This is a genomic window from Pseudomonas sp. RHF3.3-3 (assembly GCF_048069595.1).
Lineage (GTDB): Bacteria > Pseudomonadota > Gammaproteobacteria > Pseudomonadales > Pseudomonadaceae > Aquipseudomonas > Aquipseudomonas fuscovaginae_B.
Genome location: NZ_CP182250.1, coordinates 5,437,095 through 5,660,189, shown reverse-complemented (window position 1 = coordinate 5,660,189; position 223,095 = coordinate 5,437,095). Strand labels below are relative to the sequence as shown.

The 223,095-nt window shown below is 63.6% G+C and carries 215 protein-coding genes, 8 tRNA genes and 1 riboswitch (2 of these 224 running past the window's edge); of the genes, 147 read left to right on the top strand and 76 right to left on the bottom strand.

Going from position 1 to position 223,095, the window contains the following annotated elements:
* Window positions 1–374 carry the 3' portion of a nucleoside triphosphate pyrophosphohydrolase gene (gene mazG, locus ACMGT0_RS24755; protein WP_054063104.1) on the top strand. 460 nt of this gene lie to the left of the window's left edge, so the window shows 374 of its 834 coding nt (coding positions 461–834); the start codon falls outside the window, past its left edge; it ends in the stop codon at window positions 372–374.
* A gap of 27 nt (window positions 375–401) precedes the next feature.
* A complete protein-coding gene (locus ACMGT0_RS24750; RefSeq protein WP_054059800.1) occupies window positions 402–947 on the top strand; it encodes a DUF2058 domain-containing protein in 546 nt (181 codons plus the stop codon).
* 87 nt (window positions 948–1,034) lie between these two features.
* Here the strand turns inward: ACMGT0_RS24750 and ACMGT0_RS24745 are convergent, their stop codons facing one another.
* On the bottom strand, window positions 1,035–1,223 hold the full coding sequence (locus ACMGT0_RS24745) for a hypothetical protein (protein WP_017902154.1): 189 nt from the start codon (window positions 1,221–1,223) through the stop codon (window positions 1,035–1,037).
* 644 nt (window positions 1,224–1,867) lie between these two features.
* Here ACMGT0_RS24745 and ACMGT0_RS24740 point away from each other — a divergent pair.
* Both ACMGT0_RS24740 and ACMGT0_RS24735 read left to right on the top strand, forming a co-directional pair.
* Window positions 1,868–2,314, top strand: coding sequence for a hypothetical protein (locus ACMGT0_RS24740; protein WP_054059799.1), 447 nt, complete (start codon window positions 1,868–1,870; stop codon window positions 2,312–2,314).
* A 130-nt stretch (window positions 2,315–2,444) separates the two neighbouring features.
* Entirely contained in the window at window positions 2,445–3,212 is a 768-nt protein-coding gene (locus ACMGT0_RS24735; RefSeq protein WP_416770206.1) for a hypothetical protein, read from the top strand.
* Window positions 3,213–3,267: 55 nt separating this feature from the next.
* Here the strand turns inward: ACMGT0_RS24735 and ACMGT0_RS24730 are convergent, their stop codons facing one another.
* Genes ACMGT0_RS24730 through purM form a run of 3 tightly spaced genes read right to left on the bottom strand, consistent with a single transcriptional unit; the run spans window position 3,268 to window position 5,710 of the window.
* Window positions 3,268–3,981 (bottom strand): DUF3108 domain-containing protein, encoded by a 714-nt coding sequence (locus tag ACMGT0_RS24730; RefSeq protein WP_054059797.1) that lies wholly within the window; start codon window positions 3,979–3,981, stop codon window positions 3,268–3,270.
* An 8-nt stretch (window positions 3,982–3,989) separates the two neighbouring features.
* Window positions 3,990–4,652 (bottom strand): phosphoribosylglycinamide formyltransferase, encoded by a 663-nt coding sequence (gene purN / locus ACMGT0_RS24725; RefSeq protein ID WP_054059796.1) that lies wholly within the window; start codon window positions 4,650–4,652, stop codon window positions 3,990–3,992.
* Window positions 4,652–5,710 (bottom strand): phosphoribosylformylglycinamidine cyclo-ligase, encoded by a 1,059-nt coding sequence (gene purM / locus ACMGT0_RS24720; protein ID WP_054059795.1) that lies wholly within the window; start codon window positions 5,708–5,710, stop codon window positions 4,652–4,654. The genes purN and purM overlap by 1 nt, the downstream gene beginning before the upstream one ends.
* 376 nt (window positions 5,711–6,086) lie before the next feature.
* On the opposite strand from purM, the gene ACMGT0_RS24715 reads away from it, so the two are divergent.
* The 6 genes from ACMGT0_RS24715 to ACMGT0_RS24690 all read left to right on the top strand — a co-directional run bounded on the left by ACMGT0_RS24715 (window position 6,087) and on the right by ACMGT0_RS24690 (window position 11,499).
* The gene (locus ACMGT0_RS24715) at window positions 6,087–7,130 is read left to right on the top strand and encodes a DUF2066 domain-containing protein (RefSeq protein WP_273825941.1); all 1,044 of its coding nucleotides are present in this window, start codon (window positions 6,087–6,089) and stop codon (window positions 7,128–7,130) included.
* 36 nt (window positions 7,131–7,166) lie between these two features.
* The gene (locus ACMGT0_RS24710; RefSeq protein WP_054060432.1) at window positions 7,167–8,240 is read left to right on the top strand and encodes an AI-2E family transporter; all 1,074 of its coding nucleotides are present in this window, start codon (window positions 7,167–7,169) and stop codon (window positions 8,238–8,240) included.
* A gap of 227 nt (window positions 8,241–8,467) precedes the next feature.
* Complete coding sequence (gene hda, locus ACMGT0_RS24705; RefSeq protein WP_054060433.1) at window positions 8,468–9,172, top strand: DnaA regulatory inactivator Hda; 705 nt, start codon at window positions 8,468–8,470, stop codon at window positions 9,170–9,172.
* A 231-nt stretch (window positions 9,173–9,403) separates the two neighbouring features.
* Window positions 9,404–10,039, top strand: a complete 636-nt coding sequence (locus tag ACMGT0_RS24700) for a C40 family peptidase (protein WP_054060434.1) — start codon at window positions 9,404–9,406, stop codon at window positions 10,037–10,039.
* A gap of 233 nt (window positions 10,040–10,272) precedes the next feature.
* Window positions 10,273–10,809 (top strand): C40 family peptidase, encoded by a 537-nt coding sequence (locus tag ACMGT0_RS24695; protein WP_054060435.1) that lies wholly within the window; start codon window positions 10,273–10,275, stop codon window positions 10,807–10,809.
* 27 nt (window positions 10,810–10,836) lie between these two features.
* Window positions 10,837–11,499 (top strand): class I SAM-dependent methyltransferase, encoded by a 663-nt coding sequence (locus tag ACMGT0_RS24690; RefSeq protein WP_416770202.1) that lies wholly within the window; start codon window positions 10,837–10,839, stop codon window positions 11,497–11,499.
* A gap of 9 nt (window positions 11,500–11,508) precedes the next feature.
* On the opposite strand, the gene ACMGT0_RS24685 is transcribed toward ACMGT0_RS24690, so the two are convergent.
* Window positions 11,509–12,825 carry a PQQ-dependent sugar dehydrogenase gene (locus ACMGT0_RS24685; RefSeq protein WP_416770200.1) on the bottom strand — a complete coding sequence of 439 codons (1,317 nt, stop codon included), beginning with the start codon at window positions 12,823–12,825 and terminating at the stop codon, window positions 11,509–11,511.
* A 198-nt stretch (window positions 12,826–13,023) separates the two neighbouring features.
* Between ACMGT0_RS24685 and ACMGT0_RS24680 the strand changes: the two genes are divergently transcribed.
* Complete coding sequence (locus tag ACMGT0_RS24680) at window positions 13,024–14,157, top strand: acyl-CoA dehydrogenase family protein (RefSeq protein WP_081006070.1); 1,134 nt, start codon at window positions 13,024–13,026, stop codon at window positions 14,155–14,157.
* On the opposite strand, the gene ACMGT0_RS24675 is transcribed toward ACMGT0_RS24680, so the two are convergent.
* The 4 genes from ACMGT0_RS24675 to ACMGT0_RS24660 form a co-directional block, all read right to left on the bottom strand.
* Window positions 14,126–14,995, bottom strand: a complete 870-nt coding sequence (locus ACMGT0_RS24675) for a LysR family transcriptional regulator (protein ID WP_416770198.1) — start codon at window positions 14,993–14,995, stop codon at window positions 14,126–14,128. The genes ACMGT0_RS24680 and ACMGT0_RS24675 overlap by 32 nt on opposite strands.
* A gap of 116 nt (window positions 14,996–15,111) precedes the next feature.
* Window positions 15,112–16,008 carry a DMT family transporter gene (locus ACMGT0_RS24670; protein WP_416770196.1) on the bottom strand — a complete coding sequence of 299 codons (897 nt, stop codon included), beginning with the start codon at window positions 16,006–16,008 and terminating at the stop codon, window positions 15,112–15,114.
* On the bottom strand, window positions 16,005–16,403 hold the full coding sequence (locus ACMGT0_RS24665) for a thioesterase family protein (protein WP_054060441.1): 399 nt from the start codon (window positions 16,401–16,403) through the stop codon (window positions 16,005–16,007). Before ACMGT0_RS24665 ends, ACMGT0_RS24670 begins: the two co-directional genes overlap by 4 nt.
* Window positions 16,396–17,730 carry an aminotransferase class III-fold pyridoxal phosphate-dependent enzyme gene (locus tag ACMGT0_RS24660; RefSeq protein WP_416770194.1) on the bottom strand — a complete coding sequence of 445 codons (1,335 nt, stop codon included), beginning with the start codon at window positions 17,728–17,730 and terminating at the stop codon, window positions 16,396–16,398. The genes ACMGT0_RS24665 and ACMGT0_RS24660 overlap by 8 nt, the downstream gene beginning before the upstream one ends.
* A 159-nt stretch (window positions 17,731–17,889) precedes the next feature.
* Window positions 17,890–18,109: riboswitch (cobalamin riboswitch) on the top strand.
* Window positions 18,110–18,190: 81 nt separating this feature from the next.
* Between ACMGT0_RS24660 and cobO the strand changes: the two genes are divergently transcribed.
* The 14 genes from cobO (at window position 18,191) to ACMGT0_RS24590 (ending at window position 29,544) form a co-directional block, all read left to right on the top strand.
* Window positions 18,191–18,802, top strand: a complete 612-nt coding sequence (cobO, locus tag ACMGT0_RS24655; RefSeq protein ID WP_416770192.1) for a cob(I)yrinic acid a,c-diamide adenosyltransferase — start codon at window positions 18,191–18,193, stop codon at window positions 18,800–18,802.
* Complete coding sequence (locus ACMGT0_RS24650) at window positions 18,799–20,169, top strand: cobyrinate a,c-diamide synthase (protein ID WP_054063092.1); 1,371 nt, start codon at window positions 18,799–18,801, stop codon at window positions 20,167–20,169. The genes cobO and ACMGT0_RS24650 overlap by 4 nt, the downstream gene beginning before the upstream one ends.
* Window positions 20,166–20,816: a 5,6-dimethylbenzimidazole synthase gene (gene bluB, locus ACMGT0_RS24645; protein WP_054060598.1), complete on the top strand. Its 651-nt coding sequence runs from the start codon at window positions 20,166–20,168 to the stop codon at window positions 20,814–20,816. The genes ACMGT0_RS24650 and bluB overlap by 4 nt, the downstream gene beginning before the upstream one ends.
* Window positions 20,813–21,721: an adenosylcobinamide-phosphate synthase CbiB gene (cbiB, locus tag ACMGT0_RS24640; RefSeq protein ID WP_054060599.1), complete on the top strand. Its 909-nt coding sequence runs from the start codon at window positions 20,813–20,815 to the stop codon at window positions 21,719–21,721. Before bluB ends, cbiB begins: the two co-directional genes overlap by 4 nt.
* Window positions 21,714–22,706 (top strand): threonine-phosphate decarboxylase CobD, encoded by a 993-nt coding sequence (cobD, locus tag ACMGT0_RS24635; RefSeq protein ID WP_054060600.1) that lies wholly within the window; start codon window positions 21,714–21,716, stop codon window positions 22,704–22,706. The genes cbiB and cobD overlap by 8 nt, the downstream gene beginning before the upstream one ends.
* On the top strand, window positions 22,703–24,157 hold the full coding sequence (locus ACMGT0_RS24630; RefSeq protein WP_054063090.1) for a cobyric acid synthase: 1,455 nt from the start codon (window positions 22,703–22,705) through the stop codon (window positions 24,155–24,157). Before cobD ends, ACMGT0_RS24630 begins: the two co-directional genes overlap by 4 nt.
* Before the next feature lie 15 nt (window positions 24,158–24,172).
* Window positions 24,173–24,694 carry a bifunctional adenosylcobinamide kinase/adenosylcobinamide-phosphate guanylyltransferase gene (gene cobU / locus ACMGT0_RS24625; RefSeq protein WP_054060602.1) on the top strand — a complete coding sequence of 174 codons (522 nt, stop codon included), beginning with the start codon at window positions 24,173–24,175 and terminating at the stop codon, window positions 24,692–24,694.
* A complete protein-coding gene (gene cobT / locus ACMGT0_RS24620; protein WP_054063088.1) occupies window positions 24,691–25,746 on the top strand; it encodes a nicotinate-nucleotide--dimethylbenzimidazole phosphoribosyltransferase in 1,056 nt (351 codons plus the stop codon). The genes cobU and cobT overlap by 4 nt, the downstream gene beginning before the upstream one ends.
* On the top strand, window positions 25,743–26,321 hold the full coding sequence (gene cobC, locus ACMGT0_RS24615) for an alpha-ribazole phosphatase family protein (protein WP_054058201.1): 579 nt from the start codon (window positions 25,743–25,745) through the stop codon (window positions 26,319–26,321). Before cobT ends, cobC begins: the two co-directional genes overlap by 4 nt.
* Complete coding sequence (locus ACMGT0_RS24610; RefSeq protein ID WP_054058200.1) at window positions 26,318–27,055, top strand: adenosylcobinamide-GDP ribazoletransferase; 738 nt, start codon at window positions 26,318–26,320, stop codon at window positions 27,053–27,055. The genes cobC and ACMGT0_RS24610 overlap by 4 nt, the downstream gene beginning before the upstream one ends.
* A 72-nt stretch (window positions 27,056–27,127) precedes the next feature.
* A complete protein-coding gene (locus ACMGT0_RS24605; protein WP_054058199.1) occupies window positions 27,128–27,541 on the top strand; it encodes a MarR family winged helix-turn-helix transcriptional regulator in 414 nt (137 codons plus the stop codon).
* 53 nt (window positions 27,542–27,594) lie between these two features.
* On the top strand, window positions 27,595–28,803 hold the full coding sequence (locus ACMGT0_RS24600; RefSeq protein WP_416770188.1) for an MFS transporter: 1,209 nt from the start codon (window positions 27,595–27,597) through the stop codon (window positions 28,801–28,803).
* Window positions 28,800–28,922, top strand: a complete 123-nt coding sequence (locus ACMGT0_RS24595; protein WP_273825956.1) for a hypothetical protein — start codon at window positions 28,800–28,802, stop codon at window positions 28,920–28,922. Before ACMGT0_RS24600 ends, ACMGT0_RS24595 begins: the two co-directional genes overlap by 4 nt.
* A 70-nt stretch (window positions 28,923–28,992) precedes the next feature.
* Window positions 28,993–29,544 (top strand): glutathione peroxidase, encoded by a 552-nt coding sequence (locus ACMGT0_RS24590; protein WP_416770186.1) that lies wholly within the window; start codon window positions 28,993–28,995, stop codon window positions 29,542–29,544.
* 77 nt (window positions 29,545–29,621) lie between these two features.
* Here ACMGT0_RS24590 and ACMGT0_RS24585 read toward each other — a convergent pair whose 3' ends face one another.
* From ACMGT0_RS24585 to ACMGT0_RS24575, 3 genes are all read right to left on the bottom strand, one after another.
* Window positions 29,622–30,899, bottom strand: coding sequence for an OmpP1/FadL family transporter (locus ACMGT0_RS24585; protein ID WP_416770184.1), 1,278 nt, complete (start codon window positions 30,897–30,899; stop codon window positions 29,622–29,624).
* A 143-nt stretch (window positions 30,900–31,042) separates the two neighbouring features.
* Entirely contained in the window at window positions 31,043–31,525 is a 483-nt protein-coding gene (locus ACMGT0_RS24580) for a hypothetical protein (protein WP_054058195.1), read from the bottom strand.
* Between the two features lie 280 nt (window positions 31,526–31,805).
* Window positions 31,806–32,030: a hypothetical protein gene (locus ACMGT0_RS24575; RefSeq protein ID WP_054058194.1), complete on the bottom strand. Its 225-nt coding sequence runs from the start codon at window positions 32,028–32,030 to the stop codon at window positions 31,806–31,808.
* A 210-nt stretch (window positions 32,031–32,240) separates the two neighbouring features.
* Here ACMGT0_RS24575 and ACMGT0_RS24570 point away from each other — a divergent pair, with 210 nt between their 5' ends.
* The 3 genes from ACMGT0_RS24570 to rmuC all read left to right on the top strand — a co-directional run bounded on the left by ACMGT0_RS24570 (window position 32,241) and on the right by rmuC (window position 34,829).
* Window positions 32,241–32,630 (top strand): hypothetical protein, encoded by a 390-nt coding sequence (locus tag ACMGT0_RS24570; protein ID WP_152974330.1) that lies wholly within the window; start codon window positions 32,241–32,243, stop codon window positions 32,628–32,630.
* A gap of 330 nt (window positions 32,631–32,960) precedes the next feature.
* On the top strand, window positions 32,961–33,284 hold the full coding sequence (locus ACMGT0_RS24565; RefSeq protein WP_054063084.1) for a hypothetical protein: 324 nt from the start codon (window positions 32,961–32,963) through the stop codon (window positions 33,282–33,284).
* Window positions 33,285–33,464: 180 nt separating this feature from the next.
* A complete protein-coding gene (rmuC, locus tag ACMGT0_RS24560) occupies window positions 33,465–34,829 on the top strand; it encodes a DNA recombination protein RmuC (protein ID WP_416773546.1) in 1,365 nt (454 codons plus the stop codon).
* A 171-nt stretch (window positions 34,830–35,000) separates the two neighbouring features.
* On the opposite strand, the gene ACMGT0_RS24555 is transcribed toward rmuC, so the two are convergent.
* Window positions 35,001–38,471 (bottom strand): NahK/ErcS family hybrid sensor histidine kinase/response regulator, encoded by a 3,471-nt coding sequence (locus ACMGT0_RS24555; protein ID WP_416770181.1) that lies wholly within the window; start codon window positions 38,469–38,471, stop codon window positions 35,001–35,003.
* A 122-nt stretch (window positions 38,472–38,593) separates the two neighbouring features.
* Window positions 38,594–39,139: a TetR/AcrR family transcriptional regulator gene (locus tag ACMGT0_RS24550; protein ID WP_054061183.1), complete on the bottom strand. Its 546-nt coding sequence runs from the start codon at window positions 39,137–39,139 to the stop codon at window positions 38,594–38,596.
* A gap of 91 nt (window positions 39,140–39,230) precedes the next feature.
* Between ACMGT0_RS24550 and ACMGT0_RS24545 the strand changes: the two genes are divergently transcribed.
* Together ACMGT0_RS24545 and ACMGT0_RS24540 are read left to right on the top strand one after the other, a co-directional pair.
* Complete coding sequence (locus tag ACMGT0_RS24545; RefSeq protein WP_054063082.1) at window positions 39,231–40,427, top strand: MFS transporter; 1,197 nt, start codon at window positions 39,231–39,233, stop codon at window positions 40,425–40,427.
* Between the two features lie 110 nt (window positions 40,428–40,537).
* Entirely contained in the window at window positions 40,538–41,293 is a 756-nt protein-coding gene (locus ACMGT0_RS24540; RefSeq protein ID WP_054063081.1) for a hypothetical protein, read from the top strand.
* On the opposite strand, the gene ACMGT0_RS24535 is transcribed toward ACMGT0_RS24540, so the two are convergent.
* Window positions 41,280–42,236: a helix-turn-helix domain-containing protein gene (locus tag ACMGT0_RS24535; protein ID WP_273826096.1), complete on the bottom strand. Its 957-nt coding sequence runs from the start codon at window positions 42,234–42,236 to the stop codon at window positions 41,280–41,282. The two genes, ACMGT0_RS24540 and ACMGT0_RS24535, sit on opposite strands and share 14 nt — an antisense overlap.
* A gap of 122 nt (window positions 42,237–42,358) precedes the next feature.
* On the opposite strand from ACMGT0_RS24535, the gene ACMGT0_RS24530 reads away from it, so the two are divergent.
* The 4 genes from ACMGT0_RS24530 to ACMGT0_RS24515 all read left to right on the top strand — a co-directional run bounded on the left by ACMGT0_RS24530 (window position 42,359) and on the right by ACMGT0_RS24515 (window position 46,484).
* On the top strand, window positions 42,359–42,985 hold the full coding sequence (locus ACMGT0_RS24530) for a cysteine hydrolase family protein (protein ID WP_054063079.1): 627 nt from the start codon (window positions 42,359–42,361) through the stop codon (window positions 42,983–42,985).
* Window positions 42,982–43,293: a cupin gene (locus ACMGT0_RS24525; protein ID WP_054057206.1), complete on the top strand. Its 312-nt coding sequence runs from the start codon at window positions 42,982–42,984 to the stop codon at window positions 43,291–43,293. The genes ACMGT0_RS24530 and ACMGT0_RS24525 overlap by 4 nt, the downstream gene beginning before the upstream one ends.
* A gap of 104 nt (window positions 43,294–43,397) precedes the next feature.
* Window positions 43,398–44,552 (top strand): TDT family transporter, encoded by a 1,155-nt coding sequence (locus ACMGT0_RS24520; protein WP_416770177.1) that lies wholly within the window; start codon window positions 43,398–43,400, stop codon window positions 44,550–44,552.
* A gap of 90 nt (window positions 44,553–44,642) precedes the next feature.
* Entirely contained in the window at window positions 44,643–46,484 is a 1,842-nt protein-coding gene (locus tag ACMGT0_RS24515; protein WP_416770175.1) for an MFS transporter, read from the top strand.
* A 132-nt stretch (window positions 46,485–46,616) separates the two neighbouring features.
* Here the strand turns inward: ACMGT0_RS24515 and sugE are convergent, their stop codons facing one another.
* The 3 genes from sugE to rdgC form a co-directional block, all read right to left on the bottom strand.
* On the bottom strand, window positions 46,617–46,934 hold the full coding sequence (gene sugE / locus ACMGT0_RS24510) for a quaternary ammonium compound efflux SMR transporter SugE (RefSeq protein ID WP_273826092.1): 318 nt from the start codon (window positions 46,932–46,934) through the stop codon (window positions 46,617–46,619).
* Between the two features lie 116 nt (window positions 46,935–47,050).
* Complete coding sequence (locus ACMGT0_RS24505; RefSeq protein WP_416770173.1) at window positions 47,051–48,001, bottom strand: bile acid:sodium symporter family protein; 951 nt, start codon at window positions 47,999–48,001, stop codon at window positions 47,051–47,053.
* A gap of 149 nt (window positions 48,002–48,150) precedes the next feature.
* Window positions 48,151–49,071: a recombination-associated protein RdgC gene (rdgC, locus tag ACMGT0_RS24500; RefSeq protein ID WP_416770171.1), complete on the bottom strand. Its 921-nt coding sequence runs from the start codon at window positions 49,069–49,071 to the stop codon at window positions 48,151–48,153.
* Window positions 49,072–49,231: 160 nt separating this feature from the next.
* On the opposite strand from rdgC, the gene ACMGT0_RS24495 reads away from it, so the two are divergent.
* From ACMGT0_RS24495 to ACMGT0_RS24480, 4 genes are all read left to right on the top strand, one after another.
* A tRNA-Val gene (locus tag ACMGT0_RS24495) sits at window positions 49,232–49,307 on the top strand.
* Window positions 49,308–49,325: 18 nt separating this feature from the next.
* Window positions 49,326–49,402 (top strand) — tRNA-Asp (locus ACMGT0_RS24490).
* Window positions 49,403–49,567: 165 nt separating this feature from the next.
* Window positions 49,568–49,643, top strand: a tRNA-Val gene (locus tag ACMGT0_RS24485).
* Between the two features lie 19 nt (window positions 49,644–49,662).
* Window positions 49,663–49,739, top strand: a tRNA-Asp gene (locus tag ACMGT0_RS24480).
* A gap of 178 nt (window positions 49,740–49,917) precedes the next feature.
* Here ACMGT0_RS24480 and ACMGT0_RS24475 read toward each other — a convergent pair.
* Window positions 49,918–51,054: a catalase family protein gene (locus ACMGT0_RS24475; protein ID WP_054057200.1), complete on the bottom strand. Its 1,137-nt coding sequence runs from the start codon at window positions 51,052–51,054 to the stop codon at window positions 49,918–49,920.
* A gap of 37 nt (window positions 51,055–51,091) precedes the next feature.
* Window positions 51,092–52,900 (bottom strand): di-heme-cytochrome C peroxidase, encoded by a 1,809-nt coding sequence (locus ACMGT0_RS24470; RefSeq protein ID WP_416770169.1) that lies wholly within the window; start codon window positions 52,898–52,900, stop codon window positions 51,092–51,094.
* Window positions 52,901–53,168: 268 nt separating this feature from the next.
* Here ACMGT0_RS24470 and ACMGT0_RS24465 point away from each other — a divergent pair, with 268 nt between their 5' ends.
* The 4 genes from ACMGT0_RS24465 to ACMGT0_RS24450 all read left to right on the top strand — a co-directional run bounded on the left by ACMGT0_RS24465 (window position 53,169) and on the right by ACMGT0_RS24450 (window position 55,509).
* Window positions 53,169–53,930 (top strand): FKBP-type peptidyl-prolyl cis-trans isomerase, encoded by a 762-nt coding sequence (locus ACMGT0_RS24465; RefSeq protein ID WP_054057198.1) that lies wholly within the window; start codon window positions 53,169–53,171, stop codon window positions 53,928–53,930.
* Window positions 53,931–54,230: 300 nt separating this feature from the next.
* Window positions 54,231–54,686: a YkvA family protein gene (locus ACMGT0_RS24460; RefSeq protein ID WP_054057197.1), complete on the top strand. Its 456-nt coding sequence runs from the start codon at window positions 54,231–54,233 to the stop codon at window positions 54,684–54,686.
* A gap of 113 nt (window positions 54,687–54,799) precedes the next feature.
* A complete protein-coding gene (locus tag ACMGT0_RS24455) occupies window positions 54,800–55,141 on the top strand; it encodes a helix-turn-helix domain-containing protein (RefSeq protein ID WP_054057196.1) in 342 nt (113 codons plus the stop codon).
* Window positions 55,138–55,509, top strand: coding sequence for a hypothetical protein (locus ACMGT0_RS24450; RefSeq protein WP_054057195.1), 372 nt, complete (start codon window positions 55,138–55,140; stop codon window positions 55,507–55,509). Before ACMGT0_RS24455 ends, ACMGT0_RS24450 begins: the two co-directional genes overlap by 4 nt.
* Before the next feature lie 30 nt (window positions 55,510–55,539).
* Here ACMGT0_RS24450 and ACMGT0_RS24445 read toward each other — a convergent pair whose 3' ends face one another.
* Together ACMGT0_RS24445 and ACMGT0_RS24440 are read right to left on the bottom strand one after the other, a co-directional pair.
* On the bottom strand, window positions 55,540–57,315 hold the full coding sequence (locus ACMGT0_RS24445) for a bifunctional diguanylate cyclase/phosphodiesterase (RefSeq protein ID WP_416770165.1): 1,776 nt from the start codon (window positions 57,313–57,315) through the stop codon (window positions 55,540–55,542).
* 135 nt (window positions 57,316–57,450) lie between these two features.
* Window positions 57,451–59,535 carry a carboxy terminal-processing peptidase gene (locus ACMGT0_RS24440; protein WP_192842663.1) on the bottom strand — a complete coding sequence of 695 codons (2,085 nt, stop codon included), beginning with the start codon at window positions 59,533–59,535 and terminating at the stop codon, window positions 57,451–57,453.
* 182 nt (window positions 59,536–59,717) lie between these two features.
* Between ACMGT0_RS24440 and ACMGT0_RS24435 the strand changes: the two genes are divergently transcribed.
* On the top strand, window positions 59,718–60,680 hold the full coding sequence (locus ACMGT0_RS24435; RefSeq protein WP_054057192.1) for a zinc-binding dehydrogenase: 963 nt from the start codon (window positions 59,718–59,720) through the stop codon (window positions 60,678–60,680).
* 66 nt (window positions 60,681–60,746) lie between these two features.
* Here ACMGT0_RS24435 and ACMGT0_RS24430 read toward each other — a convergent pair whose 3' ends face one another.
* The 6 genes from ACMGT0_RS24430 to ACMGT0_RS24405 form a co-directional block, all read right to left on the bottom strand.
* Window positions 60,747–61,400: an HAD family hydrolase gene (locus ACMGT0_RS24430; RefSeq protein ID WP_054057191.1), complete on the bottom strand. Its 654-nt coding sequence runs from the start codon at window positions 61,398–61,400 to the stop codon at window positions 60,747–60,749.
* 43 nt (window positions 61,401–61,443) lie between these two features.
* Window positions 61,444–62,433: an ABC transporter ATP-binding protein gene (locus tag ACMGT0_RS24425; protein WP_054057190.1), complete on the bottom strand. Its 990-nt coding sequence runs from the start codon at window positions 62,431–62,433 to the stop codon at window positions 61,444–61,446.
* A complete protein-coding gene (locus tag ACMGT0_RS24420; protein ID WP_054057189.1) occupies window positions 62,430–63,230 on the bottom strand; it encodes an ABC transporter permease in 801 nt (266 codons plus the stop codon). The genes ACMGT0_RS24425 and ACMGT0_RS24420 overlap by 4 nt, the downstream gene beginning before the upstream one ends.
* Window positions 63,217–64,080, bottom strand: coding sequence for an ABC transporter permease (locus ACMGT0_RS24415; RefSeq protein WP_192842662.1), 864 nt, complete (start codon window positions 64,078–64,080; stop codon window positions 63,217–63,219). Before ACMGT0_RS24415 ends, ACMGT0_RS24420 begins: the two co-directional genes overlap by 14 nt.
* A complete protein-coding gene (locus ACMGT0_RS24410) occupies window positions 64,059–64,865 on the bottom strand; it encodes an alkaline phosphatase family protein (protein WP_054063073.1) in 807 nt (268 codons plus the stop codon). The genes ACMGT0_RS24415 and ACMGT0_RS24410 overlap by 22 nt, the downstream gene beginning before the upstream one ends.
* Before the next feature lie 148 nt (window positions 64,866–65,013).
* The gene (locus tag ACMGT0_RS24405) at window positions 65,014–66,081 is read right to left on the bottom strand and encodes an ABC transporter substrate-binding protein (RefSeq protein WP_054057186.1); all 1,068 of its coding nucleotides are present in this window, start codon (window positions 66,079–66,081) and stop codon (window positions 65,014–65,016) included.
* A 383-nt stretch (window positions 66,082–66,464) separates the two neighbouring features.
* Here ACMGT0_RS24405 and ACMGT0_RS24400 point away from each other — a divergent pair, with 383 nt between their 5' ends.
* Complete coding sequence (locus tag ACMGT0_RS24400) at window positions 66,465–67,178, top strand: UTRA domain-containing protein (protein WP_054057185.1); 714 nt, start codon at window positions 66,465–66,467, stop codon at window positions 67,176–67,178.
* Between the two features lie 95 nt (window positions 67,179–67,273).
* Here the strand turns inward: ACMGT0_RS24400 and ACMGT0_RS24395 are convergent, their stop codons facing one another.
* From ACMGT0_RS24395 to minC, 7 genes are all read right to left on the bottom strand, one after another.
* The gene (locus ACMGT0_RS24395) at window positions 67,274–69,445 is read right to left on the bottom strand and encodes a mechanosensitive ion channel family protein (protein ID WP_416773544.1); all 2,172 of its coding nucleotides are present in this window, start codon (window positions 69,443–69,445) and stop codon (window positions 67,274–67,276) included.
* Window positions 69,446–69,507: 62 nt separating this feature from the next.
* Window positions 69,508–69,684 carry a hypothetical protein gene (locus tag ACMGT0_RS24390; RefSeq protein WP_192842661.1) on the bottom strand — a complete coding sequence of 59 codons (177 nt, stop codon included), beginning with the start codon at window positions 69,682–69,684 and terminating at the stop codon, window positions 69,508–69,510.
* A 325-nt stretch (window positions 69,685–70,009) separates the two neighbouring features.
* Entirely contained in the window at window positions 70,010–71,299 is a 1,290-nt protein-coding gene (locus tag ACMGT0_RS24385; protein WP_416770159.1) for a M18 family aminopeptidase, read from the bottom strand.
* Between the two features lie 171 nt (window positions 71,300–71,470).
* Window positions 71,471–72,106, bottom strand: a complete 636-nt coding sequence (locus ACMGT0_RS24380) for an RluA family pseudouridine synthase (protein WP_010449126.1) — start codon at window positions 72,104–72,106, stop codon at window positions 71,471–71,473.
* A 129-nt stretch (window positions 72,107–72,235) separates the two neighbouring features.
* Entirely contained in the window at window positions 72,236–72,490 is a 255-nt protein-coding gene (gene minE / locus ACMGT0_RS24375) for a cell division topological specificity factor MinE (RefSeq protein ID WP_010449114.1), read from the bottom strand.
* Window positions 72,491–72,493: 3 nt separating this feature from the next.
* On the bottom strand, window positions 72,494–73,306 hold the full coding sequence (gene minD, locus ACMGT0_RS24370) for a septum site-determining protein MinD (RefSeq protein ID WP_017904738.1): 813 nt from the start codon (window positions 73,304–73,306) through the stop codon (window positions 72,494–72,496).
* Window positions 73,307–73,512: 206 nt separating this feature from the next.
* Window positions 73,513–74,250, bottom strand: coding sequence for a septum site-determining protein MinC (gene minC / locus ACMGT0_RS24365; protein ID WP_054057210.1), 738 nt, complete (start codon window positions 74,248–74,250; stop codon window positions 73,513–73,515).
* A 120-nt stretch (window positions 74,251–74,370) separates the two neighbouring features.
* Between minC and ACMGT0_RS24360 the strand changes: the two genes are divergently transcribed.
* Entirely contained in the window at window positions 74,371–75,306 is a 936-nt protein-coding gene (locus tag ACMGT0_RS24360; RefSeq protein WP_054057181.1) for a lipid A biosynthesis lauroyl acyltransferase, read from the top strand.
* A gap of 72 nt (window positions 75,307–75,378) precedes the next feature.
* Window positions 75,379–76,563 carry a patatin-like phospholipase family protein gene (locus tag ACMGT0_RS24355; RefSeq protein ID WP_054057180.1) on the top strand — a complete coding sequence of 395 codons (1,185 nt, stop codon included), beginning with the start codon at window positions 75,379–75,381 and terminating at the stop codon, window positions 76,561–76,563.
* A 34-nt stretch (window positions 76,564–76,597) separates the two neighbouring features.
* Here ACMGT0_RS24355 and ACMGT0_RS24350 read toward each other — a convergent pair whose 3' ends face one another.
* The 3 genes from ACMGT0_RS24350 to ACMGT0_RS24340 form a co-directional block, all read right to left on the bottom strand.
* Window positions 76,598–77,404, bottom strand: a complete 807-nt coding sequence (locus ACMGT0_RS24350) for a Cof-type HAD-IIB family hydrolase (protein ID WP_416770155.1) — start codon at window positions 77,402–77,404, stop codon at window positions 76,598–76,600.
* Window positions 77,405–77,475: 71 nt separating this feature from the next.
* Window positions 77,476–78,264, bottom strand: coding sequence for a VacJ family lipoprotein (locus ACMGT0_RS24345; protein WP_054057178.1), 789 nt, complete (start codon window positions 78,262–78,264; stop codon window positions 77,476–77,478).
* Window positions 78,257–79,555, bottom strand: coding sequence for a serine/threonine protein kinase (locus tag ACMGT0_RS24340; protein ID WP_054057177.1), 1,299 nt, complete (start codon window positions 79,553–79,555; stop codon window positions 78,257–78,259). The genes ACMGT0_RS24345 and ACMGT0_RS24340 overlap by 8 nt, the downstream gene beginning before the upstream one ends.
* 235 nt (window positions 79,556–79,790) lie before the next feature.
* On the opposite strand from ACMGT0_RS24340, the gene ACMGT0_RS24335 reads away from it, so the two are divergent.
* Window positions 79,791–80,150, top strand: coding sequence for a hypothetical protein (locus tag ACMGT0_RS24335; RefSeq protein ID WP_054057176.1), 360 nt, complete (start codon window positions 79,791–79,793; stop codon window positions 80,148–80,150).
* 64 nt (window positions 80,151–80,214) lie between these two features.
* Here the strand turns inward: ACMGT0_RS24335 and ACMGT0_RS24330 are convergent, their stop codons facing one another.
* Window positions 80,215–81,765 (bottom strand): beta (1-6) glucans synthase, encoded by a 1,551-nt coding sequence (locus ACMGT0_RS24330; RefSeq protein ID WP_416770151.1) that lies wholly within the window; start codon window positions 81,763–81,765, stop codon window positions 80,215–80,217.
* A 331-nt stretch (window positions 81,766–82,096) separates the two neighbouring features.
* Between ACMGT0_RS24330 and ACMGT0_RS24325 the strand changes: the two genes are divergently transcribed.
* From ACMGT0_RS24325 to ACMGT0_RS24315, 3 genes are all read left to right on the top strand, one after another.
* Entirely contained in the window at window positions 82,097–82,948 is an 852-nt protein-coding gene (locus ACMGT0_RS24325; RefSeq protein WP_054057173.1) for a glycine betaine ABC transporter substrate-binding protein, read from the top strand.
* Window positions 82,949–83,161: 213 nt separating this feature from the next.
* Window positions 83,162–83,473, top strand: a complete 312-nt coding sequence (locus ACMGT0_RS24320; protein WP_017904749.1) for a DUF485 domain-containing protein — start codon at window positions 83,162–83,164, stop codon at window positions 83,471–83,473.
* Window positions 83,470–85,128 (top strand): cation acetate symporter, encoded by a 1,659-nt coding sequence (locus tag ACMGT0_RS24315; protein WP_054057172.1) that lies wholly within the window; start codon window positions 83,470–83,472, stop codon window positions 85,126–85,128. Before ACMGT0_RS24320 ends, ACMGT0_RS24315 begins: the two co-directional genes overlap by 4 nt.
* 294 nt (window positions 85,129–85,422) lie before the next feature.
* Here ACMGT0_RS24315 and gltA read toward each other — a convergent pair whose 3' ends face one another.
* Window positions 85,423–86,712 (bottom strand): citrate synthase, encoded by a 1,290-nt coding sequence (gene gltA, locus ACMGT0_RS24310; RefSeq protein WP_054057171.1) that lies wholly within the window; start codon window positions 86,710–86,712, stop codon window positions 85,423–85,425.
* Window positions 86,713–87,064: 352 nt separating this feature from the next.
* Here gltA and sdhC point away from each other — a divergent pair, with 352 nt between their 5' ends.
* The 10 genes from sdhC (at window position 87,065) to brnQ (ending at window position 100,141) form a co-directional block, all read left to right on the top strand.
* A complete protein-coding gene (gene sdhC, locus ACMGT0_RS24305) occupies window positions 87,065–87,451 on the top strand; it encodes a succinate dehydrogenase, cytochrome b556 subunit (protein ID WP_177057650.1) in 387 nt (128 codons plus the stop codon).
* The gene (gene sdhD / locus ACMGT0_RS24300) at window positions 87,445–87,813 is read left to right on the top strand and encodes a succinate dehydrogenase, hydrophobic membrane anchor protein (protein ID WP_054057170.1); all 369 of its coding nucleotides are present in this window, start codon (window positions 87,445–87,447) and stop codon (window positions 87,811–87,813) included. Before sdhC ends, sdhD begins: the two co-directional genes overlap by 7 nt.
* 3 nt (window positions 87,814–87,816) lie before the next feature.
* Window positions 87,817–89,589: a succinate dehydrogenase flavoprotein subunit gene (gene sdhA, locus ACMGT0_RS24295; RefSeq protein WP_054057169.1), complete on the top strand. Its 1,773-nt coding sequence runs from the start codon at window positions 87,817–87,819 to the stop codon at window positions 89,587–89,589.
* Between the two features lie 11 nt (window positions 89,590–89,600).
* The gene (locus ACMGT0_RS24290) at window positions 89,601–90,305 is read left to right on the top strand and encodes a succinate dehydrogenase iron-sulfur subunit (RefSeq protein ID WP_017902728.1); all 705 of its coding nucleotides are present in this window, start codon (window positions 89,601–89,603) and stop codon (window positions 90,303–90,305) included.
* Between the two features lie 261 nt (window positions 90,306–90,566).
* Complete coding sequence (locus ACMGT0_RS24285; RefSeq protein WP_054057168.1) at window positions 90,567–93,398, top strand: 2-oxoglutarate dehydrogenase E1 component; 2,832 nt, start codon at window positions 90,567–90,569, stop codon at window positions 93,396–93,398.
* Window positions 93,399–93,439: 41 nt separating this feature from the next.
* Window positions 93,440–94,660, top strand: coding sequence for a 2-oxoglutarate dehydrogenase complex dihydrolipoyllysine-residue succinyltransferase (gene odhB, locus ACMGT0_RS24280; protein ID WP_054057167.1), 1,221 nt, complete (start codon window positions 93,440–93,442; stop codon window positions 94,658–94,660).
* Window positions 94,661–94,771: 111 nt separating this feature from the next.
* Entirely contained in the window at window positions 94,772–96,208 is a 1,437-nt protein-coding gene (gene lpdA / locus ACMGT0_RS24275) for a dihydrolipoyl dehydrogenase (protein WP_054057166.1), read from the top strand.
* Window positions 96,209–96,407: 199 nt separating this feature from the next.
* A complete protein-coding gene (sucC, locus tag ACMGT0_RS24270; RefSeq protein WP_010449065.1) occupies window positions 96,408–97,574 on the top strand; it encodes an ADP-forming succinate--CoA ligase subunit beta in 1,167 nt (388 codons plus the stop codon).
* Window positions 97,574–98,458, top strand: a complete 885-nt coding sequence (sucD, locus tag ACMGT0_RS24265; RefSeq protein ID WP_017902724.1) for a succinate--CoA ligase subunit alpha — start codon at window positions 97,574–97,576, stop codon at window positions 98,456–98,458. The genes sucC and sucD overlap by 1 nt, the downstream gene beginning before the upstream one ends.
* A 369-nt stretch (window positions 98,459–98,827) precedes the next feature.
* Complete coding sequence (gene brnQ, locus ACMGT0_RS24260) at window positions 98,828–100,141, top strand: branched-chain amino acid transport system II carrier protein (RefSeq protein WP_054057165.1); 1,314 nt, start codon at window positions 98,828–98,830, stop codon at window positions 100,139–100,141.
* A 293-nt stretch (window positions 100,142–100,434) separates the two neighbouring features.
* On the opposite strand, the gene ACMGT0_RS24255 is transcribed toward brnQ, so the two are convergent.
* Window positions 100,435–100,680, bottom strand: coding sequence for a hypothetical protein (locus ACMGT0_RS24255; protein ID WP_017902722.1), 246 nt, complete (start codon window positions 100,678–100,680; stop codon window positions 100,435–100,437).
* 163 nt (window positions 100,681–100,843) lie between these two features.
* On the opposite strand from ACMGT0_RS24255, the gene ACMGT0_RS24250 reads away from it, so the two are divergent.
* The 4 genes from ACMGT0_RS24250 to ACMGT0_RS24235 all read left to right on the top strand — a co-directional run bounded on the left by ACMGT0_RS24250 (window position 100,844) and on the right by ACMGT0_RS24235 (window position 104,560).
* Entirely contained in the window at window positions 100,844–101,320 is a 477-nt protein-coding gene (locus ACMGT0_RS24250; protein ID WP_054057164.1) for a PaaI family thioesterase, read from the top strand.
* Complete coding sequence (locus ACMGT0_RS24245) at window positions 101,317–101,772, top strand: PaaI family thioesterase (RefSeq protein ID WP_054057163.1); 456 nt, start codon at window positions 101,317–101,319, stop codon at window positions 101,770–101,772. The genes ACMGT0_RS24250 and ACMGT0_RS24245 overlap by 4 nt, the downstream gene beginning before the upstream one ends.
* Before the next feature lie 89 nt (window positions 101,773–101,861).
* Window positions 101,862–103,766, top strand: a complete 1,905-nt coding sequence (htpG, locus tag ACMGT0_RS24240) for a molecular chaperone HtpG (protein WP_054057209.1) — start codon at window positions 101,862–101,864, stop codon at window positions 103,764–103,766.
* A gap of 65 nt (window positions 103,767–103,831) precedes the next feature.
* A complete protein-coding gene (locus ACMGT0_RS24235; RefSeq protein ID WP_273825107.1) occupies window positions 103,832–104,560 on the top strand; it encodes a dienelactone hydrolase family protein in 729 nt (242 codons plus the stop codon).
* 137 nt (window positions 104,561–104,697) lie between these two features.
* Here the strand turns inward: ACMGT0_RS24235 and ACMGT0_RS24230 are convergent, their stop codons facing one another.
* The 7 genes from ACMGT0_RS24230 to ACMGT0_RS24200 form a co-directional block, all read right to left on the bottom strand.
* Window positions 104,698–105,567, bottom strand: a complete 870-nt coding sequence (locus ACMGT0_RS24230) for a pirin family protein (protein WP_054063067.1) — start codon at window positions 105,565–105,567, stop codon at window positions 104,698–104,700.
* 59 nt (window positions 105,568–105,626) lie between these two features.
* Window positions 105,627–106,043: an OsmC family protein gene (locus ACMGT0_RS24225; protein ID WP_054057160.1), complete on the bottom strand. Its 417-nt coding sequence runs from the start codon at window positions 106,041–106,043 to the stop codon at window positions 105,627–105,629.
* A gap of 323 nt (window positions 106,044–106,366) precedes the next feature.
* The gene (gene fabB, locus ACMGT0_RS24220) at window positions 106,367–107,587 is read right to left on the bottom strand and encodes a beta-ketoacyl-ACP synthase I (RefSeq protein WP_054057159.1); all 1,221 of its coding nucleotides are present in this window, start codon (window positions 107,585–107,587) and stop codon (window positions 106,367–106,369) included.
* 11 nt (window positions 107,588–107,598) lie between these two features.
* The gene (gene fabA / locus ACMGT0_RS24215) at window positions 107,599–108,114 is read right to left on the bottom strand and encodes a 3-hydroxyacyl-[acyl-carrier-protein] dehydratase FabA (protein WP_017902714.1); all 516 of its coding nucleotides are present in this window, start codon (window positions 108,112–108,114) and stop codon (window positions 107,599–107,601) included.
* A gap of 237 nt (window positions 108,115–108,351) precedes the next feature.
* Complete coding sequence (locus ACMGT0_RS24210) at window positions 108,352–110,247, bottom strand: ATP-binding protein (RefSeq protein WP_054057158.1); 1,896 nt, start codon at window positions 110,245–110,247, stop codon at window positions 108,352–108,354.
* Complete coding sequence (locus ACMGT0_RS24205; protein ID WP_273825205.1) at window positions 110,244–111,164, bottom strand: ABC transporter substrate-binding protein; 921 nt, start codon at window positions 111,162–111,164, stop codon at window positions 110,244–110,246. The genes ACMGT0_RS24210 and ACMGT0_RS24205 overlap by 4 nt, the downstream gene beginning before the upstream one ends.
* 17 nt (window positions 111,165–111,181) lie before the next feature.
* The gene (locus ACMGT0_RS24200) at window positions 111,182–113,308 is read right to left on the bottom strand and encodes a TonB-dependent receptor plug domain-containing protein (protein ID WP_192842696.1); all 2,127 of its coding nucleotides are present in this window, start codon (window positions 113,306–113,308) and stop codon (window positions 111,182–111,184) included.
* A gap of 200 nt (window positions 113,309–113,508) precedes the next feature.
* On the opposite strand from ACMGT0_RS24200, the gene ACMGT0_RS24195 reads away from it, so the two are divergent.
* From ACMGT0_RS24195 to sixA, 3 genes are read left to right on the top strand one after another with little or no spacing between them, the layout of a single operon-like run.
* Window positions 113,509–114,534, top strand: coding sequence for an NAD(P)H-dependent glycerol-3-phosphate dehydrogenase (locus ACMGT0_RS24195; protein WP_416770141.1), 1,026 nt, complete (start codon window positions 113,509–113,511; stop codon window positions 114,532–114,534).
* Window positions 114,535–114,556: 22 nt separating this feature from the next.
* Entirely contained in the window at window positions 114,557–114,892 is a 336-nt protein-coding gene (locus ACMGT0_RS24190; protein ID WP_416770139.1) for a DUF4389 domain-containing protein, read from the top strand.
* Window positions 114,889–115,338, top strand: coding sequence for a phosphohistidine phosphatase SixA (gene sixA, locus ACMGT0_RS24185; RefSeq protein ID WP_054058178.1), 450 nt, complete (start codon window positions 114,889–114,891; stop codon window positions 115,336–115,338). The genes ACMGT0_RS24190 and sixA overlap by 4 nt, the downstream gene beginning before the upstream one ends.
* 6 nt (window positions 115,339–115,344) lie before the next feature.
* On the opposite strand, the gene ACMGT0_RS24180 is transcribed toward sixA, so the two are convergent.
* The gene (locus ACMGT0_RS24180) at window positions 115,345–116,013 is read right to left on the bottom strand and encodes a pentapeptide repeat-containing protein (protein WP_416770137.1); all 669 of its coding nucleotides are present in this window, start codon (window positions 116,011–116,013) and stop codon (window positions 115,345–115,347) included.
* 357 nt (window positions 116,014–116,370) lie between these two features.
* Here ACMGT0_RS24180 and ACMGT0_RS24175 point away from each other — a divergent pair, with 357 nt between their 5' ends.
* The 6 genes from ACMGT0_RS24175 to ACMGT0_RS24150 all read left to right on the top strand — a co-directional run bounded on the left by ACMGT0_RS24175 (window position 116,371) and on the right by ACMGT0_RS24150 (window position 122,339).
* Window positions 116,371–118,026 (top strand): AMP-binding protein, encoded by a 1,656-nt coding sequence (locus tag ACMGT0_RS24175; protein WP_416770135.1) that lies wholly within the window; start codon window positions 116,371–116,373, stop codon window positions 118,024–118,026.
* Window positions 118,027–118,051: 25 nt separating this feature from the next.
* Window positions 118,052–118,495: a hotdog fold thioesterase gene (locus ACMGT0_RS24170; RefSeq protein WP_054058181.1), complete on the top strand. Its 444-nt coding sequence runs from the start codon at window positions 118,052–118,054 to the stop codon at window positions 118,493–118,495.
* Window positions 118,496–118,606: 111 nt separating this feature from the next.
* On the top strand, window positions 118,607–119,416 hold the full coding sequence (locus ACMGT0_RS24165) for an alpha/beta fold hydrolase (protein ID WP_054058182.1): 810 nt from the start codon (window positions 118,607–118,609) through the stop codon (window positions 119,414–119,416).
* Window positions 119,413–120,267, top strand: coding sequence for an alpha/beta hydrolase (locus ACMGT0_RS24160; RefSeq protein ID WP_416770132.1), 855 nt, complete (start codon window positions 119,413–119,415; stop codon window positions 120,265–120,267). The genes ACMGT0_RS24165 and ACMGT0_RS24160 overlap by 4 nt, the downstream gene beginning before the upstream one ends.
* 129 nt (window positions 120,268–120,396) lie before the next feature.
* Entirely contained in the window at window positions 120,397–121,215 is an 819-nt protein-coding gene (locus ACMGT0_RS24155) for a DUF4892 domain-containing protein (RefSeq protein ID WP_054063062.1), read from the top strand.
* Window positions 121,216–121,286: 71 nt separating this feature from the next.
* Entirely contained in the window at window positions 121,287–122,339 is a 1,053-nt protein-coding gene (locus tag ACMGT0_RS24150; RefSeq protein WP_054058185.1) for an AI-2E family transporter, read from the top strand.
* Window positions 122,340–122,537: 198 nt separating this feature from the next.
* Here the strand turns inward: ACMGT0_RS24150 and xopAW are convergent, their stop codons facing one another.
* The 3 genes from xopAW to ACMGT0_RS24135 all read right to left on the bottom strand — a co-directional run bounded on the left by xopAW (window position 122,538) and on the right by ACMGT0_RS24135 (window position 125,296).
* Entirely contained in the window at window positions 122,538–123,365 is an 828-nt protein-coding gene (gene xopAW / locus ACMGT0_RS24145) for a XopAW family type III secretion system calcium-binding effector (RefSeq protein WP_273825122.1), read from the bottom strand.
* Window positions 123,366–123,479: 114 nt separating this feature from the next.
* Window positions 123,480–124,532, bottom strand: a complete 1,053-nt coding sequence (locus ACMGT0_RS24140) for a sensor histidine kinase (RefSeq protein WP_054058187.1) — start codon at window positions 124,530–124,532, stop codon at window positions 123,480–123,482.
* Window positions 124,532–125,296, bottom strand: a complete 765-nt coding sequence (locus ACMGT0_RS24135) for a response regulator (protein WP_054058188.1) — start codon at window positions 125,294–125,296, stop codon at window positions 124,532–124,534. Before ACMGT0_RS24135 ends, ACMGT0_RS24140 begins: the two co-directional genes overlap by 1 nt.
* Window positions 125,297–125,663: 367 nt before the next feature.
* On the opposite strand from ACMGT0_RS24135, the gene kdpF reads away from it, so the two are divergent.
* From kdpF to ACMGT0_RS24105, 6 genes are all read left to right on the top strand, one after another.
* On the top strand, window positions 125,664–125,753 hold the full coding sequence (gene kdpF, locus ACMGT0_RS24130; protein ID WP_081005946.1) for a K(+)-transporting ATPase subunit F: 90 nt from the start codon (window positions 125,664–125,666) through the stop codon (window positions 125,751–125,753).
* A gap of 11 nt (window positions 125,754–125,764) precedes the next feature.
* A complete protein-coding gene (kdpA, locus tag ACMGT0_RS24125) occupies window positions 125,765–127,474 on the top strand; it encodes a potassium-transporting ATPase subunit KdpA (protein ID WP_054058189.1) in 1,710 nt (569 codons plus the stop codon).
* 10 nt (window positions 127,475–127,484) lie between these two features.
* Window positions 127,485–129,539: a potassium-transporting ATPase subunit KdpB gene (gene kdpB / locus ACMGT0_RS24120; RefSeq protein ID WP_054058203.1), complete on the top strand. Its 2,055-nt coding sequence runs from the start codon at window positions 127,485–127,487 to the stop codon at window positions 129,537–129,539.
* 91 nt (window positions 129,540–129,630) lie between these two features.
* Window positions 129,631–130,182: a potassium-transporting ATPase subunit KdpC gene (kdpC, locus tag ACMGT0_RS24115; RefSeq protein ID WP_054058190.1), complete on the top strand. Its 552-nt coding sequence runs from the start codon at window positions 129,631–129,633 to the stop codon at window positions 130,180–130,182.
* Between the two features lie 129 nt (window positions 130,183–130,311).
* Window positions 130,312–132,963: a DUF4118 domain-containing protein gene (locus tag ACMGT0_RS24110; protein ID WP_416770127.1), complete on the top strand. Its 2,652-nt coding sequence runs from the start codon at window positions 130,312–130,314 to the stop codon at window positions 132,961–132,963.
* 36 nt (window positions 132,964–132,999) lie between these two features.
* Window positions 133,000–133,695: a response regulator gene (locus ACMGT0_RS24105; protein ID WP_054061486.1), complete on the top strand. Its 696-nt coding sequence runs from the start codon at window positions 133,000–133,002 to the stop codon at window positions 133,693–133,695.
* A gap of 45 nt (window positions 133,696–133,740) precedes the next feature.
* Here ACMGT0_RS24105 and ACMGT0_RS24100 read toward each other — a convergent pair whose 3' ends face one another.
* On the bottom strand, window positions 133,741–134,781 hold the full coding sequence (locus ACMGT0_RS24100) for a patatin-like phospholipase family protein (protein ID WP_054061485.1): 1,041 nt from the start codon (window positions 134,779–134,781) through the stop codon (window positions 133,741–133,743).
* A gap of 189 nt (window positions 134,782–134,970) precedes the next feature.
* On the opposite strand from ACMGT0_RS24100, the gene ACMGT0_RS24095 reads away from it, so the two are divergent.
* The 6 genes from ACMGT0_RS24095 (at window position 134,971) to ACMGT0_RS24070 (ending at window position 141,149) form a co-directional block, all read left to right on the top strand.
* On the top strand, window positions 134,971–135,249 hold the full coding sequence (locus tag ACMGT0_RS24095) for a hypothetical protein (RefSeq protein ID WP_017902690.1): 279 nt from the start codon (window positions 134,971–134,973) through the stop codon (window positions 135,247–135,249).
* A 210-nt stretch (window positions 135,250–135,459) separates the two neighbouring features.
* Window positions 135,460–136,377 carry an AAA family ATPase gene (locus ACMGT0_RS24090; RefSeq protein WP_054063056.1) on the top strand — a complete coding sequence of 306 codons (918 nt, stop codon included), beginning with the start codon at window positions 135,460–135,462 and terminating at the stop codon, window positions 136,375–136,377.
* Window positions 136,347–137,330, top strand: coding sequence for a DUF58 domain-containing protein (locus ACMGT0_RS24085; RefSeq protein ID WP_416770124.1), 984 nt, complete (start codon window positions 136,347–136,349; stop codon window positions 137,328–137,330). Before ACMGT0_RS24090 ends, ACMGT0_RS24085 begins: the two co-directional genes overlap by 31 nt.
* Window positions 137,327–139,276, top strand: coding sequence for a transglutaminase TgpA family protein (locus tag ACMGT0_RS24080; RefSeq protein WP_416770123.1), 1,950 nt, complete (start codon window positions 137,327–137,329; stop codon window positions 139,274–139,276). The genes ACMGT0_RS24085 and ACMGT0_RS24080 overlap by 4 nt, the downstream gene beginning before the upstream one ends.
* Window positions 139,277–139,300: 24 nt before the next feature.
* Window positions 139,301–140,065, top strand: coding sequence for a CHAD domain-containing protein (locus tag ACMGT0_RS24075; RefSeq protein WP_416770121.1), 765 nt, complete (start codon window positions 139,301–139,303; stop codon window positions 140,063–140,065).
* Between the two features lie 286 nt (window positions 140,066–140,351).
* Entirely contained in the window at window positions 140,352–141,149 is a 798-nt protein-coding gene (locus ACMGT0_RS24070) for an acyl-CoA thioesterase (RefSeq protein ID WP_416770119.1), read from the top strand.
* Window positions 141,150–141,298: 149 nt separating this feature from the next.
* Here the strand turns inward: ACMGT0_RS24070 and ACMGT0_RS24065 are convergent, their stop codons facing one another.
* From ACMGT0_RS24065 to ACMGT0_RS24055, 3 genes are all read right to left on the bottom strand, one after another.
* Window positions 141,299–141,532 (bottom strand): hypothetical protein, encoded by a 234-nt coding sequence (locus tag ACMGT0_RS24065; RefSeq protein WP_054061531.1) that lies wholly within the window; start codon window positions 141,530–141,532, stop codon window positions 141,299–141,301.
* An 84-nt stretch (window positions 141,533–141,616) separates the two neighbouring features.
* Window positions 141,617–143,095: a methyl-accepting chemotaxis protein gene (locus ACMGT0_RS24060; protein ID WP_054063051.1), complete on the bottom strand. Its 1,479-nt coding sequence runs from the start codon at window positions 143,093–143,095 to the stop codon at window positions 141,617–141,619.
* An 86-nt stretch (window positions 143,096–143,181) separates the two neighbouring features.
* Window positions 143,182–143,988, bottom strand: coding sequence for a TatD family hydrolase (locus ACMGT0_RS24055; RefSeq protein WP_416770116.1), 807 nt, complete (start codon window positions 143,986–143,988; stop codon window positions 143,182–143,184).
* Between the two features lie 238 nt (window positions 143,989–144,226).
* Between ACMGT0_RS24055 and ACMGT0_RS24050 the strand changes: the two genes are divergently transcribed.
* The 3 genes from ACMGT0_RS24050 (at window position 144,227) to ACMGT0_RS24040 (ending at window position 146,778) form a co-directional block, all read left to right on the top strand.
* Window positions 144,227–145,660, top strand: coding sequence for a transglycosylase SLT domain-containing protein (locus ACMGT0_RS24050; protein WP_054060669.1), 1,434 nt, complete (start codon window positions 144,227–144,229; stop codon window positions 145,658–145,660).
* Window positions 145,661–145,763: 103 nt separating this feature from the next.
* Complete coding sequence (locus tag ACMGT0_RS24045) at window positions 145,764–146,198, top strand: DoxX family protein (protein WP_416770114.1); 435 nt, start codon at window positions 145,764–145,766, stop codon at window positions 146,196–146,198.
* A gap of 271 nt (window positions 146,199–146,469) precedes the next feature.
* Complete coding sequence (locus ACMGT0_RS24040; RefSeq protein WP_416770112.1) at window positions 146,470–146,778, top strand: class I SAM-dependent methyltransferase; 309 nt, start codon at window positions 146,470–146,472, stop codon at window positions 146,776–146,778.
* Window positions 146,779–146,838: 60 nt separating this feature from the next.
* On the opposite strand, the gene greB is transcribed toward ACMGT0_RS24040, so the two are convergent.
* From greB to ACMGT0_RS24025, 3 genes are read right to left on the bottom strand one after another with little or no spacing between them, the layout of a single operon-like run.
* Complete coding sequence (gene greB / locus ACMGT0_RS24035; protein ID WP_054060666.1) at window positions 146,839–147,336, bottom strand: transcription elongation factor GreB; 498 nt, start codon at window positions 147,334–147,336, stop codon at window positions 146,839–146,841.
* Between the two features lie 34 nt (window positions 147,337–147,370).
* Window positions 147,371–149,875 carry an ABC transporter permease gene (locus ACMGT0_RS24030; RefSeq protein WP_416770110.1) on the bottom strand — a complete coding sequence of 835 codons (2,505 nt, stop codon included), beginning with the start codon at window positions 149,873–149,875 and terminating at the stop codon, window positions 147,371–147,373.
* Entirely contained in the window at window positions 149,875–150,558 is a 684-nt protein-coding gene (locus ACMGT0_RS24025; protein ID WP_054063047.1) for an ABC transporter ATP-binding protein, read from the bottom strand. Before ACMGT0_RS24025 ends, ACMGT0_RS24030 begins: the two co-directional genes overlap by 1 nt.
* A gap of 10 nt (window positions 150,559–150,568) precedes the next feature.
* Here ACMGT0_RS24025 and ACMGT0_RS24020 point away from each other — a divergent pair, with 10 nt between their 5' ends.
* The 3 genes from ACMGT0_RS24020 (at window position 150,569) to ACMGT0_RS24010 (ending at window position 152,601) form a co-directional block, all read left to right on the top strand.
* Window positions 150,569–151,174: an arylesterase gene (locus tag ACMGT0_RS24020; protein ID WP_054060743.1), complete on the top strand. Its 606-nt coding sequence runs from the start codon at window positions 150,569–150,571 to the stop codon at window positions 151,172–151,174.
* A 56-nt stretch (window positions 151,175–151,230) separates the two neighbouring features.
* Window positions 151,231–151,524, top strand: a complete 294-nt coding sequence (locus tag ACMGT0_RS24015) for a hypothetical protein (RefSeq protein WP_054060742.1) — start codon at window positions 151,231–151,233, stop codon at window positions 151,522–151,524.
* A gap of 108 nt (window positions 151,525–151,632) precedes the next feature.
* The gene (locus tag ACMGT0_RS24010; protein ID WP_054060741.1) at window positions 151,633–152,601 is read left to right on the top strand and encodes a L,D-transpeptidase family protein; all 969 of its coding nucleotides are present in this window, start codon (window positions 151,633–151,635) and stop codon (window positions 152,599–152,601) included.
* Between the two features lie 126 nt (window positions 152,602–152,727).
* Here ACMGT0_RS24010 and oprI read toward each other — a convergent pair whose 3' ends face one another.
* Window positions 152,728–152,979: an outer membrane lipoprotei OprI gene (gene oprI / locus ACMGT0_RS24005; protein ID WP_011335311.1), complete on the bottom strand. Its 252-nt coding sequence runs from the start codon at window positions 152,977–152,979 to the stop codon at window positions 152,728–152,730.
* A 641-nt stretch (window positions 152,980–153,620) separates the two neighbouring features.
* Here oprI and ACMGT0_RS24000 point away from each other — a divergent pair.
* The gene (locus ACMGT0_RS24000) at window positions 153,621–153,902 is read left to right on the top strand and encodes a GNAT family N-acetyltransferase (protein ID WP_010448985.1); all 282 of its coding nucleotides are present in this window, start codon (window positions 153,621–153,623) and stop codon (window positions 153,900–153,902) included.
* Window positions 153,903–153,971: 69 nt separating this feature from the next.
* Here the strand turns inward: ACMGT0_RS24000 and ACMGT0_RS23995 are convergent, their stop codons facing one another.
* Window positions 153,972–155,048, bottom strand: coding sequence for a 3-deoxy-7-phosphoheptulonate synthase (locus ACMGT0_RS23995; RefSeq protein WP_054060740.1), 1,077 nt, complete (start codon window positions 155,046–155,048; stop codon window positions 153,972–153,974).
* Window positions 155,049–155,173: 125 nt separating this feature from the next.
* Complete coding sequence (locus tag ACMGT0_RS23990) at window positions 155,174–155,620, bottom strand: PilZ domain-containing protein (RefSeq protein ID WP_054060739.1); 447 nt, start codon at window positions 155,618–155,620, stop codon at window positions 155,174–155,176.
* Here ACMGT0_RS23990 and ACMGT0_RS23985 point away from each other — a divergent pair.
* From ACMGT0_RS23985 to cysB, 5 genes are all read left to right on the top strand, one after another.
* Window positions 155,619–156,005: a thioredoxin family protein gene (locus ACMGT0_RS23985; RefSeq protein ID WP_273825189.1), complete on the top strand. Its 387-nt coding sequence runs from the start codon at window positions 155,619–155,621 to the stop codon at window positions 156,003–156,005. The genes ACMGT0_RS23990 and ACMGT0_RS23985 overlap by 2 nt on opposite strands.
* Before the next feature lie 139 nt (window positions 156,006–156,144).
* Window positions 156,145–157,104 (top strand): putative 2-dehydropantoate 2-reductase, encoded by a 960-nt coding sequence (locus tag ACMGT0_RS23980; RefSeq protein ID WP_054060737.1) that lies wholly within the window; start codon window positions 156,145–156,147, stop codon window positions 157,102–157,104.
* 18 nt (window positions 157,105–157,122) lie between these two features.
* A complete protein-coding gene (locus ACMGT0_RS23975; protein ID WP_054063046.1) occupies window positions 157,123–158,034 on the top strand; it encodes a 5'-nucleotidase in 912 nt (303 codons plus the stop codon).
* Between the two features lie 81 nt (window positions 158,035–158,115).
* On the top strand, window positions 158,116–158,616 hold the full coding sequence (locus tag ACMGT0_RS23970; RefSeq protein WP_054063045.1) for a universal stress protein: 501 nt from the start codon (window positions 158,116–158,118) through the stop codon (window positions 158,614–158,616).
* Between the two features lie 110 nt (window positions 158,617–158,726).
* Window positions 158,727–159,701: an HTH-type transcriptional regulator CysB gene (gene cysB, locus ACMGT0_RS23965; protein WP_054056775.1), complete on the top strand. Its 975-nt coding sequence runs from the start codon at window positions 158,727–158,729 to the stop codon at window positions 159,699–159,701.
* 214 nt (window positions 159,702–159,915) lie between these two features.
* Here cysB and ACMGT0_RS23960 read toward each other — a convergent pair whose 3' ends face one another.
* From ACMGT0_RS23960 to ACMGT0_RS23940, 5 genes are all read right to left on the bottom strand, one after another.
* Window positions 159,916–160,650: a phosphoadenylyl-sulfate reductase gene (locus ACMGT0_RS23960; protein WP_416770104.1), complete on the bottom strand. Its 735-nt coding sequence runs from the start codon at window positions 160,648–160,650 to the stop codon at window positions 159,916–159,918.
* A gap of 119 nt (window positions 160,651–160,769) precedes the next feature.
* Window positions 160,770–162,113, bottom strand: a complete 1,344-nt coding sequence (pabB, locus tag ACMGT0_RS23955) for an aminodeoxychorismate synthase component I (protein WP_054056773.1) — start codon at window positions 162,111–162,113, stop codon at window positions 160,770–160,772.
* 275 nt (window positions 162,114–162,388) lie between these two features.
* Window positions 162,389–163,375 (bottom strand): alpha-L-glutamate ligase-like protein, encoded by a 987-nt coding sequence (locus ACMGT0_RS23950; RefSeq protein ID WP_054056772.1) that lies wholly within the window; start codon window positions 163,373–163,375, stop codon window positions 162,389–162,391.
* Window positions 163,375–164,907 (bottom strand): inactive transglutaminase family protein, encoded by a 1,533-nt coding sequence (locus ACMGT0_RS23945; protein WP_054056771.1) that lies wholly within the window; start codon window positions 164,905–164,907, stop codon window positions 163,375–163,377. Before ACMGT0_RS23945 ends, ACMGT0_RS23950 begins: the two co-directional genes overlap by 1 nt.
* A gap of 5 nt (window positions 164,908–164,912) precedes the next feature.
* On the bottom strand, window positions 164,913–165,452 hold the full coding sequence (locus ACMGT0_RS23940) for an ATP-dependent zinc protease (RefSeq protein ID WP_054056770.1): 540 nt from the start codon (window positions 165,450–165,452) through the stop codon (window positions 164,913–164,915).
* 269 nt (window positions 165,453–165,721) lie between these two features.
* Between ACMGT0_RS23940 and ACMGT0_RS23935 the strand changes: the two genes are divergently transcribed.
* From ACMGT0_RS23935 to prpF, 5 genes are all read left to right on the top strand, one after another.
* Window positions 165,722–166,444: a GntR family transcriptional regulator gene (locus tag ACMGT0_RS23935; RefSeq protein WP_054056769.1), complete on the top strand. Its 723-nt coding sequence runs from the start codon at window positions 165,722–165,724 to the stop codon at window positions 166,442–166,444.
* Window positions 166,441–167,340 (top strand): methylisocitrate lyase, encoded by a 900-nt coding sequence (prpB, locus tag ACMGT0_RS23930; protein ID WP_054056768.1) that lies wholly within the window; start codon window positions 166,441–166,443, stop codon window positions 167,338–167,340. The genes ACMGT0_RS23935 and prpB overlap by 4 nt, the downstream gene beginning before the upstream one ends.
* A 52-nt stretch (window positions 167,341–167,392) precedes the next feature.
* A complete protein-coding gene (prpC, locus tag ACMGT0_RS23925) occupies window positions 167,393–168,520 on the top strand; it encodes a bifunctional 2-methylcitrate synthase/citrate synthase (protein WP_273825203.1) in 1,128 nt (375 codons plus the stop codon).
* Window positions 168,521–168,686: 166 nt separating this feature from the next.
* Complete coding sequence (gene acnD / locus ACMGT0_RS23920) at window positions 168,687–171,281, top strand: Fe/S-dependent 2-methylisocitrate dehydratase AcnD (RefSeq protein WP_416770101.1); 2,595 nt, start codon at window positions 168,687–168,689, stop codon at window positions 171,279–171,281.
* Between the two features lie 67 nt (window positions 171,282–171,348).
* The gene (gene prpF / locus ACMGT0_RS23915) at window positions 171,349–172,539 is read left to right on the top strand and encodes a 2-methylaconitate cis-trans isomerase PrpF (protein ID WP_416770099.1); all 1,191 of its coding nucleotides are present in this window, start codon (window positions 171,349–171,351) and stop codon (window positions 172,537–172,539) included.
* A gap of 121 nt (window positions 172,540–172,660) precedes the next feature.
* On the opposite strand, the gene ACMGT0_RS23910 is transcribed toward prpF, so the two are convergent.
* Entirely contained in the window at window positions 172,661–173,479 is an 819-nt protein-coding gene (locus ACMGT0_RS23910; RefSeq protein ID WP_010448956.1) for a pyruvate, water dikinase regulatory protein, read from the bottom strand.
* A gap of 176 nt (window positions 173,480–173,655) precedes the next feature.
* On the opposite strand from ACMGT0_RS23910, the gene ppsA reads away from it, so the two are divergent.
* From ppsA to ACMGT0_RS23870, 8 genes are all read left to right on the top strand, one after another.
* Window positions 173,656–176,025, top strand: a complete 2,370-nt coding sequence (gene ppsA / locus ACMGT0_RS23905; protein WP_054056765.1) for a phosphoenolpyruvate synthase — start codon at window positions 173,656–173,658, stop codon at window positions 176,023–176,025.
* Between the two features lie 199 nt (window positions 176,026–176,224).
* Complete coding sequence (locus ACMGT0_RS23900) at window positions 176,225–177,214, top strand: alpha/beta fold hydrolase (protein WP_054056764.1); 990 nt, start codon at window positions 176,225–176,227, stop codon at window positions 177,212–177,214.
* A gap of 158 nt (window positions 177,215–177,372) precedes the next feature.
* The gene (rraA, locus tag ACMGT0_RS23895) at window positions 177,373–177,864 is read left to right on the top strand and encodes a ribonuclease E activity regulator RraA (RefSeq protein WP_054063040.1); all 492 of its coding nucleotides are present in this window, start codon (window positions 177,373–177,375) and stop codon (window positions 177,862–177,864) included.
* Window positions 177,865–177,892: 28 nt separating this feature from the next.
* Window positions 177,893–178,888, top strand: coding sequence for a zinc transporter ZntB (locus tag ACMGT0_RS23890; protein ID WP_054056762.1), 996 nt, complete (start codon window positions 177,893–177,895; stop codon window positions 178,886–178,888).
* Between the two features lie 64 nt (window positions 178,889–178,952).
* Entirely contained in the window at window positions 178,953–179,201 is a 249-nt protein-coding gene (locus ACMGT0_RS23885) for a hypothetical protein (protein WP_017901896.1), read from the top strand.
* Window positions 179,202–179,203: 2 nt separating this feature from the next.
* Complete coding sequence (locus ACMGT0_RS23880; RefSeq protein ID WP_026144854.1) at window positions 179,204–180,028, top strand: mechanosensitive ion channel family protein; 825 nt, start codon at window positions 179,204–179,206, stop codon at window positions 180,026–180,028.
* Between the two features lie 90 nt (window positions 180,029–180,118).
* Window positions 180,119–180,709: an RNA polymerase sigma factor SigX gene (sigX, locus tag ACMGT0_RS23875; protein ID WP_026007354.1), complete on the top strand. Its 591-nt coding sequence runs from the start codon at window positions 180,119–180,121 to the stop codon at window positions 180,707–180,709.
* A 106-nt stretch (window positions 180,710–180,815) separates the two neighbouring features.
* A complete protein-coding gene (locus ACMGT0_RS23870; protein WP_416770094.1) occupies window positions 180,816–181,796 on the top strand; it encodes an OmpA family protein in 981 nt (326 codons plus the stop codon).
* Between the two features lie 62 nt (window positions 181,797–181,858).
* Here the strand turns inward: ACMGT0_RS23870 and ACMGT0_RS23865 are convergent, their stop codons facing one another.
* The 4 genes from ACMGT0_RS23865 to ACMGT0_RS23850 all read right to left on the bottom strand — a co-directional run bounded on the left by ACMGT0_RS23865 (window position 181,859) and on the right by ACMGT0_RS23850 (window position 186,779).
* Window positions 181,859–183,529: a protein kinase domain-containing protein gene (locus ACMGT0_RS23865; protein WP_416770093.1), complete on the bottom strand. Its 1,671-nt coding sequence runs from the start codon at window positions 183,527–183,529 to the stop codon at window positions 181,859–181,861.
* 7 nt (window positions 183,530–183,536) lie between these two features.
* Window positions 183,537–184,748: a nitrate/nitrite transporter gene (locus tag ACMGT0_RS23860; RefSeq protein WP_054063036.1), complete on the bottom strand. Its 1,212-nt coding sequence runs from the start codon at window positions 184,746–184,748 to the stop codon at window positions 183,537–183,539.
* Window positions 184,749–184,977: 229 nt separating this feature from the next.
* Window positions 184,978–185,553: an ANTAR domain-containing response regulator gene (locus ACMGT0_RS23855; RefSeq protein ID WP_054060589.1), complete on the bottom strand. Its 576-nt coding sequence runs from the start codon at window positions 185,551–185,553 to the stop codon at window positions 184,978–184,980.
* Between the two features lie 14 nt (window positions 185,554–185,567).
* On the bottom strand, window positions 185,568–186,779 hold the full coding sequence (locus tag ACMGT0_RS23850) for a CmpA/NrtA family ABC transporter substrate-binding protein (RefSeq protein WP_416770091.1): 1,212 nt from the start codon (window positions 186,777–186,779) through the stop codon (window positions 185,568–185,570).
* Window positions 186,780–187,038: 259 nt separating this feature from the next.
* Between ACMGT0_RS23850 and ACMGT0_RS23845 the strand changes: the two genes are divergently transcribed.
* From ACMGT0_RS23845 to ACMGT0_RS23710, 28 genes are all read left to right on the top strand, one after another.
* Window positions 187,039–187,749, top strand: a complete 711-nt coding sequence (locus tag ACMGT0_RS23845; protein ID WP_241494355.1) for a helix-turn-helix domain-containing protein — start codon at window positions 187,039–187,041, stop codon at window positions 187,747–187,749.
* Window positions 187,746–189,395, top strand: a complete 1,650-nt coding sequence (gene sctC, locus ACMGT0_RS23840; protein WP_416770089.1) for a type III secretion system outer membrane ring subunit SctC — start codon at window positions 187,746–187,748, stop codon at window positions 189,393–189,395. Before ACMGT0_RS23845 ends, sctC begins: the two co-directional genes overlap by 4 nt.
* The gene (sctW, locus tag ACMGT0_RS23835) at window positions 189,395–190,507 is read left to right on the top strand and encodes a type III secretion system gatekeeper subunit SctW (protein WP_054061252.1); all 1,113 of its coding nucleotides are present in this window, start codon (window positions 189,395–189,397) and stop codon (window positions 190,505–190,507) included. The genes sctC and sctW overlap by 1 nt, the downstream gene beginning before the upstream one ends.
* A 6-nt stretch (window positions 190,508–190,513) precedes the next feature.
* Window positions 190,514–192,568 (top strand): EscV/YscV/HrcV family type III secretion system export apparatus protein, encoded by a 2,055-nt coding sequence (locus ACMGT0_RS23830; protein WP_416770087.1) that lies wholly within the window; start codon window positions 190,514–190,516, stop codon window positions 192,566–192,568.
* A 12-nt stretch (window positions 192,569–192,580) separates the two neighbouring features.
* The gene (locus ACMGT0_RS23825; protein WP_054061254.1) at window positions 192,581–192,988 is read left to right on the top strand and encodes an Invasion protein B family; all 408 of its coding nucleotides are present in this window, start codon (window positions 192,581–192,583) and stop codon (window positions 192,986–192,988) included.
* The gene (sctN, locus tag ACMGT0_RS23820; protein ID WP_416770085.1) at window positions 192,967–194,274 is read left to right on the top strand and encodes a type III secretion system ATPase SctN; all 1,308 of its coding nucleotides are present in this window, start codon (window positions 192,967–192,969) and stop codon (window positions 194,272–194,274) included. Before ACMGT0_RS23825 ends, sctN begins: the two co-directional genes overlap by 22 nt.
* Window positions 194,258–194,713, top strand: a complete 456-nt coding sequence (locus ACMGT0_RS23815; protein WP_416770083.1) for a protein SpaM — start codon at window positions 194,258–194,260, stop codon at window positions 194,711–194,713. The genes sctN and ACMGT0_RS23815 overlap by 17 nt, the downstream gene beginning before the upstream one ends.
* Window positions 194,714–194,964: 251 nt before the next feature.
* On the top strand, window positions 194,965–195,534 hold the full coding sequence (locus ACMGT0_RS23810; RefSeq protein WP_416770081.1) for a hypothetical protein: 570 nt from the start codon (window positions 194,965–194,967) through the stop codon (window positions 195,532–195,534).
* Window positions 195,531–196,451, top strand: a complete 921-nt coding sequence (locus tag ACMGT0_RS23805) for a FliM/FliN family flagellar motor switch protein (RefSeq protein ID WP_416770079.1) — start codon at window positions 195,531–195,533, stop codon at window positions 196,449–196,451. Before ACMGT0_RS23810 ends, ACMGT0_RS23805 begins: the two co-directional genes overlap by 4 nt.
* A complete protein-coding gene (locus ACMGT0_RS23800) occupies window positions 196,441–197,100 on the top strand; it encodes an EscR/YscR/HrcR family type III secretion system export apparatus protein (RefSeq protein WP_054059452.1) in 660 nt (219 codons plus the stop codon). The genes ACMGT0_RS23805 and ACMGT0_RS23800 overlap by 11 nt, the downstream gene beginning before the upstream one ends.
* A 10-nt stretch (window positions 197,101–197,110) precedes the next feature.
* Window positions 197,111–197,365, top strand: coding sequence for an EscS/YscS/HrcS family type III secretion system export apparatus protein (locus ACMGT0_RS23795; RefSeq protein WP_054059453.1), 255 nt, complete (start codon window positions 197,111–197,113; stop codon window positions 197,363–197,365).
* A gap of 7 nt (window positions 197,366–197,372) precedes the next feature.
* Entirely contained in the window at window positions 197,373–198,152 is a 780-nt protein-coding gene (sctT, locus tag ACMGT0_RS23790; RefSeq protein ID WP_416770077.1) for a type III secretion system export apparatus subunit SctT, read from the top strand.
* Between the two features lies 1 nt (window position 198,153).
* Complete coding sequence (locus tag ACMGT0_RS23785; RefSeq protein WP_416770075.1) at window positions 198,154–199,188, top strand: EscU/YscU/HrcU family type III secretion system export apparatus switch protein; 1,035 nt, start codon at window positions 198,154–198,156, stop codon at window positions 199,186–199,188.
* A gap of 114 nt (window positions 199,189–199,302) precedes the next feature.
* Complete coding sequence (gene sicA / locus ACMGT0_RS23780; RefSeq protein WP_054059456.1) at window positions 199,303–199,794, top strand: type III secretion system translocator chaperone SicA; 492 nt, start codon at window positions 199,303–199,305, stop codon at window positions 199,792–199,794.
* The gene (gene sctE, locus ACMGT0_RS23775; RefSeq protein WP_416770072.1) at window positions 199,791–201,581 is read left to right on the top strand and encodes a type III secretion system translocon subunit SctE; all 1,791 of its coding nucleotides are present in this window, start codon (window positions 199,791–199,793) and stop codon (window positions 201,579–201,581) included. Before sicA ends, sctE begins: the two co-directional genes overlap by 4 nt.
* A 5-nt stretch (window positions 201,582–201,586) precedes the next feature.
* Window positions 201,587–202,753 (top strand): protein IpaC, encoded by a 1,167-nt coding sequence (locus tag ACMGT0_RS23770; protein ID WP_416770070.1) that lies wholly within the window; start codon window positions 201,587–201,589, stop codon window positions 202,751–202,753.
* Entirely contained in the window at window positions 202,753–203,718 is a 966-nt protein-coding gene (locus ACMGT0_RS23765) for an IpaD/SipD/SspD family type III secretion system needle tip protein (RefSeq protein WP_416770068.1), read from the top strand. The genes ACMGT0_RS23770 and ACMGT0_RS23765 overlap by 1 nt, the downstream gene beginning before the upstream one ends.
* 87 nt (window positions 203,719–203,805) lie before the next feature.
* Window positions 203,806–204,102 (top strand): phosphopantetheine-binding protein, encoded by a 297-nt coding sequence (locus ACMGT0_RS23760; RefSeq protein WP_054059459.1) that lies wholly within the window; start codon window positions 203,806–203,808, stop codon window positions 204,100–204,102.
* 208 nt (window positions 204,103–204,310) lie between these two features.
* A complete protein-coding gene (locus ACMGT0_RS23755) occupies window positions 204,311–205,699 on the top strand; it encodes a winged helix-turn-helix domain-containing protein (protein ID WP_416770066.1) in 1,389 nt (462 codons plus the stop codon).
* Window positions 205,696–206,130 carry a transglycosylase SLT domain-containing protein gene (locus tag ACMGT0_RS23750; protein ID WP_054059460.1) on the top strand — a complete coding sequence of 145 codons (435 nt, stop codon included), beginning with the start codon at window positions 205,696–205,698 and terminating at the stop codon, window positions 206,128–206,130. Before ACMGT0_RS23755 ends, ACMGT0_RS23750 begins: the two co-directional genes overlap by 4 nt.
* Window positions 206,131–206,242: 112 nt before the next feature.
* Complete coding sequence (locus ACMGT0_RS23745; RefSeq protein WP_416770063.1) at window positions 206,243–207,397, top strand: PrgH/EprH family type III secretion apparatus protein; 1,155 nt, start codon at window positions 206,243–206,245, stop codon at window positions 207,395–207,397.
* A gap of 3 nt (window positions 207,398–207,400) precedes the next feature.
* The gene (gene sctF, locus ACMGT0_RS23740) at window positions 207,401–207,658 is read left to right on the top strand and encodes a type III secretion system needle filament subunit SctF (RefSeq protein ID WP_054059461.1); all 258 of its coding nucleotides are present in this window, start codon (window positions 207,401–207,403) and stop codon (window positions 207,656–207,658) included.
* Between the two features lie 53 nt (window positions 207,659–207,711).
* Entirely contained in the window at window positions 207,712–208,020 is a 309-nt protein-coding gene (sctI, locus tag ACMGT0_RS23735; RefSeq protein WP_054059462.1) for a type III secretion system inner rod subunit SctI, read from the top strand.
* The gene (locus ACMGT0_RS23730; RefSeq protein ID WP_054059463.1) at window positions 208,017–208,727 is read left to right on the top strand and encodes an EscJ/YscJ/HrcJ family type III secretion inner membrane ring protein; all 711 of its coding nucleotides are present in this window, start codon (window positions 208,017–208,019) and stop codon (window positions 208,725–208,727) included. The genes sctI and ACMGT0_RS23730 overlap by 4 nt, the downstream gene beginning before the upstream one ends.
* Window positions 208,724–209,278, top strand: a complete 555-nt coding sequence (locus tag ACMGT0_RS23725) for a protein OrgA (RefSeq protein ID WP_054059464.1) — start codon at window positions 208,724–208,726, stop codon at window positions 209,276–209,278. The genes ACMGT0_RS23730 and ACMGT0_RS23725 overlap by 4 nt, the downstream gene beginning before the upstream one ends.
* A complete protein-coding gene (locus ACMGT0_RS23720; RefSeq protein ID WP_416770060.1) occupies window positions 209,259–209,966 on the top strand; it encodes an HrpE/YscL family type III secretion apparatus protein in 708 nt (235 codons plus the stop codon). The genes ACMGT0_RS23725 and ACMGT0_RS23720 overlap by 20 nt, the downstream gene beginning before the upstream one ends.
* A complete protein-coding gene (locus tag ACMGT0_RS23715) occupies window positions 209,956–210,363 on the top strand; it encodes a hypothetical protein (RefSeq protein WP_081006019.1) in 408 nt (135 codons plus the stop codon). The genes ACMGT0_RS23720 and ACMGT0_RS23715 overlap by 11 nt, the downstream gene beginning before the upstream one ends.
* A 71-nt stretch (window positions 210,364–210,434) precedes the next feature.
* Window positions 210,435–211,457: a quinone-dependent dihydroorotate dehydrogenase gene (locus tag ACMGT0_RS23710; RefSeq protein WP_416770058.1), complete on the top strand. Its 1,023-nt coding sequence runs from the start codon at window positions 210,435–210,437 to the stop codon at window positions 211,455–211,457.
* Window positions 211,458–211,590: 133 nt separating this feature from the next.
* Here ACMGT0_RS23710 and rmf read toward each other — a convergent pair whose 3' ends face one another.
* Window positions 211,591–211,806: a ribosome modulation factor gene (gene rmf / locus ACMGT0_RS23705; protein WP_010448881.1), complete on the bottom strand. Its 216-nt coding sequence runs from the start codon at window positions 211,804–211,806 to the stop codon at window positions 211,591–211,593.
* Between the two features lie 619 nt (window positions 211,807–212,425).
* Here rmf and rlmKL point away from each other — a divergent pair.
* Complete coding sequence (rlmKL, locus tag ACMGT0_RS23700) at window positions 212,426–214,642, top strand: bifunctional 23S rRNA (guanine(2069)-N(7))-methyltransferase RlmK/23S rRNA (guanine(2445)-N(2))-methyltransferase RlmL (protein WP_054063016.1); 2,217 nt, start codon at window positions 212,426–212,428, stop codon at window positions 214,640–214,642.
* Window positions 214,643–214,765: 123 nt separating this feature from the next.
* A complete protein-coding gene (locus ACMGT0_RS23695; protein ID WP_054061414.1) occupies window positions 214,766–216,715 on the top strand; it encodes a diguanylate cyclase in 1,950 nt (649 codons plus the stop codon).
* Between the two features lie 37 nt (window positions 216,716–216,752).
* On the opposite strand, the gene dacB is transcribed toward ACMGT0_RS23695, so the two are convergent.
* Window positions 216,753–218,210, bottom strand: coding sequence for a D-alanyl-D-alanine carboxypeptidase/D-alanyl-D-alanine-endopeptidase (gene dacB, locus ACMGT0_RS23690; protein WP_054061413.1), 1,458 nt, complete (start codon window positions 218,208–218,210; stop codon window positions 216,753–216,755).
* A gap of 232 nt (window positions 218,211–218,442) precedes the next feature.
* On the opposite strand from dacB, the gene ACMGT0_RS23685 reads away from it, so the two are divergent.
* Complete coding sequence (locus ACMGT0_RS23685; RefSeq protein WP_017901935.1) at window positions 218,443–218,787, top strand: YggL family protein; 345 nt, start codon at window positions 218,443–218,445, stop codon at window positions 218,785–218,787.
* A 243-nt stretch (window positions 218,788–219,030) separates the two neighbouring features.
* Here the strand turns inward: ACMGT0_RS23685 and ACMGT0_RS23680 are convergent, their stop codons facing one another.
* Window positions 219,031–219,795: a hypothetical protein gene (locus ACMGT0_RS23680; protein WP_081006129.1), complete on the bottom strand. Its 765-nt coding sequence runs from the start codon at window positions 219,793–219,795 to the stop codon at window positions 219,031–219,033.
* A gap of 347 nt (window positions 219,796–220,142) precedes the next feature.
* On the opposite strand from ACMGT0_RS23680, the gene ACMGT0_RS23675 reads away from it, so the two are divergent.
* The 6 genes from ACMGT0_RS23675 to ACMGT0_RS23650 all read left to right on the top strand — a co-directional run bounded on the left by ACMGT0_RS23675 (window position 220,143) and on the right by ACMGT0_RS23650 (window position 221,546).
* Window positions 220,143–220,218, top strand: a tRNA-Glu gene (locus ACMGT0_RS23675).
* Between the two features lie 2 nt (window positions 220,219–220,220).
* Window positions 220,221–220,296: transfer RNA gene (locus ACMGT0_RS23670), tRNA-Gly, on the top strand.
* Window positions 220,297–220,400: 104 nt separating this feature from the next.
* A tRNA-Glu gene (locus ACMGT0_RS23665) sits at window positions 220,401–220,476 on the top strand.
* A gap of 3 nt (window positions 220,477–220,479) precedes the next feature.
* Window positions 220,480–220,555 (top strand) — tRNA-Gly (locus ACMGT0_RS23660).
* 437 nt (window positions 220,556–220,992) lie between these two features.
* Window positions 220,993–221,265 carry a CopG family ribbon-helix-helix protein gene (locus ACMGT0_RS23655; protein WP_054061411.1) on the top strand — a complete coding sequence of 91 codons (273 nt, stop codon included), beginning with the start codon at window positions 220,993–220,995 and terminating at the stop codon, window positions 221,263–221,265.
* Window positions 221,253–221,546 carry a type II toxin-antitoxin system RelE/ParE family toxin gene (locus ACMGT0_RS23650; RefSeq protein WP_416770053.1) on the top strand — a complete coding sequence of 98 codons (294 nt, stop codon included), beginning with the start codon at window positions 221,253–221,255 and terminating at the stop codon, window positions 221,544–221,546. The genes ACMGT0_RS23655 and ACMGT0_RS23650 overlap by 13 nt, the downstream gene beginning before the upstream one ends.
* A gap of 270 nt (window positions 221,547–221,816) precedes the next feature.
* On the opposite strand, the gene ACMGT0_RS23645 is transcribed toward ACMGT0_RS23650, so the two are convergent.
* Window positions 221,817–223,095 carry the 3' portion of a dipeptidase gene (locus tag ACMGT0_RS23645; protein ID WP_416770051.1) on the bottom strand. Its footprint extends 458 nt past the window's final position, so only the last 1,279 of its 1,737 coding nucleotides appear in the window; its start codon lies off the right edge, out of view; the stop codon is at window positions 221,817–221,819.

The following is a 223,095-nucleotide window of genomic DNA, read 5'->3' as shown; positions in this document are numbered from 1 at the left end:
TGTCCCGGGCGGCAAAACTGCAGAAGCGTGCCGCCCAGGTCGGTTTCGACTGGCCGGCGGCGCTACCGGTGGTGGACAAGATCCGTGAAGAACTCGACGAAGTGCTTGAAGCGATGGCGGACAACGACTCGGCGGCCATGGCCGACGAGGTCGGCGACCTGCTGTTCAGCGTGGTCAACCTGGCCCGGCACCTCAAGGTCGACCCGGAAAACGCCCTGCGTGGTGCCAATGGCAAGTTCGACCGACGTTTCCGATTTGTCGAACAGGCATTGCGCGATACCCATCGTCCCATGGAAGATTGCACCCTCGAAGAATTGGACGCCTTGTGGGGCGAAGCCAAGCGTCAGGAAAAGAATGCACCCAGCTGCGGCTGAGTCGTTGACCCCAAGTGAGTAAGCATCATGAGCCTTTCCCTTCGCGACCAGCTGCTCAAGGCAGGCCTGGTCAATCAAAAGCAGGCCAAGCAGGTCAGCAAGGACAAACAGAAACACCAGCGGCTGGTCCACAAGGGCCAGGCCGAGGCTGACGATACCCAGGCGCGCCTGGCCCAGCAAGCGCAGGCCGAGAAGGTCAAGCGCGATCAGGAGCTGAACCGCCAGCAGCAGGAAAAGGCTGAAGCCAAGGCCCGTGCGGCCCAGGTCAAGCAGTTGATCGAAACCTCGCGCCTGCCCAAGCTGACCACCGAGGACTACTACAACTTCGTTGATGACAAGAAGGTCAAGCGCCTGTCGGTCAACAACCTGATGCGCAACAAGCTCAGCAACGGCTCGCTGGCGATCGTCCATCACGGTGGTGGTTACGAAGTGATCCCGCGCGAGGCGGCACTGAAGATCCAGGAGCGTGCTCCGGAGCGCATCGTCCAGCTCAACGCCCTGAGCGAGACCCAGGTGCCGGACGAGGATGATCCGTACGCCGCCTACCAGATCCCTGACGATCTGATGTGGTAACCCAAACAAACCCCGCTCCAAAGGCGGGGTTTGTTTTGGCCGGCGCCACCGGCTGCGTGGGCCGGCGATGCCATTGGAGCCAGGGCTTCAGGAGTTTTGTGCCTGACGCTTCAGTTCGAGGCTTTCCAGTTCGCTCTTGTATTGTTGAGCATCGGCCTCGTTGTGAAACATGCCTACCAGCAGGTCCTGTTGATGGACGTCCCAGATCCGGATACCGGCGGCCAGGCCTTCATGGGACATGTGTGCATCATCGCGTTCGGTCACTTTTACGGTCATCTGCAAGCTCCTGTTACTGTTGAGCTGCGGCAATGCGTCGCAGGACTTCGTTATATGATTCATTAGCTTCCTACGTAAATCGTTGGGAAATGAAATTCACTTTTGCAAAATCTGTATCAATCCGCTGAGGCCCGGATTTACTGGGTTTCACGGTTTCACTCGGTGCTTTGCTGACAAAAGTTTCATGTTTGCGCAGTGGAAAGTCGCGTGCCAGAGCGTTGCAATCGCTGGCGCCGGAGGGGCTGTTCCAGCCGGTGGCGATATGTTCCGGCAGTTATCAGAGCTTTCCTGCTTGGAACTTTTTGTGCTAAATACATTTGCCCCAGGAATAATGGGGCACCCTGAAGTTTCGCGGTATCTCCGGCCAGGCGGCCGGATCGAGGGAGAGAAAACGTTCGGCATGGAAGCCACAGTCAACGCCTGCATCTATCTGGCAGCCTCACGCTGCCGCCTGCATCGTCCACCCCTGGCGCTCGGCGAGACGGTCGCTTCTAACTGAAGCTTCTGTCCGGACCGTAAGCGGGGTTCTGTGTTTTCCATGATTTTCGACGTTCTGCTATCGACCTGGCTGTACCCGGGGCGGATGTCTCCGGGGAGTCGGAAAGACCGTGGATAGGGAATCCAACCAACACAGGAGTAGAAGCATGAAGCTGTTCAAGTCGGTGTTTTCGGTAGCGGCCCTGGCCACCCTGGCGGCCGGATCGGCGTTCGCCGGGCCGCCGGTGTCCGTGACCTTCAAGAACCTCGGTACCGCCGATGCCACCTACAAGATCATCACCAGCAACGAAGCCACCACCAGCGTCAATGCGGTGCCCAAGCCGGTGACCACGGTCAAGGCTGGCGGGGCTGACACCTACGTCGTCCAGAGCAACATCTCTCCGCTCGCCAACTATGCCAACCTGCGCTACACCATCGGCAACAAGACCTGCACCTTCCTGGCCACCTATGTCGCAATGGCCGGCCCGCTGGGGTCGACCACGCCGAAATGGAACAACACCGCGACTCCAAGCGGTGGTGCGGTGTGCACGGCGAAAGTGACTTCGACCAACATCTCCACCTATGCCTGGTCCGTTGAATTCACCATGAAGTAAGTCGGTGGCGGAGCCTGCGGGCTCCGCTTTCCTGCCGTCCATCGTGTCTGGTCAAGTTTCCTGAAACAACGCCGATACAATCTGACAGGCCAGGGTTTGAGGAGTGGCCATCAACAGGGAGGGTCCCATCTTGGTAGGTTCAATCAATTCCAGTTCGCTGTCCGGCGCCCAGCTCACCACGGTTTCGTCCGCCCAGGGCGACTCGGCCAAGGCTGCAACGGCGGTTCCCGCAACCACCGGGCAGAAGGACACCAGTCGTCTTTCCCCGCTTTCTCGACAACTGAGCGAGAGCGCCGCCCGTGCCGCCGCCAGGGATGCAAGCCTGAGTCGAAAGGAGTTGGGGGCCAAGGCCAGCGAACTGCTGGGCCAGATCAGCGGCGATGGCTACTTCGCCAACAAGGCGGCCAACGATGCCGAGGTACCGGCGACCGATGATCCCGAGTTGCTGGCGCGGGCACGCAATGCTACCGACTTCGTCAATGGCAATGGCCGCAACCCCTTTGCCGGCATGTCGCAGGACCAGCTCTCGCTGATCATCTACGACGACAGTGGCAACTTTACCGCCAACGAGCGACGCGCGGCCTGGAGCGAGTCCTCCGATCAGGAATATGCCTGGCGGCAGAAGGCCGTGGCCAGTGCGATGGCCGAATACAATGAGACCGGCAAGCTGACCAAGTTCTTCACCGCGGCACTGGAGCATTACAAGGAGCTGCCGGCGATCGAGCAGGCTCAGTATCCGAACAGTTATGAGGCCAAGCTGCAGGCCTGGATCGCCCTCGACTTCAACTACAAGACCCACACCGTCGAAGGTCAGGGCAGTCCGCAGGCAATATTGGACAAGGTGCTCGCGCTGGACAGCGAGACCTTCGACGAGAGCCGTTCAGGCCCCGCGGTCTGAAGGGCCAATAAAAAGCCCCGCATCCGGCGGGGCTTTTTATTGGCGTTGTGGCGACTCAGTTGCCCTTGACGGGCTTGCCGTCGACGGTACCGTCCTGGAGCATGATGTTGTACTCCTTGCCGTCGGTCTCGACCTGGCGCAGGGCGACCAGGATGTAGCCCCAGTCCTTGGCGAACCACATCTGGGTGATGCGCTTGCTCTGCGTTGGATCACGTACCCGCTCGACCTTGATCGCATCGATCGTGCCGGCCTTGGTCTGGACCTTTTCCGGGCCGATCACGCGGAAGTCGTAGGTGTCGGTATCGGTGCCTTCGGCAACCCGGTAGCTCATGCTCTTCTTGCCGGCGGCCACGTCACGCTGCAGGGCCAACTGGTAGGTGGACTTGTCCAGCATGCCGCTTTCCAGGGGCAGGTTGACCGAGTCCTTGCCTTCGAAACCGGTGACCTTGTTGCTCGCCCAGTCGAAGTCCAGGTTGATCTTCTTGGCCTTGCCCAGGCCGCCGCGCTCGAAGGTGTAGGTCTGTGGCAGCAGCTTGTCCTTCTCGAGGCGCAGGGTACTTTCCTCGGTCAGGCTGGCGATCATCATGGAAGCCTTGAAGTTCAGGGTCCAGGTGCCGTTGTCGTTTTTCTTCAGGCTGCGTTCGGCCGAACCGCTCATGGGCAGTTGTTTCCAGTCTGCGGTGTAGCTGGCGGAGAACGGCTGAAGATCCGCCGCCTGCACCACGGGCAGGGCGAGCAGGGTAAGAGCGAAGAGCAAAGCACGACGCATAAAATCTCCTAGGTTCGAATCGAATGACCGCTGGCCGCGAGTAGCTGGCCGTCCAGCAAGGCACCCTGTTCGCCAAGGCGCAAGCGCCCTTCGGCGAACCAGCGTACCGCCAGGGGGTAAATCCTGTGTTCCTGGGTATGCACCCGTTGCGCCAGACTCTGCGCCGAATCACCAGACTCTACCGTAACCACAGCCTGTACGACCAGAGGCCCGCCATCGAGTTCCTCGGTGACGAAGTGTACGCTGCAGCCATGCTCGGCATCGCCGGCGTCCAGGGCGCGCTGGTGCGTGTGCAGGCCCTTGTACTTGGGCAACAGCGAAGGGTGGATATTGAGCAGGCGCCCCTGATAGTGACGGACGAAATCGGCGCTGAGGATGCGCATGAAGCCGGCCAGGACCACCAGTTGCGGATTGAAGGCGTCGATCAGTTCGATCAGGGCGGCATCGAAGGCTTCGCGGCCTTCGAAGGCCTTGTGATCCAGGGCGCGGGTTTCGATACCCGCGTCCCTGGCGCGTTGCAGGCCGTAGGCGTCGGCACGGTTGGAGATCACCGCGGCGATATGGGCCGGGTTGCCTCCGGTCCGCACGTCGTCGATCAGGGCCTGCAAGTTGCTGCCGGAGCCCGACAGCAACACCACGACGCTGCAGGTCGGGCTTATCGGCTCGGACATCAGTGAGCCTTGAGGTTCTTCAGCTCGACCTGGGCGGCGCCTTCGGCGGCCACGGCGATCTGGCCGATGACCCAAGGCTGTTCGCCGGCTTCGCGCAGCACGTTCAGGGCGCTTTCAACGTGTTCCTGGGCCACGCAGATGACCATGCCGACGCCGCAGTTCAGCACGCGGTGCATCTCGGTTTCGTTGACGTTGCCTTTTTCCTGCAGCCAGTCGAACACCGCCGGACGCTGCCAGCTGGCCACGTCGATCACGGCCTGGGCGCCTGCCGGCAGGACGCGCGGGATGTTGTCCAGCAGGCCGCCCCCGGTGATGTGGGCCATGGCCTTGACTGCGCCGGTTTCCTTGATCAGCTTGAGCAGCGGCTTGACGTAGATGCGGGTTGGCGCCATCAGCAGGTCGGTCAGTGGCTTGCCGTCGAGCTGGGTGTTCTCGATGTCGGCGCCGGAGACTTCGATGATCTTGCGGATCAGCGAGTAGCCGTTGGAGTGCGGGCCGGAAGAAGGCAGGGCAATCAGGGCGTCGCCGGTGGCCACTTTCGAGCCATCGATGATTTCCGATTTTTCCACCACGCCGACGCAGAAGCCGGCCAGGTCGTAGTCCTCGCCTTCGTACATGCCCGGCATTTCAGCGGTTTCGCCGCCGACCAGGGAGCAGCCGGACAGCTCGCAGCCGGCGCCGATGCCGGTGACCACCTGGGCGGCGGTGTCGACGTTGAGCTTGCCGGTGGCGTAGTAGTCGAGGAAGAACAGCGGCTCGGCGCCGCAGACCACCAGGTCGTTCACGCACATGGCCACCAGGTCGATGCCGATGCTGTCGTGCTTGTTCAGGTTCAGCGCCAGGCGCAGCTTGGTGCCGACGCCGTCGGTGCCGGAGACCAGAACCGGCTGCTTGTAACCGGCCGGGATCTCGCAGAGGGCGCCGAAACCGCCCAGGCCGCCCATGACTTCCGGACGCGCAGTACGCTTGGCCACGCCTTTGATGCGTTCGACCAATGCTTCACCGGCGTCGATGTCTACACCGGCGTCCTTGTAGCTCAGGGAGGGTTGCTTGCTCATGATCCAGGCCTATAGGGGGGATTCTTGGGGTATCGACCGGGAACGACGGGACCACCGCAAGGCCGACTGCAAGTCGGCTTTTCAGTTGTCCGGCCATTGCCGGTCTGCGAAGGCGCGCGATTTTATCAGGCTTGAGCAGCAGCGGCCATCCTCGGGCCGACGGGCAGGGCGATATCGGCGAAAAAATCCGTGGCTGTCGGCGCTGGCTGCATCGGGCGCTGCTGTATAAGGTATAGCCTCATCAACCGCTGTCTTTGATGACAGCGGAAAAACTTTCGTGATGGTATGAATGATGGCACTGCGCTGTGGTCACACGCCTGTCCCTTTGTATTCATGCGGTCGTTCCAAGCCGTTTTCTGCCTGTCGGGAATTGTCCATGCGTCTGTTCAAGTTACTGAGTGCCGGTTGCCTGTCGTTGTTGAGCCTGGCGATCCATGCCGAAACCTTCAATGGGCTGTACCAGGTGCGCGAGCCGGTCAGCAGCCAGTCCCCCGATGAGCGCAACCAGGCCACCCAGCGGGCGCTGGAAACCCTGGTGCTGCGCCTCACCGGTGACCCCAAGGCGCTGCAGAGCGCGGGGTTGGCCGAGGTGCGCAAGGACCCGCAGCAGATCATCAGCCAGTATGGCTACGACGCCGGGCCACCGGAGAGCCTGCAGGTGGATTTCGACCCGGTGAGCACCGACCGCGCCTTGCGCGGCGCCGGGTTGTCGTTGTGGGGCAGCAATCGCCCCGCGATTCTCGGCTGGTGGCTGAACGATTCCACCGAGGGTTCGAGCCTGGTAGGTGATGGCCAGTCGGCGGCGGAGCCATTGCGTCGCGCGGCGCAGCATCGCGGCCTGCCACTGCGCCTGCCGCTGGCTGACCTGGAAGAGCAGATCGTCGCCACCGCGAAGAATCTCGAGGGGTCGGATGCCACGCCGTTGCAGGCGGCGTCCGAGCGATATGGCGCCGATGCCCTGCTGGCGGTGCATGCCCGCCAGAACGGCGCGCAGTGGGAGGCCAAGTGGCGCCTGTGGCTGGGCGGCCAGAAGGAGCAGGGTACGGTGCAGGGCGCGGACACCGCGGCGCTGGCCGATGCCGTGCTGCTGGCGGTGAGCGAGCGCCTGGCGCCACGTTTCGCCGTCAAGCCGGGAGTGGCCACGGAGCAGTTGCTGGAGGTGCAGGGCATGACCCTGGAGCATTATGGCGCGCTGGAGCGCCTGCTCGAGCCGTTCGGTGGTCGGCCGGTGAGCGTGGACGGCGACCGCATCGTCTATCAGGTCAGTGGCAGCGCGGAGCAGTTGCGCGCGCAACTGGGGTTGGCGAAGTTGCAGGAAGTGCCTGCGGGCGAGGCGCCTGCGCCGGCCCCGGCGGCGAGCGATCCGGCGGCGGCCAATGCGGCTCCGGTTGCAACGCCGCAACTGCGCTTTCGTTGGTAATTCATTTTTCTTCTATATATAGGGCTGGAATCGTCCATGACTGACATTCGCCGATGGATCTGGCTGGGCGCGGCATTTGGGCTGTGTTTGCTGGTGTATCTGCTGCACCCGATCCTGTCGCCGTTCCTGGTGGGTATCCTGCTGGCCTACCTGTTCGACCCGGTGGTCGACCGGCTGGAGAAGTTCGGCCTGTCGCGGACCTGGGGCGTGGTCACGGTGTTTGCCCTGTTCACCCTGATCCTGATGACCTTGCTGCTGGTGCTGGTGCCGATGCTGGCCAAGCAGTTGGTGCGGCTCTATGAGCTGGCGCCGCAGGTGCTCGACTGGCTGCAGCACACCGCGATGCCCTGGGCGCAGCAAAAGTTCGGCCTGGCGGACGGCTTCTGGAAGTTCGACAAGGTCAAGGCCGCCATCAGCGAGCACATGGGGCAGACCACCGATATCGTCGGTGTGGTGCTGTCCCAGGCCACCGCGTCGGGCCTGGCACTGATGGGCTGGCTGGCCAACCTGGTGTTGATCCCGGTGGTGAGCTTCTACCTGCTGCGGGACTGGGACCTGATGATGGCGAAGATCCGCAGCCTGCTGCCGCGCCAGCAGGAAGGTCGCATCGTCGCCCTGGCCGGTGAATGCCACGACGTGCTCGGCGCCTTCGTGCGCGGGCAGTTGCTGGTGATGCTGGCGCTCGGCGGCATCTATGCCGGTGGCCTGATGCTGGTCGGCCTGGAGCTGGGGTTGTTGATCGGCCTGTTGGCGGGGCTGGCGGCCATCGTGCCCTATATGGGCTTCGTCATCGGGATTGGCGCGGCGATCACCGCCGGGTTGTTTCAGTTCGGCGGCGAGTTGTACCCGATGATCGGCATCGTCGCGGTGTTCATGGTCGGCCAGGCCCTTGAGGGTATGGTGCTGACGCCGCTGCTGGTGGGGGATCGCATCGGCCTGCATCCGGTGGCGGTGATCTTTGCGATTCTCGCCGGCGGCGAACTGTTCGGTTTCACCGGGGTGCTGCTGGCGTTGCCGGTGGCGGCGGTGATCATGGTGCTGGTGCGGCATGTCCATGATCTGTACAAGGAATCGGACATGTATGGCGGTCAGGAGGATCCTGATCTCTGATGCCGCCTTCTGTAGGAATGGTCGGCCGGCGGGCGGCGTTTTGAGTGTGCTGTCCGCAAGTCGGTTCCTGCAGGGGCTGTGCAAGTTTTGACGATGCTTTCCTTTGGTTAACGCAAACCTTTGATTTTGCTTGTGGTCTGTTGCATTGTGCGCCCGGCGTCACGGGTATAAACTTTGCAGACTTTACACAGAGGCCACTAACGGTTCCCGGGAACTGTTCAGTCAGCATGAAACCGATTCAGCTGCCCCTAGGTGTGCGTCTACGGGATGACGCTACCTTCATCAACTACTACCCAGGCGCCAATGCCGCTGCACTCGGCTATGTCGAGCGGCTATGCGAAGCCGATGCCGGGTGGACGGAAAGCCTGATCTATCTGTGGGGCAAGCACGGCGTGGGGCGTACCCACCTGTTACAGGCCGCGTGCCTGCGTTTCGAGCAGTTGGGTGAGCCGGCGGTGTACCTGCCGCTGGCCGAGTTGATGGACCGTGGGGTCGAGCTGCTGGATAACCTCGAACAGTACGAGCTGGTCTGCCTGGATGACCTGCAGGTGATCGCCGGCCGGGCCGACTGGGAAGAGGCGCTGTTTCACCTGTTCAACCGTTTGCGTGACAGTGGTCGGCGCCTGCTGATCGCCGCCTCGACCTCGCCCCGTGAGCTGCCGGTGAAGCTGGCCGACCTCAAGTCGCGGCTGACCCTGGCGCTGATTTTCCAGATGCGCCCGCTTTCCGACGAAGACAAACTGCGTGCTTTGCAACTGCGTGCTTCAAGACGTGGGCTGCACCTGACCGATGAAGTAGGACATTTCATCCTGACTCGTGGTACTCGCAGCATGAGTGCGTTGTTCGAGTTGCTCGAGCGTCTCGATCAGGCTTCCCTGCAGGCCCAGCGCAAGCTGACCATCCCGTTCCTGAAGGAAACCCTGGGCTGGTAACGCACCGGCAAAGTCCCCGATTATCGGGGGTTTAAGGGCTTTTCGTCAAATTACAGACACGAAAAAAACCGCGCTGAAGTCAATTTTCAGGCGCTTGAAAGACGTTCGGGTATTAAGCCCTTAGATGTTTTCAAGATACAACCGAGTCACATTTTGCCTGATAAAATTTGCAAATGAGGGTGATAGAAGGCATAGTCACACCTTCTAACAAACTCAGCCACGGTCGTGCCCATGCTAAATCGCTTCGCACCCCTCGTGCCTCTCGCACTCGTTACCTTGCTTTTTGGTTGCGCGGCGCATACGCCAGTTTCGCAACAGCAGGTAGATAATTCGGCCAGGGCCGCTTCGGTTTCTGGCGTCAAATCCTCCACAGTGCTGGATGATGAACTGGCTACTGAAAAGGAACTCGCCGAGTTCTCCGACAGCAAGCCTTACCAGTTGCCTGTACTGGCCGACAGCATTCTCGAGCGCGGCATGTCGCTGATCGGTACCCGCTATCGTTTCGGCGGTACCAGCGAGACTTCCGGCTTTGATTGCAGCGGCTTCATCGGTTATCTGTTCCGTGAGGAAGCAGGCCTGGACCTGCCGCGCTCCACGCGCGAGATGATCAACGTGAAGGCGCCGCTGGTGGCCCGCAACAAGCTCAAGCCGGGTGACCTGCTGTTCTTTGCCACCAACGGTCGCCGCGGTCGTGTCAGCCACGCCGGCATTTACCTGGGCGATGACCAGTTCATCCACTCCAGCAGCCGTCGCAGTGGTGGCGTGCGGGTGGACAGCCTGGGCGACAGCTACTGGAGCAAGACCTTCATTGAAGCCAAGCGCGCCCTGGCGATGGCTCCAACCACGGTCACAGCCAGCAACAAGTAAAGCGTCGGACGTTTCAGTGCCGCCAGCCACGGCTGGCGTGCAAGCTGCTAAGCTTCACTGGCAGCTGCGCTGTACAAAAAACGTCCGAAGTTAAAGTGATACTTGAAGTTTGGCGCGTAACCGCTAGAATCCTGACTTATTGTTGAGTACCTGACCGCGCAAGCTATGCCTGCGCGGTTTTGATTTCTCTACGCCACGGCAGAGCAAGCCACATTCAGTCAGGATTTCTGCATATGTCGATCTCGGCCCGCATCGCCCTCGTTGCCCTCACCGCATTGCTCGGTGCCTGTGCCAGTCATCCGCCACCCCCTCCGGCCCCGGTGGCCCGTCCCGTGGTGTTCGCCTCGCCCCAGCCTACCTCGCCGGAAGCCGAAGACGTGCTGTTCCGGGCGCTGGGTCTGGTCGGGACGCCCTATCGCTGGGGCGGCAATACCCCGGACTCCGGTTTTGATTGCAGCGGGCTGATCAGCTATGTCTACCGCGATATGGCAGGTATCAACCTGCCGCGTTCGACCCGCGAAATGATCGTGATGCGTGCGCCGAACGTGCCACAGGATGCCTTGCAGACCGGCGACCTGATCTTTTTCGCCACCAACGGCGGCTCCCAGGTCAGCCATGCGGGGATCTACGTGGGTGAGGGGCGTTTCGTCCACGCCCCGGCCACCGGCGGAACGGTCAAGCTGGACAGCCTGTCCAAGGCCTATTGGCAGCGTGCCTACCTCAATGCCAAGCGGGTCCTGCCGGCCGAGCATCTGGCGCGGATTCCGTAACCATCCACCGGCTGGCGTGAGGTTGTCATGACCGCCCGCACCCTGCAGCTCGACGATGCGCTCTACCGCTACCTGCTAGAGGTCTCCCTGCGCGAGACGCCGCTGCTGCGCCGTCTGCGCGAGGAAACCCAGGCGCTGCCCATGGCGCGCTGGCAGGTGGCGCCCGAGCAGGGCCAGTTCCTCGCCTTGCTGGTCAGCCTGACCGGCGCCCGACGCCTGCTCGAAGTCGGTACCTTCACCGGCTACAGCGCCTTGTGCATGGCCTCGGCGTTGCCGCAAGACGGTTCGCTGCTGTGTTGCGACATTCCCGGCGACTACAACGCCACGGCACGGCGTTACTGGAGCGAGGCAGGCCTGGCCTCGCGCATCGAACTGCGTCTGGCGCCGGCCCTCGACACCCTGGCCGAACTGGAGCGCCAGGGGCAGGGCGAATCCTTCGACCTGATCTTCATCGACGCCGACAAGGCCAATTATCCGCATTACCTGGAGAGCGCCCTGCGTCTGCTGCGGGTCGGTGGTCTGGCGATTTTCGACAACACCCTGTGGAGCGGACGGGTCCTGGAGGCGCAGGCCCAGAGCGAGGACACCCGGGCCATCCAGGCCCTTAACCGGGCCTTGAAGGATGACGCGCGGGTCGACCTGTCACTGCTGCCCCTGGGCGATGGCCTGACGCTCTGTCGCAAGCGTTAGCGCGGGCTGTTACTGCCTGGCCGGTGAAACACGCCAGACCTTGTTGCCGACGTCGTCTGCCACCAGCAGGTCGCCCTGGCGATCGATCGCCACGCCCACGGGCCGGCCCATGGCGTTTTCCTCCTTGTCGAGAAAACCGCTCAGCACGTCCACCGGCTGACCATTCGGCTTGCCGTCGGCGAAGGGGATGAAGATCACCTTGTAGCCGCTGTGGGGTTTGCGGTTCCACGAACCATGCTGGCCGATGAACGCACCCTGGGTGAAAGGCGCTGGCAGCCTGCTGCCCTGGGCAAATGTCAGCCCGAGGGCGGCGGTGTGGGGGCCGACGGCATAGTCGGGGGCGATGGCCTTGGCAACCATGGCCGGATCCGAAGGCGACACCCGGACATCCACGTGCTGCCCGTAATAGCTGTAGGGCCAGCCGTAGAAGGCGCCATCCTTCACCGAAGTGATGTAGTCCGGCACCAGGTCGCTGCCAATCGCGTCCCGTTCGTTGACCGCCGTCCACAGCGCGCCACTCTGGGGTTCCCAGGCCAGGCCATTGGGGTTGCGCAGGCCGGAGGCGAAGATCCGGTGGTTGCCGTTCGCCGGGTCGACCTCCCAGATCGCCGCACGGCCCTGTTCCTTGTCCAGGCCGTTTTCGCCGACGTTGCTGTTGGAACCGACCGTGACGTAGAGCTTGCTGCCATCCCGGCTGGCGATGACGTTCTTGGTCCAGTGGTGATTGAGTGTGCCGCCGGGCAGGTCGACGACCTTCTGAGGCTTGGCCTTGAGCGTGATGTCACCTTCCTCGTAGTGGAAGCGCAACAGGGCGTCGGTGTCGGCCACGTACAGGTCCTTGCCCACCAGCGTCATGCCGAACGGCGAGTTGAGGCCTTCGATGAAGGTCGTGCGCGTTTCCGCGACCCCATCGTGATTGGCGTCGCGCAACAGCGTGATGCGATTGGCGCTGGGCACGCCGGCTCCGGCGCGGTCCATGACCTTGCCGGCCACCCAGCCGCGGATGCCCTGGTTGTCATCGGGCCTGTCGGGGGCATTGGTCTCGGCGACCAGTACATCGCCGTTGGGCAGTACATACAGCCAGCGTGGATGGTCGAGGTTTTCGGCAAATGCATTGACCTGGGTGCCCGCCGCCGTCAGGGGCCGCGCGCCTTCGGGCCAGCCGATGGCCGGGGCGATGTTGACGGTGGGAATCAGGGTCTTGTTCGGTTCCGGAAGCTTGGGCGAAGGGCCGGTGCCGTCGGCTACCGACAGGCTGGAGCTTTCGCCACAAGCAGCCAATCCGCTGGCGAGCAGAATGATCAGCGCGTGTTTCTGCTGGAACATGTTGAATCTCCATTGATGCTTGTGTTTGCCCAGCAATAGAGAGGTCGGATCGATACAGGTTCAATCCTTCCTCCTGCAGCCTGCGCTGGATGGTTCGGGGCATTGACCGCCGTTATCGGGGGTATTGCTGGAACTCGTTGGGCAGGGCTGGGCATTGCGTCCATAAAAAGCACTCCAGTGCAGGCAAGGGAGTATTCCATGAAAACGACAGTCATTGACCCAACGCTATTCCGGGTGGTGGGTTGCAGGGTTGCAGAAGCAAGTTTGTGCCATGACGCTGAAGCGACGCTGGATCGGCGCAGTTGGCGGATGATGGCCGAACTGGGAATGTGGAAAGTACCGGTCGGGGTCGGACAGGGTGGGTTGGGGGGGAGCTGGATCGAATGTGCCGAGTGCCTGGACCAGGTTGCCAGGGAGTGTGAGGACCTGGGGTTCCTCATCACTGTGCTCGGGCACATGGGGTCGTTGCGCCTGCTGTGCCGCTACGGTAGCCCGCAGCAGGTGCAGCGTTGGGTCCCCAGGCTACTGAAAGGCGAGATATCGGTGACAGCGATGACTGAGTCCTCGGGTGGCTCGGACCTGTCGAAAATGCAGTTGTCGGCTGTCGAGCAGAGCGGCGGTTATCGTCTGACAGGACAGAAGAAACACATTACCAACGCACCTGTTGCCACCATGGGCATGCTGGCGGGGCGTGTGCCAGCGCTGGGTAACAGGCGCGACATCACCCTGTTCTTCATGGATCTGGATATACCCGGCATCACGCAGGGGGAGGAGGAGCGCAATCTTGGGATTCGTACCAGTCCGACCGCCGACCTGAATTTTGATGATGTGCTCCTGCAGCCTGACAACATTGTCGGTGTGCCCGGTGGTGGTTTGAGCGTGCTCTACGACATCATTGCCTTCGAGCGGGCGTTGTACGGGATCATCGCCGCCGGACTGATCGACAGTATGATCCGCCTGGCAATGAGCCGAAGCCAGCAGCGCCAGGCATTCGGCCAGATGATTGGTTCATTCCAGTACATTCAGGGGCGCCTTACGGATATGAAAATGTCGTCCATCATCTGTCGCGGGTTGGCCTACGAGGCGTTGGGGCTGTTGGAGCGTAATCATGCCGAGGCTTCCATAGCCTGTTCCACGGCGAAGTACCAGGCGGCCGAGAGTCTGATGAGAACTGCCGAAAGCCTGATGCAGATCCATGGTCACCAAGGCTACTGCGATCCCAGGATCGGCAAGTACCTGCGTGATGCTGCAGGTTTGAAGATCGCAGGTGGCACCAACGACATACAGAGGGTCAATATCTTCAATCAGATGTTGAAACTGTCGCTGCGCTGATGGTGTTGAGGACCTCCATCATCTGGATGGCCAGACTATTGACTGCCGGGCTGGCCTGGGAGGAGATCTTGGCGGACAGGTGCAATTGGGGAAGGGGTGGCAGTTCGTCGGTGTCGATGATGTGCAGGCCGACGGGAACTCCACGTGTCGGCAGTACGCCGATGGCTTTGTCGGCGGCAATCGCTGCTTCAAGGGGGATGAGGTCGCTGGCGCTACAAAGAATACTGAAACTTCTACCGTGATCTTCCAGGGCCTTCTGTGCTATCTGGCGAATGGTACTGCCCGGCGCCGGTAGTGCCAGGGCAATGGGTGTGTCCTGGTGCAGTCGGGAGCCGTGGGCTGATACCCAGCTCAAGGAAATATTGCTGAGAGTTGGTCCATCAGTTGGGGCGGCTTGCAACAGGAAGGCAATATCCAGGAGGTGGCAGTCGACCATTTTCGAAAGGTTTGCGCTGCGGTCGCTCAGGAATGAACAGTGGACATCGAAGGGGCCAGTGCTGTCGAGTATTTTCCCGATGACCTGCGGGTCGTGCAGTTCGGGCAGGCCGATCCTGATGCATGACGGCATGTGCTCGTTGACCACCGAACTGATCAGTTCGTCATTGAGCCGCAGTATCTTCAAGGCATACTCATGGACTTTCAGCCCGGCGGGTGTCAGGCGTACTTCCTTTCCTCGCTCCAGCAGTTGCCTGTCAGTAAGCTGTTCCAGTTTCTTTATCTGCAGGCTGATGGCCGATTGCGTGCGGAAAAGCTTTTCGGCTGCCCGGGTGAACCCTCTGGTGTCGTTGACATAAACAAGAGCCCTGAGTAGATCCATATCGATGTTGATGAGTTTCATCGCGACAGGCTTTCAGTTGATAAGAGACTATCCTTCTCCTCCCTTTTTCGGCTGTCAGCGGAAGTTTGCTGGCATTCGTGTAGGGAGACTCCTGTTTAGGTTTGTGTAAATACTTGCTACTGCGTTTGTCCAGGCAACAGCGAACTGGCAGTAATAGCCAGCAGTATGATTGTCATGCCTGATAGCTGGATTGCTGTCAGCACTTCGCCGAGCAACGACCAGGACAGGATTGTCGCAATGACCGGCTGCAGGAGCAGCACTAATGAGCTGAATGAGGCCGAGAGCTTTTTCAGGGCAAGGGTCACCAGCAGTTGCCCGACCACCTGGCCACATAACACCAATGCCAGGAGCAGTAACCAGGTGGAACTGTCATGGGGGATTGGGGCGCCAGACAGAATAAACGTCGGAAACAGCAATAGGCTGCAACTTGCCGTGATGAGCAGCATGAGCAGGGCAGGTGTGCAGTCATACTCCCTGAGCTTCTTGATACTCACGATATAGCCCGCATAAAAGAACGCAGCGAGTAGGGCGATACCCTCTCCTGCGTAGTTGCGGGTAACCGGCTTACCCATGATACACAGCACGTACATGCCGCCGATCGCCAGCAACAGGAAAAGAATTTCGATCTTCCTGGGCTTGTCGATGATCCCGAGCAGTCCCATCAGTACCACGAAGAAAGGTGCGCAATTGGTCAGGAGAGTGGCGACCGCGACATCGGTGCGTCTGATCGCCAGATGCATCACCGCCAGGTCGGCGGTAAAGAACAATGTTGCCAGCAATGCCAGTCCGTAGAAGTTCCAGTTCCTGGGTAGGCGCAGTAGTTGCACGGGTTGGAGTGCACAGATCAGCAGCATGAACGGGATCGCCAACAGGACCCTGTAGAAGGCCGAGACTTCGGCATCGAAAGGCAGGGCCTTGACAATGACCGGCGCAACTCCTAACAGTGCGGAGCCGGTTACCAGTAACAGAATCCGGGAGTGACTGCGCTCGGCCCGCATGACTGGTCGATTCATGGTTGCAAGCCGGGATGCTTATTGGCGACCCGTGCCTTGAAGGCCTTGCGATCGACAACCGCTCGCGTGTGGAGGCCCGATAAAATGCGTTCCGAGCCATCGCTCGCCTCGACTGCGAACTCGATGCTTTTATCGGTTGCCTGGATGACAGTGGCACGCACGCTAAGGGTAAAGCCTGCCGGTGTCGGGGCCAGGTGCTGGCTGTCATGGGCGATGCCGACGGTCATGAGGGTATCGGGTAGCAAACCCTCGATGGCCATCATTGCCGCCAGCTCTGACAGCCAAAGCAGTATCGGTGTAGCGAGGGCGGGGATGTCATTGTTCCAGTGTGTGGCCAGGTCGATCGGTTGGACGGTATGTCTCAGCAGTCCGATTCGACCGATGAGGTCAGGCATGGTCAGCTTCCTTGTGCAGGTGGCCGGGAGCGCTCTGGAGGATTTGCTCAAGGAGTAAAAGCATTTCCTCAAGCATGGGCATAGGGGTGTTGAGGGGCGGGGCAAAAATCACTGCGTCACCATGCCGATGTGCAGCAAAACCGCTGGCGGGATAGAGATTCAGGCCTTTGGCCCAGGCGAGCCGTACCAGGCTTTCGGCGGCTTGGGCACCCGGTACGAAGGGTGTTTTGCGAGGTTTGTCCTGGACTATTTCCACTCCCCATAACATGCCTGCCCCGCGAATCTGGCCAATGATGGGTGAGCTGTCCGTGCACCGCTGCAGATATGATTCGATGATTGGCCCGCGGCTGGCGGATAGAGGTACCAGGCCCTCGGTTTCGAGCACGTCCAGGACGGCATGGCCAACTGCGGCCCCTATGGGATGATTGGAATGGGTGTGGCCGTAGGAAAACACCCCGCTACCCAGTTCGATTGCCTCTTTGATCGCCTCTGTCACCAGGATGCCGGACAACGGGAAATATCCCGCATTGAGACCCTTGCCCAGCACACTGATGTCGGCCTTGACTTGACCGTGGTCCATGGCCAGCCAGGTGCCGGTGCGACCGAGGCCAGTCAGTACCTCATCGGCGATCAGCAGTACATCGTTGCGTTTACAGATGTCGCTGATCGTTTCCAGGTAGCCTGCCGGTGGGAGGATGGCCGCTCCTGAAGCTCCGGTGATGGGCTCTATGAGCAGGGCCGCCACTGCGTCGGCCCCGATCTGGCCCAGCTCGATTTCCAGTGCCTGGGCACAGGCGAGTTGGCAGGTCTTGCGGCTCTTGCCGTAAGGGCAGCGGTAGCAGTAGGGGGTGGGAATTGTTGGCCGTTGGTCGGGACTGCAGACATTGCGACGCCTGGGCCAATGACCGGATAGGGACAGGCTGGCCTGGGTCGAGCCGTGATAGCTGATGGTCCTGCTCAAGATATGTCTCTTTTTTGACCGGCCGACCTCGTCCCAGTATTGAATTGCAGTGCGGCAGGCTGCCTCCACGGCTTCTGAACCGCTATTGACGAAAAATGCTCCGGCCTGCCCGAGCTTACTGCAGAGTCTTTGTGCCAATCGCTCGGCCGGGAGGTTCAGCGATTGTGTGCGATAGGCGGCGCTGAGCCTGTGGGCTTGCGTTCGCATCCGATCGATGATGTATGGGTGGCCGTGACCCAGGGAGCAGGCTATGGCTCCGGAGCAGCCATCGAGTATCGTCCTGTTGTCATCGGTCATGATCGTGCTGCCCTGGGCCGAGAAGGCCATCGGGTAGTACTGACGCAGGTTTGGCTTGATCAGGTGCACGCCGTTGCCTCACTGAGGTGTTATGTGGAGAAACGTTATTCCCACCTTTACCCTCAGGAGAAATGAGTTTTCCTCGTGAGGCTCATTTCTCCTGTTCATGCCACCGTTCGCCGGGGCTGGCGGTCGACTTCAATTGACGCTCCACCCCCAACCCTCTAACCTTCCCGGCTTGTTTCAGGTGCTCTGTGGCCCGGTGTCAACAGAGTGAAACAGGGAAGCCGGTGAGCCCTTCGAGAGGCGCGATCCCGGCGCTGCCCCCGCAACGGTAAATGAGTCAAGACTGCGCTTTTCGCCACTGTGCCGACGGCATGGGAAGGCGCGCGGTCCCGCGTTCGCGCGCTCATGAGCCCGGAGACCGGCCTGATCCATTCCACAGCATCACGGCGGGCGATGCTGGACGGCTTTGGCCGTGCCTGCGTCTGCCCGCCGTTTGCGTTATCCAGCCCAACGGAGAGCTGTCATGAACGAGTCCCCCGAGCGCGACGAACGCCACCTGGCGCGCATGCAGCGCAAGAAGGCGGTGATCGACGAGCGTATCGCCAATGCCCCCAACGAGTGTGGCCTGCTGCTGGTGCTGACCGGCAACGGCAAGGGCAAGAGCAGCTCGGCCTTCGGCATGCTCGCCCGGGCCATGGGCCACGGCATGCAGTGCGGCGTGGTGCAGTTCATCAAGGGCCGCAACAGCACCGGCGAGGAGCTGTTTTTCCGCCGCTTCCCCGAGCAGGTGCGCTTCCATGTGATGGGTGAGGGCTTTACCTGGGAAACCCAGGACCGCCAGCGTGACATCGCCGCGGCCGAGGCGGCCTGGGCGGTGTCGCGGGAAATGCTCGCCAACCCGGAGATCGGCCTGGTGGTGCTCGATGAGCTGAATATCGCCCTCAAGCATGGCTATCTGGATCTGGACCAGGTGCTGAGCGACCTGCAGGGCCGTCCACCGATGCAGCACGTGGTGGTGACCGGGCGCGGCGCCAAGCCGGAACTGATCGACCTGGCCGACACCGTCACCGAGATGGGCCTGCTCAAGCACGCGTTCCAGGCCGGGATCAAGGCGCAGAAAGGCATCGAACTATGACTCAGGCGCGTCATTGCCCGGCGGTGCTGATTGCCGCGCCGGCCTCCGGCCAGGGCAAGACCACGGTGACAGCGGCCCTGGCGCGTCTGCATCGCAACCAGGGGCGCAAGGTCCGGGTGTTCAAGTGTGGCCCGGACTTCCTCGACCCGATGATTCACGAGCGTGCCAGTGGCGCACCGGTGTACCAGCTCGACCTGTGGATGGTCGGTGCCGAGGAAAGCCGCCGGCTGCTCTGGGAGGCGGCGGGCGAGGCCGACCTGATCCTGATCGAGGGGGTCATGGGGCTGTTCGACGGCACGCCATCGAGCGCCGACCTGGCGCGGCACTTCGGTGTGCCGGTGCTGGCGGTGATCGACGGTACGGCCATGGCCCAGACCTTCGGCGCGCTGGCCCTGGGGTTGGCGCGCTACCAGCCGGACCTGCCGTTCGCCGGGGTGCTGGCCAACCGGGTCGGTACCCCGCGTCATGCGCAATTGCTCGAAGGCAGCCTGACCGAAGGCCTGCGTTGGTACGGTGCGCTCTCCCGCGAGACCGGGATCGAGCTGCCGAGCCGGCACCTCGGGCTGGTCCAGGCCAGCGAGCTGAACGACCTGGATCGTCGCCTGGATGTCGCCGCCGAGGCCCTGGGCGCCAGTTGCGAAGTCGCCTTGCCGCCGGCGGTCGAGTTCGCCGCACCGCCAGCAGCGGCCGTCGAGCCGCTATTGGCCGGTGTTCGAATCGCGGTGGCCCACGACGAAGCGTTTGCCTTCATCTATGGCGCCAACCTGGATCTGTTGCGCGCGCTGGGGGCCGAGCTGTGCTTCTTCTCGCCCATACATGATGCCGAACTGCCGCCGGCCGACAGTCTGTACCTGCCGGGCGGCTACCCGGAATTGCACCACCGGATGCTGGCGCAGAACCATTCGATGCTGGCGGCGATCCGTGGGCACCACGCGGCGGGCAAGCCGCTGCTCGCCGAGTGCGGTGGCATGCTTTACCTGCTCGAGGCGCTGACCGATGTCGACGGCCAGCGGGCCGAACTGCTCGGCTTGCTGGCGGGAGAGGCGGTGATGCAGAAACGCCTGGCCGCTCTGGCCCTGCAGGCCGTGGAACTGCCGGAAGGCTTGCTGCGCGGGCATACGTACCACCACTCGTTGACCACCACCGAGCTGGCGCCGATTGCCCGTGGGCAGAGCCCCAATGGTGGGCGCGGCGCAGAGGCGGTCTATCGTGAGGGGCGCACGACCGCCTCCTATGTGCATTTCTATTTTCCATCCAATCCCCGCGCGGTTGCCGCGCTGTTGGCGCCGCAGCCGCAGGATTGCATTTCTGAGCATGCCAGGGCCGGCGCAGTCGATGTGGGCGCAGGCACTGCGCAGAGGCCATGACAGACAAGGTTTTTTCCATAGAGGAACGCGAGGCCATCTACCGGGCCATCGCCGAGCGGCGCGACATGCGTCACTTCAGTGGCGGCACGGTGGCGCCGCAACTGCTGGCGCGGCTGTTGGAGGCGGCGCATCAGGCGCCGAGTGTCGGCCTGATGCAGCCCTGGCGGTTCATCCGCATCAGCGATCGCGCGTTGCGCGGGCGGATCCGGCAGTTGGTGGAAGACGAACGGGTGCGTACCGCCGAGGCCCTGGGCGAGCGCTCCGACGAGTTCATGAAGTTGAAGGTCGAGGGCATCAACGACTGCGCCGAGGTGTTGGTGGCCGCGCTGATGGATGGGCGTGAGCGACACATTTTCGGTCGCCGGACGTTGCCGGAGATGGACATGGCGTCGTTGTCCTGCGCGATCCAGAACCTCTGGCTGGCCTCGCGGGCCGAGGGGCTGGGCATGGGCTGGGTGTCGTTGTTCGAACCGCAGGCGCTGGCCGACCTGCTGGGCTTGCCTGAGGGCGCCAAACCGCTGGCGGTGCTGTGCCTGGGGCCGGTCGAGGCGTTCTACCCGGCGCCGATGCTGGCACTGGAAGGCTGGGCGCAACCGCGTCCGTTGAATGAGCTGTTGTATGAAAACTACTGGGGAGTGAGTCAATGAGTGTGGCGTTGTTGAGTGTCGCCGGGGTTGCGCTGGATGCGCTGCTGGGCGAACCCAGGCGCTGGCATCCGCTGGTGGCGTTCGGTCGTCTGGCCGATCGCATCGAACAACGCTTCAACTCCGGCGGCCGTGGCTGGCGCAGCCATGGCGTGACGGCCTGGGTGCTGGCGGTGGTGCCGCTGACGCTGCTGGCCACGGCCCTGTCGTGGGCGCCCTGTATCGGCTGGCTCATCGAGATCCTGTTTCTCTACTGTGCCCTCGGCATGCGCAGCCTGGGCGAGCATGTGGCGCCGGTGGCCCAGGCGCTGCGCAGTGGCGACCTGGAACTGGCGCGCCAGCGCGTGGGTTACCTGGTCAGCCGGCAGACCTCGGAACTGGACGAGGCCGCGGTGGCCCGCGCCGCGACCGAGTCGGTGCTGGAGAACGGCAGCGATGCGATCTTCGCCGCGCTGTTCTGGTTTGCCGTCGCCGGCGTGCCCGGGGTGGTGCTGTACCGACTGAGCAATACCCTTGACGCCATGTGGGGCTATCGTAACGAGCGCTTCGAGCGTTTCGGCTGGGCGGCGGCACGGATCGACGACCTGCTCAACTATATTCCTGCCCGGCTGGTGGCCTTGACCTACGCTCTGCTGGGCAAGACCCGCCTGGCGCTGAAGTGCTGGCGCACCCAGGGACCGACCTGGGACAGTCCGAACGCCGGGCCGGTGATGGCGGCCGGTGCCGGTGCCCTGGGGGTCGAACTGGGTGGCGCGGCGATCTACCACGGCGAGTTGCACCAGCGTCCGCAATTGGGGGAGGGCCCGGCTGCCGATGCCGACGCGATCGATCGCGGCTGGCAATTGGTGCAGCGCGGGGTATGGCTATGGTTGCTGGTTCTCTGTCTGGGAGCTGAGTTTTATGCTTGAGCACGGCGGGCGGTTGCGCAAGGCGGTGGAACAATACGGGATTGCCGAGGCGGATTGGCTCGACCTGTCCAGCGGCCTGGCGCCCTGGTCCTGGCCGATTCCGGCGATTCCCGAGCGCGCCTGGGCGCGTCTGCCGGAAACCGACGATGGCCTGGAACTGGCCGCCTGCGCCTACTACGGTGCGCCGCTGGCCCTGCCGGTACCCGGCTCCCAGGCCGCGATCCAGGCGTTGCCGCAATTGCGCCGCAGCGGCAAGGTCGGCGTGCTTTCACCGTGTTATGCCGAGCATGCCGAGGCCTGGCGTCGCAACGGTTACATCGTGCGCGAAGTACTGGAGCACGAGATCGACTTCTTTCTCGACAGCCTCGATGTGCTGGTGGTGGTCAACCCGAATAACCCGACCGGCCTGAAGCTGTCGGCCGAGCAGTTGCTGGACTGGCATGGCCGCCTGGCCCAGCGCGGCGGCTGGCTGGTGGTCGACGAGGCCTTCATGGACAACACCCCGCAGCATAGCCTGGCGGCGCATACCCATAAGGTCGGGCTGATCGTGCTGCGCTCGTTCGGCAAGTTCTTTGGCCTTGCCGGCGTGCGGCTGGGCTTCGTCCTCGCCGAGCGCAAGCTGCTCAAGCTGCTGGCCGAGCAGATCGGTCCCTGGGCCGTGGCGGGGCCGACGCGGGTATTGGGACAGGTGTGCCTGGCCGATAGCGATGGCCACACCCGGCAGCGGCAGCGGACCGAACAGGCCAGCCAGCGCCTGGTGGCCTTGCTGACAGACCATGGCTTCGCCCCCCAGGGCGGTTGTGCGCTGTTCCAGTGGCTGATCACCAGTCGCGCCGAACACCTACACGAATTCATGGCGCGACGCGCAATCCTGCTGCGTCTGTTTGTCCAGAACAGCAGCCTGCGTTTTGGCCTGCCACCCGACGAGGCCGGCTGGTCGCGTCTGGAGCAGGCGCTCAAGGCCTACAACGAGGAACACCCATGAGCACTCTGATGGTCCAGGGCACCACCTCGGATGCCGGCAAGAGCACGCTGGTGACAGCCCTGTGCCGCTGGCTGACCCGCCAGGGCGTCCGTGTGGCGCCGTTCAAGCCACAGAACATGGCGCTCAACAGTGCCGTGACCGCCGACGGCGGCGAGATCGGCCGGGCCCAGGCGGTCCAGGCCCAGGCCGCCGGTCTGCCGCCGCACACCGACATGAACCCGGTGCTGCTCAAGCCCAACAGTGACACCGGGGCCCAGGTGATCGTCCATGGTCGCGCCGTGACCACCATGAACGCGGTCGCCTATCACGACTACAAGGCCATCGCCATGCAGGCGGTGCTGGCGTCCCACCAGCGCCTGAGCCATGACTACCCGGTGGTGATGGTCGAGGGGGCCGGCTCCCCGGCGGAGATCAACCTGCGGGCCGGCGATATCGCCAACATGGGCTTTGCCGAAGCGGTGGACTGCCCGGTGCTGCTGATCGCCGACATCAACCGCGGCGGGGTGTTCGCCCACCTGGTCGGCACCCTGGAGCTGCTGTCGCCGAGCGAGCAGGCGCGGGTCAAGGGCTTCGTCATCAACCGTTTTCGCGGCGACATCGCCCTGCTGCAGCCTGGGCTGGACTGGCTGGAAGCGCGCACCGGCAAGCCGGTGATCGGCGTGTTGCCCTATGTCATGGACCTGCACCTGGAGGCGGAGGATGGCCTGGATCGGCGCCAGATCGACAAGCTCGACCAGGTGCTGAAAGTGGTGGTACCGGTGCTGCCGCGCATCAGCAACCACACCGATTTCGATCCATTGCGCCTGCATCCCCAGGTCGACCTGCGGTTCGTCGGTCCCGGCGAGACGATCCCGGCGGCGGATCTGATCATCCTGCCCGGCTCGAAAAGCGTGCGCAGCGACCTGGCCTATCTGCGCCAGAACGGCTGGGACATCGCGATCAACCGGCACCTGCGCTATGGCGGCAAGCTGCTCGGCATCTGCGGCGGCCTGCAGATGCTCGGCGAACAGGTGCACGATCCGTTGGGATTGGAGGGAGCGCCGGGCTCCAGTGCCGGTCTTGGCCTGTTGGCGTTCAGCACCGAACTCGAGCGGGAGAAGCAGTTGCGTAATGTGCGCGGGCACCTGACGCTGGAGAACGCCGAAATCAGTGGCTACGAGATTCATGCCGGGGTGACCACCGGGGCGGCGCTGGAGCGGCCGGCGGTACTGCTCGATGATGGGCGCTGCGACGGTGCCTGCAGCGCCGACGGACAGATTCTCGGTACCTACCTGCACGGCCTGTTCGAGTCGCCCCGCTCCTGCGCCGCGCTGTTGCGCTGGGCAGGGCTGGAAGCGGTGCAGGAGGTGGACTATCACGCCCTGCGCGAGCGGGATATCGAACGCCTGGCCGATCTGGTCGAGCGACACCTGGACACGGCTCGCCTGCGCGAGCTGTGCGGACTTGATTAAGCGGGTCGATCGAATATGCAGCAACTGATTCTGGGCGGTGCCCGTTCCGGCAAGAGTCGCCTGGCCGAGCGGCTGGCGGCGCAGAGCGGGCTATCGGTGATCTATGTCGCCACCAGCCAACCGCTGGATGGCGAATTGAACGAGCGGGTTGCCTTGCATCGCCAGCGACGGCCGGGCCATTGGGGGTTGATCGAAGAGCCGCTGCAACTGGCGCAGGTCCTGCGTGATAACGCGGCGGCCGATACCTGCCTGCTGGTGGACTGCCTGACCCTGTGGCTGACCAACCTGCTGATGCTGGACGATGCCGAGCGCCTGCGCGCCGAGCGCGATGCCCTGCTGGACTGCCTGGCGTCACTGCCGGGCGAAATCATTTTTGTCAGCAACGAGACCGGTCTCGGTGTCGTCCCGCTGGGCGAACTGACTCGCCGTTATGTCGATGAAGCCGGTTGGCTGCATCAAGCCCTGGCCGAGCGCTGTCAGCGTGTGGTACTGACCGTTGCCGGCCTGCCCCTGACTCTGAAAGGACCTGCGTTATGACTCAATCGTGGTGGCTGGACCCCTGCAAGGCAATCGACGGGCAAGCCCGGGAGGCGGCGTTCGAGCGCCAGCAGCAGTTGACCAAACCGACCGGCTCCCTGGGCCTGCTGGAGCAGGTGGCGGTACAACTGGCCGGTCTGCAGGGGCGGCTCAAGCCGCGGGTCGATCACCTGTGGATCGCGATTTTCGCCGGTGACCATGGTGTGGTCGCCGAGGGCGTGTCGGCCTATCCCCAGGAGGTCACCGGGCAGATGCTGGCCAACTTTGTCGGTGGCGGAGCGGCGATCAGCGTGCTGGCCCGGCAGTTGGGCGCGCAACTGGATGTGAATGACCTCGGCACCGTCACGCCGATGCTCAACCTGCCGGGCGTGCGTCACCTGCAGATCGGTGCCGGTACGGCGAATTTCACCCAGGGCCCGGCGATGACCGAGGCCCAGGGTCTGCAGGCGCTGGAAGCCGGGCGCGACAGTGTGCGCCGGGCGGTGGCGGCCGGCAGCGAGCTGTTCATTGGTGGCGAGATGGGCATCGGCAATACCGCCGCGGCGAGTGCCGTGGCCTGTGCCTTGCTGGGCTGCCCGGCGAGCCTGCTCGCCGGCCCGGGTACCGGCCTGGACCCGGCCGGGGTCAGCCGCAAGGCGCAGGTGATCGAACGGGCGCTGGCGTTGCACGCCGAACAGACCCGTGACCCGTTGCAGGCGCTGTTTCGCCTCGGCGGCTTTGAGATCGCGGCGTTGACCGGAGCCTACCTGGCCTGTGCCCAGGAAGGGGTAGCGGTGCTGGTCGATGGCTTCATCTGCAGCGTGGCGGCGATGGTAGCGGTGCGGCTGAACCCCGCTTGTCGTGACTGGCTGATCTTTGGCCATCGCGGCGCGGAGCTGGGTCATCGGCATGTCCTCGAAAGCCTGTTGGCCGAGCCGTTGCTGGAACTGGGCCTGCGCCTGGGTGAAGGCAGCGGTGCGGCCCTGGCGGTGCCCCTGGTGCGCCTGGCCTGTGACCTGCACGGCCAGATGGCGACCTTTGCCGAAGCGGCGGTGGCGGATCGTCCGGCATGACCACGTTGTACCTGGACCTGCTGCGCCATGGCGAGACCGAGCTGGGTGGCGGCTTGCGCGGCAGCCTGGATGACGCGCTGACCGACAAGGGCTGGGCGCAGATGCGCCAGGCGGTGCTGGAGGGGGGCCCCTGGAACCGGCTGGTGAGTTCGCCGTTGCGGCGCTGTGCGCGGTTCGCCGCGGAACTGGGCGAACGGCTGGGACTGCCCGTCGAGCTGGAAAAGGACCTGCAGGAACTGCATTTCGGCGCCTGGGAGGGGCAGAGCGCGGCGGCGTTGATGGAGACCGATGCCGAAGCGCTGGGGCGCTTCTGGGCTGACCCTTATGGCTTCACACCGCCCGACGGTGAACCGGTATCGCGATTTGCCGAGCGGGTGCTGGCGGCGGTCGAGGGCTTGCAGCGACGCTACGCCGGGGAGCGGGTGTTGCTGGTCAGCCATGGCGGGGTGATGAAGTTGCTGCTGGCACGGGCACGGGGATTGCCCCGCGAACAACTGCTGCAGGTCGAGGTGGCCCATGGTGCCCTGTTCACCTTGCAGGTGTCGGCCGATGGCCGCTTGGGAGAGGTGTCTTGAGCCCGCTGCCGTTCTGGATTGCCCTGCAGTTCCTCAGCAGCCTGCCGATCCGCCTGCCGGGCATGCCGCAGCCGCAGGAGCTGGGGCGTTCGCTGCTCTGGTACCCGCTGGTCGGGTTGCTGCTGGGGGCTGGGCTGTATGGCGTCGACTGTCTGTTGAGCGCGACGCCGGCGTTATTGCACGCCGCCTTGCTGCTGACGGCCTGGGTGCTGTTCAGTGGCGGTCTGCACCTGGACGGCCTGGCGGACAGTGCCGACGCCTGGCTGGGTGGTTTCGGCGATCGCGAGCGTACCCTGTCGATCATGAAGGACCCGCGCAGTGGGCCGATTGCGGTGGTGACGCTGGTCCTGGTGCTGCTGTTGAAGTTCTGCGCCTTGCTGGCGCTGATCGAGCAGCGCCAGACCGTCGCGCTGGTCCTGGCCCCCTTGATCGGCCGCAGTGCGTTGCTGGGCCTGTTTCTGGTGACGCCCTACGTGCGGGCGGGCGGATTGGGCCAGGCATTGGCCGACCATCTGCCACGGCGGGCCGGTTGGCAGGTGTTGCTGCTCAGCGCGGCGGCCTGCCTGGGGCTGGCGGGTTGGCACGGGGCATTGGCGCTGCTGCTGGCGGTGGTGTGTTTCGGCTGGTTGCGGCACTTGATGCTGCGGCGGCTGGGCGGGACGACCGGGGATACTGCCGGTGCCTTGCTGGAGTTGCTGGAGATGGCGGTGCTGGTGGGGCTGGCGCTGGCCTGAGGGGGGCTGTTCACCAACCCCTGAACATTGATTAAACTTGTATTTGGAACGTTACGGGTATATACACGCATCATGTTATCCACCGACTGCTTGTGCATCAGCCTGCGTCGCGCCGCTCGTGGCGTCAGCAGGCATTACGACGGCGCCCTCGACGGCTTCGGGATCAACGTTGCGCAGTATTCTCTGCTGTGCAATCTGCGACGCCTGGATAAGCCGAGCATTTCCGGCCTGGCCGAGGCGATGGGCCTGGATCGCAGCACCCTGGGGCGAAATCTTCGGGTACTGGAAGGCGAGGGCCTGGTGAAGATGAGTGAGGGCGCCGATCAGCGCAATCGTCTGGTGTGCCTGACCGAAACCGGAGCCCAGCGGCTGGAGGAAGCCTTTCCGGCCTGGGAGGCGGCGCAGCAGCGCCTGGCCGAGCGTCTGGGTGAGGAAAAGCGCGCTGCCTTGCTGGCATTGCTGGATGAACTGGCGGATGGCGAGTAATCGCCTTTTTATTCGAATTAAAGCGGGTATATACCCGTTAACGGAGAACAATAATGACATCGCTCTGGCGCAGCAGCGGCTGGATTCTTCTCGGGAGTGCGCTGATCCTGGCGCTGTCGTTGGGGGTGCGGCATGGTTTCGGCCTGTTCCTGCCGCCGATGAGTGCGCAGTTCGGCTGGGGACGTGAAGTCTTCGCCTTCGCCATTGCCCTGCAGAACCTGATCTGGGGGCTGGCACAGCCCTTCACCGGGGCCCTGGCCGATCGTTTTGGCGCTGCCCGGGTGGTGCTGATCGGCGGTGTGCTGTATGCCCTTGGCCTGGTCTTCATGGGGCTCTCCGAGTCGGCCGTGAGCCTGTCGCTGAGCGCCGGCTTGCTGATCGGTATTGGCCTGTCGGGGACTTCGTTCTCGGTGATTCTCGGCGTGGTCGGGCGGGCGGTGGCACCGGAAAAACGTAGCATGGCCATGGGCATTGCCAGTGCCGCCGGTTCGTTCGGCCAGTTCGCGATGTTGCCGGGGACCCTGGGGCTGATCGGCTGGCTGGGCTGGTCGAGTGCCTTGCTGGTGCTCGGTGTGCTGGTGGCGATGATCGTGCCGCTGGTGGCGATGCTCAAGGACAGGCCACTGCCGGTACTGGCCGGCGAGCAGACCCTGGGCGAGGCGTTGCGCGAAGCCTGTGCCCACCCGGGTTTCTGGCTGCTGGCGTTCGGCTTTTTCGTCTGCGGCTTCCAGGTGGTGTTCATCGGCGTCCATCTGCCGGCCTACCTCGTGGACCAGCATCTGCCGGCCAGCGTCGGCACCACGGTGCTGGCGTTGATCGGCCTGTTCAATATCTTCGGCACCTACACCGCCGGCTGGCTCGGCGGGCGGATGTCCAAGCCGCGTCTGCTGACGGCCCTGTACCTGGCCCGGGCGGTGGTGATCGGACTGTTCCTGTGGCTGCCCGTGACTGAAATCGGTGCCTATCTGTTCGGTATGGCCATGGGCTTTCTCTGGTTGTCGACGGTACCGCTGACCAACGGTACCGTGGCGACCCTCTTTGGGGTTCGAAACCTCTCCATGCTGGGTGGGATCGTTTTCCTGTTCCATCAGTTGGGTTCCTTCCTCGGTGGCTGGCTGGGTGGTGTGGTCTATGACCGCATGGGCAGTTACGACCTGATCTGGCAGGTGGCGATCCTCCTGAGCCTGCTGGCCGCGGCCTTGAACTGGCCGGTCCGTGAGCGGCCCGTGGCGCGCCTGCAGACGCAAATGGGGGCGGCATGAGTTCCCGCTGGTCCAGGCCGCTGGCGCTGGTGATTCTGGTGTTGCTGCTGGTGTTGGCCTGGTGGGGGTGGCATCGAGGTGGCCTGGCGCTGATGCAACTGGGCATGGGCGTTTGCTAGTGGCCGCTTGCTGGGGAGTGTACAGGCGCGTAACTTCCTCCTGAGAACTCTTTACCTGAGGAGACAGGATATGGCGATGCGCTGGTTGCTGGTGCCGATGGCTTTGCTGGCTTTTTCGGGGGCTGCGGCGGCGGCCGGCTGTCCCGAGTTGCTGCAGGGGCAACTGCCCAAGTTGCGGGCCAAGGAGTCCATCGACCTGTGCCAGAAGTTTGCCGGCAAGCCACTGGTGATCGTCAATACCGCCAGCTTCTGTGGCTTCGCGCCGCAGTTCAAGGGGCTGGAGGCGCTGTACCAGCGCTACAAGGGGCAGGGGCTGGAACTGATCGGCGTGCCGTCCGACGACTTCAGGCAGGAGTCCAAGGATGGCGCCGAGACGGCCAAGGTCTGTTACGTGAACTATGGCGTCACCTTCACCATGACCGAGCCGCAAGTGGTCAGGGGTGGGAATGCCGTGCACCTGTTCAAGGTATTGGGCGAGCAGGCTGGGGCGCCGAAGTGGAATTTCTACAAGTATGTGGTGGATCGCCAGGGCAAGGTGGTCGCCCATTTTTCCAGCCTGACCAAGCCGGATAGCCCGGAGTTGATCGAGGCGGTGGAGAAGGCGATTGCATCGAAACCCTGATGATAGTGCCCATTAAAAAACCCGCCGAGGCGGGTTTTTTTCTGTTCAGCCGTTGAGCCGTTCAGGCTCGCTGCGGATCAGAACTTGTACGTTGCGCCCAGGCCATAGCCCCATGCGCTGTTTTCGTACTTGGCGCTGTAGTTGCCCAGAGCGTTGGTTCTGTTGACGGTGACATCTTCTTCCTTCAGGTAGGAAACCGCTGCATCGATGGTCAGGTTATCGTTGATGGCATAACCCAGGCCAGCACTGATGATGGTGCGGTCACCAGTAGGAATACGTGGCGAACGATCGGTATTGTTGGCAGGCGACTGGTCGAAGGTCAGGCCGGTACGCACGACCCACTGCTTGTTCAACTGGTAGGAAGTACCCACGGCGTAGGCCCAGGTATCGTGCCAGTTCTGGTCTTCCTTGATGGTGCCGACCAGTGCAGGGGAAAGGGGGCCGCCAGAGGCTGCAGTCACACCTTCGTTATTGATGGTGATGTCTTTCAGGCGACTCCAGCGGGTCCAGGTAGTGCCAGCATACAGTTTCCAGGCGTCTGTCAGGTCCTGGGTAACGGACAGGTCATAGGATTCAGGTGTTTCAATCTTCAGGGACGCGTCGTAACGGTTGCTGCGGATCAGCGGTACAGGGCTATTACCTGCGGTTACGTCAGTGTGGCCTTCCAGTTTGTAGTTGACTTTCGAGTGGTAGGTCAGACCGACACGAGTGGTATCGGTTGCCTGGACCAGGACGCCAACGTTGAAGCCCAGGGCAGTATCGTCACCCTTGATTCGCACGTTGGTGTCGCTGGTGGCGAAGGGAGCCCGCACATCGGATTGCAGCTCACCGGAAATACGGTTGATGGTCGGACCGAAACCGATCGACACCCGGTCGTTGAAGGCGTAGCTGACAGTCGGTTGCAGAGTCACGACCTTGACTTCGCTCTTGCTGCCGAATCCGCGGCCCTGGAAGCCGTTTTCATAGTTGGTAACCAGGCCGAAAGGAGCGTAGGCACCAAAACCAACGGACCACTGGTCGTTGATCTGGTTGGTGTAGAACGCCATCGGCACTGTCGTGAAGGGCACCATGTCGCCCTTGTTGGTGCCGCTCGCGCTACCGCGAGCATCCTTGATGTCGGTGGTTGCGTCAATGGACGCAGCACCCACAGTGATTTGCTGGCCCGCGAGGCGGGACATGCCGGCAGGGTTGCCATAGACAGTGCTTGCATCATCGGCAGCGGAGGATCGACCCGCAAAACCAGTACCCATCCCGCTGATACTCTGTTCGTTGAGCGCGAAGCCGCTGGCGAACAGCTGGGTGGATGCGAGGGTAACGGCGAGGCTGAGTGTGGTCTTGAGCATTACTTTTTTCATTATTAGAACTCCGTGGTGATCACCGAGGCGAAAACTACCAACATTTTTGCTTGGGCGCTATAGGCTGTATCGCAGGAGATAGAGCGGTTTTGTAGGACAATCCAACCAAATTCGTAAGATTTTTCTGAATTCGAATCCTGTGACTAACAGGCGACAAAACTGACCGATGAGTCACAATTTTTCCAGGCGCGGGTGAAGTCCCGTAAACGCCCTTGTGGCTGGAAAGTCTGTCGCCAGATCCGCGCCATTCCGAGCAGGTCGTCCAGGGCTGGCAGTCGCAGTTGCTGTTGTTCGATCAGCAGCCAGGCAATGGCTGTGGCGTAGCGCAGGTTGACGGTCAGTTCGAGGTGCGGGCTGCTCAGGAAGGCATGTTGGCTGGCCAGGCCGCGAACCAGGCTGGCCAGGTCCGGGTCCTGGGCCAGGTAGTGGTCCCACAGTTCGGCGTGGCGCCGTTCGCCGATGCGATACAGGCCGTGGCCGCCACGGTTGTGCAGGGCCGAGCCGAGGTCCGACTGGCTGGCGGCGATACCCAGCAGCAGTGCTTCCGCAGATGGGCTGTGCCGGCCCAGATACCGTAATGTCGGGCGGATCACATAAAGGCGCAGTTCCCTCGCAGCAATACCCATGACACCCTCAAGACTGCTCGTAATGTCGTAATCGGCCGGCGAGACCTGGCGCTTGGCAGCAATGGATCGAGCAGGTCTGCCGGAAGCGACCCGAGTCGCTTGAGTTGAAGTGTAGTGTCATATCTTTGCTGTAAAGGACTGTTTTTAAAATATTTAAAACATGCACTTCGCGCTTGATATATTGATTGGCAATTAGGCTGGTCGGCAAAATTGCGAAACTTCAGGCAATAAAAAGCCCCGCTTGCAGGGCGGGGCTGGTGTATTGCCGTTCGTCCGAACTTCAGGCAATCAATGCCTGGCGGGTGCGGTCGATCACCGCTTGCAAGGGTTCGGCACTGGCGTATTGCTCGGGGTACAGGCGCTCGCTGTGGCGGGCGATCCCGTGCTCGTTGACCAGTGTGAAGCTGAAGCTGCCCTTGCGCGCAGCCATGATCAGGCAGTTCATGGGAGCAAAGGCGTTGGTCAGCGTACGAATGGCTTCCTGGGTGTGGATTTGAGTCGACATATTATTGGTGTTCCTACAAATGACACGGTATCTGAACCGTGCAGCGTTAAAACGTTCCAGTAATGCCGTGCCACCATTGGCCGGAAAAAGAACCTGACTGGAACAAGGCAGCCAGTTTGCAGCGCTTGAAATATGAGTGGCGCTCGGGCTGGCAGGTAGGTACTCAGGAGGGCAGGCAATCACGACAGGGGCAAAGGTTCTGTGCCCGGGGTGAAGATCCTGATCAATTTGCAGGTTGGTTCGGTCAGAGAAAAAATCTTGGCAACACCCTTTTCAAGGGTGTCGTGGCGCAATTTTTACCTGGAAACCATCGAGGGGTCGCTCCCTGTTTTCAGTGGCCGGCTTCTTCGAAGCGTGGCTACCAAGGGATGTTTTCGACCAGAATTGACTTTCAGCTTGGTACTAACGGCGCGGATACTAGCGTATTGGAAAGCGCAAGGGAAGGGTTTTTTGCAAAAAACTCGTGATGTCGATGGCGGCGAACCGCTGGTTTTCGAGCTGCCCGATAGCGAGGCACTCGAGGGCGGCACCGGCGAGGTCAGCGGGCCTGTCGCCAGGCCTTGTCTCATCTGCTTGTGCAAAAAAGGTGCGCCGATATAACCGCGCACGTATCACTTGTGCACATTATTGGCCCGGCTTGTCACCTCTTTGTCATCTACCTCTCCGGGCCCGCGAATGCCTGTATTGGAAATACAAGTCAATGAAAAATATCGTCTTTTTTTATTGGTGAAAAAATCGACAGTTTGACTGCGAGCCCCGTTCCATGGGGCTTTGCGGGGGTTAAAGGGGGGTTGTCCACTGAGTTATCCACAGCTTCTGTGGATTGTCCCAAGCGCTTGCTCTAGCTCGGGCATGTGGCGTTTTTTCGACTTTACCTTCGTGAAAAAAAGAGTAGAGTGGCGCGCCCTGCGATTTGCCCTACTGTCTGATATGAAGTTTCGTTCGACCTCATCATCTCCATCTTCGTCCAATACGATTTCAACCGAGCCGAAGCGTTTTTCGCTGCGCGTCGCGCTCTGGTTGCTGGACAGCCCGAGCCTGGGCCACAACCCCAACGTCAAGCACTTCGCCGGCCGCCTGTTGAAGCAGCCGGCGCGCCAGGGTGTGGTGCTTGCCCAGCGTCGCCTGGGGCAGTTGATGTGCCGCGATTGCGGCAGTTCCCGTGAGCGGCGTATCGGTCACGAGTTGCTGCGCCAGGCGGCCCGCGCTGGCGACCAGGTGGCCCGGCGCGAACTGGGACTGCTCGAAGACTGAGCTGTCCCTGGCGTGGCGTGTTCGCTACCCTTGACCCTTTGAGTCCGGTGTTGCGTGGGAGTGCTTATGGCGTTGGATCTGACCAGTCTGTTGCTGGGTTTGGCGGGGGCGGCGCTGCCATTGCTGGCGTTCGCCTGGCAACTGCAGCGTCGCGCCGGCGCGGCGCAGGCCGAGCTGGCCCTGCAGGATGAACGCCTGGCCAACGCGCAACTGGCCCAGGACGGGCTCAATGCCCAACTGGATGCCTGTCGAGACGAGGTCAGCGACCTCGGCCAGGCCAATGCCGCCAAGCAGGCGGAGTTGGCGGCATTGCGGCGCGAAGTCGACCTGTTGCAGATCGAGCGTGACATCGCCCGGGATGCGGCCCATGCCTGGAACCTCGAACGCAACGGCAAGGAAACCGAGTTGCGCCGCCTCGATGCGCAGGTGGCCTCGTTGAATGCGGCCCTGCGTGAACAGCAGGAGGGGCACCAGCAACGGCTCCAGGACCTGCAAGGCTCGCGGGACGAACTGCGGGCGCAGTTCGCCGAAATGGCCGGGAAGATCTTCGATGAGCGCGAAGCGCGTTTCGCGCAAAGTAGCCAGGAACGCCTCGGACAATTGCTCGACCCGTTGAAGGAGCGTATCCAGTCCTTTGAAAAACGTGTCGAGGAAAGTTACCAGGCCGAGGCCCGCGAGCGTTTTTCCCTGGGCAAGGAACTGGAGCGCCTGCAACAGCTGAACCTGCGCCTGAGCGATGAGGCGACCAACCTGACCCAGGCGCTCAAGGGCCAGAAGACCCAGGGCAACTGGGGCGAACTGATTCTTGAGCGGGTGCTCGAGCATGCCGGCCTGGAAAAGGGCCGCGAGTACCAGACCCAGGTCAGCCTCAAGGGCCCCGATGGCGAGCGTTTCCAGCCGGACGTGCTGATCCTGCTGCCGGGAGACAAGCAGGTGGTGGTGGACTCCAAGGTCAGCCTGACGGCCTATCAGCAGTATGTCGGCGCGGCTGACGAGGTGATCGGCCAGGCGGCACTCAAGCAGCATGTGCTGTCGTTGCGCAATCACGTCAAGGGCCTGTCCGGCAAGGACTACAAGCGTCTGGAAGGCTTGCACAGCCTGGATTTCGTCCTGCTGTTCGTGCCGATCGAGGCGGCGTTCTCGGCGGCCTTGCAGGCGGAACCGAACCTGTTCCAGGAGGCGTTCGACCGGCAGATCGTGATTGTCAGCCCGACCACGCTGCTGGCGACCCTGAGGGTGATCGACAGCCTCTGGAAACAGGAGCGCCAGAGCCAGAACGCTCGGGAAATCGCCGAGCGCGCCGGTTGGCTGTACGACAAGTTCGTGCTGTTCATCCAGGACCTGGACGAAGTAGGCAGCCGCCTGCAGCAGTTGGACAAGGCCTACGCGGCGGCGCGCAACAAGCTGACGGAAGGCCGGGGCAACCTCATCAGCCGCAGCGAGCAGCTCAAGCTGCTGGGGGCTCGCGCGAGCAAGAGCCTGCCTGCCGACCTGCTGGAGCGGGCGATGACCGATGCCGATGGCGTGGTCGAATTGCCGGAGTGATTCATCCGGTGGGGCTGGAGTCGTGGGTCTGGCTTGAGGGCCTGTTCGCGGGCAAGCCCGGCTCCAACCGTATTGCGGCGTTCATGCCTCTTGAACTCGACTCAAACCTGTAGGAGCCGGGCTTGCCCGCGAACAGGCCCCAAAGCCAGGCCCAGGTCATGAAAGCGCAGCTCAACGCGTCAGGTGCCGGCTCAGCAGGGCGCGCAATGCCGCGGGTTTCACCGGTTTGGCCAGGTAGTCCAGCCCGCTGCCATGCACCTGCGCAACGGTTTCCTGCCTGCCATCGGCGCTGATCACCACGCCGGGCAGCGGTTCGTTCAGGCGTGTACGCAGCCAGGCCATCAGGTCGGTGCCGGTTTCGCCGTCGTCCAGGTGATAGTCCACCAGTGCCAGTTGCGGACGAATGCCCCTTGCCAGCAGTCCCTCGCATTCCTCGCGGTTGCGTGCGGTCCATACCTGGCAACCCCAGCGGCTGAGCAGGCTGTGCATGCCGATCAGGATGCTGTCCTCGTTATCGATGCACAACACTTGCGCACCGCTCATGGGCTGTCCATTGACTGCCACGCTGGCATGGGTCACGGCCTGCGACGCGCGGGCCAGGGGCACGCTGACGCTGAACACGCTGCCACGCCCCGGCCAGGAGCGGACCTGCAGTTGATGCCCCAGCACCCGGCACAGGCCGTCGGCGATCGCCAGGCCCAGCCCCAGGCCCTTTTCCGCGCGGGTCTGGTGGCTGTCCAGGCGCTTGAACTCCTCGAAGATCACCTGGCGCTTGTCCTCGGGAATTCCCGGGCCGCGATCCCACACCTCCAGCAGCAACAGCTCGCCGCGCCGACGTACGCCGAGCAGCACCGGGCCCTTGGCGTAGCGAAAGGCATTGGTCAGGAAGTTCTGCAGGATCCGCCGCAGCAGCTTGATATCGCTGTCGATGCGCAACTGGCTGCCACGTACCCGGAACTTCAGACCCTGTTCCTGGGCCAGGAGCTTGAACTCGGCGCCCAGGGTGTCGAACAGTTCGTTGACGGCGAACGGCTTCGAGTCCGGAGTGATCTTGCCGTTTTCCAGGCGCGAGATATCCAGCAGGTCGCTGATCAGGTCCTCGGCCGAACGCAACGAACTGTCCAGGTGCTGTACCAGTTGTTGCGCCTCCGCCGACAGCCCTTCCTCCTGGTGTGACAGCGCGGCGGAGAACAGTCGGGCGGCGTTCAGCGGTTGCATCAGGTCGTGGCTGACCGCGGCGAGAAAACGGGTCTTGGACTGGTTCGCCGCCTCGGCGTTACCCTTGGCCTCGGTCAGCGCCAGGTTGAGTTGCGACAGTTCGTGGGTACGCTCGGCCACCCGTTGTTCCAGGCCCTCGTTGGCTTCGGTCAGGGCCTGCTCGGCCTCGCGGAACGCGGTGATATCGGTAAAGCTCATGACGAAGCCACCACCGGGCATCGGGTTGCCGATCAGTTCGATCACCCGACCGTTGGGAAACAGCCGTTCGGAGGTGTGCGCGCGGCCCTGGCGCATCCAGTGCAGGCGCCGGGCCACGTGGACTTCGGCCTCGCCCGGGCCGCAGAGACCACGCTCGGCGTTGTAGCGGATGATGTCGGCGATCGGCCGGCCGACGCTGATCAGCCCGTCCGGGTAGTTGAACAGTTCCAGGTAGCGGCGGTTCCAGGCCACCAGTTTCAGCGACTGGTCGACCACGCTGATGCCCTGGGTGATGTTCTCGATGGCGCCTTGCAGCAGGGCACGGTTGAACTGCAGCACCTCGGAGGCTTCGTCGGCGATACGCACCACGTCCTCAAGCTGCATGTCGCGACCCTCGATGGCCGCCTTGACCACCGCGCGGGTCGAGGAGGCGCCGAGTACACCGGCCAGCAGGCGTTCGGTGTGGGCGATCCAGTCGCTGTCGGCGTTCTGGTTCGGGTTGAAGCCCTTGCCCTGGCGGTAGGCGAAGCGAATGAAGCTCTGGCGCGCCCGCTCTTCACCGACGAAACGCGCGGCGAGGGTCAGCAGGTCCTCGATCTGTACCGCCAGCATCGAGCGGGCACCGGGACGGGCGCTGATTTCCTGGCCGATGAAGCGCCCGGCCTGCCAGTGTTCGGAGACGCGGCTGCGCGACAGCACCGAGACCCAGGCGAACAGCGTGAAGTTGCCGGCCAGCGACAGCACCACCCCCTGGGTCAGCGGGGAAATGGGCAGGCCCAACGGGTTGCCATGCAGCCAGGCAAGGCCGGGGAAGCTGTTCAGCGACCAGCCCAGGCTGTGGGCGGCAATCGGCAGGACCAGGGTGTAGAACCAGAGGAAGGTACCGCCGGCGATCCCGGCGAACACCCCGCGACGGTTGGCCTGTTTCCAGTACAGCGCACCGAGCATCGCCGGGGCCAGTTGGGTGACGGCGGCAAAGGCGATCTGGCCGATGGTCGCCAGGCTGGCGGTGGAACCCAGCAGGCGGTAGCTGACGTAGGCCAGCAGGAGGATGGCGACGATGCTGACCCGGCGCACCGACAGCATCCAGTGACGGAACACTTCGAACGGCCGCTCGGAATTGGTCCTGCGCAGCAGCCAGGGCAGCAGCATGTCGTTGGACACCATGGTCGACAGGGCGACGCTGGCGACGATCACCATGCCGGTGGCCGCCGAGGCACCCCCGATGAAGGCCAGCAGCGCCAGGGACGGGTGGGCCTGGGCCAGTGGCAGGCTGATCACGTAGGAGTCGCGCAGGACCTCGGCCGGCAGCATCATCCGCCCGGCCAGGGCGATCGGCACCACGAACAGCGCGGCGAGAATCAGGTAGGTGGGGAATACCCACTTGGCCAGCCGCAGGTCCTGGGGCTCGATGTTCTCCACCACGGTGACATGGAACTGCCGCGGCAGACAGATGATCGCCATCATCGCCACGCCGGTCTGCACCACCATCGAGGGCCAGTTGACCGTTTCCTTCCAGTACTCGGCCAGCAGCGCCGAGTTCCTCGCCTGGTCGAACAGGTCGTCGAAACCGTCGTAGACGCCATAGGTGATGTAGGCGCCGACCGCGAGAAAGGCCAGCAGCTTGACCAGCGATTCGAAGGCGATCGCCAGCACCATGCCGCGGTGGTGTTCGGTGGCGTCGAGGTTGCGGGTACCGAACAGGATGGTGAACAGCGCCAGCACCAGCGAGACGATCAGCGCGGTGTCCTGGGCACGCACGCCCATGGCGTCGGCCCCGGCACCGATCAGCAGGTTCACCCCGAGGACGATGGCCTTGAGTTGCAGGGCGATGTAGGGCAATACCCCGACCAGACAGATCAGCGCCACCACCACCGCCAGCGACTGTGACTTGCCGTAGCGGGCGGCGATGAAGTCGGCGATCGAGGTGATGTTTTCCTGCTTGCTGATCAGCACCATCTTCTGCAGGACCCAGGGCGCGAACACCAGCAGCAGTACCGGCCCGAGGTAGATCGGCAGGAACGCCCAGAGCTGGTCGGCAGCCTGGCCGACCGCGCCGAAGAAGGTCCAGCTGGTGCAGTAGACCGCCAGCGACAGGCTGTACACCCAGGCGCGTAGCCGCGGCGGCAAGGGCGCGCGGCGACGGTCGCCATAGAAGGCGATGGCGAACATGATGGCCATATAGGCCAGGGCGACGACGGCGATCAGCCCGCTGGACAGCGACATGGAAACTCCCGGCAAAAGACATCCCGAGGGCCGTCCGGCCCCGGGACCACAGTCTCGCACGATGGCCGGGCGGCGTCAGTGTCGACCAAGGTCGCAGCGTGGCCTGGTGTCGCAGCCGATGCTCAGGTGCGCAGGGCGATATCGATCAGGCGGTGCAATTCCTCGACGGTCAACGGGGCGCTGGAAAACAGCACGCGAAACACGATCGGGGCGACGATCAGGTTGAGCAGGTGATCGACGCTGGGCAATTGACCGGCCTGCGGATAGCGATCGAGGATGATCCGCAACTGGCCGCCGAGAATTTCCACGCAGTGGCCGGGAATGGAGGTGCTGTTCTGCACATCGCGCATCATGTTGCGCCCCGGCTCCGAACTGATTTCGTCCAGGTACTGTTCGGCCCAGGCACGCAGGTCGCCGGGCAGGCTGCCGGTGTCCAGCGGTGGGCGGTCCGGCTGCATGCGCGCCAGGGCGACATCGGCCAGCAGTTCAGAGAGGTCGCCCCAGCGCCGGTAGATGGTCGATGGGGTGACACCGGCGCGGCTGGCAATCTGCGGCACGGTGATGCTGGAGCGCTCCTGTTCTTCAAGGAGCGTACGGACGGCCGCGTGAATCGATTCCTGCACCCGGGCGCTGCGGCCACCGGGGCGGATACTTTCTTTTATCGCCATGGGTAAAACCTTAACACAAAGAATTTGCTTTAAGCGAAAGGCGGTAGCACACTGCGCAAAAGCAAAATTTTAGCTTTTGTGGAGTCCGTTCATGTCCAACCGTGCTGAAGTGACTGTTTCAAACCGTTCCGGCCTGGTCTTCCTGTCGATCACCCTGCTGACGTTTCTGGCCGCATCCAGTGCACCGACACCCTTGTACCACCTGTATCAGGAGGCGCTGGAATTTTCCGCCGCAACCCTGACGCTGATTTTCGGGGTGTATGCCCTGAGCCTGCTGGCGGCCTTGCTGACGGTGGGTTCGTTGTCCGACCACCTGGGCCGTCGACCGGTGCTTTTCAGCGCGTTGCTGCTGGAAATCATTGCCATGGGCCTGTTCATCGCTGCCGACAGCATACCGCTGTTGATCGCCGCCCGGGTGCTGCAGGGGTTTGCCACCGGCATGGCCACCAGTGCGCTCGGTGCGGCGCTGCTGGACCGCGACAACCGCAAGGGCCCGCTGGTCAACAGCCTGGCACCGCTGCTGGGCATGGCCTGCGGGGCCCTGGGGGCGAGCCTGCTGGCGGAGTACTGCCCGCGGCCGACGCAGTTGGTTTACGAACTGCTGCTGGCCCTGCTGGTGTTCCAGGCTCTGTATGTCTGGCGCCTGGCGGAGAGTGTCAGCGCGCAGCCGGGAGCGTTGGCTTCCCTGCGGCCGGCCCTGCACGTGCCGCCACAGGCAAGGCGGGCCTTGTGGCTGTCGTTGCCGGTCAACGTCGCGGTGTGGATGGTGGGCGGCTTCTACTCGTCGCTGGCACCCTCACTGGTCCGGGCGGTCACGGGGTCGACCTCGAACCTGATCGGCGGCGGCCTGGTGGCGATCCTGACCCTGAGTGGGGCTGCGGCGATTTTCAGCCTGCGCGAGCGGGCCGCCGGCAAGGTGTTGCAACTGGGCGCGGGCCTGCTGGCGATTGGCGTGGCGCTGGTGCTGGTCGCCGTGCACGAGGCGAGCCTGTGGTTGTTCTTCGTCGGCACACTGCTCACCGGCAGTGGTTTCGGTGCCGGTTTTCTCGGCGCGCTGCGCAGTGTCGTGCCACTGGCTCTGCCCCATGAGCGGGCGGGGCTGATGTCGACGTTCTATGTGCTCAGCTATCTGGGCTTCTGCATGCCGGCCTTCCTGGCCGGAAGTCTCAGCCGTAGCCTGGGCTTGATCGTCACCACCCAGGGCTACGGCGGCGTGCTGATCCTGCTGTCGCTGGGAGCCCTGCTGGCGCTGCGTCTGCAGCGGCCGGCCAGGACCTGTGCCGCCTGACAACGGGATGGGCTCGCCGCCACGGCGGGCGGCGAGCGTAAATTGAAAGCCGTGAAAGCGACGGGCGCTCAGTCTTTGGCCGGTCGCTGAGCCGCCTTTCAAGGACGATCATGCCTGCCCCCGTTCCTCGGACGTTCACCCTCAACGCCGATCACCTTGCGCGCCAGCTCGCTGGCGCGGATCTGTCGCAAACCTTCACCCTCGTTCTCGAGGTCGCCGCACAACCCTTGCCCCGTCAGGCCGTGTTGCTGTTGCGCGCGGGTGTGTTGCCGGCCATTGGGCGGCAGTTGCGGCATGTCCTGCCAGGAACGGCGATGCGCCCGCGCGGGGCTGTGCCGTTGGCCTATGCCTTTCATACCCTGCGCGAGGCGATGCTGCTGGAGCCGGACCCCAGGCGCCGGGTGTTGCTGGCCCATGAGTGCATCGACTGCCTGCTGGCGGGCCGGGGCGCCCGCTCGATCGGCAGGCGCATCGCCGTGCTCCATGGCCTGGAGTCGATGGACCTGGTGGTGCAGGGTTTCATCGCGCTGGTGGAAGTCTGCGCGTCGATCCTCAGGGATCACGCTTTCATCATGGCCCGCCTGGGAGTCGCCGCCGGCTGGTTCGGTGGCGACATTGGCGTCGCGGCCAGGCTGGGGCGGCCGGCCTTTTATGGTTCGGGCGGGCATATCAGCCGGGCACGCTTCGCGATCATGCGCAACCTGTTGCTGCGCAACGATGAAATCAGGCGACCGGCGCCGGGGATGGAACCGGTGCTGGACGTCTCCTGGCTGCGCCGGGAATACCGGCTGGATCTTCATCGAAGCCTGCCCGGCTCGCTGGAATCTGCGCCGCAAACGCCCGGTCCCTGGGTCAGCGCGCAATGAACTGTGCCCGGTAGGCCGACGGAGAAATATGCAGCGAGGCGTTGAAGTGCTGCCGCAACGACAGGGCGCTGCCGAACCCGGACTCCACGGCGATGGCCTCGATGCTCCGGGAGCTGCTTTCCAGCAGGCGCTGGGCATGGCTCAGCCGTTGGCCCAGCAGCCATTGGCCAATGGTGGTTCCGGTCATCTGCCGGAAGTGCCGGGTCAGTGAGCGGCGGCTCATGGCCGCGCGTTCCGCCAGGTCGTCCAGGGAGTGGTTGCGGGTGAAATGCTGCCCCAGCCACTGCAGCAACTGGCCCATGCGGTCCTGCTCGCCAGCGGTGGCGATCGGCCGTTCGATGAACTGCGCCTGTCCCCCCGAGCGATGGGGCGCGATCACCAGGCGGCGGGCCACCTTGTGGGTGGCTTCGGCGCCGCACAGTTGCTGCATCAGGTACAGGCAGCAATCGAGACCGGCGGCGGTGCCGGCGGAGGTCAGCAGGTGATCGGACTCGGCATACAGCACATCGGCATCGAGTTTTACCTGCGGATAGCGCCGGGCAAAGGCCGTGGCCCAATTCCAGTGGGTGGTGGCCGTGCGCCCGTCCAGCAGGCCGGCTTCGGCCAGGACGAAGGCCCCCAGGCACAGGCCGACAATCCGCGTGCCCCTGGCGTGCGCCTGGCGCAAGGCTTCGAGCAGGCGCTCGGGTGGCCGCTCCTCGGTGTCGCGCCACGACGGCATGATGATCACGTCGGCCTGTTCCAGCGCTTCCAGCCCGTGGTGCACCTGGATATCGAAACCGGCCGAGGTGCCGAGCCGTCCCGACTCGAACCCGCAGACCTTGAGGCAAAAGCGCGGCATATCGATGCCTTCACGCTGCTCGGCGAACACCAGGGCCGGCACGGACAGGTGGAACGGGCTGATGCCGTTGAAGGCGATCACGGCGATCTGGAGGGTGGTCATCGAGCGGGCCTTGGGCAAACGGATTTGGCCTGATCTTATCGAATATTGTCTTTCAGGCCACTTATGCGTTTTGCGCCGACCGGCAATCATGGTCTTCCGAACCCGCTACCAGGTACCGAACCATGTCCCAAGCCCCTCGTCGTGCGCTGATCGTGATCGATGTGCAGAATGAATACGTCAGCGGCAACCTGCTGATCGAATACCCACCCGTCAGCGAGTCGCTGGCCAACATCGGCAGGGCCATCGACGCGGCGAATGCCGCGGGTATCCCGGTGGTGCTGGTGCAGAACGATGCTCCGGCGACGTCGCCGCTGTTCGCCATCGGCTCGCCGGGTTGGGAACTGCATCCGGTGGTTGCCGCGCGCCGCCATGATCATCGGGTGAACAAGACCCTGCCCAGCGCCTTTGCCGGCACTGACCTGGCCCAATGGCTGGCGCAGCGCGAGGTCGACACCCTCAGCGTGGTCGGCTACATGACCCACAACTGCAACGCCTCGACCATTTTCGAAGCCACCCACCGTGGCCTGGCGGTCGAGTTTCTGGCCGATGCCACCGGCTCGTTGCCGTATGCCAACGAAGCGGGGCGGGCCAGTGCCGAGGAAATCCACCGGGTGTTCAGCGTGGTGTTCCATAGCCGTTTCGCCGCCGTGGCCAGCACCGCGCAATGGTTGTCGGCGGTGGAGCAGGGGGTGGCCTTGTCCCGCTCTTCGATCCCGGCCTCCAACCAGCTGGCGCTGCAACAGCCATGACCGTCATTCGCAGCCGCGACTTCACCGGTGCCCGTCCCTGGGCGGCGCTGGACATTGCCAGCATGAACGGCATCAGCACCCGCCTGCACTGGACCGACCAGCCCTACATCTGGCATGTCAACGACGGACAGGAAGTGTTCGTGGTGCTCGATGGTCAGGTGCGCATGCGCTATCGCCTGGATGGCATCGAGCAGGCCGTGATGCTGGAAAGCGGCGATATCTTCTACGCGGGTGTCGGTTGCGAGCACCTGGCCGAGCCGCAGGGGCCGGCGCGGGTACTGGTGATCGAGAGTGAGGGCAGCCTCTGACGTATATCTTTAAAATAGATAAGATATAGAGAAAATACCCGTTATATAGATATTCTATACGGTTCTATGATGGCTGCAACCTCACCAGGGGACAGGAGACAGCCATGCAAACCTGCACCAACAGCATCAAACCCGGACTGCGGCCTCTGAGCCACTTGCCGCACCCCCTCGAAGCCATTCGCCAGTTCACCCCCAACTGGTTCGCCGCGACCATGGGTACCGGTGTGCTGGCCCTGGCCCTGGCGCAACTGCCGGTCGCCATGCCGGGCCTGCGCACCGTGGCCGAAGGCCTGTGGCTGTTCAACATCCTGCTGTTCAGCGTGTTCAGCCTGCTCTACGGTGCACGCTGGGTGCTGTTCTTCCATGAGGCACGGCGGATCTTCGGGCACTCCACCGTCTCGATGTTCTTCGGCACCATTCCCATGGGGCTGGCGACCATCATCAACGGTTTCCTGCTGTTCGGTGTGCCGCACTGGGGCGAAACGGCCGTCGGCATCGCCGAGGCGCTGTGGTGGCTCGATGTGGTGTTGTCCCTGGCCTGCGGGGTGCTGATTCCGTTCATGATGTTCACCCGGCAGGAACACCGCATCGACCAGATGACCGCGGTCTGGCTGCTGCCGGTGGTCGCGGCGGAGGTGGCGGCGGCCAGTGGTGCGCTGCTGGTCCCGCACCTGGGGGACAGCGCGCAGCAGTTCAAGGTACTGGTCACCAGCTACGTGCTCTGGGCTTTCTCGGTCCCCGTGGCTTTCAGCATCCTTGCCATCCTGCTGTTGCGCATGGCACTGCATAAGTTGCCCCATGAGAACATGGCCGCGTCGAGTTGGCTGGCCCTTGGGCCCATCGGTACCGGCGCGCTGGGCATGCTGTTGCTGGGCGCGGACTCGCCGGCAGTGTTCGCCGCCAACGGGCTGGCGGGCATCGGCGAGATCGCCAGCGGCCTGGGAGTGGTCGCCGGGATGATTCTCTGGGGCTTCGGCCTGTGGTGGATGCTGATGGCGCTGCTGATCACCCTGCGTTACTTGCGCAGCGGCATTCCGTTCAATCTCGGCTGGTGGGGGTTCACCTTCCCCCTGGGGGTCTACTCCCTGGCCACGCTGAAACTGGGCAGTGTCCTGCATCTGGGCTTTTTCAACGGTTTTGGCCTGTTGCTGGTCGGGCTGTTGAGCGTGTTGTGGCTGATCATCGGTACCCGCACGCTGCGGGGTGCCTACAGGGGCGAGCTGTTCGTTTCGCCCTGTCTTGCAGGAATCGCGAAATAAATCTTCAGGATTAGGTAATGTTGTGGCCTGGAGCGGTGATCCGCACTCCAACAAGAAAGCCGCTCTCGGCGCCACTCAGGACCATGGAAGATGAGTCACCCCTCGCAGTTCAGTCTGTTGCGTACACGGCGTTTCCTGCCGTTCTTCGTAACCCAGTCGCTCGGCGCGTTCAACGACAACGTTTTCAAGCAGTCGCTGATCCTCGCCATCCTCTACAAACTGAGCATCGACGGTGACCGTGGCATCTGGGTCAACCTCTGCGCCCTGCTGTTCATCCTGCCGTTCTTCCTGTTCTCGGCCCTGGCCGGGCAGTTCGGCGAGAAGTTCGCCAAGGATGCGCTGATCCGGGTGATCAAGCTTGCAGAGATCGCGATCATGGCGATCGGTGCGGTGGGCTTCGTGTTCGATCACCTGTCGCTGATGTTGCTGACCTTGTTCGCCATGGGTACCCACTCGGCGCTGTTCGGGCCGGTTAAATACTCGATCCTGCCCCAGGCGTTGCGTGAGGAGGAACTGGTTGGCGGCAACGGCCTGGTGGAAATGGGCACGTTCCTGGCGATCCTGGCCGGGACCATCAGTGCCGGGGTCATGATGTCCTCGGCGCACTACGCGACCATTGTGTCCGCGGCGATCGTGCTGGTGGCGGTATTCGGCTACCTGGCCAGTCGCGGCATACCACGGGCGGCGGCATCCAGCCCGCAGCTGCGGCTGGACTGGAACATCTTCAGCCAGTCCTGGGCCACCCTGCGCCTGGGGTTGGGACAGACCCCGGCGGTCTCGCGTTCGATCGTCGGCAACTCCTGGTTCTGGTTCGTCGGAGCGATCTACCTGACGCAGATTCCCGCCTATGCCAAGGAGTGGATGTACGGCGACGAAAGCGTGGTGACGCTGATTCTCACCGTGTTCTCGGTCGGCATCGCCGCCGGCTCCATGCTCTGCGAGCGCCTGTCCGGGCGCAAGGTGGAGATCGGCCTGGTGCCCTTCGGTTCGTTCGGCCTGAGCCTGTTCGGTCTGTTGCTGTGGTGGCATTCGGGCAACCTGCCGCAGAACGTCCAGGCCTGGTGGGTGCTGCTGGATATCCTCGGGCTGGGTGTCTTCGGCGGTTTCTACATCGTGCCGCTGTATGCGCTGATCCAGTCGCGCACCGCGGAAAACGAGCGGGCCCGGGTGATTGCCGCGAACAACATTCTCAACGCGCTGTTCATGGTGGTGTCGGCGATCGTGTCGATCCTGCTGCTGAGCGTGGCGAAGCTGTCGATTCCGGAGCTGTTTCTGGTGGTGTCGCTGATGAACATCGCGGTCAACACCTACATCTTCAAGATCGTCCCCGAGTTCAGCATGCGTTTCATGATCTGGCTGCTCAGCCATTCCATGTACCGGGTCGAACACCGCAATCTTGAGCTGATACCCGACGAGGGGGCGGCGCTGCTGGTGTGCAACCACGTGTCGTTCGTCGATGCGCTGCTGATCGGTGGGGCGGTGCGGCGCCCGATCCGTTTCGTCATGTACTACAAGATCTACCGGTTGCCGGTGCTCAACTTCATCTTCCGCACGGCCGGCGCGATTCCGATTGCCGGGCGTGGCGAGGACCTGGAGATCTACGAGCAGGCGTTCAGGAAAATCGCCGAGTACCTCAAGGAGGGCGAGCTGGTGTGCATCTTCCCCGAGGGCAAGCTGACCAGTGATGGCGAGATCAACGAGTTCAAGGGCGGCATGACCCGCGTTCTGGAGGAAACCCCGGTGCCGGTGATCCCGCTGGCGCTGCAGGGGTTGTGGGGCAGTTTCTTCAGCCGTGATCCGCAGAAGGGCTTCTTCCGGCGTCTGTGGTCACGGGTGACGCTGGTGGCCGGGCCGGCGGTGGCCGCCGAGTCCGCAGTACCGTCACGGATGCGCGAGCAGGTGCTGCAGTTGCGCGGGATGGCCCGTCGCTAAGGGGACGATGCAAGACGGCTGGGGAGGGACGTCGTACGGATATCCCGCGTACGACGCTTGCCCTGCAGGAGCCCGGCTTGCCGGCGAAGAGGCCTGTCAGGCCACTGGAAGCTTCGCGGGCAAGCCCTGCTGTCAGGAAGCCGAGACCTTCAGGCCGATCAGGCCGGTGATGATCAGGGCCACGCTCGCCAGCCGTATCAGCGCCATGGACTCGCCGAACAGGATGATCCCGGCGATGACGGTTCCCACCGCGCCGACACCGGTCCACACCGCATAGGCGGTGCCCAGTGGCAAGTCCTTCACGGCAAGGCCGAGCAGGCCAAGGCTGATGGCCATGGCGCCAACGGTCAGTACGGTAGGGAGTGGACGGCTGAAGCCGTCGGTGTATTTGAGGCCAACGGCCCAGCCGACTTCAAACAGGCCGGCGAAAAACAGAATGATCCAGGACATGCGAACCTCCATCGAGTGATGGGGCCGTCCCCGGATTGATAGCTCGAGCGAGCCGCAGGGTCGTCCCTGTCTTGCGCACTATCGTGCACATTATCGATCCGGGGAGCAAGTTTTCCCTAGTCGGTCGCTTGCCGTTCCTGCCCGTCAGTCATTCGGCGGAACCAGGTCGAAAGCAGGGCGCCGGAAATGTTGTGCCACACACTGAACAACGCGCTCGGCACTGCCGCCAGCGGCGAGAAGTGTGCACTGGCCAGCGCCGCGCCCAACCCGGAGTTCTGCATGCCGACCTCCAGGGCCAGCGACTTGCGCTGGGCCAGCGGCAGCTTGAACAGACGGCCGGTGAAGTAGCCCAGCAGATAGCCGAAGCTGTTGTGCAGCATCACCACCGCCATGATCAGCAGCCCGGATTCGGCGATCTTCGCCTGGCTGGCGGCGACCACTGCCGCGACGATGATCACGATGCTGATCACCGACACCAGCGGCAGCACCTCGACCGCATGGCGCACCCGTTCGCCCAGCAGGCGCTGGGCGACCACGCCGAGCACGATCGGCAGCAGGACCACCTGCAGGATCGACCAGAACAGTTCCGCGAACGAGACCGGCAACCAGGCCGAAGCCAGCAGCCAGATCAGCGCCGGGGTCAGTAGCGGGGCGAGCAGGGTAGTGACGGCGGCGATGGCCACCGACAGTGCCAGGTCGCCGCGGGCCAGCCAGGTCATCACGTTGGACGCGGTGCCGCTCGGGCAGCAGCCCACCAGGATCACCCCGACGGCGATTTCCGCCGGCAGGTGAAAGGCCTGGCAGAGCAGCCAGGCCACGCCGGGCATGATGATGAAATGCGCCACCACGCCGAGGGCCACGCGCCAGGGATGGCGGGCGACTTCGGCGAAGTCTTCGAGCTTGAGGGTCAGGCCCATGCCGAACATCACCAGGCCGAGCAGCGGCACGATGGCGACTTTCAGGCTGAGGAACCAGCCGGGCTGGAGAAACGCCAGTACGGCGAAGATCAGTACCCAGTAGGCGAAGGTGTTACCGACAAAACGACTCAGTGCCGCCAGTGCACGCATGGTGTTTTCCTTGTCATGTGCGGGGCGGGGCAGGCAAGCGTCGACCCATAGGGGCCCGGCTTGCCGGCGAAGGGATCTCTGGATCGCCAAAGCCTTCGCTGGCAAGCCAGGCGCCTGCAGAACGGTGCCTGGCCCCTACGTACGGCCCATCAGATGCCCTGCGGGATTTCCTCGCCGCCCAGCGCCTCGAACAGCTCCGGCAGGAACTCGCCGAAGGTCAGCATCATCAGGGTGAAGCTGGCATCCAGCTGGCCCAGGGCTTCGTCGCCGCCGTCCTGTTCGGCCTGGTCCTGCAGCAGGTCTTCGAACTTCAGGCGCTTGACCACCATCTTGTCGTCGAGGACGAAGGACAGCTTGTCCTGCCAGGCCAGGGCCAGTTGGGTGACCATCTTGCCGGTGCTCAGGTGCAGCTGGATTTCGTCACCGGTCAGATCCTGGCGCTTGCAGCGGATGATGCCGCCGTCTTCCTGGACATCACGCAGTTCGCACTCGTCGAGGACGAAGAAGTTGTCGGCGGCCTTGAGGGTCTTGACCCAATCGGTCATCACCGCGGTCGGGGCGATCTTCACGGTCAGTGGCCGCACCGGCAGGGTGCCGAGCACTTCGCGCAGGGTCGACAGCAGGTCTTCGGCGCGTTTCGGGCTGGCCGAGTTGACCAGGATCAGGCCCTGTTTCGGCGCAATGGCGGCGAAGGTCGCCGAGCGACGGATAAAGGCGCGCGGCAGGAAGGCCTGGATGATTTCATCCTTGAGATGGTCGCGCTCCTTCTTGTAGACCTTGCGCATCTGTTCGGCTTCGATCTCTTCGACCTTTTCCTTCAGTGCGTCACGTACCACGCTGCCTGGCAGGATGCGTTCTTCCTTGCGGGCCGAGACCAGCAGGAAATCGCCGCTGACATGCACCAGCGGTGCGTCTTCGCCCTTGCCGAATGGAGCGATGAAGCCATAGGTGGTCAGCTCCTGGCTTGCGCAGGGGCGGGCCGGCTTGGTCGCCAGCGCGGCCTCCAGGGCCTCGGCGTCAAAAGGCAGATCCTGGGTCAGGCGGTAGATCAGCAGGTTCTTGAACCACATGGGGCGAATCTCTCCTTTATACAAAGGTGGGCATTATTCTCTTCGTGGCCCGATAGGCCAACCCTCTGCTAAGTCTTTGGAAGGCCTGAAAAAAATATTGAAGAAAGTGCTTGCCAGAGTGGGGAGCGCTCCGTAGAATGCGCGCCACACCGAAAGCGAAGGGTGATTAGCTCAGCCGGGAGAGCATCTGCCTTACAAGCAGAGGGTCGGCGGTTCGATCCCGTCATCACCCACCATTCGTTCAAGTGTTTAGCGCAGCGGTAGTTCAGTCGGTTAGAATACCGGCCTGTCACGCCGGGGGTCGCGGGTTCGAGTCCCGTCCGCTGCGCCATATTCGATGATCTGGACCACTGAACGCCAGGTCATCACGCAAAGCCCGCCTAACCGCGGGCTTTTTGCTGTCTGGTGTGTGGAAAAGTCCACGATTTAAATTTTTTTATTTAAATCAGTGCTTTATGGATTTTTTGTGGCATAATGCGCTCACACCGGAAGCGAAGGGTGATTAGCTCAGCCGGGAGAGCATCTGCCTTACAAGCAGAGGGTCGGCGGTTCGATCCCGTCATCACCCACCATTCGTTTCAAGTGTTTCGCGCAGCGGTAGTTCAGTCGGTTAGAATACCGGCCTGTCACGCCGGGGGTCGCGGGTTCGAGTCCCGTCCGCTGCGCCATATATCGATGTTCTGGACCACTGAACGCCAGAGCATCACGGAAAGCCCGCCCAGTGCGGGCTTTTTTTCGTCCGGGATTTTTGTGGTGCCTGTTCGCGGATGAATCCGCGAGCAGGCTCGTAAGGCCGCCAAAAGCCTTGCGGGCATGACAGGGGCTTAGCCGCCCTGAGGTTCTCTCCTATCGTTCGGCGTTCCGGCTGTGCCGGTAATCGCTGACCGCGTCATACACCGCCTTGCGCAGGCGGTTGATCCCCCCGATCGGCCGGTGCGCCTCAAGCCCGTGCCACGGACTGAACGACTGGTTGTCACAGGCGATGTTCTGCTCCAGCGTGTCGAAATCCTGCGCCGGAATGCGGATGTGCGCCACCGTCTCGAAGGGGGCATCGCTTTCCTTCCATTCGATGCTGGTGTCTTCGATCGGCATGTACCGGTTGGCGTTCTGGCGCTGGATCTGCAGCACGAAGCAGGCCGGAACCCGGTCCGTGGACAACTGCTGGACCAGGGCGCTGCGCAGGAAGTTCGGCAGGTCCTCGTTCTGCTTCGGCAACTCGTATTCCGGGCAGCTTTGCGGATCGGGGGCAACACGGAACTTGGCGTTGGCACTGCCGAACTTGTAGGGCGATACGGAAAAGTAGGTCGTCTGCAGCGGTGTTTTCGGCGCCGGTGCCAGGGTTGCCAAGGCAATGAACAGGTGGCGGATCTGCCAGCCGGTGGGGTTCCAACTGGGGAAGAAGGCCAGAACCTTCTTGCCGTCGGCCTGGGCGGCGATGTTCTGCTGGTATTCGGCGACATCGCTGACGAAGAAGTTCGGATGGTTGAACATCACGAAATCCTGCTCATGGCGCCCCTGCTGACCGGCCAGCAACTGCCTGCCGGGAACATCCAGCAGCTTGATCGCCATGCCGCGGGCATCGCGGATGCTGTCGAACTGCGGATAGGCATTGCCGTTGGACAGGCGGATCAGCGCCTGCCAGGTCTTGCCCGGCTCGGCGAACACGCCCTGGCGCAGTTCGCTGCCCAGGCCTTCGAGCACCTGCACTTCGGCATTCACACAGCCATGGGCCTTGGCGTGGGCATCGCGCAGGTAGCGGGTGCCCTCGCGGTGCTGGTCGACGATGCGCACGGCGGTCTGAATGATGTCCTGGGTCCTCGCGGTCTCATCGCTCGGCACCTGTTCCACCGTCGGCACCGGGCCGCTGTGGCGCCAGGCGTACCAACCGGTGGCCAGGGCCCAGCCGAGCAGGCCGAGGCCTACCAGGAGCAGCAGGCTCTTGCCGAGAAATGCGCCGAGGCGCAGCCACAGTCGCTTCAGCATGTGAACGTCCTTTCAGGCTTGTCGGGAGGGCATGGGTTCATGGCAACTGCTGCTCCAGCGGGCCACCCAGCACCTTCAGGTATTCGAGCAGGGCCCAGCGCTCCTCCGGTTGCAGCAGCCGGCCGATCACGCCGTTGCCGCGCTTGCCGGCACGGAATTCATGACCGCTGTTGTGGTTGCCGCTGATCCGGGTGTCGAACAGGAAGCCGTTCTCGAAGGCTTTCTGGCGATAGCCCAGGTGACGCGGATCGTATTCGAAAGTGCCCCGATAAAAAGTGGTGGAGCGCTCGTCCTGCGGCGACAGCAACTGATAGAGGCTCGGCACCGAGCCGTTGTGCAGGTAGGGCGGTGTGGCCCATACCCCCGCCAGCGGCCGCGCCTTGTAGGCCCGTTGTTCGAGTACGCCGATCGGCAGGCCGAAGCCGTCCAGTTGCGGGCGCTCGGCAGGTGTCACGTCGGCATCGCGATAGGCGCGCTCCTCGACGAACGCCGTGACATAGGCCAGGCCCTTGGCTACCGACAGCTGGCTCAGGTCCAGCGGCTGGTCGCTCCTGGGATGAAGTTGCACCGGCAGTTTGGCCAGTTCCGCCGGGTCCCATTGCAGCGCGCTCAGGTCATAGCGTTGGTCGGCGATGTTGTTCGCGGTGTTCGGGTCGGTACCGATCGCGGCCAGGGGAATGCTGGTGAGGTGTTGCACCGCACGACCGTTTTCCTCGGTCACCGAGGGCACGTGGCAGCCGGCACAGTTCTCGGCAAACAGCTTGCGGCCCTGGGCGGCCCGGGCCAGGTCGACCTTGCCGAACAGCTCCTCGGGCCAGGTCGGTGGCTTGAGGCGTTGCAGGGTTTCCTCGATCTTGTGCAGGTCACGCACCCGCACGCTGGACGGATAGCGGTCGTCGCCACGCAGTGGCTGGCCGTTGGCGTCGAAAAAGTTCAGCGTGGCACCGACGCCCAGGGCCTCACCGATATTGCGGGCCATCGGTTGCTGGGCCGAGGCGGTCCACTGGACCCAATCGAAGGTCCAGATATCCCACAGTTGCGGGTAGTCCACCGGCGCGTTGGCGACCCGGTAGTTCTTGTCGGAGATGGCATCGCCGAAGCTGGCGTTGGCGATCCGGCCGAAGGCGTCCGTGCGTCCCGGACCCTCCAGCGTCGGATAGAGTCCGCGGTGGGTATCGTTCCAGGCGACGTGGAGGAAGGTATCGAGGGACTGTTTCAGCGCCACCCGCAGTTCGGCACGCTTGGCCTCGTAGTCGTTGCCGAGGACCTTGCGGGCGAAGCGTTCGAACTTCCAGGGGTTGTAGTAGGTGGCCGCGAGGCTGGCGACCAGTGCCTGGCCGAAGCTGCCGCCACGCACCGTCGGTACGCTGGAGGGCAGGACATGCTGGGCCGAACCACCGTCGATCCTCAGCGCCTGGCCTTTGTAGCGCAGTTCGCCGGTGTGGCAGGCCGAGCAGGTGATGTCCAGGTACTGCTCGCTGCTTGCGGGGTTCTGGTGGCGGGTGAAGCCCACCGGCAGATTGCCGGGATTATCCGCCGTGGCCTGTTGCCGAGGATCGACCAGGAAGCCGAAGCGTGCCAGGTATTCCGGCGCGGCGAAGCGTTGTTCGGAGAAGGGCAGTTCCAGGGCGGTGAACCATTCGTAGCGCAGGCCCTTCACCTGGGTACCCTGGGGCGTGTAGTAGAAGGTCTGGCGATCGGCCGGGCTCCACTGTTCCAGGTAATGCACCTGCTCGGCCGGTATGTATGCCGGCAATTTCGGATTGGCGATGTAGTACAAGATCACCGCGAGGCCTAGGCCAATCAGCAGTATCAGAGCCAGTAACACACGGTAAAAAATGCGCAAGATAACGATCCTTGTCGAGGTGTGATGCTCTTATGCCTCAGCTGCTGCCTGGCATCAAGTGGCCGTGATGGCCGCCCGTACTGGCTCCCGCTGGCGGAGCGGCTGTTTCGTTGGACGTAAGCAGAATGTCAGCACTGTGTAAAATGCTTTGCGGACCTGAACTTATCGACTGTTTTCGGCTCTGATCCCGGTAGCCATTGGTCGCGGCCGCCTGATAAGCTCGCGACTTTATTCGAATGCCCCCTAGGCGCATGAACAAGGAAATAGCATGAAACAGCATCGGTTGGCGGCGGCGGTGGCCCTGGTTAGCCTGGTACTCGCGGGCTGCGATTCGCACTCCAGCGTAGAGCTGAAAACCCCGGCGCAAAAAGCCTCCTACGGTATTGGCCTGAACATGGGCAAGAGCCTGGCCCAGGAAGGCATGGATGATCTGGATTCCAAGGCCGTGGCCCAGGGCATCGAGGATGCCATCGGCAAGAAAGAGCAGAAGCTCAAGGACGAAGAACTGGTCGAGGCGTTCGCCGCGCTGCAGAAGCGTGCCGAAGAGCGCATGGCCAAGCTGAGCGAAGAGTCGGCAGCCGCCGGCAAGAAATTCCTCGAGGAAAACGGCAAGAAGCCTGGCATCGTGACCACCGCTTCCGGCCTGCAGTATGAAGTCGTCAAGAAAGCCGACGGTCCTCAGCCCAAGCCGACCGACGTCGTCACCGTCCACTACACCGGCAAGCTGATCAATGGCACCACCTTCGACAGTTCCGTGGATCGCGGCAGCCCGATCGACCTGCCGGTCAGCGGCGTGATTCCTGGTTGGGTCGAAGGCCTGCAACTGATGCACGTTGGCGAGAAGTACAAGCTGTACATTCCGGCTGATCTGGCTTACGGCGCGCAGAGCCCGAGCCCGGCGATTCCGGCCAACTCGGTTCTGGTGTTCGACCTGGAACTGCTGGCGATCAAGGATCCGACCAAGGCTGACGATGCGGAAGCTCCTGCCGCCAAGCCTGCCGGTAAGGCCGCCGAGAAAGCTGCGAAGTAATCCTCCGGCTTGCCCTGCCACAACGCCCCGTTCTACGGGGCGTTGTCGTTTCTGCGGCATGATGGGTTGCAATAAACCGAACATATACTGCCAACAGCAGTCTTAACATTGAGCTAATCGGCGTAGTCGTAGACTGCCCCCAAGTCAATGAAATATTGGGGTTTTTTTAGTGAGTAAAAAACGCCCGATCTGACTCGGACCCTTGTGCGACGGGGCTTTCAGCCATGAAATGCCGCTCTGTTCACAAGGTTATCCACAATTTGTGTGGATAACCTTGTGCGCCTGATCGCTGGAGTGATGATGAAAACACCGTGGAATTTCGCTCGCTTCCTGCCCCTGGCCCAACGCCTCCTGGCGCGTGGACGCCTGCCCACTTTACTGTTCGCAGTGGCGAGCAAGAGTGCCCGGGAAGGCGGGCGGCTGGGCAAGCTCAAGGAGGACCTGAAGCTGTTGCAGGTCTTGTGCCTGGCCTACTGGCGCGGTGAATATCGCGCGGTCAGTGCCAAGTCGATGGTCATCGTGGTGGCGGGCCTGATGTATTTTCTCAGCCCGATCGACGCGATTCCGGATTTCATCCCGTTATTCGGCATGCTCGACGATATCGCGGTGCTGGCCTGGGTGATGAATGCCCTGGACCAGGAGTTGAATGCCTTCCGGGCCTGGCGCGAGCGCCAGGTGCCGGAACACCTGGTGGCGGTCGAACGCCTGCCGGAGACCCCGAAGCAGTTGCAGCTCGAACGCAACGACAAAAATTGACCTGAATCCCCTCGTTTGAAGATCACACACACGAGCGACTCTGGTGGCTGTTAATATTAAGCTACTAGGAAAGCGCTGACTCGCTATGTGTAATCGTCCTACGGGGTGTAGTAATGGATCTTCAAATAATTACACGTGACGGTGAACCGGAATATGCGGTTCTCCCCTGGGCTCAGTACCAAAGTTTGCTCAAGGCTGCCGGCTTGCGCAGCCAACAACCCCCTCCGACCTCTTCTGACACGCCTGTGGCGCCGGCCGCCGCCATGCCGGCGTTCGACCAGTTGCGCACCCTGCGCGAAGCCAAGGGGCTGGCGATCGAGGTGCTGGCACGGACCGTGGGCATCAGCCCATCATACCTGGGGTTGATCGAGAGTGGTGAGCGGGAGCCGGATGCCGCGATTCGCCGCAGCCTGGCCTGGGAATTGGGTGTCGCCGGATGGAGGGATGCATCGTGAGCGTGCGAATCAGTCGTCAGCATTGGGAGGGCCTGCTGGGGGAACTCGATCAGGCCCGTCGGCAGCGGCATCTGTTGACCTATCGGGCATTGCTCGAGCGTCTGCAACTGCCCAGCCCTGCCATGCAGACCCTGACGGCGGCGCTGGAGCACCTGGCAGCCCTGGATGCCAGGGCCGAGCAGCCGTTGCGCAGTTCATTGGTGATCAGCCAGGGCGCGAGCCGTCTGCCGCGTACCGGTTTTTTCGAATGCGTGGAGCGCCTGGGGCGCTTTTCCGGTCCGTCGGACGGCGTGGCGGCGGCTTCCTGGCACGCATCGGAAGTGGTGCGGGTGTTCGAGTACGACTATCCCGAGTCGGCCGAAGCCTGATCTCGTGGGGCCTGTTCGCGGACTTGCAGCTCAGGTGCTGTCTTCGAGCGAAGTGATCTCGGTGCTGTCGATGACGTGGATGCTGTGGCCCGGCACGTTCTTGGCGTGGTGCTTGGCCTGTGAGGCCAGCTCGGCCAACTGGCTGGCATCGAGCAGCCCGCAGGACTGCGGCTTCAGGTGCACCGCACCGATGGACAGGGACAGCAGGGCAAACTCCTGGCGCAGGCCCTGGCGGTTCGACGCGATGAAACAGCCGGCCTCCAGATGCTCGGCACGGTAGAAGCGCCGGCACTGGTTCTGGAAGTCATCGACCAGGTGATCCAGGCGTTTCTGCCAATCATCCGAACCCAGCACCAGCAGGAAATCATCACCGCCGATGTGGCCGACGAAGTCGCGGCTCGGGTCGACCCGCTCGTTCAGGCACTGCGCCAGGCATAGCAATACTTCGTCACCCCGGCCGTAGCCGTAGATATCGTTGAAGGGCTTGAAGCTGTCGATGTCGACATAGCAGATCAACGCTTCGCGTTGCTGTTGCAGCAGACGGGCCAGGCACTGCTGGATCGGCACGTTGCCGGGCAGCAGGGTCAGCGGGTTGGCGTAGCGGGCCTGCTGGATCTTCAGTTCGGTGATCAGTTTCAGTACGTCGATCACCCGTCCAAGGCCCAGGTAGCGGCCATTGAGGGTGATGATGAAATCTTCCTCGATACGTTGCCGGGCACGGCTGGTCAGCAGTCGGCTGACCTGTTGCAGCGACTGGCTCGATTCCACGGCGAGGAAGTCATCGCTCATCAGCCGGCTGATGGGCTTGCGGGCGAACAGGTCGGTGGCGAACGGCTTGAGCAGCGCATCCGACAGCGAATGCCGATGGACGATGCCGCAGGGCCGGTTCTGTTCGTCCAGCACCGCCAGCGAATTGAGATTGGCCTGGCGCCGAAAGGCCTCCAGCACCGTCGCCGTGGCGGTGTCCTGGGTCACTGCCGGTTGTTCGATGAGCAGGGCGCTGAGGTCGCTGCCGTCCTCGCTCAGGACGATGGAGGTGTTTTCCACCTTGGGCAGCAGGGCGTGGGCATCCTGTGGCGGGTTTTCCTGGGGACGGCAGAGCAGGTAGCCCTGCACCAGGTCGACGCCCATTTCGGTCAGTACCGCCAGTTCTTCCGGCAATTCGATGCCTTCGGCGATCACCCGGGCCCGCGAGGCCTTGGCGATCTGCAGGATGGAGCCGACGAACTCGCGCTTGAGGCCGTCCTGGTGGATACCATCGATGAAGTGTCGGTCGATCTTGACGTAGTCCGGGCGCAATTCCGACCACAGGCGCAGGCTGGAATAGCCGGCCCCCAGATCATCCAGGGCGATCGAGAAACCCATGTCGCGGTAGTGGTGCAGCGCGTTCTGCAGCAGTTGGAAATCGTCGGTGGGGGTTTGCTCGGTCAGTTCGATGACCACGTTGCTGGGGTCGATGCCGAAGTCCTGCAGCCATTGCAGGGTTCGTCCCGGTGGGTGGCTTGGCTCCAGCAGGGATTCGGGGGATACGTTGAGAAACAGCTTGCCGGGCAGTTTCTGTTCGCTGAAACGGCGGCAGGCACTGAGCCGGCAGGCCATTTCCAGTTCGCTCAGGCGTCCGGCCTGACGGGCCACGGCGAACAGGCTGACGGGTGAGTGCAGCGGGCTGTTGGAGGGCCCGCGACTGAGCGCCTCATAGCCGACGATACGTCTCTCGGACAGTGAAATGATCGGTTGGAACAGGCTGTGCAGACCACTCTGAGCCAGGATTGAACTCAAGGCGTTCAGCTGTTCGGTCATGGTCATGGCAGTCTCTGTCGAAAGAAAAGGACCGGAGGCGGCTCCCGGCTCGGGAGACGTGTCCAGTCCTTTATTTCACGACAGAATGATGACTGTTTGATGACGCTCCGAAGAGCAATCACACTAAATTGCTATCACTCGTCAGTGCTTGGCCACCGCGGTATTCAGACGCAGGTAATCGAGCAGGATACGCCCGGTCTCGCTCAGGTAGGCGTCGTCTTCCGGCTTGGTTTTCTTGTCCGGGTCAGGCGGCAGGGCGTCGTCGTCCTCTTTCTTGAGTTCCTTGAGCGCGTCCTCGCCCTTGGCCTTGCGGCGGGCGTTTTCCATGGCCAGTTGCTTGGCATCGATATCGGCACGCTGGGCGCGACGCTCGGCCTCGTTCAGGCTCACGGTCTTTTCCTTCAGCAGCTTCTCGGCCAGGGCCAGCTTGTCGCGAATGAAGATGAACTCGGCATCCTTCGCCGCGCGGGCCTCGTGGTCGGCCTTGAGCTGGGCCAGGAATGGCTTGAACGGGTCCACCGCCGGCTTGATCGAAGGACGGATGGTGTCCCACGGCATGGCTTCCGGCAGCGCGCTTTCGCCGATTTCCTTGGTGTCGATGATCGACGGGAAATCCACGTCCGGCAGTACGCCCTGATGCTGGGTGCTCTGTCCGGAAACCCGGTAGAACTTGGCCAGGGTCAGTTTCAGCTCGCCATGGTTGAGCGGCTGGATGGTCTGCACGGTGCCCTTGCCGAAGGTCTGGCCACCGATAATCAGTGCACGATGGTAGTCCTGCATGGCGCCGGCGAAGATCTCCGAGGCCGAGGCCGACAGGCGGTTGACCAGCAGCGCCATCGGACCCTTGTAGAACGCACCGGGGTTTTCGTCCTCGAGCACGTCGACCTTGCCGTCGGCGTTGCGCACCAGCACGGTCGGGCCCTTGTCGATGAACAGGCTGGTCAGCTCGGTGGCTTCCTGCAGGGAGCCGCCGCCGTTGTTGCGCAGGTCGATGACCACGCCGTCGACGCCTTCCTTCTGCAGCTCGCCCAACAGTTTCTTCACGTCGCGGGTGGTGCTCTTGTAGTTCGGATCGCCAGCACGGAAGGCCTTGAAGTCCAGGTAGAAGGCCGGGATGTCGATCACCCCGAGCTTGTAGTCCTTGCCATCCTGCTTGAGGTGCAGGATCGACTTGCTTGCCGCCTGGTCTTCCAGTTTCACCGCCTCGCGGGTGATGGAGACGATCTTGCTGGTCTGGTCGTTCGGCGCGTTGCTCGCCGGGATGATTTCCAGGCGGACCACCGAGCCCTTCGGACCACGGATCAGCTTGACCACTTCGTCCAGGCGCCAGCCGACCACGTCGACCATTTCCTTGTCGCCCTGGGCGACACCGATGATCTTGTCGGACGGCGCGACCTGCTTGGTCTTGTCGGCCGGGCCCGACGGCACCAGGCGCACGACCTTGACCTGGTCGTTGTCGCTTTGCAGCACGGCGCCGATGCCCTCGAGGGACAGGCTCATGTTGATGTCGAAGTTTTCCGCGCTATCAGGAGACAGATAGTTGGTGTGCGGGTCGTAGGACATCGCGAAGGTGTTGATATAGGCCTGGAAGATATCCTCGGCCCGGGTCTGGTCCAGGCGGGCCAGCTGGTTCTTGTAGCGCTTGACCAGCAGTTCCTGGATCGCCTTGGGATCCTTGCCGGCGATCTTCAGGCGCAGCACCTCGTCCTTGACGCGCTTGCGCCACAGGTCGTCGAGTTCGGCGGTGCTCTTGAGCCACGGCGCGTCCTTGCGATCGATCAGCAGGGTCTCGTGGGTGGTGAAGTCGATCTTGTCGACGCCCTTGTTCAGCTCGGCGAGGGCGAAGTCCAGGCGGCCCTTGACCCGATCCAGGTAGCGCTTGTAGATGGTGAAGCCGGCATTGAGGTCGCCGCTCTTGAGGAAGTCGCCGAACTGGGTCTTCCACTTGTCGAATTCGGCGATGTCGCTGGCCAGGAAATAGCTGCGCGACGGGTCGAGCAACTTGATGTAGCTGTCGTAGATGATCACCGAGCGCGCGCTGTCCAGCGGCGGCTTGCTGTAGTGGTGGCGCTTGAGCAACTCGACGACGTTCAGGCTGGCGATCACCTCGTCACGGTCGGGCTGAAGATTGTCCCAGCTGTTGGCTGCGAACGTGTTGCCCGAGAACGCCGAAACGCCAAGGCCGATGAAAAGGGCAAGTGCAGTGCCGGGGAACAAATGCTTCATGCTGAGTCGACGCGGGGACAATTGATCACGCATATTAGGCCGTCTTTAAAGTCGCCGGTTCCGTGGGACTGAGTGCCAAAACCGCCATTGAGGGTTTCGCACGAGTCGCGGACCGGTCGCATAATGCAAGAAAGCCCGGTGCTACAGCTCCGGGCTCAGTCCAGACTCACTATGGAGGCACTGTGAAGGCATTGCAAGGCGTTGAAGGTCAAGTGGAGTGGCTGGAAGAGCCGAATCCGGGTTGTGATGTGGGGCAAGTGCGCATTCGCGTCGCTGCTGCGGGGCTCAACCGGGCCGATCTGTTGCAGAAGGCCGGGCTCTATCCGCCACCGCCGGGAGCCAGCCAGGCGCTGGGGCTGGAGTGCTCCGGAGTGATCGTCGAAGTGGGAGCCGGTTCCGCCTGGCAGGTCGGTGATCGGGTCTGTGCGCTGCTCGCCGGCGGCGGCATGGCCGAGGAAGTGGTGGTCGATGGCCGCCATGTGCTGCCAGTGCCGGAAGGCCTGAGCCTGGTCGAAGCGGCCGCGCTGCCTGAGGTCTACGCCACGGCATGGCTGAATCTGTTCCAGTTGGCGGGCCTCAAGCCCGGTGAAAAGGTGCTGTTGCATGCTGGTGCCAGTGGCGTCGGTTCGGCGGCGATCCAACTGTGCAAGGCCTTCGGCAACCCCTGCTGGGTCAGTGTCGGTTCGGCGGATCGACTGGCCTATTGCGAGTCGCTGGGTGCCCAGGGCGGGGCGATTCGTGGTGACGATATCGAAAGTCTGAACGACTTCGCCCCCTTCGACGTGATCCTCGACCCGGTGGGCGCGAACTACGCGGCGCTCAACGTGAAACTTTTGTCAGCTGACGGGCGGTGGGTGCTGATCGGCCTGATGGGCGGGCGGGAAACCCAGTTGGACCTGGCGAAGATCCTCGCCAAGCGTATCCAGTTGCTGGGTTCGACCCTGCGCAGTCGCGATGCGCAATTCAAGGCCGATCTGCTCGCGGACTTGAACCAGCACGTCTGGCCGCTGTTTGCCGACAAGCGCCTGAGCCCGCAACTGGCCAGGACGTTCCCGATCCGTGATGCCGAACTGGCGTTTGCCGAGCTGGCCGGCAACCAGGTGGCGGGCAAGCTGGTGCTGGTGATTGATGAAGCCCTGGTCTGATTGATTCTTCCGTGGGGGCGCAGCCTCTTCGCGGGCTTGGCCGCGAAGAGGCCGTCGCTGCGTGTCTCAGTGCCAGGCGTGAATCGGCCAGCCGGCCTTTTCCGCCTGTTCGCGCAACACCGGGTCCGGGTTCACCACGTGAGGGTGGTCGACCTTGAGTAGCAGCGGCAGGTCGTTGCGCGAATCGGAATAGAAACTCGCGCCTTCGAGGTTTTCCCCTTCGGCGTCGAGCCATTCCAGCAGGCGGGTGATCTTGCCCTCGCGATAGGTCAGGATGCCGGTGGTCTGGCCGCTGTAGACCCCATGCAACACTTCCAGCTCGATGCCCAGCACCTCGTCGATGCCCAGGCGTTCGGCGATCGGCCTGACCAGGTGGGTGCCCGAGGCGGAGATCACCAGGATCCGGTCACCGGCCGCACGGTGCTCGGCAATCGCCTTGCACGCATCGCTGTAGATCAGCGGCTCGATCACCTCCTCGACCCACGGTTCGACCAGGTGTTCGATTTCCTCCGGGGTCCGCCCGGCCATGGGCTCCAGGCTGAACAGCATGAACTCCTCCATGGCCAGTTCGCCCCGGCTGTAGGCGTCCATCAGTTCGTTGTTGCGGCGCATGAAGGACTCCGGGTCGACCCAGCCCAGGCGTCCCATCTGCTCGCTCCAGAGCGTCGCGCAGTCGCCGTGAATCAGGGTTTCATCCAGATCAAAAATTGCCAGGGCCATCAGTGCAGCTCTCTCTTCGGAAGGACATGCTTGAAACAGGGCATCAGGCTACCTCACAAAGGGCCGCCGGATCGATGGACAGGGCCAGGCGTCGACCATCGGGGTGCAGGTCGGCGGCCGAGCGGTTGAGCACGTCCACCAGCAGTTCGACACCGCGGGCCTCGACCCGGTAGCGGATGACGTTGCCCAGCAGACTGTGGCCACGGACCAGGGCATCCGGTTCGCCTTCGGTGTGCAGCTCGATGGCTTCCGGGCGGATCGCGATGCGGCTGCTGACCGGCCGTTGCAGCAGGCGGCTGGCGGCCTCGGCGTCGAGCAGGTTGTAGTTGCCGATGAAACCGGCGGCGAACACGTCCACCGGCGCGGTGTAGAGCGATTCGGCGTCGCCGCTCTGGACGATGCGGCCCTGGTTCATCAGGAAGATACGGTCACTCATGGTCAGGGCTTCTTCCTGGTCGTGGGTGACGAAAATGGTGGTCAGGCCCAATTCGCGCTGGATCGCCCGGATCTGTTCGCGCAGGTGCTTGCGAATGCGCGCATCGAGGGCCGACAGCGGTTCGTCGAGCAGCAGCAGGCGCGGGCGTGTCACCAGCGAACGGGCCAGGGCCACGCGCTGGCACTGGCCGCCGGACAACTGGTGCGGGTAGCGGGTGGCGAAATCGTGCAGCTCGACCAGCTTGAGGGCTTCCATGACCCGCTTGTGGCTGTCGTCGGCGTTGACCTTCTGCATCTTCAGGCCGAAGGCGACGTTCTGCTCCACGGTCATGTTGGGAAACAGCGCGTAGCTCTGGAACACCATGCCGATCGCGCGTTTCTGCGGGCTCAGCGGGACGATGTCCTGGCCGTCGAGCAGGATCCTGCCGCTGTCCACCGGCGTCAGGCCGGCGATGCAGCGCAGCAGGGTGGACTTGCCGCAGCCGGAGGGACCGAGCAGGGTGATGAACTCGCCCTTGGCGATTTCGCAGTTGATATCGCTGAACACCGTGGTGCCGGCGTAGGTCTTTTTCAGGTTCTGGACGCTGATGAAGCTCATTGGCTCTTGTCCTTATTGAGGCGATTGGCAACCCACGTGAGTACCAAGACGAAGAGGAAATAGGAGATCACCAGCGCACTGGTGAAGTGACCGCTGCTGTTGCGCATGTTGTTCAGGTACACCTGCAGGGTCTCGTAGCGGGTGCCGACCAGGATGTTGGCGAACACGAACTCGCCGAACAGGAACGAGAACGACAGCAGCAACGCCACCATCAGGCCCTTGCGCAGGTTCGGCAGCACCACCAGGAATGCTGCCTGCCAGGTGCTGGCGCCGAGCAGATGGGCGGCGTCCATCAGGTCGCGCAGGTTGATCGCCTGCAGGTTGTTGGTGATCGCCCGGTACATGAACGGCAGGGCCACGGTGAAGTAGCAGCCGATCAGGATCCACGGCGTGCCGACCATGGCGAACGGCCCGGAGCCGTAAAGTTGCAGCAGACCCACCGAGGACACCACCGGCGGCACCGCGAAGGGCAGCAGGATCAGGATGTTCATCAGCGCGTCGAGGCGCGGGAAGTGGTAGTGCACCACGAACAGCAGCGGCAGGATCAGCACCACCGACAGCAGCAGTGCGCCGACGCAGACGATCAGCGATTGGCCGAACGCGCCGAGAAAGCGCGGGTCGCTCCACAACTGCAGGTACCACTTGAAGGTGAAACCGCTGGGCAGCACGGTCGCCGACCAACTGCTGGCGATGGAGTAGACGAAGGTGCCGGCCAGCGGCAGCAGCAGGATCAGGAACAGCAGGTAGACCACCACGCGGTGGTAGAGGCTGGCGGAGCCGGGTTCAACGCGCGACATGGTGGCTCCTTTTCAACAGCCATTGATGGATGACGGTGACGAAGGTCATCAGGCCGACCAGGATCACCGCCAGCGCGCTGGCCATGTTCGGGTCGAGGCTGATGTCGCCGGAGACCATCGCGGCGATACGGATCGGCAGCACGTTGAAGTTGCCGGTGGTCAGGGCGTAGACCGTGGCGTAGGCGCCCAGGGCGTTGGCCAGCAGGATCACGAAGGTGCCCAGCAGCGCCGGAGTCAGCACCGGCAGGCCGATGTGCCGCCAGAACTGCCAGCCGTCGGCACCGAGCAGCGCGGCGGACTCGCGCCAGTCTTCGCGCAGGGCGTCGAAGGCCGGGTAGAGCAGCAGCACGCCCAGTGGGATCTGGAAGTAGGTGTAGAGGATGATCAGGCCGGTCTTGGAGTACAGGTTGAAGTCCTGGATGATCCCGGCCTGTTTCAGCAGGAGGGTGAGGGTGCCGTTGAAGCCCAGCAGGATGATGAAGGCGAAGGCCAGCGGCACGCCGGCGAAGTTGCTGGTCATGTTGGCGAAGGCGTTGACGAAGTCGCGCAGGCGCGAGTCGACCCGGCGCAGCGAATAGGCGCCGAGCAGGGCGATGAGCATGCCGAACACGCTCGACCAGAAACTGATCTCCAGGCTGTACTGGATGGCCTGCAGGTAGAACTTCGAACCGAAGATCTTGTTGAAGTTGGCCAGCCCCCAGCCGTCGTCTTCCGATTGCAGGCTGTTGATCAGCACCCAGGCCAGCGGGGCGATCTCGAAGACGATGAAGAACAGGGCGAAAGGCGCCAGGCAGAGCAGGGCGAGCCATTTGCCACGGGTGATTGAATTCACTTCAACAGCTCCCGGCATACAGGTTTGTCGTGGTGCACGCCCAGCAGTGTGCAGATCGTGCCGCAGAGCTCGGTCTGCCGGGGTGCGGCATCGGGATTGAAACTGAAGGCGTCGCCGAGGACGAACAGCGGTACCTCGCGCTCTTCGGCCAGCAGGCCGTTGTGCGAGCGGTCGTTGTTCATGCCGTGGTCGGCGGTCACCAGCACCTGATAGCCGGCGTCGAGCCAGCCTTGCAGGTAGTCGGCCAGGATAATGTCGGCCGAGCGTGCGCTATTGCGGTACTGGGCGCTGTCCAGGCCATGCTTGTGGCCGGCATCGTCGATATTCATCGGATGCACCAGCAGGAAGTTCGGCGCGTGTTGCAGGCGCAGGCTTTCGGCGTCGGCGAACAGGTGCGAGTCGGGGTAGTGATCCATCCAGTAGAAATGCCCGTGCTGGATCGGCAGGCTTTCGTTGTGGGTGTGGCGATCGCGGGCGGCGACGAAGGGCGAGCGGTTGTACAGCTCGCTGACCCAGTGATAGGCCGCTGCCGCAGTGCGCAGGCCACCGTCGCGGGCGTAGTGGAACACGCTGCGCTGGTTGGACAGGCGCGTGACCTGATTGTGCACGATGCCGCTTTCGATCGGGGCGACACCGGTGAGAATGCATTCGTAGAGCGGTCTGGAGAGCGACGGCAACTCGCATTCCAGTTTGTACAGCGCCGCGCGTCCTGCGCCTGCGTAAGCCTGGAGATGGCCCATGGCGTGCCGGGCGACCTCATGGTTCAGGCCATCGAGCACGACCAGGATGACGTTGTGCTGCATGAGTCGGGCCTCTAGTTTCAAGGAATCTGCAAACTTGTGGGAGCCTGGCTTGCCAGCGAAGGGGGCCTTGAGGGCGATAAAAGCTTCGCGGGCAAGCCCTGCTCCTACATAGTTCAGTGGTGCTTGCTCGACAGTCAGCTATCGAGCCTTACTGCATGTTGATGATGACTTCTTCCTGCCACTTCTGCGGCAGTGCCTTGGACGTCTTCTCCCAGGCGTCGGCATCCTTGATCGGGGTGACGTGCTTGTACTGCTCGTTGGGCAGCAGCTTGGCCTTCACGTCTTCCGGCAGGGTCAGGTGCTCGGCGCGGATCGGCCGGGCATTGCCGCGGGCCAGGTTGGTCTGGCCGGCATCGCTGAAGATGTACTCACGCGCCAGCTTGGCGGCGTTCGGGTGCTTGGCGTACTTGTTGATGATGGTGGTGTAGCCGGAAATCACCGAACCATCGGAGGGGATCAGCACGATGTAGTCATCGGGGTTGGCCATCTTGGCCTTGTAGCTCAGGCCGTTGAAGTCCCAGACCACGCCGACTTCCACTTCGCCCTTCTCCATGGTGGCGATGGTCGGGTTGGCCAGCGACAGGCGACCCTGCTTGGCGATCTCGGCAAACATCAGCAGCGCCGGCTGGATGTTCTTCTCGTCGCCGCCGTTGGCCAGTGCCGCAGCGAGGACGCCGTTGGCGGCCTGGGCGGCGGTGCTCACGTCACCGATGGAGACCTTGTACTTGCCGGTCTTCAGGTCAGCCCAGCTCTTGGGGACTTCGGAGCCGTGCAGCAGCTTCTTGTTGACGATGAAGGCGATGGTACCGGTGTAGGCCAGCGCCCAGTTGCCGTCCTTGTCCTTGGCCCAGGCCGGAACCTGTTCCCAGGTGCTCGGCTTGTACGGCTGGGTCACGCCCTGCTTGGTCGCGATCGGACCGAAAGCCGCGCCGACGTCGCCGATATCGGCGCTGGCGTTGTCTTTCTCGGCGGCGAACTTGGCGATTTCCTGGGCCGAGCTCATGTCTGTGTCGATGTGCTTGAGGCCGTACTTGTCGCTCAGGTCCTTCCAGGTACCGGCCCAGTTGGCCCAGTCATCGGGCATGCCGACGCTGTTGACGGCGCCTTCTTTCTTGGCCGCGGCCTCCAGGGCCTGCAAATCGGTATCAGCGGCCATGGCGCTGGTGCACAGGGCGATGGTCGAACCTAACAGTGATGCCAGGAAAAGCTGTTTCATCCGAAGCTCCTTTGGGCGTTTTTCAACGCGAAGATCTTGATCGACAGTTTTTATATGCGTAGTGCGGCGGTTGGACGTTTGGTCTAGGTCAGCAATACCTGAGCCAATTTAAGCCTGCTGCATGACACTTTAATGTCGGCATCAGTCCTGCAAGGATTTTTCCTCGTAGCACCCGTGACCGCCGAGTTAAGCGTAGACCATTGATAAACTGCTGATATTCAAGGGAATTGGTGTTGTGGGACGGGCGTTCCGCTGCACCGTTTCGTCGCTTTGTCACATATCAGTCATGTGCATTGCCTAGGCTGGGTGCTGCAACCGGAGACCGCACTGCTGCGCGGTTTTGCCCTGAAATAGTGCTGGACTAGTCCAAATAGGTAACGTTGATGCGCGAAGAGGCACCAAAGGCGGTGACAGCTATCGGTCTGGCGCTGCACGAGCAGATCGAGCATGGGCTGCTGCCCGGCGGAAGCAAACTGCCGGCCGAGCGCAAGCTCAGCGAATTGTTCAGCACCACCCGGATCACCGTGCGCGAGGCCTTGCTGCAACTGGAAGCCCAGGGGCTGATCTACCGCGAGGAGCGTCGGGGCTGGTTCGTCTCGCCGCCGCGGCTGGCCTACAACCTGATGCAGCGCAGCCACTTCCATGCAATGGTCAGTGCCCAGGGGCGGGTACCTTCCACCCAGGTGCTGTCGGCACGGCTGCAGCCGGCCTCGGCGGCGGTATGCGAGTGGTTGCAATTGCCGGCGCTGTCGAGCGTGATCCAGATCTGCCGGGTGCGACGGATCGACGAGCGGCAGGTGCTGTATGTCGAGCACTACCTCAACCCGCAGTACTTCCCGGGCATTCTCGAGTTCGATCTGAACCAGTCGATCACCGAACTCTATGCGCGGCACTACGACCTGCACTACGGGCGGGTGCGCTTCGAGATCGTGCCGACCTCATTGCCGCTGGAGGCTGCCGCGGCATTGCGGGTGTCGTCCGGCAGCCCGGGGCTGCGGATTGCGCGGGTCAACTATGACCAGCACCAGCGCCTGATCGACTGCGACCTGGAGTTCTGGCGGCACGATGCGATCCACGTCGGGGTGGATGTGTTGTAGGAGCCGGGCTTGCCCGCGAATGCGTCCGAAATATCGCTAAAAGCTTCGCGGGCAAGCCCGGTTCCTACAGGGGGGGAGAGACAGGACGGTGGTGCTCAGGACTTGACTGGTTGCTCGGTTTGCACACCGCCACCGGCCGTCACCACCTGCACGCTCAAGCGCGGAGTCGCCAGGTCCAGGCCGGATTCGTCCATGGTCCGTTTCAGCGCCAGGTTGAACGCCCGCGAAACCTCCCATTGCTTGATCGGCGCGGTCTTGAAGCGGGCCCGCAGGACCGCGCTGCCGGACTCGAAGCTCTCTACGCCCTGGATCTCCAGCGGTGACCAGATGTTGCGCCGCTGCAACGGATCCGTGCGCATCTTCTGGCCGACATCGCGCATCAGCTTGATCGCATCGTCGATCGCCATGTTGTAGGGGATCGCCACGCGGAAGATCGCGTAGCCGAACTCCCGCGAGTAGTTCTTGATGCTCTTGATCTCGCTGAACGGAATGGTGTGGACGATGCCGTCGATGTCCCGCAGGCGCACTGTGCGGATGGTCAGGCCCTCGACGGTGCCGAGGTGACCGCCGACGTCGACGTAGTCGTCGATGGCCAGGGAGTCCTCGATGATGATGAACAGGCCGGTGATCAGGTCCGCCACCAGCGACTGCGCACCGAAACCGATGGCCAGACCGATCACACCGGCACCGGCCAGCAGGGGCGTGACGTTCATGCCCATGTTCGCCAGGGCGACGATCAGCGCGATGATGAAGATCGCCACGAACAGCACGTTGCGGATCAGCGGCATCATGGTCTGCGCCCGGGCGTTGGCCAGGCCCTTGCGCGAGCGGGTGAGGGCGTGGTGCACGGCGGTATCGGCGAGAATCCACACCAGCCAGGCGAAGATCAGCGTGCCGCCGAGGCCGAACAGCCGAACACTGACCTCGCGGCCCTCACCCTCGGTGAAGCGGATCAGCGACATGCCCCAGACCCGCAGGCCGAGTTCGATGAAGAACAGCCAGACCGCCAGGTGCACCAGGGTGTAGCAGAAGCTCTTCAACCGTTCGGAGTACAGCGTATGGCGCCGGTGCCCGCGCTGGGGCTTGAGGGCATGGCGGCGCACCAGGCCGTTGATCACCATGCACAGCACCACCAGCACGGTACAGATCAGCGACTGGCGCAGGGCGGTACTGGTGTCGCCAGCGGAGAAGAAGGTCGCGAATAGCGAGATCGCCACCAGGATCAGCGCGGGAACGAACCAGAAGCTGCCGAGGATATCGATGGTGTCGCTCAGGGCGCGGCGGGTCAGCCGGCGGGACAGCGGCTGGTTGCGGATCAGGTGCGCGATGGGGCGACGGAAGCGCAGGATGAACAGGCCGGTGGACAGCGCGGCCATCACGTTGACGAAGGTCGCGGCGGTATGGGCCAGGTGGCTGCCGAGGCTGGCGATCAGGCGCGGGTCGCTCAGGGCTTCGCCGAATGCGGCGAAACTGCCGATCAGCCACAGCGGCCGGAAAGCCCGGCGGCGCAGGATATGCAGGGCCTGATGGCGATGCGGGCCGTCGAGCAGGGAGAAGGCGATCACGCAGATCGCCGAGAAACAGGTACCGACCACCAGTGCATAGGCCAGCGCCATCGCCAGATCCTTGCCCAGGGACGAGGGCAGGGCGTAGGTCAGGTAGACGGTGATCAGCAGCGCGATCATCCACGGCCCGAGCTTGCGCAGGGCAAAGCGCAGCAGGTCGACGGTGCGTGGGTGCTGGGGCAGTTCCTCGGTGAGGCCGAAGCGCAGGCGCACCCGATGGCCGAGCCAGATCATCGCCCAGGCCAGGCAACTCCAGAGCAGCAGGATCAGGGCAAAGGCGGAGATGATCGGCAGCCATTCGCTGGCCGGAAGCATCAGCGCCATCATCTCCTGCCTGGCCTGGTCGAACTCCAGCGACCAGCGAGTGAGCGGGCTGTCATTGCCGGTGAACTGCTTTTCGAAGTCGGCCAGGGTGCTGCCGATCAGCCCCAGTACCCCCACTTCGGCGGCCGGCTGGGCCTTTTTCGTGCTGTCCCGGAGCTTTTTCAGGTCGCTCAGCAGCTTGCTGCGCTGCTGGTCGTTCTCCAGGTTCTTGATGACTTCGTCGAGCGACTGGGCCAGGGGCTCGGTCGGTTGTGGCTGGGTTTTCTCGGCGCTGCCCAGCAGGCTCGGCAGGCCGACAGCCTGGGCGGGAACCAGGGGCAGTAACGCCAGCAGGCAGATGAACAGTAAGGTGGGCAGAGCGGAAAGGCGGGCGAACACTAGGCAGTCAACCATACAGGTGCGGATCGACCGAGTGTACGCCAGCCTCGGGCGCCGCGCATTTATTCAGCCAGTTTGGCGAGGATCTTGTAGACCACGGTCCCGAGGATCAACAGCATGCCAAGCCACATCAGCACCGGGCCGGCCCGGTTTTCACGAAAGTTGAAGCCCACGGCCAGCAACAGCATGCCTCCCAGGATCGGGATGAGCATCGAGTGGAACTCGAACGGTGTGATCATGACGACGGCCTTGTCGAAGGGGTACACCTTTAGTTTAGGTCGCTTTGGTGGAGATGCCTTGATGTGTATCAGGGGCGATCAGGTCAGGTGATGGTGCCTGATCCGGTAGGGACGGTGGGCATTGTCGGAGCCAACTGTCTTCAGCGTACTGCCGATAAGCGGCAGAACAGGCTTGCGCATGTGGGGCGCTGTTCATCGGGCTGGCGTGCGCCGGGAGCGGGCTTGTCAGCCAAGCCGGTCTGGAGTGCGCCAGAAGCTTCGCGGACAAGCCCTCCCACAGCCAGGTGTGTTCCCGCTGCTGCTCTTTCCTGCGAGAGCACAGGGCTCAGGGCAGTTCGGGGCTGGCGTAGAACGCGCTCAGGACCTTCACCAGGTGGGCCAGGTCATGGCTGCCCGCCAGTTCGCGGATCGAGTGCATGGCGAAGGTCGGCAGGCCGATATCCACGGTACGCACGCCCAGGTGGCTGGCGGTGATCGGGCCGATGGTCGAGCCGCAGCCCATGTCGCTGCGCACCACGAAGCTTTGTACCGGGACTTCCTCGGACATGCACAGGTGGCGGAAGAAACCGGCGGTTTCGCTGTTGGTGGCGTAGCGCTGGTTGTTGTTGACCTTGATCACCGGCCCGGCGTTAAGTTTCGGGCCATGGTTGGCGTCGTGCTTCTCGGCATAGTTGGGGTGTACGCCATGGGCGTTGTCCGCCGAGACCAGCAGCGATTTCTGGATCGTGCGCACATAGTCCTCGCCATCCGGCAGGAGGCGGCGCAGGGTCTGTTCGAGCATCGGGCCGTCGGCACCGCAGGCGGAGCAGGAGCCGACTTCCTCGTGGTCGTTGCAGACCAGGATGCAGGTTTCATCACTGTCGGCGCTGAGCAGCGCCTGCAAGCCAGCGTAGCAGGACAGCAGATTGTCCAGGCGGGCGCCGGCGATGAAGTCGCCGTTGAGACCGATCACGGCTGCGCTCTGGGTGTCGTAGAAGCTCAGCTCGTAATCGAGCACCACGTCGGCGCTGAGGTCGTGTTCACGGGCCAACTGGTCGGTGAGCACGGCGCGGAAGTCCACGCGCTCGTCGCCGGCGAACTGGGCCAGGATCGGAGGCAGCTCGTTCTGCGGGTTGATCGCCCAGCCCTGGTTGGCCTCACGGTTGAGGTGAATGGCCAGGTTGGGAATGGTCGCGATCGGCGCCTTGAAGTCGATCAGTTGGCTTTCGACCTTGCCGTCACGACGGAAGGTGACACGACCGGCCAGGGACAGGTCGCGGTCGAACCACGGCGCTAGCAGGGCGCCGCCGTAGACTTCGACACCCAGTTGCCAGAAGCCCTGGCGCTGCAGTTCGGGTTGCGGCTTGACCCGCAGGCACGGGCTGTCGGTATGGGCACCGACCATGCGGATACCCGATTGCAGCGGCGCGTTTTCGCCGAGCTTGATGGCGATGATGGAAGAGTCGTTGCGGATGACGTAATAGCGACCACCGGCCGCGGTGTGCCAGGTTTCACGCTCATCGAGACGCTGATAACCCGCTGCCTCCAGGCGCTTGACCAGGCTGGCGGTGGCATGAAAGGGGGTGGGGGAGGCCTTGAGGAAGTCGATCAGGCCTTGGTTCAACTCTTCGCGCATAAGTGGCTCCAGACAGCAGTGTCGGGAGTTTACCGTATCTTTGTAGGAGCGTGGCTTGCCCGCGAAGCCTTTGGCGGCCTCAAGGACGCATTCGCCGGCAAGCCGGGCTCCTACAAGAGCGAGCTACACTCAGGAATCGATGTCGAGCGCAGGAGCCTTGCACGACGCGATTCAGAACGGCGCCGGGCACTCGAAGCGCAGGCGCTCGCCGCTTTGCGGGTGGGTGAAGCTCAGCATGCTGGCATGCAGGCACAGCCGTGGCCAGGCCGCCAGGGCCTGCGGGTGGGCATACAGGCCGTCACCGAGCAGCGGATGACCGATGGACAGCATGTGTACCCGCAACTGATGCGAGCGCCCGGTGATCGGCGTCAGTTCCACCCGGCACCAGTCGGCATGGCGCTCCAGCACTTTCCAGAAGGTCAGGGCATGCTTGCCAAACTCGTGATCGACCACATGCCGGGGCTTGGTCGGCGGGTCGTAGCGCAACGGCAGGTCGATGCTGCCGCTGTCCAGTTCCGGCTGGCCCCAGCAGAGCGCGGTGTAGGCTTTCTCGGTTTCCCGGTCATGGAACTGGCGCGACAGTTCGCGATGGGTATCGGGGTCGCGGGCCAGCAGGATGATGCCCGAGGTTTCCCAGTCCAGCCGGTGAACGATCAGGGCTTCCGGATAACCGTTTTCCTGCAGGCGGGTGATCAGGCAATCCTTGTTGTCATCGGCGCGGCCCGGGACGGAGAGCAGCAGGGTCGGCTTGTCCACCACCAGCACGGCGGCGTCCTGATGGATGATGCGGATATTCGACAGCGGCATTGAAACAGTCTCGTAACAAACGCCAACGGCGGCCCGATGCTGCTCACACCGCGCGCCTTGCAGGAGCCGGCTCCCACAACAGCGTTATGTGTGAACATCACCGGGCCGCCGTGGCGCCGGCCGGATCGATCAGCGATCAGGCAGGGTGATATTGAGTTCCAGGATCGAGCAACTGCCCTGGTTCTCCAGGGCGACGTGCACGTCATCGGACCCGATATTGACGTACTTGCGGATCACTTCGACCAGCTCCTGCTGCAGGGCGGGCAAGTAGTCCGGGGTGCTGCGTTGGCCGCGTTCGTGCGCCACAATGATCTGCAGACGCTCTTTCGCGACCGACGCGGTGCTTACTTTTTTGCTGGCACGAAAGAAGTCAAAAAGGTTCATTGCTTAGTTGCCTCCAAACAGGCGCTCGAAGAATCCCTTCTTCTGTGCATCGAGGAAACGATGCTCGACGGTCTTGCCCAGCAGGCGGTCAACCGCATCGCTGTAGGCCTGGCCAGCATCGCTCTGGTCGTCGAGGATGACCGGTACGCCCTGGTTGGATGCCTTGAGCACCGCCTGGGATTCGGGGATGACGCCCAGCAGGGTCACGGCCAGGATTTCCTTGACGTCCTCGACGCCAAGCATTTCGCCCTTGCTCACGCGCTCCGGGTTGTAGCGGGTCAGCAGCAGGTGTTCCTTGATCGGCTCGCCGCCCTGTTCGGCACGACGCGACTTGCTGGCCAGCAGGCCGAGCATGCGGTCGGAGTCACGGACCGAGGAGACTTCCGGGTTGGTCACGACGATCGCCTCGTCGGCGAAGTACATGGCCAGGTGGGCGCCGGTCTCGATGCCGGCCGGGGAGTCGCAGACCACGAACTCGAAGCTTTCCTTGAGTTCCATCAGGACCTTTTCCACGCCTTCCTTGGTCAGCGCATCCTTGTCACGGGTCTGGCTGGCTGCCAGCACGTACAGGTTTTCCAGGCGCTTGTCCTTGATCAGGGCCTGCTGCAGGTTGGCTTCGCCGTTCACGACGTTGACGAAGTCGTACACCACGCGGCGCTCGCAGCCCATGATCAGGTCGAGGTTACGCAGGCCGACGTCGAAGTCGACGATCACTGTCTTGTGGCCGCGCAGCGCGAGGCCGGTACCGATGGCGGCGCTGGTGGTGGTCTTACCCACACCACCCTTGCCGGATGTAACCACGAGAATCTTGGCCAAGGTGTTTCACCCCTAAGGAAAAAGGACTCTGTTTTAGCCCCTGAAGAACGTCGCTGAAAAACAACTGTAGTCGTATGGCTTGGGCCGGGAAGCGGCGAAATGTTTAAAGTACCGGCGGTAATTTTTACATTTCGTGTTTTCCTAAGCCCTTTAAGCCATTTTCGCTACGAAGAAGGCGACATTTCGGAAATGGCGGCAAGTATCCGTTAAAGACGGATGATGTTCAACACATCGCCGGACAAGCTGATCTGAACGCCCGACCCCCACAGCGGATCACGACGCAGATCCTCGGAAACCTTGTAGTGGCCGGCAATCGACACCAGTTCGGCGCTCAGTTGCTGGCAGAAAATTCGTGCCTTGGTGTCGCCCTTGACACCCGCCATTGCACGACCACGCATAGGTCCGTAAACATGGATGTTGCCATCGGCCATAAGTTCCGCGCCGGGGCTGACGGAAGAGACCACCACCAGGTCGCCGCCCTTGGCGTAGACCTGCTGGCCACCGCGCACCGGGGTAGTGATGATCCGGGTTGGCTGGATGGTCGGCTCCGGTGGTTTTTCCGGTACTTTCTTCACTTCGCCTTCGGTCGGATCGACCGGCCGCTCGCGGGCACCGGACGGCGGCAGCACGGGCAGGTCAATGGCGATCGCGGCGGCGATGTCTTCGATACGGTTGGCGCGGATTGCCAGGGTCCGCAGGCCGTGCTGGCGGCAGACGCGCATCAGCCCGGGCAGGTCGATGGCACCCTGGTCGGCGGGAAGTTTGTCCAGGGCCAGCACCAGCGGGGTATTGCTGAAGAAGTTCGGCGCCTGGACGACCTTGGCCGCCAGTTGGCGGTCGAGGGCTTCGAGGTTGTTCTGCGCCAGTTCCAGCACCGTAATGGCGAGCATGCTGCCCTTCAGCTGGAACACGGGATCCTGGTCTAGCGGTTCGGTTTGGCTCATGGTCGGCATAACGTGGCTTGTCGCTAAAAGTGCCGAGACTTATAACGAGAACGCCCGCGCCCCGCAAGCCGCGCCGAACCGTTGTAGAATGCGCGACCCTGTGTCTGCCCGGAATCATTAATGGATCGCCCCCGTTTTCAAGCCGCTTTTCTTCATCCACGCTACTGGCTGCTCTGGTTGGGGCTGGGGCTGCTCTGGCTGATCGTCCAATTGCCCTACTGTGTCCTGTTGCGCATCGGCCGTGTGCTGGGGCTGGCCATGTACCGGGTGGCCGGCGAGCGCCGGCGCATCGCCGCGCGCAACCTGGAGCTGTGTTTCCCGGAAAAGGGCGCCGCCGAGCGCACCCGTCTGCTCAAGGAAAACTTCGCGTCCACCGGCATCGCCTTCTTTGAAATGGCCATGAGCTGGTGGTGGGCCAAGCCGCGCCTGGCGCGCCTGGCCCATGTCGAGGGCCTCGAGCATCTGCTGCAGGCCCAGCGCGAAGGCAAGGGCGTGATCCTCATGGCGCTGCATTTCACCACCCTGGAAATCGGTGCGGCTCTGCTCGGCCAGCAGCACACCATCGATGGCATGTATCGCGAGCACGGCAATGCGCTGTTCGACTTCATCCAGCGCCGTGGGCGCGAGCGGCACAACCTCGATTCCCTGGCGGTGGAACGTGACGACGTGCGCGGCATGCTCAAGCTGCTGCGTTCCGGTCGGGCGATCTGGTACGCCCCCGACCAGGACTACGGGATCAAGCAGAGCATCTTCGTGCCGCTGTTCGGCATTCAGGCGGCGACCGTCACCGCGACCAGCAAATTCGCCCGCCTGGGCAAGGCGCTGGTGGTGCCGTTCACCCAGGAGCGCCTGGCCGACGGCAGCGGTTACCGGCTGGTGATCCATCCGCCGCTGGAGGATTTCCCGGCTGAGTCCGAGGAGGCCGATTGCCTGCGGATCAACCGCTGGGTCGAGGTTTCGCTGCGGGCCTGCCCCGAGCAGTACCTGTGGACGCACCGCCGGTTCAAGAGCCGGCCGGCGGGAGAACCACGACTCTACGACAAAAAGCGACGATAAACCGGAGCAGCCCCTTGCTGTCGGGGAAGGGCCTGGTGTATCAGGTAGCTAGCTGACTGACGGAGTGTCGCGATGAGTCCAACTGAACCGGTTACCGGCCTTATTCTCTCGGGAGGGGGCGCACGAGCCGCGTATCAGGTGGGGGTATTGGCGGCCATTGCCGAACTGCTGCCGCCGGGGGCGAGCAACCCGTTTCCGGTGATCGTCGGTACTTCGGCCGGAGCGATCAATGCGGTCAGTCTCGCCAGTGGGGCGATGAACTTCACCGCGGCCATCGAGCGTCTCAGCGCGTTCTGGCAGAACTTTCGCAGCCATCGGGTACTGCGCAGCGACTGGCCGGGTGTTATTCACCAGGCTGCGCGGTTTTTCGGTCACAGCCTGCTTGGCCTGGGCTCACAGGTGCCGGTGGCCCTGCTCAACAGTTCGCCGCTGCGCGATCTGCTCAACGAGAAAATCCATCTGCCGGGTATCGAGCAGGCCATCGAGCATCACCAATTGCGTGCGGTGGCGGTGACGGCCTTCGGCTACGAGTCGGGGCAGGCAGTGACCTTCTACCAGGGCAAGGGCGCCATCGATTCCTGGCTGCGTCACCGGCGCATCGGCGTGCCGACCGAGTTGACGGTCGATCATCTGCTGGCCAGCTCGGCCATTCCCTTGCTGTTCGCCCCGGTCAAGCTGGACCACGAGTATTTCGGCGACGGTGCGGTGCGCCAGTCGGCGCCGATCAGTCCGGCGCTGCACCTGGGCGCCAGCCGGGTACTGGTAGTCGGGGTCAGCGGCAATTCCCGTGGTCTCGACACCCGGGCCGCGGTGGAGCGTACCTACACCGGCCAGCAGCCGAGCCTGGCGCAGATCAGTGGGCACATGCTCAACAGCACCTTCATCGACAGCCTGGAAAGCGACATCGAGCTGTTGCAGCGCCTGAACCAGTTCAGCCGGATGCTGCCGCCTCACCAGCCGCGCAGCCTGGGGTTGGCACCGGTGGATGTGCTGGTGATCGCGCCCAGCCGGCCTCTGGACGAGATCGCCGCCCGTCACCGACATGAACTGCCACCGGCGCTGCGCACCTTCCTGCGTGGCCCGGGCGCGACCCGCACCAGTGGCGCCGGAGTGCTCAGCTATCTGTTGTTCGAGGCGGGTTACTGCAGCGAGCTGATCGAACTGGGCCGCCGTGACGCGTTGGCCAAGCGCGATGAGCTGTGCCATTTCCTCGGTTTGCCCCATGCGGTGATGCTGCAGACAGCCTCGGCCAGTTGACCCGATCGATGGCGGTTGATCTTCTGTCGTCGGCTCAGCCCAGCAGGTTGATCGCCAGGTAGCGGGCCACCGCCTCCTCGGTGCAGGCACCGATGGTTTCGTGTCCGGGCAGCGCCTCTGTCACCTTGTGGTGCGCCGTGCCCATGACCAGGCCCTTGCCGGCGATCGTGAGCATTTCCACGTCGTTCATGCCGTCACCGAAGGCGATGCAGCGGCTCAGGGGGATGTCCAGGAACTCGGCGAGTCGTTTCAGTGCATTGCCCTTGGACACCGTGCTGGCCATGAACTCCAGGCAGAAGGGTGATGAAAAGGTGCTGTGCACGGTGTTGCCGAGCAGGGCCTTGAGTCGCGTGTCGAGCGCCACCAGGGCCTCGTGGTCACGCCCCGGGTGGATAAAGAAGAGCTTCTCGACACCCTGCAATGGAAATTCCCTGGCCGCGAGGATGGTCGGCGCAAAATTATCCTGCAGGGTGAAGGTGGCGAGCAGGGCGCGATCGGCGTTGGTGATCCAGCGGGAGTCGCAGTAGGCGTTGATCATCAGGCCCACAGTTCCCTGCGTGGCGTCGAGCAGGGTGCGCACCACGTCTTCGTCCAGGTACTCGCAGGCGACCAGGCTTTTGCAGGCGCTGGTGATGCAGGCACCGTTGGAGGTGATCAGGTGTACCGGCAGCGGGTAATCGTGCAGGATCGCTTCGACCTCGGGGCGGCTGCGTCCGGTGGCAATCACCACATGGCGACCGGACTCGACCAGTCGGTCGAGCACCGAGCGGGAATACTCACCGATCCGGTCGTTCGGAAGCAGCAGGGTACCGTCGAGGTCGGAGGCGATCAGGCTGTACATGCTCAATCCTTATGGTTTGCGCTGCTTTTTGTGGGGGCCGGCTCCCCCGCCATCCCCCATGGGTTCCCGGCCTACTCGGCGATCTGCAGCTTGCGCGCCTCGGTATAGACGTAGCGTACCTTCTCGTACTCGAACGGCGAGTTCAACTGGCCATAGCGGAAGCTGGTGGTATAGCGCTTGTCGATGGCGCGCAGGGCGTAGATCTCCGGATGGTTCTCGCTGGTCTCGGAGACGTTGAGGAAGTTGATCTGCGATTCCGCCGCGAAATCGAACACCAGGCCGCCGGTGTCACGCAGGTTCGAGGGACCGAAGAACGGCAGTACCAGGTAGGCGCCGCCCGGCACTCCGTAGAAGCCCAGTGTCTGGCCGAAGTCCTCGGCCTGGCGCGGCAGGCCCATTTTGGTCGCCGGGTCCCACAGGCCGGCGATGCCGATGGTGGTGTTGAGCAGCAGGCGCCCGGTGGTTTCCAGCGAGCGCTTGCCCTTGAGCTGGAGCAGGCTGTTGAGCAGGTTGGGCACGTCTCCCAGGTTGCTGAAGAAGTTGCTCACGCCACTGCGCACGAAGCCCGGGGTGATGTAGCGGTAGCCGTCGACCACCGGCAGGAACACCCACTGGTCGAAGCGGTAGTTGAAGTGATAGACGCGACGGTTCCACGACTCCAGCGGGTCGTAGACGTTCAGCGCGTTGAGCGTCGAACGTTCGAATTCACGCTGGTCCAGCCCCGGGTTGAACTTGAGTTTTTTCAGCGGCTCGGTGAAACCGTCCGCATCGGGTACGACCGGGTCGTGGGCCTTGCTGTTGTCGGCCTGGGCGTAGCCGGCGCAGAGCAGGGCGGCGATAAGCATCAGATGTTTAGCCACGGAAGAACTCCAGCATGGCGTCGGCGTTGACGCGGTAATTGAGGTTGCCGCAGTGGCCGCCATGGGGATAGACGGTCAGGCGATTGCCGAAGGTGCTGCGCAGGAAGCCCAGGTCGCCAGGGCCGAGGATGACGTCGTCGGCGTTGTGCATCACGGCGATTTTCGGGCTGTCGTGCAGGTAATCCTTGAGGGCGTAGAGGCTGACCTGGTCGATCAGTTGCAGCAGGCTGCCGCCGTCGGTACGGGCGCGCCACATCGGAATCACCTGGTCGGTCAGGTAGCAGTCGAAGTCGCACTGCAGGGCGCGCTTGAGCATCGGCGTCAGGCTGGTGCCCTCGGTGATCGGGTACTTGGGCGGCGTGATCAGGCCGCGGCGGTTGATCAGGTCGGAGGTGAAGGCGATATCGGCCGCCGAGAAGCGGAAGGAGGTGCCGATCAGCATCGCCATCTGCTCGTTGGTCAGGTGCTGTTTGGACTGCTGGAAGTCGTAGAGCAGGGCGTCGTTGAGGTCGATGTAGCCCTTCTGCTGGAAGTAGCGGGTCAGCTTGGCCAGCACCAGTTCATAGAAGGTGGTGCTGTTGTTGATGCCCTTGACCTCGGTCTGCACCAGCTTGTCGAGGTTGGTGATGGAGGTATAGAGGTTGACCGGCGGATTGAGCAGCAGCACCTTCTTGAAGTTGAAGCTGCGCCGGGTTTCATCCAGCTTGCTGACGAACGCCGCATCCAGCGCCCCCAGGCTGTAGCCGCTGAGGTAGTAGTCGGTGACCGGCAGTTTCGGGTTCTGCGCACGCACGGCCTGCATCACCCGGTACATGTCCTCGGCATCTTCCTTGGTGATGCCCGGGGTGGCGAAGCGCGAGGCGGCGCTCATGAAGTCGAAGCTGGTGGGCGACGACAGCTGCACCACGTGGTAACCGGCCTTGTAGTAGAGCTTCTTCAGGTATTCGTTGAGGCTGCTGTCATAACGTGCGCCGGTGCCGGCGATCAGGAAGATCAGCGGTGCCGCGTGGTCCTGGCGGGCGACTCGATAGGTGAGCTTCTTCACCGCCCAGAAGTTGTCCGGGAGGATGAACTCGCGTTCCGGGCGCAGTTGCACGCTGTAGTCGGACTGGTCGATGTCATCGTCGTCGGGCAGCTCCGGGCGCAGGTCCGGCGGGGTGGTGGCGATGGTCGCTTCGAACGGGTTGGTCAACGGGTAGCCATAGCTGGCGGCGTCGACATCGACCGCCAGCGCGGACGCACTCAGAATGAGACCGCCGACAAAAGTGGCGAGACGCAGGGAACGGAGCATGACTACATCCTTTAAAAGGCGATGCTGAATGGGAGTCGCAGGCTATGACCACTGGGGTACTGCCGAAGTGCCATGTCCGACGACGAAATAATGCAGTCGCGCGGCATTCATCCAGACAATAGCCCACAGACGATACACTTTGCCGCAGTTCGCTGACCAGTTAACCGTTGTTAAAGCTTGCAAGCAGCGCCTCGGCGATTATGCTGGGCGCCGTTTTCGCCTATCGGAGCCGTTCATGTCCCGTCGTTTGCCGCTGATTCTGCTGCTTCTCGTTCTGCCGCTGTGGCTGGCTGCCAGTTATGGCGTGCGTTACGGGTTGATGGAGGATGGCCAGTGGGTCGGCATCTGTGTCGATGAGGCGCTGCGCTGGGAATGCCAGGCGCGATCGAACCTGGGTTGGCTGATTCACTTCAAGGTACTGGGCTGGACTGCCCTGGGGGCGGCGGCGCTGGCATTCGTGCTGCCGCGCCGGGTCGGTTGGGGGCTGGCGGTGCTGGCGCTGCTGGTCGGGTTTCCGGCGCTGGCGCTGTACAACACCAGCCTGGCGGTGTTTGCGGTGGTGATCGCTGGCCTGAGGCTGGTGCGGGCGGCCTAGGGGCTGGCTGCAACGGGGAGCCCGCAAGCCGGCTCCCACCGCTCAGCAGCGACTCATATGAAAGTCAGCGGCGAACCCGCAGGCTGCGCCACAGCGCGGCGACCATCAGCACGCTGACCAGCGCCCAGCCCCAGGCCTGCGGGTTTTGCAGGCCTTCGCGATACAGCTGCGGCACGATACCGGCACCGATGATGAAGGCCAGCAGGGCGGTTTCTCCCCGGGGCGCGCGGACCGGGCGCATCAGGAACGCCAGTGCCGGTAGCAGCAGTGCCGCGCTCGGGAAGCTGCGATAGCGCGGGTCCAGCGCCAATTCCAGCATCATCACCGCCCCGGCGAAGCCGGTGCCGACCAGCAGCCAGCCGGCACGACGCTCCAACCAGGCAAAGACGCCCTGGCGCCAGCCCGAGCGCTCGCCCAGGGCCAAGGCCGCGTGGGCCAGTACCAGCAGGTTCAGGCCTACCAACAGGCCGGCCCAGAGCCATTCGCCAGTATCGCGGCTGGTCACTCGCGCCAGTTCGCCCCAGGCGCCGATGGAGCAGGCGGCCAGCGCGCCAAGCAGAGGCAGGAGCAGGGCATCACGACGACTGCGTACTCGCCCGCCGATCAGCAGGGTGGCGACGAACACCGCGGTACCGAATGCCAGCCATTGTGGCCAGTACGGCAGGTTCGACACCGGCCCTGCGAGTATGCCCTTGTCCTGGCGGTCGGCGTCGAACAGGCCCCAGTAGCCACCGACCGCGCCTTCGCTGCCGCGTTTCCACGGTTGGTCGAAGGCTTCGATCAGGTTGTAGTGCCAGCCGTTCTGTTCGGCCAGGTTGACGAAGCCGCGAATGAAGCGGGCTTCGTTGACCCGGCTCGGCAGGGCGGTCTCCCGCTGGCGGCCTTCACTCGGCCAGCCGGTTTCGCCGATCAGGATGTCCTTGGGCGCGAAACGGTTGCCGAAGGTCCGGCGGATCTGCGCCACATGGTCGATGGCCGCCTCGATCCCCGCCGGATCGTCCTCCCAGTACGGCAGCAGGTGGATGGTCAGGAAGTCCACCGCCGGTGCGACATCCGGATGGCTGAGCCAGAACTCCCAGACATCGGCATAGGTCACCGGCTGCTTCACATGGGCCTTGACCTTGTGGATCAGCCTCACCAGTTGCGCCGCGGTCACTTCCTTGCGCAGCAGGGTCTCGTTGCCGACGATCACCGCCGTGACCACGTCGGCATTGGCGTTGGCCGAGGCGATCAGCGCGTCGACTTCCTTCTCGGTGTCCACCGGGTTGCTGTTGACCCAGGCACCGATCATCATTTTCAGGCCATGCTTGCGCGCCAGTTCCGGCAGGGCTTCGAGGCCGGTCATGGAATAGGTGCGGATGCATTCGAAGCGGGTCGACAGCAGGGCCAGGTCGGCATCCATGCGCGCAAGGCGCGGCTTGAACGGCTGGTCGAACGGCGATTGGTCCTTGTCGAACGGCGTGTAGGAGGCGCATTGCAGCTTGTGCGTCGGCGTCGCGGCATCCGGCAGGATCACCGGTTGGCCAAGGCCATACCAGAATCCGCAGAGGGCCAGGAGGCCCAGCAGGCAGGCAAACAGATAGGGCAATAGCGGAAAGCGGGCGGTGGCGGGCATGGTCGGGCTGTCTGGGGGCAAAGCCGCGCATATTACCCGGAAATACTCTGGCCTTGGGCTCGCGCAGTATTTTGTCATGCAAAGTCCGCAGCAACTGGATGAGGTGTATTCCCAACTGGGTGATTACTGGCTTTCTGATGTCGCTTCTCGCTGCCTTGAGGTCGCTGTCGGATCAGGTTGGTCGCCTGAGTGGGTTGATGATCGGAGTATCAGTACTCCGCTGATGATCGGATGGGTTTGGCCGTGAGGCGTGAAGGGGGCGCCGTGCACCATAACTACACGTTGATGCCGCCCGGCATCCGTCGGGCGCAGCACTTTCGGGGAAGTAACGATGAAAATGCGACGACTCTTAGGCGCAGGTGCCGCTCTGGTACTTGCCATCAGCTCCAACCTGGCCAGTGCCGAAACCAAGACCGTGACCATCGGTTACGTCGACGGCTGGTCCGACAGTGTTGCCACCACCAACGTGGCTGCCGAGGTGATCAAACAGAAGCTGGGTTACGACGTGAAGCTGCAGGCTGTCGCCACCGGGATCATGTGGCAGGGGGTTGCCACCGGCAAGCTCGATGCGATGCTTTCCGCCTGGCTGCCGGTGACCCACGGTGAATACTGGGCCAAGAACAAGGACAAGGTGGTCGACTACGGTCCCAACTTCAAGGATGCCAAGATCGGTCTGATCGTGCCGGAGTACGTCAAGGCCAAGACCATCGGCGACCTGAAGACCGACGAGAGCTTCAAGAAGAAGATCGTCGGTATCGATGCCGGTTCCGGTGTGATGCTCAAGACCGAGCAGGCCATCAAGGACTACGCGCTCGATGGCTACAAGCTGCAGGCCAGTTCGGGTGCGGCGATGATTGCCGAACTGACCCGTGCCGAAGAGAAGAACGAATCGATTGCCGTCACCGGCTGGGTGCCGCACTGGATGTTCGCCAAGTGGAAACTGCGCTTCCTCGAAGACCCCAAGGGCGTGTATGGCGCGGCGGAGACCGTCAACAGCATCGGCAGCAAGGAACTGGAAAAGAAGGCGCCGGAAGTGGCGGCGTTCCTGAAGAACTTCCAGTGGGCCTCCAAGGACGAGATCGGCGAAGTCATGCTGGCGATCCAGGATGGCGCCAAGCCTGAAGCGGCGGCCAAGGATTGGGTGGCCAAGCACCCGGATCGCGTCAGCGAGTGGACCAAGTAATTCCCCGAAGGCTCTAAATCGCAGTATCCGAGGCCGCCTGGCGTTTTCGCCCGGCGGCCTTCGCGTTTCCGCTCGTTGAACATTTGCCGCGCACAGGCTGAAACCGCGCAACTGAACTAATGTCGTTCTAATACTAAGGTCGTCTGGTTTCGGCTCCAGAGCCGCCTAAAGTGAAAAATGTTTCATCTCATCTGTGCTGCGAGGATAAAAACAATGAACGACAGCATTTACCTCTCGATCCAGAACAGCCCGCGCTTCAAGGAGCTGGTCAGGAAAAGGGAGCGGTTCGCCTGGATTCTCTCGGCGATCATGCTTGGCCTGTATTCGGCTTTCATTCTTCTGATTGCGTATGGACCTCAGGTTCTGGGCGCCAAGCTCAGTCCGACGTCGTCGATCACCTGGGGCATACCCCTGGGTATCGGCCTGATCGTCTCGGCTTTCGTCCTGACCGCCATCTACGTGCGTCGCGCCAACGGCGAATTCGACGACCTGAACAATGAAGTCCTCAAGGAGGCCCAGCAATGATCCGGCGTCTATCCGCGGCCCTGGGCCTGATGGCCTTCGCCCCCGCCCTCTGGGCAGCCGATGCGCTGACGGGCGAAGTGCACAAGCAACCCCTCAATATCCCGGCGATCGTGATGTTCATCGCATTCGTCGGTGCCACCCTGTGTATCACCTACTGGGCGTCCAAGCGCAACAAGTCGGCGGCCGACTACTACGCGGCCGGCGGCAAGATCACCGGTTTCCAGAACGGCCTGGCGATCGCCGGCGACTACATGTCGGCAGCCTCGTTCCTGGGGATTTCCGCGCTGGTGTTCACCTCCGGCTACGATGGCCTGATCTACTCGATCGGCTTCCTGGTGGGCTGGCCGATCATTTTGTTCCTGATCGCCGAGCGTCTGCGCAACCTGGGCAAGTACACCTTTGCCGACGTGGCGTCCTACCGTCTCGGGCAAACCCAGATCCGCTCGCTGTCGGCCTGCGGTTCGCTGGTGGTGGTGGCGTTCTACCTGATCGCCCAGATGGTGGGTGCCGGCAAGCTGATCCAGCTCCTGTTCGGCCTGGACTACCATGTGGCGGTGATCCTGGTGGGCATCCTGATGTGCCTGTATGTGCTGTTCGGCGGCATGCTGGCGACCACCTGGGTACAGATCATCAAGGCCGTGCTGTTGCTGTCGGGCGCCTCGTTCATGGCGCTGATGGTGATGAAGCATGTCAATTTCGACTTCAACACGCTGTTCTCCGAGGCGGTCAAGGTTCACCCCAAGGGTGAGGCGATCATGAGCCCGGGCGGCCTGGTGAAAGACCCGATCTCGGCGTTCTCCCTGGGCCTGGCGCTGATGTTCGGTACCGCCGGCCTGCCGCACATCCTGATGCGCTTCTTCACCGTGAGCGATGCCAAGGAAGCGCGCAAGAGCGTGCTGTACGCCACCGGCTTCATCGGCTATTTCTACATCCTGACCTTCATCATCGGTTTTGGCGCGATCCTGCTGGTCAGCACCAATCCGGCGTTCAAGGATGCGGCAGGGGCCTTGCTGGGCGGCAACAACATGGCGGCGGTGCACCTGGCCAACGCCGTGGGAGGCAGCGTGTTCCTCGGCTTCATCTCGGCGGTGGCCTTCGCGACGATTCTCGCGGTGGTGGCTGGCCTGACCCTGGCTGGCGCCTCGGCGGTGTCCCATGACCTGTACGCCAGCGTTTTCCGCAAGGGCAAGGCCAACGAGAAGGACGAGATCCGCGTCTCGAAGATCACCACTGTCGCGCTTGGCGTGCTGGCGATCGGCCTGGGCATCCTGTTCGAGAATCAGAACATCGCGTTCATGGTCGGCCTGGCGTTCTCCATTGCCGCCAGTTGCAACTTCCCGGTGCTGCTGCTTTCGATGTACTGGAAGAAGCTGACCACCCGCGGGGCGATGATCGGTGGCTGGATGGGGCTGATCAGTGCGGTCGGGCTGATGGTTCTTGGCCCAACCATCTGGGTGCAGATCCTGCATCATGAAAAGGCGATTTTCCCCTACGAGTATCCGGCGCTGTTCTCGATGATCATTGCCTTCATCGGGATCTGGTTCTTCTCCATCACCGACAAGTCGACCGCGGCTGAAAACGAGCGGGCGTTGTTCCTCCCGCAGTTCGTGCGTTCGCAGACCGGCCTGGGAGCGAGCGGGGCGGTTTCCCACTGAGGGGTTGTATAGGCTTCTATATATAAGTAGCGAACAAGCCAGTGCCCCGGTCGAGAGACCGGGGCATTTTTATTTTATTGGAGAGGGGCCGCCGGGAGGGCGCATTCGCGGGCAAGCCCTGCTCCTACAGGTTTCAGTCGTCCATGGATACTCGGATCGACACGATCCTTGTAGGAGCAGGGCTTGCCCGCGAATACGCCAGTCCAGGCAACGTCGATCACGATGACACAAATGAAAACGGCCTCTGGGTAGAGGCCGTTTCCGGTGTGGCAAAGGTGTTACGCGAGGCAAACCTTACTTGCGGTCTTCCAGTTTGGTGATGTCACGCGACTCGTAGCCGGTGTACAGCTGGCGTGGACGGCCGATCTTGTAAGGGCTGGAGAGCATTTCCTTCCAGTGGGAGATCCAGCCGACGGTCCGCGCCAGGGCGAAGATCACGGTGAACATGCTGGTTGGAATGCCGATCGCCTTGAGGATGATCCCCGAGTAGAAGTCGACGTTCGGATACAGCGAGCGCTCGATGAAGTACGGATCGGTCAGGGCGATCTCTTCCAGGCGCATGGCCAGTTCCAGCTGCGGATCGTTGGTGATGCCCAGTTCCTTCAACACTTCGTCGCAGGTCTGCTTCATCACGGTGGCGCGCGGGTCGCGGTTCTTGTAGACGCGGTGACCGAAGCCCATCAGCTTGAACGGGTCGTTCTTGTCCTTGGCCTTGGCGATGAACTTGTCGATGTTCGAGACATCGCCGATTTCATCGAGCATGGTCAGTACCGCTTCGTTCGCACCGCCGTGGGCAGGGCCCCACAGTGCGGCGATACCGGCGGCGATACAGGCGAACGGGTTGGCGCCCGAGGAACCGGCCAGGCGCACGGTGGAGGTCGAGGCGTTCTGCTCGTGGTCGGCGTGGAGGATGAAGATCCGGTCCATGGCCTTGGCGAGTACCGGGCTGATCGGTTTGATCTCGCACGGGGTGTTGAACATCATGTGCAGGAAGTTTTCCGCGTACGACAGGTCGTTGCGCGGGTACATCATGGGTTGGCCCATGGAGTACTTGTAGACCATCGCTGCCAGGGTCGGCATCTTGGCCACCAGGCGGACCGCCGAGATCTCGCGGTGCTGGGGGTTATTGATGTCCAGGGAGTCGTGGTAGAAGGCCGACAGGGCGCCGACCACGCCGCACATGACGGCCATCGGGTGGGCGTCGCGACGGAAGCCGTTGAAGAAGCTCTTCAACTGCTCGTGAACCATGGTGTGGTTCTTCACATTGCTGACGAACTTGGCTTTCTGCTCCGCGGTCGGCAGTTCGCCGTTGAGCAGCAGATAGCAGGTTTCCAGGTAGTCGGATTTCTCGGCCAGTTGCTCGATCGGGTAGCCACGATGCAACAAAATGCCGTTATCGCCGTCGATATAGGTGATCTTCGACTCGCAGGACGCGGTCGACATGAAGCCAGGGTCGAATGTGAACCGGCCCGTGGCCGTCAGGCCCCGCACGTCGATTACATCGGGACCAACGGTGCCGGTTAAAATGGGCAGCTCGACGGGGGCTGCGCCCTCGATGATCAACTGCGCTTTTTTGTCAGCCATGTGGCCTCCTATTTATGCTTGAAATCATCTGACAGGCCCCCCACGCAGGGCCCGCACCACTATAGTGAGATAAATTCGAAAGTCAATTTGCCAAAAGTCTTACGGCATAGGGCTTTGAACGGCGCTTTTCCTCGAAATTGACGGCTATTTACGCCTTTTATCCGGTTAACGCAATGCACCCTTAGGGGTAGTCCTTTGCGTTGTCATTAGTAGCCTAACTGTCTATACTCGGCGTCCGACCGCCATGGGCTTTTGGGCCCGATTTATTGGGGGTCGTCACTCCCTGGGTGGTGGGTACCTGACCAGTGCACTTGCCCAACAACTTTGCCCTGATTGTTAGGGGCTCTTCAGTGTGAAAAAAGCCGTGAAAAGCCAACGACCTGTAAACCTAGACCTAAGGACCATCAAACTCCCAGTCACTGCTTACACGTCCATCCTTCACCGTATCTCCGGTGTCATCCTCTTTGTCAGCCTGGCCATCATGCTCTACGCATTGGACAAGTCGCTGAGCTCCGAGGAAGGCTTCGGTCAGGTGAAAGCGTGTCTGACCAGTCCGCTAGCCAAGCTAGTGATTTGGGGCATCCTGTCCGCCTTGCTGTATCACCTGGTCGCCGGTGTGCGCCATCTGATCATGGACATGGGCATCGGTGAGACGCTGGAAGGCGGCAAGCTGGGCTCGAAAATCGTTATCGCCGTTTCCGTGGTGGTAATCGTTCTGGCAGGAGTTTGGATATGGTAACCAACGTCACGAACCTCTCGCGTTCGGGCCTCTATGACTGGATGGCACAGCGTGTGTCGGCGGTCGTTCTCGCGGCTTATTTTCTGTTTCTGATCGGATACATCGTCGTCAACCCAGGCCTGGGCTACGCCCAATGGCATGAGCTGTTCTCTCACGGCTGGATGCGCATCTTCAGCTTGCTGGCCCTGGTGGCCCTGGGCGCTCACGCCTGGGTCGGCATGTGGACCATCGCGACCGACTACCTGACGCCGATGGCGTTCGGCAAGTCCGCGACTGTAGTGCGTTTCCTTTTCCAGGTGGTATGCGGCGTGGCAATGTTCGCGTACTTCGTCTGGGGTGTGCAGATTCTCTGGGGTATCTGATTCATGGCTAACATTCCAACGATTTCTTTCGACGCCATCATCATCGGCGGCGGCGGCGCAGGCATGCGTGCCGCGCTGCAGCTGGCTCAGGGCGGTCACAAGACGGCCGTGATCACCAAGGTGTTCCCGACCCGTTCGCACACCGTATCCGCCCAGGGCGGTATCACTTGCGCCATCGCTTCGGCCGACCCGAACGACGACTGGCGCTGGCACATGTACGATACCGTCAAGGGTTCCGACTACATCGGTGACCAGGACGCTATCGAGTACATGTGTCAGGAAGGCCCGGCTGCGGTATTCGAGCTGGACCACATGGGCCTGCCGTTCTCGCGTACCGAATCCGGCCGCATCTACCAGCGTCCGTTCGGTGGCCAGTCCAAGGACTTCGGCAAGGGCGGCCAGGCGGCACGTACCTGCGCGGCCTCCGACCGTACCGGTCACGCCCTGCTGCACACCCTGTACCAGGGTAACCTGAAAGCCGGTACCACCTTCCTGAACGAGTATTATGCCGTTGACCTGGTGAAGAACCAGGACGGCGCGTTCGTCGGTGTGATCGCCATCTGCATCGAGACCGGCGAAACCAGCTACATCCGTTCCAAGGCCACCGTTCTGGCCACCGGCGGTGCCGGTCGTATCTACGCCTCCACCACCAACGCCCTGATCAACACCGGTGACGGTGTCGGCATGGCCCTGCGTGCTGGCGTACCGGTGCAGGACATCGAAATGTGGCAGTTCCACCCGACCGGCATCGCCGGCGCCGGTGTGCTGGTCACCGAAGGTTGCCGCGGTGAAGGTGGTTACCTGATCAACAAGCACGGCGAGCGCTTCATGGAGCGTTATGCGCCGAACGCGAAGGACCTGGCTGGTCGCGACGTGGTTGCCCGCTCGATGGTGAAGGAAATCATCGCCGGCAACGGTTGCGGTCCGAACGGCGACCACGTGATGCTCAAGCTCGACCACCTCGGCGAGGAAGTGCTGCACAGCCGCCTGCCAGGCATCTGCGAGCTGTCCAAGACCTTCGCCCACGTCGACCCGGTCGTTGCCCCGGTGCCGGTCGTTCCAACCTGCCACTACATGATGGGCGGCGTTGCCACCAACATCCACGGTCAGGCCATCACCCAGAACGCCGACGGCGAAGACACCATCATCCCTGGCCTGTTCGCAGTGGGTGAAGTGGCTTGCGTATCGGTTCACGGTGCCAACCGCCTGGGCGGCAACTCGCTGCTCGACCTGGTGGTCTTCGGTCGCGCGGCCGGCCTGCACCTGGAGAAGGCGCTGACCGACGGCATCGAATACGACGACGCCACCGAAGCCGACATCAACGCGGCCCTGGCCCGTCTGTCCGCGCTGAACGCGCGTACCGAAGGCGAGGACGTGGCAACCCTGCGTCGCGAGCTGCAAAGCTGCATGCAGAACTACTTCGGTGTATTCCGTACCGGTGAATACATGCAGAAGGGTATCGCCCAGCTGGCCCAACTGCGCGAGCGTATCGCCAACGTCAAGATCAACGACAAGTCGCAGGCGTTCAACACCGCCCGTATCGAGGCGCTGGAACTGCAGAACCTGCTGGAAGTGGCCGAAGCCACCGCCATCGCTGCCGAAGTGCGCAAGGAGTCCCGCGGTGCCCACGCCCGTGAAGACTTCGAAGATCGCGATGACGAAAACTGGCTGTGCCACACCCTGTACTTCCCGGGTGAGAAACGCGTTGCCAAACGTGCTGTTAACTTCTCGCCAAAAACCGTACCGGCTTTCGAGCCTAAAGTCCGGACTTACTAAGGGTGGCCGCCATGTTGCAAGTCGAAGTTTATCGTTACAACCCTGACACCGACTCGGCTCCGAAAACCCAGGTATTCCAGGTCGATACCGGTGGCAAGGACCTGATGGTGCTGGACGTGCTGGCGCTGATCAAGGAACAGGACGAGGGCTTCTCCTACCGTCGTTCCTGCCGTGAAGGCGTTTGCGGTTCCGATGGCATGAACATCAACGGCAAGAACGGCCTGGCGTGCATCACGCCGCTGTCTTCCGTGGTGAAGGGTAACAAGCTGGTCATTCGTCCACTGCCAGGTTTGCCGGTTATCCGTGACCTGGTGGTCGATATGAGCATCTTCTACAAGCAATACGAGAAGGTGAAGCCATTCCTGCAGAACGATACGCCGGCTCCGGCCATCGAGCGTCTGCAGTCGCCGGAAGAGCGTGACAAGCTGGACGGTCTGTACGAGTGCATCCTGTGCGCCTGCTGCTCGACCTCCTGCCCATCCTTCTGGTGGAACCCGGACAAGTTCCTGGGCCCGGCCGCCCTGCTGCAAGCCTACCGCTTCCTGGCAGACAGCCGCGACACCAAGACTTCCGAGCGTCTGGCTTCGCTCGATGATCCGTTCAGCGTATTCCGCTGCCGCGGCATCATGAACTGCGTCAACGTATGTCCCAAGGGCCTGAACCCGACTAAGGCCATTGGTCACATCCGTAACATGCTGCTGCAAAGCGGCGTGTGACTCAGCTGTTGTAACCGTAGGACCGCAACACCCGTAGAGGCTGTGGCGCAGGCTTGAACCGGCGCCGCAGTTTAACCAGAGCAACGGCTTACAAGGCTGTTGCTCTTATTTTGAAGAAATGAAGACCAGCAGGGGCATCCGGGCTGGTACCCGGACTATCAGCGTGATTCTGAGTGGCTTGTTTTGGTCGCTGTATTCCGACTGCTTCAAGCTTGCTTGGTGTATTCGCCGGTGGTGTCCCCTAACCGAGGGTGACCAAGCATGCAAGAAAGCGTGATGCAGCGCATGTGGGAAAGCGGCTATCTTTCAGGTGGTAACGCAGCCTATGTGGAAGAGCTTTATGAGCTCTACCTGCACGACCCTAACGCTGTGCCAGAAGAATGGCGCACCAAATTTCAGACGTTGCCTTCCGACGGCAACTCTGCCACTGATGTATCGCACTCGACGATCCGCGATCATTTCGTGCTGCTGGCGAAGAACCAGCGCCGCGCTCAACCGGTTTCCGCCGGCAGCGTGAGCAGTGAGCACGAGAAGAAGCAGGTTGAAGTGCTGCGATTGATCCAGGCATTCCGGATGCGTGGCCACCAGGCGTCCCAGCTCGATCCGCTGGGACTCTGGCAGCGTCCTGCACCTGCTGACCTGTCGATCAATCATTACGGCTTGACCAATGCCGATCTTGATACGACCTTCCGTGCCGGCGACCTGTTCATCGGCAAAGAGGAAGCGAGCCTACGCGAAATTCACGAAGCTTTGCAGCAGACATATTGCCGCACCATCGGCGCCGAGTTCACGCACATCGTCGACTCCGAGCAGCGCCAGTGGTTCCAGCAGCGTCTGGAAAGCGTTCGTGGCCGTCCGACCATCTCCCCCGACGTCAAGAGCCACCTGCTCGAGCGCGTCACCGCGGCTGAGGGTCTGGAGAAATACCTGGGCACCAAATACCCGGGCACCAAGCGTTTCGGTCTGGAAGGTGGCGAAAGCCTGATCCCGATGCTGGACGAGATGATCCAGCGTTCCGGTTCCTACGGCGCCAAGGAAATCGTCATCGGCATGGCCCACCGTGGCCGTCTGAACGTACTGGTCAACACCTTCGGCAAGAACCCGCGCGAGCTGTTCGACGAGTTCGAAGGCAAGAAGAAGGTCGAGCTGGGCTCCGGTGACGTGAAGTACCACCAGGGCTTCTCCTCCAACGTGATGACCACCGGCGGCGAAGTCCACTTGGCCATGGCGTTCAACCCGTCCCACCTGGAAATCGTTTCCCCGGTGGTCGAAGGGTCGGTTCGCGCCCGCCAGGACCGTCGCAACGACGCCAGCGGTGACAAGGTACTGCCGATTTCCATCCACGGTGACGCGGCGTTCGCCGGTCAGGGCGTGGTCATGGAAACCTTCCAGATGTCGCAGACCCGTGGCTTCAAGACGGGCGGCACGATCCATATCGTGATCAACAACCAGGTCGGTTTCACCATCAGCAACCCGCTGGACTCGCGTTCCACCGAGTACGCCACCGACGTCGCGAAGATGATCCAGGCGCCGATCCTCCATGTGAATGGTGACGATCCGGAAGCCGTGCTGTTCGTGACCCAGCTGGCTGTCGACTACCGCATGCAGTACAAGCGCGATGTGGTGATCGACCTGGTCTGCTACCGCCGTCGCGGCCACAACGAGGCCGACGAGCCAAGTGGCACCCAGCCGCTGATGTACCAGCAGATCACCAAGCAGCGCACCACCCGCGAGCTGTACGCCGAGCGCCTGGTCCAGGCCAAGGTGCTGGACGACGCACGCGTCCAGGCCAAGGTCGACGAGTACCGCAACGCGCTGGACAACGGCCTGCACGTGGTCAAGAGCCTGGTCAAGGAGCCGAACAAGGAGCTGTTCGTCGACTGGCGTCCATACCTGGGCCATGCCTGGACCGCGCGTCACGACACCCGCTTCGACCTCAAGACCCTGCAGGAACTGTCCGCCAAGCTGCTGGAAACGCCTGAAGGTTTCGTGGTTCAGCGCCAGGTCGCGAAAATCTACGAAGACCGCCAGAAGATGCAAGCCGGCGGCCTGCCGATCAACTGGGGCTACGCCGAAACCATGGCGTACGCGACCCTGCTGTTCGAAGGTCACCCGATCCGCATGACCGGCCAGGACATCGGCCGTGGCACGTTCTCGCACCGTCATGCCGTACTGCACAACCAGAAGGATGCGACTACCTACATCCCTCTGCAGAAGCTGTACGACAACCAGCCGCGTTTCGACCTGTACGACTCGTTCCTGTCGGAAGAGGCGGTACTGGCCTTCGAATACGGCTACTCGACCACCACGCCGAACGCGCTGGTGATCTGGGAAGCCCAGTTCGGCGACTTCGCCAACGGCGCCCAGGTGGTTATCGACCAGTTCATCACCAGTGGCGAGCACAAGTGGGGCCGTCTGTGCGGCCTGACCATGCTGCTGCCGCACGGTTATGAAGGCCAGGGTCCGGAGCACTCCTCGGCCCGTCTGGAACGCTACCTGCAACTGTGTGCCGAGCACAACGTCCAGGTTTGCGTGCCGACCACCCCGGCCCAGATCTACCACCTGCTGCGTCGTCAAGTCATCCGTCCGCTGCGCAAGCCGCTGATCGTGCTGACGCCGAAGTCGCTGCTGCGTCACAAACTGGCCATCTCCACGCTGGAAGATCTGGCGGAAGGTTCGTTCCAGACCGTTATCCCGGAAGTCGACGCCCTGGACCCGAAAAAGGTCGAGCGCATCGTGCTTTGCAGCGGCAAGGTCTACTACGACCTGCTGGAGAAACGCCGTGCCGAAGAGCGTGACGATATCGCCATCGTGCGTATCGAGCAGCTGTATCCGTTCCCCGAGGACGATCTGGCCGAAATCCTGGCGCCGTACACCAACCTCAAGCATGCGGTCTGGTGCCAGGAAGAGCCGATGAACCAGGGCGCCTGGTACAGCAGCCAGCACCACTTCCGCCGTATTCTCAGCGCACACAACAAGGCGCTCGTACTCGAGTACGCCGGCCGTGACGCGTCTGCTGCACCGGCATGTGGTTATGCATCGATGCACGCCGAGCAGCAGGAAAAACTGCTGCAAGATGCCTTTACTGTTTAACGCCTCGCGCACCTGAAACCGAATTTAAGGAACCACAGATAATGGCTATCGAGATCAAAGCCCCCCAATTTCCGGAATCGGTTGCCGATGGCACCGTTGCCACCTGGCACAAGAAGCCGGGCGAAGCGGTCAAGCGCGACGACCTGATCGTCGACATCGAAACCGACAAGGTCGTACTGGAAGTCCTGGCTGAGGCCGACGGCGTTCTGGGCAGCATCATCGCCAACGAAGGCGACACCGTGCTGTCCGCGCAGGTACTGGGCACCATCGAGGAAGGTGGTGTAGCCGCCGCTCCTGCTGCTGCCGCTCCAGCCGCTGCCCAGGCCGCTGCGCCTGCCGCCGCTGACGGCGAAGACGACCCGATCGCTGCACCGGCTGCCCGCAAGCTGGCTGAAGAGAACGGCATCAACATCGCTTCCGTTGCCGGTACCGGCAAGGGTGGTCGCGTGACCAAGGAAGACGTGGTGGCTGCTGTCGCCGCGAAGAAGGCCGCTCCTGCCGCCGCTCCAGCCAAGGCTGCCGCTCCGGCTGCCACCGCGCCTGTATTCGCCGCCGGCGATCGTACCGAGAAGCGCGTACCGATGACTCGCGTACGTGCCACCGTGGCCAAGCGCCTGGTCGAAGCACAGTCGAACATGGCGATGCTGACCACCTTCAACGAAGTGAACATGAAGCCAATCATGGACCTGCGTTCGAAGTACAAGGAACTGTTCGAGAAGACCCACAACGGCGTGCGCCTGGGCTTCATGTCGTTCTTCGTCAAGGCTGCTACCGAAGCGCTGAAACGCTTCCCGGCGGTCAACGCCTCGATCGACGGTGGCGACATCGTCTACCACGGCTACTCCGATATCGGTGTGGCGGTGTCCAGCGACCGTGGCCTGGTGGTACCGGTACTGCGTAACGCCGAGCTGATGAGCCTGGCCGAAATCGAGAATGGCATCGCCACCTTCGGCAAGAAGGCACGTGACGGCAAGCTGTCCATCGACGAAATGACCGGCGGTACCTTCACCATCACCAACGGTGGTACATTCGGTTCCCTGCTGTCGACGCCGATCGTCAACCCGCCACAAGCGGCCATCCTGGGCATGCACAACATCAATGAGCGCCCGATGGCGGTCAAGGGTGAGGTCGTCATCCTGCCGATGATGTACCTGGCACTGTCCTACGATCACCGCCTGATCGATGGCAAGGAAGCCGTGTCCTTCCTGGTCACCATCAAGAACCTGCTGGAAGACCCGGCTCGCCTGCTGCTGGATATCTGATTTCAGCCGACGCGGGCGCAGGTATCGGCCCCGCCCGCGTGCGAATATCAGCTCCATCCCACGACGGTTCCCAAAAGGAACCGTCCGGTTTGATTCGATAAGGAATGACACATGACTCAGAAATTCGACGTGGTAGTGATCGGTGCGGGTCCTGGCGGCTACGTGGCTGCGATCAAGGCTGCGCAACTTGGCCTCAAGACTGCCTGCATCGAGAAGTACCAGGACAAAGAGGGCAAGCTGGCCCTCGGCGGTACTTGCCTGAACGTTGGCTGCATTCCTTCCAAGGCGCTGCTGGACAGCTCCTGGAAGTACCACGAAGCCAAGGACTACTTCGGCGTCCATGGCATCACCACCAGTGACGTGAAAATCGACGTCCCTGCGATGGTCGGTCGCAAGGCCAACATCGTCAAGAACCTGACCAGCGGTGTTGCCACCCTGTTCAAGGCCAATGGCGTGACTTCGATCCAGGGCCACGGCAAGCTGCTGGCTGGCAAGAAAGTCGAAGTGACCGGTCCCGATGGCGTCGTCCAGGTGCTGGAAGCCGAGAACGTGATCCTGGCTCCAGGCTCGCGTCCGATCGACATCCCGCCTGCTCCGGTTGACCAGAAGGTGATCGTCGATTCGACCGGCGCCCTGGAATTCCAGGCCGTGCCAAAGCGTCTGGGCGTGATCGGTGCTGGCGTGATCGGTCTGGAACTGGGTTCCGTGTGGTCCCGCCTGGGTGCCCAGGTGACCGTTCTGGAAGCCCTGGACACCTTCCTGGTGGCTGCTGACACCGCCGTTTCCAAGGAAGCCCTGAAAACCCTGACCAAACAGGGTCTGGACATCAAGCTGGGCGCTCGCGTCACCGGTTCGAAGGTCAACGGCGAAGAAGTCGAAGTGACCTACACCGACGCCAACGGCGAACAGAAGATCGTTTTCGACAAGCTGATCGTGGCTGTTGGTCGTCGTCCGGTGACCACCGACCTGCTGGCGGCCGACAGCGGCGTGACCATCGACGAGCGCGGTTTCATCTTCGTAGATGACCATTGCGCTACCAGCGTACCGGGCGTCTACGCCATCGGTGACGTGGTTCGCGGCATGATGCTGGCGCACAAGGCTTCGGAAGAGGGCATCATGGTGGTTGAGCGCATCAAGGGCCACAAGGCCCAGATGAACTACGACCTGATCCCGTCGGTCATCTACACCCACCCGGAAATCGCATGGGTCGGTAAAACCGAACAGGCCTTGAAAGCTGAAGGCGTTGAAGTTAACGTCGGCACCTTCCCGTTCGCCGCCAGTGGCCGTGCCATGGCAGCCAACGATACCGGCGGTTTCGTCAAGGTCATCGCCGATGCCAAGACCGACCGCGTACTGGGCGTCCACGTGATCGGCCCAAGCGCTGCCGAGCTGGTTCAGCAAGGTGCGATCGGTATGGAATTCGGTACCAGCGCCGAAGATCTGGGCATGATGGTCTTCTCCCATCCGACCCTGTCCGAAGCGTTGCACGAAGCGGCGTTGGCAGTGAATGGCGGTGCCATCCACATTGCCAACAAGAAAAAACGCTAAGGACATAATAAGAAACCACGGCGGATCGCCCGTCGCGAGCCTTGTGCGCAAGACTCACCGCGGAACATCCGCTGGACGCAGTCTTGCGTCGTTGCACCGGGCAACCGGAAGACGATGCAAGCAGCAGTCACAGGTGGTGCGGCCCTGGTCACCAGAGCAGCACCGAATGCGCAGTACCTAAACGAAGACGGTAAAAAGCATGAATCTTCACGAGTATCAGGGTAAGCAGCTGTTCGCTGAATACGGCCTGCCAGTATCCAAAGGCTACGCGGTAGACACCCCGGAAGAAGCAGCAGAAGCTTGCGACAAGATCGGTGGTTCCGAGTGGGTAGTCAAAGCCCAGGTCCACGCCGGTGGTCGCGGTAAAGCGGGCGGCGTCAAGCTGGTTCGCAGCAAAGAAGACGCCAAAGCCTTCGCACAGCAGTGGCTGGGCAAGCGTCTGGTGACCTATCAGACTGACGCCAATGGTCAGCCGGTTACCAAGATCCTGGTTGAATCGTGCACTGATATCGCTAAAGAGCTGTACCTGGGCGCTGTTGTTGACCGTTCGAGCCGTCGCATCGTGTTCATGGCTTCCACCGAAGGTGGCGTGGACATCGAGAAAATCGCTCACGACACCCCTGAGAAAATCCTCAAGGCCACTATCGATCCACTGGTTGGCGCCCAGCCATTCCAGGGTCGCGAGCTGGCATTCCAGCTGGGTCTGGAAGGCAAGCAGGTTGCTCAGTTCGCCAAGATCTTCGTTGGTCTGGCCAAACTGTTCCAGGACCACGACCTGGCCCTGCTGGAGGTCAACCCGCTGGTGATCAAGGCCGACGGCGACCTGCACTGCCTCGATGCCAAGATCAACATCGACGCCAACGCCATGTACCGTCAGCCTAAGCTGAAGACCTTCCACGATCCGTCCCAGGACGATCCGCGCGAAGCCCACGCTGGCAAGTTCGAACTGAACTACGTCGCGCTGGAAGGCAACATCGGCTGCATGGTCAACGGTGCCGGCCTGGCCATGGGTACCATGGACATCGTCAACCTGCACGGCGGCAAGCCAGCCAACTTCCTCGACGTGGGCGGTGGTGCTACCAAGGAGCGCGTAACCGAAGCGTTCAAGATCATCCTGTCCGACACCAACGTCGCTGCAGTACTGGTCAACATCTTCGGCGGCATCGTTCGCTGCGACATGATCGCCGAAGGCATCATCGGCGCCGTGAAAGAAGTCGGCGTGAAAATCCCGGTTGTTGTGCGCCTTGAAGGCAACAACGCTGAACTGGGCGCCAAAGTACTGGCAGAAAGCGGTCTGAACATCATCGCTGCTACCAGCCTGACCGACGCTGCTCAACAAGTTGTCAAAGCTGCGGAGGGCAAATAATGAGCGTCCTGATCAACAAAGACACCAAGGTTATCTGCCAGGGGATCACCGGTTCGCAGGGTAGCTTCCACACCCAGCAAGCCATCGAATACGGCACCCAGATGGTCGGTGGCGTAACTCCGGGCAAAGGCGGCACCGAGCACCTGGGCCTGCCAGTGTTCAACACCGTGAAAGACGCTGTAGCTGCCACTGGCGCCACCGCCAGCGTGATCTACGTTCCAGCACCTTTCTGCAAGGACTCGATCCTGGAAGCTGCCTTCGGCGGCATCAAGCTGATCGTCTGCATCACCGAAGGCATTCCTACCCTGGACATGCTGGATGCCAAGGTCAAGTGCGACGAGCTGGGTGTTACCCTGATCGGCCCTAACTGCCCAGGCGTCATCACTCCGGGCGAGTGCAAGATCGGCATCATGCCAGGTCACATCCACTTGCCAGGCAAGGTCGGTATCGTTTCCCGTTCCGGTACCCTGACCTATGAAGCCGTGAAGCAGACCACCGACGCCGGTTTCGGCCAGTCGACCTGCGTCGGTATCGGTGGTGACCCGATCCCTGGTTCGAACTTCATCGACATCCTGAAACTGTTCCAGGAAGACCCGAAGACCGAGGCGATCGTGATGATCGGCGAGATCGGCGGTTCGGCTGAAGAAGAAGCGGCTGCCTACATCAAGGCCAACGTGACCAAGCCGGTCGTTTCCTACATCGCTGGTGTGACTGCTCCTCCGGGCAAGCGCATGGGCCATGCGGGTGCAATCATCTCCGGCGGCAAAGGCACTGCAGACGAGAAATTCGCTGCTCTGCAAGACGCAGGCGTGAAAACCGTGCGTTCGCTGGCCGACATCGGCAAGGCCCTGGCCGAGCTGACCGGTTGGGAAGTGAAGAAGTAAGCTTCGGCTGACTTCCCGCTTCAGGCAAAGGCCACCTTCGGGTGGCCTTTGTGCTTTCTGTCCTCCAGCTTGCAGGCATGGCTTGAGGGCCATTCGCGGACAAGCCCGCTCCTGCAGGGCGGTGGAGAGGGGGGAGTTCTTGCGGTTTCATATGAAATCGCGACAGCGAAGTGTCGCTTATCGGACAAATTGCCCTCAAACAGTGCGTTTTTTGTGCGAATTCGGTACTCTGGCAGCCATTTTGCGTTTGCGCCCCAAAAGGGTAGCTGCGCGCTAAACGGGTCAACCCCATACGGGTCGACAGCATTTCCCTAACCTGACGGGAAATCCCTCTCTAAATTCCGATTCAGCAGTGTGGTATTTCCTTAAATGAAAGTGTTGAAAGGTCAGGACATCCTGGCACTTGGCTTTATGACGTTTGCGCTGTTCGTCGGCGCCGGCAACATCATCTTTCCGCCTATCGTCGGTTTGCAGTCCGGGCCCAATGTCTGGATGGCGGCGCTGGGTTTCCTGATCACCGCGGTCGGCCTGCCGGTCATCACCGTAGTCGCCCTGGCCAAGGTCGGCGGTGCCATGGACGACCTGAGCAGCCCGATCGGCAAGATCGCGGGCGGCCTGCTGGCAGCGGTCTGTTACCTGGCGGTCGGCCCGCTGTTCGCCACGCCACGTACCGCGACCGTGTCCTTCGAAGTGGGCCTGGCGCCGCTGACCGGCGAGAGCCCACTGGCGCTGTTCCTCTACAGCTCGGCCTACTTCCTGCTGGTGTTCTTCATCTCGCTGTATCCGGGACGTCTGCTGGACACCGTCGGACGCTTCCTCGCACCGCTGAAGATCATTGCCCTGGCAATCCTCGGTATCGCCGCGTTCGCCCTGCCGGCCGGTGACATCGGCAGCGCCACGCCCGAGTACGTCGCTGCGCCGTTCTCCCAGGGCTTCATCAATGGCTACCTGACCATGGATACGCTCGGGGCGCTGGTGTTCGGTATCGTCATCGTCAACGCGATCCGCTCGCGGGGCGTCGAGTCGCCACGGCTGATCACCCGCTATGCGGTGATCGCCGGCCTGATCGCCGGCGTGGGGCTGGCGCTGGTGTATGTCAGCCTGTTTCGCCTGGGGTCGGGCAGCCATGAAGTGGCGGCTGGCGCCACCAATGGTGCGGCGGTGCTGCATGCCTACGTTCAGCATACCTTCGGCTCGCTGGGCAGCGGTTTCCTCGCGGTGCTGATCTCTCTGGCGTGCCTGGTGACCGCTGTTGGCCTGACCTGCGCCTGCGCCGAGTACTTCAGCCGGGTCCTGCCGCTGTCCTACAAGGCCCTGGTGATCATCCTGGCGGCGTTTTCGCTGCTGGTGTCGAACCTCGGTCTGACCAAGCTGATCGCCTTCTCGATTCCGGTGCTGACGGCGATCTACCCGCCATGCATCGCGCTGGTGGCGTTGAGCTTCTGCAAGGAGTTCTGGCACTCGCAAGGTCGTATCGTGGGGCCGGTGATGCTGGTCTCGCTGCTGTTTGGCATGATAGACGCCCTCAAGGGCGCGGGTCTGGCCGATTGGTTGCCTTCGCAACTGTCCCACCTGCCGTTGAGCGAGCAGGGTCTGGCCTGGCTGGTGCCGTCGGTGGTCATGCTGGTGGTGGCTGTGGTCATCGACCGGATGCTGGGCAAGCCGAGCGAGGCGCTGGCCTGATATGAGGTTTTTTATCCGCCCGTCATGAGCGGGTTGTGGATGAAATGAAAGCCCCGTGTCGGATACGACATGGGGCTTTTGGTTTGGGCGTATTGGATATGTACAGCTACCCGGTTATCCGCAGGGGCAAATGATCCACCGGGCACCCAACTCACTCGTTCTGCATTTATCCACTGTTTCCCGGCAATTCCAAAACGGCCAGGTTATTGGCAGGGCAAAAAATAAAGCCCGCACAAGGCGGGCCTTACTTATGCAACTTGAGTTCTTTCGTGGAAAGAAGGAACTTCAGTCACTCAGGAGCCGGTGGCTTCCTTGGCGCTTTCCTCGGCTGCAGCCTTGTTCGATTCAGCCTGAGCTTTGGCAGCTTCGGCGTTTTCCTTGGCGGCCTCGTTCACTTTATCCTGAGCTTCGTTCATTTTTTGCTGAGCTTGCTCGGCGTGTTGGTTTGCGTCTTGAGCTTTGTCCTCGGATTTCTTATCGCAGGCAGCGAGACCCAGAGAAGCGGTCAGCATCAAGGCAATAGCTAAAGTCTTACGCATGGGGGTGTTGCTCCTTTGTGGAAATAGTGACTACTGGCCTTTTGAACGCCCGCCGATGGCTTAAGTTCCTTTATTTCCAAAGATATATAAGTGCTTGAGGCACGGAACTTTTTCCAATGCCCAGAGTTTGTCGCTGCAGGTACCCCGATGAGGATTGTCGTCCATGAGCCAAACCGCCGTTTTTGAGCGCGCCACACGCTTTCTCAGTGCCCTCCGGCATTGCCAGGTTCTCGGGCTGCGGCTGCACAGCGTCGACGATCGCGGGCTGACCCTGATCCTGCCCTACAGCGCGGGAATCGTCGGTGATCCGCAGACCGGCGTGATCCACGGCGGCGCCCTGAGTTCGCTGATGGATACCGCCTGTGGCATGGCCACACTGTGCGTGCTGCCGGAGTTCGAGGTCTGTCCGACTCTCGACCTGCGCATCGACTACATGCACCCGGCCGAGCCCGGCCAGGATGTCCATGGCTACGCCGAATGCTATCGGGTGACCCGTGACATCATCTTTGCCCGGGGGCATGCCTATCAGGGCGATCCGGCCAACCCCATTGCCCATGTGGTCGGTACCTTCATGCGCATGGGCAAGGGCCTCAAGGGCAGTCGCAGTTTCGGCAGTTCGATCAGTGGGGATTCGGCATGAGCCAGGATTTCAAGGAGCAACTCCAGCAGGCCCATCAGCAGGGTGACTACGGCCAACTGCTGCAACGGATTCCCTATGCCGGGCTGATCGGCATCGAGTGCTCGCGCCTGGGTGACGAGTTGCTGTTCCGCCTGCCGGCCAGCAAGGACAATATCGGCAACCCGCTGTTGCCGGCGATTCATGGCGGGGTCATTGCCGGGTTCATGGAGCTGGCGGCGGCGTTGCATCTGCTGGTGTTCACCGGCTCGCCGGGAGTGCCCAAGGTCATCGATTTCTCCGTCGACTACCTGCGGGCCGGGCAGTTTCGCGATACCTATGCCAAGTGCCAGGTCTGCCGCCAGGGGCGGCGGGTGGCGAACGTTGCCGTTACCGCCTGGCAGAGCACCGAGGCCGAACCGATCGCCACCGCCCGTGCTCACTTCAAGATCGAGGAAGCGTTACCGGGCTCTTGAAATCCCCGTGGCAGTCCCCAACTTTGATGACAACCCGCCGCCAACGCCTGCATGGGCGGCCATTGCCATCCAATTGGAGTTTGATGACCATGAGTGTGGAAACTCAAAAGGAAACCCTGGGCTTCCAGACCGAGGTGAAGCAACTGCTGCACCTCATGATCCATTCGTTGTATTCGAACAAGGAGATCTTCCTGCGCGAATTGATCTCCAACGCCTCCGACGCCGTCGACAAATTGCGTTTCGAAGCCCTGTCCAAGCCCGAGTTGCTGGAAGGTGGCGCCGAACTGAAAATCCGTGTGAGCTTCGACAAGGACGCCAAGACCGTCACCCTCGAAGACAACGGTATCGGCATGAGCCGTGACGATGTGATCACCCACCTGGGGACCATCGCCAAATCCGGCACTGCCGATTTCATGAAAAACCTCTCCGGCGACCAGAAGAAGGACTCGCACCTGATCGGTCAGTTCGGCGTGGGCTTCTACTCGGCCTTCATCGTCGCCGAGCAGGTCGAAGTCTTCAGCCGCCGTGCAGGCCTTGCGGCCAGTGAAGGTGTGCACTGGTCGTCGAAGGGCGAGGGCGAGTTCGAAGTCGCCACTATCGACAAGGCCGACCGTGGTACCCGTATCGTCCTGCACCTGAAGTCCGGTGAGGAAGAGTTCGCCGACGGCTGGCGCCTGCGCAACATCATCAAGAAGTACTCCGACCACATCGCCCTGCCGATCGAACTGCCGAAGGAAGTCGCGGCCGCCGAAGGCGAAGAGAAGCCGGCGCAGGAGTGGGAAACCGTCAACCGCGCCAGCGCCCTGTGGACCCGTCCGCGTACCGAGGTCAAGGACGAGGAGTACCAGGAGTTCTACAAGCACATCGCCCATGACTATGAGAACCCGCTGAGCTGGAGCCACAACAAGGTCGAAGGCAAGCTGGAATACAACTCGCTGCTCTACGTGCCGGCCCGTGCGCCGTTCGACCTGTACCAGCGTGAAGCGCCGAAGGGCCTCAAACTCTACGTGCAGCGCGTATTCGTCATGGACCAGGCCGAATCCTTCCTGCCGCTGTACCTGCGTTTCATCAAGGGTGTGGTCGATTCCAATGACCTGTCCCTGAACGTTTCGCGGGAAATCCTGCAGAAAGACCCGATCATCGATTCGATGAAGTCGGCACTGACCAAGCGTGTTCTCGACATGCTGGAAAAACTGGCGAAGAACGAGCCTGAGCAGTACAAGGGCTTCTGGAAGAACTTCGGCCAGGTCATGAAGGAAGGTCCGGCCGAAGACTTCGCCAACAAGGAAAAAATTGCCGGCCTGCTGCGTTTCGCCTCGACTCACGGCGACGATGGCGAGCAGGTGGTGTCGCTGGCCGAGTACCTGGCGCGTGCGAAGGAAGGTCAGGACAAGATCTACTACCTCACCGGCGAAACCTACGCTCAGGTCAAGAACAGCCCGCACCTGGAAGTCTTCCGCAAGAAAGGCATCGAAGTGCTGCTGCTGACCGACCGCATCGACGAGTGGCTGATGAGCTACCTCAACGAATTCGATGGCAAGAGCTTCGTCGACGTCGCCCGTGGCGACCTGGACCTGGGCAACCTGGACTCGGAAGAGGACAAGAAGGCTGCCGAGGAAGTTGCCAAGAGCAAGGAAGGCCTGGTGGAGCGCCTCAAGACCGCCTTGGGCGACGCCGTCAGCGAAGTGCGGGTTTCCCATCGCCTGACCGATTCGCCGGCTATCCTGGCGATCGGCGAGCAGGACCTGGGTCTGCAGATGCGCCAGATCCTCGAGGCCAGCGGGCAGAAGGTGCCGGATTCCAAGCCGATCTTCGAATTCAACCCGAGCCATCCGCTGATCGAGAAGCTCGACGCCGAGCCGGATGAAGACCGTTTTGGCGACCTCTCGCACATCCTGCTCGACCAGGCGGCCCTGGCGGCCGGCGACAGCCTGAAGGACCCGGCGGCCTACGTGCGCCGACTGAACAAGCTGCTGGTTGAGCTGTCGGTCTGATAACGCTGTAGAAAAACCCGCTTCGGCGGGTTTTTCATTTTTGGGATGTCCTTACGGAGTATGTAATGAGCCAAATCACTGTCAGTTCCGTGGTCTATCAGGTCGATGGCCAGTCCTATGAAGGTCGCCTGGCCTTCGATGCCAGCCACAAGGGCGCGCGTGCGGGCCTGCTGATGGCGCCGAACTGGATGGGCGTCAGCGCCGGCGCGGAAAAGATCGCCCAGTCGGTGGCGGCCAAGGGGTATGTGGTGTTGGTCGCCGACCTCTACGGCCAGTCGGTACGTCCGCAGAATGGCGATGAAGCCGGTGCGGCGATGATGCCGCTGAAGAACGATCGGGCCGAGCTGCGCAAGCGCATGCAGGCCGCGTTCGAAGCGCTGCAGGGGCAGGTGCTGGCGCCGGTCGACAGCTCGAAGCTGGCCACCTTCGGTTTCTGCTTCGGCGGCTGCTGCTCGCTGGAACTGGCCCGTACCGGTGCGCCGCTGAAGGCCGCCGTCTCCTTCCACGGTACGCTGGACACGCCCAACCCGGCGGATGCCCACAACATCAAGGGCTCGGTGCTGGTGCTGCATGGTGCGTCCGATCCGCTGGTGCCGCGCGAGCAACTGCCGGCCTTCGAAGAGGAAATGAATGCCGCCGGGGTCGACTGGCAACTGCTCAGCTACGGCGGCGCGGTGCATTCGTTCACCGATCCGCATGCCAATGTGCCGGGCAAGATGATGTATGACGCGAAGACCGCCAGCCGGTCCTTCACCGCTATGCACAATCTGCTTGAGGAAGTATTCGCCGGCTGAGGCCTGCGTCGCGTCTGAGGGCCCTATCGCCCGCCGGACGGTCCCACAGGCCTTTCGGCGCCCGCAAGGCACCTGCCTGGCGCGGCCATGGTGGGAGCCGGCTTGCTGGCGATAGCGGTCTTGAGAGCACCCGTGGCCTAAGCTCGTACGGGAAGCTCGATCCGCCCGATTTCCCCTGGCACTTTCGGCCAGTCGCCGGCCGCCCAGCGCGCACGGGCCTGGTCGATCAGCGCCGGGTCGCTGGCGACGAAGTTCCAATTCATCCTTCTCGGCCCATCCAGCGGTGCGCCACCGATCAGTACCAGATGCACCTCGCCCTCGGCTGCCAGCGTCGGGCTTGTGCCCCTGGGCAGCACTACCAGGCTGAGAGGCTCGAGGCATTCGCCATCGAGCTCCACGTCACCTTCGAGCACATACAGCGCCCGTTCCTCATGCTCATCGGGCACCAGCAGAGTGGTCGCCGACTCCATCTTTACCTCGGCATAGACCGTGGGCGACAAAACCGGTACCGGCGACGTCAGGCAGAAGCCGCTGCCGGCGATCAGTCGGATTTTCACCCCCAGATTCTCGCTGGTCGGCAGGCTGGCGGCCGGATGATGGCTGTAGTGGCCAGCTCCCTGTTCATGCTCCCTGGGCGAAGCCAGCCAGACCTGCAGGCCATGCAGCACAGAGCCACTGGCGGTCAGCTCGGCCGGGGTACGCTCGACATGGGCAATGGCGCTGCCCGCAGTCATCCAGCTCACTTCGCCGGGGCCGACCCGCTGGTCGGAACCCAGGCTGTCCTTGTGCTGCAACTGGCCTTCGAACAGATAGGTCAGGGTCGACAGACCGATATGCGGGTGCTGCCGGATGTCCATGCCGCTGCCCGGTGGGTAGCGGGTCTCCAGCATGTGATCGAAAAACACGAAGGGGCCGACGCTGCGGCACTGGGCCGAGGGCAGGGGGCGCAGGATCGGTTGACCTTCGACATCCTCGGCACGGGGACGAATCACCAACGGTGTACTCATGGGGGTTCCAGGCTGGGCGGGTAATGCGCAAAGCATAACCCGCTTTTGCGGTGTTGCCCCTACTGGCTGAAGGCCCCTTCGGCCAGCAGGGTCTCGATGCTGACGTCGGTGCTGGTCATCAGTTTGTGAATCGGGCAGCGGTCGGCGACCTTGTGCAACTCCTCGCGCTGGGCGTCGCTCAACACGCCCTTGAGGGTCAGCTTGACCTGCAGGCCATACTTGCCTTTCTGCTCCTGGCTGCTGTCACGCTTGACCTCGACGGTGACGCCGGTCAGCGGGATGCCTTTCTTCTGTGCATACAGCTTGAGCGTCAGTGCCTTGCAGGTACCCAGTGCCGTGTCGAAGTAGTCGTGGGGTTCCGGTGCGGAGCCTTCGCCGCCCACGCTTTTGGGCACATCGGTGAACAACTGGTGATCATCGATCTGCACACTATGGCGAAAACCTTCGCTGGATTCGGTGTTGATGGTGATGGTCATGATGAACCTCCTGGAGACAGTGGTGGGAAAACCCTTCGAACCTTAATAGAGCACGGCGTTGTGACGGTGTTCAGCTTATTTCGTGGCCGGAACCATCCTGGCACAGGCATCGGGCTTCTCAGGGGGGTTGATATCACTGTTTCGTCCAAGGCAAAACTGCTGATTGCCACCAGGGTTGAACGTCAGGCGGGCTGCATGGCGTGATCAGGGGCTGAAGACATGGACCACAGGGGTTGTGCCGGGCATCCGTGAGGAGGCTGCAACTGGCAAAAAAAACGCCCCGAACCAGTCGGGGCGTTTTTCAGATCGCGATCAGGCCGGGCTTACTTGCCCTGCCAGCGCTTCAGGACCAGGGTGGCGTTGGTGCCGCCGAAGCCGAAGCTGTTGCTCATCACGTTGTTCAGCTTGACGTCTTCGCGAGTCTTGGTCAGTACCGGCAGGTCGGCGACTTCCGGATCCAGCTCTTCGATGTTGGCGGAACCGGCAATGAAGTTGCCTTCCATCATCAGCAGGCAGTAGATCGCCTCGTGTACGCCGGCAGCGCCCAGGGAGTGGCCGGACAGGCTCTTGGTCGAGCTGATCAGCGGTGCCTTGTCGCCGAAGACTTCACGCACGCCCTTCATTTCCGCGACGTCGCCGACCGGAGTCGAGGTGCCGTGGGTGTTCAGGTAGTCGATCGGGCCGTCAACGGTGGACATCGCCATCTGCATGCAGCGCACAGCGCCTTCGCCGCTTGGTGCAACCATGTCGTAGCCGTCGGAGGTCGCGCCGTAGCCGACGATTTCGGCGTAGATCTTCGCGCCGCGGGCCAGAGCGTGTTCCAGTTCCTCGACCACCACCATGCCGCCACCGCCGGCGATGACGAAACCGTCACGCTTGGCATCGTAGGCACGGGAAGCTTTCTCCGGCGTGTCGTTGTACTGGGTGGACAGGGCGCCCATGGCGTCGAACAGGAACGACTGGCTCCAGTGCTCTTCTTCACCGCCACCGGCGAAGACGATGTCCTGCTTGCCCATCTGGATCTGCTCCATGGCGGTACCGATGCAGTGGGCACTGGTGGCGCAGGCGGAGGAGATCGAGTAGTTCAGGCCCTTGATCTTGAAGGGCGTGGCCAGGCACGCGGAAACGGTGCTGCCCATGGTGCGGGTCACGCGGTACGGACCGACACGCTTGACGCCTTTTTCACGCAGGGTATCCAGCGCTTCCATCTGGTTCAGGGTCGACGCGCCGCCGGAACCGGCGATCAGGCCGGTACGCGGGTTGGAGACCTGCTCTTCGCTCAGGCCGGAGTCGGCGATCGCGTCCTTCATGGCCAGGTAGGCGTAGGCCGCCGCATGGCCGACGAAGCGATAGATCTTGCGGTCGATCAGTTCTTCGAGGTTGAGGTCGATGGAGCCGGAAACCTGGCTACGCAGACCCATTTCGGCATATTCCGGGTTGTAGCGGATGCCAGGGCGGCTTGCACGCAGGTTAGCGGAGACGGTCTCTTTGTCATTGCCCAGGCAAGAAACGATGCCCAGACCAGTGATAACGACGCGGCGCATGCGGATAACCCTTAGAAATTGTCAGTGGAGGTGAACACGCCGACCCGTAGGCCTTCGGCAGTGTAGATTTCGCGTCCGTCGACACTGACCGAACCGTCGGCGATGGCCATGTTCAGCTTGCCTTTGAGGACGCGCTTGATATGAATGTTGTAGGTGATCTTCTTGGCGGTCGGCAGTACCTGGCCGAAGAATTTCACTTCGCCCGAACCCAGGGCGCGGCCACGGCCTGGCAGGCCCTGCCAGCCGAGGAAGAAACCGACCAGTTGCCACATGGCGTCGAGGCCCAGGCAGCCCGGCATCACCGGATCGCCTTCGAAGTGGCAGGCGAAGAACCACAGGTCCGGAGTGATATCCAGCTCGGCGACCAATTCACCCTTGCCGTACTTGCCACCCTCTTCGCCGATATGGGTGATGCGATCCACCATCAGCATGTTCGGGGCGGGCAGTTGCGCGTTACCTGGGCCGAACAGCTCACCGCGACTGCAGCGCAGCAGTTCTTCCCGGGTAAAGGCGTTTTGTTTGGTCATGCGAGCTCCTCAATAGTTCCATGCGGCAGGGTGGGGTGTAGCTTCCCGGCCGATCGAAGCCCTCATGCCTCGAATCGACAGCCTACTCATAGACTATTGCGTTGTAGTGAAAGTCACAGCACAGGGGACATGAATGTACACTTGTGCACTGAAATTTTAAATCAAGCCGCTCTCACGGCTCGTTCGGGTGCCTAAGACTGCCGCACTTTCGGCTTTCACGCCAGTCGCACGTCGTATTCAGGGCACCCAGCGCTGCAGAATCTGCTGCAGATCGGTGCGTTTGAAGGGCTTGGCCAGATAATCGTTCATCCCCGCCTGCAGGCACTGTTCGCGGTCGCCCTGCAGGGCATTCGCGGTCAGGGCGATGATCGGCAATCGGGCGGCGTCGTGGAGTTGGCGGATCTGCCGGGTGGCCTCGTAGCCGTCGACGAGCGGTAGCCGGCAGTCCATCAGAATGGCGGCGAAACTGCCGTTCCTGACCTTCTCGACCGCCTCGACACCGTCATGGGCCAGGCTGACCTCGAAGCCCAGGCTGCGCAGCATGGCTTCGATCACGGTCTGGTTCACCGGGTTGTCCTCGACCAGCATCACCTTGCGTCCTTCGCCGTGCCCGGCCAGCAACTGTGGCAGGTTTTCCGGTTCGGCCACGCGGTGCAGGGCCAGCGGGATTTCCAGGGTGAACACCGAGCCCTGGCCCTCTTCGCTGCGCGCGTGCAGGGTGCCACCCATGCGTTCGGCCAGGGTCCGGGCGATCGGCAGGCCCAGGCCGGTGCCGCCATAGCGCCGGGAAATCGAACTGTCGGCCTGCTGGAAGGCGTCGAACATCAGTTCCAGGCGTTCGGCGGAAATGCCGATGCCGCTGTCGCGTACCGTGCAACTGAACCAGATCACCTCGTCATCCAGGCTCTGCCAGGCCGGTTCGATGCTGACGCTGCCGTGCTCGGTGAATTTCAGCGCATTGCCCACCAGGTTGACCAGGATCTGCCGGATCCGTGTCGGGTCGCCCTTGACCTGCAGCCGCTCCAGGCCCGGCGGGAACTGCAGGTTCAACTGCAGGCCGCGTTGCACGGCGCTGTGCTGGAAGGCCTGGACGCAACTGCTGATCAGTTCGCCGAGGCCGAACGGGATGTGTTCCAGCTCCAGTGCCGAACGCTCGATCCGCGAGAAGTCGAGAATGTCGTTGATGACCTTGAGCAGGTGCTCGGTGGATTCCGAAGCCAGCGCCGCATATTCGGCCTGTTCCTCGCTCATGTCCGTGGTTTCGAGCAGTTGCAGCATGCCCAGCACGCCGTTCATCGGTGTGCGCAGTTCATGGCTCATCATCGCCAGGAAGTCGGACTTGGCGTTGTTCGCCCGTTCCGCTTCCTCGCGGGTCTGGATCAACTGGGCAATGGCCTGGTGCTGTTCGCGGCTGGCCTGTTCGAGGCCGCTGGCGAGGTTGTTGATATGGCGTGCCAGATCACCCAGTTCGGTGTCATCCGGCACTGGCAGCGGGGTCTTGTAGTCGCCCTGCTGGATGGCCTTGACCGCATGGCCCATGGCGCTGATCGGTTGCGACAGATTGGCCGCCAGGCGGCGGGCCAGCAGGAAGGTGAAGAGCAGGGCGAACAGCGCGAGGATCCCCGCCTTGAGCAGGATTTCCTGCTGGCGCTGGTTGAAGGCGCCGTTGGACATGCCGACGATCACGCGGCCGAGATAGTCCTCGCCGGTCACGGTCGGATTGGCGTAGGTACCCTGCAGGAAATCGCTGTCGAGCTTGATCCGCTGCAGGCGCACCGGTGCCTGGAAAATCTCGACCTGCTGGGAGCGGCTATGGCTTTCGGCCGGTTGCTCGACATACACCAGGATGTTGTTGCTGCGGTCCTGCACTTCGAGGAAACGCACGTGCGGGGTGGTCAGGCTGGCCTTCATCAGGGTTTCGAGGACGTCATTGTTACCGGATATGACGCCGTACTCGGTCGCCGGGGCCAGCTGGTTGGCGATCAGCTGACCTGTGTGGTTGAGTTCCTGGCGCAGGTCCTGAATCCGTACGAAGGTAAAGAAACTGATCAGCAGCAGGGTCAGCAACAGCGCCGGGCCGAGGCTGATCATCTGGGTACGGGCGTTGATGCCCCAGTGCCGGCGAAGATTCATGGGTGGGGTTCTCCTTCGGCCAGCCGGGTGGCGACGGACGCTTCGTCGATCACCTCGAGGCTCAGCGAGCGGGCAACCTGTGGATTGCTCAGTACCTTGAACCGTGGTGGATAGAGTGCACGCGGCCAACTGGAGGGCGGCTTGTCGAGCAGGCTGTCGAGGATCGCCAGCCAGTCGTTCTGGTCGCTGTAGCTGCTGGCCAGGCTGCCGGCCCTGACGAAGCCGGCGTTCGGCCCGATCAGCGCCAGTTGCCGAGCATAGCTGCTGAGCAGCAGGTTTTTCGCGGTCTTGGGGTTGTACAGTGTCGGATCGTCGATCCCCAGCAGCACATCGCTGTTGCGCAACAGGTTCTGCAGCGGGCGGCTGTCGGCGGTGTTGTCCCAGCGCTCGGCGACGATCTCCAGGTCCAGCGGCCGGGCAGCCTGGCGCAGTTCGCCGAGCAGGAACTCGCTGTCCGCGTCGTACAGCACGCCGACCCGGCGCGCCTGTGGCAGCACGGCGCGGATCAGGTGCAACTGCCGCCAGGGCGGCGGGTCGCTCCAGAGCAGGCTGAGCTGGCTCGGCTGTTGCTCGCCCAGGCGCTGGCGCGCTTGCAGGCGGCTGATGCGCAGCACCAGGGTCGGTGGGCCCTGGTGGTCGGCCAGGCGCCAGTCGAGGCTGGGCGGGTCGAGCAGGATCAGCCGCGTGCCGGCTGGCAGCTTGCTCGGGGGCGGCAGTTGGCCGAAAGGCACGAAGCGCACCTGGTCCTCGGGGCGCTGCTGCGCCAGGGCGCTGGCGAACCCCTGTACGCCGGGGCTGTCCTCGACGCCGGTGAGCAGCACATCGGCAGCCCGCGCCTGGGGCAGTGGGTGGCAAACCAGTAGGGCCAGCAGGCACGCGGCCAGCTTTGGCAGCCAACTCGTGCAGCCCCGTGTCATCCTTGACTCGCTCATGCTCAGAATTCCAGCTCGGCGCTGAAGTAGAGAACCTGGCGCTGGTCATAGTTGTTGTCGGGCCAGGTGAGGGGCTGGTTGTCCAGACGCTGCTGCATCACCCCGGCCAGTTCCAGGCTGGCCCTGTGCAAGGGAATGCGCTTGGCGACACGCAGGTCGACCCGCTCGAAACGATACCGGTTGATCGCATCGTCGCCATAGTAGAACAGCGAGCTTGACCAGCCCTTGCCCCAGTCGCGCATCCAGCCGGCCGAGCCGCTGTTGCGTGCGGTGAACTGGGCATCGGCAGGGTTGCTGGCCTGCACATCGACATAGGCGTAGGTCAGGCGCAGCCGGTCGGCGCTGCCCAGGCGCCAGTCGAGTTGGGTTTCGCTGCCGGTGAAGCGTGCGTTGTTGGCATTGCTGGCGATGAACTGGTTGTTGCGCAGGGGCGTACTGACCATCGAGGTGATTTCGTCGTAGAACAGCTTCACGTCGAGGTTCAGCCCGATATCCGCGAAGAAACCGTTGTAGCCCAGCTCCCGCGAGCGCATCAGCTCCTTGTCGAGGTTGCCCGGGCCGCGGGTCCTGACGAAATACTGGCCGCTGTTCTGGCCGTAGGTCGGTGAGTCCAGGTTGGTCACCCGGTAGCTCCAGTTGACGTTGTTCTCGAACATGTCCGGCGAGCGGATGGCTTCCGAATACACCGCGCGCAGGCCATGGCGCGGGTTGATCAGGTAGTTGACGGCAAAGCGCGGGGTCAGCGAGTCGCCAGTCAGTTGTGTGTATTCGTACATGGCGCCGCCCTGGAGCAGCCAGTGTTCGCTGGCCCGCCACTCGAGCTGGCCGAACAGGCGCCAGGTGTTGTCGTCGAGGGTGCCGTTGAAATAGGTTTCGGAATCTGCCCGGTCATAACGATAGTTCATGCCGCTGACCAGGCGCAGGCTGTCCGACAGGCTCAGGGTGTCCTGCAATTCGAGGTCGTAGCGGGTCTCGCGGGTGCTCTGGTCGATATCGCCGCAGACCGACTGATTGGCGCCCTGGTTGAACCACTGGTCCAGTACCTGGTTGGCCAGGGCCTGTTCACTGGCGCTGCCGGGCGGTGGGCTGCCGACCGAGTAGCTGGTCATGTGGCGCGCCAGGTTTTCCGCGTAGTTGGGGTTGAGCTGCCACAACTGGGTCAATTGCGGGCTGAACGACACCTTGGCATCACAGGCGCGCCAGATCTGCTGGCGGTCCCAGTGCTGGGCCGAACCCTGTACGTACAGGCTGTGCTGCGGGCTGAGGTCGAGGTTCCAGCGCAGGGAACCGGCGTAGTCCTTGGCCACCACGTCGGAGTTGTTGCCGGCCTCCTGGATATCGGGAAACACCGCCTTGTAGGTGTAGGGCCGCTGGTTGGTGCCTTCCTTCGCATTCAACTGCCAGTCGATGCTCTGGCTGTCGTTGAGCATTTGGCTGACCGACAGGTTGAAGCGGTTCAGGCGTCGGCTGTCGCGGTAGTCGGCACCGATGCGATCGCTGTCGAAACCGTCGTCCTGCTGGCCGGACATCGACAGGCGCAGGTCACCGGTGTCCCAGCCCACGCCCTGGCTGGCATACCAGTCATTGATGCCGCGCCCGCCACGGGTGACCTTGAGCCGCGAACCGTGGGTACTGCCGGGCGACTTGGTCAGGATGTTGACCACCGCCATCAGCGCATTGGCGCCATAGCTGACGGTGTTCGGCCCCCTGAAGACCTCGATGCGCTCGATATCCTCCATGGCCACCGGAATGTCGCTCCAGTCCACGGTCGCCAGGCCTGCGCGATACACCGAGCGGCCGTCGATCAGGACCTGCATGCGCCGGGCATTGCTGGCATCGGTGCCGTGGTAGTTGATCGCCGCCTGGTTGCCGTTGGTGTAGCCGACCATCATGCCCGGCACCAGGCGCAGCAGTTCGGCGATATCGCGGGCACCGCTGGCCTTGATCAGTTCGTTGTCGATCACCGTCATGCTGCCGGGGACCGACGCAGGGGATTGTTTCAGCCGCGTGGCGGTCAAAACCTCGGGCAGCGGCTGGTTTTCCAGGAACAGATCGTCGGCCAGCACGGGAGTGCTGAACAGCAGCGCCAGAAGGACGGAGGAACGGTGAAAGGGTGGGCCTGAAGACACGGATCAACCTTGATCGCAGGTAATAGCCGCCCATGTTAACCGAGCTGGACGGGTTTGCCATGGCACAGAGCCTGCATTCCGTCTGCGAAAGCGGAAAAATCCTCGCGTCAGAGCGTCGCGTGCCGAATGCGTTTGGGACTGGCTGCCGCCCGGTGGCTCCGTATAATGCGGCCATCGCCATTGGTAAAAACGGATTGCATATGACTGAACAGCACCCTATCGCGGTCCTGGGGGGAGGGAGCTTCGGAACCGCCGTGGCCAATCTGCTGGCCGAGAACGGTCACCGGGTGCGCCAATGGATGCGCGACCCGGAACAGGCCGAGGCCATTCGTGTCAATCGCGAGAATCCGCGCTACCTCAAGGGCATCAGGATCCACCCGGCGGTCGAACCGGTGACCGACCTGGCCGCGACGCTCGACGGTTGCGAGCTGTTCTTCGTCGCGTTGCCATCCAGTGCCCTGCGCAGCGTGCTGGCCGAGCATGCCGAGCGTCTGCGCGACAAGCTGCTGGTCAGCCTGACCAAGGGCATCGAGCCGCAGACCTTCAAGCTGATGAGCGAAATTCTTGCGGATATTGCCCCGCAGGCGCGGATCGGTGTGTTGTCCGGGCCGAACCTGGCCCGTGAAGTGGCCGAGCATGCCCTGACCGCCACCGTGGTCGCCAGCGAGGACGAAGCACTCTGCAGCCGGGTCCAGGCGGCCCTGCACGGCAGCACCTTCCGTGTCTACGCCAGTGCCGACCGCTTTGGTGTCGAGCTGGGCGGTGCGCTGAAGAACGTCTACGCGATCATCGCCGGCATGGCGGTGGCGCTGGGCATGGGCGAGAACACCAAGAGCATGCTGATCACCCGGGCCCTGGCGGAGATGACCCGGTTCGCCGTGAGTCAGGGGGCCAACCCGATGACCTTCCTCGGCCTGGCCGGCGTCGGCGACCTGATCGTGACCTGTTCCTCGCCCAAAAGTCGCAACTACCAGGTCGGTTTCGCCCTCGGCCAGGGCCTGAGCCTGGAGGAGGCGGTCAACCGCCTGGGCGAGGTGGCCGAAGGGGTCAACACCCTCAAGGTGCTCAAGGCCAAGGCCCAGGAACTGAACGTCTACATGCCGCTGGTGGCCGGCCTGCATGCCATCCTGTTCGAGGGCCGCACGCTTGAGCAGGTGATCGCCCTGCTGATGCGCGGCGAGCCGAAGACCGACGTCGATTTCATTTCCACCAGCGGTTTCAACTGAGTCCACGCAACAGGAGCAAGACATGAACGAAGCCAAATATGAATCCATCGTGCTGCGGATGCTGTGGATGCTGGTGTTCCTGCTGGTCTGGCAGGTCGCGCAGTTCCTCCTCGGCGCGGTGGTGCTGATCCAGCTGGCCTATCGGCTGTTCTACGGCGCGCCGAGTGGCAACCTGATGAACTTCGGCGACAGCCTCAGCCAGTTCCTCGCCCAGATCGGCCGTTTCGGCACCTTTCACAGCGACCAGAAACCCTGGCCGTTCGCCGATTGGCCGGCCCCACGCGCGCCGGAAGGCGAGGCCCCGCACAGCGTGCCGCCCGCAGCGCATCCGGTGCGTGACGAGGAACCCAGGCTGTGAAGCTCTGGGTGCTGCGCCATGGGCAGGCCGAGCCCCAGGTGAGCAGTGACGCCGAGCGCAACCTGACTGTCCACGGGCGCCAGGAGGTGTTGCGCAGTGCCGCGCACCTGATCGGCCAGCCGCTGGCGGCGATCTACGCCAGCCCCTATGTGCGCGCCCAGCAGACCGCGCAACTGGTGCGCGACGTGCTGGGTTTCGAGCCGCCGATCATCACCGTGCCCTGGCTGACCCCCGACACTCATCCGGCCCGCGTGCTGGAGCAGCTCGATACGGCGGACAACCTGTTGCTGGTCAGTCACCAGCCCCTGGTCGGCAGCCTGATCAGCCTGCTCGAGGCCGGCCACCTGCGCAGCCCGCAACCGATGAATACCGCCAGCCTGGCGGAACTGGAAGGGGACTGGCCGCTGGCCGGGGCCATGACGCTCAACGGCGTTCGTCACGTCTGAACGCCTTCACGGGGTCAGCACGGCCCCGTTCAGCTCGCTGCGGGTCTGTCTCAGGGTCACCGCGTTGACCTTCGCGCCCTTGAAGCTGCACTGCTCGAAATAGCCCGAGAGCATGGCGTGGCGCAGGTCGCAATGTTCGAAGTTGTTGCCCTTGAACCCGCTCGACAGCATGGCGCCCTTGAGGTTGGCCGCCATGAAGTTCGCCTCGTGGTACTGGCCGAAGAAGCGCACGCCGGCCAGGTCGCCGCCACTCAGGTCGGCACCGGTCATGTTGACGTTGGTCACCTGCAGGGTGCGCAATACCTGGCAGATCGCATGCTTGTTCCATTCCTTGAACGGCTGGCGAATGTCGATATCGTCGAGCAGCCGTCCCGTGGCGCTGCCGTCGAGGTTGGCCGCGATGTTCAGGGCGCAGTTCTTCAGGGCCTTGGTCAGCGGCGGAGACAGCGTGGTCGACACCCGCAGGTCGAACAGCTTCTTCTGCACGTGCAGCGACACCCGGCCGCCACCCTCCAGCGGGACACCGTCCCAACTGCTCAGGATGTTGGGAAAGCGCAGGCTGCTGACCACCATCAGCTCGAGCAAGCCGCCAAGGGGGTAGGCTCGCAGGGTCGGGCTGGCGCCGAGAAAGGCCCGCGCCGAGTCCAGCGAATCCTTGAGCCCCAACAGGGTCATGTCCCTTTCGATCCTTGACGGCTCCGACGCCGGGGATGGTCCGGGCCAGGGCTGCCTGTAGCGCTCCGTCCCGGTCGCGGGCGGGGGCTGGCCTGCTGGCGTGCGGCGGCCGCGCAAGGGAATGAAGCTTCGCAAGAGATTGCCTATCGTCGACATGAACGCCTCGTAAAGGGCTGGGAAACCGGGAATTCGACCCGAGCCCGAGCCACCCGGCTATCAGATTCCACCCCCGTTTCGCATCGTCCGGCCCCTGGCATGAAGGGCTGGGGTTGCAGCGGCGACTCGCCCGTGAAATAGTCTGCCAAGCAAGTGCTTGGTTGGTTTTCTCCGGAATAAAAACAAAAGGGAGGGAGTCTCATGTCTGCCGCTTTTCGTTTGCCGCTGGAAGTCTTCTACGAGCGCGAAGCTCGCCATCCCCGGCAGCCATACCTGGTCCAGCCGGTCGGCGGTGGCGAGGTCCAGACGCTGAGCTGGTCCGAGGTCGGCCACCAGGCCCGCTGTGCGGCCCACTGGCTGCGGTCCCGGGAACTGCCAGCCGGCAGTCATGTGGCGATCATTTCGAAGAACTGTGCCCACTGGATCATTGCCGACCTGGCGATCTGGATGGCCGGGCATGTCTCGGTACCGCTGTATCCCAACCTGACCGCGGACTCCGTCGCCCAGGTGCTCGAACACGCCGAGGTCGCGCTGGCGTTCATCGGCAAACTCGACGACTGGCCAGGCATGTCGGCCGGGGTCAGGCCCGGCCTGCCGACCATCAGCCTGCCGCTGTGTCCGCCGGGGGCGTTCGACTTCCGCTGGAGCGACCTGCAGGCCTGCCCGCCGATCCAGGACGATCCGCGACCCGCCGCGCAGCGACTGGCGACGGTGATCTACACCTCCGGTACCACCGGTCAGCCCAAGGGCGTGATGCACAGCTTCGCGACGCTGTCATTTGCTGCCAACAACGCCGTCGGCCTGTTCGGCCTGGGGGAGGGCGACCGGGTGCTGTCCTACCTGCCACTGTGCCATGTGGCCGAGCGGATGTTCGTCGAGCTGGCGTCGATCTTCACCGGGCAGACGATATTTTTCGCCGAAAGCCTGGAAACCTTCCTGGTCGACCTGCGACGTGCGCGGCCTACGGCGATGTTTGGCGTGCCGCGGATCTGGAGCAAGTTCCAGATGGGCGTCTACGAAAAGGTCGCCCCGGCGCGCCTGGATTTCCTGTTGCGCCTGCCGCTGCTCGGGCGGCGGATCGGGCACAAGGTGCTGGCCGGGCTGGGGCTCGATGCCCTGCGCATTGCGCTGTCCGGTGCGGCACCGGTACCCCGTGAGCTGTTGCACTGGTATCGGCGCCTGGGGCTTGAGGTGCTCGAAGTCTATGGCATGACCGAGAACAGCGGTTACTCGCATATCTGCCGGGTGGGCCGGCATCTGCCGGGATGGATCGGCGAGGCGTGCCCGGGCGTCGAGGTGCGTATCGACGAGCAGGGCGAGGTGCTGGTACGCAGCGGGGCGACCATGCTCGGCTACTACAAGGAACCGCAGAAAACCGCCGAGGCCCTCACCGCCGACGGTTTTCTGCGTACTGGCGACAAGGGCGAGCAGGATGCCGGTGGCAACCTGCGCCTGACCGGACGGCTCAAGGAGATCTTCAAGACCAGCAAGGGCAAATATGTCGCGCCGGCGCCGATCGAGAGCCGCCTGGCGGCCAATGCCTGGCTCGAGCAGGTCTGCGTGGTCGGCGATGGCCTGCCGGCGCCGCTGGGGCTCTGCGTGCTCTCGGCCAGCGCCGCCCAGGCGTCGCGGGCGAACCTGCAGGCGGGGCTCGCGGCCCTGCTGGAGGAGGTCAACCAGACCCTCGACAAGCATCAGCGCTTGCGCGCGCTGGTGGTGGTGAAAGATAGTTGGGCGGTTGAAAACGGTTTTCTCACGCCCACGCTGAAGATCCGGCGGCCGGTGATCGAGCAACGCTACGGCCCGCGTTTCCAGGTCTGGAGCGAGCACGGGCAACCGGTACTGTGGCAGGAATGACAAACAAGAACAGAGGGATTGCAAGATGGCCTTGTGGCGCACCGTTCCAGATATCGACCAACTCAACGCCTCGGCGAAGAACACCATCAGCGAAGTGCTGGACATTCGCTTCGAGTCCTTCGACGACCAGTCGCTGACCGCCAGCATGGTGGTCGACCACCGCACTCACCAGCCATTCGGCCTGCTGCATGGCGGTGCCTCGGTGGTGTTGGCCGAGACCGTCGGTTCGATGGCCAGCTACCTGTGCGTCGATACCAGCCAGTACTACTGCGTGGGCCTGGAAATCAACGCCAACCACCTGCGTGGCGTGCGCAGCGGGCGCGTGACGGCGGTGGCGAAAGCGATCCACATCGGCCGCAGTACCCACGTCTGGGACATTCGCCTGAGCAGCGACGACGGCAAGACCAACTGCGTCTCGCGCCTGACCATGGCCGTGGTGCCTTTGGGCCAGACCCCGCCGAGCCGCTGAGCGGCGCCATAGGCTTGACCGGACTGTCATCATTCCTGGCAGTTACGGTCATTGCTGGCGGCGGGCGTCCTGTCGACAATGAACGCCTGTTTTTCATGAAATGGTTCCGGTATGTCGCAGCACGTGTTCTTCGCCCACGCCAACGGTTTTCCCTCGGGCACCTACGGCAAGCTGTTCGCCGCCCTGGCGCCGGAGTATGAGGTTGCCCATCTGCAACAGCATGCCCACGACCCGCGTTTCCCGGTGGACGACAACTGGCGCAACCTGGTCGACGAACTGATCCACCACCTCGAACGGCAGCCCGGCCCGGTCTGGGGCGTCGGTCACTCCCTCGGTGGCGTGCTGCACCTGCATGCGGCGCTGCGGCGGCCGCAACTGTACAAGGGGCTGGTGATGCTCGACTCGCCGGTGCTGACCCGCACCGACCAGTGGGTGATCCGCGCGGCCAAGCGTTTCGGCTTCATCGACCGGCTGACCCCGGCCGGGCGCACCCTGGGCCGGCGCGAGGAGTTCAGCGACCTGGAAACGGCTCGCCAGTACTTCGCCGGCAAGACCCTGTTTCGCGGGTTCGACCCGGACTGTTTCGACGCCTACCTGCAACATGGCCTGCGTGCCGAGAACGGTCGCCTGCGGTTGAGCTTCGATCCGGACACCGAAATCCGCATCTATCGCGGCGTGCCCCACACCAGCCCGGGCCTGGCCCGGCATCTGCAGGTGCCGTTGGCGGTGGTCCGCGGCCGTTCGAGTCGCGTGGTGATGCGCCATCACACCCGCACCGTGGGGCGCCTGCCCCAGGGCGAATCCCTGAGCATGCCGGGAGGCCACATGTTTCCGCTGGAACGCCCGCAAGACACCGCGCAACTGCTCAAGGACATCTTCGCCCGCTGGCAGCGGCGTGCCGGCGAAGGTCGGCAGCCATGAGCACGGCGGTCGAGGAAGTGCGCCTGAGCCTGCCGCATATCGAGTTGGCGGCCCATCTGTTCGGCCCTGAAGACGGGCTGCCGGTGATCGCCCTGCACGGCTGGCTGGACAACGCCAACAGCTTCGCCCGCCTGGCGCCGAAGCTGAAGGGGCTGCGCATCGTCGCTCTCGACATGGCCGGTCACGGGCACTCCGGGCATCGCCCGATCGGTGCCGGTTATGCGCTCTGGGACTATGTGCATGACGTGTTGCAGGTGGCCGAGCAACTGGGTTGGCAGCGTTTCGCCCTGCTCGGGCATTCCCTCGGCGCGATTGTCTCGGTGGTGCTGGCCGGCGCCTTGCCGGAGCGGGTTTCGCACCTGGCGCTGATCGACGGTGTGATCCCGCCGACCGCCAATGGCGAAAGCGCGGCCGAGCGCCTGGGCATGGCCCTGCAGGCGCAGTTGCGGCTGCAGGACAAGCGCAAGTCGGTGCACCCGAGCCTGGACCAGGCCGTCGAGGCACGGATGAAGGGGCTGGTGGCGGTCAGTCGCGAGGCTGCCGAGCTGCTGGCCCAGCGTGGCCTGATGCCGGTTCCGGGAGGCTACACCTGGCGCAGCGACAACCGTCTGACCCTGCCCTCGCCCCTGCGCCTGACCGAGGAGCAGGCCATGGCCTTCGTGCGCCGGGTGGTGTGCCCGGCGCAACTGGTGGTGGCCGCGGACGGCATGCTGGCCCAGCACCGCAGCCTGCTGGAGCAGCTACCCTTCAAGCAACAGGTGCTGCCCGGCGGTCATCACCTGCACCTGAACGACGAGGCCGGGGCGGCCCTTGTTGCAGACTGTTTCAATCGCTTCTTCGCCATGCCTTGACTTGCGCCCGGCAACTGTCGAGGCTTGGCGGGTTGAAAGGGAGACAACCATGCCAGACCTCGCTAACGCCGCGACTTCGTGTCGTCCCGTCCCGGCATCCGTGCCCCATGTTCAGGCGCTGCCGATCCGATGAAGTTATCCACAACCCTGGCCGGGGCGCTCGGCCTGGCCTGTTTCAGTGGCGTGCTGCTGGCCGCCGACGTACCCGGCAGTCATGACCTGCCGCTGGTGCCGCGCCTGGCCGACGCGCAGATCGTCGACTACCGGGCCCCGACGGAGCTGGAGCGCATTTATCCACAGGGCTCGATCCGCAAGATCAGCAACCGGTTGCGCAGCGAGGGCCAGGTCAATGCCCGCGGGCAGATGACCTCGGTGACCTACGAGCTGCCGCCGGAACACTCGGCCAACGAGGCCTTTACCGCGGCGCGCGAGGCCTTGCAGAAGGAGGGCGCGCAGTTGCTGTTCTGGTGCCAGGCCCGCGATTGCGGCGAGAACAGCCTGTGGGCCAACGAGGTCTTCGGCAATCCGCTGCTGTCCGGGGCCGATGATCAGCAAGCCTATCTGCTGTTGCGCCTGGCGGCGCCCCAGGATGATTCGCTGATGGTCCTGTACAGCATCACCCGCGGCAATCGGCGGGCCTACCTGCATGTCGAGCAGTTTGCCGCGAACGCGCCGCTGGGCGAGTTGCTGCCGACCTCGGCGACCCTGGCGCGCGAGTTGCGCGACACCGGCAAGCTCGACCTGCCGAAGTTGCCCGCTGAGCCGCAGGCCATCTGGATCACCCTGATATCACGGGGCCTTAACCTCGACACCACCTCCCGCATCAGCCTCTCGGGCAGCTCCGCCGAAGCCTGGCGCCAGGCGCTGGTGGCCGCTGGCGTCAGGGCGTCGCGGCTGGAACTGGGCGACAGCAGGACCGCCGGCCTGCACCTGGAGCTGTTGCGATAGTCGCGGCAGGGGCGAACGCACGCTTGTGGGTTCGCCTAAGCTTTCCTTTCTGACCTCTTTGTGGAATCCCCATGCTCAATAATGATCGGCTGTTGGTGCAGATACTGCTCCTGGTGCTGTTTGGGGCCAGCCTGTGGGTGATGGCGCCGTTCTGGTCGGCGCTGTTCTGGGGCGCGGTGCTGGCCTTTGCCAGTTGGCCGCTGATGCTGTTGCTGACGCGCCTGCTGGGTGGGCGTGAGTCATTGGCCGCCGGCCTGCTGACCCTCGGTTGGACGGTGCTGGTGGCCGCGCCGCTGGTGTGGCTGGGGCTCAACCTGGCGGACCATGTGCGTGATGCGGTGAGCTTCGTCAAGGACGTGCAGGTCGATGGTCTGCCCGAGGCGCCGGCCTGGCTGGCGGGAGTGCCGATCGTCGGCGAGCGCCTGGTGGGCTTCTGGAACACCGTCGACCAGCAAGGAGCGGCCCTGATGGTGGCGGTCAAGCCCTACCTGGGGCAGGTCGGCAACTGGCTGCTGGCGCGCAGCGCGCAGATCGGTGGCGGGATTCTCGAACTGACCCTGAGCATCCTCTTCGTGTTCTTTTTCTATCGGGATGGCCCGCGGCTGGCGGCGTTCGTGCTCAGCCTGCTGGAACGGCTGATCGGCGAGCGGGCCGGCTACTACCAGGAACTGGTGGCCGGCACCGTGCAGCGGGTGGTCAACGGGGTGATCGGCACGGCGGCCGCCCAGGCCGTGCTGGCGCTGATCGGTTTCCTGATCGCCGGAGTGCCCGGCGCGCTGGTGCTGGGGCTGGCCACCTTCCTGCTCAGCCTGATTCCCATGGGGCCGCCACTGATATGGATTCCGGCCACGGGCTGGCTGGTATGGAAGGGCGAGTACGGCATGGCGGTGTTCCTGGGCATCTGGGGCACGTTCATCGTCAGTGGCGTGGACAACGTGCTCAAGCCGTACCTGATCAGCCGTGGCGGCAACCTGCCGTTGGTGGTGGTGTTGCTGGGCGTCTTCGGCGGGTTGATCAGCTTCGGTTTCATCGGCCTGTTCATCGGACCGACCCTGCTGGCGGTGGCCTACAGCCTGTTGCTGGACTGGAGTGCGAGCCAGGGGCGGCGCGAAGAGAAGACCTGACATTCATGGCTGGGGGCTTCCGGGGTTGCCCGAGCCTCACGGGCCTATTCGCGGGCAAGCCTCGCTCCTGCAGAGCTTGTGTCGCACACCTGTTCTGTGCACGACTGAAACTCTGTAGGAGCGAGGCTTGCCCGCGAAGGCGGCGGTGAGATAGGCGCGGCACTTTCAGGCACCCCCGCATCTCCCATTACCGCAGGATCAGGCCGCTGCCGCAGTGCTGCTGGTCGCCGTCACGGTATTACGGTTCTGATACTGGGTGTTGAGGTTGACCAGCAACCGGCTGAGGGCCTCGGTGATATTGTCCTGGGCCGTCTGGGTGGTGGTGCGGGTGCCGCTGGCGTCGGCCAGGGCCTGGAGCAGCATGGCGCTGGCCGTGTTGCTGGTACTGGCCGTTGTGACGGCGCTGCTGGCGGTGTTGGTCGCACAGCTGTCGGTGGTGCCCTGCAGCGCGCTGGCCAGTTCAGCCTGGCTGATGCTGCCATCGCCATCGGTGTCCAACTGGCTGAACAGCTGGCTGCTCGACAGTTGCGCCGGCGGCGGAGGCGGGGCGAAGGCTGCGGCCAGTTCGTCGACGCTGAGGCTGCCGCTCGAATCCTTGTCCAGGGAGGAGAGCAGCGAAGAACTGTCGGCGTTGATGCCGGTATTGGTCAGGCCGGTATTCAGTTCGTCGTTGCTGACGGTACCGTCGCCATTGGTGTCGAGGGCTTTGAGCAGGGCATCGGCCAGCCTGGTGTCAGGTGCGCGATCGCCATGTTCCGGGCGCTTGAGTGCGGCCAGTTCGTCAACGCTGATACCGCCGCTGCCGTCGCTGTCGAGTGAGGTGAAATTCTGGCTCAGGTCAGTGAGCAGCTTGTTGTCGCCATCCTTCGACAGGGCGCTGTTCAGTTCGTCCTGGCTGATGGAACCGTCGCCGTTGGTATCGAGCTTGGCGAGCAGTTGCTTCTGGAATTGTTGCTGGCGTTGCGTGGCCGTCGTCGTGCTGTTGTAGCCGACGTAGCTCAGTAGACTGCTGACGCTACCGATCATGGTGCTCACTCCCTAAGTGTTGGCAAGGCCGGTGGCGGTGCACCGGCTCATGCAGGCTCCCAAGGACAGGTATCGAGGGTATGTGGGCTTTGTACCGGTGGGTACACAGAGCGATCAGGCGCGGGGCAGGGTGACCACGGCGGTCAGGCCGCCACCGGCGGTTTCCTCGAGGATCAAGTCACCGCCCAGGCGTTGCGCGGCTTCCCGGGCGATGGTCATGCCCAGGCCGACGCCACCGGAGTTGCGGTTGCGCGAACCTTCCAGACGATAGAACGGTTCGAACACCGCTTCGCGCTTGTCGGCGGCGATGCCGGGGCCGTGATCGATGACCCGGATGATCAACTGCCGCCGGCTGTCCTCCAGGGTGATCAGGGCGTCGCCGGCGTAGCGCAGGGCATTGTCCATCAGGTTGTTCAGGCAGGAGCGCAAGGCCATCGGCTGCACCAGCAGTGGCGCGCAATGACCGCTGGCTCGGACCTGGGCGCCCTGGTCCTGGGCGTTCTCGCACAGGGACTCGACCAGGGCCTGCACGTCCATCCACTGCATGGCTTCGCTGGTGCGTTGTTCGTGCAGGTAGCTGAGGGTGGCGTCGAGCATGCCGATCATGTCGTTCAGGTCCTGGCGCATCTGCGCCTGCAGCTTCACGTCATCGATCTGCTCCAGGCGCAGCTTGAGGCGTGACAGTGGCGTGCGCAGGTCGTGGGACACCGCACCGAGCATGCGGCCACGCTGCTGCACCTGCTCACGGATACGCTGTTGCATCAGGTTGAAGGTGGCGGCGGCCTGCCGGGCTTCCTGCGGGCCGGTTTCATCCAGTGGCGGGCTGTTGAGGTCTTCGCTCAGGCGCTCGGCCGCCTCGCTCAGACGCTGGATCGGCCGTGAAAGCAGCTTGGCACCGTACCAGGCGGCAATCACCAGGGCCACGAGTTGAAAAGTCAAAGGCACCAGCGGGCCGCCAAACCACGGGCGCGGCGGGTGACGAAAATGCGATGGCGGCGGCCCGAGGCGCGGATCGAAGTTCTGCGCCATGTCCATTGGGGGCGGCGGCGGTGGCGGGCCGCCACCGTAATGATGGAACCAGAGAAAGGCCAGCAGGTGGGCCAGGACGATGGCCAGCAGCAACACGCCGAACAGGCGGCCGAACAGCGTGTTGAAGCGGGGGCGCATCAACCGATGTCTCGCGCGTCGAACAGGTAGCCTTCACCGCGTACGGTCTTGATCAGTTGGGGCGATTTCGGATCGTCGCCGAGCTTCTGCCGCAGCCGCGAGACCAGCAGGTCGATACTGCGGTCGAAGGCTTCGATCGAGCGACCCCGGGCGGCGTCGAGCAACTGCTCGCGACTCAGCACCCGCCGCGGACGTTCGATGAACACCCACAGCAGGCGGAACTCGGCATTGGACAGCGGCACCACCAGGCCATCGTCGGCGATCAGCTGGCGCAGCACGCTGTTCAGGCGCCAGTTGTCGAAACGGATATTGGCCCGCTGTTCGGTACGGTCGTCGCGCACGCGGCGCAGGATGGTCTGGATGCGCGCCACCAGTTCCCGCGGCTCGAACGGCTTGGCCATGTAGTCGTCGGCGCCCAGTTCCAGGCCGATGATGCGGTCGGTGGGTTCGCAGCGGGCGGTCAGCATCAGGATCGGGATGTCCGATTCGGAGCGTAGCCAGCGGCACAGCGACAGGCCGTCCTCGCCAGGCAGCATCAGGTCCAGGACCACCACATCGAAGGTTTCCAGTTGCATGGCCTGGCGCATCGCCGCGCCGTCGGTCACGCCGACCGCCTGGATACTGAAGCGGGCGAGATAGTCGATCAGCAGTTCACGGATCGGAATATCGTCGTCGACGATCAGCGCGCGGACATTCCAGCGCTTGTCATCGCCCGGCGATAGCGGTTTGTTGACATCGGCCAGAGAGGCGGGAGTGTTCTGCATGCGTGTGATTATCTGCCGGTAAAGCCGCGAAACGCCAAGCGCTGCGCGAGGTTGTTGCACGTCGGGAGTGCCCGGCCCGCAGGCGGGGTATCCATTTCAAGTGTAGCTGCGGCAGGAAGCTACAGGCGCCGCATGTTGACTGGTTGTCGGTTATGTAACGAGTTCGACACAAATCGGTGGGCACCCAAACCCCCTGCCGGCATCGGCGCCAGGTCAGCGGCCTGGGGATTCTAGGGCGTAACGCCTGTGTAAATTGACTCTTTACGCCTTCTTTACGTATCGACCCGGGCGTCGCTCTCGTTCCTTTACGGGCTTCCTTCCGACAATGCCTCCACACGCGGCGATCGCCGTATCACGGAGAAATCCCATGGGCATTCTGGACGGAGTGTCACTGCTGCTGGCGGTGGCGCTGTTCATCTATCTACTGGTTGCGCTGTTGCGCGCGGATCGGAACTAGGAGCGGCGGTTATGCATGGTTACGACTATTGGCTGATCCTGGCATTCCTGGCGCTGGTACTGCTGCCGGCGCCCGCACTGGGGCGGTTCTACTACAACGTCATGGAAGGCCGGCGCACCTGGCTGACTCCGCTTCTGGGGCCGGTGGAGCGGGTCTGCTATCGGCTGTCCGGGGTGGATGAAAAGACCGAGCAGAGCTGGCAGAAATACACCCTGGCGGTACTGGCCTTCAACTTCGCCGGTTTCGTGCTGCTGTTCGCCATCCTGCAACTGCAGCAGTACCTGCCGCTCAACCCGCAGAATCTGCCGGGCCAGGAGTGGACGCTGGCGTTCAACACCGCGGTCAGTTTCATGACCAACACCAACTGGCAGAACTACAGCGGCGAGGCCTCCCTCAGCTACCTGAGCCAGATGGTCGGCCTGACCGTGCAGAACTTCGTCAGCGCCGCCACCGGCCTGGCCGTGCTGGTCGCGCTGTGCCGCGGCATCGCCCGGCGCTCGGCGTCGACCCTGGGCAACTTCTGGGTCGACATGACCCGCGCCACCCTCTACGGCCTGTTGCCGCTGTGCCTGCTGCTGGCGCTGTTCCTGGTCTGGCAGGGCGTGCCGCAGACCTTCGCCCACTACGTCAATGCCGTGACCCTGCAGGGCGCCGACCAGGTGATTCCGCTCGGCCCGGCCGCCAGCCAGATCGCCATCAAGCAGTTGGGCACCAACGGCGGTGGCTTCTTCGGCGTCAACTCGGCGCACCCGTTCGAGAACCCGACGGCCTGGAGCGACCTGTTCGAACTGGCGGCGATCATCCTGATTCCGGCAGCGCTGGTGTTCACCTTCGGGCACTACGTCAAGGACCTGCGCCAGAGCCGCGCGATCCTGGGCTGCATGCTGGCCCTGCTGCTGATCGGCGGTGCGGTCTCGCTGTATGCCGAGTACCAGCCGAACCCGACGCTGAACAATCCGGTGGTGGAACAGACCGCGCCGCTGGAAGGCAAGGAGACCCGCTTCGGCACCACCGGCAGCGTGCTCTGGGCCGTGACCACCACCGCCGCCTCCAACGGTTCGGTCAACGCCATGCATGACAGCCTCAACCCGCTGAGCGGCATGGTCGCGCTGGTCAACATGATGGTCGGCGAAGTGATCTTCGGCGGCGTCGGCGCGGGGCTCTACGGCATGTTGCTGAACGTGCTGATCGCAGTGTTCCTCGCCGGCCTGATGATCGGCCGGACCCCGGAATACCTGGGCAAGAAACTCCAGGCTCGGGAGGTGCAACTGCTGGTGGTGACTCTGCTGGTGATGCCGGTCGGCACCCTGGTGCTGGGGGCGATCGCCGCCAGTCTGCCCGGCCCGGCCGGAGCGGTCAGCAACCCCGGCGCCCACGGTTTCAGCCAGCTGCTGTACGCCTACACCTCGGCCAGTGCCAACAACGGTTCGGCGTTCGGTGGTTTCAGCGGCAACACCGCGTTCCACAACCTGATGCTGGGCCTGAGCATGCTGCTCGGCCGCTTCGGCTACATCCTGCCAGTACTGGCCCTGGCCGGCAGCCTGGCGATGAAGAAAACCGTACCGGTCGGCCAGAACAGTTTCCCGACCCACGGCCCGCTGTTCGTCACCCTGCTGACCGTGACCATCCTGCTGGTCGGTGGCCTGACGTTCCTGCCGACCCTGGCCCTGGGACCGATCGCGGATCACCTGAGCCTGGCTGTGACCGGATTGAAGAATTGAGGACCTGATGATGAACATGCCGCTTCCCGCAACAAAACCGGCTGTCGTCGAACAGCCCAGGACCACCGTCGCCGACCTGTGGCGGCCGGCGCTGGTGCAAGCCTTCGTCAAGCTCGATCCGCGCCAGTTGCAGCGGGCGCCGGTGATGCTGGTGGTGGAGCTGACGGCGGTGCTGACCACCGTCCTCTGCCTGGTCCCCAACAGCGCCGTACCGACCTTCGTCGCGGTGCAGATCGCCATCTGGCTGTGGTTCACCGTGCTCTTCGCCAACTTCGCCGAGGCCCTGGCCGAAGGCCGTGGCAAGGCCCGCGCCGACAGCCTCAAGGCCGGCAGCGAGGGCTTGAGCGCCCGGCGGCGCAAGGCCGACAACAGCTTCCAGGTGGTGCCCGCCAGCAGCCTGCGCAAGGGCGATGTGGTCCGGGTCGAAGCCGGCGAAATGATTCCCGGCGACGGCGAGGTGATCGAAGGTATCGCCGCGGTCAACGAGGCGGCGATCACCGGTGAGTCGGCGCCGGTGATCCGCGAGTCCGGCGGCGACCGTTCGGCGGTGACCGGCAACACTCGGCTGGTCTCCGACTGGTTGCTGGTGCGCATCACCAGCAACCCCGGCGAGTCGACCCTGGACCGCATGATCGCCCTGGTGGAAGGCGCCAAGCGGCAGAAGACGCCCAACGAAGTCGCGCTGGACATCCTGCTGATCGGCCTGACCCTGATCTTCCTGCTGGTAGTGGTGACCCTGCAGCCGTTCGCCCACTTCGCCGGTGGCAGCCTGCCGCTGGTGTTCCTGGTGGCGCTGCTGGTGACGCTGATCCCGACCACCATCGGCGGCCTGCTGTCGGCTATCGGTATCGCCGGGATGGATCGCCTGGTTCGCCTGAACGTGATCGCCAAATCCGGCCGTGCGGTGGAGGCCGCCGGCGATGTGCACGTGCTGCTGCTGGACAAGACCGGCACCATCACCTTCGGTAACCGCCGCTGCTCGGCGATCCACCCGGCGCCCGGCGTGCCGGTTCGTGAACTGGCCGAGGGGGCCCTGCTGGCATCGCTGGCCGACGAGACCGCCGAAGGCAAGTCCATCGTCGAATACCTGCGTGACCTTTATCCACAGACGGAGCCGGCGGCTGCCGAGCTGACCGCGGTACCGTTCAGTGCCGAGACCCGGCTGTCGGGTGTCGACCATCAGGGCCGGGTGTATCGCAAGGGCGCGGTGGATTCGCTGCTGGCGTTCCTCGGCCAGAAGCGCGCCGACCTGCAGCCGGCGCTGTCCCGGGAGATCGACCGGATCGCCCAGAGTGGTGGCACGCCCCTGCTGGTCTGCGCCGAAGGCAAGCTGCTGGGGGCCATTCACCTCAAGGACGTGGTCAAGCCAGGCATCCGCGAGCGTTTTGCCGAACTGCGCAAGCTGGGTATCCGCACCGTCATGGTCACCGGCGACAACCCGCTGACGGCGGCGGCGATCGCTGCCGAGGCCGGCGTCGACGACGTGCTGGCCGAGGCCACGCCGGAGAAGAAACTGGCGCGGATCCGCCTTGAGCAGAACGATGGGCGCCTGGTCGCGATGTGCGGCGACGGTGCCAACGATGCCCCGGCGCTGGCCCAGGCCGACGTCGGCATGGCGATGAACGATGGTACCCAGGCGGCGCGGGAAGCGGCGAACATGGTCGACCTCGACAGCGATCCGACCAAGCTGCTGGATGTGGTGCAGATCGGCAAGGAATTGCTGGTGACCCGTGGTGCGCTGACCACTTTCTCGATCGCCAACGACGTGGCCAAGTACTTCGCGATCCTGCCGGCGCTGTTCGCGGCGATCTATCCACAGCTCGGGGTGCTCAACATCATGCAGTTGGCCAGTCCGCAGAGCGCGATCCTGTCGGCCATCGTCTTCAACGCCCTGATCATCGTCGTGCTGATCCCGCTGGCGCTGCGTGGCGTGCGGGTCCAGGCGGCGAGTGCCGCGCACCTGTTGCGGCGCAACCTGCTGATCTATGGCCTGGGCGGAATCCTGGTGCCGTTCGTGGGCATCAAGGCCATCGACCTGCTGTTGACCGCGCTGCACCTGGTGTAGCTCATGCAGCCCGCTCCATTGTGGGAGCGGGCTTGCCCACGCATCAGCACACCGGACCCATCACCGCATCACCCGAATCGAGGAACTGAACATGTCTAGCGTATGGCGCCCAGCCCTGAGCCTGTTGGCCCTGATGACCCTGATCACCGGCATCGCCTACCCCCTGGTGGTCACCGGCGTGGCCCAGGCCGTTTTCCCCGACCAAGCCAACGGCAGCCTGCTGGTCGATGCCGACGGCAAGGTCCGCGGCTCGTCGTTGATCGCCCAGGATTTCACCGGCGATGCCTGGTTTCACCCACGGCCGTCGGCCGGGGCCTTTGCCACGGTATCCAGTGGCGCGAGCAACCTGTCGCCGGGCAACCCGGCACTGGCGACACGGATTTTCGACGATGCGGCCAAGCAGGTCGTGCCCGGCCAGGGGCCGGTGCCGCTGGCGTTGCTGACCACTTCCGGCAGCGGCCTCGATCCGCACTTGCCACCGGCTGCGGTTCGCTATCAACTGGCACGGGTGGCGCAGGCGCGCAACCTGCCGGCGGCGACCGTGGAAAAACTGCTGGAAGCGCATATCGAGCAGCCGCTGATTGGCCCGCCGGTGGTCAATGTGCTTGCATTGAATGCGGCGCTGGCCGATATCTCGAAGTAAGCATGCTCCCAGGTAAAAGTGCGGTGATTCCTCTAGGAGCGTGGCTTGCCCGCGAACAGGCCCTCAAGGCCTGCTCAAATCCATGAAATCCCCGCATCGGGGCCAGTTCTATCAGTGGGAACCCAGTACATGAGTGATTCAGGCCGCGCCGACGCGCTGCTCGCCGAACTGCCCCGGACCGGTCGTGGCCGGCTCAAGGTGTTTCTCGGTGCCGCCCCGGGCGTGGGCAAGACCTATGCGATGCTGCAGGCGGCCCACACGCAACTGCGCCAGGGCGTGAAAGTACTGGCCGGCGTAGTGGAGACCCATGGTCGGGCGGAGACCGAGGCGCTGCTCTCGGGGTTGCCGCAACTGCCCCTGGTGCGTTCCGAGTACCGTGGCGTGCTGCTTGAGGAAATGGACCTCGACGGCCTGCTCAGGGCCCGGCCGAAACTGGTGCTGGTCGATGAGCTGGCCCACAGTAATGCACCCGGCAGCCGACATCTGAAACGCTGGCAGGATGTTCAGGAACTGCTGGCCGCCGGCATCGACGTGTTCACCACGGTCAACGTCCAGCACCTGGAAAGCCTCAACGACCAGGTACGCGGTATCACCGGCGTGCAGGTGCGCGAGACCCTGCCCGACTGGGTCCTGCAGGAGGCCGACGAACTGCTGCTGATCGACCTGCCGCCACGGGAACTGCTCGAGCGCCTGCGCGACGGCAAGGTCTACGTGCCGGAACAGGCGCGGGCGGCGATCGATGCATTCTTCACCCAGACCAACCTCACCGCCCTGCGCGAATTGGCGATGCAGACCGCTGCCGCGCAGGTCGACAATGACCTGGCCCTTGGCTACCGCTCCCTCGGCCAGGATGCGCCGGCGATTCGCGGGCGCCTGCTGGTGGGCGTGGATGGCGATGCCCAGGCCGAGCGCCTGGTGCGCCATGCCAGCCGGGTGGCCCAGCGTCGGCACCTGCCCTGGAGTCTGGTCCATGTGGACAACGGCAGCAGCCGTGACGAACAGTCGCGACTGCGCCTGCAGAGCGCCCAGCAACTGGCCGAGCGACTGGGCGGCGAAGTGGTGCTGCTGCGGGCCGGCGAGGTGGCCAAGACCCTGATCCAGCACGCCGCCGAGCGTCGTGCCAGCCTGGTGCTGGTCGGCCAGTCGCGCCAACGCCTGCGTCGCCGGTTGTTCGGTGGCGGACTGGCCGCGCGGCTGTTGCGCAATGCCCGCGGGCTGGAAATCAACGTCCTCGACAGCCAGGAGGAGCAACGTCAGCCCCGTGCCCGTGAACCCCATGCGGTCGTCTGGACCGACTACCTGCTGGCACTGCTGGCGACAGTATTGGCCAGCGCCCTGGCCTGGGGCGTGGCCAGTGTCCTGCCGTTGCCGAACATCTCGCTGGTGTTTCTGGCCGCAGTGCTGCTGGTGGCGGTGCGCAGCAGCCTGGGGCCGGCCCTGGCCTGTGCGGTGCTGTCATTCCTGACCTATGACTTCCTGTTCATTCCGCCGAACTTTTCCTTCGAGATCCAGCGCGAAGAGGATGTGCTGACGCTGCTGTTCTTCCTGATGATGGCGGCGCTGACCGGCAACCTGGCCGCTCGCCAGCGCCGGCAGTTGCAGGCCCTGCGCGATACCCAGGAGGAAACCAGCGAACTGCTCGACCTGTCGCGCAAGCTGACCGCCGCCACCGACCGCCAGGCGGTGATCAGTGCGGCTTCGCAGCACCTCAGCGGTTGGGAAGAGCTGGAGCTGTGCCTGCTCAACCGTGACGGCCAGGGTGGCTGGAAGATCGAGAGCGGTGGCGCATTGAGCTTTTCCGAGGCCGAGCGCGCCGCCGCCGATTGGGCCTGGCAGCACGACCAGCCGGCCGGGATGGGCACCGGTACCTTGCCGTTCGGGCGCTGGTGGTGGTGGCCGTTGTCGGTGGAGGACGGCCCGCTGGCGCTGCTCGGCGTGCGTCCCCGCGAGGGCCAGTCATTGACCGGCCAGCGCCGTCGCCTGTTGACCGCGCTGAGCCAGCCACTGGCCCAGGCCCTGGCGCGGGCACGCTTGGCCGACGATCTGGAGGCGGCGCGTCTGCATGGGGAAACCGAGCAATTGCGCAGCGCCTTGCTGGCCTCGGTGTCCCATGACCTGCGCACGCCCTTGACCTCGATGCGTGGCAGCATCGACAGCCTGCTGGCCCTGGGCGAGGCGATCCCGCTGGCCGACCGTGTGGAGTTGCTGGAGGGCACTCGCGACGAGGCCGAGCGGCTTGACCGCTATATCCAGAACCTGCTGGATATGACCCGCCTGGGCCACGGCGCGCTGAAACTGGCGCGGGACTGGGTGGCGCCAGCGGATATCGTCGGCAGCGCGCTGAACCGGCTGCGAGCGGTACTGGCACCGTTGCAGGTCAGCACCCAGGTACCGGATGAACTGCCCTTGCTCTACGTGCATGCGGCGTTGATCGAGCAGGCCCTGGTCAACGTCATGGAAAACGCCGCGCGATTTTCTCCTGCCCATGGCCGTCTGCAGATCCGCGCCGGCACCGCCGAGGGTGAACTGTTCTTCGCGGTCAGCGACGAGGGCCCGGGGATTCCCGAGGAAGAGCGCAGCAAGATCTTCGACATGTTCTACACCGCTGCCCGCGGCGATCGCGGCGGGCAGGGCACGGGGCTGGGGCTGGCGATCTGCCAGGGCATGGTCGGTGCCCATGGCGGGCATATCGCCGTGGCGGAGGGCATCGACGGGCACGGTACCTGTATCACCCTGTTCCTGCCCCTGCAGGAGCAACCGGGACTTGAAAGTGAAGCCTGATATGCTTCGGCCACTTCTCAGCCAGATGCCGCAATCATGAGCCAGATATCGACCATCCTGGTCATCGACGATGAACCGCAGATTCGCAAGTTCCTGCGTATCAGCCTGGCGTCCCAGGGGTACAAGGTACTGGAGGCGGGTACCGGCGCCGAGGGCCTGGCCCAGGCGGCGCTGAACAAGCCCGACCTGCTGGTGCTCGACCTCGGCTTGCCGGACATGGACGGCCAGCAGGTGCTGCGCGAGTTTCGCGAGTGGTCCGCGGCGCCGGTGCTGGTGCTGTCGGTGCGCGCCAGCGAGGCGCAGAAGGTCCAGGCCCTCGACGGTGGTGCCAACGACTATGTGACCAAGCCCTTCGGCATCCAGGAGTTCCTGGCGCGGATCCGTGCGCTGTTGCGCCAGGTACCGGCGGGCGAGGTCCAGGAGGCGGCCTTGAGGTTCGGCCCGCTGACCGTCGACCTGGCGTATCGCCGGGTGTCGCTGGACGGGGCGGAAGTGGCGTTGACGCGCAAGGAGTATGCGGTGCTGGCCCAACTGGCACGGCATCCCGGGCGCGTCATCACCCAGCAGCAACTGCTCAAGGATATCTGGGGCCCCACCCATACCGAGGATAGCCACTACCTGCGGATCGTGGTCGGGCACCTGCGCCAGAAACTGGCGGACGACCCGACGCGGCCACGTTTCATCGTCACCGAGGCCGGCGTCGGCTATCGCCTGCTCGATAACCAGGCCTGAGACACGATCCATCCACTACTGTGGAAGCTGCGTGGTCCCTCGGTCTCAGCGCCGTTCCTCCTCGTAGCGATCCAGCGTATCGCGGGCGATCTCGCGGCCCAGGGCAATCAGCTCCGGCGCCTTGTAGAACTCGAAGAACCGGCACACGCGCTTGGGCACGTTGATCAGGATATCCGGCGGGTATCCGGCGATCTTGTACTGCGCCAGCGACGTCTGCATCACTTCGAAACTCTGGTTGATCAGGTCCAGCAAGGACGCCGGGCCGACGTTGTCGACGATGAACGAACCCGTCGCCGACTTCGGCGCACCAGCGACCTCGGGGGCCGCTGCCGGTTGCTGGGCCTCGGGATCGGCGGGGTCGAGCCAGGCATTGCTGAGGTCCGCCGAATCCGCGGCGAGGGTCTGCTGTTCCAGGCGCAGCAGTTCCTCGGCCTGCTTGCGCCGAAACGGCAGGCGCGAGCCCATGGAGCTGAGCAGGGCGTTGAAGCGGCTCTTGAAGGCCGGCGGACGCTGGATCACCGGCAACTGATACTGCTTCTGATTGGTGGCGTTGAGGTTGACGGCGATGATCAGGTCGCAGTGGCTGGAGACCACCGGCACGATCGGCAACGGGTTGAGCAGGCCGCCATCGACCAGCATGCGGTTGCCCTGCATGACCGGGGTGAACAGGCTTGGGATGGCCGCCGAGGCGCGCATGGCCTGGTGCAGGCAACCTTCCTGGAACCAGATTTCCTGCTGGTTGGTCAGGTCGGCGGCGACCGCCGTATAGGGGATGCGCAGGTCTTCGATATCGATTTCACCGACGATCTTGCGGATCTGGCCGAAGACCTTTTCGCCGCGGATCGCCCCCAGCCGGAAACTGACGTCGACCAGGCGCAGGACGTCGAGATAGTCCAGGCTCTCGATCCAGTTGCGATACTCGTCGAGCTTGCCGGCGGCGTAGATTCCGCCGACCACCGCGCCCATCGAGCAACCGGCGATACAGGCGATCTCATAGCCGCGCCGTTCGATCTCCTCGATCACCCCGATATGCGCGTACCCCCGGGCCCCACCCGAGCCCAGTACCAATGCGACACGTTTTTTCATCATGCACTCCTTCCGGCCGGTGACTCACAATGCACCCAAGGCGGGCTGAGGTACAATCGCCGAGCTGTTCGAAAGGCCGGATGGCTTGCGTTCATGTGGATTGGCTAAGCTTGTGGAACGGGGCAAGGCACTTTTTGCCTGGCGCACCGTCATAAGCTGCACGACTGTTTTTTCTCTGAGGTGTCATCGATGAAAGCCTGGATCTGTGTGCCATTGATTGCATTGGCGTTGGCTGGTTGCGCGGGCAAGACCGCCTATCGCGAAACCTGTGGTACCCAGCTGGATGCCGCCTGGCGTGAACTGGACCTGGCCAAGGCCGAAGGCTTTGCCGGAACCGTGAGCTATTCCAAGGCGCTCTCGTTGCTGACCGGGGCCAAGACCCAGCAGCAGTTCGAGGCCTATGAGGGCTGCTCGGCCAAGGCCGAGAAAGCGCGTTTCTACATCCGCGAGTCGCGCGCCGGTCGTTGAACCCAGTGGCGAGGCGGGATGCCTGATCTTGCAGGAGCGCTTCTCCCTGGCGAAGCTGAAGGACAACTTCCCGTGGCAGTCGGATTTATTCGCGAAGAACGATAACGAGGTCTTGCTGAAAGACGCGTCGCCCTCTTCGCGGATAAATCCGGCCACCACGGGGTTCCTGCGATAATATCCCCGGCGTTTCCCTCGTTTGGATGTCTGCCTATGCGCAGTAAGCTGGAAGCCTGCCTGCAGGCCGTCAACCAGGTGGTATTGGGCAAGGATGCGCAGGTCCGCCTGGCCCTGACCTGTCTTCTGGCCGACGGCCATCTGCTGATCGAGGATCTGCCCGGCATGGGCAAGACCACGCTCAGTCATACCCTGGCCAAGGTCCTTGGCCTGAGTTTTCAACGTATCCAGTTCACTTCCGACCTGCTGCCCAGCGATATTCTCGGCACCTCGGTGTTCGACAGGGATAGCGGCGCTTTCGTCTTCCATCCCGGGCCGATCTTCGCCGAGCTGGTGCTGGCCGATGAAATCAATCGCGCCACGCCCAAGAGCCAGAGCGCCCTGCTCGAAGCCATGGAGGAAGGCCAGGTGACCATCGAGGGCGCCACCCGGCCGTTGCCATCGCCGTTTTTCGTCATCGCCACGCAGAACCCCACCAGCCAGGGCGGCACCTTTGCCTTGCCCGAGTCGCAGCTCGATCGTTTCCTGATGCGCGTGTCCCTCGGTTATCCGGCCCGGGCGGCGGAAAAGGCGCTGTTGCAGGGCACCTCACGGCGGGACCTGCTGCCGCGGCTGCAACCGATCCTCAGCCATGGCGAACTGGCCGTGTTGCAGCAGGAGGTCAAGCAGGTCCGCGCCAGCGATGCGTTGGTGGACTATGTGCTGCGCCTGGTCGGTGCGACCCGCAGTGAAGCGCAATTCGCCTGGGGCCTGTCGCCGCGGGCGAGCCTGGCGATCCTTGCCGCTGCCCGGGCCTGGGCGTTGCTGGCCGGGCGGGACTACGTGATTCCAGAAGACGTGCAGGCGGTGTTGCCGGCGGTGATCGGCCATCGCCTGCGCGAGCGTGCCGACCCGGCCGGGCTGGGTGGTGGCGCCCTGGTGCAGTGGCTGTTGCGCGAGGTGCCGGCGCTTTGATGAGCCGGCTGCGCACGGCGTGGCGGGCCTGGCTGGCCCGGCGCCTGCCGCCGTCGGCGCGGGTGGAGCTGACCCAGCGACGGATCTTCATCCTGCCCAACCGTACCGGTGGGGTGTTTGCCGCCTTGCTGCTGCTGATCCTGCTGGTGGCGATCAATTATCAGAACAGCCTCGCCTATGGCTTGTGCTTCCTGCTGTTGTCGCTGTTCGTCGTGGCGATCCTGCATACCTATCGCAACCTGCGGGGGCTGGTGCTGAGCGCCGGGGTCGGGCCGGCGGTGTTCGTCGGTGAGCAGGCGCGTTTCGTGGTCCGCCTGGAAAGCGCCGGCAAGAGCCACCAGGCGGTCCATCTCGGCTGGTCGGCCCGGACGACCCAGGCGACCGATGTCCCGCCGGCGGGTTTCAGCGAGCTGGAACTGACCCGGCCGACCGTGGCGCGCGGCTGGCTGGCAGCCCCGCGGATCGGTGTGCGCAGCAGCTTCCCCCTGGGTATCCTGCGTGCCTGGAGCTGGGTCGACCTGGGGCAGCGGGTGCTGGTTTATCCACAGCCGCTGGAAGGTGAACTGCCGGCCCTGACCAGCCTGCCGGAGGATGAGCGGGAGGAGGGCGCGCGGGCCCACGGGCACGGCGTCGATGACTACCAGGGGCTCAAGCCCTACCAGCCCGGCGACTCCTGGCGTCGCTTGCACTGGAAGGCCTACTCCCGTGGACAAGGGCTGCTGATCAAGGATTTCGCCCGCCTCGAGGGTCGGGAACATTGCCTGGATTTCCTCGCCCTGGGCGGCGATGTCGAGCAGCGCCTGTCGCGTCTGTGCTATTGGGTGCTGGAGTTGACCCGTCGCCAGCAGCCGTTCGCCTTGCAGTTGCCCGGTCGACGCCTGGCCACCGACAGCGGTGCGGCCCATTGCGAGGCGTGCCTGCGCGCCCTGGCGCTGTTCGGGCAAGAGGCATGAGTCACGTGACGACGATTTCCCGGGCCAGCCTGGTCTGGCTGTTGGTGGCCCAGGCCCTGGTCATGGTGCCGTTCTGGTTCCACGTGCCGTTGTGGATGGTCGCCTTCTGGCTCGGTTGCAGCTTCTGGCGTATCCAGGTGTATCGCATGCGCGCGGCCTTTCCCGGGCGGCTGCTGGAACTGCTGTTGCTGCTGTTCACCATCGCCGGAATCTGGCTTTCGCGCAGCAGCCTGATCGGCCTGGACGCCGGCGCGGTGCTGCTGGTGGCGATGTTCATCCTCAAGCTGGTGGAAACCCGCACCCACCGCGATGCGCTGGTGCTGATATTTCTCGGCCTGTTCTGCGTGGCGGTGGCCTATCTGTTCGAGGACAGCCTGCCGTGGGCGGCCTACAGCCTGCTGCCGATCGGGGCCCTGCTGGCGGCCCTGATCGGCTTGCAGCAGGGCCCCGGCACCCGGCCGGCGGCGACCTTGAAACTGGCCGCGACCCTGTTGGCGCAGGCCGTGCCGCTGATGCTGCTGTTGTTCCTGTTCTTCCCGCGGATCGCACCGCTATGGTCGTTGCCGTTGCCGAGCGACAAGGGCCTGAGCGGGCTGTCCGAAAACATGTCGCCGGCCGATGTCGCCGAACTCGGGCGCTCCGCCGACCTGGCGTTTCGTGCCAGTTTCGACGGCCCGCTGCCGCCGCGACGGGCGTTGTACTGGCGTGCCTTGACCCTGGAGCAGTTCGACGGCCGCCGCTGGAGCCAGTCGCCGGGCATCGCCTCGAGCCCGGCGCCGAAATGGCAGGCCAGCGGTGAGCCCTGGCGCTACAGCATCCTCCTGCAACCGAGCGGCAAGCCCTGGCTGCCGACGCTGGATGTCGCCAGCAGTGATCTGGGCGATGTGCGCCAACTGGCGGACTATCGCCTGCAACGTCAGCGCCCGGTGCAACAGGCGCTGCTGTACCGGGCCAGTTCCTTGCCGCAGGTGTCACGCGACCCGCAGCTCGACGAACGGGCCCGCCGTCGCGCCCTGCAACTGCCGGCCCAGGGCGACCCGCGAACCCGCCAATGGGCGACCGAACTGCGGCGCACCTATCCACAGCCCGACGCGCTGGTGGCGGCGCTGCTCGGGCATTTTCACGACGAACCCTATCACTACACCCTCAGGCCGCCGACCCTGGGGCCCGACAGTATCGACGGCTTCCTGTTCGACAGCCGCCAGGGCTTCTGCGCGCACTTCGCCGGCGCCATGACCTATGTGCTGCGCGCGGCGGGCATTCCGGCGCGGGTGGTGGCCGGCTATCAGGGAGGCGAGTTGAATCCGGCCGGCCACTTTCTGACCGTGCGCCAGTACGACGCCCATGCCTGGGTCGAGTACTGGCAGGCCGGGCAGGGCTGGCGCAGTGTCGACCCGACCTACGCGGTGGCGCCGCAGCGCATCGACCAGGGCCTGGAGCAGGCCCTGGTCGATGAGGGCGCGCCGGGGGCCTTGGCGTTCTCGCCGTTGCGGTACCGTCAGTTGAGCTGGCTCAACGAGTTGCGCCTGGGCTGGGATAACCTCAATTACGCCTGGCAACGCTGGGTCCTGGGCTATCAGGGCGAGCAGCAGTTGCAGATACTCGGGCGCTGGTTCGGCGACCTGGCCGGGGTGATGCTGCCGATCGGCCTGGTGCTGATCCTGGCATTGCTGTCGTTATGGCTGCTGCGCCCCTGGCAGGCGAAGGCCGATCCGCAACTGCGCGCGTTCATGACCTTTGAACGACTGCTGCGCCGCCGTGGCCTGGTCCGTGAGCCGGGCGAGGGACCGTTGGCATTCGTCGAGCGCGCCGCCGCACAGTTGCCGCTGCAGGCGCCGGACATCCGTCGCTTTGGCGAGTTGTTCGTCAGCCAGCGCTATGCTGAAGAAACCCCGTCGATGGATGTATTGCAACAGGCGTTGCAGGCATTACGTCGCAGTCTTTGAAGTTCGATTTGGGAGGAAATGTCGATGTCGGCCCTGGTGGATCGTTTGGTGGCTCAGGTGTTGAACCTGCACGTGCGGTTGTTGGCCTGTCATGCGCGGGTCGATGCGCTGACCGATGACGAGGGCCTGCATGACCTGCGCATCGCCGTGCGCCGCCTGCGCGGCCTGCTGCGGCCATTGCGCGGATTGCCGGGTGTCGAGCAACTGGAGCAGGCGGCAGCCGAAGTGGGGCGCTCGACCACGCCGATCCGCGACCGCGAGGTGCTGGCGGCCTATCTGCACCGCCAGGGCCAGCATGCCGCGGCCACGCGGCGCACCGCGCAACTGTCCCAGGACTACTGGGCCGTGGCGCGCAGCAATGAACTGCGGCACCTGCTTGATGTACTCGATGCCTTCCCGCGTTTCCTCCGTGCCGCGGAGCGTCAGGGCCTGCTCAAGGGCTTGCGCAAGCGCATCGAGAAGCGCCTGGCCAAGCAGTGGCAGGCCCTGGACGAGGCCTTGCACGCACCGGGGCACGACCGCCATCGCCTGCGTCTGCTGATCAAGCGGGTGCGTTACGCCGCCGAAGCCTACCCGGAACTGGACCGGCTGCCGGCACCGGCATTGCGGCGGCTCAAGGGGGCCCAGGAAGCTCTGGGCGACTGGCATGACTGCTGGCAATGGTTGCTCCAGGCCCAGACCCAGGCGGACCTGCAACCCTGCGTCAAGGGTTGGCGCCATACCATGGCTCGCGCCGAAGGCAAGTCGGACCGCATGCTGGAGAAACTGAGCAGCAGCTGTTTCCCCTGAGATGACGACCTGTATGGCGGGTCATTTGGCTGGAATGGACGCTTTACCTCGCGAAGAGGCTGGTTAAGATTCACTTCCATGATGCAAGTAGGGTGGCCTGTGTGGTTCATTCGCTTGCTCAATTTCGGTCCAGGGCTGCGTTGCCATTCTCGCCGTAGCGTGACTGCGAGGGGTCATGGCGTCTTGCCAGGCAACCCCCAGGGCTCGAATTTGGGTAGGTGAACCAATCTTGTGGGCCACTGGCTTGCAGCGGGTTTCAGGGAATTCTTGTCCAGCCGAGGTGTGCATGCGCTTTTCCGATTTGCTCGAAGGGGTTCGTCGCGATCCCCAGGCTCTTGTCATTCCGGCCGAATGGGGCCAGGGGCGCGCCTCGTTTGGCGGCCTGGTGGTCGCGCTCCAGTACGAAGCCATGCGCGCCCGGGTGCCGGCTGATCGCCCCGTCCGTTCGCTGGCGGTGACCTTTGTCGGTCCGGTCGAGCCAGGGGTGCCGGTCAGTTTCGAGGTCGAGGTGCTGCGCGAAGGCAAGGCGGTCAGCCAGGTGCTCGGGCGGGCGCTGCAGAACGGTCAGGTGGTGACTCTGGTGCAGGGCAGCTTCGGTGCCTCCCGGGAGTCGGCGGTGGCGATGGCGGCCGAGCCGGCGCCGGACATGAAGCACTGGGACCAGTGCCAGGAACTGCCGTACGTCAAGGGCGTGACGCCGGAGTTCATGCAGCACCTGGCGATGCGCTGGGCGGTTGGCGGCTTTCCGTTCACCGGCAACACTTCGCGGGAGATGGGCGGCTGGGTGCGCCTGCGCGGTGATGTCGAGCAGGAGCCACTGAACGAGGCGCACCTGCTGGCCCTGGTGGATGCCTGGCCGCCGGCGCTGTTGCCGCACCTGAAGAAGCTGGCGGCGGGCAGTACCCTGACCTGGACCATCGAGTTCGTGCAACCGCTGCTGGAGCTCGACACCCTGGACTGGTGCAAGTACCTGGCGGTGATCGAGCATGCCCGCGATGGCTACGGGCATGTGGCGGCAGCGCTGTGGAGCCCGGATGACCGGCTGATCGCCCTGAGCCGACAGACCGTCACGGTATTCGGCTGACTGGCGCTGTGTGTGGGAGCCGAGGTACTTCTTTTGGGATCGGAATCACCGCTGGACTGCCTCCCAAGGGTTGGATGGGTGTCCAACTTCTTGGGGGCAGTCCAGACCGTGTGCTCCTACAGGAGCGTTGTGCTTTCGGCGTCCGGTTACTAGGCTTCGAGCGTCTGCCGCTTGCGCTGCACTGCGCTGGCGGCGACCAGGCCGATCACGCCGATGGCGACGTTGGTCAGGTCCTGGGTGAACACCCCGCTGGCCAGCAACAGGAAGGCCAGGGCAAACAGGATCACCGAGAGCAGTTGCAGGCCTTCGCGGGTGCCATCGTTCGAGTGTTGTGGCGCAACGCGCCATTGCCAGGCGGGAAGGTTGGGATGACGTTTGCCCATGGTTATGCCCCTTGGTTCGTGGATTCGATGGACCAAGAATAAGCCGGGCAAACGTCGGCGACGAATCAACTGTTGCTATCGCACCTATAGCTTGAGCTGGCCAATGGCCCTGTTCAGTTCACCGGCCAGGGTCGCCAGTTCATTGCTGGTGCTGGCCGAGTCCACGGTCTGTTGCACGGTGTTTTCGGTGACATCCCGGATGCTCACCACGGCCCGGTTCATCTCCTCGGCGACCTGACTCTGCTGCTCGGCGGCCACGGCGATCTGGGTATTGCTCTCGCGCATCTGCGCGACCGCGCCGGTGATTTCGGCCAGGGCGGCCCCGGCCTCCTGGGCTTGCTGTACGCAGTCGTCGGCCTTGAACGAGCTTTCCTGCATGAAATCCACGGCATCGCGGGTGCCGGACTGCAGGGCCGAGACCATGGTGGTGATTTCATCGGTGGAGGTCTGCACACGCTTGGCCAGGTTGCGCACCTCGTCGGCGACCACCGCGAAACCCCGGCCCATTTCACCGGCCCGGGCGGCTTCGATCGCCGCGTTCAGGGCGAGCAGGTTGGTCTGCTCGGCGATGCTGTGGATCACACTGACCACGCCGTTGATCTTCTGGCTGTCCTCGGCCAGGCGCTGGATCATCTCGGCGGTCTGCTGTACGCCGCTGGACAGGCCGGCGATCGACTGCTGGACACGGCTGACCACTTCCTGGCCGCTGCCGGCCAGGGTGTCGGCGGTCTTCGACAGGTCGCGGGTGGCGCCGGCATGCTGGGCGATGTGATAGACCGTCGCGGTCATCTCGTTGATGGCGGTGGCGGCCTGGTCGGTTTCGCTCTGCTGGCCGAGCATGCCGTGCTGCACATCGTTCATGCTCGAGGCCAGGCGCGCCGCGCCGACATCCAACTGCGCGGCGGTGCGGGCGACGGTGCCGACCACGCGCTGGTAGCCGGCCTGCATGGCGTTGAAGGCGCTGGCCATCTGGCCGACTTCATCCTTGCACGCCAGCGGCACGCGGGCGGACAGGTCGCCGGTCTTTTCCACGTGCAGCATCACGTCCTTGAGGGTGTTGAGCTGGCTGAGCAGGAAGCGGATCAGCAACTGCGAGGCGCAGAGCATCGCCAGCATCAGGATGAACACGGCCACGGCGTATTGGGTGAAGCGCTCGCCGAACACCTGCGCCAGGCTCGGCGCGTAGGCGAGTACGGCCACCCGCTGGGTGCCATGGCTGACCACTTCGGCACCGAGCAAAGGGTTGTCGCCGAACAGCGGCATGTAGTCGTAGCCGACCCAGCCCTGGGCGTCGCTCAGGCGTGGCAGCATCTGGCCGTTGAGGCTGGGCGTCTGGCCGCTCTGGAACACCAGCAACTGGTCGTTCTGCGGCAGGGGCTGGCCGGCGGGCCAACTGGCCAGCAGCCGCGCCTCGGCCTGGGCGGCGGCGCGCGCGGCGTCGGTGCGGGCCTGCTGCTCCAACTGTACCGCGTACAGCACCAGCAACAGGGTGGTGACGAAGGCCACTGCGTTGACGGCCCAGAATTTGTATTTCAGCGAGATATTGCTAAGCCAGGCACCCATGGAAGGTCTTCTCTGATTGAGCGGAAACAGTATTGGCAAGGTGCCATCATTGTGTCCCGCGCAAAGTGAAGACGTGTTGATATGGGTCAAGCAATCGGCGGCAGGCCAAAGAACGCCCGGGCGCAGGCGCTGCTGTGGGCGGCCAGGTCGGCCTCGGTTTCGCCGCGGTGCAGGGCCACTTCACGCAGGACTTCGGTGAGGAATGCCGGTTCGTTGCGTCCGTTCTTCGGCTTGGGCCGCAGGCTGCGGGGCAGCAGGTAGGGCGCATCGCTCTCCAGCATCAGGCGGCCACGGGGAATTTCCCGTACCAGCGGGTGCAGGTGGGTGCCGCGGCGTTCGTCGCAGATCCAGCCGGTGATGCCGATGTGCAGGTCCAGGTCCAGATAGCTGAACAGCGCCCGCTGTTCGCCGGTGAAGCAGTGCACCACGGCGGCCGGCAGGCGGTCGCGGTAGTCGCGCAGGATCTGCAGCAGGCGCGGGTTGGCATCGCGTTCGTGGAGGAACACCGGCAGTTGCAGTTCCACCGCCAGGGCCAGGTGTTCCTCGAGGACTTTTTCCTGTTGTGGGCGTGGCGAGAAATCGCGGTTGAAATCCAGCCCGCATTCACCGACCGCGCAGACGTTGGCTTCCCTGAGCAGGGTTTTCAGACGAGCGGCACTGTCGGCATTCCAGTCGCTGGCGGAGTGGGGGTGGATACCGGCCGTGGCGAACAGCTGGCGACCGCTCTCATCCAGCGTCCGGCATAGCTCCAGGGCCTGCTCGCTGCCCTCGATGCTGGTGCCGGTGACGACCAGTTGGCAGACCCCGGCGGCCTGTGCGCGGTCGAGTATTTCCCGGTGTTTTCCGGAAAAAGCCGAGTTGGTCAGGTTGACGCCGATATCGATGAGTTGCATGGTTCGTCCTCAGGCCGCAGGCCACAAAGCATATCAGAGCTGTAGATTTATAATAAAAACCAAGAACTACAACGAGTTATGACTGTCTTTTAAGGCCGCAAGCGAGCAGTGCCAGCCTTCAGGCCGCTGCCGTACCCGTCTTGCGCACCTTGATTCGCGTTCACAGAGACGCTCGGTTCCAACGACCCGTACCAGGCCATGGGGCTTGCGGCGGGACAGTATTCTTTGCGGAGAACGGATGAAGCGACCCTCGCTGTTGCTCCTGCTGTGCCTGTTCCTGCTGCCGTTGCCGGCGGTAGCGCGGCTGGCTGGGCCATTGGAAATCGGCCATCCGGGCAAGGTCCGCGACCTGGCGGAAATCCGCGGCAGCCGTGTCCTGCGGGTGCTGGTCAACCAGAGTCGCAACAGCTCGGGAGAAATCCAGGGCGAGGCGATCGGGGTCGAGTACCACCGGCTGCGGGCCTTCGAGCAGTACCTGAACGGGCATGCCCGGGACAATCAGGAAATCACCCTCAAGCTCATCCCCAAGGCCAAGGACCAGTTGCTTGGCGCACTGCAGCGGGGTGAAGGCGACCTGGTCGCGCCGGGCGAACTGCTCGAGGCGCAAGCCGGGCATGCGGTCAGCGCCAGCGAGCCGATCGGCAACCCGGTGCCGCTGCTGCTGGTGGGGCTCAAGGGGGAAAAGCGCATTACCCGGGTCGAACAGCTTTCCGGACGCACGCTGACCCTAGCCACCGGCAGCGCCGCCGCCGATGCGGTGAACCAGATCAACCAGAAGCTGGCCCTGCACAAGCTGGCGCCGGTGAAGGTCGAATGGGTCGACCCGAGCCTGGCGGTGGAGGACGTGCTGGAAATGGTCCAGGGCGGGATCTTTCACCTGACCGTCGTCGAGCAGCCGATTGCCGAGCGCTGGGCCAGGATCATGCCCAAGCTGCGCTTCGACCGGCAGGTGCTGGTCGGCGAGCCGGGACAGATGCGCTGGTTCGTGCGGCGTGACGCGTCGATGTTGCTGGCCAGCATCGATCGTTTTTTCAAGACCTACAAATCGCCCTCCGACCAGGATGCGGCCTTCCTGCGCATCTATCGGCGCCTGTACCAGGTGCATTACCCGCTGGCCCGCGATGACCGGCAGAAGCTGGAGAAGCTGCGGCCGGTGCTGCAGCGGCATGCCCAGGCCCAGGGTATTGACTGGCTGAACCTGGCGGCGCTGGCGTTCAAGGAGTCGGCGCTGGATCCCAATGCCCGTGGCGCGAGCGGTGCCACCGGGTTGTTGCAGATTACCCCGTCGGCGGCCCAGCGGGTCGGGGTGGGCAATATCCAGAATGTCGATAACAACGTGCAGGCCGCGGCCCGCTACCTGGCGATGATCCGCCGCAAGTTCTTCGCCAGCCCCAAGCTCAACGAACGCGAACGCATGGCTTTTGTCCTGGCCGCCTACAACATGGGCCCCGAGCGGGTCCAGGGCATGCGCACCGAGGCGCGGCGGCGCGGCCTGAATCCCAACCAGTGGTTTTTCCAGGTTGAACGGGTGGCGATGGAGCAGGTAGGAATGGCTCCGGTCAACTATGTTAATAGTGTGAACAAGTATTACCTGGCGTTCGATCGGGAGCGCGGTTCCCTGGAAAGGGATTCTCTGGAACACAACGGAAGGAAGATTGCTTCACGGAAATGATCGAATAGTTCGATTGTTATGTCAGGTTTTTTGCGCTTTTTTCATTTTAAAAACTGATTAGTATGGCGCCCATCAACTCGACATTTGAATTAAGGATTCAACCATGAGCACTCTGACCCAACGCGTTCTGAACACCCGTGCCGGCTACGGCCTCACCATCCTGCGGATTCTGGTGGGGATCATCTTCGCCGCCCACGGCGCGCAAAAACTCTTCGGCCTGTTCGGTGGCTATGGCCTGGCGGGTACCGCACAGTGGATGGAAAGCATCGGCCTGGCACCGGGCCACCTGATGGCGCTGCTGGCTGGCGGCACCGAGTTCTTCGGCGGCCTGGCGCTGATCATCGGCCTGCTGGCACGTCCTGCGGCGTTGGGCCTGACCTTCACCCTGGTGGTGGCGATCCTCTCGGTGCACATCCACAACGGCCTGTTCATGAGCAACAACGGCTACGAGTTCGCCCTGGCGCTGCTGGGTGGCACCCTCGCCGTGCTGATCGAAGGCGCCGGCAAGGCCTCGGTCGATGGCATCATCAACCGCTGATATCCCCCGATGATCACCAAAGGCCCGCACTTGCGGGCCTTTTTCGTTGTCATGCTTTTACGGGACACCGTCCGGCGCGATTCTTGACAGTGCCCCCCGCGCTTCTCTAGGATGCTTTGCATGCGCCGATTTAAACAGCTACTTGCGGGGCGCCAGGGGAGTCCACAACACTCCGCCAGAGGCCTGGTCCAGGCTTCGAAATACCGCTAAAGCGCTGGTTCGGTGTTGCCTCACACCTGCCCGGCAGATCGTTGAGGCGGAGACACGCACGTTGAACAATCCACGCCCTGTTGTACGTCTGGTGCCGATCACGGCCAACCTTCCCGAACGCAACCCGAAAATTCTCCTGTGCGGCCAGAATCAGCCGACGCTGCTGCGTTGCCTGGACGGCTGGCCGCGTCGCAAGGGACGGGCTTCGGCGTTCCTGATCCAGTTTGCCGAAGATGGCGATTCGCTGGAGCGCTTTGCCAGCGACAGTTTCGACATGGCGGTGATCCAGTCGCCGAGTGCGGAGCGGGCCGAGGTGGTGATTCGGCAGTTGACGCGGGTGGCGCGGCAGGGGCTGATCACCCGGCGGTGAGTCTTTAAGGGATTTGGGTGAGGCCCTTCGCGGAAGTATCCGCGAAGTGGGCGCCGCGAATCAGGGATAGTCGATTGCCGTGATGTACACCAGTTGCTCGCCCGTCGGGGTCATCACCCGCACTTCGGCATCCAGCGTCTTGCCGATCAGGGCACGGGCCAGGGGTGAGTCGATGCTGATCAGGTTCAGCTTCAGGTCCAGTTCGTCCGGGCCGACGATGCGGTAGCGCGACTCCTTGCCTTCCTCGTTCTCGATGGTGACCCAGGCGCCGAAATAGACCTTGTTCGGATCGCTTGGGCGTTCGCCGACCACCTTGAGGTTTTCCAGGCGCTTGGTCAGGAAGCGCACGCGGCTGTCGATCTCGCGCAGCATTTTCTTGCCATAGGTGTATTCGGCGTTTTCCGAACGATCGCCCTGGGCGGCCGCCTCGCTGACCGCTTGCGTGACCTGCGGCCGGCGCACGTGCCACAGTTCATGCAGTTCGGCGCGCATGCGGGCCTCGCCCTCGGGGGTGATCAGGGCGGTGCCGGCGGTGCGGGGAGGGCGATAACGGCTCATCGTCATTCCATTGGACAAACAGGGCGCGAGTCTATCAGCCCTCGCGCAGCACTGTCAGCGGGCTGGCATTCAGCGCCCGACGGGTGCCGAAGACGCCGGCACCGCCGATCATCAGGGCGCCGATCAGCGGCAGCAGCAACAGCCAGGGATGCGGGTGCCAGGGCAGGTCGAAGGCGAACCGGTACAGCACCAGGCTCACCAGTTCCGCGCCGAGCGCGGCGAGCAGGCCACTGGCGGCACCGAGCAGGCCGAATTCGATTCTCCGCGCCTTGACCAGCAACCGCCGTTGCGCACCCAGCGCCCGCACCAGGGCCCCCTGGCGAATGCGTTCGTCCAGGGTTGCCTGCAGGCCGGAGAACAGCACCGCCATGCCCGCCGCCAGGACGAACAGCAGTACGTATTCCACCGCGATGGTGACCTGCGCGAGGATGCTGCGCAGCTGTTCGAGCAGGGCCTCGACCTGCAGGATGGTCGCCGCCGGGAAGGCCCGGGACAGCTCGACGATGTCCTTGTCGTGACCGGGCGCCAGATAGAAGCTGGTCAGGTAGGTGGCCGGCAGGTCCTGCAAGGTGCCGGGCTGGAAGATCATGAAGAAGTTCGGCTGGAAGTTGTCCCAGTTGATGCTGCGCAGGCTGCTGACGCGCGCCTCCCGCTGGCTGCCACCGACGCTGAACACCAGGTGGTCGCCCAGCTTGATCTTCAGGCTGGTGGCCACCTTGGCCTCCACCGACACCTCGGGAATGTCGCTGCCGGGCAGGTTCGACCACCAGTTGCCGGCGGTCAGGCTATTGCCCGCCGGCAGGTCGGCGGCCCAGGTCAGGCTGAGGTCGCGCTGGATCGCCCGGTCACCGGCGGTGTCCTTGCTGACGATGTCCTGTACCGGCTCGCCGTTGATGCTGATCAGGCGCCCCGGCACCACCGGGTAGATCGGTGCCGACTGTGCCGACAGCCTGATCAGGTGAGCGCGGAAACCGTCCTTGTCCGCGGGCAGGATGTTCAGCGCGAAGTAGTTCGGTGCGTTCTTCGGCAACTGGTTCTGCCAGGTGTCCAGCAGTTCGCCGCGCAGCAGCGCGATCAGGGCCATGGACAGCAGGATCAGGCCGAAGGCCAGGGATTGCCCGGCGGCGGCCAGTGGATGGCGCAGCAACTGGCCCAGACCCAGGCGCCAGGGCAGTGAGGCCTGGGCCAGCAGCCGGCGCAGGCTCTGCAAGCCGAGCAGCATCAGGCCGCCGAGCAACAGGGCGGCAATCACGCCGCCACCGAGCAGGGCGAAGGTCAGTACCAGGTCCAGGCTCAGGCGCCACATGATCAGGCCGAGGGCCAGCAGCGCGGTACCGTAGACCATCCAGGTGCTGGCGGGAATCGGCAGCAGGTCGCGGCGCAGTACCCGCAGCGGTGGCACCCGGCCCAGCGCCGCCAGCGGCGGCAGGGCGAAGCCGGCCAGGGCCACTAGCCCGGTACCGATGCCGGCCAGTGCCGGTGTCAGGCCGCCGGGTGGCACATCGGCGGGCAGCAGGTTGTGCAGCAACTGGAACAGGCCCAGTTGGGCCAGCCAGCCGAGCAGGGCGCCGCTGATGCTGGCGAGCAGGCCGAGGATCGCCAGTTGCAGGCTGAACAGGGTCATGGTTTCCCGGCGCGACAGCCCCAGGCAGCGTAACAGCGCACTGGCATCGAAGCGGCGGGCGGCGAAACGGCTGGCGCTGAGCGCCACCGCCACGCCGGACAGCAGCACCGCGACCAGGCTCGCCATGTTCAGGTAGCGCTCGGCCTTGCCCAGGGCGCCGCCGATCTGCTGGTTGCCGTCGCGGGCGTCGAGCAGCCGCTGGTTGGCCGCCAGCCCCGGCTTGAGCAGGTCGCGATAGGTCGCCAGGGCGCTGGCCGGACCCCGCCAGAGCTCGCGGAAATTGACCCGGCTGCCGGGTTGCACGACACCGGTGGCTTCCAGGTCCGCCAGGTTGATCAGCACCCGCGGGGTCAGGCTGTAGAAATTGGCGGCACGGTCCGGTTCGTAGGTGAGCACCCGGGCGATACGGACGGTCTTCATGCCGACGTCGATGCTGTCGCCGATCTTCAGATTCAGGGCGGTCATCAGTCGCGCCTCGACCCAGGCTTCACCAGGGGTTGGGCCGCCGCCGGCGGTTTCGGCGCCGAAGGGCTCGGCGGCGCTCCTGAGCTCGCCACGCAGGGGGTAGTGCTCGTCCGCCGCCTTGATGCTCGAGAGCTGGATGCCATTGTCGGTGGCGATCACGCTGGAGAACTCGACCACCCGGGCATGCTCGAGACCGAGCTCGCGGCCACTCTGGACCTGCTCCGGACGAGCCTTGGAGGTACCGTCGAGCACCAGGTCGGCGGCGAGGAATTCGGTGGCACGCAGCATCATCGCGCCGTTCAGGCGGGCACCGAAATAACCGATCGCGGTACTGGCCGCCACGGCGACCAGCAGGGCGAAAAACAGCACCCGCAACTCGCCGGCGCGGGCATCGCGCTGCAGTTGGCGGGTGGCGAGACTGAACAGGCGCAACAGCGGCAGGCGTGCCATCAAGGCTCCAGGGGCGCGACCAGCTGGCCGGCATCAAGGCGGATCAGGCGCCGGCAGCGATGGGCCAGGCGTTCATCATGGGTCACCAGCACCAGGGTGGTGCCGCGCTCCTTGTTCAGTTCGAACAGCAGGTCGCTGATGCGTTCGCCGGTGTGGCTGTCGAGGTTGCCGGTGGGCTCGTCGGCGAACAGGACGTCCGGCTCGGCGGCAAAGGCCCGGGCGATGGCCACCCGCTGCTGTTCGCCGCCGGACAACTGCCGTGGCGAGTGGGTCAGCCGCTTGCCCAGGCCGACCCGTTCCAGCAGGCCGCGGGCGCGTTCCCGGGCGTCGCTGCGGCCGTCCAGCTCCAGTGGCAGCATGACGTTTTCCAGGGCATTGAGGCTGTCGAGCAGTTGGAAACTCTGGAACACGAAGCCGACATGCTCGGCGCGGATACGCGCGCGCTGGTCTTCGTCGAGGCTGCTCAGGGCGCGTCCGGCCAGGGTCACTTCGCCACCGCTGGGCAGGTCGAGGCCGGCCAGCAGGCCGAGCAGGGTGGATTTGCCGGAGCCGGACGCGCCGACGATGGCCAGGCTGTCACCCTTGTTCAGGTGCAGGGAAAGAGGGTGCAGGATGGTCAGTTCGCCTTCCGTGCTGGAAACCACTTTGCTAAGGTTCTGCGCGGTGAGAATGCTTTCGCCCATGGAGAATCCGATGCGAGTTTGGTTTTTGAGTGCCGGCCTGGCGCTGATGTGCATGGCTCAGAATGCGGCGGCGGGCACGGTCCTGATCGTTGGCGATAGTATCAGCGCGGCTTTCGGCCTGGATACCCGTGTCGGCTGGGTCGCCCTGCTGGAAAAGCGGCTCAGGGACGAGGGTTTCAAGGACAAGGTGGTCAATGCCTCCATCAGCGGCGACACCAGTGCAGGCGGCCAGGCGCGGCTGCCGGCGCTGCTTGCGCAGCACAAGCCGGAGCTGGTGATCATCGAGTTGGGTGGCAATGATGGCCTGCGTGGGCAGCTTCCTACACAATTGAAACAAAATCTTGCATCGATGATCGACAACTCCCGGGCCAGCGGGGCCAAGGTGCTGTTGCTCGGCATGCAGTTGCCACCCAATTACGGTGCCCGCTACACCCAGGCGTTCGCCGAGGTCTACCCGGCCCTGGCCGAAGAGAAAAACGTCGCGCTGGTGCCGTTTTTTCTCGAGGGCGTGGGCGGCCATCCGGAGCTGATGCAGGCCGACGGGATCCACCCGGGGCCCGCTGGTCAGGACAAGTTGCTCAATAACGTCTGGCCGACCCTGAAACCGCTGCTTTGAGCTTTTTTACCGGCGGTTTTTCGGCTAATGTGGCGCCCCCCTGTCAGGAGCCCCCGATGCAGCGTCCCGCCTGGTCCCTATTTGCCTACCAACTGATCGAGCCCGACGAGCAGCTGGATCTGTTCGCCTGCCAAGAAGTGCGGGTGCATCTGGTCACGCGTCAGCTGGAACTGGGTGGCTCCGCCGATCGCACGCTCTGTGGCAGCCTGCTGCCGGCGCAGCCGCGCTGGTCGGGGGTGGACAAGTCGATTTTCCGCGACCAGCGCCTGTGCCCGTTCTGCCGGGCGATTCTCGAGTCCCAGAAACGCGGTACGCCACCGATCTGGCCGGAATTGCGTTTCGAACTGTAAAACCTGCCTGTCTGCCAGCTGAAGCGCCGCCAATGTCCTGCCGGGCGGCTGGCGGCAGGTGTACAATCGAACTTTATTTCTCCGATGATCATGCGAAGGATTTCCCGGATGCTGTCGCGCTTTCCTGCCGTCACCCGTTGCCTGTCCATTGCCGCCCTGTGTGCGGCGGGTCCCGTTTCCGCGCTGGAATTGCCGTTGCCGCCGCCGGGCGAGGATATCGTCGGCCAGGTCCAGGTGATCAAGGCCAAGTATGAAGATACCTTTGCCGACCTCGGTACCACCTACGACCTGGGCTACTCGGAGATGGTCGCGGCCAACCCGGGGGTCGACGCCTGGTTGCCGGGTGCGGGTACCGATATCGTCCTGCCGACCCGCTTCATCCTGCCGCCGGGGCCCCGTGAAGGCATCGTGATCAACCTGGCCGAATATCGCCTGTACTACTTCCCCAAGGGACGCAACGTGGTCTACACCTTCCCGCTGGGTATCGGGCGTGAAGGCTGGGGCTCGCCGATCGCCCACACTACCATCACCGCCAAGACACCGAACCCGACCTGGACGCCGCCGGCCTCGATCAAGGCCGAACATGCCGCCAACGGCGATCCGCTGCCCAACGTGGTGCCGGCCGGTCCGGACAATCCGCTGGGCCCGTTCAAGTTCACCCTGGGCACGCCGGGCTACCTGATTCACGGTTCGAACATGAAGTTCGGTATCGGTACCCGTACCAGTCACGGCTGCTTCCGCATGTTCAACAACAACGTGCTGGAGATGGCCGGCATGGTGCCGGTCGGCACCTCGGTGCGGATCATCAACGAGGCCTACAAGTTCGGTGTCAGTGGCGGCAAGGTCTACCTGGAGGCGCACACGCCGCTGGACGACAATGGCAACCCGTCGGTGGTCGACAAGCACACCGCGGTGATCAACGCCCTGCTCAAGCGTGACGACCTGGCAAAGAACCTGCGGGTGAACTGGGACCAGGTGCGCGACGTGGTCGCGGCCGAAGATGGTCTGCCGACCGAAATCGCTGTGCCGGGCGCGGCGCCGGTGGTCTCGAGCGCACCGATCGACCTTCAGCAGTAACGGCTTCGAACGACCCGCCTGGGGCCTTGCGCGCCAGGCGGGTTTTTCATGCCCGCCCATAAAGCGGGCGGGCATAAAAAAGCCGATCCAAGGATGGATCGGCTTGATAACAGCCCCGAAGGACTATTACTTGCGGCTTGCTTTTTCCAGCATGCGCAGAGCGCGCTCGTTCGCTTCGTCAGCAGTCTGTTGTGCTTTTTGAGCAGCAGCCAGAGCTTCATCAGCTTTGCGGTAGGCTTCGTCAGCACGAGCCTGAGCACGAGCAGCTGCGTCTTCGGTAGCAGTCAGACGAGCTTCGGTTTCTTTCGATGCGCTGCTGCAACCGGTAGCCAGTACAGCGGCCAGGGCCAGAGCCGAGAATTTCAGAACGTTGTTCATCGTGTTCCCCTTCAAGGACTTTCTATTAATGACCATAACCCCAGAGTGAGGAAATAGCCGGCGTACATACTACCCATTACTTGTAGTAAGTAAACTGACGTAACGCAAGAAGCAAAAAAAATTCTTGGTACAGAATGTTTTTCAGCTAACTTTGCCTGGCACTGTATAAAAAACATACAGTGGTAAAGCCCGTTCCGAGCGCTTTATGCGATCTTCAGTCGGCCCGTCATGCAACAGGTGGCAAGTGTCCGGTTGTATCCAGGCCTCGTTCTGACCGCAACGGGTAACTCTTGTTCCCTACCGTCCACGTGGCGGGGAGTATCTTTTGCTAGTTGGAAAGTGACTTTAACCGGGAGTGTGCGTCATACAACATGACATTCCGGCAATTTTCAGCCCATGTTCAGCTTCTCGCCCGCCAGGGAGTGTTGGCCCGTGCCATGATCCGAACGGTGCCGGGCGACGTGACGAGCGTGTCTTGAGCATTTTTGCCAAGGGTGCCTACTATTTGATACGTGCTCGTTTTTTCAGGGAGCGGTCGGCTGTTCTCGTTGTCCAAACAGGCACGGGGTGGCGTAGAGGTTCCTTCGCCGGAAAAACATCGGTAAGGTAGGGTCGAATACCAAGACCCGCGAGGAGTAGTGATGAGCGAGGCGTTGTCCATCCACCATGACCAGGCTGGTCATCAGTTCGAGACCAATGTGGACGGTCATCGTGCCTACCTGACCTATATGGACCTGGGTAAGCAGACCCTGGATATCTACCGCACCTTCGTGCCCAACGCGTTGCGTGGCCGAGGCATTGCAGCGGCGCTGACCGAGCAGGCGCTGGAGTACGCCGAACGCATGGGGTACACCGTCATCCCTTCCTGCTCCTATGTGGAACGCTACATGGAACGGCATCAGCGGCACGCCGCTAAGACCTGATCCCATCGAACAGACATGAAAACGCCGGGCATTGCCCGGCGTCTTTGTTTCTGCGCAATCGCTGTGCGATCAGCCGCGGGCCCGCTTGGGCAGTACGTCCTTGAGCTTGGCGTGCATGCTGCGCAAGGTCTTCTCGGTGCTGTCCCAGTCGATGCAGGCGTCGGTGATCGACACGCCGTACTGCAGGTCGGCGAGGTCCTTCGGAATTGCCTGGCAGCCCCAGTTCAGGTGGCTTTCGACCATCAGGCCGATGATCGACTGGTTGCCTTCGAGGATCTGGTTGGCGACGTTCTCCATCACCAGCGGTTGCAGCGCCGGGTCCTTGTTGGAGTTGGCGTGGCTGCAATCGACCATGATGTTGTTCTTGATCCCGGCCTTGCTCAACGCCTGCTCGCAGAGCGCAACGCTCACCGAGTCATAGTTGGGCTTGCCGTTGCCGCCGCGCAGCACCACGTGACCGTAGGCGTTGCCCTTGGTGGTGACGATCGACACGCCGCCTTCCTGGTTGATGCCGAGGAAGCGGTGCGGCTTGGAGACCGACTGCAGGGCGTTGATCGCCACGGTCAGGCCGCCATCGGTACCGTTCTTGAAGCCGACCGCCGAGGACAGGCCGGAAGCCATTTCGCGGTGGGTCTGGGATTCGGTGGTACGGGCACCGATGGCCGACCAGCTGATCAGGTCCTGCAGGTACTGCGGCGAGATCGGGTCGAGCGCTTCGGTGGCGGTGGGCAGGCCCATTTCGGCCAGGTCCAGCAGCAGTTGGCGACCGATGTGCAGGCCATCCTGGATCTTGAACGAGTCATCCAGGTACGGGTCGTTGATCAGGCCTTTCCAGCCGACCGTGGTCCGCGGCTTCTCGAAGTACACGCGCATCACCAGGTACAGGCTGTCGGAGACTTCGGCAGCGAGCACCTTGAGGCGTTCGGCATATTCGTGGGCAGCCTTGATGTCGTGGATCGAGCAGGGCCCGATGACGACGAACAGGCGATGGTCCTTGCCATCGAGAATGTTGCGAATCACCTCGCGGCCCCGGGTCACGGTGCGCAGGGCAGCCTCGCTCAGGGGAATGTCACGCTTGAGCTGATCAGGCGTGATCAGCGTCTCGTTGGAGGCGACGTTAAGGTCGTTGATCGGTAAATCAGCCATCGTGTTACTCGTCAGGTCACGGGTGCCGTCGCCAGCCCCGCGCGGCGGAGCACAGCGATATGAGCGTGTCGGGGAGCCGAACCTTAGCGCGTTAGGCCGTAACCGGGCAATGGGCAAAGGCCGGATTAATCGAGCAGGGCCCGGGTAAAGGGGCGTTCGAGGCTGGCATGGGAGAAATCGCCGGCATGCCGTTGCACCCATTCGCGGGCAATCGCCTCGATGCTCTGCGGCCCGGCGTCGAGTTGCTGGCGGGCGCGCCGGTAGCGTTCGATCTGGCAGATCTGCTCGCCCATGCGCGCGCCGAACAGGGTCTGCTCGTCGACGAAGGCGATGCCCACCAGAAATACATGCTTGCGTTTCAGGCACCAGGCCACGTAGCCGGAGTAACATGCGCTGTCGCCCAGGCTCGGGATACGCATCTCCAGGGCCGAGCCATGCCGCCAGGCCCGTGGCGAGTGGCAGGCGATGCCGCCGAGGCTGAGGCAGTGCAGGCGGTGCCTCGAGATGCACGAGTGTTCGAGCAAGGTCAGTTTCACTGGAACGTCTACGGGATGAGGTAGAAAGCGCACCATGACAAACGACTCCGTGTGCCGGTCACCGGAAAAACCTTTCCCCAGTATAGTGAAGGGGGTCGAGTTGTCCGATTTTGATGCGGACCGCCAACTGCTCGACCTGCCGGGGGTTTCATTGCTGATCTTCACCAGTGCCGGTTGCGCGTCCTGCCGTTTCGCCCGCCAGGCACTGCCGGGGCTGGGGTTGCCGGTCGACCGCCTGTGCTGGATCGATGCCGGTGACAATGGCGGCTTGGTCCAGCGCTACGAGGTCTTTCACCTGCCGGCGCTGTTCGTGGTCCGGGACGGTCGGTTCCAGGGGGCACTGCGTGCTCCCCTGGCCCTGCGTGAGCTGAGCGAGGGACTGCGGCAGGCCCTGAGGCGTGTCCCCGAGGAGTTGCCATGAACCAGGCAGCGTCGCCGGGCATCGGTGGTGTCTACGGGGGCATGCTGGCACCTGCCGGCTGCGAAATGCCCAGGACGCAGACACTGCTCCAGACCTTGAGGTTTCTCGAATCACGACAGCTTTGCATAAAGGAGCAGCCATGACAGTTTCAACGAACAGGCCGCGTATCGGCATCATCGGTACCGGGGCGATCGGCGGGTTCTACGGGGTGATGCTGGCGCGTGCCGGTTTCGACGTGCACTTTCTACTGCGCAGCGAGTTTTCCGCCGTGGCTGAAAACGGGTTGCGGATCGACAGTGCTGTCCACGGCCAGCTACACCTGAACCCGGTGCAGGCCTATGCTTCGGCCGAAGACCTGCCGCCCTGCGACTGGCTGCTGGTGGGGGCCAAGGCCACCGCCAATGCCGAACTCGCTCCGCTGATCGCCAAGGTCGCAGCGCCCGGCGCCCGGGTGCTGTTGTTGCAGAATGGCCTGGGTGTCGAGGAACAGTTGCGTCCGTTGCTGCCCGACTCGCTGCACCTGCTCGGTGGGCTGTGCTTCATCTGCGTGCATCGCACCGGTCCGGGGGCGGTGGTGCATCAGGCGCTGGGCTCGGTGAACCTCGGTTATCACAGTGGCCCGTTGTTCGATGACGAGGGCGCCCGCCAGGCGCTGGTCGAGGAGGGCGCCGCGCTGTTCCGCCTGGCCGGTATCGAATCCCGGGCCATGGCCAACCTGGAGCAGGCGCGCTGGCAGAAGCTGGTATGGAACGTGCCGTACAACGGCCTGTCGGTGCTGCTGCGGGCCAGCACCACGCCGCTGATGAGCGATGCCAGCAGCCGCGAACTGGTGCAGGCACTCATGGCGGAGGTGGTGCAGGGCGCGCAGGCCTGTGGGCATGTCTTGCCGGCCGGCTACGCCGAGCACCTGTTCAAGGTCACGGAAAAGATGCCGGACTATTGGCCAAGCATGTACCACGACTTTATCCACAGGCGGGCGCTGGAACTGGAGGCGATCTACGTCCGTCCGCTGGCTGCCGCCCTTGAGGCCGGTTGTGACTTGCCGAAGATCCGCGCCCTGTATCAGGCTCTGGATTTCATCGACGTGCACAACCGCTGAGACCATCGGGAGAACATCATGGCAAACAGCCTTGGCGGCAAGTTGGTACTGGCGATTTCCTCGCGGGCGCTGTTCGACCTCAGTGAAAGCCATCAGGTCTATCTGAGCCAGGGGGTGGAGGCCTATCGCAAGTATCAGATCGAACACGAGGAGGAGATTCTCGAGCCGGGTGAGGCGTTTCCCCTGGTGCAGAAGCTTCTGAGCCTCAATGCCAGCCTGGGGCGTTCGCGGGTCGAAGTGGTGCTGGTGTCGCGCAACAGTGCCGACACCGGCCTGCGGGTGTTCAACTCGATCCAGCATTACGGCCTGGATATTTCCCGAGCGGCGTTTGCCGGCGGACGTACTCCCTATCCCTATCTGGCGGCTTTTGGCTGTCATCTGTTTCTGTCGACCCACGCTGAAGACGTGCGCAGCGCCCTGGAGGCCGGATTTGCCGCGGCGACCATCCTGGCCGGTGGTGCCCGCCGGGCGGCCAGCGCCGAGTTGCGCATCGCCTTCGACGGCGATGCGGTGCTGTTTTCCGATGAGTCGGAGCGGATCTACCAGCTCGGCGGGCTGGCGGCCTTCCAGGCCGCCGAGCGCCAGTCGGCCCGCGAGCCGCTGCGTGGCGGGCCTTTCAAGGGCTTCCTGGCGGCGCTCAACCTGCTGCAGCGCGAGTTCGCCGACGAGGCCTGTCCGATCCGCACCGCGTTGGTCACCGCCCGCTCGGCGCCAGCCCACGAACGGGTGATCCGCACCTTGCGCGAATGGGACATTCGCCTCGACGAGTCGCTGTTCCTCGGTGGCCTGGACAAGTCGGCGTTCCTCGAGGCCTTTGCCGCGGATGTGTTTTTCGACGACCAGACCGGGCACTGCGAAAGAGCCCGCGAAGTGGTCGCCACCGGCCATGTTCCCCACGGCATCAGCAACGAACCCCAGGCTACGGATTAGCCCGACCAGCAGGGCGCCGAACTGTCCGGTGCGCTGCTAAGCTCAATCCATCTCCGCCATTCTGGCAATCGAGGAGGTCCCATGATTCGTTCGATGCTGTATGCCACCGACCTCGGCCTGTATGCGCCTTACGTCATGCAGCATGCGCTGGGTCTGGCTCGAACGTTCAAGGCCGACTTGCATGTGGTGCACGCGGTCGAACCCATGGGGTTGTTTGCGGAGTCGGTGTTGCAGAGCTATCTGGACGAGCAGGCATTGAACGAATTGCACAGCCAGGGTCTTAACACCGTGATGGCCAATATCGAGCAACGGGTATTGGACAGCTTTCGCGAGGAGTTGGGGGAAGGGCAGCAGGACCTGGCGATGATCCAGTCGGTCCAGGTGCTCCAGGGGGATCCTTCGCAGGTCATTCTCACCCACGCGCAACGGCTGGCAGTCGATCTGTTGATTGTCGGAAGTCACAGCCATGGCACCGGTGCGCAGGCACACTTGGGCCGCACCGCAGCGCGGGTCCTGCAGTTGTCGCGGGTGCCGGTGTACCTCGTGCCGCTGTTGCAGCGCCGTCGGCATGACGACAACTGAGGCGAAATTCGGCGGATCGATAAAAAGTTCTAGATTTATTCTTCAAACCTTTCATATAGTTATATATCGCCGCTGCTGCCTGTGGCGTCTACCTGCTTTGAGGGATACATATGAAGCTCCAACAACTGCGCTACATCTGGGAAGTGGCGCACCACGACCTCAACGTTTCCGCGACGGCGCAAAGTCTCTACACCTCACAGCCAGGTATCAGCAAGCAGATCCGCCTGCTCGAAGACGAGCTGGGCGTGGAAGTCTTTGCACGCAGTGGCAAGCACCTGACCCGCGTCACCCCGGCCGGCGAGCGCATCATCAACACCGCCGGCGAGATCCTGCGCAAGGTCGAAAGCATCAAGCAGATCGCCCAGGAGTTCTCCAACGAAAAGAAAGGCACCCTGTCGATCGCCACCACCCACACCCAGGCGCGTTATGCCCTGCCGCCGGTGATCAGCAACTTCATCAAGCAGTACCCGGATGTCGCGCTGCACATGCACCAGGGCTCGCCGATGCAGATCGCCGAGATGGCCGCCGACGGTACCGTCGATTTCGCCATTGCCACCGAGGCGCTGGAGCTGTTCGGTGACCTGGTGATGATGCCCTGCTATCGCTGGAACCGTTGTGTGGTGGTGCCTCAGGGGCACCCGCTGACCAAGCTGCCGAAGCTGACCCTGGAAACCCTGGCCGAGTACCCGATCGTCACCTACGTATTCGGTTTCACCGGACGCTCCAAGCTGGACGAAGCCTTCAGCCATCGCGGCCTGACGCCGAAAGTGGTGTTCACCGCCGCCGACGCCGACGTGATCAAGACCTATGTCCGCCTGGGCCTGGGGGTGGGGATCGTGGCGAAGATGGCAGTCGATACGGTGCTCGACAAGGATCTGGTGGTACTCGACGCCAGCGAGCTGTTCGAGTCCAGCATCACCAAGATCGGCTTCCGCCGCGGGACCTTCCTGCGTGGTTTCATGTGCGACTTCATCGAGAAGTTCGCGCCGCACCTGACCCGCGAAGTGATGGCCAAGGCCATCCAGTGCCACAACAAGCAGGAACTGGAAGAGCTGTTCGAGGGTGTCGAACTGCCGGTGCACTGATCACTGCTTGCCATGCGAGCGGACGCGGAACGTGCTTTGGCGGCATTCCCAGGCAGCGCATGGGAATGATCCGCGCCGGCTGACCTTCTCGATAGCAAGCATGAAAAAGCCCCGACTGGTTCGGGGCTTTTTCATGGCAAACGTTCAGGCTCAGTGATCGATCGTTCCCACGCTCCGCGCGGGAATGCCGCCCATGGCGCTCCGCGTCCGGGGGTCAGCCTTTGCTGATCAGGTTGCCGGCGTGCAGGCCGCACTCCTTCTGCGTGGCCTCCTCCCACCACCAGCGGCCCTCGCGCTCGTGCTGGTTCGGCAGTACCGGGCGGGTGCAGGGTTCGCAGCCGATACTGATGAAGCCGCGTTCATGCAGGCTGTTGTAGGGCAGCTCGAGCATGCGGATGTAACCCCAGACTTCTTCGCTGGTCATCTGCGCCAGCGGATTGAACTTGTACAGGGTACGTTCCGGGGTCGAGAAGGCGCTGTCGATTTCCAGCACCGCCACCTGGCTGCGGGTGCCAGGGCTCTGGTCGCGACGCTGGCCGGTGGCCCAGGCGTTCAAGCCGGACAGCTTGCGCCGCAGCGGCTCGATCTTGCGGATGCCGCAGCATTCGCCATGACCGTCCTTGTAGAAGCTGAACAGGCCCTTTTCCTTGACGAAGGGCTCAAGCCGGGTGTGATCCGGCGAAATCAGCTCGATATCGATCTTGTAGAACTCGCGAACCTGGTCGATGAACCGATAGGTTTCCGGGTGCAGACGGCCGGTATCGAGGCTGAACACCTTGACGTTCTTGTTCAGCTTCCAGGCCATGTCCACCAGGACCACGTCCTCGGCGCCGCTGAAGGATATCCACAGGTCGTCGCCAAACTGGGAGAAGGCCAGCTTGAGAATGTCCTGGGGGGATTTTGTGGCGTATGTCGCGGCGAGTTCGGCGACGTCGAACGGTTGACTCATCAGGCGGTTCCTACAGTCGTTGGCGCTTTGCGCTCATATAGGGGGCAATAGTAACAAAATCCGGCCTGTGGGAGATTCCAGGGTGGTGGGCAAGCCGGCTCCAGCGCGCGTGATGGCATCTAGAGTGTCTGCAAGGTATCGAGCAGAACTTTCACCTTGGTAATGGATTCCTGGTATTCGGCCTGCCAGTCGGAGTCGGCGACGATCCCTCCGCCGCCCCAGCAACTGATCTGGCCGTCCTTGACCAGCAGGCTGCGGATGGCAATCGAGCTGTCCATCTCGCCGCGTACGTCCAGGTACAGCAGTGAGCCGCAGTACAGCGCGCGGCGCGTCGGTTCGAGTTCGTCGATGATCTGCATGGCGCGGATCTTCGGTGCGCCAGTGATCGAGCCGCCCGGGAAGCTGCCGGCGATCAGGTCGAGGGCGTCGCGGCCGGCGGCCAGTTCGCCGGTCACGCTGCTGACCAGGTGATGCACGTTCGGGTAGCTCTCCAGGCTGAACAGCTCCGGCACCCGCACGCTGCCGATCCGACAGGTACGGCCGAGGTCGTTGCGCAGCAGGTCGACGATCATCAGGTTTTCCGCACGGTCCTTGGTGCTGGCCAGCAACTGCGCGGCGTTGGCTGCGTCTTCGGCGGCATCCCGGCCCCGTGGGCGGGTGCCCTTGATCGGCCGAGTCTCCACCTGGCCGGCGCTGACCCGGATGAAGCGCTCCGGCGACAGGCTCAGCACCGCGCCGTTGTCCGGCAGGCTCTGGAAACCGGAGAACGGTGTCGGACAGGCGGCCCGCAAGGCCAGGTAGGCCGCCCACGGGTCACCCTGGCAGCTCGCACGGAAACGCTGGGCGAAGTTGACCTGGTAGCAGTCGCCGGCCTGGATGTACTGCTGGATACGCTCGAAGGCTTGGCGATAGGACTCGGCGTCGAGATCGGCGGCCATCGGTGCGTTCAGCCGGAAGCTGGCGGTCTCGGTGGGCGCTGGCTGGCTGAACAGTTGCACCAGGCGCTCGCGCTCCTCCTCTGCGACGGTGGGGTGGAATACCAGCTGGCTGGTGGCCTGCTGGTGATCGCTGATCAGTGCCCAGGCGTACAGGCCGAAGCGCGCGTCGGGCAGTTGCAGATCGTTCCGGGCCTGGCTGGGCAGGGCTTCCAGGTGGCGGCCGAAGTCGTAGCTCAGGTAGCCGATCAGGCCGCCGGCGAATGGCAGCTCGACGGTGGCGGGCAACTCGGCTCGTCCCAGGCGTGCCAGCGTGCCGCGCAGGCGCACGAGGAAATCCTCGCCCCGTTCATCCGGCAGCACGCTCAACTGCTCCAGTGGCCAGGCGCTGAGCAGGTCATAGCGCCCGCGCTCGGCGGCCGGCCGGCCGCTGTCGAGCAGCACCGCGCCGGGGGCGTGGCGAATGGCCGCGAAATAACCGGCGGGGTCGGGGGAATAGGGTAGCGGGTATACGGAGCAGGTCTGCATGCGGGGCGAATCAGCCTTGAGGGCGGGGAGGGCGATTGTAGTCTCCTGTAGGAAATGCTCCTAGAGGGATGTGGTGATGGTTATATCCATGAGCCGGAATTCAGGGTGTGCGTGGGTAGGGCGTTATTGATGCCGTGCCGGTGGGGGGCGGATTTATCTGAGCCCTGTAGGAGCGCGGCTTGCCCGCGAAAGCGTCCTTGAGACCGCCAAAAGCTTCGCGGCGGTTCGGCGCCCCGACAAGCCACGCTCCTACAGGGCAAATCTGCTCCTGCTCGTCAGACATTCCTTGGGGCCACATGGCCGAACAGCTGCTGTACGAAGCGTACCCGCTCCTCCGCGGTTTCGCTGAGGCCGGCCACTGCCAGTTCTTCCAGGTGGGCTTCCACCGCCTGGGCCCGGGTGGTCAGGCCGCAGTCGTTGGCGATCTGGATGTTCAGCCCGGGGCGGGCGTTGAGTTCGAGAATCAGCGGACCCTTGTCCTGGTCCAGGACCATGTCCACGCCGATATAACCCAGGCCGCACAATTCGTAGCAGCCGGCGGCCAGCTTCATGAAACCGTCCCAGTTGGGCAGTTGCACACCGTCCACCGCATTGGTGGTATCGGGGTGCTTGCGGATGATGTTGTTCAGCCAGGTGCCGCGCAGGGTCAGGCCGGTCGCCAGGTCGACACCGACACCGATGGCGCCCTGGTGCAGGTTGGCCTTGCCGCTGGACTGGCGGGTCGGCAGGCGCAGCATGGCCATCACCGGATAGCCCATCAGCACGATGATGCGGATGTCCGGCACGCCTTCGTAACTGATGCTTTTGAAGATCTGGTCGGGGGTCACCCGGTATTCGATCAGGGCACGGTCGCGGTGGCCACCCAGGGAGTACAGCCCGGTGAGGATGCTGGACACCTGGTGCTCGATTTCCTCATGGCTGATGATCCGCCCGGAAATGGTCCGGTAACGTCCCTCGAAGCGATCGGCGATCACCAGGATGCCATCGCCGCCGGCACCCTGGGCCGGCTTGATGACGAAATCGCTGCGCCCACCGATGATCTCGCCGAGCTTGTCGATGTCCTTTTCGGTGGAGATCACCCCGTACATTTCCGGCACGTGAATGCCGGCGGCGATCGCCCGTTCCTTGGTGATGATCTTGTCATCGACGATCGGATACAGGCTGCGCTTGTTGTACTTGAGCACATAGTCGGCGTTACGCCGGTTGATCCCCATGATGCCCTTGGCTTCCAGGGCCTTCCAGGTTTTCCACAGGCCGAACATCAGGCGTCTTCCTTGAGAAAGGCCTTGAAGCGCACCAGTTCGGTCAGGCGGTAGCCGCGATAGCGCCCCATGGCCAGCATGAAGCCCACCAGGATCAGCAGGACCGCCGGGAAGGTGAAGACGAAGTACACCAGCTCCGGCACGCTCATGATCAGGTGCGCCAGCGAGGCGGCGAACAGGGTACCGATCGCGACCTTCATCGCATGGCCGCCGCCGCGCTCTTCCCAGGTGATGGACAGGCGCTCGATGGTCATGGTCAGGATCACCATCGGGAACAGCGCCACCGACAGGCCGCGCTCCAGGCCGAGCTTGTGGCTGAACAGGCTGATGGCGGCGATCAGCACCACGACGAAGGTCAGTACCACCGACAGCCGCGGCAGCATCTGCAGCTTCAGGTGTTCCAGGTAGGAGCGCAGTGACAGGCCGAGGGCGGTGATGATGGTGAACAGCACGATACCGAAGCCCAACTGCGTCTCGCGAAACGCCAGGGCGATCAGCACCGGGGTGAAGGTGCCGAGGGTCTGCAGGCCGATCAGGTTGCGCAGGATCAGGATCACCAGCACGCCGATCGGGATCATCACCATGATCATGAAGGTCTGCTGGGTCTGCAGCGGCAGGCCGTAGAGCGAGTATTCGAGGAAGTTGGCGTCGGAATTCTCGTCGGTCAGCTTGGCCAGGCGGATGGCGTTCATCTCGCTGTTGTTCAGGCTGAAGTTGACGCTGGCCTTCTTGCCGCCCTCGACGGTGATCAGGTTGTCGTCGCCGGTCCACCAGACCAGGCGGTCCTCGGGCAGGCCCTGTTCGCCGGTATCCGGGTTGAAGTACAGCCAGTCGTTGCCGTTGAAGCTGCGCAGCCAGAGTTCCGGGGTCTGCGGCTGGTCGGCCACCAGGCGGATGGTGTGGACCTTCTCCAGCGGCACGTGGGCGATCGACAGCAGCAACTCGATGATCTGCGCCTTGTGCGGGGTCGACGGATCGCCGGCCAGCAGCAGCTTGACGTTGTCGTCATTGAGATTGTTGACGCGCTTGATGGTTTCGCTGATGAAGGTCTCGACATCGGCCGAATGTTGACGGATCGGCGCCATCAGTGCTTCGGCGGCGATTTTTTCCGGGCCCTCGATGGCCATGCTGTCACGGAAGGTCGGGCCCTTGACCTTGGGTTTTTCGCCGGTGTAGCGCTTGGTCAGCACCAGGCGGTAGTAGAGCGTCTGCTTGCCGCTGACCCGACGGGCCGACCAGGTGACCTTGCGGTTGCCATCGGTGCGGTTGACGCTGACCCCGTAATTGTTGGAGATGAAACTCTCGTTGAGGCTCACGTAGTCGCGGCTCAGCGGCGGCACGAACATCTGGATCTTCACCGGGTCCTTGCTGGCGGCGACGAACTCGACCTTGGCGTCGATGTTCCACAGGTCGTCGGTGGCATCTTCGGTGACCGGAATCCCCAGCACGAAAATCTGATAGGCCGTGACCGAAATCCCCAGTACCACCAGGACAGCGATCAGGACTTTCAGATGGAGGGTAAGAGAACGCATGCGAATTACTCGGCGGTTAGAGCGTCGGCGGTGCAGGCGGGTTTGCCGGCAGCGTATTTAAGGCTGGGGTCTACCAGCGCATCGAAGCGCTTGAGCGCCTCGGAGCCAATCAGAAGCGGGTATTGGAAAGCGCTTCGGTCGGTCAAGTTCACTTCAATGGTGCGCAAGGCGCTGCCCATGCAGACATTCAGGGTGATCACCGGGCGGGCAGTATAGGCCTTGTCCTCATCCGGGTCGTAGTCGCCGGAGCGGCGCTTGATCTTGCTGACCCGGGCCAGCGGCTGTTCGATGGGGTGCGAGTGGGCGGTGTCGATGGCCAGGTAGAAGCGTACCCAGCTCTCGCCGTTGCGTTTGAAGCGTTTGATGTCACGGGCGCTGAGGGAGGCGGTCTTGGCGCCGGTGTCGAGCTTGGCCGCGACCTCCAGGTCGATACCGCCCAGGGTCGCGTACTCGTTCAGCCCGTACACGGTCTTTTCGGCCGCGCTGCCGAGGCCCGGCAGGCAGAGAAGGAACAAAAGCAGTAGAGGGTAGGGCTTGAGTCTCATAAGTCCTGGCGCGTATTCAAGGTGACTGGCAATACCGCGCAAGCTTCCTCGTGCGTCTGTCGGATGAAGATGACAGGCATGGCATCGTCAGATGCGCGCGGCATTCTAACATGCTGGTTTTATGGCGCCAGCGCCGGGGCGGCTGTCCTTGTCACGCTCCGGTATTTTTCAGGGCTCTTAGACTATTGTCGACAATATCGATTAATTCTTTGACTGTGACAGCCTGATTGGCTAGTTTTACCGTCATCGATTTTAAAGGTGTCGACAATATGCTGGAGAATCTGGAGCCGCTGCCGACTCCCCAGGAGGATTCGGAAACCCTGTCCGAGAACGTCTTCCGGCGTATCCAGGCCGCTATCGTCAAGGGCGAGATCGCCCCCGGCAGCAAGATCTCCGAGCCGGAACTGGCCCGCACCTACGGCATCAGCCGTGGCCCGTTGCGGGAGGCCATCCATCGCCTGGAAGGGCAGCGCCTGCTGGTGCGGGTGCCCCATGTCGGGGCGCGGGTGGTTTCGCTCAGCCATGCCGAACTGATCGAACTCTACGAAATCCGCGAATCCCTCGAAGGCATGGCCTGCCGCCTCGCCGCCGAGCGCATGACCCGTGAAGAGATCGAGGAACTGCGCCAGGTGCTGCACACCCACGAACGTGATGCGGCGTTCCAGGCGGGTGTCGGCTATTACCAGCAGGAAGGCGACTTCGACTTCCACTACCGGATCATCCAGGGCGCCGGCAACCGGACCCTGACCCAGATGCTCTGCGGCGAGCTCTATCAGCTCGTGCGCATGTACCGCATCCAGTTTTCCGCGACACCCAACCGGCCACGCCAGGCCTTTGCCGAGCACCATCGGATTCTCGATGCCATCGCCGATCGCGACGGCGAACTGGCCGAACTGTTGATGCGCCGTCACATCGGCGCCTCGAAACGCAATATTGCGCGTCACTACCAGGACGGCGCGAAACCGACAGCCACTCCACGAGGTGAGTCATGAGTCAGGGTTCCAACAAAAACACGCCCGGTCAGCGTTTCCGCGATGCGGTCGCCAGCGAACATCCACTGCAGGTGGTCGGCACGATCAACGCCAACCACGCCCTGCTGGCCAAGCGCGCCGGTTTCAAGGCGATCTACCTGTCGGGTGGCGGGGTTGCCGCCGGCTCCCTCGGCCTGCCTGACCTGGGGATCAGCGGCCTGGACGACGTGCTGACCGACGTGCGGCGCATCACCGATGTCTGCGACCTGCCGCTGTTGGTGGATGTCGACACCGGTTTCGGCTCCTCGGCGTTCAACGTCGCGCGTACCGTGCGCTCGATGAGCAAGTTCGGCGCGGCGGCGATCCATATCGAGGACCAGGTCGGCGCCAAGCGCTGCGGTCACCGGCCGAACAAGGAAATCGTGTCCCAGCAGGAAATGGTCGACCGTATCAAGGCGGCCGTCGATGCCCGTATCGACGACAGCTTCGTGATCATGGCGCGTACCGATGCGCTGGCGGTGGAAGGCCTGGAGGCCGCCCTGGAACGCGCAGCCGCCTGCATCGAGGCGGGTGCCGACATGATTTTCCCGGAAGCCATCACCGAGCTCGAGATGTACAAGCTGTTCGCCAACCGGGTGAAGGCGCCCATCCTGGCCAATATCACCGAGTTCGGTGCGACACCGCTGTACACCACCGAGCAACTGGCGTCCGTCGATGTGTCGCTGGTGCTGTACCCGCTGTCGGCGTTCCGCGCCATGAACAAGGCGGCGGAAAACGTCTACACCGCGATTCGTCGCGATGGCACCCAGCAGAGCGTGATCGATACCATGCAGACCCGCATGGAGCTTTACGATCGTATCGACTACCACGCCTTCGAGCAGAAGCTCGATGCGCTGTTCGCCCAGAAGAAGGGCTGAAGCATTCCTTCTGTTGCCAGGTTCCCGACAAAATCAAGAATTGGAGAAGACAATGGCTGAAGCAAAAGTACTGAGTGGCGCCGGCCTGCGTGGCCAGGTTGCCGGACAAACTGCCCTGTCCACCGTGGGCCAGGCCGGTGCCGGCCTGACCTATCGCGGTTATGACGTGCGCGAGCTGGCGGCCGAGGCGCGCTTCGAGGAAGTCGCCTACCTGCTGCTGTACGGTGAATTGCCCAACGCCACCCAGCTGGCGGCCTACATGGGCAAGCTGCGCACCCTGCGCGACCTGCCCCAGGCACTGAAAGAGGTGCTCGAGCGCATTCCGGCCGACGCCCACCCGATGGACGTGATGCGTACCGGCTGTTCCTTCCTGGGCAACATCGAGCCCGAAGGCGATTTCTCCCGCCAGCATGAAGCCACCGACCGCCTGCTGGCGGCCTTCCCGGCGATCATGTGCTACTGGTATCGCTTCAGTCATGAAGGCAAGCGTATCGACTGCATGACCGACGAGGAGTCCCTGGGCGGACATTTCCTGCACCTGCTGCACGGCAAGGCGCCGAGCGAGCTGCATCGCAAGGTGATGGACGTGTCGCTGATCCTCTACGCGGAGCACGAATTCAACGCCTCGACCTTTACCGCGCGGGTCTGTGCCTCGACCCTGTCCGATCTGTTCTCCTGCGTCACCGCGGCCATCGGTTCGCTGCGTGGCCCGTTGCACGGCGGCGCCAACGAGGCGGCGATGGAAATGATCGAACGCTATGCCTCGGCCCAGGAGGCCATCGAAGGTACCCTCGGCATGCTGGCGCGCAAGGACAAGATCATGGGCTTCGGCCACGCGATCTACAAGGACAGCGACCCGCGCAACGAGGTGATCAAGGGCTGGTCCAGGCAACTCGCCGATGAGGTGGGCGATACCGTGCTGTTCCCGGTATCCGAGGCGATCGACAAGACCATGTGGGAGCAGAAAAAACTGTTCCCCAACGCCGACTTCTACCATGCCTCGGCGTATCACTTCATGGGCATCCCGACCAAGCTGTTCACACCGATCTTCGTCTGCTCGCGCCTGACCGGCTGGGCGGCGCACGTGTTCGAACAGCGTGCCAACAACCGCATCATCCGTCCGAGTGCCGAGTACACCGGCGTCGAGCAGCGCAAGTTCGTGCCAATCGAGCGTCGCTGACCGAAGAACGCACGACCTGGGGCGGCCCCTTTCCTGTAGGAGCCGGGCTTGCCCGCGAAGCTTTCAGCGGCCTCAAGGCCTTATTCGCGGGCAAGCCCGGCTCCTAAAGAGGCAGGGTCGACAAGCCGTGTGTGCCTTTGACCTTACCGTGATCGAGTCCCAGACCATGAATACCCAATACCGCAAACCGCTGCCCGGCAGTCACCTGGACTTCTTCGATGCCCGCGCGGCGGTCGATGCGATTCAGCCCGGGGCCTACGCCACGTTGCCCTACACCTCCCGGGTCCTGGCCGAGAACCTGGTGCGCCGCTGCGAGCCGGCGACGCTGACCGACTCCCTCAAACAACTGATCGAGCGCAAGCGCGACCTGGACTTCCCCTGGTTTCCGGCCCGGGTGGTCTGTCACGACATTCTCGGCCAGACCGCCCTGGTGGACCTGGCCGGCCTGCGCGATGCCATCGCCTCCCAGGGCGGCGATCCGGCCCAGGTCAACCCGGTGGTGCCGACCCAACTGATCGTCGACCACTCGCTGGCGGTGGAGTGCGGCGGCTTCGATCCGGATGCGTTCGCCAAGAACCGTGCGATCGAGGACCGTCGCAACGAGGACCGTTTCCATTTCATCGACTGGACCAAAAAGGCCTTCAAGAACGTCGATGTGATTCCGCCGGGCAACGGCATCATGCACCAGATCAACCTGGAGAAGATGTCCCCGGTGATCCAGGCGCGTGATGGCGTGGCCTTTCCCGATACCTGCGTCGGTACCGACAGTCACACCCCGCATGTCGATGCGCTGGGCGTGATCGCCATCGGTGTCGGTGGCCTGGAGGCCGAGAGCGTGATGCTCGGGCGGGCCTCCTGGATGCGCCTGCCGGAGATCGTCGGCGTCGAACTGACCGGCAAGCTGCAGCCGGGTATCACCGCCACCGACATGGTGCTGGCGCTGACCGAGTTCCTGCGCAGGCAGAAGGTGGTCGGGGCCTATCTGGAGTTCTTCGGCGAAGGCGCCAGTGCGCTGACCCTGGGCGACCGCGCGACCATTTCCAACATGGCCCCGGAGTACGGCGCCACGGCGGCGATGTTCTACATCGACCAGCAGACCATCGATTACCTGAAACTTACCGGCCGTGAAGACGCGCAGGTGCAACTGGTCGAGACCTACGCCCGCGAGAGCGGCCTGTGGGCCGACAGCCTCAAGGGCGCGCAGTACGAGCGTGGCCTGCAGTTCGACCTGTCGTCGGTGGTGCGCAACATGGCCGGGCCCAGCAACCCCCACGCCCGGGTCGCCACCAGCGACCTGGCGGCCAGGGGCATCGCCGGGCAGTGGAGCGAAGTGCCGGGGCAGATGCCCGACGGCGCGGTGATCATCGCCGCCATCACCAGTTGCACCAATACCAGCAACCCGCGCAACGTCATCGCCGCCGGCCTGCTGGCGCGCAACGCCAACCGGCTGGGCCTGACCCGCAAGCCGTGGGTCAAGTCATCGCTGGCACCGGGCTCCCGGGCCGTGGCGCTGTACCTGGATGAAGCCGGGCTGACCGGGGAGCTGGAGCAATTGGGCTTTGGCGTGGTGGCCTTCGCCTGCACCACCTGCAACGGCATGTCCGGTGCGCTGGACCCGGCGATCCAGCAGGAAATCATCGACCGTGACCTCTATGCCACGGCCGTGCTCTCGGGTAACCGCAACTTCGACGGGCGCATCCACCCGTACGCCAAGCAGGCGTTCCTGGCGTCGCCGCCGCTGGTGGTGGCCTACGCGATCGCCGGTACCATCCGCTTCGACATCGAGAAGGACGTGCTGGGCCGGGATGCCGAGGGCAGGGAAATCCGCCTCAAGGACATCTGGCCGAGCGATGAGGAAATCGATGCGATGGTCAAGGCGTCGGTCAAGCCCGAGCAGTTCCGCAAGGTCTATACGCCGATGTTCGCCATTCACGAGGACAACGGTCCGAAGGTCGAGCCGCTCTATGACTGGCGGCCGATGAGCACCTACATCCGTCGTCCGCCGTACTGGGAAGGCGCCCTGGCCGGGGCCCGGCCGCTCAAGGGCATGCGCCCGCTGGCGGTGCTGCCGGACAACATCACCACCGATCACCTGTCGCCGTCCAACGCCATCCTGCTGGACAGCGCGGCCGGCGAGTACCTGGCGAAAATGGGCCTGCCGGAGGAAGACTTCAACTCCTACGCGACCCACCGCGGCGACCACCTCACCGCCCAGCGCGCCACCTTCGCCAACCCGAAACTGTTCAACGAAATGGTCCAGGAGAACGGCAAGGTCAGGCAGGGTTCCCTGGCGCGGGTCGAGCCGGAAGGCAAGGTCATGCGCATGTGGGAGGCCATCGAGACCTACATGGAGCGCAAGCAGCCGCTGATCATCATCGCCGGTGCCGACTACGGCCAGGGCTCGTCCCGTGACTGGGCGGCCAAGGGCGTGCGGCTGGCCGGGGTCGAGGCGATCGTCGCCGAAGGCTTCGAGCGCATCCACCGCACCAACCTGGTGGGCATGGGCGTGTTGCCGCTGGAGTTCAAGCCGGGCACCGATCGCAAGACCCTCGGTATCGACGGCACCGAGACCTTCGACGTGATCGGCGAGCGGACGCCACGGGCGACGCTGACCCTGGTCATCCGGCGCAAGGACGGTGAGCGGGTCGAAGTGCCGGTGACCTGCCGCCTGGATACCGCCGAGGAGGTGTCGATCTACGAGGCGGGCGGCGTGTTGCAGCGTTTTGCCCAGGACTTCCTCCAGTCGGCGAGCGCAAGCTGACAGAAGAGTGCGAACCCATTCCGGTCCTGCCGCGCAACCCAGGTGTGCAGGCCCCGCAGGAGGCTTCATGACCCACGCAGCACAAATCAGGATCCCCGCCACCTACATGCGTGGCGGCACCAGCAAGGGAGTGTTCTTCAACCTCAACGACCTGCCCGAGGCGGCGCAGTTGCCCGGTGCGGCGCGTGATGCGCTGTTGCTGCGGGTCATCGGCAGCCCCGATCCCTATGAAAAACAGATCGACGGCATGGGGGGGGCGACCTCCAGCACCAGCAAGACGGTGATCCTGTCACGCAGCATCAAGGCCGACCACGACGTCGACTACCTGTTCGGCCAGGTGTCGATCGACAAACCGTTCATCGACTGGAGCGGCAACTGCGGCAACCTGTCGGCGGCGGTCGGCTCGTTCGCCATCAATGCCGGCCTGGTGGGTGCCGAGCGGGTTCCGCGCAACGGCGTGGCGGTGGTGCGGATCTGGCAGGTGAACATCGGCAAGACCATCATCGCCCATGTACCGATCACCGACGGTCAGGTGCAGGAAACCGGCGACTTCGAGCTCGATGGCGTGACCTTTCCGGCCGCCGAGGTGCAGTTGGAGTTCATGGACCCGGCCGCCGAGGAGGAGGGCGCCGGTGGTTCGATGTTTCCCACCGGCAATCTGGTGGATGACCTGGAGGTACCGGGTGTCGGCACTTTCAAGGCGACCCTGATCAATGCCGGGATCCCGACGATTTTCGTCAATGCCGCGGATATCGGCTACACCGGTACCGAGCTGCAGGGCGACATCAACGGCGATCCCAAGGCCCTGGCGATGTTCGAGACCATTCGTGCCCATGGTGCGCTGCGCATGGGGCTGATCGGGCGCCTTGACGAGGCGGCCAAGCGTCAGCACACGCCGAAAGTCGCCTTCGTCGCGCCGCCGGCCAGCTATACCGCATCAAGTGGCAAGGCGGTGGCGGCTGGTGACCTGGACCTGCTGGTGCGGGCGCTGTCGATGGGCAAGCTGCACCACGCCATGATGGGCACCGCGGCGGTGGCTATCGGCACGGCGGCGGCGATTCCCGGGACTTTGGTGAACCTGGCGGCGGGCGGCGGCGAGCGCAGTTCGGTGCGTTTCGGCCACCCGTCGGGAACCCTGCGGGTCGGTGCCGAGGCCACCCAGGCCGACGGTGAATGGACCGTGGTCAAGGCCATCATGAGCCGCAGCGCGCGGGTGCTGATGGAAGGCTGGGTGCGGGTGCCGGGCGACGCGTTCTGAGTCCGGTGGTCCCTGTAGGAGTCTGTTCGCGGGCAGGCCCGGTTCCCGCAGGGATCGGCGTCTGTAGGAGCCGGGCTTGCCCGCGAATGCGGTTTACCCTGCCACCAGACCTGCGGGAACCCTACTTGAACCGCCGCTCCACGCCTTTCTCCACGAGGATCTTCGCCGAAATCTCCTCCACGGAAAAATGCGTGGAGTTGATGTGCGGAATGTTTTCCCGGCGGAACAGGTTTTCCACCTCGCGCACCTCGAATTCGCACTGGGCATAGCTCGAATAGCGGCTGTTGGGCTTGCGTTCGTTGCGGATCGCGGTCAGGCGGTCGGGGTCGATGGTCAGGCCGAACAGCTTGTGCTGGTGGGCACGCAGGGCGGTCGGCAGTTGCAGGCGCTCCATGTCTTCCTCGGTCAGCGGGTAGTTGGCTGCCCGGATGCCGAACTGCATCGCCATGTACAGGCATGTCGGCGTCTTGCCGCAGCGCGACACGCCGACCAGGATCAGGTCGGCCTTGTCGTAGTAGTGGGTGCGGGCGCCATCGTCGTTGTCGAGGGCGAAGTTCACCGCCTCGATCCGTTCCATGTAGTTGGAGTTGCCGCCAATGGAGTGGGATTTGCCCACGGAGTAGGAGGAGTGCTCGCTCAACTCCTGCTCCAGCGGGGCGAGGAAGGTGGAAAATATGTCGATCATGAAACCATTGGACGTGGCGAGAATCTCACGAATGTCCTGATTGACGATGGTGTCGAAGATGATCGGGCGGAAACCGTCCCGCTCGGCGGCACTGTTGATCTTCTGGACCATGGCCCGGGCCTTGTCCACGCTGTCGATGTACGGTTGCGTGGATTTGGCGAAGGTAATGTTCTCGAACTGCGCCAACAGGCTTTGACCCAGGGTTTCGGCGGTGATGCCGGTGCCATCGGAGATAAAGAAAGCAGATCGTTTCATTTGCACCTTGGGCCTTAAGCTGATGACGATTCTTGGATATGATAGGCAGGATTTGCCGGCCTGGAATGGCTGGCATTTTCACTTATTTTCCAGGTCCAGGCCACAGAGCGGATCGACCAGCCATTGAATTTGGCCCGCCCTGAGCTTCATCCAACACAGTCAGTGGAGAGATCACCTTGGTAGAGTACGTAGTTTCCCTCGATAAGCTCGGCGTCCATGATGTGGAGCACGTAGGGGGCAAGAACGCATCCCTTGGCGAGATGATCAGTAACCTCGCGGGCGCCGGTGTATCGGTTCCCGGCGGCTTTGCCACTACGGCTCAGGCGTATCGCGATTTTCTCGAACAGAGTGGCCTGAACGACCGCATCCACGCCGCGCTCGACGCGCTGGATGTCGATGACGTCAATGCGCTGGCCAAAACCGGCGCCCAGATCCGCCAGTGGATCATGGAAGCGGAGTTCCCCGAGCGCCTCAACAGCGAAATCCGCGCCGCCTTCGCCACCCTGTCGGCGGGCAACCCGGACATGGCCGTGGCCGTGCGCTCCTCGGCGACCGCCGAAGACCTGCCGGACGCTTCCTTCGCCGGCCAGCAGGAAACCTTCCTGAACATCCGTGGCGTGGACAACGTCATCCGCGCGGCCAAGGAAGTCTTCGCCTCGCTGTTCAACGACCGCGCCATTTCCTATCGCGTGCACCAGGGCTTCGACCACAAGCTGGTGGCCCTGTCGGCTGGCGTGCAGCGCATGGTCCGTTCGGAAACCGGCACCGCCGGCGTGATGTTCACCCTCGACACCGAGTCGGGCTTCCGTGACGTGGTGTTCATCACCGGCGCCTACGGCCTGGGTGAAACCGTCGTGCAGGGCGCGGTGAACCCGGACGAATTCTATGTCCACAAGAGTACCCTGGCTGCCGGTCGCCCGGCGATCCTGCGCCGCAACCTGGGCAGCAAGGCGATCAAGATGATCTACGGCGACGAGGCCAAGGCCGGTCGTTCGGTCAAGACCGTCGAGGTCGACAAGGCCGATCGCGCGCGTTTCTGCCTGAGCGACGCGGAGGTCAGCGAACTGGCCAAGCAGGCGATGATCATCGAGAAGCACTACCAGTGCCCGATGGACATCGAATGGGCCAAGGACGGTGACGACGGCAAGCTGTACATCGTGCAGGCCCGCCCTGAAACCGTGAAGAGCCGTGCCAGCGCCAACGTCATGGAGCGCTACCTGCTCAAGGAAAAGGGCACCGTACTGGTCGAGGGCCGTGCCATCGGCCAGCGCATCGGTGCCGGCAAGGTCCGCATCATTCGCGACGTGACCGAGATGGACAAGGTCCAGGTCGGCGACGTGCTGGTCTCCGACATGACCGACCCGGACTGGGAGCCGGTGATGAAGCGCGCCAGCGCCATCGTCACCAACCGCGGCGGCCGTACCTGCCACGCGGCGATCATCGCCCGTGAGCTGGGGATTCCGGCAGTGGTCGGTTGCGGCAACGCCACCGAACTGCTCAAGGACGGCCAGGGCGTGACCGTTTCCTGCGCCGAAGGCGACACCGGCTACATCTTCGAAGGCGAACTGGGCTTCGACATCAAGAAGAACTCCGTCGACGCCATGCCGGAACTGCCGTTCAAGATCATGATGAACGTCGGCAACCCGGACCGCGCCTTCGACTTCGCGCAACTGCCGAACGCCGGTGTGGGCCTGGCCCGCCTGGAGTTCATCATCAACCGCATGATCGGCGTGCACCCCAAGGCGCTGCTCAACTACGCCGGCCTGCCGTCGGAGATCAAGGACAGCGTCGACAAGCGCATCGCCGGCTACGACGATCCGGTCGGCTTCTATGTCGAGAAGCTGGTCGAGGGCATCAGTACCCTGGCGGCGGCGTTCTGGCCGAAGAAGGTCATCGTGCGCCTGTCGGACTTCAAGTCCAACGAATACGCCAACCTGATCGGCGGCAAGCTCTACGAGCCGGAAGAAGAAAACCCGATGCTGGGCTTCCGTGGTGCCTCACGCTACATCAGCGACTCGTTCCGTGACTGCTTCGAACTCGAGTGCCGTGCGCTCAAGCGTGTGCGAAACGAGATGGGCCTGACCAACGTCGAGATCATGGTGCCGTTCGTCCGTACCCTGGGCGAAGCCAGCCAGGTGGTCGAACTGCTGGCGGCCAACGGCCTGGCCCGCGGCGAGAACGGCCTGCGGGTGATCATGATGTGCGAGCTGCCATCCAACGCGATCCTGGCCGACGAGTTCCTCGAGCACTTCGACGGCTTCTCCATCGGTTCCAACGACCTGACCCAGCTGACCCTGGGCCTGGACCGTGACTCCGGGATCATCGCGCACCTGTTCGACGAGCGTAACCCGGCGGTGAAGAAGCTGCTGTCCAATGCCATCCAGGCCTGCAACAAGGCCGGCAAGTACATCGGCATCTGCGGCCAGGGCCCGTCCGACCACCCGGACCTGGCGCGCTGGCTGATGGAGCAGGGCATCGAAAGCGTGTCCCTGAACCCGGATACCGTGCTGGAAACCTGGTTCTTCCTGGCTGAAGGCCAGGCGTAAATCGCCAGCCGATCTCGCGCCGCCCCCCCTGTGGGGCGCGCCACCTGTAGGAGCAGGGCTTGCCTGCGAAGCTTTTAGCGGGCTCAAGGCCCTCTTCGCGGGCAAGCCCTGCTCCTACAGGGGCACGCGAGATAGGTCGGTCTGGGTATTACATGGGGCGAAGCCATGCCGGCATCGCCCTTTTTTGTGCAAGAGCCTTATGCAAAGCAGCAGTGATCTTTTTCCGGTGGCTTTGCTCAGCGCCGAGCGTCGTGGCGATCTGAGCGAAGACGTCTATCGTTTGAAACCGGGCAACAGCCCCGATGCCTCGGTCGAGCTGGCGGTGACCCGCCTGGGCCTGGCCGACGAACCGCAGGCCCGTGGCGTGCCGGTCATTCTCCTGCATGGCAGTTTCTCCAACCGGCGCTTCTGGTTCTCGCCCAAGGGCATTGGCCTGGGCGCCTACCTGGCGCGTGCCGGGTTCGATGTCTGGGTGCCGGAGATGCGCGGCCATGGTCTTTCCGTGCGCAACCAGGACTATCGCCGCAATCGCGTGGCCGACTACGCCCGCTACGATCTGCCGGCGATCGCTGCCTTCGTCCGTGAACAGAGTGGCCAGGTTCCCCACTGGATCGGCCATTCCCTCGGCGGCACGACCCTGGCGGCGGCCCTCGGCGGCCAATACCTGGGCGCGCCGGCGGTGGCTTCGGCGGCATTGTTCGGTTGCCAGGTCAGCCGTAACTACTGGCCGCTGAAGATTCCACCGGTGGAGTGGAGCGGGCGTTTTCTGCTCAAGCGCTTTCCCCACCTGTCCGGTTCGCGCCTCAAGCGCGGCCCGGAGGACGAGCCGATCGGCCTGGCCCTGGAAAGCATGCGCTGGTACGGCCTGTTCGGCCGTTTCGGCGACAAGGAGCGCAATTGGTGGGAGGGCCTGGCGGAGGTCGACGTGCCGGTGCTGGCGGTGAGCGCCGACGGCGACCGGCAGGACCCGGCCTGGGCCTGCCGCAAATTGTTCGAGCAGATCGGCTCGCCCCTCAAGCGCTTCATCTGCCTGGGCCGGGAGGCCGGGTTCAGTTCGGAATTCGGCCACGTCGAGATGCTGGTCAGCAAGCCGGCCCAGGCCGAGGTATGGCCTTTGGTGGCTGACTGGTTGCGTGATCAGCAGGCTTTTATGGCGCCTCAGTCAGGCGAGGTTCAGCAAGCGCTCTGACAAGGGCATTCCGCTTCAGGGGCGTTGCGGCTAACATATGACGCATTGAGCATTTCTGGTCATTGTCTAAACAATCGGCCGGGCAGAGCGTTTCTTTCAAGAGGTGCCGGGGAGGATGGGCGCCTCGATTGCGGTCTCTCACCTACAGGAGTTAGTCCATGAACCATTACGTCACTCCCGACCTGTGCGATGCCTATCCGGATCAGGTACAGGTGCTTGAGCCGATGTTCAGCAACTTCGGTGGTCGCGATTCCTTCGGGGGGCAGATCGTGACCATCAAGTGTTTCGAGGACAACTCCCTGGTCAAGGAACAGGTCGAGGTCGATGGCCGCGGCAAGGTTCTGGTCGTCGATGGTGGGGGCTCGCTGCGTCGCGCACTGCTCGGGGACATGCTGGCCGAGAAGGCGGCGAAGAACGGTTGGGAAGGTCTGGTGGTCTATGGCTGCATCCGCGACGTCGATGTGATCGCGCAGACCGACCTGGGCGTGCAGGCCCTGGCCAGCCATCCGATGAAGACCGACAAGCGCGGTATCGGTGACCTGAATGTGCCGGTGACCTTTGCCGGCGTCACATTTCGGCCGGGCGAATACGTTTACGCGGACAACAACGGGATCATCGTTTCGCCCAGCCCGCTGAAGATGCCTGAATGACTTTTCGCAGTAGACCACAGGGGTAGGGATGTTCGAGGAAGACAACGCGCAATGGGGGCTGGTCCATGCCCTGGTTCTCGATGGTAAGGGTGGTGCGCGCTCGATTGCTCGGACCGAGCTGGATGACCTGCAGTTGCAGCCGGAGGAAAGCCTCTGGCTGCACTGGGATCGCAGCCATCCACAAACCCGGACCTGGCTGCGTCATTCCAGCGGGCTGAGTGAATTCAGCTGCAACCTGCTGCTGGAGGAGAACACCCGCCCGCGCCTGTTGCCGTTGCCGGACAGCGAATTGCTGCTGTTCCTGCGCGGGGTCAACCTCAATCCGGGCGCCGAGCCCGAGGACATGGTCTCGGCACGCATTTTCGCCTCGGCCAGCCGGGTGATTTCCCTGCGCCTGCGGCCATTGCGGGCAACCGACGAGTTGCTGGCGCAACTGGAGGAGGGCCAGGGGCCGAAAACCGCTTCCGAACTCATCCTGTACATCGCCCAGCACCTGACGATGAAGGTCCAGGATTTGATCGGCGAGCTTTCGGAAGTGGTCGATGCCGAGGAAGAAAAGGCAGATTCCGACGAACGGTATTGCCCGGAGCATGGGGCGGTCGTGCAGATCCGTCGCCGGGCCGCCGGACTGAAGCGTTTCCTGGCGCCACAGCGGGACATCTTCGGCCAGTTGACGCGGATCAAACTGCCCTGGTTCGCCAGTGACGATGCCGACTACTGGAACGAATTGAACAACAGCCTGACCCGCTATCTCGAGGAGCTCGAACTGACCCGCGAGCGCGTGGGGCTGCTGCTTGACGCCGAGGACCGGCGCCTGAACCAGCACATGAACAAGATCATGTACCGCTTCGGGATCATCACCGGGATCTTCCTGCCGATGAGCTTTCTCACCGGCCTCCTGGGGATCAACGTCGGCGGGATTCCGGGCTCCCAGGACCCCTATGGTTTTGTCATCGCCTGCCTGCTGATCGTCGCCGTGGCGCTCGGGCAGTGGTGGCTGTTTCGTCGTTTGCGCTGGCTCTGAAGGATGTTGCATGTGACCCGGAAAAATCCGATCGCGTCTTTTCAAGACATTCCGAGAGGTGCTTATGCACGATCCGTTTGAACAGTCTCTGCGTGACATGCTCAAGGCCTCGCCGTCCACACCTCGTGATGACGACGCGTGCCTGGGCCGTGTGCTGAAAACCGCCAACCGCCAGGTTGGCGCGGGCGATCTCTTCAGTCTGCTGGGGCGCTGGCTGCAAGCGCTGATGATCGCCCTGAACAATGGATCGGCCCATGTGATGCCGGTTTCTCGTCGTACCCCTGGTTCCCGCTCTGCGGATAAGGCTGATTGAATATGGAACTTGATCTCTGGACTCGGAGTCTGGTGACGGCGATGACAGCGTTGTGGACGAAGGTCGCGAACTTCATCCCGAACCTGTTTGGCGCCCTGGTGGTCGTACTGCTGGGCTTCGTCGTGGCGAAGCTGCTCGATACCCTGTTGTCCAAACTGCTGGCCAAGCTGGGGCTGGACCGCCTCATGGCCGGTACCGGCCTGACCAAGCTGCTAGGCCGGGCGGGCATCCAGGTGCCGATCTCGACTCTGATCGGCAAGATCGTCTATTGGTTCATCCTGCTGATTTTCCTGGTTTCCGCCGCGGAATCGCTGGGCCTGGAGCGGGTTTCGGCGACGCTCGACATGCTGGCGCTGTATCTGCCCAAGGTGTTCGGTGCGGCGCTGGTGCTGCTGGTCGGCATGCTGCTGGCGCAACTGGTCAACGGCCTGGTGCGCGGCGCCGCCGAAGGCGTCGGCCTGGATTATGCCAGTGGCCTGGGGCGCGTGGCCCAGGGCCTGGTGGTGATCATCAGTATTTCGGTGGCGATCAGTCAGCTGGAGGTCAAGACCGACCTGCTGAACCATGTGATCGTGATCGTGCTCATTACCGTTGGTCTGGCCGTGGCGCTGGCCCTGGGCCTGGGGAGCCGGGAAATTGCCGGGCAGATCCTGGCGGGAATCTATGTGCGCGAGTTGTACCAGGTTGGGCAACAAGTGCGAGTTGGCGAGGTCGAAGGGCAGATCGAAGAGATCGGCACGGTTAAGACCACATTGCTGACCGACGAGGGTGAGCTAGTCTCTCTCTCCAATCGGATCCTGCTGGAACAGCATGTGAGTAGCCGCTAAACCGGCAAACCCTGCTAATGTATGCCGCCGCAAAAAGCCCCCAGCCCGGGGCCGCGGCGGCCATTGACCTGACTGTCGGCAAGACTCGTTTTGAATAAAACCCAATCGCTATCGATGCGTTACGACCCCCGCGAGCTCACCGATGAGGAGCTGGTGGCGCGTTCGCATGCGGAGCTGTTTCACGTGACGCGCGCCTACGAAGAGTTGATGCGGCGCTATCAACGAACTTTGTTCAGCGTTTGTTCAAGGTATTTAGGGAACGATCGTGATGCGGATGATGTCTGTCAGGAAGTGATGTTGAAGGTCTTGTATGGCCTCAAGAACTTTGAGGGTAAATCGAAGTTCAAGACATGGCTCTATAGCATCACGTACAACGAATGCATTACCCAGTACCGCAAGGAGCGGCGCAAGCGTCGCCTGATGGATGCCCTGAGTCTCGATCCGCTCGAGGAGGCCTCCGAGGAGAAGACGCCGGCGCCCGAAGAAAAGGGTGGTCTGGACCGCTGGCTGGTGCATGTGAACCCGATCGACCGGGAAATCCTGGTGCTACGTTTTGTCGCAGAGCTGGAATTCCAGGAGATCGCCGACATCATGCACATGGGCCTGAGTGCTACGAAAATGCGCTACAAGAGGGCGCTTGATAAATTGCGTGAGAAATTTGCGGGCATTGCTGAAACTTAGTTGGACGCAAATATCTCTTACGTTCAGGCAAGTTCTGCTAGACTTGTCGCCGAGTTGTCCCCCGGTTTGGGGACTGATTCACAATCACCAGATGGGGATTTAACGGATGAAACTGAAAAACACCTTGGGCATTGCCGTTGGTACACTTGTAGCCGCAACTTCGTTCGGCGCTCTGGCACAAGGCCAAGGCGCAGTCGAGGGTGAGCTGTTCTACAAGAAGCAGTACAACGACAGCGTCAAGCACGTCGAAGACGGCTACAACCCAGGCGCTTCGCTGGGCTACTTCATCACCGACGACGTATCGGTCAACCTGACCTACGACAAGACCAACCACACCCGTTCGAACGACGGCACCGGCAGCCAGAAGCTGGGCGGTGACAAGTTCGGCCTGAAAGGTCAGTACCACTTCGGTACCGTTGGCGATGCAATCCGTCCATACGTTGAAGGCGGCGTTGCCCACGGCAGCCTGACCAACGTTGCTGCTGACGGCCACACCGGTCGTGACCAGTCGACTTTCCTGACCACCGGCGCTGGCGCCAAGTGGTACATCACCGACAACCTGTACGCTCGTGCCGGCGTTGAAGCCGACTACAAGCTGGACAACGGCAAGTGGGACTACGCTGCTCTGGTAGGCCTGGGCGTGAACTTCGGTGGCAGCGGCGGCAAGGTCGCTCCTGCACCTGCTCCAGCTCCAGTTGCTCAAGAGCCAGCTCCGGCTCCTGAAGCTCCAGTCGCTGAAGTGGTCAAAGTTGAGCTGGACGTGAAGTTCGACTTCAACAAGGCAGTGGTCAAGCCAAACAGCTACGGCGACGTGCAGAACCTGGCTGACTTCATGAAGCAGTACCCACAAACCACTACCGTGGTTGCTGGTCACACCGACAGCATCGGTACTGACGCCTACAACCAGAAGCTGTCCCAGCGTCGTGCTGACGCTGTGAAGCAGATCCTGGTCAAGGACGGTATCGCTCCTAGCCGCGTTCAGTCGGTTGGCTACGGTAAGACCCGTCCAGTGGCTGACAACGCCACCGAAGCTGGCCGTGCGATCAACCGTCGCGTAGAAGCTTCCGTTGAAGCCCAAGCTAAGTAATTAGCCTGGTGTTGTGAAAAGCCCGGCTCAGGCCGGGCTTTTCTTTGCCTGCGATTTAGTGCTCAGGGTTTCAGCATCCAGAGCAGCAGGGCCAGGTTGGCCAGCAACGACAGCAGCGCCACCGTGCGCCAGACTTTCAGCGGCTCGCGCTCCAGTAGTGGTCGCGGGCGCACGCCCAGCACATTGCGCTCACCTTTTTCCAACTCCAGCAGCCACTGCTCGGCCGTCTCGTAGCGTTCCGAGGGATCCACCGCGATCGCCCGATTCAGGCTGTGGGCCAGCCATTCGGGAAGATCCGGGCGATAACGTGCGGCACTGACCGGCGTACCGAAGCGCGGGCGCTGGAAGGCTTCGAGCTCGCCATGGGGGTAATGCCCGGTCAGTAGATGAAACAGGCTGACGCCGACACTGTAGAGGTCCTGGCGGACGTCCGGCGGCTGCCCGTCGAAGGCTTCCGGTGCGATGTAGCCGGGGGTGCCCGGCAGTTCCGGGCCAGGTGCTTCGCTCAGCCCGGGACAATAGGCCAGGCCGAAATCCAGCAGGCGCAACTCGCCATCGCTGCCCAGGTGCAGGTTCTGCGGCTTGATGTCGCGGTGCAGGATGTTGCGCCGATGGAGCATGCCGACCGCCTGCAGGGTGCGCCTGGCCAGCTCCTGCCATTGCGCCAGTGGCAGCGGCCCGACCTGCCGGAACCGTTCGGCGAGGGTCTGGCCCGGATATTCGCGCATCAGGTAATACAGGTGCTGGCGTTGCGGGGCAGGGTGCACTTCGGGAAAGCAGCGCCCGGCCACCCGGCGCAGAAACCACTCCTCCAGCAGCAGCCCCTGGCCGGCGTCGGGCTCGGCGTGACGGCTCGCGGGCAGGGTCTTGAGCAACCAGGGCTGTTGTTGGGCATCCCGCACCCGGTAGAGCAGCGATTGCCGGCTCTGCGCCAGCAGGCTGTCGACCTGCCACCCCTCGAAGAACTGGCCGGGCTTGAGCAGCGGCGGCAACGGCCATTGCTGCAACTGGATCAGCGTGTCACCGAGACTGTTTTCCCCCGGTTGCTCGACCCTCACCAGCAGCGCACTGGCGTTATCCTGGCTGCCGGCCAGGTGTGCGGCATTGACCAGGGTCTTCACCGCATCATTCGGCTCGGGCTGTTCACGCAGGATAGTGGCAATCGCCCCATCGCCGAGGTTGGCCCAGACGCCGTCGCTGAGCAGGACGAAACTTTCGCCCTGGCGCAGTTCGCCATCGAGATAGTCGACCACCAGGTGCTGGTCCAGGCCCAGGGCGCGCTTGAGTACGTGCTGCATGTCCGGTTGTTCCCAGACATGATCCTGGCTGATCCGCTGCAACTGGTCGTCATGCCAGCGATAGACCCGGCAATCGCCGACATGGGCCAGGGTGAAGCGCCGTCCGCGCAAGACCACGGCGCTCAGGGTGGTGAGCAGCGGTTGTCCGCCGCCATTGGCCTGCAGCCAGCGATTCTGCGCCAGCAGCAGGCGGTCCAGCGCCTGGGCCACGCCCCAGGTCGCCGGCGTGGCGTAATAGTCGAGTGCCAGCGCCTGCAGGGTCGCCTGCGCCGCCAGCGCGCCGTCGGCGCACTGGCTGACCCCGTCGGCGATGGCGAACAGATAACCCTTGCTCGCCGCCAGCTCCGGTGCCGGCGTGACCAGGCGCACGGCGTCCTGGTTCTCCGTGCGGGGGCCGGTGGCGCTGGCCTGGGCAAAGCTCAGTTGCAGAGCCATCGGCCGCTCAGACCCTGGCCGCGGTCACGGCCGCCGAGCCCCAGGTGGTGCGCCAGCGCCGCTTGACTCCGTGCAGGCCGAACCAGGCGAGCACCCCCAGGCTGGCGAACAGCCACAAGGCCAACTGGTAGCTGCCGGTGCTCTGCTTGATGGCGCCCATGCCGGCCGCCAGGGCGAAGCCGCCGATGCCGCCGGCCATGCCGATCAGCCCGGTCATCACGCCGATTTCCAGGCGGAAGCGTTGGGGGACCAGCTGGAATACCGCGCCGTTGCCGGCCCCGAGGCCGAGCATCGCCAGGACGAACAGCCCCAGGGCGGCATGGGAATCGGGCAGGTTGAAACCGACGGCGGCGATGCAGGTGGCGGCCACGGCGTACATGCCGAGCAGCGTACGGATGCCGCCGAAACGATCGGCCAGGGCACCGCCCAGCGGACGCATCAGGCTGCCGCCGAACACGCAGGCGGCGGTGTAGTAGCCGGCGGTCACCGGGCTCAGGGCGTACTGGTCGTTGAAATAGCCGGGCAGTGCGCTGGCCAGGCCGATGAAGCCGCCGAAGGTCACGCTGTAGAAGAACATGAACCACCAACTGTCGCGGTCGCCCAAGGCTTTCATGTAGTCGCCCATGGACTTGGCCTTGGGCCGTTGTGGGGCGTTGCGGGCCAGCAGGGTGAACAGCAGCAGGGTGGCGAGCAGCGGAATCAGGGCGAAACCGAACACGTTGTTCCAACCGAAGGAGGCCGCGAGCAGCGGTGCGATCAGTGCGGCGAACACCGTGCCGGAGTTGCCGGCGCCGGCGATGCCCATGGCCTTGCCCTGGTGCTGTGGCGGGTACCACTGCGAGGCCAGGGGCAGGGCGACGGCGAACGAGGCACCGGCCATGCCGAGGCACAGCCCCAGCAGCAGCGCCTGTTCATAACTGTGAATACCCAGTTGCCAGGCGCCCAGCAGCGCGACGATCACACAGACCTGGCCGATGATCCCGGCGGTCTTGGGCGACAGCCGGTCGGCCAGCATGCCCATCAGGAAGCGCAGGACCGCGCCGGCCAGGATCGGCGTGGCCACCACCAGCCCGCGCTGCTGGGTGGTCAGGTGCAGGTCGGCGGCGATCTGCACCGCGAGGGGGCCGAGCAGGTACCAGACCATGAAACTCAGGTCGAAATACAGAAAGGCCGAAAACAGGGTCGGGGTATGGCCGGACTTCCAGAAACTTGCATTCATCACGCACCTCAGCGGTAAGAGTCTCAGGGGGGCTGTCGCAAGGGGGCGGTGATGCGCCTGCACGGCTGCACCACTGGCCCCCATTTGCGGGACCAAAACGCAAAAGACGTCGCCACCCGCTGCGCTGGCGCGAAAGGGGTGGGCGACGTCTTTGTCGTAAAGTGGGGCAACCGCCGTTGGTTACCTGCAGGCTCGAATAAGCAAGAGACGGGCCAGCTCGGCGAGTGTTTCAGCCGAGCAGTTCGCTCATGGCGATGATCTGTTCGGCAACCTGGATCAGCTTCTGCTGGCGGCTCATGGCCTGGCGCCGCATCAGCGTGTAGGCCTCCTCTTCCTTGCAGTCCTTCATCTTCATCAGCAGGCCCTTGGCCTGTTCGATGCGCTTGCGCTCGGCCAACTGCTGGTCCCGTGCCTGCAATTGGGCACGCAGCGCCTGGTCGCTCTCGAAACGGGCCATGGCCACGTCGAGGATCGGCTGCAGGCGCTGGGCCTGGATGCCTTCGACGATGTAGGCGCTGACCCCGGACTTGATGGCCTGGCGCATCACCCCCGGATCGTGTTCGTCGGTGAACATCACGATGGGCCGGGGCTGGTCGCGGCTGACCAGCACCACCTGTTCCAGCACGTCGCGGCTGGGGGATTCGGTGTCGATCAGGATCACGTCGGGGCGCACGCTCTCCACGCGCGCGGGCAGGTCGATGGTCAGTCCCGACTCGTCGATGACCTCGAAGCCGGCCTCGACCAGGGCGGCCCGCAGGCGTCCGACCTTTTTCGCGGTGTCGTTGATCAGCAGGATACGCAGCATGTTCAGGCCTCCGATCAGTGACGGGCGAACGCGGCGGGCGCGTCGCTCATGGCATGCAGCCGGAAACTGCGGGCATAGCCGGCCGGGTCGCTGCCGTCCCAGATCTGGCCATCGATCAGGCGGCTGCTGCGCATCACCTCAGGCCCGTGCGCGATGCCCAGCGCGGCGGCGGCCTGGCGATACAGTTCCAGTTGCTGCACCTGGCGGGCGACGCCGAGGTAGTCGGGATCCTCGCGCAGCAGCCCCCAGCGGCGGAACTGGGTCATGAACCACATGCCGTCCGACAGATAGGGCAGGTTCACCGTGCCGGCTGCGTGGAAACGCAAGGCGTGGGGATCCTGCCAGTGTTGGCCGAGGCCGTCCTCGTAGTCGCCGAGCAGGCGTGGCTGGATATGCTCCAGCGGCGCATCGAGATAATCGCTGCCGCTGAGCAGTTGCGCCGTGCTGCGGCGGTTTTCCGGGCTCTGCTCGATGAACCGGCTGGCTTCGAGCACCGCCATCATCAGGGCCCGTGCGGTATTGGGGTACTGCTCGACGAACGCCCGGGTGCAGCCCAGCACCTTCTCCGGGTGATCGGGCCAGATCGTCTGGCTGGTGGCCAGGGTGAAGCCCAGGCCCTGCCTGACCGCGCTGTCGCTCCAGGGCTCGCCGACGCAGAAACCGTCGATCCGTCCGGCGCGCAGGTGCGTGATCATCTGGGGCGGCGGCACCACCACGCTGTTGACGTCCCTGAGTGGGTGTATGCCCTGGCTGGCCAGCCAGTAATACAGCCACATGGCGTGGGTGCCGGTGGGAAACGTCTGGGCAAAGGTCAGCCTTGCGCCATTCTGGTGCGCGTGTCGGCCCAGTGCTTCAGGGCTGGTCACGCCGGCCTTCTGCAGGGCCGGGGAGAGGTTGATGCTCTGGCCGTTCTGGTTCAGGCCCATCAGCACCGCCATATCGGTGGCCGGGCTGCCGCCGATGCCCAGGTGCACGGCGTAGATCAATCCGTAGAGGCTGTGGGCGGCGTCCAGTTCGCCGCTGACCAGCTTGTCGCGCAGACTGGCCCAGGACGGCTGGCGCCTGAGATTCAGGGTCAGGCCGTATGGCTGGGCAAAGCCCTGGGTGGCGGCGACCACCAGCGAGGCACAGTCGCTCAGGGGCATGAAGCCGAGATCCAGGCTGGGTTTCTCTGGCGCATCGCTGCCGTTGACCCAGGCGAGGGGGGAGGCGGGGAGTTCGTTCATCGGCGTTTCACTCTTCAAAAAAAAACGTCGCACCCGGCCGACGCCTCTGGCGCTGGCGGGTTACGACGTCTTTGTCCTTGCAGCCCGGCCGCCGTTGGCCAGGGTTTGTCGGGATGTAGCAAGGCATATGCCACTGTCGCGGACGTGCCGGGTGGCCATCAGCTTCTCATCATGATCTGGCAGGGGGATCGGGCCATCATCGTCCGCGACTGATCGACGACAGGTGGAATACACGGTGCAGGCTGATCAACGCTTTGCGATGACGTGTCCCGGAGGAGTCTCCGCGCAACGGGTGTCGTTCGTGCGGGCCGGCGACGCCGGTGCATGCCTGGCTTGCGACGAGTCGATGGTGGGGGGCTACCTGCCGCCCGGCTGGCAGGGCCTGGTGGTCGGGCGCAATGCGTTGCGGGTCGTCTCCGGAGACTGGTGCAGTGCGGCGTTGCCCGGCACTTGCCTGATGAAACTGCAGGTGTTCATCGACATGGGCGTGACCGTCGAGCGCGACCGTCCGTGCGCACAACCCTGGGCGGTCCTGCCCATGCCGCCGGCGGTGAGCCGCAGCCGGGCGTGCCTGGAGCGGTGGTACATCGAACGGGCGCTGCGCGACGATCCCGACTATCGACGATTCGCCAGCGTGCTGCGCCAGAGCGCGAGCTACTGGCTGGTGCGGTTCCTGCTGGAGCAGGGCACCGCCAGCGAAAAACTGATCGGCCTGGCCCGACGCTACGGGGTTTCGGTCTCGCATTTTCGGCGGCTGTGCCACCAGGCGCTGGGAGGCGCGGCCAAGCCGGAGCTGCGGGACTGGCGCGCGGCCAAGGCGCTGTTGCGGATGATCCGCGGCGGTGGCTCGCTGACCGACGTCGCACTGGAATACGGTTATGCCTCCTCGTCGCATTTCTCCAAGGAAGTGCGCGAACTGCTCGGCGTCGCACCGAGCCGGCTGCTCGATCTCGTGGAGCAACCGGATTGACAGCGCGGACGTTGCGACGCTGGCTCGGTGCCTGGCTGCTGTTCTGCCCGCTGTGCTGGAGCGTCAATGCCGCGCCCGCCGGGAGCGGCGACTACGTGGCCCGCGAAGAGGGCCTGCGCAGTTTTTTTTCCGCGCTGTCGGCGCCGTTGGGCAAACCGATCATCGTCAGCAAGGCGGCCGCCGGCAAGCGCATCAGTGGCGAATTCCCGCTGCATTCGGCCCGCCAGACCTTCGACCGCATCGTCGCCCAACTGGGGCTGATCTGGTACAGCGACGGCCAGGCCATCTACCTGTATGACGCCGCCGAGGTGAAAAGCTCGGTGGTGGCGCTGCGAGTGATCAGCGTCGACACCCTCAAGCAGTTCCTGCGCCAGTCGGGCCTCGAGGATGCGCGCTATCCGTTGCGCAACGACGGGCGCCGGACCTTCTATGTGTCCGGCCCGCCGATCTATGTCGACCTGGTCATGCAGGCGGCGCAACTGATGGACAACCGGCCTTCGGAACTGCTGCTCGGCCAGCAGCGGATCGGCGTGATCCATCTGCTCAATACCTTCGTCGGCGATCGCGAGTACGAACAGCGCGACCGCAAGGTGTCGATTCCCGGCATGGCCACGGTGATCGAGAGCCTGCTCAAGGGCGAGCCGGGCGGCGTCGAGCCCCAGGTCGAAGTCAAGACCGTGGGCGGCAGCCCGTTGCGCATGCCGCAGTTTCCCCTGGAAGGGCTGGCGACGCCGATTTCCCCGGAGGACCCCACCGCACCCCGGGTGCTGGCGCGGGAGGCCGCCGCCGGCAATATCCGGGTGGTGGCTTACCCGGATACCAACAGCCTGCTGGTCAAGGGGCTGCCCGAGCAGGTGCGCTTCATCGAGAACCTGGTGGCGGCGCTGGATGTGCCCAAGCGCCATGTCGAGCTGTCGCTGTGGATCATCGACCTGAACCAGGACGAACTGAACCAGCTCGGCGTGAACTGGCAAGGCGGGATCAAGGTCGGCTCGCAACTGCAGGTGTCGCTCAATGCCGGTTCTGTGACCACCCTGGATGGCGTTTCCTTCATGGCCCGGATCCTGGCCCTGGCCCGGAAGAACCGCGCCAATGTGGTGGCGCGGCCGGTGATCCTGACCCAGGAGAACGTACCGGCGCTGTTCGACAACAACCGCACCTTCTATACCCAACTGCTCGGCGAACGCAGTGTCGATCTGCAGAGCGTGACCTACGGGACCCTGGTCAGCGTGCTGCCGCGCTTTGCCATCGCCGATGAAATCGAGATGTCGCTGAACATCGAGGACGGTAGCGAGGTCGAGCGCAGCGCGGGCGACGCTGGCGCGTTGCCGGTGGTCGGGCGCACCCGGATCAATACGGTTGCCCGGGTGCCCCAGGGCAAGAGCCTGCTGGTCGGTGGTTTCACCCGTGACGATTACCGCGAACAGGTCGCCCGTATTCCGTTGCTCGGTTCGATCCCGCTGATTGGCGGGCTGTTCCGTTACCGGGTCGACAGTTCGGCGAACACCGCCCGGGTGTTCCTGATCCAGCCCCGGGAAATTCTCGGCGCCTTGCAGGCCAGCACCCAGGACCTGGGCAAGGGCCTGATGAGCGTCGAACAGCAGGAAATGGTGCGCCGGGCCTTCATGCGGGCGGTGGACGGCTGATGGTCTCGATCCATTCCGTTTCGAGCCGGGCCCTGCTCGCCCGCCTCGATGCCGCCCGGCAGGATGCCCAGGCCCAACCCGATGCCGAACCGAGCGATGCGGAGGCGGATCCAGTGGCACTGTTGCAGCGCTTCATCGAGAAGAGCGACGACATGTCGGCGGCCCTGGCCGGCTTTCGCCAGCGCCGACATTTCGAACTCAAGGCCGAAAGCCGGCCGGACAGTTTCGAGGCGGTTCTCGACGAAGATGTGCAGCCCAAGGCCCGGCAGGTACTGGCCCTGGCCAAGGCCACGGACAAGCCGGTCGAGTGGCTGTTGCAGGCGGCCCGCGGGTTGTTTCCCGATGACAGCGACCTGGTGCTGGTTCTGCGCGAACTGCTGCGCCGCAGCAGGCTGCAGGCCGCGACGCGCCAGCGCCTGGAACAGCTGCTCGAAACGGTGGTGGCCCAGGCCTCGCCCCGGCGGCTCAAGGCCGGCATCAACAGCGCCCTGAAAGCCCGTTTGTTTGGCCGGGTGATGGAACTGCGCGCGGGGCTGTTGCGTGAAGCCTACCGGGACTACCTGGAGAGCGAAGCCGGCGCGGTCACCTGCTACGAAGACTGGGTGGCCCTGTTCGGCGCCGGGCGGCGGGCCACGGTACTGGCCTTCATCGAGGCGGCCCTGCTGACGGACATCGCCGCCCAGGACCCCAGTTGCTCGCGTCAGGAGTTCGGTCCCCTGCTGGCCCGGCTCACCGACCTGAAACGCCTGCGTTCGGCCGATGCCACGTTTGTCGCCAGCGTGCTGGGCGACGAACGGGTGTGTCGCTGCAATGACGAGGAGGCCGACTGGCTGGTGTTTTTCTTCGGCGTGCTCAGGCATCCCGGCGAACTCGACCAGTTGTTGTCGGGGGTGCTCGGTGAACGGGTGTTGCTGACGCTGTACCGGGAGCGTTCGGCATTGTTGCAGGTGCTGCGGCGGGCCTGTCTGCGACTGCCCCACGAGCTGTTCGCCGACGAGGACGCCCTGGCACGACTGGCCGAGCAGTTCCTGGCCCTGGCCGATGTCGTCCTGGGCCATGAGCAGGTCGAACGGCGGCGTGGCGTCCGGCCTTTCGACGAGACTGGAAACTAGCCGGCCATGCCCGATCGATTCCTGCGCGCGGTTTCGGCCCGCCCCGAACTGCTGATCCTGTCGCTGATGGTGATGATTATCGCGATGCTGATCATTCCCCTGCCGACGCCGCTGGTGGACTTCCTGATCGGCCTGAACATCGTCATTTCCCTGCTGATCTTCATGGGCTCGTTCTACATCGAACGAATCCTCGGCTTCTCCACCTTTCCGGCCCTGTTGCTGCTGACCACGTTGTTCCGCCTGGCGCTGTCGATCAGCACCAGCCGGCTGATCCTGACCCAGGCGGATGCCGGCGAGATCATCGCCTCGTTCGGCGAGTTCGTGATCGGCGACAACCTGGTGGTGGGCTTCGTGATCTTCGCGATCGTCACTGTCGTGCAGTTCATCGTCATCACCAAAGGTTCGGAGCGGGTGGCCGAGGTGGCGGCGCGGTTTTCCCTGGACGGCATGCCGGGCAAGCAGATGAGCATCGACGGCGACCTCAAGGCCGGCGCCATCGACGCCGACCAGGCGCGCGACAAGCGCAACGTGCTGGAGTGCGAGAGCCAGCTCTACGGCTCCTTCGACGGGGCGATGAAGTTCATCAAGGGCGACGCGATTGCCGGGATCATCATCATCTTCGTCAACTTTCTCGGCGGCATCGCCATCGGCGTCGGCCAACAGGGAATGGACTTCGGGGCGGCGTTGTCGATCTACACCCTGCTGACCATCGGCGACGGCCTGGTGGCGCAGATCCCGGCGCTGCTGATCGCTATCGGTGCCGGCTTCATCGTCACCCGGGTCAACGGTGACGAGGCCAACCTGGGGCGCAACATGCTCACGCAGATGTTCGCCAACCCGTTCGTTGTCGGCGTCACCGCCCTGCTGGCGGTGGCCGTCGGCCTGCTGCCGGGCTTTCCGCTGGCGACCTTCGTGGTGATTGCCGCACTGCTGGCGCTGGTGGTGTTCCTGCGTTGGCGCCAGTCGCGTGTCGCCTCGGGCGAGAGCCGGCAGAGCGAAGCGCAGGCGCCGGTCGAAGCGCCGGCTGACGGTGAACTGGGGCTGCTGGACAGCGTCGATGAAATCGCTACCGAGACGGTGGCGCTGATCCTGCTGGTGCCCTCGGCGCGGCTGGCCGAGTTGCGTGCGGCCAGGCTCGCCGAGCGCTTTCGCAGCCAGTTCTTCGTCGACTACGGCCTGAAGATCCCGTTGCCGCAGCTACGGGCCTCCGAAGTGCTGCCCGACCACCAGGTGGCGGTGCTGATCAACGAGGTGCGCGCCGACCAGTTCGACATTCATTTCGATCACTGGCGGGTCCTCGACTATTCGCCGGAACTGGCCGCCATGGGCCTGCCGCTGGTGCGCGGGCGCGACAGCAACAACCTGGAAAGCATCTGGATCGCCGCCGCGGGCAGGGCCACCGCGACGGAGCTGGGCTATCGGCTGCGTGCCGCCCATGACGAATGCTACCGCTGCCTGGTGACCCTGCTGGCGCGCAACATCACCGAGTTCTTCGGTGTGCAGGAAACCAAGGCGCTGCTCGACGAAATGGAGGGGCGCTACCCGGACCTGCTCAAGGAGGTCTATCGCCACGTCACCGTGCAGAAGATCGCCGAGATCCTCCAGCGCCTGGTCGGCGAGCGGATCTCCGTGCGCAACCTCAAGCTGATTCTCGAATCCCTGGCCCATTGGGCCTCCCGGGAGAAGGACAGCATCACCCTGGTCGAGCACGTGCGTGGCGGCCTGGGGCGCTACATCAGCAACAAGTTCGCCCATGGCAACGACCTGCGCGTGCTGCTGCTGTCGCCGGAGTTCGAGGACGTGGTGCGCCATGGCATCCGCCAGACCTCCAGCGGCAGCTTTCTCAACCTGGAGCCGGCGCAGTCCGAGGACCTGATCGATCGGCTGAGCCTGGGCCTGGAAGGCCTGCACGTGCCGCAGAAGGATCTGGTGCTGCTCTGCTCGGTGGATGTGCGGCGCTATGTCAAGAAACTGGTCGAAGGACGATTTCGCGAGCTGGACGTCATGTCGTTCGGCGAGATCAGCGAAACCATCTCCGTCAATGTCATCAAAACCCTCTGAAGGAAAGTACCCATGCAGAATATGGACATCGCCGAACGCCTGCGGGCCGCTCTGTTGTACAGCGGGTGCACCGCTGCGCAACTGGGAAGTTTCGACGGCCACAGCACCATCGAACTGGAAATGAAGGAGCAGCCCAACATCCGCGTCGACGTCATCGATGGCGACGTCTGGCTGTGGAGCGTGCTGGCGCAGATGAGCCCCGGGGCCTTCGCCTACAGTGCCGAAGCGCTGCTGCGTTATCTGTTGCGGGGTAACGCCGATGCCCGCACCGGGCAATTGCAACTGTTCGAGGCCGACGGGCAGTTCGAGGTGCGACTGATGCTCGGCGAGCCGGCGCTGGCCAGCGACCAGTCCTTTGCCGAGGCGATCGACGGGTTCATGCAGGACACCGAGGAACTATGCCGCATCATTCGCCAGTGAGCATGCTGCGCCTCGAACGCCGCGGTGCGCACCCGCGGCGCCTGAGCGGTCCGCTGATCGAGGCGGCGTTGCAGGGGGTGTCCATCGGCGAGGTCTGCGAGGTCCGTCGGCACTGGGCCTCGACCGGGCTGCTGGCCCGGGCCCAGGTGATCGGCTTCAAGCCCGACGTGGTGGTGCTCAGCCTGCTCGGCGAGGCGCGCGGGCTGTCCCGCGAGTCGATGATCGTGCCGACCGGTTCGACCCTGCGCCTGTATTGCAGTGCCGGGATGCTCGGCAGCGTGCTCGATGCCCGCGGTGCAATCGTCGAGCGGCTGGCCCCGGCGGCGGGGTTCGCCGGCGAGGATTACCCGGTGGATGCCGACCCGCCGTCCTACCGGCAGCGGCGGCCGGTGAGTGCGCCGCTGATCACCGGTGTCCGCGCGATCGACGGCCTGCTGACCTGCGGGGTCGGCCAGCGCATGGGGATCTTCGCCGCGGCCGGTTCGGGCAAGACCACGCTGATCAACATGCTGATCAGCCATGCCGAGGCCGACGTGTTCGTCATCGGCCTGATCGGCGAGCGTGGGCGTGAGGTGACCGAGTTCATCGAGCACCTGCGCCACAGTCCCAGGCGGGCGCGTTGCGTAGTGGTCTACGCGACCTCCGACCTGTCCTCGGTGGACCGCTGCAACGCGGCCCTGCAGGCGACCGCGGTCGCCGAATACTTTCGCGACCAGGGGCACTGCGTGGTGCTGCTGCTCGACTCGCTGACCCGCTATGCCCGCGCCCGGCGTGACCTGGCCCTGGCAGCCGGCGAGCTGCCGGCGCGGCGCGGCTATCCGGCTTCGGTGTTCGATGCCTTGCCGCGCCTGCTCGAACGTCCCGGGCACACGGCGCAGGGCAGCATCACCGCGTACTACACGGTGCTGCTGGAAAGTGACGATGAACCGGACCCCATCGCCGAGGAGATCCGCTCGATCCTCGATGGGCATATCTATCTGAGCCGCAGCCTGGCCGCCAAGGGCCATTTCCCGGCGATCGATGTGCTGCGCAGTACCAGCCGGGTGGCGCTGCAGGTAACCGATGAAGCGACCCGGCGCCTGGCGATCGCGACCCGCGATGTGCTGGCGCGCCTGGAGGCGTTGCAGGTGTTCCTCGATCTGGGCGAGTACAGCCCGGGAGCCGACGCGGCCAATGATCAGGCCATGGCCTGCCGCGACGACCTGTACGCCTGGTTGCGCCAGGCCGCCGATCAGCCGAGCCGAGCGGACGAAACCCTGCGGAGCCTGCATGAGCTCATTGGCTGATATCGACCGCCTGCTGGGCTTCACGGCCTGGCGCCTGCGCCGGGAAGAGATCGCGTTGCTGCGCCTGCGCCAGCGTCGGGCACAGTTGCTGCGCGAAGGGGCGGCGCTGGAGGAGCAGGAGGTGTCGTTGCGGGCATTGCTCGACAGTCATCGTGCCGACAACTGCGTGCTCGACCCCTGGCAGCTGCGCGAGACGCTGCGGCGCCAGGCGGTGATTCGCCGGCAGATCCAGCTCCTGGCACTGGAGCGTCGGCCGCTGCACGAGCAACACGCGCAGCTCGACGGGCAGATACGGCAAGGCCAGCAGGCGCTGGAGCTGATACGGCGCAGGCAGTCGAAGTACGCCGTGGTGCGGCGGCGCTTGAGTCGTGAGTTGCAACTGGAGCGGTTGCGTCGCGATGAAGCGGAAGTCGATGAACTGATGGGAAGCAGACGATGAACAGCATTTTCCCCGTATTGCCTGTGATCGAGCCTGTCACGGGCGAGGGGCTCGAATGGCCGGGACGGATCGATCCGGACAGGGAGCCTCTCGATGAGGAGGCGATACCCGAAGGGGTGGCCCTGTTGCTGGCGGTGCTTGAGCCGAGGCTGGCACGCCGTCCGGGCGCGTTGTCGATGGCGGCGGCCGGTCAGCCTGCGGATCTGGGCGACCGGCCGGCAGAGGGGGGGGGTATACGGAAAGTCGCAGAGATGGCTGTGCTGCCGAGCGGCGCCGGGCTGGGCGATGAAGGCGTGCCCGGTGGGGAGAGGGAGGTTGTCCGGATCGAGGGTGCGCCTCGTGACGGGCTGGCCGCCCCGGTGCAGGGTGCTGCGGTCGAAGAGCGTGCGGTGAAGGCGGCCGAAGAGGACCTGGCAGCGGCAGAGATCGCGCAGGAGGAGGCTGTCCTGCGGGTGGCTGCCGAGCTCTCCCAGGGTGTGGCGCAGGTGCGCCCGGATACTCCGGTCCCGTTGGCCCAGGCATTTTTCGAGGGCGCGGCTGACGAACGGACGGCGATGTCCGGGCAGCATGAGGACGCCGCGCCGGAGTCGCGCGAACAGGACGATGAGGCGAGTGGCGATTTACTTCAGGTGCCTTTCCACAATGAACGTGCCCAGGGGCAGGTGCTGGTCAGCCGGGACGAAACCGGAGAAGCCGGGTTGTTGATCCGCGCGACCGACCGGCGGGTGTTCGAGCAGCTCAGGGGGCACTTCGAGCAGGCCGGGCAGCCAGGCTGGCGGCTGGGCGGTGTGGCCGAAAATGACCAGGCTCGCTCGGCGTGACGGAGCGGTGGCCGAGGCTGCGCCGGCTCGACCCGCTGGATTATGCGTACCGGCACCGGGTCGAGCGTTGGCGCCAGGCGGGTTGCCAGGCCGACCTGCAGGTTCCGCCGCCCGGGGCCGACTATCTGCAGTTCCACGCCGAAGGCCCAGGGGGAGGCTGGCAGGGGCTGGTCGAGGCCCGTGAATGGCTTGCCGGCCTGCTGCCGACATTGTCCGCGCTGCTGAAGGCGCCGTGCTCCATCGAACGGATCGTCGAGTTGTTTCAGGCCCTGGTGCGTCCGCTGGAGGTTGGCCTGGCAGAACTGGATTACACCCAGTTGGCATCGGTCGTGGTGAGTACCGTGCCGGCGCGGGATCAGCCTCTGCCACGCCTCGTGACGGCACGGGGTTCGTTGTGGCTGTTGCGCCTGCCCGCCGGGCCGCGACCGCCGCAGCCGCTGCCGTTCAGCCCCTGGCTCTGGCATCTGCCGCATTGCCTGCGGATGACGCTCGGCTACAGCCGGGTGCCATCGACCCTGCTGTCCATCCTTGCCAGCGGCGACGTATTGCGAATCAGCCGGTTGACCCGGCAATGGCTGCTCGCCGACCAGCCGGTCGGCGAGTTCACCCTTATCGAACAAGGCCTGCACATGACCCTGTCACCCAACCCTGCCGATACCCCACCAGCCGAACCCGGCACGGCGCTGGGACACCTGCCCGTGCACCTGGAGTTCGTGCTGCATGAGCAGCGCATCAGCCTGGCCGAACTGGCGGCGTTGATCGAGGGCCAGGTGCTGGAACTGGAACCGTCGGTGCTGGGCCGGATCGAAATCCGCGCCAACGGCCGGGTGCTCGCCCGCGGCGAGCTGGTGCAAGTGGGCGAGGGGTTGGGCGTGGAGTTGCAGGAAGTCCGTCGGGAGGCTGCCCGTGAACAATGATGTGTCGCTGATCGCGCTGCTGGCGTTCGCCTCGTTGCTGCCATTCCTGGTGGCGGCGGGGACCTGCTACCTGAAGTTCTCCATCGTCTTCGTGATTGTGCGCAATGCCCTGGGCCTGCAACAGGTGCCGTCGAACATCAGCCTCAACGCGATTGCACTGTTGCTGGCGCTGTTCGTCATGAGCCCGGTGGTGCAGCAGGGTCATGCCTACTACCGGGATCACCAGGTGCGCTTCGACAGCGTCGAGGCGCTGGTCGAGTTCTGCGAGAACGGCCTGGGCAGCTACAAGGACTATCTGCGCCGCTACACCGACCCGGAGCTGGCGTTCTTTTTCGAACGGGCCCAGCGGGCCGGCAACACCGATGCCGCCGCGTTGGCCGACGAGGAAACCGAACCCTCGCTGTTCGCCCTGCTGCCGGCCTATGCGCTGAGCGAAATCAAGAGCGCCTTCAAGATCGGTTTCTACCTGTACCTGCCCTTCGTCATCGTCGACCTGGTGATCTCCAGCATCCTGCTGGCGCTGGGCATGATGATGATGAGCCCGATGATCATCTCGGTGCCGATCAAGCTGGTGCTGTTCGTTGCGCTCGATGGCTGGGCCCTGTTGTCCACCGGGCTGGTCGGGCAGTACCTGGCATTGCACGAGTGAGCGCCGACGGATGAACGACCTGGTGTATGCCGGCAACAAGACCCTTTACCTGATCCTGCTGCTGGTCGCCTGGCCGATCATCGCCGCCACCGTGGTGGGCCTGGTGGTCGGCCTGATCCAGACCGTCACCCAGTTGCAGGAGCAGACCCTGCCGTTCGCCCTCAAGCTGCTGGCGGTCTCGGCCTGCCTGTTTCTGCTGGCGGGCTGGTACGGCGAGACGCTGCTGGCGTTCAGCCGGGAAATCATGCGCCTGGCGCTCGGTTGACGGCCCCGTGTCGGTCACGCTGTTCTTCGATCTGCACGCCTGGCTGGCGGCGGCGCTGGTGGCCTCGGCGCGATGGGCGCCGATCTTCTTCATGCTGCCGTTTCTCAATGGCGGGGTGCTGACCGGGGCTTCGCGCCAGGCGGTGCTGGTGCTGGTCGCGCTGGGTTTCTGGCCGAGTGCGGGTGTTGCCTTGCCGGCGCTGGACAGCCTGGCGTTCGCCGGCCTGCTGGTCGGCGAGGCCGGGCTCGGCATCCTGCTGGGCTGCCTGCTGTGCTGGCCGTTCTGGGTGCTGCACGGCATGGGCAACCTGATCGACAACCAGCGCGGGGCGATGCTCAGCAGCACGGTCGACCCGGCCAACGGCGTGGATACCTCGGAGCTGTCGAACTTCCTCCAGCTGTTCGCCGCGGTGGTCTACCTCGAAGGGGGCGGGCTGCACCTGATGGTCGAGACCATGGCCCGCAGCTACCAGTTATGCGCGCCGGGGCTGGCCTGCCAGATGAGCCTGGCGCTGCTGATGGCCGTGCTCGATGGCCTGCTTGGCAAGATTCTGGTCATCAGTGCGCCGGTGGTCGCCAGCCTGCTGATCTGCGAGGTACTGCTGGGGCTGTTGTCGCGCTATGCGCCGCAGATGAATGCCTTCTCCGTCTCGCTGACGGTCAAGGGCCTGGTGGCGCTGGCGGTGCTGATCCTGTATTTCGGCAGCCATCTGCCGGACGAGGTGTTGGGCATGGCCCAGTCCCTGGACAGGCTGGCGGCATACCTGGGCACGCCGGGGCGGTCGTGACATGTCCGACAGTGCCTCGAAAACCGAAAAGCCGACCACCAAGCGCCTGCGCGATTCCGCGCGCAAGGGCCAGACCTTCAAGGCCAAGGATCTGGTCATCAGTTGCATGATGCTGTGCGCGATCCTGTTCCTGGTGTTCGGCGTGTCATTGCTGGAGGTCATGGAGGTCTACCGACGGATCATCGCCGCCGGCCTGGCCGATGATACCCAGCGCTACAGCGCGCAACTGCTCGAACTGGCGTTGCTGTGCATCCTGCCGCTGTCGCTGGTGTGCGTGTTGAGCAGTGCCCTGCCGGCGCTGTTGCAGAGCGGTTTCGTCCTGGCCTTCGAGGCGCTGAAGCTGAACCTGGACGCGCTCAACCCGATCAACGGGTTCAAGAGGCTGTTCAGCCTGCGCACGCTCAAGGACAGCCTCAAGGCCGTGCTCTACCTCGGCAGCTTCGGCGTGGCGCTGTGGATGGTCTGGCAGGCGGAGCGCCAGTTGCTGTTCGCCCAGCTGTTCGCCCAGCCGGCCGACCTGTTCCCGGCCTGGGGGCGGATGCTGCTGAGCCTGCTGCTGACGTTCATGGCCTGTGCGCTGCTGATCGTGCTGCTCGATGCCCTGAGCGAATACTGGCTGCACATCCGCGAACTGAAGATGGACCTGCATTCGGTCAAGCGCGAGCACAAGGAGCAGGAGGGCGATCCGCAGATCAAGCACAAGCGCCGCGACCTGCACCTGGAGCTGCTTTCCGAGCAGGTCCGCTCGGACATCCGTGGCTCGCGGGTCATCGTCGCCAACCCGACGCATATCGCCATCGGCATCTACTTCCGGCCGGACCTGAGCTTCATCCCCCTGGTCAGCGTGATCGAGACCAACCAGCGGGCCCTGGCGGTACGCGCCTATGCCCGCGAAATGGGGATTGCGGTTGTCAGCGATATCCGCCTGGCCCGGCGGATCTACCGCACGCACCAGCGCTACAGCTTCATCAAGCTGCAGGAAATCGAGGAGGTCCTGCGCCTGCTGGTCTGGCTCGAACAGGTCGAGCAGGCCTGAGCCGGCCCCGTTCGGGGGGCTGCCGGCATGAGCGCATTTTGGCGGTGGGGGCGTGGGGATTTTGGCTCAATGCAGGCGTCAATCAGGCTGGCGCCATCTTCAGGAGTGTGGTCGATGAGTCGCAAAGACATGCAAGAGGACGAACAGATGGCTTTCGAGGCGGTGCAGGCCGTCCTGGAAGGCCTGCCGCTCAAGGATGTGCGCGGGATCAGCGATGAGCAGATGGACAGTCTTTATGCCTATGCCTACGAGTTCTACGAACAGGGGCGACTGGACGACGCGGAGAAGTTTTTCCACTTCCTGTGCATCTACGACTTCTACAACAGCCAGTACTGGATGGGTCTGGCGGCGGTACACCAGTTGCGCAACAACCACCAGAAGGCGATCGAGCTGTATGCCGTGGCCTTCGCCCAGGGCAAGGATGACTACCGCCCGATGTTCTACACCGGCCAGTGCCAGCTCGCCCTCGGGCAGGGGGGCAAGGCCAAGCTGTGTTTCGAGTATGTGCTGGAACGGGTCACCCATGATGACTTGCGCAGGCAGGCCCAGGTCTACCTCGATGCCTTGAGTCATATCGATAGCCGAGCAACGGAGGATCAGCAATGACAGACATCAATGGGGTCGTGGGTACCAGGCCCCTGGTGGTTCCTGACGCAAGCCCCTATGCCGAGGCCGCCCGCAAGGCCGCCAGGACCGACGAGTTCCAGCGGCTCAACCATGAACTGCTGGCGGGCCTGGAGTCGGTGGACTACCAGGCCGAAGGTGACGTGCGCAGCGATGCCCGGCCGCGGCTGCAACCGCCACCGGCGCGGGCCGGCGAAGGTCAATTGAACGCCGAGGGCGAGTTCGTCCGCCTGATCGCCTCGCTGGTCGAACTGCTGGGCAATAGCAGCCTGGAGAGTTTGAAGAACCGCCTGTCGCTGCTGCGCTCGATGGCGCATGCCTCCCAGCAGGCCTTGCAACAACTGTCCGCCGATTATGCCGGGGCGCTGGCCGAACTGGTGGCGGCCCAGGGCGACGTCGATACCAGCCAGGAGCGGCTGGAGGCATTGAAGGCCCGGCTCGACCAGGCCCAGCTCGAACTCGACGCGGCCGAGTCGCACCTGGCGTCGCTGAATCCGTCGTCGCCGGAGTATGCCGAGGCGTTGGCCAGGCGGGATCGGGCCAAGGCGGCAGTCGCTCCGTTGCAACAGGGCTTCTCGCAGGCCGCGGATGCCCATGTCCAACTGCTCGGCAAGGCCAAGCTCGCGGCCATCAGGGCCGAGGGGTTGGCCCGGCAGGTTCAGGACAAGGCGGGGGGACGGCCGATCGCTGACGAACTCGGCAAACAGCACCTGAGTTCCGCGGGCGCCCTGGTGCTGGCGATGGCCAGGTTGATCGAGTTGCTGGGCGACGCGGCCGACCGGCAGCTGCAGGCCGACCAGGAACTGTTCCTCGATATGCAGGCGGCCCGCCAGGAGTTCATGCGGATCAAGTCCGAGGAATACCAGGAGGAAGTACGCAAGGCCGAGGCGGCCCAGAAGGCCATGGGCTGCATGGGCAAGATCCTCGGCTGGCTGGTCATGGCCATCAGCGCGGTGGTGGCGGTGGTCAGCACCGTTGCCACCCTGGGAGCGGCCGCACCCGCCGCTGGCGCGCTGGTCGCCGCGGCGGTTGGCATTGTCGGGGTGCTGGCTTCGCTGTCGGACATGATCGTCAAGGAAGCGACCGGCAACTCCTTCATGGAAAAGGCCATGAAGCCGGTGATGGAGGTGTTCCAGAAACTGGTCAAGCTCATGGCGGACATGTACAGCCAGGCCTTGATGGCGCTGGGTGTGCCCGAGGACAAGGCGAAGATCATCGGCGCGGTGTTGGGCGCGATTGCCGCGGTGGTCATGGTCATCGCCGCCGCGGTGGTGGGTATCCAGGCCGCCGGGCCGGTGCTCGGCTCGGTGATGAGCAAGGTCATGGAAAAGATGGGCGACGTATTCTCCAAGGTGGTGCCGGAGCTGCTCAAGCAGAGCCTCGGCAGCCTCGGCAAGAGCCTGGCCAGGCTGGCGGAACAGTTGCGTGGTCTGGTGGCGTCGTCCACCGACGAGGTGGCGGTCGGTCAATTGAAGAACCGCCTCGAACTGCTCCTGGCGACGGTACAGACAGCGGGCACCGCCACCCAGTCGGGGCTGCAGATCAAGAACGGGATCCACCAGAAACAGGGGGCGGAGCACCTGGCCGACATCCGCGTCAGCATGGCCATCGTCGATGCCCTGGGCGGCTACCTGGAGGAGGCGCTGGAGACCTTCGCCCGCCTGGTCGAAAACAATGACGAGCAGATGAAGCGCTTCATGGCCAAGGCGCAGCAGGATCACGGCGCGGCGCTTCAGATCGCCCGCAATATCAGCCTGGAACGGAGGTAGTGCTTATGACTGAAATTTCCCATAGGGCGCCCATGCCGGCGGTGGCCGGTGAGGTTGCCCTGCCCGCGTCGGTCGGGGTAGCGCCGCAAGCGGTGAAGTCCCTCCTCGACGGCGCGTTGCTGCAGCAGCGGCTCGACAGGCAGGTCGCTTGCGCCCATTCGCATACCCTGCAGGCGCTGAAAGGGCCGCTGGAGAAGTTTGGTTTCACTGATGCCCAGTTGGCCGTACTGCTCAGCCCGATGGATGCACAGCAGCTTGGCAAACTGCGTGAACTCTGTTCGTTCGACCTTGCCGCTCTAGCCCGCCTGGTTGGCCAGCTTGGCGATGAGGAGCGGGCATGGCTGACCGATATCAGCCGGCTCAGCGACAGCGAGCAGGCCATGGTGACGAGCGAGGTGGCCCGGCAGGTCGGCATCGAAGAACCGGAATCGTCCGGCTTCGACCCCAGGGTCTGGGAAAAGCATGTCGGCGTCTTGCTGACGGCGATCACCGCGTTCAATATCGCCCGGGTGGCGAATGCCCAGTTGCGCGGGCACTTCAGTGTGATGGCTGCCAATGCCGCAGTGGAGCAGGGCAAGGCGATCCGTGAAGCGGGCAATGCCAGCCTGTATTCCAGCCTGGGTATGGCGATCGCTGCCGGCGCTTTGTCCGGGAGCAGTCTGGTCCTGTCGCTCAAGAGCTTTCAGGCCAGGCAGGCTGATATCACCACCCACCGGAGTGAAGCCCTGGAGGCCGGGCGTCTGCAGGCGGACCTGGACAAACAACTGCGCGACACCCATCAGTTGAGTGCGCTGACGCCTGACGAACAGGAGGTCTACCGCAATGCGTTGAAGGATCTGATCAGTGACGCCGGCCAGCGTCGGGAGACTGCGCAGTGGATGAGCCAACTGGCGTCACGGACTCCGGATCAGTTGGCGGCGATCGGCAACAGCATGAGTTCGGTGTCCTCGGTCGTCAGCAATGTGGTGAGCGCCTCCATTCGTCTTGAAGAGAACGCCCAGAATGAGCGCGGGGTATTGCAGCAGAGCAATCAGAACGTGCACAAAAGCCTGGCGGAAGAGCAGGGCCAGGTCGAGGCCAGGGATGCCGCGTTGTTGCAGAAACTGATGGACATCTTCCAGCAGATCTTCCTGTCCCGTAACAGCGTTATTGACGGCGTGGTGCGTGCCTGATGGAAATTTTAACCAACACGCCTGTCTTGAACCTGGACCACGATCATGATCTTGACTTGGATTCGGTGCCGAAGCCGAAAATCGAAGTGCCATCACCCCGGCCTGAGTCCAAGGAACCGCTGGATATCGCACTGAAGGAAGTCCAGGCGCAATTGAAAGGATTGAACGCAGAAGCCAGTAGGGACAGCCGTGATTACACTGGGCAGGTGCTGGTGCAACGCCTGAAGGAGTTCGAGGTACTGGTCGCCGGGATGATCGAGGGCCGGGACGATGTCGTGCTCAGGCAGCAGTCGATCGTCGACGAACTGGGCGACGAGTTGCCCGACGAGATCCGCGCGCCGGGTGAAAAGCCCTTGCCCCAGGCACCGACGTTCTTCGACAAGCTGATCGAGCTGATCAATCTGATCGGCGAGCGTTACCTGAATATCTACAAGGACATCGTGGACAAATTCTCGGCCTTTTTCGATGCGTTCAACAGCCAGATCACCTCGAAACTCCAGCAATGGATGGAGGCGGTCAACGAGGGCAAGGACATCGAGCTGGATGTGGGCGAGTTGAAGAAGGCACTGGAGGCACTGTTGGCGGAACTGGATGACGAGCTGTTCAAGGGCTCGAAGGAAGATGCCGCCAAGTGGTGCGAGGCGCTGGGATTGCCGGCCAGTTGCCTGCGCGACAACGGTGATGGCACCTGGTCCGTGCTGATCGATCGCAGCCCGCTCACGCAGATGATCGAGGACCTGGACGCCTTGGAAGTGGGGGAGGATGGCAAGGTGGTGCTCGACAGCGCCAGTTTCCAGGCCTGGCAGACCGGTTTCAATGCCCAGACCGAGCGCCTGAAGAACAAGCTCCAGGAACTCATGCAGAAGTATTCCAGCGCCAACTCCACCTACGACAACTTCATCAAGGTCCTGTCCAACCACATCAACCAGTTCACGGAGATGTTGAAAGGCATGACCCACACCTGATCCGCCTGCCTGAACCGTTCATACCTTCTCGAAGACGAAGCCCGCGACCTGCTCCGCAGGCTTCGTCCTGCCCTGGAGAAACAACCGATGAGCTATCTGACACCAGGCCACTGCGAGCACTTCATCGAACAACAGGTGGTGGTGCTGCTGGCGGGCCACTTTCAACTGGAGCGGCGCAAGGTCCTGCTGGAGTCGCGCTTGATCGAGGACCTGTACCTGAATTCGATGGGCATCATCGAGATGGCGCTGCTGCTCAACGAGGCGTTCGAGATCGACTTGCCCGAGGAGGGCGTGGCCGGCTGGCGCACCATCGCGGATGTGTGCCGGCTTGTAGGAAATGCCCGGCAGCGCAGGAAAATCGAGGAAAAGGTCGACGGTTCGTAACGACTTTTCTGTCGTTTGTGCTCTGCCGCTGCCTGAAGTTTTTTCACTCCTCAAAGCTTGTGGTGTTTTTCTTGTTTTTATGGAGAAACGTCCTACGGAATGTTGTTGGTCAAATTTCTATAGTCGCTGGGTTCTTCGTGACGGGCCTGGGCTCCCCGGGTCCCGTTTCCGAATGTCAGTCGATCTGCATAGGGGTTTCTAGCTCGATATGGGCCTTGCCACTGAAAACTTCCTGAAACAATCCTTCGCGTTCGGCGAGTGGCTGCTGCAAGGCGATGGCGTGCTGCTGCGCAATGGAAAGGGCGTGCACCTGCCGCCCAAGGAGCTGCATGTCCTGCGTCTGCTGCTCGGCCGTGCCGGCCGGCTGGTGACCAAGGACCATCTGCTGGATTGCGTGTGGGCCGGCAGCGACGCCGCCGAGGAGTCGTTGACGCGCTGTATCTATGCCCTGCGCAAACTGCTCGGGCCGGGGCGCGGCTATATCACCACCGTGTATGGCAAGGGCTACCGTTTCAACGCGGCGGTGGCGCCGCTGGCGCCTGCGCCGGGTGATTATCCGGCGGGGCCGTCGCTGGCGGTATTGCCGTTTCGTCAGGCGGATGAACTGGCGGCGTCGAATCTGCAGGAGGCGACCATTCGCCAGTTGAAGACGGCATTCGACGCAACCCTCAGAATTCTGCCGGCGGCGTTGACCCTGCCGGGGCCGGGGGCGGTCGATACCCGGCAATTGATGGAGCAGTTGGCGCCCGACTACTACCTGAGTGGGCGCTTTGAGGTCCGCGGCGAGCAGTGGGAGGCGTCGGTGGAGTTGATCCGGGGCCACGGGCACTATCTCGTGTATGGGCCCGTAGCCATCCAGGGCAGCAGGGACGAACTGCTCAGGTCGATGGTCTCGCTGGTGGCTCAGCACCTGCCCGAGGTGCGCCCGGCCGTCGACGGGTGTTCCTCCTACCCCCTGGCCCTGGCCTTTCTCAAGGGCGTGTACGGTTTGCAGCGGCACACTCCGCAAAGCGTGCGCGAGGCCCTGCTCTATTTTCGCCAGTGCCTGCAGATGGATGCGACTTACGTTCCGCCCTGGTGGGGAGTGGCCGACGCGTACCTGGCGCTGTCGCTGCTGGGGCTGGTCGACCAGCAGACGGCGCTGGGCAACGCCCGCGAGGCGCTGGCCCGGGCGCTGCAACTGGAGCCGGGCAATCGGGAAGCGTTGGCACGTCTGGCCCTGGTCACCAGCCTGCAAGGCTGCGACGAGGCCGCCCAGGCGTTGTTCCAGCGCTGTCTGCCGGGCTGCGAGCGGGCCGATATCCACTACCTGCACGGCTGGCATCACTGGTTTGGCGGGCGTGATGAACGGGCGCTGGAGTGCCTGGACTCGGCGTTGCGGCAGGACCCCACCTCGATGCCCGCCCAACTGATGCGCATCCGCATCGCCTTTGCCCGCGATCCCCGGCTGGCTCTGGCCATGACCCGCGAAGTGCTGGAGGAACAGGCCGATGAACATCCGGTGCTGCGTGACCAGTACGCTGCCATCCTGGCCCATTGTGCGCAGTTGGCGCCGCCGGCGGATGCGGTGGCAGGGCAGCCGCCACACCGGGCATGAGGCCCAGGCGCATTGCCTGGTGGCTGCTGGCGTGGGCGGGCTCGGCACCGGCGTTCTGCTGGGAGAGTGCCGGGCGCGGCCATGGTATCGAGCCGGAACTGTTGTACGCCATCGCCCATGTGGAGAGCGGCCTGCGCCCTCGGGCGATGAACCACAACCCGGATGGCAGCCGCGATATCGGCCTGATGCAGATCAACAGCCTGCACCTGCCGCGGTTGTCCGAGCAGGGGATTACCGAGCAGCGTCTGCTGGAGGAGCCTTGCCTGAGCGTGTGGGTCGGGGCCTCGATCCTGGCACGTTTCATCGATCGCCATGGCTACGGCTGGGACGCCGTGGGTGCCTACAACGCCGGCAGCGCCGAGAATCGCCAGGCCGCCCGCGAGCGCTATGCGCGCAAGGTCTGGCGTTTCTATCGGGTATTGGTGCCGTGAGTGGCGCGCGATTCTGATTGGAATATTCCGACAACGACGGTGGGGCGATCAGGATCGGCCGGAAAGGGCTGGCTAACATCCACCGACGCTTTCCCTATCGAAGAGGGTAGTGATGTCGGATAACCCCTTTTTACCCTGCGTGTTGCGAGTGGGCAGTGGCCTGTTGCAAGGGTGCGAGTTCAGGCTCTGCAACAGCCGCACGCTGTTCATCGTCGGTGCTGCCGAGCTGCTCGGCGACAATGACCTGGTCGCCGCCGTGCCCGATGAAGCGATCTTCGTTCCTCTCGAACGACGGGGTTGCAACTTCGAGGTACTGCTCGACCCGCAGGGGGCGAGCCTGCGCATTCTCGGCGACGAGGTCGAATTGCGCGAGGTGGCGTTCCAGCGCTGCGAGCGGATCGGCGAGCTGGTCGTCGCCCTGCGGCCCGAGAGCGAGCCCTGGATGCCGGGGCTGTTCGATGGCGCGCTGCCGAGCGGGCCGCCGGGCATTGCCCGTGACGGGCGGCCGTGGCTCAGGAAGGTGGTCGCCACGGTCTTGCTGTTCATCCTGCTGGCGGTCTGTGCGGCCGTCTCGTCGGTACCGATGGAGCGTCCCCGGGCGGATATCGCCGCGCTGGTCGCCGGCACCCGCGAGGCAACCCAGGTTCTGCAGGGGCGCGATGAGCGGGTCTATGTGTTCGTGACCTCGGTGCACGATGCGGGCTGGAGCCGCCAGGTACTGATGCGGCAGCGCATCTCCAGCACGGTGCTGGATGTACTGGAGGAAGGCCGGCGCCTGGAGTCGTTGCTGGCCGAACGGGTGCCGGCCTTGAAGGTGTTGCGGGTCGACCTGTCGCAGCCGGCCAGCGTGCGGGTACTGCATGGTGCCGACGTCCAGCCCGATGCCGAACTCCGGCAGCAGGTCTCGCGGCTGCTGCTGGGCGAGGCCGCGTACCTGCGGCAGGTGGACTTCGAGGGGCTGGATCAGGGCCTGCCCGCCATTCTGGCGGCCCGTGGCCTGGAGCAACTGGGGCTGCCGTTCGAGCGGGTCGGCCAGGGCGAGGGCACGCTGTTCAAGGTTTCCGGTGATCTGCGCGATGCCGAGCGCGAGCAGGCCCGGCGCTTCGTCGATGAGTTCTACCGGCGCTGGGGCAGCCGCAGCGTGCGCTTCGATATCGAGCTTCGTGACGATCCGTTCAAGGGCCGCTCTTTTCAGGCAGGGCCCGGGGGCTACATCAAGGCCGGCCATTCGTCCTGGCATTTTCCAACGACGCAACACGTGAGGTGATGAATGAGTACCCCAACTCCGATCGACTTTCCCGACGATTTCCTGGGCAGGCAGGCGCAAGCTTTCGAGAGTGGCGCCAAGGAGCTCAAGGATATCCTCGACCAGACCCTGGAGAAACTCAAGGATGACCCGTCGAACCCCGGCCTGCTGGCCGCCTACCAGACGGCCTTTTCCTCCTACACCGTGTTCCGCAACGTCCAGACCAACACCACCAAGGGTTTCAAGGATATCGACATGTCGACCATCCAGGCGGCGCGCTGATCTTCCGTTACCGAACCGGCCGGTGCCGAGCGCCGGCCTTTGCGAGGGATGCCATGTCCAATTCGATTCCGACCGTTGGCCTTGTCGAGCAGGTGGCGATGGTCGAGCTGCGCAGCGCCGGGGAAAGCTCGGCGGTCTCCCTGGAGGCCCGCCTTATCGAGGCGTTTGCCGGCGCTGCGGTGGGCTCGGCGGAGCGGGTCGAGAGTATCCGGCAGATACTGGCCAGCCCCGATGTCACCCACCCGGAAAGGTTGGCACAACTGCAGGAGCAGCTCGCGCAGCACACCGTCGATATCAACCTGCTGAGCGTCCTGGTGCGCAAGGCCGTGGGCACGGCAGAAACCCTGCTGCGTGCGTCATGAAACCCTGGGTATGGTTGCTGCTGTGCCTGGGCCTGGCGGGTTGTCGCCAGCCGGCGCTGCTCGAAGGCCTTGACCAGCAACAGGCCAATGAAGTGCTGGCGGTGCTGCAGCGCAACAACATCGGCGTGGTCAAGCACGACAACGGCAAGGCCGGCTACAGTGTCAGCGTGGCCCAGGTCGACTTCCCGGCCGCGGTGGACCTGCTCAACCTCTACTCGTTGCCCTCCAGGCCGCGGCTGGAGGTGGCCGAGCTGTTTCCGGCCGACTCCCTGGTCGCCTCGCCCAGGGCGGAAAAGGCCCGGCTCTACTCCGCCCTGGAACAGCGCCTGGAGCAGTCCCTGAGCCTGCTCGAAGGCGTGGTCTCGGCCCGGGTGCACGTCAGCTATGACCTGGATGCCGGCGACGGCGGGCGCAAGGCCGCGCCGGTGCATCTTTCGGCGTTGGCGGTGCATGAGCGTGACGTCGAGCCGGGCCTGTTGATCAGCGATATCAAGCGCCTGTTGAAGAACAGCTTCGCCGCGCTGGAATACGAACACATTTCCGTGGTACTCAGTCGGCGCGAGCCTATCCAGCATGTGGCGCCGGCAGCCGTCGAGCCGCCCGGCGGCGGCTGGTGGATTGCCGGTGTGCTCCTGGTCACCTTTCTCGGATTGCTCGCCACCGCCGGCTGGTTCCATCACATGCGCACCCGGCAGGTACGGCCATGAGCGAACTGGACCAATGCCTGCGGCGGATTCTCTGGCAGCCGCTGGACTATCTTGCCGCCGGACGCCTGCACCTGCCCGAGGCTTTCACGGGCGAACCGGCACGGCAGGCACTCAACCGAATACTGCTGGAGGGGCTGCAACTGCCCATGTCGTTGCCCGCGCCTGGCTCGTTCAGTCGCGTGTGGATTCGGCAGTGGCGGCATTTGCCGCAGATCGCCCGCTTGATGGGCGCGCAGCGCCTGTGGCCGGAGCTGGCGCGGGGCGCGCGGATGGGCTTGTTGTCCGCGCAGGAGCGTGACTTCGCCCGGCGCGCGATCGGCCCCCGACGGGCATGGGCGCTGAGCGTCGACCATCCGCTGCTGGAGCAGGTGGAGGGTGTGGGGCTGGCCGAGCTGTTGGCGTTCAGCGAGGAACTGCCCGCGGCGCTGAGCGAGCGAGTGCGGCTGCTGTTCCCCGAAACGGTGGTTGCCTGGCAGGCCCGCTTGCCGGTCGTACGGCCCGATCCCACGCTGTTTTTCCTGGCGGTGCAACATGTTCGACACCATTCGTAGCCTCGACGTGTTGCCTGCGGGCGAGCGCGTGCACATCACCCGCCAGGAACTGGCGACTGCCCGTCGCTGCCGGGCGTTGGAACTCGAGGCCCGCCGCCGTGCCCGTGATCTGCTCGATGAGGCCCAGGCGCAAGTCGAGGCTATCCAGGCCTCGGCCTTTGCCGAAGGGTACGGCGAGGGCGTGATGCAGGCGGCGGTCGACCTGGCCCGCGGGTTGTGCGAGTCGCGGCGTCTGGCCGACCAGTTGCATGGGCAGATGGCCGAGACGCTCCGACAGTTGCTGAAGTCCCTGCTGGACGATCCGCGCTGGTTCGACCAGATGCTCGAACAGTGGCTGGCGGAGCAGGCCGATACCACGCGGATGACCTTGCAGGTGCTGTTGCCCTTGCGCTGTCGAGGGCGAGTGGCGGTCTTGCGTGAGCAACTGGAGCGCCTGGGTGTGGTTTCGGTCAAGTTCGAGTTCTCCGATCAGGAACGGTATGTGGTCCGTCTGGGCGAGCAACTGTTCGAGTTCGAGCTTGAAGCAGCTCGTGAGCAACTGGCACCGCGGGTGCTGAGCCGCCTGGCGGGCCTGCCCGACAGCGTGCGCGAACTGGATGAGCAGGCGCGGCAGGCCCTGGCGCGATTGGTCGCGACATTCACCGGGAGCGATCTGCCGCCACCGATGGGAGCCGACGATGCGGATTGAAGGCAACCCGTCGATTTCTGCTGCCGCCGCCGACCCGGTGTCGTCCCTGGAGCAACGGCTGGTCGCCGCCCAGCCGCCCGGGCCGGGCTTCGAGGACTTCTACCGACAGGTGCTGGAACTGGCGGGAGCGGGTGGGCCGGCGATCGTGCGGTTCATCAGCGGCTACCGTAGCAGTGACGAAGGCCGGCCGGACTACCACACCCTCAATGAACAGGTGAAAGTGGTCGGGCAGGTCCTGGCGCGCTTCAAGGAGGAGGGTTTGGCGGGCTCGGCACAGGAACGCGAGATGCGCGAGGTGATGACCCGGCTGTTTGGCGCCAGCCTGTTCATCAGTCGCTATATGCAGGAGGTGTTCCAGCCACCCGCTGACGATAGTTGGGAAAACGCGGACTGGTGACCTCGCTTGTCAGGGGGCGGCCCGGCTATAATCACCGGTTCAATTCGCCGCCATCCGAGTCATGTCCGCCCATGTATAACCTGGCCCGCCAGCTGCTGTTCAAACTTTCCCCGGAAACTTCCCACGACTTGTCCCTGGACCTGATCGGTGCGGGCGGTCGCCTGGGACTCAACGGCCTGCTGTGCAAGGCACCGGCCTCGAGCCCGGTGACCGTCATGGGGCTGAACTTCCCCAACCCGGTAGGTCTGGCCGCCGGCCTGGACAAGAACGGTGCGGCCATCGACGGTTTCTCCCAGCTCGGTTTCGGCTTCGTCGAGATCGGCACGGTGACCCCGCGGCCACAGCCGGGCAACCCCAAGCCACGGATCTTCCGCCTGCCCGAGGCCGAGGCGATCATCAACCGCATGGGCTTCAACAACCTGGGCGTGGACAACCTGCTGGCCCGGGTGCGTGCCTCGCGCTACAGCGGCATCCTCGGGATCAACATCGGCAAGAACTTCGATACGCCGGTGGAGCGGGCGGTCGACGACTACCTGATCTGCCTGGACAAGGTCTACGCCCATGCCAGCTACGTCACGGTCAACGTCAGCTCGCCGAACACCCCGGGCCTGCGCAGCCTGCAGTTCGGTGATTCGCTCAAGCAGTTGCTCGAAGCCCTGCACCAGCGCCAGCAGGCACTGGCCACGCAGCATGGCAAGCATGTGCCCCTGGCGATCAAGATCGCCCCGGACATGACCGATGAGGAAACCGTACTGGTGGCCCAGGCGCTGCTGGAGTCGGGCATGGATGCGGTGATCGCCACCAACACCACCCTGAGCCGGGTCGGTGTCGAGGGCCTGGTTTACGGTGACGAGGCCGGCGGCCTGTCCGGTGCGCCGGTGCGCGAGAAGAGCACGCATACGGTCAAGGTGCTCGCGGCGGAGCTGGCGGGCCGCCTGCCGATCATCGCCGCAGGCGGCATCACCGAGGGCGAGCACGCGGCTGAGAAGATCGCCGCCGGTGCGAGCCTGGTGCAGTTGTATTCGGGCTTCATCTACAAGGGCCCGGCGTTGATCCGCGAGTCGGTGGACGCTATCGCGGCCTATCGTCGCTGAAGGCGCCGGGGAGGTGAATCGCGGGCATTAAAAAGGGCTCCACCTGGAGCCCCTGGGCCGAAGCCCGCCGCCCGGATGGGGCGCGCTTGGTTGAATCGTCATGCTCGGATTGTGGTGTCGGAATGCGCCCTGATCAGCCGACAGCGTGAAGTTCGTTGAGTCTGTGGATGCCCGCGGTGCCGGTCATACCGTCCCAGTTGTCGCCACGTCCTTCGCGCCAGCCGTTGATCCAGGCTTGGCGTACCGACGGTAGAGTAAAGGGGCAAAGCTCACGGGATTTGCCGTTAACGCCGTACTGATATCCGCGTAAAAACGCTCTTTCCAACGGATCACGCTTGAGTCTTCTCATAGGGTGTTGCCCTCACTGGTTGACTGTTATATGTCCCGTCGACCTCCGTCGAGGTCGCGCAGATTGCATTGCTCTGCATCTGCTTGGTGCCCGCTGCCGGCGTGGCGGGCTCCGCTCCGCACGAAACAACCCGCACGCGTTGGTCGGCGAGTTTCGGCTGGGGCGGGTTGTTGACGCCATTACGACGTCAACCTGAGTTGATTTCTAACCAATGCGCAGGGGCGTGTGAATGATCGTTTTGTCATAAGGACGTAACGATATGAGTGTTAGGGCGATAAGATCGGCTGGCCAGTTGCTCGGCTGACGGCAGAAAATCCAGCTATGATCAGCCCTTGCATGAACAACGAGTTTGATTCGCCCCTGCGAATACCGACCCGTTGTACTCAGGTATTATTCGACGAAGGGTCACGATGTGACTTTTTGTTACGGAAAGATTGAACTGCTCCGGCGTCCAATTCCTTTTATCCCGTGCTTTTTCAAGCCGCCGGGAAATGGAATCAGCCGGGGTGGAACGGCGTAATGATGCGCCACACGGGCACTCTTCGAGAAAAGTGTCCGATCGAAACCGAGCGGGCGATGCGTCGTCCGTTCATTGACTGCTCAAGGCCCTGGAATTCCCATGTCGGATCGTTACGAACTCTTCCTCACTTGCCCCAAAGGTCTCGAAGGCCTGCTCCTTGAGGAAGCCGTCGGGCTTGGCCTTGAGGAGGCGCGCGAGCACACCTCGGCCATTCGTGGCCAGGCCACCATGGAGACGGCCTACCGGCTGTGCATCTGGTCACGGCTGGCCAACCGCGTGCTGCTGGTGCTCAAGCGGTTCCCGATGAAAAACGCCGAGGACCTCTACCAGGGCGTACTGGATGTCGACTGGCAGGACCACATGCTGGCTGATGGCAGCCTGGCGGTGGAGTTCAGCGGTCACGGTTCGGGTATCGACAACAGCCACTTCGGTGCCCTCAAGGTCAAGGACGCGATCGTCGACAAGTTGCGCACGCCGGCCGGCGCGCGCCCGACCATCGACAAGGTCAGCCCGGACCTGCGCATCCACCTGCGCCTCGACCGTGGCGAGGCGATTCTCTCCCTCGACCTGTCCGGGCACAGCCTGCACCAGCGCGGCTACCGCCTGCAGCAGGGCGCCGCGCCGCTCAAGGAAAACCTCGCGGCCGCGGTGCTGATCCGGGCCGGCTGGCCGCGGATCGCCGCCGAAGGGGGTGCCCTGGCCGACCCGATGTGCGGCGTGGGCACCTTCCTGGTGGAAGCGGCGATGATCGCCGCCGATATCGCGCCGAATCTCAATCGTGCCCACTGGGGCTTCGATGCCTGGCTGGGGCATGTGCCGGCGGTGTGGAAAAAAGTCCATGCCGAGGCCGCCGCCCGTGCCGAAGCGGGCCTGGCCAGGCCACCGCTGTGGATTCGCGGTTATGAAGCCGACCCGCGGCTGATCCAGCCGGGGCGCAACAACGTCGAGCGGGCCGGCCTGAGCGACTGGGTCAAGATCTACCAGGGCGAGGTCGGCACCTTCGAACCGCGCCCGGACCAGAACCAGAAGGGCCTGGTGATCTGCAACCCGCCTTACGGCGAGCGCCTGGGCGATGAGGCAAGCCTGCTCTATCTCTACCAGAACCTCGGCGAGCGCCTGCGCCAGGCCTGCCTGAACTGGGAGGCGGCGGTATTCACCGGCGCGCCGGACCTGGGCAAGCGCATGGGCATCCGCAGCCACAAGCAGTACGCGTTCTGGAACGGTGCGTTGCCGTGCAAGCTGCTGTTGATCAAGGTACGTCCCGACCAGTTCGTCACCGGCGAACGCCGTACCGCCGAGCAGCGCCAGGTCGAGCGTGACCTGGCCGACGCCGGCGCCGAGGCCAAGGCGGCCGCACCCGCCAGCGAGCCGGCGCGCCTGAGCGAAGGCGGGCAGATGTTCGCCAACCGCCTGCAGAAGAATCTCAAGCAACTGGGCAAGTGGGCCAAGCGCGAGGGGGTGGATTGCTATCGGGTCTATGACGCCGACATGCCGGAATACTCCCTGGCGATCGACCTGTATCACGACTGGGTGCATGTCCAGGAATATGCCGCGCCCAAGTCGGTCGACCCGGAAAAGGCCCAGGCTCGCCTGTTCGATGCCCTGGCGGCGATTCCCCAGGCGCTGAACGTCGACAAGAGCCGGGTGATCATCAAGCGTCGCGAGCGTCAGAGCGGCACCCGTCAGTACGAGCGCCAGGGCGCCCAGGGCAAGTTCCTCGAGGTCAGCGAAGGTGGGGTGAAGTTGCTGGTCAATCTGACCGACTACCTCGACACCGGTCTGTTCCTCGACCACCGGCCGATGCGCCTGCGGATCCAGAAGGAGGCGGCCGGCAAACGCTTCCTCAACCTGTTCTGCTACACCGCGACCGCCAGCGTGCACGCGGCCAAGGGGGGGGCGCGTACCACCACCAGCGTCGACCTGTCGAAGACCTACCTGGACTGGGCACGACGCAACCTGTCGCTGAACGGCTTCTCCGACAAGAACCGCCTGGAGCAGGGTGATGTGATGGCCTGGCTCGAAGGCAACCGCGACGAGTTCGACCTGATCTTCATCGACCCGCCGACCTTCTCCAACTCCAAGCGAATGGAAGGCGTGTTCGATGTCCAGCGCGACCATGTGCAACTGCTCGACCTGGCCATGGCTCGCCTGGCGCCGGGTGGCGTGCTGTATTTCTCCAACAACTTCCGCAAGTTCCAGTTGGAGGAGAACATCAGCGCGCGCTATGCCGTCGAGGAAATCAGCAGCCAGACCGTCGCCCCGGACTTCGCCCGCAACAGCAGGATCCACCGCGCCTGGAAGATCACCGCCCGCTGATCCGTCAGCAGCCCCGGAGTCCGGTTTTTCCGGGCTCCGGGGCTGGCTAATCTACTGGCTAATAGCTATAACTCAGTCGAAGCCAAAGTGATGTAAACACGCCGGCGTGATGAGTTGTCGCCTATGTCGTCGCATGCCGTACGCCCCAAGATTCTTGGCTTTATCAGCGAGGATGCCTCCGCGTGGCTGGTCGCCGTGCTGGTCCTGCTCGGCGGTGGGCTGCTGACGCTGCTGCTGGCCGTTGGGACCCGCGGTCTTTATGAGCGCCAGTTGCAGCAGCGTTTCGAGCTGTTGGCCAGCGAGCGTTTCAGCCGTATCGAGGAGCGCTTCGACGATCAGGTGCAGCGGCTCGACAGCCTGCGGCGCTTTTTCGTCAATTCCGATGTGGTGTCGCGCCGCGAGTTCGCCGGTTATGCCCGGCCGCTGCTGCTGCGCACCCAGGCCTATGCCTGGGCGCCACGGGTCGGAGGCAGTGCACGCAAACTGTTCGAGCGGCGGGTCCGGGCCGAGGGGTTCGGCGATTTTTCCATCCGGGAGCTCGATGCCCAGGGGCGCCTGCGTCCGGCGAGCGTACGGGACGAGTACGTGCCGGTGCTCTACAGCGAGACCCAAAGCTCCCTCGGCTCGCCGCTGGGTCATGACCTGTTGGCGCAACCCCAGCGCCGGGAGACCCTGGAGCGTGCCCGCCAATCTGGCCTCATGGCGATTTCGCCGCCGTTGAACCTGGTAGGCGTCGAGCCGGATTACGCCCGTGGGGCCTTGCTGGTGGCTCCGGTGGTCATGTCGGCCACCGTCGGGCAGCCGCAACCGGGGCCCCTTGGCTACGTACTGGCGGTGATCAGCATGCGCCAACTGGTGGCCGACGGCTTGCCGGAGCAGAGCCACGACAATCTGTCGGTGCGCATTCTCGACCTGTCGACCGCCGCCGAGCACGAGCTGTTGTACCAGTCGCTCAATCCGCCGGCGGAGAGTGCACTGGTGGCCGTACGCCTGTTGCGGCTGGCCGATCGCGATTACCAGGTGACCCTCAACCCCAGCGAAGCCTTCATGCAGTCCAATCATTCGTCGGTGGTCAGCCTGGGGGTACTGGGTGGGCTCCTGAGCGTGCTGCTCAGTGCCTTGCTGTACAACCTGGTCAGCCAGCGCCAGCGCGCCCTGCGCCTGGTGGAGCAGCGCACCGCGCAATTGCGCGGCCGTGACCTGTTGCTGGAAAAGCTCAGTGCCAACGTGCCCGGCAGCATCTATCAGTACCAGCTCAATCTCGACGGCAGTGCGCATTTCGTCTATGTCAGCGCCGGCACCGGGGATATGTTCGAGGTCGATACCCAACGCCTGCAGGAGGATGCCGAGCCGGCGTTCGAGCGGGTACACCCGGATGACCTGGACCCGCTGCGGGCTTCGATCCAGGTTTCGGCGGGGCAGCTCAGCCCCTGGCGCGAGGAATTCCGCGTGCTGCTGCCCACCCGTGGGCTGCGCTGGTTGCGTGGCGAGGCCACGCCCGAACGCCTGCCCGACGGCGCCGTGCTCTGGCACGGCTACCTCTCGGATATCTCCGATCTCAAGCGGGTCGAGGAGGAGCTGCGGGCGCTGTCGGTCACCGATTCTCTGACCGGCATCTACAACCGGCGCTACTTCCAGGAACGGCTACGGGTCGAGCTGGCGCGGGTGCAGCGTGGGTCTGACCACTTGGCGGTGATCATGCTCGATATCGATCATTTCAAGCGCATCAACGATCAGTACGGTCATGCCGAAGGCGATCGGGTGCTCAAGGAGCTGTGCCAGCGGATCAATCATCGCCTGCGACGCACCGATGTGTTCTGTCGCCTGGGGGGCGAGGAATTCATGGTGTTGTGTCCCAATACCGACGCCGAACAGGCCGAGACCCTGGCCCTGGAGTTGTGGCTGGGGCTGCGGGCCACGCCCTTCGAGCGGGTCGGCCAGGTGACGGCGAGTTTCGGCATCGCCAGCTGGCGGGCGGGGGAAGGGGCCGACGCCCTGTTGCTGCGGGCGGACTCTGGGGTCTACCTGGCCAAGCAGAATGGCCGTGACCGGGTGATGGTGGAGCAGGACTGAGGATCCGGTCGGCGCACCACCGTTTCGACGAGAGGCGTCAGTCGTCGGACCGGGCCGGCCGTGGCTGGCGATACAGGTCCAGCAGAACCTGGTCGAGTATCGAGGAAGCGCCCCAGGGTTTCGGATCGTTGAGAATCGCCACCACCGCCCAGGTCGTGCCATTGCTGTCGCGGCTGAAGCCGGCAATCGCCCGCACGGTGTTCAGGGTGCCGGTCTTGATATGCGCCTCGCCCGACATCGCCGTGTGTTTCAGGCGCTTGCGCATGGTGCCGTCCATGCCGGTGATCGGCAGCGAACTGATGAACTCCGCGGCATAGGGGCTCTTCCAGGCCGCCTGCAGCATGCTGGCCATTTCCCGTGCACTGACGCGCTCGGAGCGCGACAGACCGGAGCCGTTTTCCATCACCAGGTGCGGGGCGGTGATGCCCTTTTGCGCCAGCCACTGGCGGATGACCCGCTGGGCGGCCTTGGCGTCGTCGCCGTCGGCATCGTTGCGGAATTTCGCGCCCAGGCTGAGGAACAACTGCTGGGCCATGGTGTTGTTACTGTATTTGTTGATGTCGCGGATGATCTCCGTCAGGTCCGGCGAGAAGGCGCGGGCCAGGACCTTGGCATCCTTGGGCACCACGTCCTGGCGGTCCTTGCCCTGGATGCTGCCGCCCAGTTCCTTCCAGATGGCGCGTACGGCACCGGCGGTGTAGGTCGGGTGGTCGAGCAGCGACAGGTAGGTCTGCGAGCTGCAGCCCTCGGCCAATTGGCCGCTGACGGTGACAGTGGTCGAACCGTCGGCCTGGGTTACCGGGTTGTAGCGCACATCGCCGCTGCACTGCTTGGCGTTGATCACCTTGACCTGGTTATCGATGTGGATGCTGGCGATCGGCGGCTCGACCGAGACCAGCACCTTGCCCGAGTCGTTGCGGGCCACGAAGCGCAGCGCCTTGAGGTTGACCAGCAGGGCATCGGGCTTGACCAGGAACGGCCGGTTCTCGTCGTTGCCGTCGTCGTCGAACTCCGGCAGTTGTTGCGGTGGGACGAAGAAACTGCGGTCGAGCACCAGGTCGCCGGTCACCTGGGTCACGCCGTTGGCCCGCAGGTCGCGCATCAGCAGCCAGAGCTTTTCCATGTTCAGCTTGGGGTCGCCGCCGCCCTTGAGGTACAGGTTGCCGTTGAGGATGCCGTCGCTCAGGGTGCCGTCGGTATAGAACTCGGTTTTCCACTGGTGATTGGGGCCAAGCATTTCCAGGGCGGAATAGGTGGTGATCAGCTTCATGGTCGAGGCCGGGTTCACCGACACATCGGCGTTGAACACCGTCGGGGTGCCGGGGCCGTCGAGCGGCAGCGTGACCAGCGACAGGGCATTGTCCTGCAGCTTGTTGGCCTTGATCGCCTGCTGGACTTTGGGGGATAGGGTGGTGTTGACGGGAGCGGCGTAAGCGGGGAGTGCCAGGGGCAGGAGAAAACTGGCGAGTAGCCATGGGCGTAAAGATTTGGTCATGTGCAATAAAGCCCTGCAGCCGAGGGGAAAAATACGAGGGCGTGGATAAAAAAGCCCTCAACGGTCATGAAAGTGACGGCATTATGCATCAGGCTGGTGCTCGTGGGGGGCCGCCGGCCATGGCGTTCGCGCGAATTTTTCCTGCCGTTCGGTCGGTGTTGCGCACGGAGCCGGGCAATTGCGCCCTTAAACTGCTAAAGTGCCGCCCGTTATTACTTTTGAGGATTGTTTCATGGCGACCAACCGTTCCCGGCGTCTGCGCAAAAAACTGTGCGTGGATGAGTTTCAAGAGCTGGGTTTCGAGCTGAACCTGGATTTCAAAGAAGACCTGAGCGAACAGGCTATCGATGCGTTCCTCGACGCTTTCCTGAAGGAAGCCATGGAAGCCAACGGTCTGGGCTATGTCGGTGGCGATGACTTCGGTCTGGTCTGCCTGATCAAGCGTGGCTCGGTTTCCGAAGAGCAGCGCGCTGCCGTTGAAGCCTGGCTCAAGGGCCGCAGCGAACTGACCTCGGTCGAAGTCAGCCCGCTGCTGGACGTCTGGTACCCGGAAAAGCCGCTGAATCCGGTAGCCTGATGCCGTTCGGGCATTGGCTCCAGGCATAAAAAAACGGACACGCTGGCGTGTCCGTTTTTTTATGCCTGTCGAAACATGAACCTGGTTCGATCTCTTGGGGGGCTCCAAGGTCATGAGTCTGGCTTGAAAGCCCATTCGCGGACAGCTTCCGCTCCAAGGCTTGTTGGCACCACAACCATCCCCTGCAGGAGCCGGGCTTGCCCGCGAACCGCCAACGGCGGCCATTCTCACCGCCAACCCGCCTCAGTCGTAGATCGCCTTCTTCTTCCAGTCCGCCTCGACTTCCTTGAGCCCCTGGGTCAACTCGTTCACATCGTCCTCGGCCGGCTGGGACGTCTCCAGCACCAGCGCATTGGCCCGGGCCAGCAGTTTTTCCATCAGTTGCAGCTGTTCGGCATACATCGCCGGTTCCTGCTGCTTGCGCAGGTACTGCGCGCCCCGCTCGAAGGCCAGGCGTGCCTGCCCTGGTTGTTCCTGTTGCAAGGCCTGCTGCCCGAGGTTGTTGAAGAACTCAATGTGCAGCAGCACCAGGATATGGCGAACCTCGCGAATCCATTGCTTGGCCTCGTTGGCGGGCAGGAAGCCTTCCTGTGCGGCGCGGGTGATCTGGCTGTGCATGGCTTCGAGCAGGAAGCGTACGTCCTTGGCCTTGGCTTCGGTCTGGATCGGCGCGGTTGGATTGTTGATCGGGATCGATTCGCCCTGGGCAACCAGGCCGTTGAGTTCGGCGATGCGGGTCTTGAGGCGCTCGTTGCCCTTTTCCATGTTCAGCAGGCGCTGGGTGACGTTGAGTTCCAGGCGCGTCAGCAGCAGCTTGAGCCCGGGGCTCATGAACTGGCCGGGGAAGGTTTCGGTGAGTTCGCCGCAACGACGCAGGCGATCGCCGAGTTCGACCTTGAGGCGAGCCTTTTCCAGCTTGCTGTTCTCGGCCATATGGTTGAGGAAGCCGATGCCGATCAGGAGAAAGATCCCGGCTGCGACCAGCAGGGTGATCATGAGTGGTGTCACCGTTAAGACCTCTTCAAGGTGTAGTGCAGAATCAGTGTAGTGGCTTGGCGTTATCGCTGATAGCGTCGAATGACGTGCTGCACGGCGCCAGAGTGCTTCTCCAGAGATATGTGCACATTGCCACTATTTAGGCTGGCGGACTATAGCGTCTTGTCGAGCGCCAGAATACAGGCGTCAAACCCAGGACGCGAGAACGCTTCCAAAAGGGCTGCAAAGCGGGGCGAAGTCATTGATTTAAATAAATTTATCTTTGGGGGTTGACGACCCTGCGAACCATCCATAGAATGCGCGCCACTTGCAGCGTAAAGCACACAGCGAAACGCGGCAGGGAGTGAATGTTGTAGCGTGTCCCCTTCGTCTAGTGGCCTAGGACACCGCCCTTTCACGGCGGTAACAGGGGTTCGAGTCCCCTAGGGGACGCCAATGCGGGAATAGCTCAGTTGGTAGAGCACGACCTTGCCAAGGTCGGGGTCGCGAGTTCGAGTCTCGTTTCCCGCTCCAATTTTAAACGGTCTTGCCTTCGGGCAGGGTCGAGTGAAACCAGGGTCAGGTCTTCGGATGTGATTCTGGGCACCGTAACACACACCATGTGTTCCGGGTAGCGTGTCCCCTTCGTCTAGTGGCCTAGGACACCGCCCTTTCACGGCGGTAACAGGGGTTCGAGTCCCCTAGGGGACGCCATTTGCGGGAATAGCTCAGTTGGTAGAGCACGACCTTGCCAAGGTCGGGGTCGCGAGTTCGAGTCTCGTTTCCCGCTCCAAATTAAATGAAAACGCCGCTCAGCAATGAGCGGCGTTTTTGTTCGTGCGCGTTATTCAGGTCTTCGGCGACGAGTGTCTCGCCTGATGGTGGTCCGAACGGATCGCGATGCCGTCGTCTCCTTGTGTGTCAATCCCTCCCTTGCCGTTGCGAGCAACTGCTCCTGCAGGCGAAACAGGAAGCCTGTTTCGAACGCGTGTCGGTTGTCACCGGCGGCGCAGTCCTGCCGTGCCTGGGAGAATTGCTCCCAAATCTAGTAGTCGGACCCTGCCTACGCAGTAGATGTATGTGTCTTGTTATTTCGTAGGCCTTTTCTTTTTGCCAGGCTCGGGAGTGGCTCGTACCCGTTCATCAGGCTGCTTTTGGATGAATGGACGGGGTACAGTGTGCTTGTTACCTTATTCAAAGGTGATACCTATGAATATATGAGAAGACGACATGGCGACCTCGATCAAGATCGATGAGGACTTGAAGCTCCGCATCCAGCAACTGGCGGGAGCCCGACAACGCTCGGCGCACTGGATCATGCGTGAAGCTATCTCTCAGTATGTGGAGCGAGAGGAGGCGCGGGAAAGTTTCAAGCAGGAAGCGTTGGCCTCATGGAGGGCCTACCAGGAAACGGGACAGCATTTGACCGGGACCGAGACCCGCGACTGGCTTAAAACCTGGGGGACCGAGGAAGAATCGGAGCTTCCCAAGTGCCACGATTGATTGTGACGGCGGTTGCCGCTGAAGGGTTGGAGCGTTGCCGTTGTTTTCTGCTGGATAAGGATCGTCAGGTCTCACGCAGGGCGGCTCAAGTCATTGAGCAGCAATTGATGCGTCTGGGGACGGATCCACTCATAGGTAGACCCTTCGTTGAATTACCTGAGTTGCGCGAGCTGGTCATTGCTTTTGGTGATGGCGGCTATGTTGCACTCTACCGCTTTGTTCCTGCGGAAGAAGCGGTGTATGTCCTGGCCTTCCGGCATCAGCGGGAAGCGGGTTACTGACAGGCACTGGTTGGCCGACATGAGTCGTGTTCACCGACCAGGTCTAGGCTGTGTACGAAATTGTTTGAAACGCAGGTTAGGCAAGGCAAAAACCGGCGAGGAAGCGGAGTTTACTGGAGTAAATGAGCATTCCGAGCCGGTTTTTAACGCCGCATAACCAAGTTTCAAGCGATTTCGTACATAGCCTAGAGTCGCCGGGTCGGTGCTGCAAGGTTGTGTTCCGGACTGCATGAAGAAAGGACCCGCTGTAGCCGCGGGCCCTGAATGCCATCAGAGCTTCGGCAACTGCCCGATGCGGCCCATCATCTCGGTGACGATCTGCAGGTCCAGTTGGAACTGCTCCACCGTCTTGAACTCGTTGTCGGTGTGCCCGGTGTACTTGACCTCCGGCCGGGCCAGGCCGAACTGCACACCATTGGGCAGTTCATGGACCGAAGTCGCACCGGCAGAGGTGCCGAACCTGTGCGGCATGCCGAGGTTCTCGCTGGCCACCGCAAGCAGTGCCTTGACCCACTCACCCTCGGGGTTGCGGTACATCGGTTCGGCGATCTTGTAGTCGAAGGTCACTGCCACATGGGTCTTGCTGCTCCAGGCCTCGAGCTTTTCGGCGATTTCGGACTTGAGCACCTGCGGGCTCCTGCCCTTCGGTACCCGCAGGTTGACCGCCAGCTTGAGAACCTTTTCATCCAGCCCGACATAGGTCAGCGAGGTGGTCAGCGGGCCCATGAAGTCATCGGCAAAACCGACGCCCAGCTTGTTGCCCAGGTAGTCCAGCCCCCAGTTGTCGGCGGCGTAGCGGGCGGCATCGGTGATGTGGTTGTGCTTGAGCGCGACCTTGCCGTCCAGGCTGTGGATGAAGTCCAGCATCCGCGCCACCGGGTTGACGCCCGATTCGGGTTCGGAGGAGTGGGCGGAAACGCCGGTGACGGTCAGCGTGACATCCTTGCCGGCAACCTTGGCAGTCACCTCGAAGTTGTCGCCATGTTGCCTGACATACTCGGCGCCGGCCTTCTGCAGGCTGGCAGCCAGTTCGGCAGGCTGGTCGGTGACCAGGGTGGCGACCGATGCCGAAGGGATCTGATTGGTCGCCAGGCCGCCGGTCAGCGCGGTGATCTCGGCGCCCTGGCCTTCGGCAGCGCGCCGGCTAAAGCGGGCCATGACGGTGCCGTAGCCTTTTTCGGCGATCACCACCGGGTAGCCGCCATCCAGCGCCAGGTTGTAGTCGGGGGTCGGGTTGCGTTCGAAGTAGTAGGGGATGGCGTCACCGCTGGTTTCCTCGGTGGTGTCGATCAGCAGCTTGAAGTTTCTTGCCAGCGGCAGCTTCTCTTCCTTGATGATCTTCATCGCGTAGAGCGCCACCACGATACCGTTCTTGTCATCCTCGGTGCCGCGGCCATACATGCGGTCGCCGATCAGGGTGACCTTGAAGGGATCAAGGCGGGTGCCGTCCTTCAGGACCCAATTCTCCGGGGTCACCGGCACTACGTCGGCATGGGCGTGAATACCTACGACTTCCTTGCCGCTGCCGTCGAGGGAGATTTCGTAGACG

Bases quoted from the DNA above. Each gene is read 5' to 3' on its own strand.
- ACMGT0_RS24750 (WP_054059800.1), top strand. From the start codon at position 402: ATGAGCCTTTCCCTTCGCGACCAGCTGCTCAAGGCAGGCCTGGTCAAT.
- ACMGT0_RS24745 (WP_017902154.1), bottom strand. From the start codon at position 1,223: ATGACCGTAAAAGTGACCGAACGCGATGATGCACACATGTCCCATGAA.
- ACMGT0_RS24740 (WP_054059799.1), top strand. From the start codon at position 1,868: ATGAAGCTGTTCAAGTCGGTGTTTTCGGTAGCGGCCCTGGCCACCCTG.
- ACMGT0_RS24730 (WP_054059797.1), bottom strand. From the start codon at position 3,981: ATGCGTCGTGCTTTGCTCTTCGCTCTTACCCTGCTCGCCCTGCCCGTG.
- purN (WP_054059796.1), bottom strand. From the start codon at position 4,652: ATGTCCGAGCCGATAAGCCCGACCTGCAGCGTCGTGGTGTTGCTGTCG.
- purM (WP_054059795.1), bottom strand. From the start codon at position 5,710: ATGAGCAAGCAACCCTCCCTGAGCTACAAGGACGCCGGTGTAGACATC.
- ACMGT0_RS24715 (WP_273825941.1), top strand. From the start codon at position 6,087: ATGCGTCTGTTCAAGTTACTGAGTGCCGGTTGCCTGTCGTTGTTGAGC.
- ACMGT0_RS24710 (WP_054060432.1), top strand. From the start codon at position 7,167: ATGACTGACATTCGCCGATGGATCTGGCTGGGCGCGGCATTTGGGCTG.
- hda (WP_054060433.1), top strand. From the start codon at position 8,468: ATGAAACCGATTCAGCTGCCCCTAGGTGTGCGTCTACGGGATGACGCT.
- ACMGT0_RS24700 (WP_054060434.1), top strand. From the start codon at position 9,404: ATGCTAAATCGCTTCGCACCCCTCGTGCCTCTCGCACTCGTTACCTTG.
- ACMGT0_RS24695 (WP_054060435.1), top strand. From the start codon at position 10,273: ATGTCGATCTCGGCCCGCATCGCCCTCGTTGCCCTCACCGCATTGCTC.
- ACMGT0_RS24690 (WP_416770202.1), top strand. From the start codon at position 10,837: ATGACCGCCCGCACCCTGCAGCTCGACGATGCGCTCTACCGCTACCTG.
- ACMGT0_RS24685 (WP_416770200.1), bottom strand. From the start codon at position 12,825: ATGTTCCAGCAGAAACACGCGCTGATCATTCTGCTCGCCAGCGGATTG.
- ACMGT0_RS24680 (WP_081006070.1), top strand. From the start codon at position 13,024: ATGAAAACGACAGTCATTGACCCAACGCTATTCCGGGTGGTGGGTTGC.
- ACMGT0_RS24675 (WP_416770198.1), bottom strand. From the start codon at position 14,995: ATGAAACTCATCAACATCGATATGGATCTACTCAGGGCTCTTGTTTAT.
- ACMGT0_RS24670 (WP_416770196.1), bottom strand. From the start codon at position 16,008: ATGAATCGACCAGTCATGCGGGCCGAGCGCAGTCACTCCCGGATTCTG.
- ACMGT0_RS24665 (WP_054060441.1), bottom strand. From the start codon at position 16,403: ATGCCTGACCTCATCGGTCGAATCGGACTGCTGAGACATACCGTCCAA.
- cobO (WP_416770192.1), top strand. From the start codon at position 18,191: ATGAACGAGTCCCCCGAGCGCGACGAACGCCACCTGGCGCGCATGCAG.
- ACMGT0_RS24650 (WP_054063092.1), top strand. From the start codon at position 18,799: ATGACTCAGGCGCGTCATTGCCCGGCGGTGCTGATTGCCGCGCCGGCC.
- bluB (WP_054060598.1), top strand. From the start codon at position 20,166: ATGACAGACAAGGTTTTTTCCATAGAGGAACGCGAGGCCATCTACCGG.
- cbiB (WP_054060599.1), top strand. From the start codon at position 20,813: ATGAGTGTGGCGTTGTTGAGTGTCGCCGGGGTTGCGCTGGATGCGCTG.
- cobD (WP_054060600.1), top strand. From the start codon at position 21,714: ATGCTTGAGCACGGCGGGCGGTTGCGCAAGGCGGTGGAACAATACGGG.
- ACMGT0_RS24630 (WP_054063090.1), top strand. From the start codon at position 22,703: ATGAGCACTCTGATGGTCCAGGGCACCACCTCGGATGCCGGCAAGAGC.
- cobU (WP_054060602.1), top strand. From the start codon at position 24,173: ATGCAGCAACTGATTCTGGGCGGTGCCCGTTCCGGCAAGAGTCGCCTG.
- cobT (WP_054063088.1), top strand. From the start codon at position 24,691: ATGACTCAATCGTGGTGGCTGGACCCCTGCAAGGCAATCGACGGGCAA.
- cobC (WP_054058201.1), top strand. From the start codon at position 25,743: ATGACCACGTTGTACCTGGACCTGCTGCGCCATGGCGAGACCGAGCTG.
- ACMGT0_RS24605 (WP_054058199.1), top strand. From the start codon at position 27,128: ATGTTATCCACCGACTGCTTGTGCATCAGCCTGCGTCGCGCCGCTCGT.
- ACMGT0_RS24600 (WP_416770188.1), top strand. From the start codon at position 27,595: ATGACATCGCTCTGGCGCAGCAGCGGCTGGATTCTTCTCGGGAGTGCG.
- ACMGT0_RS24595 (WP_273825956.1), top strand. From the start codon at position 28,800: ATGAGTTCCCGCTGGTCCAGGCCGCTGGCGCTGGTGATTCTGGTGTTG.
- ACMGT0_RS24590 (WP_416770186.1), top strand. From the start codon at position 28,993: ATGGCGATGCGCTGGTTGCTGGTGCCGATGGCTTTGCTGGCTTTTTCG.
- ACMGT0_RS24585 (WP_416770184.1), bottom strand. From the start codon at position 30,899: ATGAAAAAAGTAATGCTCAAGACCACACTCAGCCTCGCCGTTACCCTC.
- ACMGT0_RS24580 (WP_054058195.1), bottom strand. From the start codon at position 31,525: ATGGGTATTGCTGCGAGGGAACTGCGCCTTTATGTGATCCGCCCGACA.
- ACMGT0_RS24575 (WP_054058194.1), bottom strand. From the start codon at position 32,030: ATGTCGACTCAAATCCACACCCAGGAAGCCATTCGTACGCTGACCAAC.
- ACMGT0_RS24565 (WP_054063084.1), top strand. From the start codon at position 32,961: ATGAAGTTTCGTTCGACCTCATCATCTCCATCTTCGTCCAATACGATT.
- ACMGT0_RS24555 (WP_416770181.1), bottom strand. From the start codon at position 38,471: ATGTCGCTGTCCAGCGGGCTGATCGCCGTCGTCGCCCTGGCCTATATG.
- ACMGT0_RS24550 (WP_054061183.1), bottom strand. From the start codon at position 39,139: ATGGCGATAAAAGAAAGTATCCGCCCCGGTGGCCGCAGCGCCCGGGTG.
- ACMGT0_RS24545 (WP_054063082.1), top strand. From the start codon at position 39,231: ATGTCCAACCGTGCTGAAGTGACTGTTTCAAACCGTTCCGGCCTGGTC.
- ACMGT0_RS24540 (WP_054063081.1), top strand. From the start codon at position 40,538: ATGCCTGCCCCCGTTCCTCGGACGTTCACCCTCAACGCCGATCACCTT.
- ACMGT0_RS24535 (WP_273826096.1), bottom strand. From the start codon at position 42,236: ATGACCACCCTCCAGATCGCCGTGATCGCCTTCAACGGCATCAGCCCG.
- ACMGT0_RS24530 (WP_054063079.1), top strand. From the start codon at position 42,359: ATGTCCCAAGCCCCTCGTCGTGCGCTGATCGTGATCGATGTGCAGAAT.
- ACMGT0_RS24525 (WP_054057206.1), top strand. From the start codon at position 42,982: ATGACCGTCATTCGCAGCCGCGACTTCACCGGTGCCCGTCCCTGGGCG.
- ACMGT0_RS24520 (WP_416770177.1), top strand. From the start codon at position 43,398: ATGCAAACCTGCACCAACAGCATCAAACCCGGACTGCGGCCTCTGAGC.
- ACMGT0_RS24515 (WP_416770175.1), top strand. From the start codon at position 44,643: ATGAGTCACCCCTCGCAGTTCAGTCTGTTGCGTACACGGCGTTTCCTG.
- sugE (WP_273826092.1), bottom strand. From the start codon at position 46,934: ATGTCCTGGATCATTCTGTTTTTCGCCGGCCTGTTTGAAGTCGGCTGG.
- ACMGT0_RS24505 (WP_416770173.1), bottom strand. From the start codon at position 48,001: ATGCGTGCACTGGCGGCACTGAGTCGTTTTGTCGGTAACACCTTCGCC.
- rdgC (WP_416770171.1), bottom strand. From the start codon at position 49,071: ATGTGGTTCAAGAACCTGCTGATCTACCGCCTGACCCAGGATCTGCCT.
- ACMGT0_RS24475 (WP_054057200.1), bottom strand. From the start codon at position 51,054: ATGCTGAAGCGACTGTGGCTGCGCCTCGGCGCATTTCTCGGCAAGAGC.
- ACMGT0_RS24465 (WP_054057198.1), top strand. From the start codon at position 53,169: ATGAAACAGCATCGGTTGGCGGCGGCGGTGGCCCTGGTTAGCCTGGTA.
- ACMGT0_RS24460 (WP_054057197.1), top strand. From the start codon at position 54,231: ATGAAAACACCGTGGAATTTCGCTCGCTTCCTGCCCCTGGCCCAACGC.
- ACMGT0_RS24455 (WP_054057196.1), top strand. From the start codon at position 54,800: ATGGATCTTCAAATAATTACACGTGACGGTGAACCGGAATATGCGGTT.
- ACMGT0_RS24445 (WP_416770165.1), bottom strand. From the start codon at position 57,315: ATGACCATGACCGAACAGCTGAACGCCTTGAGTTCAATCCTGGCTCAG.
- ACMGT0_RS24440 (WP_192842663.1), bottom strand. From the start codon at position 59,535: ATGAAGCATTTGTTCCCCGGCACTGCACTTGCCCTTTTCATCGGCCTT.
- ACMGT0_RS24430 (WP_054057191.1), bottom strand. From the start codon at position 61,400: ATGGCCCTGGCAATTTTTGATCTGGATGAAACCCTGATTCACGGCGAC.
- ACMGT0_RS24425 (WP_054057190.1), bottom strand. From the start codon at position 62,433: ATGAGCTTCATCAGCGTCCAGAACCTGAAAAAGACCTACGCCGGCACC.
- ACMGT0_RS24420 (WP_054057189.1), bottom strand. From the start codon at position 63,230: ATGTCGCGCGTTGAACCCGGCTCCGCCAGCCTCTACCACCGCGTGGTG.
- ACMGT0_RS24415 (WP_192842662.1), bottom strand. From the start codon at position 64,080: ATGCCGGGAGCTGTTGAAGTGAATTCAATCACCCGTGGCAAATGGCTC.
- ACMGT0_RS24410 (WP_054063073.1), bottom strand. From the start codon at position 64,865: ATGCAGCACAACGTCATCCTGGTCGTGCTCGATGGCCTGAACCATGAG.
- ACMGT0_RS24405 (WP_054057186.1), bottom strand. From the start codon at position 66,081: ATGAAACAGCTTTTCCTGGCATCACTGTTAGGTTCGACCATCGCCCTG.
- ACMGT0_RS24400 (WP_054057185.1), top strand. From the start codon at position 66,465: ATGCGCGAAGAGGCACCAAAGGCGGTGACAGCTATCGGTCTGGCGCTG.
- ACMGT0_RS24390 (WP_192842661.1), bottom strand. From the start codon at position 69,684: ATGATCACACCGTTCGAGTTCCACTCGATGCTCATCCCGATCCTGGGA.
- ACMGT0_RS24385 (WP_416770159.1), bottom strand. From the start codon at position 71,299: ATGCGCGAAGAGTTGAACCAAGGCCTGATCGACTTCCTCAAGGCCTCC.
- ACMGT0_RS24380 (WP_010449126.1), bottom strand. From the start codon at position 72,106: ATGCCGCTGTCGAATATCCGCATCATCCATCAGGACGCCGCCGTGCTG.
- minE (WP_010449114.1), bottom strand. From the start codon at position 72,490: ATGAACCTTTTTGACTTCTTTCGTGCCAGCAAAAAAGTAAGCACCGCG.
- minC (WP_054057210.1), bottom strand. From the start codon at position 74,250: ATGAGCCAAACCGAACCGCTAGACCAGGATCCCGTGTTCCAGCTGAAG.
- ACMGT0_RS24360 (WP_054057181.1), top strand. From the start codon at position 74,371: ATGGATCGCCCCCGTTTTCAAGCCGCTTTTCTTCATCCACGCTACTGG.
- ACMGT0_RS24355 (WP_054057180.1), top strand. From the start codon at position 75,379: ATGAGTCCAACTGAACCGGTTACCGGCCTTATTCTCTCGGGAGGGGGC.
- ACMGT0_RS24350 (WP_416770155.1), bottom strand. From the start codon at position 77,404: ATGTACAGCCTGATCGCCTCCGACCTCGACGGTACCCTGCTGCTTCCG.
- ACMGT0_RS24340 (WP_054057177.1), bottom strand. From the start codon at position 79,555: ATGCTCCGTTCCCTGCGTCTCGCCACTTTTGTCGGCGGTCTCATTCTG.
- ACMGT0_RS24335 (WP_054057176.1), top strand. From the start codon at position 79,791: ATGTCCCGTCGTTTGCCGCTGATTCTGCTGCTTCTCGTTCTGCCGCTG.
- ACMGT0_RS24330 (WP_416770151.1), bottom strand. From the start codon at position 81,765: ATGCCCGCCACCGCCCGCTTTCCGCTATTGCCCTATCTGTTTGCCTGC.
- ACMGT0_RS24325 (WP_054057173.1), top strand. From the start codon at position 82,097: ATGAAAATGCGACGACTCTTAGGCGCAGGTGCCGCTCTGGTACTTGCC.
- ACMGT0_RS24320 (WP_017904749.1), top strand. From the start codon at position 83,162: ATGAACGACAGCATTTACCTCTCGATCCAGAACAGCCCGCGCTTCAAG.
- ACMGT0_RS24315 (WP_054057172.1), top strand. From the start codon at position 83,470: ATGATCCGGCGTCTATCCGCGGCCCTGGGCCTGATGGCCTTCGCCCCC.
- gltA (WP_054057171.1), bottom strand. From the start codon at position 86,712: ATGGCTGACAAAAAAGCGCAGTTGATCATCGAGGGCGCAGCCCCCGTC.
- sdhD (WP_054057170.1), top strand. From the start codon at position 87,445: ATGGTAACCAACGTCACGAACCTCTCGCGTTCGGGCCTCTATGACTGG.
- sdhA (WP_054057169.1), top strand. From the start codon at position 87,817: ATGGCTAACATTCCAACGATTTCTTTCGACGCCATCATCATCGGCGGC.
- ACMGT0_RS24290 (WP_017902728.1), top strand. From the start codon at position 89,601: ATGTTGCAAGTCGAAGTTTATCGTTACAACCCTGACACCGACTCGGCT.
- ACMGT0_RS24285 (WP_054057168.1), top strand. From the start codon at position 90,567: ATGCAAGAAAGCGTGATGCAGCGCATGTGGGAAAGCGGCTATCTTTCA.
- odhB (WP_054057167.1), top strand. From the start codon at position 93,440: ATGGCTATCGAGATCAAAGCCCCCCAATTTCCGGAATCGGTTGCCGAT.
- lpdA (WP_054057166.1), top strand. From the start codon at position 94,772: ATGACTCAGAAATTCGACGTGGTAGTGATCGGTGCGGGTCCTGGCGGC.
- sucC (WP_010449065.1), top strand. From the start codon at position 96,408: ATGAATCTTCACGAGTATCAGGGTAAGCAGCTGTTCGCTGAATACGGC.
- sucD (WP_017902724.1), top strand. From the start codon at position 97,574: ATGAGCGTCCTGATCAACAAAGACACCAAGGTTATCTGCCAGGGGATC.
- brnQ (WP_054057165.1), top strand. From the start codon at position 98,828: ATGAAAGTGTTGAAAGGTCAGGACATCCTGGCACTTGGCTTTATGACG.
- ACMGT0_RS24255 (WP_017902722.1), bottom strand. From the start codon at position 100,680: ATGCGTAAGACTTTAGCTATTGCCTTGATGCTGACCGCTTCTCTGGGT.
- ACMGT0_RS24250 (WP_054057164.1), top strand. From the start codon at position 100,844: ATGAGCCAAACCGCCGTTTTTGAGCGCGCCACACGCTTTCTCAGTGCC.
- ACMGT0_RS24245 (WP_054057163.1), top strand. From the start codon at position 101,317: ATGAGCCAGGATTTCAAGGAGCAACTCCAGCAGGCCCATCAGCAGGGT.
- htpG (WP_054057209.1), top strand. From the start codon at position 101,862: ATGAGTGTGGAAACTCAAAAGGAAACCCTGGGCTTCCAGACCGAGGTG.
- ACMGT0_RS24235 (WP_273825107.1), top strand. From the start codon at position 103,832: ATGAGCCAAATCACTGTCAGTTCCGTGGTCTATCAGGTCGATGGCCAG.
- ACMGT0_RS24230 (WP_054063067.1), bottom strand. From the start codon at position 105,567: ATGAGTACACCGTTGGTGATTCGTCCCCGTGCCGAGGATGTCGAAGGT.
- ACMGT0_RS24225 (WP_054057160.1), bottom strand. From the start codon at position 106,043: ATGACCATCACCATCAACACCGAATCCAGCGAAGGTTTTCGCCATAGT.
- fabB (WP_054057159.1), bottom strand. From the start codon at position 107,587: ATGCGCCGCGTCGTTATCACTGGTCTGGGCATCGTTTCTTGCCTGGGC.
- fabA (WP_017902714.1), bottom strand. From the start codon at position 108,114: ATGACCAAACAAAACGCCTTTACCCGGGAAGAACTGCTGCGCTGCAGT.
- ACMGT0_RS24210 (WP_054057158.1), bottom strand. From the start codon at position 110,247: ATGAATCTTCGCCGGCACTGGGGCATCAACGCCCGTACCCAGATGATC.
- ACMGT0_RS24205 (WP_273825205.1), bottom strand. From the start codon at position 111,164: ATGACACGGGGCTGCACGAGTTGGCTGCCAAAGCTGGCCGCGTGCCTG.
- ACMGT0_RS24195 (WP_416770141.1), top strand. From the start codon at position 113,509: ATGACTGAACAGCACCCTATCGCGGTCCTGGGGGGAGGGAGCTTCGGA.
- ACMGT0_RS24190 (WP_416770139.1), top strand. From the start codon at position 114,557: ATGAACGAAGCCAAATATGAATCCATCGTGCTGCGGATGCTGTGGATG.
- ACMGT0_RS24180 (WP_416770137.1), bottom strand. From the start codon at position 116,013: ATGACCCTGTTGGGGCTCAAGGATTCGCTGGACTCGGCGCGGGCCTTT.
- ACMGT0_RS24175 (WP_416770135.1), top strand. From the start codon at position 116,371: ATGTCTGCCGCTTTTCGTTTGCCGCTGGAAGTCTTCTACGAGCGCGAA.
- ACMGT0_RS24170 (WP_054058181.1), top strand. From the start codon at position 118,052: ATGGCCTTGTGGCGCACCGTTCCAGATATCGACCAACTCAACGCCTCG.
- ACMGT0_RS24165 (WP_054058182.1), top strand. From the start codon at position 118,607: ATGTCGCAGCACGTGTTCTTCGCCCACGCCAACGGTTTTCCCTCGGGC.
- ACMGT0_RS24160 (WP_416770132.1), top strand. From the start codon at position 119,413: ATGAGCACGGCGGTCGAGGAAGTGCGCCTGAGCCTGCCGCATATCGAG.
- ACMGT0_RS24155 (WP_054063062.1), top strand. From the start codon at position 120,397: ATGAAGTTATCCACAACCCTGGCCGGGGCGCTCGGCCTGGCCTGTTTC.
- ACMGT0_RS24150 (WP_054058185.1), top strand. From the start codon at position 121,287: ATGCTCAATAATGATCGGCTGTTGGTGCAGATACTGCTCCTGGTGCTG.
- xopAW (WP_273825122.1), bottom strand. From the start codon at position 123,365: ATGATCGGTAGCGTCAGCAGTCTACTGAGCTACGTCGGCTACAACAGC.
- ACMGT0_RS24140 (WP_054058187.1), bottom strand. From the start codon at position 124,532: ATGCGCCCCCGCTTCAACACGCTGTTCGGCCGCCTGTTCGGCGTGTTG.
- ACMGT0_RS24135 (WP_054058188.1), bottom strand. From the start codon at position 125,296: ATGCAGAACACTCCCGCCTCTCTGGCCGATGTCAACAAACCGCTATCG.
- kdpF (WP_081005946.1), top strand. From the start codon at position 125,664: ATGGGCATTCTGGACGGAGTGTCACTGCTGCTGGCGGTGGCGCTGTTC.
- kdpA (WP_054058189.1), top strand. From the start codon at position 125,765: ATGCATGGTTACGACTATTGGCTGATCCTGGCATTCCTGGCGCTGGTA.
- kdpB (WP_054058203.1), top strand. From the start codon at position 127,485: ATGAACATGCCGCTTCCCGCAACAAAACCGGCTGTCGTCGAACAGCCC.
- kdpC (WP_054058190.1), top strand. From the start codon at position 129,631: ATGTCTAGCGTATGGCGCCCAGCCCTGAGCCTGTTGGCCCTGATGACC.
- ACMGT0_RS24110 (WP_416770127.1), top strand. From the start codon at position 130,312: ATGAGTGATTCAGGCCGCGCCGACGCGCTGCTCGCCGAACTGCCCCGG.
- ACMGT0_RS24105 (WP_054061486.1), top strand. From the start codon at position 133,000: ATGAGCCAGATATCGACCATCCTGGTCATCGACGATGAACCGCAGATT.
- ACMGT0_RS24100 (WP_054061485.1), bottom strand. From the start codon at position 134,781: ATGAAAAAACGTGTCGCATTGGTACTGGGCTCGGGTGGGGCCCGGGGG.
- ACMGT0_RS24095 (WP_017902690.1), top strand. From the start codon at position 134,971: ATGAAAGCCTGGATCTGTGTGCCATTGATTGCATTGGCGTTGGCTGGT.
- ACMGT0_RS24090 (WP_054063056.1), top strand. From the start codon at position 135,460: ATGCGCAGTAAGCTGGAAGCCTGCCTGCAGGCCGTCAACCAGGTGGTA.
- ACMGT0_RS24080 (WP_416770123.1), top strand. From the start codon at position 137,327: ATGAGTCACGTGACGACGATTTCCCGGGCCAGCCTGGTCTGGCTGTTG.
- ACMGT0_RS24075 (WP_416770121.1), top strand. From the start codon at position 139,301: ATGTCGGCCCTGGTGGATCGTTTGGTGGCTCAGGTGTTGAACCTGCAC.
- ACMGT0_RS24070 (WP_416770119.1), top strand. From the start codon at position 140,352: ATGCGCTTTTCCGATTTGCTCGAAGGGGTTCGTCGCGATCCCCAGGCT.
- ACMGT0_RS24065 (WP_054061531.1), bottom strand. From the start codon at position 141,532: ATGGGCAAACGTCATCCCAACCTTCCCGCCTGGCAATGGCGCGTTGCG.
- ACMGT0_RS24060 (WP_054063051.1), bottom strand. From the start codon at position 143,095: ATGGGTGCCTGGCTTAGCAATATCTCGCTGAAATACAAATTCTGGGCC.
- ACMGT0_RS24055 (WP_416770116.1), bottom strand. From the start codon at position 143,988: ATGCAACTCATCGATATCGGCGTCAACCTGACCAACTCGGCTTTTTCC.
- ACMGT0_RS24050 (WP_054060669.1), top strand. From the start codon at position 144,227: ATGAAGCGACCCTCGCTGTTGCTCCTGCTGTGCCTGTTCCTGCTGCCG.
- ACMGT0_RS24045 (WP_416770114.1), top strand. From the start codon at position 145,764: ATGAGCACTCTGACCCAACGCGTTCTGAACACCCGTGCCGGCTACGGC.
- greB (WP_054060666.1), bottom strand. From the start codon at position 147,336: ATGAGCCGTTATCGCCCTCCCCGCACCGCCGGCACCGCCCTGATCACC.
- ACMGT0_RS24030 (WP_416770110.1), bottom strand. From the start codon at position 149,875: ATGGCACGCCTGCCGCTGTTGCGCCTGTTCAGTCTCGCCACCCGCCAA.
- ACMGT0_RS24025 (WP_054063047.1), bottom strand. From the start codon at position 150,558: ATGGGCGAAAGCATTCTCACCGCGCAGAACCTTAGCAAAGTGGTTTCC.
- ACMGT0_RS24020 (WP_054060743.1), top strand. From the start codon at position 150,569: ATGCGAGTTTGGTTTTTGAGTGCCGGCCTGGCGCTGATGTGCATGGCT.
- ACMGT0_RS24015 (WP_054060742.1), top strand. From the start codon at position 151,231: ATGCAGCGTCCCGCCTGGTCCCTATTTGCCTACCAACTGATCGAGCCC.
- ACMGT0_RS24010 (WP_054060741.1), top strand. From the start codon at position 151,633: ATGCTGTCGCGCTTTCCTGCCGTCACCCGTTGCCTGTCCATTGCCGCC.
- oprI (WP_011335311.1), bottom strand. From the start codon at position 152,979: ATGAACAACGTTCTGAAATTCTCGGCTCTGGCCCTGGCCGCTGTACTG.
- ACMGT0_RS24000 (WP_010448985.1), top strand. From the start codon at position 153,621: ATGAGCGAGGCGTTGTCCATCCACCATGACCAGGCTGGTCATCAGTTC.
- ACMGT0_RS23995 (WP_054060740.1), bottom strand. From the start codon at position 155,048: ATGGCTGATTTACCGATCAACGACCTTAACGTCGCCTCCAACGAGACG.
- ACMGT0_RS23985 (WP_273825189.1), top strand. From the start codon at position 155,619: ATGACAAACGACTCCGTGTGCCGGTCACCGGAAAAACCTTTCCCCAGT.
- ACMGT0_RS23990 (WP_054060739.1), bottom strand. From the start codon at position 155,620: ATGGTGCGCTTTCTACCTCATCCCGTAGACGTTCCAGTGAAACTGACC.
- ACMGT0_RS23980 (WP_054060737.1), top strand. From the start codon at position 156,145: ATGACAGTTTCAACGAACAGGCCGCGTATCGGCATCATCGGTACCGGG.
- ACMGT0_RS23975 (WP_054063046.1), top strand. From the start codon at position 157,123: ATGGCAAACAGCCTTGGCGGCAAGTTGGTACTGGCGATTTCCTCGCGG.
- ACMGT0_RS23970 (WP_054063045.1), top strand. From the start codon at position 158,116: ATGATTCGTTCGATGCTGTATGCCACCGACCTCGGCCTGTATGCGCCT.
- cysB (WP_054056775.1), top strand. From the start codon at position 158,727: ATGAAGCTCCAACAACTGCGCTACATCTGGGAAGTGGCGCACCACGAC.
- ACMGT0_RS23960 (WP_416770104.1), bottom strand. From the start codon at position 160,650: ATGAGTCAACCGTTCGACGTCGCCGAACTCGCCGCGACATACGCCACA.
- pabB (WP_054056773.1), bottom strand. From the start codon at position 162,113: ATGCAGACCTGCTCCGTATACCCGCTACCCTATTCCCCCGACCCCGCC.
- ACMGT0_RS23950 (WP_054056772.1), bottom strand. From the start codon at position 163,375: ATGTTCGGCCTGTGGAAAACCTGGAAGGCCCTGGAAGCCAAGGGCATC.
- ACMGT0_RS23945 (WP_054056771.1), bottom strand. From the start codon at position 164,907: ATGCGTTCTCTTACCCTCCATCTGAAAGTCCTGATCGCTGTCCTGGTG.
- ACMGT0_RS23940 (WP_054056770.1), bottom strand. From the start codon at position 165,452: ATGAGACTCAAGCCCTACCCTCTACTGCTTTTGTTCCTTCTCTGCCTG.
- ACMGT0_RS23935 (WP_054056769.1), top strand. From the start codon at position 165,722: ATGCTGGAGAATCTGGAGCCGCTGCCGACTCCCCAGGAGGATTCGGAA.
- prpB (WP_054056768.1), top strand. From the start codon at position 166,441: ATGAGTCAGGGTTCCAACAAAAACACGCCCGGTCAGCGTTTCCGCGAT.
- prpC (WP_273825203.1), top strand. From the start codon at position 167,393: ATGGCTGAAGCAAAAGTACTGAGTGGCGCCGGCCTGCGTGGCCAGGTT.
- acnD (WP_416770101.1), top strand. From the start codon at position 168,687: ATGAATACCCAATACCGCAAACCGCTGCCCGGCAGTCACCTGGACTTC.
- prpF (WP_416770099.1), top strand. From the start codon at position 171,349: ATGACCCACGCAGCACAAATCAGGATCCCCGCCACCTACATGCGTGGC.
- ACMGT0_RS23910 (WP_010448956.1), bottom strand. From the start codon at position 173,479: ATGAAACGATCTGCTTTCTTTATCTCCGATGGCACCGGCATCACCGCC.
- ACMGT0_RS23900 (WP_054056764.1), top strand. From the start codon at position 176,225: ATGCAAAGCAGCAGTGATCTTTTTCCGGTGGCTTTGCTCAGCGCCGAG.
- rraA (WP_054063040.1), top strand. From the start codon at position 177,373: ATGAACCATTACGTCACTCCCGACCTGTGCGATGCCTATCCGGATCAG.
- ACMGT0_RS23890 (WP_054056762.1), top strand. From the start codon at position 177,893: ATGTTCGAGGAAGACAACGCGCAATGGGGGCTGGTCCATGCCCTGGTT.
- ACMGT0_RS23885 (WP_017901896.1), top strand. From the start codon at position 178,953: ATGCACGATCCGTTTGAACAGTCTCTGCGTGACATGCTCAAGGCCTCG.
- ACMGT0_RS23880 (WP_026144854.1), top strand. From the start codon at position 179,204: ATGGAACTTGATCTCTGGACTCGGAGTCTGGTGACGGCGATGACAGCG.
- ACMGT0_RS23870 (WP_416770094.1), top strand. From the start codon at position 180,816: ATGAAACTGAAAAACACCTTGGGCATTGCCGTTGGTACACTTGTAGCC.
- ACMGT0_RS23865 (WP_416770093.1), bottom strand. From the start codon at position 183,529: ATGGCTCTGCAACTGAGCTTTGCCCAGGCCAGCGCCACCGGCCCCCGC.
- ACMGT0_RS23860 (WP_054063036.1), bottom strand. From the start codon at position 184,748: ATGAATGCAAGTTTCTGGAAGTCCGGCCATACCCCGACCCTGTTTTCG.
- ACMGT0_RS23855 (WP_054060589.1), bottom strand. From the start codon at position 185,553: ATGCTGCGTATCCTGCTGATCAACGACACCGCGAAAAAGGTCGGACGC.
- ACMGT0_RS23850 (WP_416770091.1), bottom strand. From the start codon at position 186,779: ATGAACGAACTCCCCGCCTCCCCCCTCGCCTGGGTCAACGGCAGCGAT.
- ACMGT0_RS23845 (WP_241494355.1), top strand. From the start codon at position 187,039: ATGACGTGTCCCGGAGGAGTCTCCGCGCAACGGGTGTCGTTCGTGCGG.
- sctW (WP_054061252.1), top strand. From the start codon at position 189,395: ATGGTCTCGATCCATTCCGTTTCGAGCCGGGCCCTGCTCGCCCGCCTC.
- ACMGT0_RS23830 (WP_416770087.1), top strand. From the start codon at position 190,514: ATGCCCGATCGATTCCTGCGCGCGGTTTCGGCCCGCCCCGAACTGCTG.
- ACMGT0_RS23825 (WP_054061254.1), top strand. From the start codon at position 192,581: ATGCAGAATATGGACATCGCCGAACGCCTGCGGGCCGCTCTGTTGTAC.
- sctN (WP_416770085.1), top strand. From the start codon at position 192,967: ATGCCGCATCATTCGCCAGTGAGCATGCTGCGCCTCGAACGCCGCGGT.
- ACMGT0_RS23815 (WP_416770083.1), top strand. From the start codon at position 194,258: ATGAGCTCATTGGCTGATATCGACCGCCTGCTGGGCTTCACGGCCTGG.
- ACMGT0_RS23810 (WP_416770081.1), top strand. From the start codon at position 194,965: ATGGCTGTGCTGCCGAGCGGCGCCGGGCTGGGCGATGAAGGCGTGCCC.
- ACMGT0_RS23795 (WP_054059453.1), top strand. From the start codon at position 197,111: ATGAACGACCTGGTGTATGCCGGCAACAAGACCCTTTACCTGATCCTG.
- ACMGT0_RS23785 (WP_416770075.1), top strand. From the start codon at position 198,154: ATGTCCGACAGTGCCTCGAAAACCGAAAAGCCGACCACCAAGCGCCTG.
- sicA (WP_054059456.1), top strand. From the start codon at position 199,303: ATGAGTCGCAAAGACATGCAAGAGGACGAACAGATGGCTTTCGAGGCG.
- sctE (WP_416770072.1), top strand. From the start codon at position 199,791: ATGACAGACATCAATGGGGTCGTGGGTACCAGGCCCCTGGTGGTTCCT.
- ACMGT0_RS23770 (WP_416770070.1), top strand. From the start codon at position 201,587: ATGACTGAAATTTCCCATAGGGCGCCCATGCCGGCGGTGGCCGGTGAG.
- ACMGT0_RS23765 (WP_416770068.1), top strand. From the start codon at position 202,753: ATGGAAATTTTAACCAACACGCCTGTCTTGAACCTGGACCACGATCAT.
- ACMGT0_RS23760 (WP_054059459.1), top strand. From the start codon at position 203,806: ATGAGCTATCTGACACCAGGCCACTGCGAGCACTTCATCGAACAACAG.
- ACMGT0_RS23755 (WP_416770066.1), top strand. From the start codon at position 204,311: ATGGGCCTTGCCACTGAAAACTTCCTGAAACAATCCTTCGCGTTCGGC.
- ACMGT0_RS23750 (WP_054059460.1), top strand. From the start codon at position 205,696: ATGAGGCCCAGGCGCATTGCCTGGTGGCTGCTGGCGTGGGCGGGCTCG.
- ACMGT0_RS23745 (WP_416770063.1), top strand. From the start codon at position 206,243: ATGTCGGATAACCCCTTTTTACCCTGCGTGTTGCGAGTGGGCAGTGGC.
- sctF (WP_054059461.1), top strand. From the start codon at position 207,401: ATGAGTACCCCAACTCCGATCGACTTTCCCGACGATTTCCTGGGCAGG.
- sctI (WP_054059462.1), top strand. From the start codon at position 207,712: ATGTCCAATTCGATTCCGACCGTTGGCCTTGTCGAGCAGGTGGCGATG.
- ACMGT0_RS23730 (WP_054059463.1), top strand. From the start codon at position 208,017: ATGAAACCCTGGGTATGGTTGCTGCTGTGCCTGGGCCTGGCGGGTTGT.
- ACMGT0_RS23725 (WP_054059464.1), top strand. From the start codon at position 208,724: ATGAGCGAACTGGACCAATGCCTGCGGCGGATTCTCTGGCAGCCGCTG.
- ACMGT0_RS23720 (WP_416770060.1), top strand. From the start codon at position 209,259: ATGTTCGACACCATTCGTAGCCTCGACGTGTTGCCTGCGGGCGAGCGC.
- ACMGT0_RS23715 (WP_081006019.1), top strand. From the start codon at position 209,956: ATGCGGATTGAAGGCAACCCGTCGATTTCTGCTGCCGCCGCCGACCCG.
- ACMGT0_RS23710 (WP_416770058.1), top strand. From the start codon at position 210,435: ATGTATAACCTGGCCCGCCAGCTGCTGTTCAAACTTTCCCCGGAAACT.
- rmf (WP_010448881.1), bottom strand. From the start codon at position 211,806: ATGAGAAGACTCAAGCGTGATCCGTTGGAAAGAGCGTTTTTACGCGGA.
- rlmKL (WP_054063016.1), top strand. From the start codon at position 212,426: ATGTCGGATCGTTACGAACTCTTCCTCACTTGCCCCAAAGGTCTCGAA.
- ACMGT0_RS23695 (WP_054061414.1), top strand. From the start codon at position 214,766: ATGTCGTCGCATGCCGTACGCCCCAAGATTCTTGGCTTTATCAGCGAG.
- dacB (WP_054061413.1), bottom strand. From the start codon at position 218,210: ATGACCAAATCTTTACGCCCATGGCTACTCGCCAGTTTTCTCCTGCCC.
- ACMGT0_RS23685 (WP_017901935.1), top strand. From the start codon at position 218,443: ATGGCGACCAACCGTTCCCGGCGTCTGCGCAAAAAACTGTGCGTGGAT.
- ACMGT0_RS23655 (WP_054061411.1), top strand. From the start codon at position 220,993: ATGGCGACCTCGATCAAGATCGATGAGGACTTGAAGCTCCGCATCCAG.